The 226,142-nt window shown below is 64.6% G+C and carries 210 protein-coding genes, 1 tRNA gene, 1 pseudogene, 1 riboswitch and 1 other annotated feature (2 of these 214 cut by a window edge); of the genes and pseudogenes, 110 read left to right on the top strand and 102 right to left on the bottom strand.

Annotated elements, in window-relative coordinates; all coding sequences use genetic code 11:
• A protein-coding gene (locus AC3G7M_RS14065; protein WP_489212732.1) for a type II toxin-antitoxin system PemK/MazF family toxin crosses the window boundary here: on the bottom strand, positions 1 to 140 show its start. 214 nt of this gene lie to the left of the window's left edge; only the first 140 of its 354 coding nucleotides appear in the window; its start codon is at positions 138 to 140; the stop codon falls past the left edge of the window.
• Positions 137 to 361 carry an antitoxin MazE family protein gene (locus AC3G7M_RS14060; RefSeq protein ID WP_489212730.1) on the bottom strand — a complete coding sequence of 75 codons (225 nt, stop codon included), beginning with the start codon at positions 359 to 361 and terminating at the stop codon, positions 137 to 139. Before AC3G7M_RS14060 ends, AC3G7M_RS14065 begins: the two co-directional genes overlap by 4 nt.
• A 213-nt stretch (positions 362 to 574) precedes the next feature.
• On the opposite strand from AC3G7M_RS14060, the gene AC3G7M_RS14055 reads away from it, so the two are divergent.
• The 3 genes from AC3G7M_RS14055 (at position 575) to AC3G7M_RS14045 (ending at position 3,308) form a co-directional block, all read left to right on the top strand.
• Positions 575 to 928: a type II toxin-antitoxin system prevent-host-death family antitoxin gene (locus AC3G7M_RS14055; protein WP_489212729.1), complete on the top strand. Its 354-nt coding sequence runs from the start codon at positions 575 to 577 to the stop codon at positions 926 to 928.
• Complete coding sequence (locus tag AC3G7M_RS14050) at positions 925 to 2,796, top strand: DUF262 domain-containing protein (protein ID WP_489212728.1); 1,872 nt, start codon at positions 925 to 927, stop codon at positions 2,794 to 2,796. Before AC3G7M_RS14055 ends, AC3G7M_RS14050 begins: the two co-directional genes overlap by 4 nt.
• Positions 2,797 to 3,128: 332 nt before the next feature.
• Positions 3,129 to 3,308, top strand: coding sequence for a hypothetical protein (locus AC3G7M_RS14045; RefSeq protein ID WP_489212727.1), 180 nt, complete (start codon positions 3,129 to 3,131; stop codon positions 3,306 to 3,308).
• A 43-nt stretch (positions 3,309 to 3,351) separates the two neighbouring features.
• Here the strand turns inward: AC3G7M_RS14045 and AC3G7M_RS14040 are convergent, their stop codons facing one another.
• Positions 3,352 to 3,681: a hypothetical protein gene (locus AC3G7M_RS14040; protein ID WP_489212726.1), complete on the bottom strand. Its 330-nt coding sequence runs from the start codon at positions 3,679 to 3,681 to the stop codon at positions 3,352 to 3,354.
• Positions 3,682 to 3,817: 136 nt separating this feature from the next.
• Here AC3G7M_RS14040 and AC3G7M_RS14035 point away from each other — a divergent pair, with 136 nt between their 5' ends.
• The 5 genes from AC3G7M_RS14035 (at position 3,818) to AC3G7M_RS14015 (ending at position 8,964) form a co-directional block, all read left to right on the top strand.
• Positions 3,818 to 4,627 (top strand): metallophosphoesterase family protein, encoded by an 810-nt coding sequence (locus AC3G7M_RS14035; RefSeq protein ID WP_489212725.1) that lies wholly within the window; start codon positions 3,818 to 3,820, stop codon positions 4,625 to 4,627.
• Between the two features lie 23 nt (positions 4,628 to 4,650).
• Complete coding sequence (locus AC3G7M_RS14030; RefSeq protein WP_489212724.1) at positions 4,651 to 5,619, top strand: LysR family transcriptional regulator; 969 nt, start codon at positions 4,651 to 4,653, stop codon at positions 5,617 to 5,619.
• A gap of 101 nt (positions 5,620 to 5,720) precedes the next feature.
• Positions 5,721 to 6,710 (top strand): D-erythronate dehydrogenase, encoded by a 990-nt coding sequence (gene denD, locus AC3G7M_RS14025; RefSeq protein ID WP_489212723.1) that lies wholly within the window; start codon positions 5,721 to 5,723, stop codon positions 6,708 to 6,710.
• Positions 6,703 to 7,635: a sugar phosphate isomerase/epimerase family protein gene (locus tag AC3G7M_RS14020; RefSeq protein ID WP_489212721.1), complete on the top strand. Its 933-nt coding sequence runs from the start codon at positions 6,703 to 6,705 to the stop codon at positions 7,633 to 7,635. The genes denD and AC3G7M_RS14020 overlap by 8 nt, the downstream gene beginning before the upstream one ends.
• Before the next feature lie 75 nt (positions 7,636 to 7,710).
• Complete coding sequence (locus AC3G7M_RS14015; protein ID WP_489212720.1) at positions 7,711 to 8,964, top strand: MFS transporter; 1,254 nt, start codon at positions 7,711 to 7,713, stop codon at positions 8,962 to 8,964.
• Positions 8,965 to 8,984: 20 nt separating this feature from the next.
• Here AC3G7M_RS14015 and AC3G7M_RS14010 read toward each other — a convergent pair whose 3' ends face one another.
• The 8 genes from AC3G7M_RS14010 to AC3G7M_RS13975 form a co-directional block, all read right to left on the bottom strand.
• A complete protein-coding gene (locus AC3G7M_RS14010) occupies positions 8,985 to 9,530 on the bottom strand; it encodes an L-2-amino-thiazoline-4-carboxylic acid hydrolase (RefSeq protein WP_489212719.1) in 546 nt (181 codons plus the stop codon).
• An 86-nt stretch (positions 9,531 to 9,616) separates the two neighbouring features.
• Positions 9,617 to 10,702: an alcohol dehydrogenase catalytic domain-containing protein gene (locus AC3G7M_RS14005; protein ID WP_489212717.1), complete on the bottom strand. Its 1,086-nt coding sequence runs from the start codon at positions 10,700 to 10,702 to the stop codon at positions 9,617 to 9,619.
• Between the two features lie 13 nt (positions 10,703 to 10,715).
• Positions 10,716 to 11,810: an ABC transporter ATP-binding protein gene (locus AC3G7M_RS14000; protein WP_489212715.1), complete on the bottom strand. Its 1,095-nt coding sequence runs from the start codon at positions 11,808 to 11,810 to the stop codon at positions 10,716 to 10,718.
• Positions 11,810 to 12,931 carry an ABC transporter ATP-binding protein gene (locus AC3G7M_RS13995; RefSeq protein WP_489212714.1) on the bottom strand — a complete coding sequence of 374 codons (1,122 nt, stop codon included), beginning with the start codon at positions 12,929 to 12,931 and terminating at the stop codon, positions 11,810 to 11,812. The genes AC3G7M_RS14000 and AC3G7M_RS13995 overlap by 1 nt, the downstream gene beginning before the upstream one ends.
• Complete coding sequence (locus AC3G7M_RS13990; protein ID WP_489212713.1) at positions 12,928 to 13,785, bottom strand: carbohydrate ABC transporter permease; 858 nt, start codon at positions 13,783 to 13,785, stop codon at positions 12,928 to 12,930. The genes AC3G7M_RS13995 and AC3G7M_RS13990 overlap by 4 nt, the downstream gene beginning before the upstream one ends.
• A complete protein-coding gene (locus AC3G7M_RS13985; protein ID WP_489212711.1) occupies positions 13,772 to 14,695 on the bottom strand; it encodes a carbohydrate ABC transporter permease in 924 nt (307 codons plus the stop codon). Before AC3G7M_RS13985 ends, AC3G7M_RS13990 begins: the two co-directional genes overlap by 14 nt.
• A gap of 56 nt (positions 14,696 to 14,751) precedes the next feature.
• Positions 14,752 to 16,194: an ABC transporter substrate-binding protein gene (locus tag AC3G7M_RS13980; RefSeq protein WP_489212709.1), complete on the bottom strand. Its 1,443-nt coding sequence runs from the start codon at positions 16,192 to 16,194 to the stop codon at positions 14,752 to 14,754.
• Positions 16,195 to 16,240: 46 nt separating this feature from the next.
• Complete coding sequence (locus tag AC3G7M_RS13975) at positions 16,241 to 17,170, bottom strand: AraC family transcriptional regulator (RefSeq protein ID WP_489212708.1); 930 nt, start codon at positions 17,168 to 17,170, stop codon at positions 16,241 to 16,243.
• Between the two features lie 241 nt (positions 17,171 to 17,411).
• Between AC3G7M_RS13975 and AC3G7M_RS13970 the strand changes: the two genes are divergently transcribed.
• Entirely contained in the window at positions 17,412 to 19,751 is a 2,340-nt protein-coding gene (locus AC3G7M_RS13970; protein WP_489212706.1) for a penicillin acylase family protein, read from the top strand.
• A gap of 121 nt (positions 19,752 to 19,872) precedes the next feature.
• On the opposite strand, the gene AC3G7M_RS13965 is transcribed toward AC3G7M_RS13970, so the two are convergent.
• The 3 genes from AC3G7M_RS13965 to AC3G7M_RS13955 form a co-directional block, all read right to left on the bottom strand.
• Entirely contained in the window at positions 19,873 to 20,082 is a 210-nt protein-coding gene (locus AC3G7M_RS13965) for a cold-shock protein (RefSeq protein WP_489212705.1), read from the bottom strand.
• Between the two features lie 272 nt (positions 20,083 to 20,354).
• The gene (locus AC3G7M_RS13960) at positions 20,355 to 21,290 is read right to left on the bottom strand and encodes a lysophospholipid acyltransferase family protein (RefSeq protein ID WP_489212704.1); all 936 of its coding nucleotides are present in this window, start codon (positions 21,288 to 21,290) and stop codon (positions 20,355 to 20,357) included.
• A gap of 7 nt (positions 21,291 to 21,297) precedes the next feature.
• Positions 21,298 to 22,326, bottom strand: a complete 1,029-nt coding sequence (locus tag AC3G7M_RS13955) for an Ldh family oxidoreductase (RefSeq protein ID WP_489212703.1) — start codon at positions 22,324 to 22,326, stop codon at positions 21,298 to 21,300.
• A gap of 176 nt (positions 22,327 to 22,502) precedes the next feature.
• On the opposite strand from AC3G7M_RS13955, the gene AC3G7M_RS13950 reads away from it, so the two are divergent.
• Positions 22,503 to 22,904, top strand: a complete 402-nt coding sequence (locus AC3G7M_RS13950) for a Rid family hydrolase (protein WP_489212702.1) — start codon at positions 22,503 to 22,505, stop codon at positions 22,902 to 22,904.
• Positions 22,905 to 22,953: 49 nt separating this feature from the next.
• Here the strand turns inward: AC3G7M_RS13950 and AC3G7M_RS13945 are convergent, their stop codons facing one another.
• From AC3G7M_RS13945 to AC3G7M_RS13930, 4 genes are all read right to left on the bottom strand, one after another.
• The gene (locus AC3G7M_RS13945) at positions 22,954 to 23,331 is read right to left on the bottom strand and encodes a helix-turn-helix domain-containing protein (RefSeq protein ID WP_489212701.1); all 378 of its coding nucleotides are present in this window, start codon (positions 23,329 to 23,331) and stop codon (positions 22,954 to 22,956) included.
• A 12-nt stretch (positions 23,332 to 23,343) separates the two neighbouring features.
• A complete protein-coding gene (locus AC3G7M_RS13940) occupies positions 23,344 to 23,736 on the bottom strand; it encodes a RidA family protein (protein WP_489212699.1) in 393 nt (130 codons plus the stop codon).
• Positions 23,737 to 23,741: 5 nt separating this feature from the next.
• Positions 23,742 to 24,839 (bottom strand): LLM class flavin-dependent oxidoreductase, encoded by a 1,098-nt coding sequence (locus AC3G7M_RS13935; RefSeq protein ID WP_489212698.1) that lies wholly within the window; start codon positions 24,837 to 24,839, stop codon positions 23,742 to 23,744.
• Positions 24,840 to 25,006: 167 nt separating this feature from the next.
• On the bottom strand, positions 25,007 to 25,924 hold the full coding sequence (locus tag AC3G7M_RS13930; protein ID WP_489212697.1) for a LysR family transcriptional regulator: 918 nt from the start codon (positions 25,922 to 25,924) through the stop codon (positions 25,007 to 25,009).
• A 229-nt stretch (positions 25,925 to 26,153) separates the two neighbouring features.
• On the opposite strand from AC3G7M_RS13930, the gene AC3G7M_RS13925 reads away from it, so the two are divergent.
• The 7 genes from AC3G7M_RS13925 (at position 26,154) to AC3G7M_RS13895 (ending at position 33,028) form a co-directional block, all read left to right on the top strand.
• Complete coding sequence (locus AC3G7M_RS13925) at positions 26,154 to 26,942, top strand: alpha/beta fold hydrolase (RefSeq protein WP_489212695.1); 789 nt, start codon at positions 26,154 to 26,156, stop codon at positions 26,940 to 26,942.
• Positions 26,943 to 27,125: 183 nt separating this feature from the next.
• Positions 27,126 to 28,085, top strand: coding sequence for an ABC transporter substrate-binding protein (locus AC3G7M_RS13920; RefSeq protein WP_489212694.1), 960 nt, complete (start codon positions 27,126 to 27,128; stop codon positions 28,083 to 28,085).
• A gap of 96 nt (positions 28,086 to 28,181) precedes the next feature.
• Positions 28,182 to 28,895: a TenA family protein gene (locus tag AC3G7M_RS13915; protein ID WP_489212692.1), complete on the top strand. Its 714-nt coding sequence runs from the start codon at positions 28,182 to 28,184 to the stop codon at positions 28,893 to 28,895.
• Entirely contained in the window at positions 28,892 to 29,632 is a 741-nt protein-coding gene (locus AC3G7M_RS13910; protein WP_489212689.1) for an ABC transporter ATP-binding protein, read from the top strand. Before AC3G7M_RS13915 ends, AC3G7M_RS13910 begins: the two co-directional genes overlap by 4 nt.
• The gene (locus tag AC3G7M_RS13905) at positions 29,629 to 30,387 is read left to right on the top strand and encodes an ABC transporter permease (protein ID WP_489212688.1); all 759 of its coding nucleotides are present in this window, start codon (positions 29,629 to 29,631) and stop codon (positions 30,385 to 30,387) included. Before AC3G7M_RS13910 ends, AC3G7M_RS13905 begins: the two co-directional genes overlap by 4 nt.
• A 41-nt stretch (positions 30,388 to 30,428) precedes the next feature.
• Positions 30,429 to 31,754 carry an amidohydrolase family protein gene (locus tag AC3G7M_RS13900; RefSeq protein WP_489212687.1) on the top strand — a complete coding sequence of 442 codons (1,326 nt, stop codon included), beginning with the start codon at positions 30,429 to 30,431 and terminating at the stop codon, positions 31,752 to 31,754.
• On the top strand, positions 31,751 to 33,028 hold the full coding sequence (locus AC3G7M_RS13895; RefSeq protein WP_489212686.1) for an acetylornithine deacetylase: 1,278 nt from the start codon (positions 31,751 to 31,753) through the stop codon (positions 33,026 to 33,028). Before AC3G7M_RS13900 ends, AC3G7M_RS13895 begins: the two co-directional genes overlap by 4 nt.
• Here the strand turns inward: AC3G7M_RS13895 and AC3G7M_RS13890 are convergent.
• Positions 33,000 to 33,761 carry an aminotransferase-like domain-containing protein gene (locus AC3G7M_RS13890; protein WP_489212685.1) on the bottom strand — a complete coding sequence of 254 codons (762 nt, stop codon included), beginning with the start codon at positions 33,759 to 33,761 and terminating at the stop codon, positions 33,000 to 33,002. The genes AC3G7M_RS13895 and AC3G7M_RS13890 overlap by 29 nt on opposite strands.
• 168 nt (positions 33,762 to 33,929) lie before the next feature.
• On the opposite strand from AC3G7M_RS13890, the gene AC3G7M_RS13885 reads away from it, so the two are divergent.
• Positions 33,930 to 34,220, top strand: coding sequence for an EamA family transporter (locus AC3G7M_RS13885; protein ID WP_489212684.1), 291 nt, complete (start codon positions 33,930 to 33,932; stop codon positions 34,218 to 34,220).
• A 7-nt stretch (positions 34,221 to 34,227) separates the two neighbouring features.
• On the opposite strand, the gene AC3G7M_RS13880 is transcribed toward AC3G7M_RS13885, so the two are convergent.
• Entirely contained in the window at positions 34,228 to 34,533 is a 306-nt protein-coding gene (locus tag AC3G7M_RS13880; RefSeq protein ID WP_489212683.1) for a chorismate mutase, read from the bottom strand.
• Between the two features lie 131 nt (positions 34,534 to 34,664).
• Between AC3G7M_RS13880 and AC3G7M_RS13875 the strand changes: the two genes are divergently transcribed.
• From AC3G7M_RS13875 to AC3G7M_RS13860, 4 genes are all read left to right on the top strand, one after another.
• On the top strand, positions 34,665 to 35,348 hold the full coding sequence (locus AC3G7M_RS13875) for a 2OG-Fe(II) oxygenase (RefSeq protein WP_489212682.1): 684 nt from the start codon (positions 34,665 to 34,667) through the stop codon (positions 35,346 to 35,348).
• A gap of 43 nt (positions 35,349 to 35,391) precedes the next feature.
• A complete protein-coding gene (locus tag AC3G7M_RS13870; protein WP_489212681.1) occupies positions 35,392 to 35,994 on the top strand; it encodes a DNA-3-methyladenine glycosylase I in 603 nt (200 codons plus the stop codon).
• Between the two features lie 122 nt (positions 35,995 to 36,116).
• Positions 36,117 to 37,001, top strand: a complete 885-nt coding sequence (locus tag AC3G7M_RS13865; protein ID WP_489212680.1) for an MBL fold metallo-hydrolase — start codon at positions 36,117 to 36,119, stop codon at positions 36,999 to 37,001.
• A 61-nt stretch (positions 37,002 to 37,062) separates the two neighbouring features.
• Entirely contained in the window at positions 37,063 to 38,121 is a 1,059-nt protein-coding gene (locus tag AC3G7M_RS13860) for a DUF1176 domain-containing protein (protein ID WP_489212679.1), read from the top strand.
• A gap of 179 nt (positions 38,122 to 38,300) precedes the next feature.
• Here the strand turns inward: AC3G7M_RS13860 and AC3G7M_RS13855 are convergent, their stop codons facing one another.
• Positions 38,301 to 39,182, bottom strand: coding sequence for an aldo/keto reductase family oxidoreductase (locus AC3G7M_RS13855; protein ID WP_489212677.1), 882 nt, complete (start codon positions 39,180 to 39,182; stop codon positions 38,301 to 38,303).
• A gap of 97 nt (positions 39,183 to 39,279) precedes the next feature.
• Here AC3G7M_RS13855 and AC3G7M_RS13850 point away from each other — a divergent pair, with 97 nt between their 5' ends.
• The gene (locus AC3G7M_RS13850) at positions 39,280 to 40,179 is read left to right on the top strand and encodes a LysR family transcriptional regulator (RefSeq protein ID WP_489212676.1); all 900 of its coding nucleotides are present in this window, start codon (positions 39,280 to 39,282) and stop codon (positions 40,177 to 40,179) included.
• 15 nt (positions 40,180 to 40,194) lie between these two features.
• Here AC3G7M_RS13850 and AC3G7M_RS13845 read toward each other — a convergent pair whose 3' ends face one another.
• Positions 40,195 to 40,503 (bottom strand): hypothetical protein, encoded by a 309-nt coding sequence (locus AC3G7M_RS13845; protein WP_489212674.1) that lies wholly within the window; start codon positions 40,501 to 40,503, stop codon positions 40,195 to 40,197.
• 226 nt (positions 40,504 to 40,729) lie between these two features.
• Between AC3G7M_RS13845 and AC3G7M_RS13840 the strand changes: the two genes are divergently transcribed.
• On the top strand, positions 40,730 to 41,521 hold the full coding sequence (locus tag AC3G7M_RS13840; RefSeq protein WP_489212673.1) for an aldolase: 792 nt from the start codon (positions 40,730 to 40,732) through the stop codon (positions 41,519 to 41,521).
• Between the two features lie 85 nt (positions 41,522 to 41,606).
• Positions 41,607 to 42,038, top strand: coding sequence for an acylphosphatase (locus AC3G7M_RS13835; protein ID WP_489212672.1), 432 nt, complete (start codon positions 41,607 to 41,609; stop codon positions 42,036 to 42,038).
• A gap of 36 nt (positions 42,039 to 42,074) precedes the next feature.
• On the opposite strand, the gene AC3G7M_RS13830 is transcribed toward AC3G7M_RS13835, so the two are convergent.
• Positions 42,075 to 43,055 carry a GlxA family transcriptional regulator gene (locus AC3G7M_RS13830; RefSeq protein WP_489212671.1) on the bottom strand — a complete coding sequence of 327 codons (981 nt, stop codon included), beginning with the start codon at positions 43,053 to 43,055 and terminating at the stop codon, positions 42,075 to 42,077.
• 124 nt (positions 43,056 to 43,179) lie between these two features.
• Here AC3G7M_RS13830 and AC3G7M_RS13825 point away from each other — a divergent pair, with 124 nt between their 5' ends.
• Positions 43,180 to 43,860, top strand: coding sequence for an alpha/beta hydrolase (locus AC3G7M_RS13825; protein ID WP_489212670.1), 681 nt, complete (start codon positions 43,180 to 43,182; stop codon positions 43,858 to 43,860).
• A gap of 33 nt (positions 43,861 to 43,893) precedes the next feature.
• Positions 43,894 to 44,679, top strand: a complete 786-nt coding sequence (locus AC3G7M_RS13820; RefSeq protein WP_489212669.1) for an alpha/beta fold hydrolase — start codon at positions 43,894 to 43,896, stop codon at positions 44,677 to 44,679.
• Between the two features lie 238 nt (positions 44,680 to 44,917).
• On the opposite strand, the gene AC3G7M_RS13815 is transcribed toward AC3G7M_RS13820, so the two are convergent.
• Together AC3G7M_RS13815 and AC3G7M_RS13810 are read right to left on the bottom strand one after the other, a co-directional pair.
• Positions 44,918 to 46,423, bottom strand: coding sequence for a hypothetical protein (locus AC3G7M_RS13815; protein WP_489212668.1), 1,506 nt, complete (start codon positions 46,421 to 46,423; stop codon positions 44,918 to 44,920).
• Positions 46,424 to 46,780: 357 nt separating this feature from the next.
• Entirely contained in the window at positions 46,781 to 47,311 is a 531-nt protein-coding gene (locus AC3G7M_RS13810) for a hypothetical protein (RefSeq protein ID WP_489212667.1), read from the bottom strand.
• Positions 47,312 to 47,581: 270 nt separating this feature from the next.
• On the opposite strand from AC3G7M_RS13810, the gene gst reads away from it, so the two are divergent.
• Complete coding sequence (gene gst / locus AC3G7M_RS13805; RefSeq protein ID WP_489212666.1) at positions 47,582 to 48,283, top strand: glutathione transferase, Atu5508 family; 702 nt, start codon at positions 47,582 to 47,584, stop codon at positions 48,281 to 48,283.
• Positions 48,284 to 48,297: 14 nt separating this feature from the next.
• Here the strand turns inward: gst and AC3G7M_RS13800 are convergent, their stop codons facing one another.
• The 3 genes from AC3G7M_RS13800 to AC3G7M_RS13790 form a co-directional block, all read right to left on the bottom strand.
• Positions 48,298 to 49,074: an RNA methyltransferase gene (locus AC3G7M_RS13800; RefSeq protein ID WP_489212665.1), complete on the bottom strand. Its 777-nt coding sequence runs from the start codon at positions 49,072 to 49,074 to the stop codon at positions 48,298 to 48,300.
• Positions 49,071 to 50,444 carry a cysteine--tRNA ligase gene (gene cysS, locus AC3G7M_RS13795; RefSeq protein WP_489212664.1) on the bottom strand — a complete coding sequence of 458 codons (1,374 nt, stop codon included), beginning with the start codon at positions 50,442 to 50,444 and terminating at the stop codon, positions 49,071 to 49,073. The genes AC3G7M_RS13800 and cysS overlap by 4 nt, the downstream gene beginning before the upstream one ends.
• 89 nt (positions 50,445 to 50,533) lie before the next feature.
• Positions 50,534 to 50,878 carry a hypothetical protein gene (locus AC3G7M_RS13790; protein WP_489212662.1) on the bottom strand — a complete coding sequence of 115 codons (345 nt, stop codon included), beginning with the start codon at positions 50,876 to 50,878 and terminating at the stop codon, positions 50,534 to 50,536.
• Between the two features lie 37 nt (positions 50,879 to 50,915).
• On the opposite strand from AC3G7M_RS13790, the gene AC3G7M_RS13785 reads away from it, so the two are divergent.
• From AC3G7M_RS13785 to AC3G7M_RS13775, 3 genes are all read left to right on the top strand, one after another.
• Positions 50,916 to 51,116 (top strand): hypothetical protein, encoded by a 201-nt coding sequence (locus AC3G7M_RS13785; protein WP_489212661.1) that lies wholly within the window; start codon positions 50,916 to 50,918, stop codon positions 51,114 to 51,116.
• Positions 51,117 to 51,214: 98 nt separating this feature from the next.
• Complete coding sequence (locus AC3G7M_RS13780; RefSeq protein WP_489212659.1) at positions 51,215 to 52,039, top strand: TQO small subunit DoxD; 825 nt, start codon at positions 51,215 to 51,217, stop codon at positions 52,037 to 52,039.
• Positions 52,040 to 52,153: 114 nt separating this feature from the next.
• Positions 52,154 to 54,175 (top strand): FAD-dependent oxidoreductase, encoded by a 2,022-nt coding sequence (locus AC3G7M_RS13775; protein WP_489212657.1) that lies wholly within the window; start codon positions 52,154 to 52,156, stop codon positions 54,173 to 54,175.
• Positions 54,176 to 54,214: 39 nt separating this feature from the next.
• Here AC3G7M_RS13775 and AC3G7M_RS13770 read toward each other — a convergent pair whose 3' ends face one another.
• Entirely contained in the window at positions 54,215 to 54,730 is a 516-nt protein-coding gene (locus AC3G7M_RS13770; RefSeq protein ID WP_489212656.1) for a GNAT family N-acetyltransferase, read from the bottom strand.
• A 28-nt stretch (positions 54,731 to 54,758) separates the two neighbouring features.
• Positions 54,759 to 55,355, bottom strand: coding sequence for an RBBP9/YdeN family alpha/beta hydrolase (locus AC3G7M_RS13765; RefSeq protein WP_489212655.1), 597 nt, complete (start codon positions 55,353 to 55,355; stop codon positions 54,759 to 54,761).
• 166 nt (positions 55,356 to 55,521) lie between these two features.
• Positions 55,522 to 55,577 (top strand) — a sequence feature (sul1 is cis-regulatory element that is thought to sense ions involved in sulfur or methionine metabolism; They are found in Alphaproteobacteria).
• A 72-nt stretch (positions 55,578 to 55,649) separates the two neighbouring features.
• On the opposite strand from AC3G7M_RS13765, the gene AC3G7M_RS13760 reads away from it, so the two are divergent.
• The gene (locus tag AC3G7M_RS13760) at positions 55,650 to 57,128 is read left to right on the top strand and encodes a SulP family inorganic anion transporter (RefSeq protein WP_489212654.1); all 1,479 of its coding nucleotides are present in this window, start codon (positions 55,650 to 55,652) and stop codon (positions 57,126 to 57,128) included.
• An 8-nt stretch (positions 57,129 to 57,136) separates the two neighbouring features.
• Here AC3G7M_RS13760 and AC3G7M_RS13755 read toward each other — a convergent pair whose 3' ends face one another.
• Both AC3G7M_RS13755 and AC3G7M_RS13750 read right to left on the bottom strand, forming a co-directional pair.
• Complete coding sequence (locus tag AC3G7M_RS13755; RefSeq protein ID WP_489212652.1) at positions 57,137 to 57,883, bottom strand: SDR family NAD(P)-dependent oxidoreductase; 747 nt, start codon at positions 57,881 to 57,883, stop codon at positions 57,137 to 57,139.
• A complete protein-coding gene (locus AC3G7M_RS13750) occupies positions 57,880 to 58,530 on the bottom strand; it encodes an HAD family hydrolase (RefSeq protein WP_489212651.1) in 651 nt (216 codons plus the stop codon). The genes AC3G7M_RS13755 and AC3G7M_RS13750 overlap by 4 nt, the downstream gene beginning before the upstream one ends.
• A gap of 89 nt (positions 58,531 to 58,619) precedes the next feature.
• Here AC3G7M_RS13750 and glmU point away from each other — a divergent pair, with 89 nt between their 5' ends.
• The gene (glmU, locus tag AC3G7M_RS13745; protein ID WP_489212650.1) at positions 58,620 to 59,957 is read left to right on the top strand and encodes a bifunctional UDP-N-acetylglucosamine diphosphorylase/glucosamine-1-phosphate N-acetyltransferase GlmU; all 1,338 of its coding nucleotides are present in this window, start codon (positions 58,620 to 58,622) and stop codon (positions 59,955 to 59,957) included.
• Positions 59,958 to 59,962: 5 nt separating this feature from the next.
• On the top strand, positions 59,963 to 61,792 hold the full coding sequence (gene glmS, locus AC3G7M_RS13740; protein ID WP_489212648.1) for a glutamine--fructose-6-phosphate transaminase (isomerizing): 1,830 nt from the start codon (positions 59,963 to 59,965) through the stop codon (positions 61,790 to 61,792).
• Between the two features lie 16 nt (positions 61,793 to 61,808).
• Here glmS and AC3G7M_RS13735 read toward each other — a convergent pair whose 3' ends face one another.
• The 3 genes from AC3G7M_RS13735 to AC3G7M_RS13725 form a co-directional block, all read right to left on the bottom strand.
• Positions 61,809 to 62,414, bottom strand: a complete 606-nt coding sequence (locus AC3G7M_RS13735; protein WP_489212646.1) for a tetratricopeptide repeat protein — start codon at positions 62,412 to 62,414, stop codon at positions 61,809 to 61,811.
• A gap of 11 nt (positions 62,415 to 62,425) precedes the next feature.
• Positions 62,426 to 64,804: a methyl-accepting chemotaxis protein gene (locus tag AC3G7M_RS13730; RefSeq protein ID WP_489212645.1), complete on the bottom strand. Its 2,379-nt coding sequence runs from the start codon at positions 64,802 to 64,804 to the stop codon at positions 62,426 to 62,428.
• Positions 64,805 to 65,123: 319 nt separating this feature from the next.
• The gene (locus AC3G7M_RS13725) at positions 65,124 to 66,683 is read right to left on the bottom strand and encodes a tetratricopeptide repeat protein (protein ID WP_489212643.1); all 1,560 of its coding nucleotides are present in this window, start codon (positions 66,681 to 66,683) and stop codon (positions 65,124 to 65,126) included.
• Between the two features lie 225 nt (positions 66,684 to 66,908).
• Between AC3G7M_RS13725 and AC3G7M_RS13720 the strand changes: the two genes are divergently transcribed.
• A tRNA-Pro gene (locus AC3G7M_RS13720) sits at positions 66,909 to 66,985 on the top strand.
• Positions 66,986 to 67,123: 138 nt separating this feature from the next.
• On the opposite strand, the gene AC3G7M_RS13715 is transcribed toward AC3G7M_RS13720, so the two are convergent.
• Positions 67,124 to 67,387 (bottom strand): hypothetical protein, encoded by a 264-nt coding sequence (locus AC3G7M_RS13715; protein WP_489212642.1) that lies wholly within the window; start codon positions 67,385 to 67,387, stop codon positions 67,124 to 67,126.
• Positions 67,388 to 67,579: 192 nt separating this feature from the next.
• Positions 67,580 to 67,873, bottom strand: coding sequence for a hypothetical protein (locus AC3G7M_RS13710; protein WP_489212641.1), 294 nt, complete (start codon positions 67,871 to 67,873; stop codon positions 67,580 to 67,582).
• Positions 67,874 to 68,162: 289 nt separating this feature from the next.
• Here AC3G7M_RS13710 and AC3G7M_RS13705 point away from each other — a divergent pair, with 289 nt between their 5' ends.
• The 3 genes from AC3G7M_RS13705 to AC3G7M_RS13695 all read left to right on the top strand — a co-directional run bounded on the left by AC3G7M_RS13705 (position 68,163) and on the right by AC3G7M_RS13695 (position 70,928).
• Positions 68,163 to 68,939, top strand: a complete 777-nt coding sequence (locus AC3G7M_RS13705; protein ID WP_489212640.1) for an ImuA family protein — start codon at positions 68,163 to 68,165, stop codon at positions 68,937 to 68,939.
• Entirely contained in the window at positions 68,851 to 70,431 is a 1,581-nt protein-coding gene (locus AC3G7M_RS13700; protein ID WP_489212639.1) for a Y-family DNA polymerase, read from the top strand. The genes AC3G7M_RS13705 and AC3G7M_RS13700 overlap by 89 nt, the downstream gene beginning before the upstream one ends.
• A 308-nt stretch (positions 70,432 to 70,739) precedes the next feature.
• Positions 70,740 to 70,928: a hypothetical protein gene (locus AC3G7M_RS13695; protein WP_489212637.1), complete on the top strand. Its 189-nt coding sequence runs from the start codon at positions 70,740 to 70,742 to the stop codon at positions 70,926 to 70,928.
• 83 nt (positions 70,929 to 71,011) lie between these two features.
• Here AC3G7M_RS13695 and AC3G7M_RS13690 read toward each other — a convergent pair whose 3' ends face one another.
• A complete protein-coding gene (locus AC3G7M_RS13690; protein WP_489212635.1) occupies positions 71,012 to 71,665 on the bottom strand; it encodes a TetR/AcrR family transcriptional regulator in 654 nt (217 codons plus the stop codon).
• A gap of 84 nt (positions 71,666 to 71,749) precedes the next feature.
• Between AC3G7M_RS13690 and AC3G7M_RS13685 the strand changes: the two genes are divergently transcribed.
• Together AC3G7M_RS13685 and AC3G7M_RS13680 are read left to right on the top strand one after the other, a co-directional pair.
• A complete protein-coding gene (locus AC3G7M_RS13685) occupies positions 71,750 to 72,130 on the top strand; it encodes a DUF4267 domain-containing protein (RefSeq protein WP_489212634.1) in 381 nt (126 codons plus the stop codon).
• A 1-nt stretch (position 72,131) separates the two neighbouring features.
• The gene (locus AC3G7M_RS13680) at positions 72,132 to 72,452 is read left to right on the top strand and encodes a DoxX family protein (protein ID WP_489212633.1); all 321 of its coding nucleotides are present in this window, start codon (positions 72,132 to 72,134) and stop codon (positions 72,450 to 72,452) included.
• A 27-nt stretch (positions 72,453 to 72,479) separates the two neighbouring features.
• Here the strand turns inward: AC3G7M_RS13680 and AC3G7M_RS13675 are convergent, their stop codons facing one another.
• The gene (locus AC3G7M_RS13675) at positions 72,480 to 74,963 is read right to left on the bottom strand and encodes a hybrid sensor histidine kinase/response regulator (RefSeq protein ID WP_489212632.1); all 2,484 of its coding nucleotides are present in this window, start codon (positions 74,961 to 74,963) and stop codon (positions 72,480 to 72,482) included.
• A gap of 212 nt (positions 74,964 to 75,175) precedes the next feature.
• Here AC3G7M_RS13675 and mtnK point away from each other — a divergent pair, with 212 nt between their 5' ends.
• Positions 75,176 to 76,477, top strand: a complete 1,302-nt coding sequence (gene mtnK, locus AC3G7M_RS13670) for an S-methyl-5-thioribose kinase (protein ID WP_489212630.1) — start codon at positions 75,176 to 75,178, stop codon at positions 76,475 to 76,477.
• Here the strand turns inward: mtnK and AC3G7M_RS13665 are convergent.
• The gene (locus AC3G7M_RS13665) at positions 76,474 to 77,814 is read right to left on the bottom strand and encodes an MATE family efflux transporter (RefSeq protein ID WP_489212628.1); all 1,341 of its coding nucleotides are present in this window, start codon (positions 77,812 to 77,814) and stop codon (positions 76,474 to 76,476) included. The two genes, mtnK and AC3G7M_RS13665, sit on opposite strands and share 4 nt — an antisense overlap.
• Positions 77,815 to 77,944: 130 nt before the next feature.
• Between AC3G7M_RS13665 and AC3G7M_RS13660 the strand changes: the two genes are divergently transcribed.
• On the top strand, positions 77,945 to 79,282 hold the full coding sequence (locus tag AC3G7M_RS13660; protein ID WP_489212627.1) for a phosphatidylserine decarboxylase family protein: 1,338 nt from the start codon (positions 77,945 to 77,947) through the stop codon (positions 79,280 to 79,282).
• Here AC3G7M_RS13660 and AC3G7M_RS13655 read toward each other — a convergent pair.
• The 8 genes from AC3G7M_RS13655 to AC3G7M_RS13620 all read right to left on the bottom strand — a co-directional run bounded on the left by AC3G7M_RS13655 (position 79,279) and on the right by AC3G7M_RS13620 (position 88,374).
• Positions 79,279 to 80,535, bottom strand: a complete 1,257-nt coding sequence (locus tag AC3G7M_RS13655; RefSeq protein ID WP_489212626.1) for a cation:proton antiporter — start codon at positions 80,533 to 80,535, stop codon at positions 79,279 to 79,281. The genes AC3G7M_RS13660 and AC3G7M_RS13655 overlap by 4 nt on opposite strands.
• Positions 80,532 to 81,311 carry a GntR family transcriptional regulator gene (locus AC3G7M_RS13650; protein WP_489212625.1) on the bottom strand — a complete coding sequence of 260 codons (780 nt, stop codon included), beginning with the start codon at positions 81,309 to 81,311 and terminating at the stop codon, positions 80,532 to 80,534. The genes AC3G7M_RS13655 and AC3G7M_RS13650 overlap by 4 nt, the downstream gene beginning before the upstream one ends.
• A gap of 203 nt (positions 81,312 to 81,514) precedes the next feature.
• Positions 81,515 to 82,501 (bottom strand): aldo/keto reductase, encoded by a 987-nt coding sequence (locus AC3G7M_RS13645; RefSeq protein WP_489212624.1) that lies wholly within the window; start codon positions 82,499 to 82,501, stop codon positions 81,515 to 81,517.
• 34 nt (positions 82,502 to 82,535) lie between these two features.
• Complete coding sequence (locus tag AC3G7M_RS13640; RefSeq protein ID WP_489212623.1) at positions 82,536 to 83,393, bottom strand: oxidoreductase; 858 nt, start codon at positions 83,391 to 83,393, stop codon at positions 82,536 to 82,538.
• 30 nt (positions 83,394 to 83,423) lie between these two features.
• Positions 83,424 to 84,413, bottom strand: coding sequence for an aldo/keto reductase (locus tag AC3G7M_RS13635; protein WP_489212622.1), 990 nt, complete (start codon positions 84,411 to 84,413; stop codon positions 83,424 to 83,426).
• A gap of 11 nt (positions 84,414 to 84,424) precedes the next feature.
• Complete coding sequence (locus AC3G7M_RS13630; protein WP_489212621.1) at positions 84,425 to 85,252, bottom strand: aldo/keto reductase; 828 nt, start codon at positions 85,250 to 85,252, stop codon at positions 84,425 to 84,427.
• Positions 85,249 to 86,283 (bottom strand): dipeptidase, encoded by a 1,035-nt coding sequence (locus AC3G7M_RS13625; protein ID WP_489212620.1) that lies wholly within the window; start codon positions 86,281 to 86,283, stop codon positions 85,249 to 85,251. Before AC3G7M_RS13625 ends, AC3G7M_RS13630 begins: the two co-directional genes overlap by 4 nt.
• Before the next feature lie 66 nt (positions 86,284 to 86,349).
• A complete protein-coding gene (locus tag AC3G7M_RS13620) occupies positions 86,350 to 88,374 on the bottom strand; it encodes an AsmA family protein (RefSeq protein WP_489212619.1) in 2,025 nt (674 codons plus the stop codon).
• 146 nt (positions 88,375 to 88,520) lie between these two features.
• On the opposite strand from AC3G7M_RS13620, the gene AC3G7M_RS13615 reads away from it, so the two are divergent.
• The 7 genes from AC3G7M_RS13615 (at position 88,521) to AC3G7M_RS13585 (ending at position 97,593) form a co-directional block, all read left to right on the top strand.
• The gene (locus AC3G7M_RS13615) at positions 88,521 to 89,204 is read left to right on the top strand and encodes a glutathione S-transferase family protein (protein WP_489212618.1); all 684 of its coding nucleotides are present in this window, start codon (positions 88,521 to 88,523) and stop codon (positions 89,202 to 89,204) included.
• Positions 89,205 to 89,227: 23 nt separating this feature from the next.
• Positions 89,228 to 90,829 carry a gamma-glutamyltransferase family protein gene (locus tag AC3G7M_RS13610; protein WP_489212617.1) on the top strand — a complete coding sequence of 534 codons (1,602 nt, stop codon included), beginning with the start codon at positions 89,228 to 89,230 and terminating at the stop codon, positions 90,827 to 90,829.
• A gap of 12 nt (positions 90,830 to 90,841) precedes the next feature.
• A complete protein-coding gene (locus AC3G7M_RS13605; RefSeq protein WP_489212615.1) occupies positions 90,842 to 91,681 on the top strand; it encodes a PhzF family phenazine biosynthesis protein in 840 nt (279 codons plus the stop codon).
• 105 nt (positions 91,682 to 91,786) lie between these two features.
• Positions 91,787 to 94,435 carry a mechanosensitive ion channel family protein gene (locus AC3G7M_RS13600; protein ID WP_489212613.1) on the top strand — a complete coding sequence of 883 codons (2,649 nt, stop codon included), beginning with the start codon at positions 91,787 to 91,789 and terminating at the stop codon, positions 94,433 to 94,435.
• A 3-nt stretch (positions 94,436 to 94,438) separates the two neighbouring features.
• Positions 94,439 to 95,248: a S49 family peptidase gene (locus AC3G7M_RS13595; RefSeq protein WP_489212611.1), complete on the top strand. Its 810-nt coding sequence runs from the start codon at positions 94,439 to 94,441 to the stop codon at positions 95,246 to 95,248.
• Positions 95,249 to 95,424: 176 nt separating this feature from the next.
• Positions 95,425 to 96,168 carry a PIG-L deacetylase family protein gene (locus AC3G7M_RS13590; RefSeq protein ID WP_489212610.1) on the top strand — a complete coding sequence of 248 codons (744 nt, stop codon included), beginning with the start codon at positions 95,425 to 95,427 and terminating at the stop codon, positions 96,166 to 96,168.
• A gap of 79 nt (positions 96,169 to 96,247) precedes the next feature.
• Positions 96,248 to 96,432, top strand: a riboswitch (cobalamin riboswitch).
• A 99-nt stretch (positions 96,433 to 96,531) separates the two neighbouring features.
• On the top strand, positions 96,532 to 97,593 hold the full coding sequence (locus AC3G7M_RS13585; RefSeq protein ID WP_489212609.1) for a HoxN/HupN/NixA family nickel/cobalt transporter: 1,062 nt from the start codon (positions 96,532 to 96,534) through the stop codon (positions 97,591 to 97,593).
• 12 nt (positions 97,594 to 97,605) lie between these two features.
• Here AC3G7M_RS13585 and AC3G7M_RS13580 read toward each other — a convergent pair whose 3' ends face one another.
• Positions 97,606 to 98,661, bottom strand: coding sequence for a HoxN/HupN/NixA family nickel/cobalt transporter (locus AC3G7M_RS13580; RefSeq protein ID WP_489212608.1), 1,056 nt, complete (start codon positions 98,659 to 98,661; stop codon positions 97,606 to 97,608).
• Between the two features lie 355 nt (positions 98,662 to 99,016).
• On the opposite strand from AC3G7M_RS13580, the gene AC3G7M_RS13575 reads away from it, so the two are divergent.
• The 4 genes and pseudogenes from AC3G7M_RS13575 (at position 99,017) to AC3G7M_RS13560 (ending at position 101,782) form a co-directional block, all read left to right on the top strand.
• Positions 99,017 to 100,171: a hypothetical protein gene (locus tag AC3G7M_RS13575; RefSeq protein ID WP_489212607.1), complete on the top strand. Its 1,155-nt coding sequence runs from the start codon at positions 99,017 to 99,019 to the stop codon at positions 100,169 to 100,171.
• A 51-nt stretch (positions 100,172 to 100,222) separates the two neighbouring features.
• Complete coding sequence (locus AC3G7M_RS13570; RefSeq protein WP_489212606.1) at positions 100,223 to 100,666, top strand: Spy/CpxP family protein refolding chaperone; 444 nt, start codon at positions 100,223 to 100,225, stop codon at positions 100,664 to 100,666.
• Between the two features lie 124 nt (positions 100,667 to 100,790).
• Positions 100,791 to 101,138: pseudogene (locus AC3G7M_RS13565) on the top strand (PAS domain-containing protein); the annotation flags it as partial.
• 152 nt (positions 101,139 to 101,290) lie between these two features.
• On the top strand, positions 101,291 to 101,782 hold the full coding sequence (locus AC3G7M_RS13560) for a GGDEF domain-containing protein (RefSeq protein ID WP_489212605.1): 492 nt from the start codon (positions 101,291 to 101,293) through the stop codon (positions 101,780 to 101,782).
• Here the strand turns inward: AC3G7M_RS13560 and AC3G7M_RS13555 are convergent.
• Together AC3G7M_RS13555 and AC3G7M_RS13550 are read right to left on the bottom strand one after the other, a co-directional pair.
• The gene (locus tag AC3G7M_RS13555) at positions 101,761 to 102,498 is read right to left on the bottom strand and encodes a helix-turn-helix domain-containing protein (RefSeq protein ID WP_489212604.1); all 738 of its coding nucleotides are present in this window, start codon (positions 102,496 to 102,498) and stop codon (positions 101,761 to 101,763) included. The two genes, AC3G7M_RS13560 and AC3G7M_RS13555, sit on opposite strands and share 22 nt — an antisense overlap.
• Before the next feature lie 171 nt (positions 102,499 to 102,669).
• A complete protein-coding gene (locus tag AC3G7M_RS13550; protein ID WP_489212603.1) occupies positions 102,670 to 104,058 on the bottom strand; it encodes an APC family permease in 1,389 nt (462 codons plus the stop codon).
• 396 nt (positions 104,059 to 104,454) lie between these two features.
• Between AC3G7M_RS13550 and AC3G7M_RS13545 the strand changes: the two genes are divergently transcribed.
• Positions 104,455 to 105,153 (top strand): SDR family oxidoreductase, encoded by a 699-nt coding sequence (locus tag AC3G7M_RS13545; protein WP_489212602.1) that lies wholly within the window; start codon positions 104,455 to 104,457, stop codon positions 105,151 to 105,153.
• A 45-nt stretch (positions 105,154 to 105,198) separates the two neighbouring features.
• Here AC3G7M_RS13545 and AC3G7M_RS13540 read toward each other — a convergent pair whose 3' ends face one another.
• Positions 105,199 to 106,221: a hypothetical protein gene (locus AC3G7M_RS13540; RefSeq protein WP_489212601.1), complete on the bottom strand. Its 1,023-nt coding sequence runs from the start codon at positions 106,219 to 106,221 to the stop codon at positions 105,199 to 105,201.
• A 39-nt stretch (positions 106,222 to 106,260) separates the two neighbouring features.
• Positions 106,261 to 107,529: an ADP-dependent glucokinase/phosphofructokinase gene (locus AC3G7M_RS13535; RefSeq protein WP_489212600.1), complete on the bottom strand. Its 1,269-nt coding sequence runs from the start codon at positions 107,527 to 107,529 to the stop codon at positions 106,261 to 106,263.
• 217 nt (positions 107,530 to 107,746) lie between these two features.
• Between AC3G7M_RS13535 and AC3G7M_RS13530 the strand changes: the two genes are divergently transcribed.
• On the top strand, positions 107,747 to 108,538 hold the full coding sequence (locus AC3G7M_RS13530) for a DeoR/GlpR family DNA-binding transcription regulator (RefSeq protein ID WP_489212599.1): 792 nt from the start codon (positions 107,747 to 107,749) through the stop codon (positions 108,536 to 108,538).
• Between the two features lie 30 nt (positions 108,539 to 108,568).
• On the opposite strand, the gene AC3G7M_RS13525 is transcribed toward AC3G7M_RS13530, so the two are convergent.
• The 3 genes from AC3G7M_RS13525 to AC3G7M_RS13515 form a co-directional block, all read right to left on the bottom strand.
• Positions 108,569 to 109,876 carry an ABC transporter substrate-binding protein gene (locus tag AC3G7M_RS13525; protein WP_489212598.1) on the bottom strand — a complete coding sequence of 436 codons (1,308 nt, stop codon included), beginning with the start codon at positions 109,874 to 109,876 and terminating at the stop codon, positions 108,569 to 108,571.
• Positions 109,877 to 109,943: 67 nt separating this feature from the next.
• Positions 109,944 to 110,891 carry an alpha/beta hydrolase gene (locus tag AC3G7M_RS13520; RefSeq protein WP_489212596.1) on the bottom strand — a complete coding sequence of 316 codons (948 nt, stop codon included), beginning with the start codon at positions 110,889 to 110,891 and terminating at the stop codon, positions 109,944 to 109,946.
• Positions 110,892 to 110,915: 24 nt separating this feature from the next.
• A complete protein-coding gene (locus AC3G7M_RS13515; RefSeq protein WP_489212595.1) occupies positions 110,916 to 112,049 on the bottom strand; it encodes a Gfo/Idh/MocA family protein in 1,134 nt (377 codons plus the stop codon).
• Positions 112,050 to 112,244: 195 nt separating this feature from the next.
• Between AC3G7M_RS13515 and AC3G7M_RS13510 the strand changes: the two genes are divergently transcribed.
• From AC3G7M_RS13510 to AC3G7M_RS13500, 3 genes are read left to right on the top strand one after another with little or no spacing between them, the layout of a single operon-like run.
• On the top strand, positions 112,245 to 113,249 hold the full coding sequence (locus tag AC3G7M_RS13510; RefSeq protein ID WP_489212594.1) for a carbohydrate ABC transporter permease: 1,005 nt from the start codon (positions 112,245 to 112,247) through the stop codon (positions 113,247 to 113,249).
• Positions 113,246 to 114,082 (top strand): carbohydrate ABC transporter permease, encoded by an 837-nt coding sequence (locus AC3G7M_RS13505; protein ID WP_489212593.1) that lies wholly within the window; start codon positions 113,246 to 113,248, stop codon positions 114,080 to 114,082. The genes AC3G7M_RS13510 and AC3G7M_RS13505 overlap by 4 nt, the downstream gene beginning before the upstream one ends.
• A 5-nt stretch (positions 114,083 to 114,087) precedes the next feature.
• Complete coding sequence (locus AC3G7M_RS13500; RefSeq protein ID WP_489212592.1) at positions 114,088 to 114,915, top strand: sugar phosphate isomerase/epimerase family protein; 828 nt, start codon at positions 114,088 to 114,090, stop codon at positions 114,913 to 114,915.
• A 38-nt stretch (positions 114,916 to 114,953) separates the two neighbouring features.
• Here AC3G7M_RS13500 and AC3G7M_RS13495 read toward each other — a convergent pair whose 3' ends face one another.
• The gene (locus AC3G7M_RS13495) at positions 114,954 to 115,724 is read right to left on the bottom strand and encodes an SDR family NAD(P)-dependent oxidoreductase (RefSeq protein WP_489212591.1); all 771 of its coding nucleotides are present in this window, start codon (positions 115,722 to 115,724) and stop codon (positions 114,954 to 114,956) included.
• A 157-nt stretch (positions 115,725 to 115,881) separates the two neighbouring features.
• Between AC3G7M_RS13495 and AC3G7M_RS13490 the strand changes: the two genes are divergently transcribed.
• Both AC3G7M_RS13490 and AC3G7M_RS13485 read left to right on the top strand, forming a co-directional pair.
• Positions 115,882 to 116,889, top strand: coding sequence for an XdhC family protein (locus AC3G7M_RS13490; protein WP_489212590.1), 1,008 nt, complete (start codon positions 115,882 to 115,884; stop codon positions 116,887 to 116,889).
• Positions 116,886 to 117,476 (top strand): nucleotidyltransferase family protein, encoded by a 591-nt coding sequence (locus AC3G7M_RS13485; RefSeq protein ID WP_489212589.1) that lies wholly within the window; start codon positions 116,886 to 116,888, stop codon positions 117,474 to 117,476. The genes AC3G7M_RS13490 and AC3G7M_RS13485 overlap by 4 nt, the downstream gene beginning before the upstream one ends.
• Here AC3G7M_RS13485 and AC3G7M_RS13480 read toward each other — a convergent pair.
• The 4 genes from AC3G7M_RS13480 to AC3G7M_RS13465 are packed head-to-tail and all read right to left on the bottom strand — an operon-like array spanning position 117,470 to position 120,387.
• Positions 117,470 to 118,207 (bottom strand): amino acid ABC transporter ATP-binding protein, encoded by a 738-nt coding sequence (locus AC3G7M_RS13480; RefSeq protein ID WP_489212587.1) that lies wholly within the window; start codon positions 118,205 to 118,207, stop codon positions 117,470 to 117,472. The genes AC3G7M_RS13485 and AC3G7M_RS13480 overlap by 7 nt on opposite strands.
• Positions 118,167 to 118,874 (bottom strand): amino acid ABC transporter permease, encoded by a 708-nt coding sequence (locus AC3G7M_RS13475; protein WP_489212586.1) that lies wholly within the window; start codon positions 118,872 to 118,874, stop codon positions 118,167 to 118,169. Before AC3G7M_RS13475 ends, AC3G7M_RS13480 begins: the two co-directional genes overlap by 41 nt.
• Positions 118,874 to 119,548: an amino acid ABC transporter permease gene (locus AC3G7M_RS13470; protein WP_489212585.1), complete on the bottom strand. Its 675-nt coding sequence runs from the start codon at positions 119,546 to 119,548 to the stop codon at positions 118,874 to 118,876. Before AC3G7M_RS13470 ends, AC3G7M_RS13475 begins: the two co-directional genes overlap by 1 nt.
• 29 nt (positions 119,549 to 119,577) lie before the next feature.
• Positions 119,578 to 120,387: a transporter substrate-binding domain-containing protein gene (locus tag AC3G7M_RS13465; protein ID WP_489212584.1), complete on the bottom strand. Its 810-nt coding sequence runs from the start codon at positions 120,385 to 120,387 to the stop codon at positions 119,578 to 119,580.
• Positions 120,388 to 120,468: 81 nt separating this feature from the next.
• Here AC3G7M_RS13465 and AC3G7M_RS13460 point away from each other — a divergent pair, with 81 nt between their 5' ends.
• From AC3G7M_RS13460 to hydA, 6 genes are read left to right on the top strand one after another with little or no spacing between them, the layout of a single operon-like run.
• Positions 120,469 to 120,780, top strand: coding sequence for a (2Fe-2S)-binding protein (locus AC3G7M_RS13460; RefSeq protein WP_489212583.1), 312 nt, complete (start codon positions 120,469 to 120,471; stop codon positions 120,778 to 120,780).
• Entirely contained in the window at positions 120,777 to 122,201 is a 1,425-nt protein-coding gene (locus AC3G7M_RS13455) for an FAD-dependent oxidoreductase (protein ID WP_489212582.1), read from the top strand. The genes AC3G7M_RS13460 and AC3G7M_RS13455 overlap by 4 nt, the downstream gene beginning before the upstream one ends.
• Positions 122,202 to 122,209: 8 nt before the next feature.
• Positions 122,210 to 123,346 carry an NAD(P)/FAD-dependent oxidoreductase gene (locus tag AC3G7M_RS13450; protein ID WP_489212580.1) on the top strand — a complete coding sequence of 379 codons (1,137 nt, stop codon included), beginning with the start codon at positions 122,210 to 122,212 and terminating at the stop codon, positions 123,344 to 123,346.
• Positions 123,343 to 124,290: a dihydrodipicolinate synthase family protein gene (locus tag AC3G7M_RS13445; RefSeq protein ID WP_489212579.1), complete on the top strand. Its 948-nt coding sequence runs from the start codon at positions 123,343 to 123,345 to the stop codon at positions 124,288 to 124,290. Before AC3G7M_RS13450 ends, AC3G7M_RS13445 begins: the two co-directional genes overlap by 4 nt.
• Positions 124,287 to 124,973, top strand: a complete 687-nt coding sequence (locus tag AC3G7M_RS13440) for a GntR family transcriptional regulator (RefSeq protein WP_489212578.1) — start codon at positions 124,287 to 124,289, stop codon at positions 124,971 to 124,973. Before AC3G7M_RS13445 ends, AC3G7M_RS13440 begins: the two co-directional genes overlap by 4 nt.
• The gene (gene hydA, locus AC3G7M_RS13435; protein WP_489212577.1) at positions 124,970 to 126,412 is read left to right on the top strand and encodes a dihydropyrimidinase; all 1,443 of its coding nucleotides are present in this window, start codon (positions 124,970 to 124,972) and stop codon (positions 126,410 to 126,412) included. Before AC3G7M_RS13440 ends, hydA begins: the two co-directional genes overlap by 4 nt.
• 13 nt (positions 126,413 to 126,425) lie before the next feature.
• Here hydA and AC3G7M_RS13430 read toward each other — a convergent pair whose 3' ends face one another.
• Positions 126,426 to 127,187: a DeoR/GlpR family DNA-binding transcription regulator gene (locus AC3G7M_RS13430; RefSeq protein WP_489212576.1), complete on the bottom strand. Its 762-nt coding sequence runs from the start codon at positions 127,185 to 127,187 to the stop codon at positions 126,426 to 126,428.
• Positions 127,188 to 127,428: 241 nt separating this feature from the next.
• Here AC3G7M_RS13430 and AC3G7M_RS13425 point away from each other — a divergent pair, with 241 nt between their 5' ends.
• The 7 genes from AC3G7M_RS13425 to AC3G7M_RS13395 are packed head-to-tail and all read left to right on the top strand — an operon-like array spanning position 127,429 to position 135,854.
• Positions 127,429 to 129,006: an ABC transporter substrate-binding protein gene (locus AC3G7M_RS13425; RefSeq protein WP_489212575.1), complete on the top strand. Its 1,578-nt coding sequence runs from the start codon at positions 127,429 to 127,431 to the stop codon at positions 129,004 to 129,006.
• 15 nt (positions 129,007 to 129,021) lie between these two features.
• A complete protein-coding gene (locus tag AC3G7M_RS13420) occupies positions 129,022 to 130,002 on the top strand; it encodes an ABC transporter permease (protein WP_489212574.1) in 981 nt (326 codons plus the stop codon).
• A complete protein-coding gene (locus tag AC3G7M_RS13415; protein WP_489212573.1) occupies positions 130,002 to 130,919 on the top strand; it encodes an ABC transporter permease in 918 nt (305 codons plus the stop codon). Before AC3G7M_RS13420 ends, AC3G7M_RS13415 begins: the two co-directional genes overlap by 1 nt.
• Complete coding sequence (locus AC3G7M_RS13410; RefSeq protein ID WP_489212572.1) at positions 130,919 to 132,721, top strand: ABC transporter ATP-binding protein; 1,803 nt, start codon at positions 130,919 to 130,921, stop codon at positions 132,719 to 132,721. Before AC3G7M_RS13415 ends, AC3G7M_RS13410 begins: the two co-directional genes overlap by 1 nt.
• Before the next feature lie 21 nt (positions 132,722 to 132,742).
• On the top strand, positions 132,743 to 133,996 hold the full coding sequence (locus AC3G7M_RS13405; protein ID WP_489212571.1) for a Zn-dependent hydrolase: 1,254 nt from the start codon (positions 132,743 to 132,745) through the stop codon (positions 133,994 to 133,996).
• Positions 133,993 to 134,907, top strand: a complete 915-nt coding sequence (locus AC3G7M_RS13400) for a phosphotransferase family protein (RefSeq protein ID WP_489212570.1) — start codon at positions 133,993 to 133,995, stop codon at positions 134,905 to 134,907. The genes AC3G7M_RS13405 and AC3G7M_RS13400 overlap by 4 nt, the downstream gene beginning before the upstream one ends.
• A gap of 8 nt (positions 134,908 to 134,915) precedes the next feature.
• Positions 134,916 to 135,854, top strand: coding sequence for a phosphotransferase (locus AC3G7M_RS13395; protein WP_489212569.1), 939 nt, complete (start codon positions 134,916 to 134,918; stop codon positions 135,852 to 135,854).
• Positions 135,855 to 135,868: 14 nt separating this feature from the next.
• Here AC3G7M_RS13395 and AC3G7M_RS13390 read toward each other — a convergent pair whose 3' ends face one another.
• The 4 genes from AC3G7M_RS13390 to AC3G7M_RS13375 all read right to left on the bottom strand — a co-directional run bounded on the left by AC3G7M_RS13390 (position 135,869) and on the right by AC3G7M_RS13375 (position 138,971).
• Positions 135,869 to 136,870, bottom strand: a complete 1,002-nt coding sequence (locus AC3G7M_RS13390; RefSeq protein WP_489212568.1) for an alpha/beta fold hydrolase — start codon at positions 136,868 to 136,870, stop codon at positions 135,869 to 135,871.
• A gap of 108 nt (positions 136,871 to 136,978) precedes the next feature.
• Positions 136,979 to 137,410: an RES family NAD+ phosphorylase gene (locus tag AC3G7M_RS13385; protein WP_489212567.1), complete on the bottom strand. Its 432-nt coding sequence runs from the start codon at positions 137,408 to 137,410 to the stop codon at positions 136,979 to 136,981.
• 32 nt (positions 137,411 to 137,442) lie between these two features.
• Positions 137,443 to 137,886, bottom strand: coding sequence for an Xre family toxin-antitoxin system antitoxin (locus tag AC3G7M_RS13380; protein ID WP_489212566.1), 444 nt, complete (start codon positions 137,884 to 137,886; stop codon positions 137,443 to 137,445).
• Positions 137,887 to 137,942: 56 nt separating this feature from the next.
• Positions 137,943 to 138,971: an aldo/keto reductase gene (locus tag AC3G7M_RS13375; protein ID WP_489212565.1), complete on the bottom strand. Its 1,029-nt coding sequence runs from the start codon at positions 138,969 to 138,971 to the stop codon at positions 137,943 to 137,945.
• A 622-nt stretch (positions 138,972 to 139,593) separates the two neighbouring features.
• Here AC3G7M_RS13375 and AC3G7M_RS13370 point away from each other — a divergent pair.
• Positions 139,594 to 144,789 carry a beta strand repeat-containing protein gene (locus AC3G7M_RS13370; RefSeq protein WP_489212564.1) on the top strand — a complete coding sequence of 1,732 codons (5,196 nt, stop codon included), beginning with the start codon at positions 139,594 to 139,596 and terminating at the stop codon, positions 144,787 to 144,789.
• Between the two features lie 312 nt (positions 144,790 to 145,101).
• A complete protein-coding gene (locus AC3G7M_RS13365) occupies positions 145,102 to 146,031 on the top strand; it encodes a sulfotransferase (protein ID WP_489212563.1) in 930 nt (309 codons plus the stop codon).
• Between the two features lie 9 nt (positions 146,032 to 146,040).
• Here the strand turns inward: AC3G7M_RS13365 and AC3G7M_RS13360 are convergent, their stop codons facing one another.
• Entirely contained in the window at positions 146,041 to 146,679 is a 639-nt protein-coding gene (locus AC3G7M_RS13360; protein ID WP_489212562.1) for a helix-turn-helix domain-containing protein, read from the bottom strand.
• Between the two features lie 368 nt (positions 146,680 to 147,047).
• On the opposite strand from AC3G7M_RS13360, the gene AC3G7M_RS13355 reads away from it, so the two are divergent.
• The 8 genes from AC3G7M_RS13355 (at position 147,048) to AC3G7M_RS13320 (ending at position 155,514) form a co-directional block, all read left to right on the top strand.
• Positions 147,048 to 148,631, top strand: a complete 1,584-nt coding sequence (locus AC3G7M_RS13355) for an ABC transporter substrate-binding protein (RefSeq protein WP_489212561.1) — start codon at positions 147,048 to 147,050, stop codon at positions 148,629 to 148,631.
• 119 nt (positions 148,632 to 148,750) lie between these two features.
• Positions 148,751 to 149,695, top strand: a complete 945-nt coding sequence (locus AC3G7M_RS13350; protein WP_489212560.1) for an ABC transporter permease — start codon at positions 148,751 to 148,753, stop codon at positions 149,693 to 149,695.
• The gene (locus AC3G7M_RS13345) at positions 149,692 to 150,507 is read left to right on the top strand and encodes an ABC transporter permease (protein WP_489212558.1); all 816 of its coding nucleotides are present in this window, start codon (positions 149,692 to 149,694) and stop codon (positions 150,505 to 150,507) included. The genes AC3G7M_RS13350 and AC3G7M_RS13345 overlap by 4 nt, the downstream gene beginning before the upstream one ends.
• 2 nt (positions 150,508 to 150,509) lie before the next feature.
• Positions 150,510 to 151,499 (top strand): ABC transporter ATP-binding protein, encoded by a 990-nt coding sequence (locus AC3G7M_RS13340; RefSeq protein WP_489212556.1) that lies wholly within the window; start codon positions 150,510 to 150,512, stop codon positions 151,497 to 151,499.
• Entirely contained in the window at positions 151,492 to 152,505 is a 1,014-nt protein-coding gene (locus AC3G7M_RS13335; protein WP_489212555.1) for an ABC transporter ATP-binding protein, read from the top strand. The genes AC3G7M_RS13340 and AC3G7M_RS13335 overlap by 8 nt, the downstream gene beginning before the upstream one ends.
• 19 nt (positions 152,506 to 152,524) lie before the next feature.
• The gene (locus tag AC3G7M_RS13330; protein WP_489212553.1) at positions 152,525 to 153,811 is read left to right on the top strand and encodes a C69 family dipeptidase; all 1,287 of its coding nucleotides are present in this window, start codon (positions 152,525 to 152,527) and stop codon (positions 153,809 to 153,811) included.
• 44 nt (positions 153,812 to 153,855) lie between these two features.
• Positions 153,856 to 154,674 (top strand): M55 family metallopeptidase, encoded by an 819-nt coding sequence (locus tag AC3G7M_RS13325; RefSeq protein ID WP_489212552.1) that lies wholly within the window; start codon positions 153,856 to 153,858, stop codon positions 154,672 to 154,674.
• Positions 154,675 to 154,683: 9 nt separating this feature from the next.
• Positions 154,684 to 155,514, top strand: a complete 831-nt coding sequence (locus AC3G7M_RS13320) for a M55 family metallopeptidase (RefSeq protein WP_489212551.1) — start codon at positions 154,684 to 154,686, stop codon at positions 155,512 to 155,514.
• A gap of 42 nt (positions 155,515 to 155,556) precedes the next feature.
• On the opposite strand, the gene AC3G7M_RS13315 is transcribed toward AC3G7M_RS13320, so the two are convergent.
• From AC3G7M_RS13315 to AC3G7M_RS13280, 8 genes are all read right to left on the bottom strand, one after another.
• Positions 155,557 to 156,024 carry a lytic transglycosylase domain-containing protein gene (locus tag AC3G7M_RS13315; protein WP_489212550.1) on the bottom strand — a complete coding sequence of 156 codons (468 nt, stop codon included), beginning with the start codon at positions 156,022 to 156,024 and terminating at the stop codon, positions 155,557 to 155,559.
• 11 nt (positions 156,025 to 156,035) lie between these two features.
• Positions 156,036 to 156,401 (bottom strand): c-type cytochrome, encoded by a 366-nt coding sequence (locus tag AC3G7M_RS13310; protein ID WP_489212548.1) that lies wholly within the window; start codon positions 156,399 to 156,401, stop codon positions 156,036 to 156,038.
• Positions 156,402 to 156,440: 39 nt separating this feature from the next.
• Complete coding sequence (locus AC3G7M_RS13305; RefSeq protein ID WP_489212547.1) at positions 156,441 to 158,048, bottom strand: cisplatin damage response ATP-dependent DNA ligase; 1,608 nt, start codon at positions 158,046 to 158,048, stop codon at positions 156,441 to 156,443.
• Positions 158,045 to 159,145 carry a ligase-associated DNA damage response exonuclease gene (locus AC3G7M_RS13300; protein ID WP_489212546.1) on the bottom strand — a complete coding sequence of 367 codons (1,101 nt, stop codon included), beginning with the start codon at positions 159,143 to 159,145 and terminating at the stop codon, positions 158,045 to 158,047. Before AC3G7M_RS13300 ends, AC3G7M_RS13305 begins: the two co-directional genes overlap by 4 nt.
• 72 nt (positions 159,146 to 159,217) lie before the next feature.
• A complete protein-coding gene (locus AC3G7M_RS13295; RefSeq protein ID WP_489212544.1) occupies positions 159,218 to 159,799 on the bottom strand; it encodes a cytochrome b in 582 nt (193 codons plus the stop codon).
• Positions 159,796 to 160,284 carry a tetratricopeptide repeat protein gene (locus AC3G7M_RS13290; protein ID WP_489212543.1) on the bottom strand — a complete coding sequence of 163 codons (489 nt, stop codon included), beginning with the start codon at positions 160,282 to 160,284 and terminating at the stop codon, positions 159,796 to 159,798. The genes AC3G7M_RS13295 and AC3G7M_RS13290 overlap by 4 nt, the downstream gene beginning before the upstream one ends.
• Positions 160,281 to 161,129 (bottom strand): hypothetical protein, encoded by an 849-nt coding sequence (locus tag AC3G7M_RS13285; RefSeq protein ID WP_489212541.1) that lies wholly within the window; start codon positions 161,127 to 161,129, stop codon positions 160,281 to 160,283. Before AC3G7M_RS13285 ends, AC3G7M_RS13290 begins: the two co-directional genes overlap by 4 nt.
• Before the next feature lie 110 nt (positions 161,130 to 161,239).
• On the bottom strand, positions 161,240 to 161,905 hold the full coding sequence (locus tag AC3G7M_RS13280) for a hypothetical protein (RefSeq protein WP_489212540.1): 666 nt from the start codon (positions 161,903 to 161,905) through the stop codon (positions 161,240 to 161,242).
• Positions 161,906 to 162,125: 220 nt separating this feature from the next.
• On the opposite strand from AC3G7M_RS13280, the gene AC3G7M_RS13275 reads away from it, so the two are divergent.
• The 5 genes from AC3G7M_RS13275 to AC3G7M_RS13255 all read left to right on the top strand — a co-directional run bounded on the left by AC3G7M_RS13275 (position 162,126) and on the right by AC3G7M_RS13255 (position 170,253).
• On the top strand, positions 162,126 to 164,675 hold the full coding sequence (locus AC3G7M_RS13275) for a ligase-associated DNA damage response DEXH box helicase (protein ID WP_489212538.1): 2,550 nt from the start codon (positions 162,126 to 162,128) through the stop codon (positions 164,673 to 164,675).
• A 44-nt stretch (positions 164,676 to 164,719) separates the two neighbouring features.
• A complete protein-coding gene (gene pdeM, locus AC3G7M_RS13270) occupies positions 164,720 to 165,421 on the top strand; it encodes a ligase-associated DNA damage response endonuclease PdeM (protein ID WP_489212536.1) in 702 nt (233 codons plus the stop codon).
• On the top strand, positions 165,418 to 165,753 hold the full coding sequence (locus AC3G7M_RS13265; RefSeq protein ID WP_489212534.1) for a hypothetical protein: 336 nt from the start codon (positions 165,418 to 165,420) through the stop codon (positions 165,751 to 165,753). Before pdeM ends, AC3G7M_RS13265 begins: the two co-directional genes overlap by 4 nt.
• A gap of 167 nt (positions 165,754 to 165,920) precedes the next feature.
• Positions 165,921 to 169,361 carry a PAS domain S-box protein gene (locus tag AC3G7M_RS13260; RefSeq protein WP_489212533.1) on the top strand — a complete coding sequence of 1,147 codons (3,441 nt, stop codon included), beginning with the start codon at positions 165,921 to 165,923 and terminating at the stop codon, positions 169,359 to 169,361.
• A gap of 202 nt (positions 169,362 to 169,563) precedes the next feature.
• Positions 169,564 to 170,253, top strand: coding sequence for a hypothetical protein (locus AC3G7M_RS13255; protein WP_489212532.1), 690 nt, complete (start codon positions 169,564 to 169,566; stop codon positions 170,251 to 170,253).
• Positions 170,254 to 170,415: 162 nt separating this feature from the next.
• On the opposite strand, the gene AC3G7M_RS13250 is transcribed toward AC3G7M_RS13255, so the two are convergent.
• From AC3G7M_RS13250 to AC3G7M_RS13235, 4 genes are all read right to left on the bottom strand, one after another.
• The gene (locus AC3G7M_RS13250; RefSeq protein WP_489212531.1) at positions 170,416 to 171,342 is read right to left on the bottom strand and encodes a cation diffusion facilitator family transporter; all 927 of its coding nucleotides are present in this window, start codon (positions 171,340 to 171,342) and stop codon (positions 170,416 to 170,418) included.
• 120 nt (positions 171,343 to 171,462) lie between these two features.
• Positions 171,463 to 171,951: a DUF1203 domain-containing protein gene (locus tag AC3G7M_RS13245; RefSeq protein WP_489212530.1), complete on the bottom strand. Its 489-nt coding sequence runs from the start codon at positions 171,949 to 171,951 to the stop codon at positions 171,463 to 171,465.
• A 1,040-nt stretch (positions 171,952 to 172,991) separates the two neighbouring features.
• Positions 172,992 to 174,308 (bottom strand): aspartate aminotransferase family protein, encoded by a 1,317-nt coding sequence (locus tag AC3G7M_RS13240; protein WP_489212529.1) that lies wholly within the window; start codon positions 174,306 to 174,308, stop codon positions 172,992 to 172,994.
• 2 nt (positions 174,309 to 174,310) lie between these two features.
• Positions 174,311 to 175,318: a phosphotransferase enzyme family protein gene (locus AC3G7M_RS13235; RefSeq protein ID WP_489212528.1), complete on the bottom strand. Its 1,008-nt coding sequence runs from the start codon at positions 175,316 to 175,318 to the stop codon at positions 174,311 to 174,313.
• A gap of 181 nt (positions 175,319 to 175,499) precedes the next feature.
• Here AC3G7M_RS13235 and AC3G7M_RS13230 point away from each other — a divergent pair, with 181 nt between their 5' ends.
• Entirely contained in the window at positions 175,500 to 176,270 is a 771-nt protein-coding gene (locus AC3G7M_RS13230; protein WP_489212527.1) for a DeoR/GlpR family DNA-binding transcription regulator, read from the top strand.
• Positions 176,271 to 176,331: 61 nt separating this feature from the next.
• Here the strand turns inward: AC3G7M_RS13230 and AC3G7M_RS13225 are convergent, their stop codons facing one another.
• The 4 genes from AC3G7M_RS13225 to AC3G7M_RS13210 form a co-directional block, all read right to left on the bottom strand.
• Positions 176,332 to 176,742, bottom strand: coding sequence for an OmpA family protein (locus AC3G7M_RS13225; RefSeq protein WP_489212526.1), 411 nt, complete (start codon positions 176,740 to 176,742; stop codon positions 176,332 to 176,334).
• A 90-nt stretch (positions 176,743 to 176,832) separates the two neighbouring features.
• The gene (locus AC3G7M_RS13220; protein ID WP_489212525.1) at positions 176,833 to 177,177 is read right to left on the bottom strand and encodes a hypothetical protein; all 345 of its coding nucleotides are present in this window, start codon (positions 177,175 to 177,177) and stop codon (positions 176,833 to 176,835) included.
• 157 nt (positions 177,178 to 177,334) lie between these two features.
• Positions 177,335 to 180,028, bottom strand: coding sequence for a valine--tRNA ligase (locus tag AC3G7M_RS13215; RefSeq protein WP_489212524.1), 2,694 nt, complete (start codon positions 180,026 to 180,028; stop codon positions 177,335 to 177,337).
• A 122-nt stretch (positions 180,029 to 180,150) separates the two neighbouring features.
• Positions 180,151 to 181,278: an ABC transporter ATP-binding protein gene (locus AC3G7M_RS13210; protein ID WP_489212522.1), complete on the bottom strand. Its 1,128-nt coding sequence runs from the start codon at positions 181,276 to 181,278 to the stop codon at positions 180,151 to 180,153.
• A 253-nt stretch (positions 181,279 to 181,531) separates the two neighbouring features.
• On the opposite strand from AC3G7M_RS13210, the gene AC3G7M_RS13205 reads away from it, so the two are divergent.
• A complete protein-coding gene (locus tag AC3G7M_RS13205; protein ID WP_489212521.1) occupies positions 181,532 to 182,635 on the top strand; it encodes an oxidoreductase in 1,104 nt (367 codons plus the stop codon).
• 183 nt (positions 182,636 to 182,818) lie between these two features.
• Here the strand turns inward: AC3G7M_RS13205 and AC3G7M_RS13200 are convergent, their stop codons facing one another.
• The 7 genes from AC3G7M_RS13200 to AC3G7M_RS13170 form a co-directional block, all read right to left on the bottom strand.
• Positions 182,819 to 183,889, bottom strand: a complete 1,071-nt coding sequence (locus AC3G7M_RS13200; RefSeq protein ID WP_489212520.1) for a phosphotransferase — start codon at positions 183,887 to 183,889, stop codon at positions 182,819 to 182,821.
• Positions 183,886 to 184,503, bottom strand: a complete 618-nt coding sequence (locus AC3G7M_RS13195) for a LysE family translocator (protein ID WP_489212518.1) — start codon at positions 184,501 to 184,503, stop codon at positions 183,886 to 183,888. Before AC3G7M_RS13195 ends, AC3G7M_RS13200 begins: the two co-directional genes overlap by 4 nt.
• Positions 184,504 to 184,520: 17 nt before the next feature.
• Positions 184,521 to 185,897, bottom strand: coding sequence for an APC family permease (locus AC3G7M_RS13190; protein ID WP_489212517.1), 1,377 nt, complete (start codon positions 185,895 to 185,897; stop codon positions 184,521 to 184,523).
• A 114-nt stretch (positions 185,898 to 186,011) separates the two neighbouring features.
• Positions 186,012 to 187,388 carry an APC family permease gene (locus tag AC3G7M_RS13185; protein ID WP_489212516.1) on the bottom strand — a complete coding sequence of 459 codons (1,377 nt, stop codon included), beginning with the start codon at positions 187,386 to 187,388 and terminating at the stop codon, positions 186,012 to 186,014.
• A gap of 117 nt (positions 187,389 to 187,505) precedes the next feature.
• Positions 187,506 to 188,876, bottom strand: coding sequence for an aminotransferase (locus AC3G7M_RS13180; RefSeq protein ID WP_489212515.1), 1,371 nt, complete (start codon positions 188,874 to 188,876; stop codon positions 187,506 to 187,508).
• 34 nt (positions 188,877 to 188,910) lie between these two features.
• Positions 188,911 to 190,212, bottom strand: a complete 1,302-nt coding sequence (locus AC3G7M_RS13175; protein ID WP_489212514.1) for an NAD(P)/FAD-dependent oxidoreductase — start codon at positions 190,210 to 190,212, stop codon at positions 188,911 to 188,913.
• 2 nt (positions 190,213 to 190,214) lie between these two features.
• Positions 190,215 to 191,579: a glutamine synthetase family protein gene (locus AC3G7M_RS13170; protein WP_489212512.1), complete on the bottom strand. Its 1,365-nt coding sequence runs from the start codon at positions 191,577 to 191,579 to the stop codon at positions 190,215 to 190,217.
• A 102-nt stretch (positions 191,580 to 191,681) separates the two neighbouring features.
• On the opposite strand from AC3G7M_RS13170, the gene AC3G7M_RS13165 reads away from it, so the two are divergent.
• The 9 genes from AC3G7M_RS13165 to AC3G7M_RS13125 all read left to right on the top strand — a co-directional run bounded on the left by AC3G7M_RS13165 (position 191,682) and on the right by AC3G7M_RS13125 (position 200,017).
• Complete coding sequence (locus AC3G7M_RS13165; protein ID WP_489212511.1) at positions 191,682 to 192,398, top strand: GntR family transcriptional regulator; 717 nt, start codon at positions 191,682 to 191,684, stop codon at positions 192,396 to 192,398.
• A gap of 83 nt (positions 192,399 to 192,481) precedes the next feature.
• On the top strand, positions 192,482 to 193,273 hold the full coding sequence (locus AC3G7M_RS13160; RefSeq protein WP_489212510.1) for a gamma-glutamyl-gamma-aminobutyrate hydrolase family protein: 792 nt from the start codon (positions 192,482 to 192,484) through the stop codon (positions 193,271 to 193,273).
• A gap of 105 nt (positions 193,274 to 193,378) precedes the next feature.
• On the top strand, positions 193,379 to 193,975 hold the full coding sequence (locus tag AC3G7M_RS13155) for a hypothetical protein (RefSeq protein WP_489212509.1): 597 nt from the start codon (positions 193,379 to 193,381) through the stop codon (positions 193,973 to 193,975).
• A 161-nt stretch (positions 193,976 to 194,136) separates the two neighbouring features.
• Positions 194,137 to 195,009: an outer membrane protein gene (locus AC3G7M_RS13150; protein WP_489212508.1), complete on the top strand. Its 873-nt coding sequence runs from the start codon at positions 194,137 to 194,139 to the stop codon at positions 195,007 to 195,009.
• Positions 195,010 to 195,221: 212 nt separating this feature from the next.
• Positions 195,222 to 195,398, top strand: coding sequence for a hypothetical protein (locus tag AC3G7M_RS13145; protein ID WP_489212507.1), 177 nt, complete (start codon positions 195,222 to 195,224; stop codon positions 195,396 to 195,398).
• 71 nt (positions 195,399 to 195,469) lie between these two features.
• A complete protein-coding gene (locus tag AC3G7M_RS13140) occupies positions 195,470 to 196,702 on the top strand; it encodes a putative DNA modification/repair radical SAM protein (RefSeq protein WP_489212505.1) in 1,233 nt (410 codons plus the stop codon).
• A complete protein-coding gene (locus AC3G7M_RS13135) occupies positions 196,702 to 198,144 on the top strand; it encodes a UdgX family uracil-DNA binding protein (protein ID WP_489212503.1) in 1,443 nt (480 codons plus the stop codon). The genes AC3G7M_RS13140 and AC3G7M_RS13135 overlap by 1 nt, the downstream gene beginning before the upstream one ends.
• A 115-nt stretch (positions 198,145 to 198,259) precedes the next feature.
• Positions 198,260 to 199,189: a hypothetical protein gene (locus AC3G7M_RS13130; RefSeq protein ID WP_489212502.1), complete on the top strand. Its 930-nt coding sequence runs from the start codon at positions 198,260 to 198,262 to the stop codon at positions 199,187 to 199,189.
• A gap of 198 nt (positions 199,190 to 199,387) precedes the next feature.
• Complete coding sequence (locus tag AC3G7M_RS13125; protein ID WP_489212500.1) at positions 199,388 to 200,017, top strand: glutathione S-transferase family protein; 630 nt, start codon at positions 199,388 to 199,390, stop codon at positions 200,015 to 200,017.
• Between the two features lie 63 nt (positions 200,018 to 200,080).
• Here AC3G7M_RS13125 and AC3G7M_RS13120 read toward each other — a convergent pair whose 3' ends face one another.
• The 5 genes from AC3G7M_RS13120 to AC3G7M_RS13100 all read right to left on the bottom strand — a co-directional run bounded on the left by AC3G7M_RS13120 (position 200,081) and on the right by AC3G7M_RS13100 (position 204,626).
• The gene (locus tag AC3G7M_RS13120; protein WP_489212498.1) at positions 200,081 to 200,905 is read right to left on the bottom strand and encodes an inositol monophosphatase family protein; all 825 of its coding nucleotides are present in this window, start codon (positions 200,903 to 200,905) and stop codon (positions 200,081 to 200,083) included.
• Positions 200,902 to 202,197 (bottom strand): GTPase HflX, encoded by a 1,296-nt coding sequence (hflX, locus tag AC3G7M_RS13115; protein WP_489212497.1) that lies wholly within the window; start codon positions 202,195 to 202,197, stop codon positions 200,902 to 200,904. Before hflX ends, AC3G7M_RS13120 begins: the two co-directional genes overlap by 4 nt.
• The gene (gene hfq / locus AC3G7M_RS13110) at positions 202,190 to 202,498 is read right to left on the bottom strand and encodes an RNA chaperone Hfq (protein ID WP_489212495.1); all 309 of its coding nucleotides are present in this window, start codon (positions 202,496 to 202,498) and stop codon (positions 202,190 to 202,192) included. Before hfq ends, hflX begins: the two co-directional genes overlap by 8 nt.
• A gap of 82 nt (positions 202,499 to 202,580) precedes the next feature.
• Positions 202,581 to 203,357 (bottom strand): WecB/TagA/CpsF family glycosyltransferase, encoded by a 777-nt coding sequence (locus AC3G7M_RS13105; RefSeq protein ID WP_489212494.1) that lies wholly within the window; start codon positions 203,355 to 203,357, stop codon positions 202,581 to 202,583.
• Between the two features lie 3 nt (positions 203,358 to 203,360).
• Positions 203,361 to 204,626, bottom strand: a complete 1,266-nt coding sequence (locus AC3G7M_RS13100; protein ID WP_489212492.1) for an outer membrane beta-barrel protein — start codon at positions 204,624 to 204,626, stop codon at positions 203,361 to 203,363.
• An 82-nt stretch (positions 204,627 to 204,708) separates the two neighbouring features.
• On the opposite strand from AC3G7M_RS13100, the gene AC3G7M_RS13095 reads away from it, so the two are divergent.
• Positions 204,709 to 205,731: an acyltransferase family protein gene (locus tag AC3G7M_RS13095; protein ID WP_489212490.1), complete on the top strand. Its 1,023-nt coding sequence runs from the start codon at positions 204,709 to 204,711 to the stop codon at positions 205,729 to 205,731.
• Here the strand turns inward: AC3G7M_RS13095 and AC3G7M_RS13090 are convergent.
• The gene (locus tag AC3G7M_RS13090; protein ID WP_489212489.1) at positions 205,716 to 207,851 is read right to left on the bottom strand and encodes a GumC family protein; all 2,136 of its coding nucleotides are present in this window, start codon (positions 207,849 to 207,851) and stop codon (positions 205,716 to 205,718) included. The genes AC3G7M_RS13095 and AC3G7M_RS13090 overlap by 16 nt on opposite strands.
• A gap of 105 nt (positions 207,852 to 207,956) precedes the next feature.
• Between AC3G7M_RS13090 and AC3G7M_RS13085 the strand changes: the two genes are divergently transcribed.
• Both AC3G7M_RS13085 and AC3G7M_RS13080 read left to right on the top strand, forming a co-directional pair.
• The gene (locus tag AC3G7M_RS13085) at positions 207,957 to 208,526 is read left to right on the top strand and encodes a polysaccharide biosynthesis/export family protein (RefSeq protein ID WP_489212488.1); all 570 of its coding nucleotides are present in this window, start codon (positions 207,957 to 207,959) and stop codon (positions 208,524 to 208,526) included.
• Positions 208,526 to 209,401 carry a penicillin-insensitive murein endopeptidase gene (locus tag AC3G7M_RS13080; RefSeq protein ID WP_489212487.1) on the top strand — a complete coding sequence of 292 codons (876 nt, stop codon included), beginning with the start codon at positions 208,526 to 208,528 and terminating at the stop codon, positions 209,399 to 209,401. The genes AC3G7M_RS13085 and AC3G7M_RS13080 overlap by 1 nt, the downstream gene beginning before the upstream one ends.
• Positions 209,402 to 209,551: 150 nt before the next feature.
• On the opposite strand, the gene AC3G7M_RS13075 is transcribed toward AC3G7M_RS13080, so the two are convergent.
• The 3 genes from AC3G7M_RS13075 to AC3G7M_RS13065 all read right to left on the bottom strand — a co-directional run bounded on the left by AC3G7M_RS13075 (position 209,552) and on the right by AC3G7M_RS13065 (position 213,187).
• A complete protein-coding gene (locus AC3G7M_RS13075) occupies positions 209,552 to 210,535 on the bottom strand; it encodes a sterol desaturase family protein (RefSeq protein WP_489212486.1) in 984 nt (327 codons plus the stop codon).
• Positions 210,536 to 210,549: 14 nt separating this feature from the next.
• Positions 210,550 to 211,527: a YncE family protein gene (locus tag AC3G7M_RS13070; protein WP_489212485.1), complete on the bottom strand. Its 978-nt coding sequence runs from the start codon at positions 211,525 to 211,527 to the stop codon at positions 210,550 to 210,552.
• 157 nt (positions 211,528 to 211,684) lie between these two features.
• Positions 211,685 to 213,187 carry a chloride channel protein gene (locus AC3G7M_RS13065; protein WP_489212483.1) on the bottom strand — a complete coding sequence of 501 codons (1,503 nt, stop codon included), beginning with the start codon at positions 213,185 to 213,187 and terminating at the stop codon, positions 211,685 to 211,687.
• Between the two features lie 338 nt (positions 213,188 to 213,525).
• Here AC3G7M_RS13065 and AC3G7M_RS13060 point away from each other — a divergent pair, with 338 nt between their 5' ends.
• Together AC3G7M_RS13060 and AC3G7M_RS13055 are read left to right on the top strand one after the other, a co-directional pair.
• Positions 213,526 to 214,479 carry a GGDEF domain-containing protein gene (locus tag AC3G7M_RS13060; RefSeq protein ID WP_489212482.1) on the top strand — a complete coding sequence of 318 codons (954 nt, stop codon included), beginning with the start codon at positions 213,526 to 213,528 and terminating at the stop codon, positions 214,477 to 214,479.
• A gap of 49 nt (positions 214,480 to 214,528) precedes the next feature.
• Positions 214,529 to 214,750: a hypothetical protein gene (locus AC3G7M_RS13055; protein WP_489212480.1), complete on the top strand. Its 222-nt coding sequence runs from the start codon at positions 214,529 to 214,531 to the stop codon at positions 214,748 to 214,750.
• Positions 214,751 to 214,763: 13 nt separating this feature from the next.
• On the opposite strand, the gene AC3G7M_RS13050 is transcribed toward AC3G7M_RS13055, so the two are convergent.
• Positions 214,764 to 215,672, bottom strand: coding sequence for a LysR family transcriptional regulator ArgP (locus tag AC3G7M_RS13050; protein ID WP_489212478.1), 909 nt, complete (start codon positions 215,670 to 215,672; stop codon positions 214,764 to 214,766).
• 100 nt (positions 215,673 to 215,772) lie between these two features.
• On the opposite strand from AC3G7M_RS13050, the gene AC3G7M_RS13045 reads away from it, so the two are divergent.
• Positions 215,773 to 216,381, top strand: coding sequence for a LysE/ArgO family amino acid transporter (locus AC3G7M_RS13045; protein WP_489212476.1), 609 nt, complete (start codon positions 215,773 to 215,775; stop codon positions 216,379 to 216,381).
• Positions 216,382 to 216,489: 108 nt separating this feature from the next.
• A complete protein-coding gene (locus AC3G7M_RS13040) occupies positions 216,490 to 220,125 on the top strand; it encodes a Hint domain-containing protein (RefSeq protein ID WP_489212475.1) in 3,636 nt (1,211 codons plus the stop codon).
• 191 nt (positions 220,126 to 220,316) lie between these two features.
• On the opposite strand, the gene AC3G7M_RS13035 is transcribed toward AC3G7M_RS13040, so the two are convergent.
• On the bottom strand, positions 220,317 to 221,615 hold the full coding sequence (locus AC3G7M_RS13035) for an ArgE/DapE family deacylase (RefSeq protein WP_489212474.1): 1,299 nt from the start codon (positions 221,613 to 221,615) through the stop codon (positions 220,317 to 220,319).
• A 15-nt stretch (positions 221,616 to 221,630) separates the two neighbouring features.
• Positions 221,631 to 223,190 (bottom strand): efflux transporter outer membrane subunit, encoded by a 1,560-nt coding sequence (locus AC3G7M_RS13030; protein WP_489212473.1) that lies wholly within the window; start codon positions 223,188 to 223,190, stop codon positions 221,631 to 221,633.
• A 102-nt stretch (positions 223,191 to 223,292) separates the two neighbouring features.
• On the opposite strand from AC3G7M_RS13030, the gene AC3G7M_RS13025 reads away from it, so the two are divergent.
• The 4 genes from AC3G7M_RS13025 to AC3G7M_RS13010 all read left to right on the top strand — a co-directional run.
• Positions 223,293 to 223,979 carry a TetR/AcrR family transcriptional regulator gene (locus AC3G7M_RS13025; protein WP_489212472.1) on the top strand — a complete coding sequence of 229 codons (687 nt, stop codon included), beginning with the start codon at positions 223,293 to 223,295 and terminating at the stop codon, positions 223,977 to 223,979.
• 4 nt (positions 223,980 to 223,983) lie between these two features.
• A complete protein-coding gene (locus AC3G7M_RS13020; protein ID WP_489212471.1) occupies positions 223,984 to 225,399 on the top strand; it encodes a dipeptidase in 1,416 nt (471 codons plus the stop codon).
• 99 nt (positions 225,400 to 225,498) lie between these two features.
• The gene (locus AC3G7M_RS13015; RefSeq protein ID WP_489212470.1) at positions 225,499 to 225,870 is read left to right on the top strand and encodes a hypothetical protein; all 372 of its coding nucleotides are present in this window, start codon (positions 225,499 to 225,501) and stop codon (positions 225,868 to 225,870) included.
• A gap of 133 nt (positions 225,871 to 226,003) precedes the next feature.
• On the top strand, positions 226,004 to 226,142 hold the 5' end (the start) of the coding sequence (locus AC3G7M_RS13010; RefSeq protein ID WP_489212469.1) for an SDR family NAD(P)-dependent oxidoreductase. It continues 629 nt past the right edge of the window; only the first 139 of its 768 coding nucleotides appear in the window; it begins with the start codon at positions 226,004 to 226,006; the stop codon falls past the right edge of the window.

Here is a 226,142-nt window from a genome sequence, read left to right as displayed (position 1 = left end):
TCGGTCGGGTCGGTGGTGAAGGCGCAGATTGTAACGGAGTCCGTCGCGTCGAAGCTGTTGTCTTGCACGATGACGACAGGGCGCGGCTTGCCCGCATAGTCCTTCCCGCCGGAGACGGTCCAGATATCGCCCCGCCTCATTCATCGTCCCAGCCGGAGACGGCGTCGATGAACGCCTGATCCTCGGCCGCATGGGCACTCGCCGCCACGGACAGCGATTGCCGGTGCGCCTCAGCCCGGAAGGATGGCGCGCGCACGTCCGGCACCCAAATCTGGATAGGCCGCAAGCCCTGCGCGCGCAGCCGGTCGCGGTGTTCTTGAACCTTTACCTTAGTGGGCTTCGCGCCCTTCGCCTGCGCCATGACTCGATCCCCCAGACATGGTTACATGTAACTTATTATGAGGCGCTCTGATAGGGGAAGCGGAATTCGGTTTAGCAACGCATTCCGGGAGAACTCGCGGCGAGACACACATTGCGTGTCATCCCATTGAATTTCCGCTCAAAGCCCTCCCTCTCCGGCCTTCACGCACATTGACGAAAACCGGCGCACATTGCGGAATCGGGTTCCAAGTCATTGAAAACAAACAACCGTTTCGCGCCGCAATGCGCGGCCTTTTATCTTGCCCTCTTAATCGGAGCTGCTCCGACCACCAGCGTCACCGTTGCCCAAAAGAGCTACTTCGTCCTAAATAGCGCAACGAAAATGCAGCGGGATGGCGCCATGAAAATCATGTCGGCGCGAGAGGCGAAGAATGGCTTTGGCCTGATGATCGACACCGCGCGTGCAGAGCCGGTGCTGATCGAAAAGCACGGGCGCGGCGTGGTGGTGGTGGTCTCAGTGGAAGAATATGAACGGCTTTCCGTGCAATCTGGACGCGCGGATAAGGGAACGGCGACGACGAAGAAAGGGGCGGCGGGGAAATCATGAGGCCATACACACGCTCGATCATTGAGCTATTTGACGGTAAGAAACGCTACCTCATCCCGCTGTACCAGCGGCAATATGCTTGGAGCGTTTCGCCGCAGCTTGAACTGCTGTGGGAAGACATCGAGCGCGCGGTCGCGCGGTTGAAAACCGACCGTCAGGCGACAACGCCGCATTTTATGGGCGCTATCGTCATTGCTCAAATCAAAACGTTCGGAAAGCAGGTCCAAGCCTTCGAAGTTATCGACGGACAGCAGCGACTGACCACCTTCCAACTGCTGCTCGCCGCCCTGCGGGACGTGGCGAACGCGCACGGTTCAGATTATGGCCAAGAGGTCAACAAGCTGCTGTTCAACGACGGTGTAATGGAAACGCCCGGGGTTGAACGCTTCAAATTGTGGCCCACGCTCACGGACCGGAGAGTCTTCGTCCACATGGTCGATCCGACTGCCGACCTGGACGCGATCGGTGCTGCTCCCAAGGATGAGGATGGCGTCGTCCGACCTGCGGTTGCTGCTCATGCCTGGTTCAAGGCGCAGATTGAGAAGCACGTCCTGGCCGACGGCGCATTCGATCTGTTCCGACTGGAAAAGCTATTCGAGGCGCTACGCGATGGGTTGGCGGCCGTCTCCATCGAGTTGGAAGGTGGGGACGATCCGCAGACCATCTTTGAGACGCTCAACAGCCGCGGCGTGGATCTCTCGGCGGGCGACCTGATGCGTAACTTCATTTTCCAGCGCGCCAAGGGACTCGGCCAAGAGCACGGTTCCCTGAAGATCGACGATCTTTATTCGAAACACTGGCTACCGCTCGACCGCTGGTTCTGGCGCGTTGAGGACACGCGGGGGCGTCAGACCAAGCAGCGGTTGGACTGGATGTTGGTCGATCATCTTTCGATGAAACGAGCCGAGGTCGTGTCGATTGATCACCTCTTTGAAAGCTATCGGCGTTGGATTTTGAACGACGCGCCATTCCCCTCCGTTGAGCAGGAGTTGGTGTCTATTTCGAACAGCGCCGCGATCCTTCGCCAGATCGTAGAGCAGGGCGCCGATGACGTGCTAGGACGCCTCGGGCGATTCGCCCGGGCCTTCGATGTCTCCACAGCGATGCCGCTGGTGTTGTATTTGGCGACCGACGGCAATGCAGGTGACGCTCTTGCGGGTGCTGTCGCGATGATCGAGGCGTTCATCCTACGACGCGACATCTGCGGATTGACGACAAAGAACTATAACCGGCTTTTCATCGACGTGCTGGACAAGGTTCGGCGTTCAACTCTGCCGCCGTTGCAAGCGTTGGAGGTGCAGCTTTCCCTCGGAGACAGTGACATCAACCGCTGGCCCAACGACGAGGAATGGAGGGCGGCATGGCTGGGCCACGATCAGTATAAGAGCGCCCGCCAGCCGCGATTGCGTTATCTCTTCGAAGCGATCGAGAAGGCCAAACGGTCAGCACTCAGCGAGGAGATCGAGATCAAATCCGAATTGACGGTCGAGCACATCATGCCTCAAAAGTGGCAGCAGTACTGGCCGGTTCCAGGGTTCGAGCAAGTGCCAGAAGGTGAAGTTGATCCTGACCAATTGGCTCGTGAGACGGAACGGGCTCAGGCGATTAACAAGCTCGGCAATCTGACTCTGCTGACCCATGCGTTGAACGCCACAGTGTCGAATGGTCCCTTTTCGGCCAAAATGCCGGCCGTGCGATCCCATGCCAGCTTGGCACTAAACCGGGAACTAAACGCTTTCGACCATTGGGACGAGGGGACGATTCTAAAACGCGGCCAGGCGTTGTTTGAGGTGGCCCAGAAAATCTGGCGTGGGCCGATCGAGCGTGAGAAAGCCTTATCGGCGGAAGTTCCGGCTGCCGCAGCGTAAGTGGTGCGGCGTGGTGCGGCGGCGTCATAGTAGTATGGCGTAAACGTAGTGATCATCGCTATCGGGCGTGGCCCGCCAATGCGGCGTTCCGGTCCTTTTCTTCGCGAAAAGCTGGTTCCGACACTAGGTCCTTCCGGTCATCGCCTGGGCGTCGGAGCGCAAAGCCTCGGGCTGCCAGGAGGATCATCGCAGCCTTGTGGGTGTGACGACCCCTCAGTCCGGGCGACCCGCCTGTGCGGCGGACAAGCGGGTGTCAGCACCCAGGCCGAAAGCCGTGACACCTGGGAGCAGGAGGCCTAGGCTTGGTCCCAAGACCAAAAAAGGAGGGCATCGTGACCAGTTACAGTCAGAATTCTGCCGAAATGCAGCATTTAATCCGCGCAGGCGAGGCTCAGGCCGCCGCGACGCTCACGGCCCATGTCTTGGGAACCATCAAATCCGCCGATACCATCCCGGACGTCGTTCTGGCCTATAAGGAAGTCTACAGGGCCATGTTCGGCCGCGAGCCCTGATCCTTCGCCGCAAAAGCCGCGCCACGTCATAGGACGCAGAAATTCAGGGACCATTGCCCAGGCTCTGCTGGCTATGCATGCCCTGAACTTCGACCCGCACGCCATTCCCGAAACCCCATCCCGCGCTGCCGCTTTCGGCCGCGCCCGATTTCCCGTTGATGGCGGCATTTGCGGCCGCCGCGGCCGATGACCCGGACGCGGTGGGAGGATTGCCGGCGCCCTGGCTAATCGACTGAGACGAGGGCAAGGTGATGCCGGCCGACCCTTGGATATAGGGGCCTTGAATGGGCTGAGCCCATGCGGCGGGCGCTGCCGTCACCAGGACAGCAAGGCTGCAGAACGCATACAGGCGGCAGGCGGTGGCGGTGTTCATCTCTCTGTCACCTCAGCCCAGATTTGGCGGCCGGTCATCCGAGCGCCCACTATACCGGCAGCAGACCTGATACGCGCCTGCGTGACGGACGCGGCGCGATCTGCCATTGAGGCTGAAACGGAAGGTGCGGCGGATATTGTCAAGCTTCGATTCTAAACGGGTGGTGACCTATGCCATCGCGGATATTCACGGGCGGCTCGATCTGCTGAACCGCCTCCTCGACCTGATCACGGCTGATGCCACGGACCGCGGGGCCCGGGCCAAGATCATCTTCACGGGCGACTATGTCGATCGGGGCCACGACTCCTATGGCGTCATCGAACGGCTGATCGCCGGTCCCGAGCGCGCCGAGGATGAATTCCTCTGCCTGCGCGGCAATCACGACGATCTCTTCGTCCATGCCGTTACCACGGGTTCCATGGTGCCAGACTGGGCCTGGTTTCTGTTCAATCATACGCTGGAAAGCTACGGCCGAGCGCGCGACGGTCTGACGATGGCCGATCGGCTGCGCCGGCATGTCGATTTTCTGTCTCGCCTGCCGCTGACCCATGACGATGGCACCTATCTTTTCGTCCATGCCGGCATCCGGCCTGGTGTTCCGCTCGCGGATCAGGAGGAGGAAGATCTCCTCTGGATCAGGGCCGAGTTTCTCGACTATCCCGGCGCGCTGCCCCGGCGTGTCGTCCATGGCCATACCATCATCGGCGACCGGCCCATCTTCGCGGGCAACCGCATCTCGGCCGATACCGGCGCCTACCGGTCCGGTTTCCTGACCGCCATCGTGCTCGACGGCGGCGAGGAGAGATTCCTCCAGGCCGTGGGCGAGCCGGATCGCGGCGCCGTGGACCGCGAGCTTATTCTGAGCGAAACCATGCAAAGCGGCGGCGTCTTTCCTGGCCTTGAGCGGCGACCCGGCCTGCTCAGGCCAGCCCGGTCGCTGGCCTAGAGACGCGGCGGCATTGAATAGCCATGCATGCCGCGCCGCCGATCGACCCGAGCCCTTTGCTGAACCGGCTCAAGCTGCGCCAGCTGGTGCTGCTGCTGGAGATTGAGGCGACCCGCAACCTGCATCGCGCGGCGGAACGCATCCATCTGTCCCAGCCATCGGCCACCAAGCTGCTGCAGGAGATGGAAAACGCGCTCGGCGCCCAGCTGTTCGAGCGGACGCCCCAGGGCATGGTGCCGACCGCCTTCGGCACGCTGACCGCGCGCTATGCAAGGCTGATGCTGTCCGATCTGTCGCGCCTGCAGCAGGAACTCGCGGGGCTGAAAACCGGCCTGTCCGGCCAGGTGAGGATCGGCGCCATCGTCGCCGCGGTACCGGATTTCCTGTCGCCGCTGCTCGCCCGCATCGTGCAGGACCACCCGACCATCGGCCTGTCACTGGCGACCGATACCAGCGACGCCTTGCTGGTGGAGCTGCAATCCGGCCGCCTGGACCTGATGATCGGACGGCTTCTGGGCGCCGACCGCCAATCGGGTCTCGACTGCGTGGCGCTTGGCACCGAAGCGCTGCGCGTAGTGGCCGGGCCGGACTGGCAGCCGGATGGCCGCGCCATTACCAGCCTGGCCGATCTCGCCGGGGAACGCTGGATACTGCAGGCCGCGCCCAGCCCCATGCGGCGCGCCATCGAGGCCGCCTTCACGCTCGCCTTGCTGCCGGTCCCGTCGCATCAGATCGAAGCCTCCTCGGTGCTGGCGACCGTGATGCTGCTGCAGCATAGCCGTCTGCTGGCCGTCCTGCCGCATAGCGTCAGCCGGCATTTCCAGGCGGCCGGCATGCTGGTCGAACTGCCGGTGACGATCCCCGACCTGCTCGGTCCCTATGCGCTGATTACCGCCATTGACCGGGCGCAGACGCCGACGGTCGCCCATGTGCATGGCGTCATCCTGTCAGCCGCGATCGGAAATCCTGATCGAGTGGTTCCAACTCGCTAGTGGCGGCATGCCCGGTTCAGGCCAAATACTCCCCCAAAGACAATAACGTCGCCCGAGCCCCGATCGGCCGGGCACGAGAAATCGAGGGAGGACTCCGCCTGATGCATGTCCTGATTCTGGGCGCTGCCGGCATGATCGGCCGAAAATTTGCCGAAAGCCTGGCCGCGCAGCCGCTTGACGGCGCTGCCGTCCGTCGCATGACGCTCGCCGATGTCGTGCTGCCGCAAGTGCCTGCGGGCTTTGATGGCGCTGCCGAAACGCTCGCGGTGGATGTGGCCTCACCTGACGCGATCACGGCGCTGCTCTCGTCAAAACCCGATATGATCTATCATCTGGCGGCGATCGTGTCCGGCGAGGCGGAGGCCAATCTCGAGAAAGGCTACAAGGTCAATCTGGACGGCACGCGCCTGCTGCTGGATGCGATCCGCCATCAGCATGACAAGGACGGCTGGACGCCGCGCTTTGTCTTCGCGTCCTCGAACGCGGTCTTCGGCGGCGACTTTCCTGATGTCATCGGCGATGACTATATCGTGACGCCGCAGACCAGCTACGGCACGCAGAAGGCGATCGGCGAATTGCTGCTGGCGGATTACACGCGCCGCGGCATCGTGAAGGGTATCGGCCTGCGCCTGCCCACCATCTGCGTGCGCCCCGGCAAGCCGAATGCGGCGGCCTCGGGCTTTTTCTCCGGCATCATCCGGGAGCCGCTGGTCGGGCTGGAAGCGATCCTGCCCGTGCCGGATGAGACCCGCCATTGGATGACGAGCCCGCGCTCGGCCGTCGGCTTCCTGCGCCATGCGGCGACGATGGATCTGAGCCGCCTCGGTGACCGGCCGAACCTGTCGATGCCGGCTTTGTCGGTGACCGTCGCGGAGCAGATCGCGGCGCTGGAAAAGGTCGCTGGTCCGCGGGCAACGGCGCTGATCCGGCGCGTGCCAGATGCGACCATCGCGCGGATTGTCGGTGGCTGGGCCAGAGCCTTTGATCCGAAGCGCGCTCTGTCGCTCGGCTTCACGACCGAAAGCAGTTTCGAAGCAATCATCCGCGCCCATATCGAGGATGAACTGGGTGGGGAACTGCGTCATGTCTGAGTCTTTGACACGCGACAACTGGCCGATCGCGGCCGCGATGATCCAGCAGCAGAACATCCTGCCCGACGGCAGTTCGGTGCAGGATCAGCCGGCCGAGGCTTGGGCCGCGACGCTGGCCGATGTCAGCGACGCCGGCTTCACTGAACTGGACCCGACCGATTCCTGGCTGCGCATCGCGGACCTCTCGCCGTCACGGCTGGATGAGTTCATGGCGGTGGTGAAACAGGCCGGGCTGACGATTCCGGCCATCTCCACCGCGCGGCGCAGCGTGATCGATGCGGAACACGGCGACGACTATCTCGCCTATAGCCATCGGTTGCTCGATACGGCCGCAAAAATCGGCGCGAAAGCCGTGTCGTTCGGCTTGTTTCAGGCGCTGACACCCGCACAAAAAAAGGCGCTTTGGTTCTGGACCGTTCAAGGACATGTCGACCCGGATGATCCCGCTGTCTGGGCCAAGGCAGTTTCACGCATTCGCGAACTAGGCCAGCACGCGGCGTCTCTTGGACTCGAAGTGTCGCTTGAGATGTATGAGGATACTTACCTGGGTACCGCCGATAGTTCGGTCCGTTTCGTGACGGATGTCGATCTGCCGAACGTGAAGCTCAATCTCGATTTCGGCAATCTGGTTCGCCTGCATAGGCCTGTCGAGCACTGGCTGTCGATGATGCAAAAAACCGCGCCCTATGCCGGTTACTGGCATGTCAAAAACTATTTCCGCACCGAGGATGAGACAACCGGCCTTGTCGTCACTGCTCCGGCGCCGCTGGAATTGGGCGTCATCAACTACCGCGTTGCGATCAAGATGGCGATTGCCCATGGATTCCGCAGCGCTTTTCTGGTGGAGCATTACGGCGGTGACGGGCTGAGCGTGAGTGCCACCAACCGGAACTATCTGCGTCGGATTCTGCCAAAGCATATCTGACCGATCGATCGGGGCTGATTATTTGTCGCACGGGGACCAGGCCGAAAGAGCCTGGCCCTCAGGGGGAGCATGCACATGAACCGTTTCAAGGACGTGGCTTTGCCACGAGAACAGACAGACACGCGCTATATCACCTATCTTGTCATCGTGGCCCTCGCCGGCTGGGGGCTCGCCTCCTATGACGTCAATCTTCTGGTGCTGGTGCTGCCGGATATCGCCAAGGGCCTGCATATCTCGCAGACAGGCGTAGGTCTGCTCGGCTTTTTCGTGTTCGGCGCCCAGTTCGTCATCACGCTTTTCGCCGGCTATATGATGGATCGCTTCGGCCGGCGGCGGGTCTGGATGATCTGTCTGTTGGGCACGGCGATTTTCACGGGCCTCACCTGCCTGGTGCAGGGATTCTGGGAACTGGTGACAGTGCGGGCGCTCGCCTCCGGTCTCGCCTATTCCGAACTTGCCGTCTCCATCACCATCGTCAACGAACAGGTCCCGGCGCAACGCCGCGGCCTGCTCTATTCCATCGTCCAAGGCGGGTGGCCGCTCGGCGTGTTTCTGGCCGCGGGCGTTTATCTGCTGTTCGGCGGCATGGGCTGGCGGTTTGTCTTTCTGCTCGGCGTGCTGCCGGTCGTGGCCGTGATCGCCGGGCGGATCTTCATTCGCGAATCTCCCCGCTTTGAACAGGAAAAGGCAAAGGCGGACGGGTTGCCGAAGCCCTCGCTGCGCGAATTGTTTCTCGAAACCGGGGCCATCCGCCGGCAGCTGTTCCTGCTCGCGGTGACCTGGGTTTTTTATGGTGCCAGCTATGTCGCGACCAATTTCTACATCAGCTACTGGCTGACCACGGTCAAAGGCTTCACCGTCCAGGGCGCCAGCGCGCTCTTGCTGGTTTGCGGCGGCATCGGCTTCTTTTTCTACATCATCGGGGGATTGCTCGGCGAACGCTTCGGACGGCGCGAAGTGATCATCGTCTCAGGCATTCTGGTCGCACCGCTCTCGGTCGCGATGATCTATGTCCATCAGCATTGGCTGCTGCTGATCATGTATTTCCTGCTTTACCAGGCCACCAATGGCACCTGGTCGGGGGCTGGCTACGCCTATCAGGGCGAGAGTTTCCCGACCCGCCTGCGTGGCACCGCCATCGGCTTCCTCTCGGCGATGCAGGTCCTGGGCTTCGTGGTCGGCAGCCTGCTCTGGATCGGCATTTCGACCTATGGGCAGCCGGTGCTGACCTGGCTGGTGGTCGCGACCCTGATGTCGCTCGGCATGTGGTGTACCCTGCTGCTGCGCCGCATTCCGCCTGGCCAGGAGCTTGAGGCGATCATCGACTGAGCAGCCGTCGCGCGCGGCCGCTAAGACGGCAGGCCAGTGCCGCTATCGGCCTGGTCTGCACCGTCTTCCACAAGCCTGTAGCGGAAGTCGCAATGGCTGGCGCCACCCATGATGGTCTGCGTTCGGGTCAATTTCATCCGCGGATCGTAGCCTTCGCAAAAGGCGCCGTCCCGATTGCAGGACAGCACATGGCCGATCTCGCCCAGACCCATTTCACGATAGGTCTCGGCATAGCGGCAGCGGCGGACATTGAAATCGAACTGTGTGTCGGTCGCCTGCAGCACCTCGATGGTCAAGGCATCATCCTGCGTCCACAGGTGCAGCAGTTCCTCGAAGGTCTTCAGGCTGGTGCCGCCCGGCGTTTGGGCGGCAAAGCCCTGTCCGGCGCTGATCGCGGCATCGCGGATGGCGCGGTCGAGGATAGACCGGGCGCGCGCCTCGCCGATCTCCGCACACATGGCATGATAGATCGGGGCGATCACCGCCGCCTCGATGCGCCGGCGGGCCAATATGCCAAGCCCGCCGTCAAGCGGTATCGCGGGCGGCGTCTCAACGGGGTCGTTCATCGCGGCCGTGCTCCCAATCATCCCACAAGCTTGCCGCTGATAGCCCTCCCGTTCAATCGCTTTCCCGCTGCCGGCTGACCCTGCGGTCAGACGCCGGCGCCACCCTTCATCAGCACCTTGATCGAATCGAGCGAATTCGCGAGCCGGATGGCTTCGTCCCAATCTGCGAAGGCAAAGTCATGCGTGACGATGCCATTCGATGTCACCAGCCCGCGGGACAGCAGGTCAATCGCAATCGGGTAGCAATAGGGGCCGAGATGGGCGCCGCGAATATCCAGCTCCTTGCGGTCTCCGATGATGGACCAATCGACCGAGGTCTCCTTGCCGAAGACGGAGAATTCCACGAACCGGCCAAGCTTGCGAATGAGCGACAGACCCTGCACGACCCCGGAGGGCGAGCCCGTCGCCTCGATATAGACATCGCAACCATAGCCGCCAGTCGCTTCCTGCACGATGGCGAGCGCGTCCTGCTCGGCCGGATTGATGGTGATATCCGCGCCGAAGCCACGGGCCAGCGCCAGCCGCTCCGGCACCATGTCGATCACGATCAGCTTCTTCGGCGTCTTCAGCTTCGCGACCTGCACCATCATCAGGCCGATGGGACCGGCGCCGGCAATGACCACGACATCATCGAGCTGAATATCCCCGCGCTGGACCGTATGGATGGCGCAGGCCATCGGCTCGATGATGGCGGCATCTTCCAGCGACAGGGACGGGGGAATGACATGCACGCGCGCCGTTTTCGGGATCAGCATGTAATCCGACATGCCGCCATCCGCGACATCGCGCTGGAAGCCGAAGATATGGTGGACCTCGCACATCCAGTACGAACCGCTGCGGCAGTAGCGGCAGCGATCGCAGGGCACGATCTGTTCCGCGATGATGCGGTCGCCCGGCTGCACGCCGAAATGCGCGGCCGCATCCGGCCCCATTTCATCCACCACGCCGAAGAATTCATGTCCTGGCACCACGGGCGCTTTCACCCAAGGGTCCGCGCCCCAGAACATCTTGGCCCCGGACCAGCATTTGCAGTCGCTCGCACAGATGCCGCAGGCGGTGATGCGAATGACCATCTCCCCAGGACCGGGTGAGGGCCTGTCCTTTTCCTCGACCCGGTAATCCTCGGGCCCATGGCAGACGATGGCCGTCATGCGATTGTTCTTCAGGCTCATCGCCCGGATCTCCCTATGTCAGAGACAGGTGCTGTGCGGCCAGGCGCGTACCATGCAGCAGGGCCAGTCCCGTTGTGGCGTCAAACAGATGCAGGTCATGCGGGGCGAAGCCGAGGGGAATGATGCTGCCTGTCTGGGCCGCTACGCGCTGATGGCTGACCGCCACGATCAGGCGTCCGCCCATGTCGAGCGCCACATGCGCCTCATCCCCCAGCCAATGGTTGGAGATGACGGTCGCCTGCCAATTACCCTGTCCCAGCGTGATGGCATGGGGCCGCAGGCCGAGCACGACCTCCGTGCCCAGCGGCGGCAGGGTGACACCGGGCAGGGACGCGCGCACCCCGTCATCGCCGTCCAGATACAGGCCGTCGCCCTCGACCATCGCCGGCAGCGCATTCATCGGCGGCTCACCGAAAAAGGTCGCGACGAAGAGATTGGCCGGCTGCTCGCGCAACTCCGTCGGCGTGCCGAATTGCTGCAGCACGCCGCCTTCCATGACGGCGATGCGGTCGGCCATGGCATTCGCCTCGGTCTGGTCATGGGTGACGAGGACGGCGGTGAGGCCGCGGGCCTTGGTCAACGCTTTTACGCGGCCGCGCAGCACGGCACGCAATTGCGGTTCCAACTGGCCCATCGGCTCATCCAGCAGATGCAGCTCGGCGTCACGGGCGAGCGCGCGGGCAAGGGAGGCGCGCTGCTGCTGGCCACCGGAAAGACCTGCCGGCTTGCGTTTGAGGATGGCGCCGATTTCCAGCAGATCGGCCAGTTCCCGCACGCGCTGGCGCGGATCAAACCCTGGCTTGCTGGCAAGGCCGAAGCCGATATTGTCTTCGACCGTCAGCGGCGGATACAGCGCATAGCCCTCAAAGGCCATGGCGACGCGCCGCTGCGCGGGCGGCAGCCCGTCAATCCGCCGGCCGGAGAGCGTAATGCTGCCCTCGGTCACCGCTTCAAACCCCGCGATCATGCGCAGCGTGCTGGTTTTGCCGCAGCCCGAGGAGCCAAGCAGGGCGATGAATTCGCCGTCATTGACCTGCAGCGTCAGATCGCGCACGGCGCGCACACTGCTTTTGCCATAGGCCTTGCTGAGATGATCGAGCATCAGCATCAGGCGGCCTCCTCGGTCGCAACACCCATCTGGCCGGCAAGCAGCCCGCTCTCAGCATCGTACAGCAAGGCCGTCCCGGCCGCAGGGCGGAACCAGACGGCGCTGCCGGCTTCAGGTGGTTCACCCACCATGCTGGCCAGGATGTCCTCGCCACTGGGCAGGCGCAGCAGCAGCACGACCTTGCCGTGCAGCGGTGTGATGGCCGCGAGCGTCGCCTGCGCCGCGCCAGGCGCGGGTGAGGACAGGATGTCGATGCTTTCCGGGCGCAGGCCGAGCAGCGCATCACGCCCGGCAAGCGTGGCCCCCATGGGGACGGTCAGATCAAGACCGAAGACCGAGACATGGACGCCGTCATGGCCCAGCACCGGCCGGCAGGGGATGAGATTGAGCGGCGGATCGCCGAACAGCTTGGCGACCGCCACCGAGGCGGGTGCGGCATAGACCTGCTCCGGCCCGTCCACCTGCACGATGCGCCCGTCGATCAGCACCGCAATCCGGTCACCCAGTGCCATCGCTTCCCGGTAATCCTGCGTGACATAGACCGCCGCCGCATTCGCACGGCGCAGCAGCCGCGGCAGTTCCATGCGCATTTCATAGCGCAGCTTGGCATCCACATTGCGCAGCGGATCATCCATCAGCAGCACACGCGGCGATCCCACCAGCGCGCGGGCGAGGGCTGTGCGCTGCTTCTGCCCATTGGACAGTGCGCGCGGCTGCTGCCCCAGCACATGGCCGATCTTGAGCAGCGTCGCGATGGCGCTGACCTTCTCCTCAGTCTCCTTGGGTGGCAGTTTGCGGGCCTGCAGCGGGCTCGCGATATTCTCGGCCGCAGTCATATGCGGATAGAGCGCGAAGTTCTGGAAGGCGACGCCGATGCTGCGCTTTTCCGGCCCGGCGGTGGAGACGTCACGCCCGCCGATGATGACGCGGCCGGTGGCATTGGGGTCCAGCCCGGCGATGGCGCGCAGCAGCACCGTTTTGCCCGAGCCCGAGGGTCCGAACAGCACCAGCGTTTCGCCGGGTGCGACCGCCAGGTTGATGCCGTGCAGGACGGTGGTCTTGCCGAAGGCGGTGCGCATGGCCTGCACCTGGAGGCCGTCGGTGGCGGTGACAGCGCTCATCCTTTGACCGCTCCCAGGCTGAGCCCTTCGACCAGCCAGCGCTGCGCATAAAGGGCAAGGGCGAGCGTCGGCAGGATGGAGAGCACAATGGCAGCGGCGATGATGCCGTATTGAATGCCGGAGGCGGTGACGAAGGCGAGCGCCCCCACCGTCACCGGCTGCTTGTCGGCCGAGGCCAGGACAAGGGCAAAGACGAAATTATTCCAGGCAAAGATGAAGGATAGGAGCGCGGCCGCGGCAATGCCGGGCCCCGCCAGGGGTATCGCGATGCGGGTGAAGGCGCGCCACCAGGAATGGCCGTCAACCCGGTAGGCATATTCGATGTCGGGGCTTGCATCCTCAAAATAGCCGCGCACGATCCACAGGATCAGTGGCAGGCAGATGAGCTGATAGATCCAGATGAGGCCGACATAGGTATTGCTGAGGCCGATATCCTGAAAATAGAGGGTCAGCGGCAGCAGCACCAGGAGCGGTGGCGCGAAGCGGAAGGAGAGGAGGGTGAAGGCGATATCCTCACCCCCCCGAAAGCGGAAGCGCGCGAAAGCATAGGCCGCCGGCACGCCCAGGATGAGTGCGACCACGACCGAGCAGGTGGAGAGCAGAACGGAGTTCCAAAGATTGTGCAGGAAGGTGATGTTGATGATGCCCGTGGCGGTATTCAGCTTGCCCGACAGCAGCGCCACATAATTCTCCAAAGTCAGATGCGGGGTCAATGTGGGTGGCACCTGCAGGACCGTCTCATTCGTCTCGAAGGACATGAGTACGATCCAGAAGATCGGGAACAGAAAGAAGACAACCACCAGGGTCAGGGCGATGCCGCGCAGCATTCGCCACAGCCTATCAGCTCGCGCCATGAGCACGCTCCCGCAGCTTCATCCATTGCCGCACGAAGACCTGGCTGAGCACATAGGTGATGGCCCAGAGAATCATCAGGATGGCAGCGGATCGGCCGACATTGGTATAGGAAAAGAATTCGAGATAGGCCCTGACCTGAAAGACCAGAAGACTATTGCCGGGTCCGCCTTGGGTCATGGCGTAGATGATGTCGAACTGCTGAATACTATCCAATGTTCTAAACAAGACGGCCGTGAACAGGAAGGGCGTCAGCATCGGCAAAGTAATGCGCAGAAAAACGAAACCGGCATTGACGCCGTCCAGTCGTGCGGCCTCGAAAGGCTGCTGCGGCAAAGAGCGCAGCCCGGCCAGCAGCAGGATCATCATGAACGGCGTGTAAACCCAGATATCGACGAGCACGACGGTAAACATCGCCGTATGCGGGCTCGATGCCCATTTGAAATTCGTCACCCCGACCAGCGATATCAGCCAGCTCAACACGCCGAAGCCGGGATTCGTCATCAGCTTCCACATGAGCGCCGCGATCGCGGGGGCTGTCATCAGCGGCATGAGGAGCGCGATGGAGATGATGTTGTTAAGCCGCGTCCGCTCCCGCAGCAGCAGCGCAATCCCCAGGCCCAGCAGCAGCTCCAGCACCACGGTCGCCACCGTATAGGTGAGCGAGACGGAAATCGTGTTCCAGAAGTCAGGGTCGGTGAACAGGCTGATATAGTTCTTGAACCAGATGAAGCTCCGCATATAGGGCATCGAGAGATTGTAGCGCTCAAGACTGTACCAAACGGCCGTCAGGAAGGGCACAAGGATGCCGATGCAGACCAGCAAGGCCGGCAAGCTCAGCAGATAGGGCAGGGCGCGCGGCAGGATCGGCCGTCGCGGTGGTGCGGGTGTCGTCACGGGCGTTTGGGACATTCCATGTTCTCCGATGGCCTCAGGCAGCCGGGAAACCCCGGCTGCCCTGGCCTTGGTCAGCCGAGGCCGGCGTCGCTCATCTGACGGTCGGTGGCGGCGGCCAGCGCATCCAGCCCTTCACTGACCGGGATCTGGTTGGCGACCATCCGCTGCAAGGCTGCCGCCCAATCGGTCGTGACGTTGAAGAAGAGCGGCTGCGGCGTGAAGTAGATCTTGGCGTCAGGCGAGGTGACTTGATAGGTCTCCAGATAACCCGGCACCTTGGCATTCATATGGTCCTGGAATTCAGGATCTTTCCAGATGCTGGCACGCACCGGATCGACCATGTCATGGTCGCGCGCGCCGAACAGAAGATGGTCGGTGCCCGTCGCCCATTGCAGGAAATACCAGGCCGCGTCCTTCCGGGTGGAGAAGTTGGACATCGCCAGAGACCAGATCCAGACATTGGAGGTCGGATGGCTCTGGTCCGGGTTGGGCGCGATCGGCGCGAAGCCGAGCTGCCCCTTGGTCTTGGTATTGCCGGTGGCCGTGAAATAGCCGAGGCAATCCGCATCATAGATCATGCCGGAGGTGCCGGCACCCAGATCGGCGCCGACTTCGTACCAGGTATAGGTCGCCCAGTTCTTTGGCCCGCTATCCTGCACCATCTTCACAAACTGCGCCGTGAAATCCTTCGATTCCTTGGAATTGACCGCGGATTTCAGCTTGCCATCGGTGATGTCGAAATCCTTCGCTCCGAAATTGGCATAGCCGGAGAGGAAGCCGGGATGGATGGTGGCCCAGGACCGGCTGCCGCGCACGCCGATGCCATACATGCCGTTGCCACCCTGCTGGGTGATGGTGGCAGCCGTCGTCATCAGCTCCTGCATATTCTTGGGCGGCGTCAGCTTCAGCTTGTCGAAGACGGCCTTGTTGTAGGTCAGCATGTAGTTCTCGAAGCCCCAGGGCAGCGCCCATTGCTTGGCACCCGGGCCACCCAGCGCATCGCCGGGCTTGCCGGACCAGCTGTCGGAGGCGCGCAGATTGGGCAGGACATCATCCCAATTGTAATTCGGCGCGACCTTGGAACTGTCCTGCAGGAACTCGTTCATATCGACCAGCCACCCGGCCGGACCGTATTGCCAGGTCTGATAGGCGCCGGTCATGAAGGCGTCGTATTCGGTGGAATGGGAGGAAAGGGCAGCCGTCACCTTGTCGAAATAAACGTCCTCGGGGAAAATGTCATAGGTGACGTTGATGCCCGTCAGCGCCTTGAAGGCCGGCAGATCGGCGATCATCGCATCGGCGTAAGGATGTTTGTTCAACAGAATTTTGAGGCTCGTGCCCTTATAAGCCTGCCAATCGAAATCGGCGGCGAGCGCACGCGTGGCCGTCGCATTGACCATCATATCGGCGACACTGGCCGTAATGCCGAGCGCGGCGAGCCGCCGCATCAGATCACGACGGCCGATGCCGCGCGCCTGAAACGCTTCACATAGGTCTTTGGCTTTTTCATGCATGGTCGTTCCCCCATTTCTTACTTGTTGATTGATAGGCGATCGTCCCTCAGGCGCCCCAGTGTCGCTCCACGCTCGCCGGGGAAGGTGCGGGAATGGCGGCTGTCATCGCATGTTCCGCAATGGCGCGGTGGTGATTGCGAAAGGCGCGCGGTGCCATTCCTTTGTGAGCCAGAAACTGCCGATTGAAATTCGACAGATTGTTGAAGCCGACCCGAAAGCAGATTTCGGCAATCCGCGTTTCATCGGCAATCAGCATGTCGCAGGCGCGTTTGATGCGCATGCTGTTGATGTAGTAGACGAAGCTGACGCCGGTATGGCGGCGGAAGGCGCGCGAGAAGGCCGCCAGCGTATAGCCGCTGAGTGCGGCCATCTCGGTCTCGCGCAGGTCGCTGATAAAATTCGAGGCAATATAGTCCAGCACATGATTGAGCGGCTGCGCCATATAGGTGACGGGGTCGGGCCGGTACGCCCGGCTCGACAGGATGCGCTTGCCCGTGGAACGGTAGAGCAGATCGAGCAGTGCGAAGAACAAGGCCAGGCGCCGCACGCCGTGCGCGGTCAGCAGCTCCCGCAGCAGCGGCTCGGCCTTCTTGCCATCCTCGGCTGAGAATTCCACGCCGCGCGCGGCATCCTTGAGCAGATCGCTGACCGCGGCCATTTCAGGGAAGGTGTCAAAACAGCGGGTGATGAAATCTTCGCTGAACTGCACGATCAGCCCACGCTCCGGCACGCTGTCGCCAGGCGGCACATCGCTCAGCCAGTTGTGCGGTAAATTCGGACCGGTCAGAATAAGATTGCCGGGTTCAAAAATGCCGACATGGTCGCCCACGAAGGCGCGGCCGCGTGTGGCGGTGACCAGATGAATTTCGTATTCCGGGTGAAAATGCCAGCGCACCGTGCGATAGGGATAGCCATGCGCCCAGCAAGCGAAGGACGCATCGGTGTGCAGGCTGACCACTTCCAGATCAGGCTGCATGGAGTTCACTGGTCGACATAGCCGGTAGACCCGCCATGACTTTCCTCCCGAGGACGTTTACGGACGTGTTGCCACGCCGTCGTCTCTTTCTCGGGCAGACGTTATCCACCATAGGGCAGGGCGTCTACATCACGTGCCGGACAAGACTGATACTTTTTTGCTCGGTTGCGCCCAGTCGGTTTGCTGCCTGGGTACCACGATGCCATCCTGCCCGGATCAAGGCGAGGCCGAGGGACTGACCATGAGCGACGACGTGCTGACGATTCCCGGTCTCGACGCATCGGTGACGATCCTGCTCGACCCTTGGGGCATTCCGCATATCCGTGCCGGCAATCTGATGGATCTGTTCTTCGCCCAGGGTTTTAACGCGGCGCGGGACCGGCTGTGGCAGCTCGATCTATGGCGCAAACGGGGCCTTGGCCTGCTGGCGGCCGACTTCGGCCCTGGCTATCTGGAGCAGGATCGCGCCGCCCGGCTGTTCCTCTATCGTGGCGACATGGCGGCGGAATGGGCAGCCTACGCCCCTGACGCCCAGGACATCTGCAGCGCCTTCGTGCGCGGCATCAACGCCTATATCGATCTGGTCGGGCGGGAGCCTGATCGCCTGCCCGTGGAATTCACGGACCTCGGCACGCGCCCCGCCAAATGGCAGGCAGAGGATGTGGTGCGCATCCGCAGCCATGCCCTGATGCGCAATGCAATTTCCGAAGTGACGCGCGCCAATGTCATGGCATCAGCCGGTGCCGAGGCTGATCTGCTGCGCCAGAATCTCAATCCGCTTAAGGCGCCGGACCTGCCGGAGGGCCTCGATATCGGCTCGATCCCGATGGCGGTGCTGGACACGTTCAAGCTTGCCCTCGTGCCTGTCCATTTCTCGGGGGACCGGCTGGCGGCCGACCTCGATCAGGCTGGCGACTGGCGGAAGATCACGCCGCTCGGCGAAGTGGTGCGGGAGACGAACGGCCAGGGCTCGAACAACTGGGTCATCGCGGGACCCTTGACCGAGACCGGGCGGCCCATCCTGGCCAATGACCCGCACCGCGCCCATGCGGTGCCGTCACTGCGCTATATCGTTCATCTCACCTGCCCGGAATTTGACGGTATCGGCGCGGGTGAGCCTGTCGTGCCCGGTATCATGGCCGGACATAACGGCACTATCGGCTTCGGCCTGACGCTCTTCTTCGGTCCCGACGAGGAGGACGTCTATGTCTATGAGACGCATCCCGATGACCCCGATCTCTACCGCTACCAGGACGGGTGGGAGCGCATGCGCGTCATCGTAGAGACGGCCATGGTCAAGGACGCGGGCGATCAGGTGCTGCGCCTGAAGTTCACCCGCCATGGGCCGGTGGTTTATGAAGACCCAGCCGCGCGCCGCGCCTATGCCGTGCGCTCGGTCTGGTTTGAGCCGGGGGCGGCCGCCTATTTCGTCAGCATCTCGTCCATGCGGCGGACAAACCATGCCGATTTCGCGACGGACATGCAGCGCTGGGCGGTGCCGGCGGTCAATCAGGTCTATGCCGATACCGCGGGCAATATCGCCTGGATCGCCGCGGGCCTCTCCCCGATTCGGCCCAATTGGGACGGGCTGCTGCCGGTGCCGGGCGACGGACGCTACGAATGGCAGGGATTTTATCGGGCCGGTGATCTGCCGCATGTCCTGAACCCCGATTCGGGCTTCGTCGCGACGGCAAATGAGCAGAACGTGCCCCCAGACTGGTCTTTGCCGGCGGCCAGAATCGGCCATGAATGGATTGAATCCTCGCGCGCCAGCCGTATCGCCGAAGCCTTCGCGCAGACGCCGGTGCATTCCATTGCGACCTCCTGCGCACTGCAGGCCGATATCGTCTCCATCCCCGCCCGCCGTCTGTCCGTCCTCCTCGGCCGGCTGTCGTCCGAGGCGCCGCTGACGAAGGTGGCCCTTGCGCTGCTTCAGGGTTGGACTGGCGAGCTGGCGGCTGAGAGTGCGGCGGCGGCCTTGTCGGAAGTCTGGTGGTCCAAGCATCTGCGGCCCGCCGTCTTCGCCGTGACGGTGGCGGACACAGCGGTGCGCGCGCAGATGGGGATTGGTGACGTCGACGCCATTCTTCTGCGGTTGGAACAGCCCGACGGGTTCTTCCCCAGCGCCGCGGCGCGCGATGCGCTGCTGCTGCAGACCCTCTCGGCGGCTTATGCGGAATGCGTGGCGCGAATGGGGGACGATCCCAGCCTTTGGGCCTGGGGACAGCTGCATCACGGCTATTTCGAGCATGCGCTGGCCGGCGTCACGGGGACCAAGGCCCATAATGTCGGGCCGCTGCCGATGGGCGGCAGCGAGTCCACGCCGATGAACGCCCTCTATCGCTATGGCGACTTCCGGGTCGTGCTCGGTGCGTCCTTCCGTATGGTGCTGGACGTGGGCGACTGGGACAATAGCCGCTGCATCAACGCGCCGGGACAATCCGGCGATGCGCGCTCACCCCATTACAGGGATTTGGCAGAAACCTGGTCGAAGGGGGACTTCGTGCCGCTACTGTATAGCGAGGCCGCGGTCGATGCGGCTGCCGTGCGCCGTATCACCTTGCGTCCGCCGGGCGGATAGCCGGGCTTTAGGGAGTCCAGACCCCAGACACAAAAAAGGCCGGGCGAACCCGACCTTCTTCTAAGCGCCTCAAGGGCTGGTGCCAGTACATCCGTGGTCACCGGCCCAAGACGCTGTCTCGTTAGGCTGCCTGAAGGTTCTCGGCGGCGATCTTGCCGTTACGATCGTTCTTCACGGCGTCGAAGCTGAGCTTCTGGCCTTCGTTGATGGAATGCAGGCCCGAACGCTCAACGGCCGAGATGTGGACGAACACGTCCGGGCCGCCGTTGTCCGGCTGAATGAAGCCGAAGCCTTTGGTCATATTGAAGAACTTAACGGTTCCAACGGTCATGACGATTTTCCTTTCAATCGTTTACAAAAAGTAGCCCGGGCGGTTAGCCATGACGGGCCGATCATGGTCGATATTGAAAGAGGAAGATCGTCAGCGGCGCAGAAGCGCAGGAACAAAGTTCGTCAGTAAGATCGATGACAGCTCTCTAGACCCTCGGCGCAGTATCGGCAAGACAATTCTGACAAACCGCCAGTCATGCGCCATTCGCAGCGCACGGTTGAATGGAAACGATGTGCCCGGAAAGCGCCTCGTCTACGGCGAAGAGAGACGTATTAGTCAAAAGACTGAGCTTGGCCGCGATCTGGCTTCGGCCAGCGCCGATGCAGCCACAGCCATGAACCGGGATTGGCGCGCACCCAGCCTTCCACAGTCTGATTGAGGGCCGCGGTGATCGCCGCGATATCGGCGGTTCTGTCGCCGGTGAGCGGGATGTCCAAGGCCGGCTCGCAGATCATGCGCAGCCGCGCCGGACCGATACGGTCCACCCGTACGGGCACCAGCGGCAGTCCGAAGCGCAGCGCGAATTGCGCCGGTGCGGTTGCCGTCATCGCCATCTGGCCGAAAAAGGGTGCCGGGATGCCGTCATTCATCTTCTGGTCGATCAGTAGGCCGAGCGATCCGCCACGGGCCAGGTGCAGCAGTGCCGCACGGGCGCCGGCAGCGCCCTTGGCAAACATGGTGACATCCCTGCCGTGGGCGGCGAGGCGCAAAGCCTGAATGGCCTCGTCCATTGCGGGGTTAGAGGCGCGGCGATAGGCGCCTGACACCGAGAGACCCATCTGCGCCGCAATCGGCAGGATCATCTCCCAATTGCCGCAATGGGCGGAGAAGAAGATCGCCTGGCCAGGCGGCAGATGCTCTGCCCCCACAAATTCCCAGCCCGGTCCGCTCTCCGTGCGCTGCAAAGCCGCCAGATGCGGCAATTCACCGACATTGCGGCCCAGATTGCGCCAGACCTCACCGATGATCCGGCGCCGGTCGGCTGCGGTCAGCGCGGGCATGGCGCGGATGAGGTTGCGATCGGCGACCTTCGACGGGCCAAGATGCGGACCGATCGCAGCCGCCACCGCCCCTGCCAGATTGGACGCGCTGACCGGCCCGATCAGACGGAGAAACCCGAAGACGCCCCGCAAGACCAGCCTCGTCAGCCTCTGCGCGGGATAGCGGCGCCGGGCGTCATGCACGCGGTGGCGTTTGACCCGCTCCATTGGGTGCTCAGAAGCCCAGAAGGTGCGCGGTATCCGGGTCCACCGGAATGCCATCGCGCTGGCGCTGGTCGGCGACCTTCCATTCGCGGTCGCCGGGCGCCATGGCGGGCGGCTGCCCGTCGCGGGAGGGCGCGGCGCGCAGCGCATCCAGATAGCGGCGCATGCCCGCCGCCATCTGGGCGCCACCGGCGAAACGCGCGGGGTCGATGGCGATGAAGAAATGGCCGAGGCTCGGAGGACGCTTGGTGCCGTCCGCGGCGACTGACTCCATCTCATGATCCAGCGCGGCGCCAGTCAGAATGGCGGAGAGAAGGGTCGCCAGCCCCGCCAGCGCCGCGCCTTTGAACCCGTAATCTGCGCCACCCATCGGCATCAGCATGTCCGCCGCCTCCGGGTCCCGCACGGGCTCGCCGGCCGCATTGACGGCGACGTCTGGCGGCAAGGTCTGGCCCAGCGACCGGTACAGCAGCACGCGGTTGAAGGGGATGGAGGAGGTCGCCATGTCCAGCAGCCAGGGCCTTTCGCCCGGCACCGGGGCCGCAATGGCCAGCGGATTGGTGCCGTGAAACGCCTCCCGTCCGCCGAACAGCGTCACCAGGCTTTCGGCATTGGTGGTGGACAGGCCGATCATCCCGGCCTCGGCCGCCGCCAGGGCATAGGCGCCGGCCGCGCCGTAATGGGAGGAGCCGGTCGCTCCCACCGCGCCGATGCCGCTGTCACGCGCGAGATTGATCGCGACCGTCATCGCCTCATAGCTGGTGTGGTGGCCAAGCCCGTTATCGCCATCGACCATCGCCGTCGCGGCCGCGGTCTGCCGCACCGTGATGCGTGGCCGGCCGTTGATATGGCCGCGGCGCAAGGGCGCGTCGTAATAGCCGATCAGGCGCACGCCATGGCTGTCGACCCCATGCAGCGACGCATGCATGAGCGCGCGGACGGTGGAAGCGGAGGAGGGGGCGTCGGCGCCGGCGTCCGTCAGCTTCTGCTGCAGACGCGCTGCCAGTTGATCCACCGGCACGACAATCGCTGACTTCATCCCGCAATCCTTAGGTCTTCGCGCGCGACAGATAGCCTGGGCCGGGGAAGAGACCAAGGGGAGGGCGGATGGCGCAATTTGTGCGCGTTTGTCCATGCGCGCCTGCGCAGGCGCGCCTAGGGTGCGGCCCTTGTCGCGCCGCGATCCAGGTCGTGTCGGGAAAAAAGGAAAACGCAATGAACGAAGCCATCAATCCGCCGGGCTGGCTGCCGGGCAAGACCGCGAACGGCACCCTGCATCTCAACTGGGGCGTGAAGGCCGGCAATCATGTCTATGTCGCGGGCATGCTGTCGCTTGACCCCTATGACGGCAGTCTGGTCGGGGCCGGTGACATCACCCTGCAGACGCGCCGCGTGCTGGACAGCATCAAGACGGTGATTGAGCTGGCCGGCGGCACCATGGCGGACGTGACCTTCAATCAGATTTTTCTGCGCACCATGGAAGACTATCACGCCATGAACGCGGTCTATGTCGAATACTTCAAGGACTTCCTGCCCGCGCGCTTCTGCCTGAAGGGCGAGATGGTGAAGCCGGACTTTTTGGTGGAAATCGCGACGACCGCCGTCATCACCCGCTAAGCAATTTGCTCCTGGCCGCCTCTGTCTAGGCGGTCAGTCTGTCATCCCATCAGGCGACCAGCCGCTCTCTGCGCGCGTCGCGGCCGCGGCGATGCGCCGATGGTGACAGGCCATAGACGTCCTTGAAGATGCGGCTGAAATAGGCGGCATCGTTGAAGCCCCAGCGGAAGCTGATCTCGGTGATGGACTCTGCGCCGTAGCGCGGATCGCGCAGATCACTGTGGCAGCGTTCCAGACGGCGGCGGCGAATAGCCTGCGTGGCATTGTCGCCGATCGATTCAAAAAGCTGCTGCAGGTAGCGCAAGGAAATGCCGGCATGCTGTGCGACCGTCGCCGGTGACAGGTCCGGGTCTGCCAGATGCTGCTCGATCAAGCGGATGGCGCGGAGCAGAATGGCATGCTGTGCGGCCGAGCGGTTCAGCGCCATGGCGTCTGCGCCTTAGCGCCGGTCGGCGACCATGATGACAAGATCAATTTCAAGCAGCAGTCGCGCGTCAGCCAGGCCCGCGACATGAAGGAAGGTGCTGGCCGGCAGATCGAGGCCCGCGAAGAATTCCAGCCGTCCGCGATGGATGGCGGGGGCGAAAGCCGGATCGGTGACATAGGTCACGGTCTTCACGATATCATCCGGTGTCGCATCAAGCCCGGCGAGCAGCAGGCCGATATTCTTGTAGGTCTGGGAGACCTGGGCATCGATATCGCCGACGCCCACAACATCGCCATTCTCATCCCAGGCCACCTGGCCGGTCGCGAAAACGGGTGTGCCAGGGCGGATCTTGACGTGATTGTAAAAGCTCTGCTGCTTCAGGCCGGGCGGATTGATGATGGTCATGCGCGTCATCCGTGCTGATGCTGATAGGCATTGGTCTGCACGCCATGGGCATGCAGCCCGGCGACGACCTCCAGGCCGATGGTGCGAAGATCGTCGATGAAATCGGGTACTATGACGGTGATGCCATTCAGCTTGCCGTTGACGGTGATATCGGCGAGCTTGCGCGCGATCGTCTCGGGTGACCCGATGATCGCCGCCGGAGACATGGAATTGCGGCTTTCGCCCTGGGCGATGAAGCGGTTTGCCATGGTGTTCTGCTTCACGCTGGGGTCAGACGCATATTCGCGCGTCTGATTGTCCAGGGCTTCCGTATCGACGCCGGCGTTGAAATAGTCCGCGCGCTCCTGCGCCTGGGCATCCGTCCCGCCGGGCACGATGGTGAAAAGCCCATAAGTCTTGAAATCGTCGCGGCCCATCTCGGCCGAGATTTCCTTGGCCCGCAATGCAGTCTTGATGAAATCGTCGCGGTTGCTGCCGAGCAGGAAGCTGCCTGTGCAGTTCTGGACCGTGAAGCGGAAGCCGCGGTCGGATGCGCCGGCGCAGATGATGGGGGGCGCCTTGGCGGGCTTCGGGTTCGACATGCAATCGGTGAGTTTATAAAAACGGCCGTCATGGTCGACGCGATCTTCGGACCACAGGCGTTTCGCGACGGTGATCCATTCCTCGGCCAGCTCATAGCGGCCTTCATGGTCCAGGTCGCGCCACAGTCCCATCTGGCCCTGATCGGCGGGATTGGAGCCTGCGACAAGGTTGAGGCCGAAACGGCCACCGGAAATCTGGTCGATGACAGCCGCCATCTTGGCGACGACGGCCGGGTGAAAGATCATGGTATGGACGGTGCCCCAGACGCCGATGCGGCTGGTCGCTTCCGCGAGGCCGGACATGGTGGTGAGGGATTCCAGCGTGACGTCCCAATGCTGGCTGGGTCCGCCATAGCCGCGCCACTTCGCCATGCTCAACGCGAAATCGAACCCCATCTCCTCGGCGAGCAGCGTCACGGCCTTGTTGTAGTCATAGGTCGCGGGAAGTTGCGGGCTGGTCGTGGACGTGATCCAGCCGCCATTGCCCACCGGCAGGAACACGCCCAGTTCGACTGATGTCATAGCCCTATTCATTCCCAGACCTCAGAGAGGCTGCCCGAAGGCAAAGCCGTCATCGCACTGCAGCAAAGCTAGCAGCAAAGCCTCGGCCAGCGTGCTCCAATATGATCCGCGTGGCGTTGCGTTTCCGGCAACACGAGCCATGCGCACGATGAGGGAACGGGCCTGGGCTACGCAAGGCCGCCGGGAGAGTCCACGGCCGCCCGAAAGGATTTCACCAGGCGCTTCAGGAACTCCGCCGCCGCATAAGACAGACGGCGGTCGCGATGGATACAGACGGCCGAGGTGGCCGAAGCGAAGTCCGGGTCTGAAATCGGCACTGCCTTCAGCCGCCCGTCCATCAACTCCTTCCGCAGCGCCAAAGCCGGGGCAATGGCCAGGGTCTTGCCGGTCAGCGCCATGGCCTTGGTCATCTCCAGATGATTGGTGGAGACCAGGATGTCGGGCGTCAGCCTTTGCTTGGTGATGGCCTGATCGATGAACTGGCGCAGGCCGAAGCTCGCGACCGGCAAGGTGATCTGCTGGCTGCAAATCTCCGCCAGGGTCACGCTCTCGCGGTCGGCGAAAGGATGAGACGGATGGGCGATGCACATCACCGGCTCGGTATATTGCGCCGCGATTTCGATGGAGGGGCGGGGTTTGACGTTAAAGGCGATGCCGATCTCGGCCTCGTCGCGGATGAGCGCCTCGATGATGCGGTCGGAGGATTCGGAATAGACGGAGAATTTGATGGCCGGAAATTCCTCGTTGAACTCCGCAATGGCGCGGGGGAGGAAATCCAGCAGCAGTCCCTCGATCACCCAGATTTTCACCTCGCCGAGGCGTAACCCCTTCATATTCCTGATGCTTTCCTGAACCCTTTCGAGGTCGCGGAACATGTGCCTGGTATAGCGCTCCAGCACCAGACCGGCCGAGGTGAGCTGGATGCCGGTATTGGTGCGCTCGAGCAGCAGAGAGCCGAGTGTGCGCTCAAGGATCGCGATCTGCCGGCTGATGGCGGAGGGCGCGACATGCAACCGGTCGGCGGCGCGGCGGATCGAGCGGGTTTCCGCGACCTCATTGAAATAGCGATAGGCGCTCAGATTCATCGTAAAGCTCCGTTCGTGGCCGTCCGGGCCTGGCGCAAAGGCGGTGACCGACACTGCCACTGGCGTTGCCCAGACGGCAACATGGCATGCAACACATTCGGTTAGGGACTGGCGCCGCCTCTTCCTATGCTCGGCCTCAGCAAGGGTGTTCGTCGGCGCGCGGCGCGCGGCGAGCGGCGCGGGGTCAAAGGACGGGGCCCGGGCCGGACCAAGGATCAGGAGTGGCTGAATGCCGTCAGTGCAGGTTCGGGGCGAAGCCTTTCATTATGAGATTGCGGGAAGCGGCCCCACGCTTCTGCTGGTGACGGGCCTGGCCGGCGTCGCCTCCTATTGGGACCCGAATATCGCCTCTCTGGCGCAGCAGTATCGCGTCATTCGCTACGACCACCGCGGCACCGGCGACAGTGTCCGCACCGAAGGCAGCTATTCGATCGAAGGTCTGACCGACGATCTGGTCGGATTGCTGGATGCGCTGGGGGAGGACAGGGTGCTCTTCGTCGGCCATTCGACGGGGGGTGCCATAGGCCAGGTGCTGGCTGCCCGCCATCCGGGCCGGATCGCGCGGATGGTGCTGTACGGCGCCTGGGCGACGCTCTGCCCGCAAATGGCGCTCGCGATGGAGATGCGCCTGAAGCTGCTCAAGGCCTATGGGCCGGGGATGTATCACCGGGCCTCGCCGGTCTTCCTGTTTCCGCCGCGCTATCTCTGTGAGAACTGGGCGGGCATCGAAGAAGGGCTGGTCCGCAATGCCGAGCATTCGACCACCGCTTCCATTCTGGAAGCGCGGGTCAAGGCCGTGACCGCCTTCGATGGCCGCGCCTATTTGCCCCATATCGCATGCCCGACGCTGGTTCTGGTGGCGCGTGACGACAATCTGACGCCGCTGGAATCGTCGGAGGCACTCGCCCGGGGCATTCCGGGCGCAGAGTTGCAGGTTTTGCCCTATGGCGGCCACGCGGTCTCGCATTGCGAGCCGGAGAGCTTCAACAAGGCCGTTACCACCTTCCTCGCCTATTAAGGGCGGGATGAAGTCCCTTCTCATCACGGAGGGGCGCGCGTAAGCCGAACGGATCGACTGCCCGAGGGTTATGATGGCGGCATGCAGAGCGTCTGCGCCACCAGGACCGGCAGGGCAGGGATATTCATATGACCGCGACCGGAGCCTGTGGCTCGGGCGGCGGTTTCAAAACAGGAGGCCTCTTTGCTGCGTCGTTCCATGTTGAGTCTCGTCGCCTTGCTGGTCGCAGCTCCCGCGGCTTACGCTCCGGCGGCCTATGCCAATGAGAAGATCACTGTCCTGCTGGATTGGTTCGTCAATCCTGACCACGCGACCATTCTGGCAGCCGAGTATTCCGGCGCCTTCCAGCGTCATGGCCTGGACGTCAAGATCATCGCGCCGGCCGATCCCAGCCTGCCGCCCCGCCAGATCGCGGCCGGCCAGGCGGATCTTGCCCTCACCTATCAGCCGCAGCTTTATCTGATGGCCGATCAAAGCCTGCCGGTCGTGCGGGTTGGCACGGTCATCAACAAGCCGCTTAATGTGCTGGCCACGATCAGCGATAGCGGCATCAAGACGATGCAGGATTTCAAGGGCAAGAAGATCGGCTATTCGGTCTCAGGACTGGATGATTCCGTCGTCAATACGATGCTGGAACATGTTGGCATCTCGCCCAAGGATGTCACCCTTGTCAACGTCAACTTCGCGCTTGTGACCGCGCTCACCGCGCATCAGGTGGACGGTGTCATCGGCGCCTATCGCAATTTCGAGGTCAACGAACTCAAGGACATGGGCAAGACGCCCATCACCTTCACGCCCCAGGATTACGGCGTGCCGCCGGATGACGAGCTGGTGCTGATCGCCAACAAGCGCGAAGCCCATGATGCCAAGATCGCGGCTTTCCTCGCGGCCTTGCAGGAAGGCACGACCTATCTGGAAGCGCACCCGGATGAGATGTGGGCGGCCTTCATCAAGCAGCATCCCGATTTGAACAACAAGCTGAACAAGACGGCCTGGTATCAGACTCTGGGCTATTTCGCGAAGAACCCCTTCACCCTCGATCAGAAGCGCTATCTCGACTACGAGCAGTTCATGTACGACCACAAGCTGATCAAGACGAAGCCGGCTTTGGCCGATTACGCGATCGAGCTGAAGGCGCCATAAGCGCGAGACGCATGGCGGACGCTGGCCGCCGGTTTGCATGGCGGCCAGCCTCTGTCCGGTGAAAGCCGGATGGACGGATAAAAGGAAGATGTCTTGATGACCAGCCATTCAACCGGCGCTGCCGCGCCGGATTTCGACTACGGTCTGTTCGGCCGGCTGCGGCGCGATGCGGCGCCCGCCTGGGAGGCCTATGTCGATCATCCCTTCGTGCGCGCGCTGGGGCGCGGCACCCTGCCGCAGCCTTGGTTTCAGAACTTCCTGATCCAGGACTATCTTTATCTGATTCAATATGCGCGCGGCTATGCGCTGGCCGGCTATAAGAGTGAAACCCTCGCGGACCTCGTCGCTGCCAATCGCACCATGACGGCGCTGCTCGAGGTCGAGATGCCACTCCACGTCTCCTATTGCCGCGAATGGGGCATTTCGCAGTCCGAGCTGGAAGGCGCGCCGCCCGATTTGCGGATGACCGCCTACGCCAATTTCTTCCTCGAACGCGGCGCCTCCGGCGACCGGCTTGACCTTGAAATCTCGCTCGCCCCCTGCCTCGCGGGCTATGCCGAGATCGCCGAGCGCCTGCTGGCCGACCCCGCGACGGTGCTGGACGGCAACCCTTATGCGCCCTGGATACACAGCTATTCGGGCGAGGAATACCGCGCAACCGTGGCGCAGGCGATCATTGACCTCGATGATTTCGGCCGCCGCCGCGGCGCCGACGCCCGCTATGCCTCGCTGCTCGACACCTTCCGCACCGCCAGCCTGCTTGAAGCGCAATTCTGGGGCATTGGCTGGCAGGACGAGGTCGCCGGATGACGACCTTGGCCTGTCCGGGCATCGTCATCGAGGGCCTGACGCTCCGCTTCGGCGGCCGCACCATCTTTGAGACTCTCGACCTCACCATCGCCGGCGGCCAGTTCGTGGCGCTTCTGGGCACCAGCGGCGTCGGCAAAAGCAGCCTGCTCAAAATCCTGGCCGGCCTGTCGCGCCAGACCGCGGGCACGGTGCGGGCGAGCGACGGGAAGCCATTGCAGGGGCGCGTCGCCTATATGGGTCAGACCGATCTGCTCTATCCCTGGCTGACCGTGCAGCAGAACGTCATGCTCGGCAGCCGCCTGCGCGGCGAGAAGCCGGATTTGGACCGCGCGATGCACCTGTTGCAGCGCGTGGGGCTGGGTGAGCGCGCCCGCGCGCTGCCGATGGAGCTGTCGGGCGGTATGCGGCAGCGCACGGCGATCGCCCGCACGCTCTATGAGAACCGCCCCATCGTGCTGATGGACGAGCCCTTTTCAGCGCTCGACACCTTCACACGTGCCCGCGTCCAGGAACTGGCGGCCGAGCTGCTGCAGGGCCGCACGGCGCTGCTCATCACCCATGATCCTTTCGAGGCCTGCCGCCTCGGCCACCATCTCGTCGTGCTCTCGGGCCATCCGGCGACCCTCGGCGCGCCTATCATGGTCCCGGGCAATCCGCCGCGCGCACCGGACGATCCGCAGTTGCTGGAGACCCAGGGTCACCTCATGCGCGTCCTGACGGAGCTTGAAACCGAATGATCCGCCAGATTCTGCGTCCGATCATCACGCTTTTTGGTCTTCTGCTGATCTGGTGGGCGATTACCGCGCTCACCTCCATTCCGCCCTATATGCTGCCCAGCCCGGTGACCGTGGCGCAGGCGCTGGTGGCCCAGCGGGAAACGCTGGTCGGCGCGACGCTGACCACGTTTACGGAGATCATTCTGGGTCTCGCCTGCGGAACCATCCTCGGCGCGGGCCTGGCGCTCGCCATGGTCTTTTCACCGCTGTTGCAGCGCTGGCTGATGCCGCTGCTGCTGCTCAGCCAGGCCATTCCGGTCTTCGCCCTGGCACCCTTGCTGGTGCTCTGGTTCGGCTTCGGCATGGCGTCCAAGGTTGTCATGGCGGTGCTGGTCATCTTCTTCCCCGTCACCGCATCCTTCTTCGACGGGTTGCGCCGCGCCGATATCGGCTGGCTTGATCTGGCCCGCACCATGAATGCCAGCCCTTGGGCGATCCTGCGCCATGTGCGCCTCTTGGCTGCCCTGCCGGCCTTCGGCTCGGGCCTGCGTGTGGCCACCGCCATCGCGCCCATCGGCGCCATCATCGGCGAATGGGTCGGGTCTTCCGCAGGCCTTGGCTATGTCATGATGAATGCCAATGCGCGCATCCAGACCGATGTCATGTTTTCGGCGCTGACGGTGCTTTCGGTGATGGCCATCCTGCTCTGGGTCATCGTCGACCGGGTGCTGAGGCGCATCCTCTATTGGGCGCCGGATACGATCGGCGCGCCCTGATCTCTCACTCGTTCACGCTCTCAAACACGGAGGTTACGCCCATGGCGCGGACCGTCATTCGCAACGGCATGATCCTGACGCTCGACGATGCCGCGACCTATCACGAAAGCGGTCGCGTCATCATCCAAGGCAATCGCATCACGGCGATAGAAGCCGAGAGTGCGCCCTTCACGGCGCTGCCCGATGACCGGGTGATCGACGGGCGGGACAAGCTTGTCATGCCCGGCCTCATCGACCTGCATTACCACACCGCCATCGGCAAGGGTTACAATGACCATATGCCGCTTTGGGAATATCTGGACGAGTGCTGGTATCCGCTGATCCGCGCGCTGGACCCGGAGGCGGCCTATTGGGCCGCCATGGCGAGTTATATGGAATCGATCAAGTCGGGTGCGACGACGGTCAACGACATGTATCGCCAGCTCGGCGCCTTGGCGAAGGCCGCCGAGGAGATCGGCATCCGCGCCGTCCTCGCCAATGACGTGGCGCTGCCCGAGCATGATCTCGACAGTCTGCAGGACAATCATGATGCCTATGTCGCCCTGCACGGCCGCGCCAATGGGCGTATTGAGGTCCGCATCGGCATCGAATGGCTGCCGCTATCCTCGGCCGATCTGCTGCGGGAGACACGGGCGCTGGCGAATGCGCTCGGCGCCGGCATCCATGTCCATCTCAATGAAAGCAAGACGGAGGTCGATTTCTGTCTTGAGAAATTCGGCAAACGTCCGACCACGCTTGCCTATGAAACCGGTCTGCTCGGTCCCGATACCATCGCCGCGCATTGCGTCTGGCTCGATGACGACGAAATGCGTTTCATGGCCGAGACGGGCACGCATATTTCGCACAACCCCAATTCCAACGCCAAGCTGGGCAACGGCATCGCGCGCGTGCCGGAGATGCTGGCCGCCGGCATCAATGTCGGCCTCGGTCATGATGCGGTGGAGTGCAACAACAGCGCCGATATGTTCGAGGTGATGAAATACGCCTCCCTCATGCAGCGCGCGAGCCGGGTGGATGCGAGCCTGATGCCGGCCGATCAGGTGCTGCGCATGGCAACCCGCAGTGGTGCGGCGGCCCTCGGCCATGAGACCGGGCAGCTTGCCGTGGGTGCCAAGGCGGATGTCATTCTGGTCGATACCAATAACGCCATGTTCACGCCGCTGCTGCGGGAAACGGCAGTCCATGTCTCCAGCCATCTCGTTTTTGCGGCCAATGGCAGCGTGGTTGATACCTCTATCATCGACGGCGAGATTGTCATGCAGGGCCGCCGCATGACTCGGGTCGATGAGGATCAGGTGGTGCGGGAGGCGAATGCCGCCTTCCGCCGCATCAAGGACAAGATGACGGTGGTGAGACGCCCACAATGAGCACGGGTCTGGATCAGATTCTCGCCGCCGTCGATACGCGGCAGAAGGAACTTGTGGATCTTCTCTGCCAGCTGATCGCCTTCGAGACGCCGGCGCCGCCGGCGCGCAACACGACGGAGGCGCAAGCCTTCATCGCGGATTATCTGCGCAGCCTGGGCGCCGAGATCGACGTCTGGGACGTCCATCCGAATGATCCGAATGTCGTGGGTGTCCTCCGTGGCAGTGCTGGCCCTGGGCATAAAAGCCTGATCGTCAACGGCCATGTCGATGTCGCGGCGGTGGAGGCGGGTGAGGCCTGGGACACGGGTCCGTTCCAGCCCATCGTGCGGGACGGCACCGTCATCGGCCGTGGCACGGCGGATATGAAGGGCGGCGTGGCCGGCGCGCTGTTCGCCCTCCGGCTGCTGCACGATCACGGCATCCATCTGCCCGGCGATGTCATCTTCCAGTCGGTCATCGGCGAGGAAGTGGGGGAGGCCGGCACGTTGCAATGCTGCGAGCGCGGCTATACCGCCGATATGGCGGTGGTGGTTGATACGTCAGACTTGCAGATCCAGGGCCAGGGCGGCGTCATCACCGGCTGGATCACCATCAAAAGCCCGCAGACCTTTCATGACGGCACGCGCGGCCGCATGATCCATGCGGGCGGTGGGCTGTTCGGCGCCAGCGCTATCGAGAAAATGGCCAAGGTCATTCAGGGCCTGGGTGAGCTGGAACGGCACTGGGCGGTGACGAAACACTATCCCGGCTGCCCGGCGGGCTCGACCACCATCAACCCGGCCGTCATCGAAGGCGGGCGCCACGCGGCCTTCATCGCCGATGAATGCCGGCTGTGGATCACCGTCCACTACTACCCGAATGAGAAGCATGAGGATGTGGTGCGGGAGATTGAGGCCCATGTCGGCGCTATCGCCGCGGCTGATCCCTGGATGCGGGTCAATCCGCCGAGCTTCGTCTGGGGCGGCACCTCCATGATCATCGACCGCGGCGAGATTTTTCCATCCCTCGAAGTCGATCCCGACCATCCGGCCACGCGCCTCCTCGCGGCGATGCATGAGCGGGTGACGGGGCAGGCCGCGGTGCTCTCCGTCTCCCCAACCGTCACCGATGGCGGCTGGTTCGGCCATGCCGGCATTCCGGCGATGATCTATGGTCCGGGCGAACTGCGCTATGCCCATGGCGTGAACGAGCAGGTCTCGATCGCGCAATTGCTGGCCTATACCAAGGTGCTGCTGGCTTTCATCGTCAACTGGACGTCGACGGCGAGGGCCTGATCAACGCCCGGCGCAGCACCGCCCAGACATGCGGCTCCATGCAATGCGCCACATTGAAGCGCATGAACGCCGCGGCGGTTTGGGAAACGCTGAACACATTGCCGGGCGCCAGCACGACATTCTCAGCCATTGCTGTTTTGGCGATGGCCGAGGAATCCAGACCTTCGGGCAATTGGCACCACAGATTGAAACCGCCGCGCGGATGGGTCCAGGGCGTGAGGCCGAGCAGTTTGAGCTGTGCCGCCGTCCGCTCGCGCGCCTCTGCGAGCCTCGCGTGAAGCGCCTGCCGATGCTTGCGGTATCCACCATCGGTCAACACGCGGGCGATGATCTCGGTGGCCAGCGGGCTCGGTCCGCTAAAATTGGTCGCGACCTGCAGGTCGATCAGATCCTCGATCCAATCAGCCCGCGCGGCGATATAGCCGCATCGGATGGAGGCGGAGACGGTCTTGGAGAAGCTGCCGATCCGAATGACGTGATGCAATCCGTCAAGCCCGGCCAGGCGCGGCGACGGTTCGGGCTCTAAATCCGCGAAAATGTCGTCTTCTACGATCGTGAGACCGTGACTGGAGGCGAGCGCCAGCAGCCGATGCGCGGTCTGCAGGGAGAGCGTCGCGCCGGTCGGGTTATGCAGCGCTGAATTGGTGATGTAGAGGCGCGGACGCTCCGTCTCCAGCACTGTCCTGAAGGCCGCGATATCCGGCCCCGTCGCCCGTGGCCGCGATCCCTTCATCGGTCAAACGCGCGAGCAGCAGGCGCCGCAGCGTCACGCTGCCGCGCGTGCCGGGGTAATCCGTCAGCAGCGCGTCCTGGCTGCGGGCGAGGCCGCGGATCGCCCGGCGCAAGGCGGCGGTGGGCATCCAGCTGGCCGGCAGCCAGCCGCAACCCGGCCGCAGCGCTCATGCTCGTCCTGGCCTTGGCGACGCGGCCGCTGGATTGGACAGCGATCGGCGCGCCGGCCTGGGCCGGTCTCGCCTATGTGTCGCTGTTCAGCATGCTGATCGGCTTCGTCTTCTGGTATCGCGACCTGGCACTGGGGGGCACTGCCCGCATCGGCCAGTTGCAGCTCCTGCAACCGTTCTTCGGCCTGCTGCTGGCGGCCCTCGTTCTGCGGGAGCCGGTGAGCGGGACCATGCTGGCGACGGCGGCGGCGGTCCTGCTCTGCGTCGGTGCCGCGCGCCGCTTCGCCTGAAAAGCCGTCAGCTCTGACGCGCCGCCTCGTGATGCTGGATGACTTCGCGGATGACGAAGCCCAGGAATTTCTCGGCGAAATCCGGGTCCAGCTGGGCATCGGCGGCCAGCGCCCGCAGCCGTGCGATCTGCTGGGCTTCCCGCGCCGGGTCGGCCGGCGGCAGGTCATGGCGGGCTTTCAGCGCGCCCACCGCCTTGGTGCAGCGAAAGCGCTCGGCCAGCATATGGATCAGGGCCGCGTCGATATTGTCGATGCTGCGGCGGAGCACCGTCAGCTCGGTCAAAGGCGTGGTCGGGGTCGGCTGGTCCGTCATTCTCTCAGTCCTGTTCAAGCCGGCCCATTCTAGCCAGGTCTCGGCTGGCGAGAAGACGCGGCGTTGACGCAGGTCAATGAGGCGGCGCGCCAGGGCGCTTTAGGCAGGTGCATCCATGATGGGATTGCCCGATGCTCCTGGCTGATCGACGCGCTGCTGTGCCTGACCGCTCCGATATCGCGCCGTCGCTCTGCGCCGCCATGGACGCGGCAGAGGCGCGGCGCTTGCCCTATCCGCACTGGCTGCTGCGGGACGTGCTGCCGCCGGGCACCGTCGATGCGCTCTGTGCGCTGCCTTTGGCGCCGCCTGCCATTAGCGATACGCAAGGGCGGCGGGAGACGCATAACTCCAGCCGGCTGTTTTTCGGGGCCGCGGCCCAGGCGGACTTTCCCATCTGCCGTGACGTGGTGGACGCGCTGCAATCCCCCCAGACCGTCGCCTGTCTGGCACGGCATACCGGCGCCGCGCTCTCCGGCCATTACCTGCGGGTCGAATACTGCCTCGACCGGGACGGGTTCTGGCTGGAACCGCATACCGATATCGGGGCGAAAGTCTTCACCATGCTGATCTACCTGGCCGATCCGCCGCCGGGGGAGGATTGGGGCACCGATATTTATGAGACGCCGGAGCGGCACATCGGCCGCGCGCCCGCCCAGCGCAATGGCGGGCTGATCTTCGTGCCCTCGGCCAGCAGCTGGCACGGTTTCATCCGCCGCCCCATCACCGGCATCCGCCGCTCGCTGATCGTCAATTACGTGACGCCCGCCTGGCGCGCCCGGCATGAGCTTGCCTTTCCCGACCAGCCGGTGGAGTAGCGGAGGCCGCCGCTCGGGCGGCGGAAGGCGAGGAGGCGGGGTGATGACAGCGACGGTTCCGGGGCCGGATGGCCTTCCGCGCTGCCCCTGGTGCGCCATCGGGCCCGATATGCTCGCCTATCACGACGCGGAATGGGGCTTTCCGGTCGCCGATGACCGCCGGTTGTTCGAGAAATTCTGCCTGGAAACCTTCCAGTCTGGCCTGAGCTGGCGGACCATCCTGGCCAAGCGCGAGAATTTCCGTGCGGCCTTCCACGGCTTCGATATCGCGCGCGTGGCGGCGATGTCCGAGGCCGATATCGCCAGGCTGCTGCAGAATGACGGCATCATCCGCAATCGCGCGAAGATTGCCGCTGTGATCGGCAATGCCAGGCGTGTGCCGGCGCTGATCGCCGACATGGGGTCGCTGGCCGCCTATGTCTGGGGGTTTGAGCCGGCAGCGACGGCGCCCGCGATGAGCCGGACGACATCCCCGGAATCGGTCGCCATGGCGCGCGATTTGAAGAAGCGCGGCTGGGCTTTCGTGGGCCCCACCACGGTCTTCGCGCTGATGCAGTCCATGGGTCTGATCAACGATCATGTCGAAGGCTGCGTGACACGGCAGGCAGTGGCGCAAGCGCGGGCCGGCTTTCAGCCGCCGGTTTGATAGCTAGGCGAGGCACCCCTCGCATTTACCGCGACCCTGTCCTATATGGCTCGCCAGACAGGCACGGCCGCGGCCGTGCAGAGCCGGCCGCGGGCTTCGCCCCGGCCTTGAGGAGAAAATCCATGACAGACAGCATCGCGAGCGGCGCGCAGGCGCATAGTTTTCATAAGTGGATGGTCGGTGAGATCGAAGTCATCGCCCTGCATGAGGGCGTGCTGGCGCATGACATGCCGAAAGGCTTCGTGCCGAATGCGACTGATGAGGAAGTGGCCGAGGCCTACGCGGCCGCCGGCATGCCGCGCGACAAGCTGACCATCACCTTTACGGCCCTTGCTATACGGACCGCCGGTAAGGTCGTGCTCATCGATACCGGTCTTGGTGAATTCGGGCCGCCCACCACCGGCCGCCTGCTCGGCAATCTGGCCGCTGCCGGTATCCAGCCCGACGATGTCTCGACCGTCATTATCAGCCATTTTCACGGCGATCATATCCTGGGCCTGCGCCGCAAGGATGGGTCGCTGGTCTTCCCGAATGCCGACATCTGCGTGCCCAACAAGGATTGGGAGTTCTGGATGGACGACGCGAAGATGGCGGCCGCGCCGGAAGCCATGAAGGGCAATTTCGGCGCCTGCCGTCAGGTCTTCGGCACGCTGGCGGACACTGTTCGCCACTATGCCTGGGATGAGGAAATTGTGCCGGGGCTGACCGCCGTGCGCGCCAACGGCCACACGCCCGGCATGTCGGCCATCCGCATCGCGTCGGGTGACGCGGTGATGATGTTTGTCGCCGACATCACCAATAATCCGCTGGTCTTCGCCAGGCACCCGGATTGGCTGGCGATGTTCGATATCGATCCGGTGGAGACGATCGCCACCCGCAAGCGTATCCTGGATCTGGCGGCTGCCGAAAAGATGCGCGTGTCCTTCTATCACGCGCCGTTCCCGGCCACCGGCTATATCGTCAAGACCGCGACCGGCTACGAATTCCTGCCGGCTCTCTGGCAGTAGTATCCAAGACCGGCTGACCGGCGGTTGACGGCAGCAGACGGGCAGGGAAGTCTCCATCGCCATGCGGCAGATTTTCCTGGCCTCGGCCTTGTGTGCTCTCGCTTTTCTGCCTGCGGCCGTGCGGGCAGCCGGGCCAGCCGCGCCATTCTATGCCGAATACAAGTCCTGGCTGGTCGCCTGTGACAATACCGGCAGCTGCACCGCGCGCGCCTTCGCGCTGGACGGTGGCCCCGCGACCGACATCACCGTCACCCGCGCGGCCGGGCCGGGTGGCGCCGTCAGCGCGGCCATCCGGGGTGAGACTGGCTTTGACGCCGGCAGTCTGACCTTGGACGGGAAGCCCCTGCCGCTGGGCGCCGGCTGGCAGCGGCACAGCAGCGATGATGAAACAAGCCTGACCACCCAGTCGCTCGGCCCCCTGCATGCGCTGGTGCAGCAGATCCGCAATGGCGCCACCCTTGGGCTGGGGAACGGCATGACCATTCCGTTGGGCGGTATTGCGGCAGCGCTGCTGCGTCTGGATGCGGCGCAGGGGCGGGTCGGCACCGTCACCGCACTGCTCGATCCGGGCAGCAAGCCCGCCGATACCGTGCCGCCCGCTTTGCCCATGCCGGTCATCGCGCCGCATCCCATCATCGCCAGACTTGGCCCCGGTGAGGCCGGCAGGCTGATCGCGGCGGCACAATCCGCCAGCGCCGCACGATGGACCAAGGAAGAATGCGACGCGCAGCCGGGCGAGGAAACGCCGGCCGCCTTCGCGCTATCGGATGAGACAGGGCTTGTGCTGCTGCCCTGCCTGATGGGCGCCTATCAGGGGTCTGCGCTCGGCGTGCTGGTCAATCGGAAGACGGCTGCCGTCTCCAAACTCGTCCTGCCGCTGGCCTTTCAGGGCAATCCCGCGCCCGACGATCCGACGGACATGCTGACCGAGCCGGATTTCGAGGTGGCAACCGGCACGCTCAGCACCTTCGCCAAGGGCCGGGGATTGGGCGATTGCGGCCTCACCGCCAATTGGATCTGGAACGGCCAAGCCTTTCAGCTCACGGCCCTGAATTACCAGGACGCCTGCGGCGGGGTGGAGCCAGGGGATTGGCCGACCCTGTTCCGCTCCCGCCCCTAGAGTTTGTCAGACTTCGTTTGAAACAGTTATCCCGTCATGCCCACGAAAGTGGGCATCATCTTGATTGCCGCAGGCGGCACCGCGCCGGGACTGGCGCCGTGCCCTCAGACGATACCCGCTTGCGCGGGTATGACGGTATTGATTGGGCGATTCTGACTGAAACTGACAGACTCTAAGCGTCAGTGGCCCGTAGATTTCTGCTCCAGCAGATCGAGCTTTGCCATCGCGCCCTCTGAGAGATGAATCTCCGCCGCCGCCAGGTTCTCCTCCAGATGGCCGCGCGAACTCGTGCCCGGAATCAGCAGGATATTGGGCGAAAAGCGCAGCAGCCAGGCGAGCGCCACCTGCAAGGGCGTGGCTGCCGCATGCTCGGCAACTTCCGTCAGAATGCTCGATTGCAGCGGCGTGAAGCCGCCCAGCGGGAAGAAGGGCACATAGGGAATGCCTTCCGCGGCCAGGTAATGGATCAGCGCCTCATCCTCGCGATGGGCCAGGTTGAAGGCATTCTGAACGCAGACCACAGGCACCAGCTTCCGCGCATCGTCGATCTGCTTGCGCGTCACGTTGCTGAGCCCGATATGGCGGATCAGCCCTTCGCGCTGCATTTCGGCCAGGGCGGTTACCTGCTCTTCCAGCGGGCCTTCCGCCGGTCCATGCACCGAATACATGCTGCGGAGATTGACGACCTCCATCTGCTCCAGGCCGAGATTGCGCAGATTGTCCTCAACCGCCGAGCGCAGCTCCGCCGGTGACATGGCGGGGAGCCAGCCGCCCTTCTCGTCACGCTTGGCCGAGACTTTGGTGACGATGACGAGATCCTGCGGGTAGGGGTGGAGCGCCTCGCGGATGATCTCGTTGGTCACATGCGGGCCATAGAAATCGGACGTGTCGATATGGTTGACGCCGGCTTCCACGGCCGCGCGCAGCACGGCGATTGCCTCCGCGCGGTCACGCGGCGGGCCGAAAACGCCGGGCCCTGCCAATTGCATGGCGCCATAGCCCATCCGGCGGACCGTTCGGTCGCCCAGACTATAGGTGCCAGCTGCGTCTATGCTTGCCATGGTCTGTTTCCTCATCTTCCTGACGATTGAATTTAGGTGCTGTTGGGCCGCTCGATAACCGCCCATAAAGCGGACACCCTGTTCACATGAGCGAACAATGGCCTCCGATCTCAATGAGCTTTCCCTGTTTCTGGCAGTGGCCAAGGCTGGCGGCTTCCGCCAGGCCGCACGCCAGCTGGGCCTCAGCCCCTCTGGCCTCAGCGAGGCGGTGAGCCGCCTGGAGAGCCGGCTCGGCCTGCGGCTGCTACATCGCAGCACGCGCAGCCTGGCGCTGACCGAGGCCGGCCAGCGGCTGGTGGCACGGCTGGCACCGGCCTTGAGCGAGGTTGACGCGGCCGTGGAGGCAGCCCAGCAATCCGCCCGCCATCCGGCCGGGACGCTGCGTCTGAATGTGCCGGTCAGCGCGGCGCGCCTGGTGCTGCCCGCGCTCATTCCACCCTTTCTGGCCGCCTATCCCGATATCCGGCTGGAAGTGACGGCCGAGGAAAGTTTCGTCGATATTCTGGCCGCCGGCTGCGACGCCGGGATCAGGTATGATGAGCGGCTGGAACAGGACATGATCGCGCAACCCATCGGGCCGCGCCGCCAGCGCTATGCCGCTGGTGCGGCGCCCGGCTACCTCGCGGCTCGCGGCATGCCGGCCCATCCTCGGGACCTGCTGACTCACGCCTGCATGCGCGGACGCTTCCCGAGCGGGGCGGCCGATGTCTGGGAATTTGAGCGGGGGGAGGAGAAGCTGGTGGTAGAGCCGAGCGGCCAGCTTCTGGTCTCGATCGGCAGCGCAACCGAACTGGCGGTGGATGCCGCCTTAGGCGGGCTCGGCATTGTCTATCTGTTCGAGGACTGGCTGGCACCGCATTTCGCGGCGGGTCGGCTGTTGCCGGTACTGGCCGATTGGTGGCCATCCTTCCCGGGTCCGTTTCTGTATTATTCCGGCCGGCGGCTGGTGCCGCCGCCGTTGCGGGCCTTCATCGATTTCATCAAATCCGTGGGCTGACCGCGCAGGCGGCGGTCAGCGGTCGGCCGCGCTGCGGCGTGCTTTGGGTGACGGGTCCGCTGACGGGACTCGGGCGCCAGGGGCGCTCGATACCGGCGCTTCCCAGGCATCCCAGGCGGCAACGTCGAAGGCGGCCACGGCTTCGTCGGTATCCAGCGCGCGGGCTGCGATATCCTCGGCCAGAGAGCCCAGTCTTTTGACCAGAGCCTCCTCGAATTTGGTGCGGGCGCGTCCACGCCAGTCCTGCCCGAAGGCTCGGCCTTCCGTTTGCAGGGCGTCGATCGTGGCGGGCGAGGGTGAGGCGATCAAAGGTGGCAGGGACATGGGGGTATCGGATAGCAGAGGGACCCTAACGATCCTATTACTATCTCGTCCCGTCGTTGCCGGCATGATCTTATCCCGGCCCCAGCTGCCGGTTTCCCCTTATCCCGTGGCACGAATGTGATCTCGGTTTCGCCTGGCCGCGCACGCCACAGACCCTGACTTGCCGCGTCCGCGGCTGCGGTGCCAAGCTGGCGCCTGTGAGAGCAGATGCAGGGAAGTCCGGTTCATGGCCCATGAATTGATCGCAGCCGGCCCGCGCGCCGGTTCCAATAGCCTGGGGGATATCGACCCGGCGGCGCTGCGCCAGGCGCGGGTGGATCTCGCCGCCTGCTTCCGCATGGCGGCCAGGCTCGGTCTGGAAGAAGGCATCTGCAATCATTTTTCGGCCCTCGTGCCGGGCCGGGACGACCTCTTTCTCGTCAATCCCTATGGCCTCGCCTTCCGGGAGATCACGGCCGCGAGCCTGCTGGTCTGCGATTTTCACGGCCATGTGCTGGAGGGCGCCGGCATGCCGGAAGCGACTGCCTTCTTCATCCACGCGCGTTTGCACAAGCAATTGCCGCGCGCCCGCGCCGCCTTCCATACCCATATGCCCTATGCGACGGCCCTCAGCATGGTCGACGGCGCGCCGCTCGCCTGGGCCGGGCAGACGGCGCTCAAATTCTACGGACGCACGGTAGTGGACGAAGTGTACAACGGCCTCGCCTTGGATGAGACGGAGGGGGACCGCATCGCCGCCGCCATGGGCAGTGCGGATGTGGTGTTCATGCGCAATCACGGCGTGATGGTGACGGGCCCGACCATCGCCGAAGCCTGGGACGATCTTTACTATCTCGAACGCGCGGCCGAGGTGCAGGTCAAGGCACTGTCCACGGGGCGCCGGCTGATCCCCGTGCCGGAGGAGATTGCGGCCCGCACCGCGGCGCAGATGCGCGCGGGTGATCCTGAAAGTGCCCGTCTGCATCTGGAAAGCGTCAAGCGCGTGCTGATGCGGGACGAGCCGGACTTCGCGGCGTGACGCGATCATAGCGCATCACCCGCGACCGCCGTTTGCAACAGTGGTATAGACGGCGCTTGGCGGGAGATTGGTTTTGGCGAAAACAATGGCGATTCAGGCGACCGTGACGGGGCAGGACCAGCAGGTCGGCTTTCGCGCCTTGGTCATGAAACAGGCGATCGCCTACAATCTTGGCGGTGTCGCCAGGAATGAGCCGGACGGCATCGTCAAGTTTACGCTGCAAGGCGACAAGGACCGGATCGATGCGGCGCTGCCGGTCATTCAGGACGGTACCACGCGATCAGCCGACCTTAAGATTGCGACAGTTCCGGTCGTCGTGAATCCCGATCTGAAATCCTTCACGATCGTTGACTGGACCTCGTCGAGCAGAAACATCACTGACCCGTACACGCTTGTCTTCACGCTGCGGGACGACGACACGGAAGTTGCGGCCAAGGACGTGAAACTCGTCTGGCGCGGCATTTTGGAAAACACGCTCAACGCTGCCGACCGCGCAAAGCTGCAGCCGGAGGACTGACCGCGGCCCGCTATGCGCAGGCTCGGCCTGAGGCGCTCAGTCTGTAAGAACGCCGCTCAGCGCACGGCTGCGGCGGCGGAGCGCCTGCGGGGGCTGGCCGTAGATGCGCAGACAGACGCGGCGCATGCGCTCGATATCCCCGAAGCCGACCTGCAGGGCGATCTGATCAAACGGCTCGCTCGTCTCCTCAATGCGGGGCAGGGCTGCCTCACACCGTAGACGCTCGACCGCACGTGCTGGCGTTTCCCCTGTCTCGGCCGTGAACTGGCGCGCAAATTGGCGCGGGCTGATCCTGGCCACATCCGCCAATTGCTCGACCGACAGGGCTTCGCCGAGATGCGCGCGTGCATAGGCCAGGGCATCGCGGATGCGGCCAGGCCGCGGCTCCAAGTCCAGCATGGTCGAGAACTGTGACTGTCCGCCGCTGCGGCGGTGATAGACGACGAGATCGCGTGCAATTGTCTTGGAAATCTCAATCCCGCAATCCTCTTCGATCATCGCCAGCGCGAGGTCGATGCCGGCGGTAATGCCGGCGGAGGTCCAGAGATCGTCCTCGCGGGTGAAGATCCGGTCCGCATCGACTTTGATGGACGGATAGCGTCGCTGAAGCTCGGCCGCGTAGCGCCAATGGGTGGTCGCGCGATGCCCGTCGAGCAGTCCTGCTGCGGCCAGAAGGAAGGCGCCGGTGCAGACGCTGGCGCGGCGCCGGGCGCGGGGTGCCAGGGCGCGGACCAGCTCAGCCGTTTCAGTCTGGCCGTCGAGGATCTCGAGGGTGGGCGCGCCCACCACCATCAGCGTATCGAGATGGTTCGGGGATGGTGGCGGCACGGTATGGATTGCAACGCCGGAGGAGCCGGAAATCAGGCCGCCCGTGGCAGAGACGATACGCACGTCATAGGCCGCCTGATGGAAATCCACGGCCAGATTGAAGGCGCAAAGAGGCCCCCCGAGGTCGAGCAGTTCAAAGCCCGGAAACACCACGAACCAGATGCTTCTGGATACGCCTGGTTGAGGCATCTCACGCTCCGCGCTTTGGCAGAATAAGTGGGAAATATGTCATTTCAGTCAACCGGGTGAGCGGCCTAGATTTCGCTCATCGAGTGATGAGCCAGCGATGGCCGAACGATGATGGAGACTGACGATGACCGCAATAACCAACGTAATCCTGGTCCATGGCGCCTGGGCTGACGGCTCGTCCTGGGCGAAGGTGATTCCGCGTCTCACGGCCAGGGGTCTGGCGGTGACCGCCGTCCAGCTGCCGCTCACCGGCTTCGGCGCTGACGTGGCAACGGTGCGGCGCGCGATCGCCCTCGCCACGGGCGCTGTCGTGCTGGTCGGCCACAGCTATGCCGGCGCGGTGATTGGCGAGGCCGGCAATGACGCGAAAGTGGCGCGCCTGGTTTATATCGACGCCTTTGCGCCGGATGCCGGTGAATCCGCGGGCACGCTGTTCGGCCAGTTTGAAACCGCCCCGCTGGGTGCCGAACTGCGGCCCGACGCGGAGGGTTTCCTCAAACTCACCCGCACCGGCGTGTTCGACCTCTTCGCGCAGGATCTCGATGACGACGAGAAGGAGGTGGTCTACGCCACGCAGGGGCCGATCAACGGTGCCGCGCTCGGCGGCACGCTGACACAGGCGGCCTGGCACGGCCGGCCGGTCTTTTACCTGATCGGCGATCAGGACCACGCCATCCCGCGCGTGGAGCAGGAGCGTATGGCGGCGCGCATGAACGCGACCGTGGTGCATGTGAACACAAGCCATGTTCCGATGCTGTCTCAGCCGGCGGCTGTGGCCGATTTCATTCTTCAGGCGGCAGGCTGACCCAGCCACCGTTTTTCACGAAAGACCGCTGTCATGATGATCACAGCGAATACAATCGAACTGCATGTGGAACAGCAGGGAGCGGGCGCGCCGGCGCTCGTCTTCCTGCACTACTGGGGCGGATCGTCGCGCACCTGGCGGCATGTGATCCAGCGTCTGGCGCCAGACTTTCGCACGGTCACGATCGATCAACGCGGCTGGGGCCGGTCTGAGGGACCGGCGCAGGGCTATGCGCTGGCGGATATGGCCGCGGATGTGCAAGCGGTGATCGCGGCGCTGGATCTGGAACGCTATATCGTCGTCGGGCATTCGATGGGCGGCAAGGTGGCCCAGCTCATCGCGTCCCGCAATCCGCGCGGATTGATCGGTCTCGCTTTGGTGGCGCCGTCGCCGCCGTCGCCGCTGGGCCTGCCGCTCGCTATCCGGCAGGGCATGGTCCAGGCCTATGATACGCGCGACAGTATCGTCGCGACGGTGGAACAGGTCCTGGCACCCAACGGCCTGGAGCCTGAGGATCTTGAAACCGTCATCGCCGATAGTCTGGCAGGCGCTCCGCCGGCCAAGGAAGCCTGGCCGCTGACGACAAGCCAGGAGGATATCACGGCCGCGGTCGGCGATATCGACGTGCCGGTGCTTGTTCTGTCCGGTGCGCTCGACCGCGTCGACCCGCCGGAGGTGCTGCGGCGGGAGCTGCTGCCGCGCATTCCGCAGGCGCAGCTTCACGTGCTGCCGCAGCACGGCCATCTCTTGCCCTACGAGGCGCCGGAGGAGGTTGCCAATTGGGTGCGCGCCTTCGCGTTGTCGCTGAACGGGGACTAGGTGCCCCCACGATTGTTGGCCCAGCTTGCGTTTCACCGCTGGCAAGCAGCGCGCCTTGGCCGGATCAGGCTGGATATTCTTGAAGGTTCCACCATGTCTAGCAGCGGCCAGTGAATGAACGGCTGACGCCCGCATTCATCGCGCAGCCTTGGTCCTGAACTGGAACACGAAGATGCCCGATTACTGAGACGGTAGAGCGTCAGAGGCTGTAGCTGACCTGCGCAAATACCCGGGGCTTCTAGTCACGTGGGCAAGGTGCAATGGCTCTGACAATAAAACCTGTCTTCTCGTCGTTCAGAATACCCCGTACTAGATTTCGGAGCTGGGCTTCTGTCAGGTTGGCGCGCTTGGCAGCGTCCCGGATGAGTGTTCTGGTGCGGCGCCGTTTTGTTTGTTTACTGTCCATGAGCGCGTGGATCTGTGAAGCGCGGGCCAGACCTGATATACGTAAAGCCTCCAAAATCGGAATGCGGGCATTTTCGGTCGATTTTATTGTGTTATCGCTTATAGTTGATACGGCACAGGCGACGATCGCTTGATTCATGAGATCGATCACGACATCAAAATCAAGATTCGTGCGCATCATGACCCGGATCGGATCGCATTTAGATAACTCCAATATCGTGTTGATCTGTTCTTCAGTCAAACGCTGGGCAACATCCGCATTAACTCCGATCAGACGTTTTATTTCGTCTCCATCTGTATCAGGGTCGTTCTCAACATGTAGGATTTTATTCAAGCTAATACGGGTATATCGTATTGCTACTTCGATTGGAAAAACGCCGATAGCAAAGGCGGCAAAGCCTGCCACTGAGGCGTTAGCCAGATCCGAAAACGCGAAACCCATTGGAACAGAGATAAACATGCGTAAAGTGTGAAAGTAGATATTGGAAGGTAGATAGTCATTCACCCGCATACGTGAGATGCCATCGCTCACAATCCAGAGATAGGCACCGGCGGCGCCTAGCATGGCGACCGGATTGAGCAGGATATGGGGCATATCAATGGGTAATCTGTAGTGCTGATCTTCAGTATAAAAAAGCGATGAGCGAATGACAAGAGAAATGGCGCATAGCATTACGATGAAAAGAAAGATCATGGCGAATATATATTGGCGTCTTCCAAAATAAGAATTATAAATTTTGGTTAGTTCTTCTGACAAAATATTTCGACGGTCATCGGAGATTGTTATATTTTTTCCAAATTTATCGACGCCGAGCTGCCATACAAACAGTTCATTGTTGTTTAGGATTTGAACTGATTTCGAGGAGATTTTCTGCACATTCCAGTAAAGAAAAAAATAAAGTGCGCACGTGTTGCTATCAAACATATTCAGGACCTGTTTTCGCTTGAGTTCCCATCCATGCCGCACAAACCGGTACGGCGGGATCAAGGCGAGGACCGTAGCAATAATAGTTAGAAATAATAGAATAAAAAATTGCCCGATCGTCACTGGAAATAGAACTAAATGACGTGACCATGATAACAGGGATTTGCTCGATGAGGCCTTTGCTTGATTGTGCAGTTGCAACGATCCACTTACTTGCGCAAGGGAAAGAGGCACAGCCAAAGGGGCTGCAACCGATTGGGGTGCAGGGGCGACCGGCGGAGCGAAGGCGGGAAAGGAAGTGCTATCGGTCACGTTAACAATGAAGGTCGGGGATACCGGCTGACTAGGTTTTGTTGCGGCAAGAGCTACCGGCCGGGAAACATGGCCAGTACAGCTATGCTGAGCGACTGCCATGTCGGGTATGGCCACCATTGCTAGGCAGCAGGCAAATCTTGCAATCGAACTCCTGGAGGTTGCTGCCAAGAGCCGCGATACCGTCGCCCATCTCCTGCTCATGCTTCCTCCAAAACATCGATATCAGTCGAGATAATGCTTGACCGTAAGGATTGTAATTACATAAAAATAACGGATAGCTGTCCACATTATTCATCATGATCGCATAAAATATTTAATCAAGGCGCGGCCACCACCCATTTCAGCATGGACTGGCAGCTGTCGAGCCCATAGCATACTAAAGAGTCTTGATTTTGCACGGTAAAGTTCCACCGATGCCCCGAAGCTCTGTCTGGGAAAACAGCAGAAACAACGCCGCTACTGAAACGGATTACTGCCACCACCTTTTGCCGACCCCGAGATGCCTGAACAAGTACGGAATGCATTCAGCGCCGTGGCGCTGCCCCCAAGCGGCACTCGGATGAGCGGTGCTTTCCCAGCTATCACAGTCAGGAATGTCTCTTGCGCAATTGCATCAAGCAAGGGAACCAGCTGATCCGGGCTGACGGTGGCACCTACAACCGTATCCGTGTTATAGGTAATGGCGAAAGTGTCATCGATAGTGCCGACTTTCACTTCGATGTTCCCAGTCACATCGGCGGGCAGCGACCATGCGTCGTTTGAGATTCGAATCTCCGTGTCACTTGTGTCGGCTCGAAGGATGAAATGCTTGGTTGATTCTACCGCGCCGCACATATCCGGCGCCTCAATTATTGATGGCTTGTGGGCGAACGCCATCCATGTTCCGCTTTCGGCGAGGGGAATCATCTGTTCATCGGCTCTGGCCCTTGATATGATTAAGGCCGTGCCCACCAGGACAAGTAGCGGCAAGAGACGGATAGTCAGCATTTTCTCTCTCCTCTGCAAGGAGAGAAGCGTAGCCCACAGAATTTCATACGGAAACAAAATAGTTAACAGTTAGTTCCGAGATGGGTGAGCGCGCTTCAGCCACCAGCCATGGCCAATCAAAAGCGGCTAGTTGTGAAGGAAAGGGCGGCCAAGCTGACGTTATCAGTCTGGATATTTCGCATCAGTCCACCAAGTCTTCGGCAGTCAGTGGATGAGCGGCGGACGGCGGCGTTCGTCGGGCTGCACCAAGACCTGGAAGTAGGAAAAGCAATGTCTGATTACGATCTTTACTATTGGCCCGTTCCCTTTCGCGGCCAGTTCGTCCGCGCTGTGCTGGCCTTTGCCGGTAAGACCTGGACCGAAGGCGAGGCGGGGGCCATGTCGGACCTGATGGAAGGACCCGTCAAGAAGATGCCGGTGCCCTTCATGGGGCCGCCACTGCTGATCGATAAAAGCACAGGGTTTGCCATCTCCCAGATGGCAGCCATCGTGCTCTATCTGGGCGAGACGCTCGACCTGCTGCCGGATGAGGCGGCGCTCCGCGCCATGACCATCAAGATCGTGCTGGATGCCAATGACGTCATCGACGACATCACCCAGGACGGTGGTCGCGTGATGTGGACCGACAAGCGCTGGCATGCTTTCGTCCCCCGCCTGCAGAAATGGATGTCCTTCTGGGAGGAGACCGGCCGCCGGCACGGGCTGAAGGCGAAGTCCGGCTTCCTGCTGGGCGGCACGGCGCCGGGCATCGCCGATGTTGTGACCGCCACCCTGTGGTCCACCCTGACGGAGCGCTTCCCGGCGATCGCGACGATGCTGGAGGAGACGGCTCCGATGACGGCAGCACTGTCGCACCGCATCGCGGCACGGCCCGAACTCGCCGCCCTCGCGGCCCGCGCGCGGGAAGACTACGGCGACAGCTATTGCGGCGGTCAGATCGAGGCGTCGCTGCGCAAGGTCCTGAAAGCCTGAACCGTCAGGGCTCGCTAGCTGCGCTTCGCGTGGCGGCCGCGGGCGAGTTCCGTCACCATGCCATGCAGGGTGCGCAGCTCCTGCTCGGTCACTTCGCCGCGCTGGAACAGGTGCCGCACATTGCGCACCATGCCGGGCCGCTTCTGCTCGTTGCGCAGGAAACCGCAATCGTCCAGTTCGCGCGTCAGGTGACCCAGGAAGTTTTCCAGCTCACCCTTGGTCGCGACGCGCGTTTCATTCGTCATCAGCTCGCGCGGGGATGAGTCCTCATCCGCCATCCACCATTCGTAGGCCATCACCATCACGGCTTGGGCGAGGTTGAGGGACATGAAGGCGGGGTTGAGCGGATAGCGCACCAGCATATCGGCATGCGTCATGTCGTCATTCTCCAGGCCGGCCCGCTCCGGCCCGAACAGAATGCCGGTGCGCAGGCCCGTGGCGGTCGCGGCCCGCAATTCGGCCGCGGCCCCGCGCGCCGTCAGGATCGGCTTGATGATATGGCGCGGGCGCGGGCAGGTGGCGGCGACATGGTGCAGGTCGGCCACCGCCTCCGCCACCGTCTCGAACACCTCGGCTGCTTCCAGAATGCGGTCGGCGCCCGAGGCCATCCGCCAGGCGCGGTCCTGCGGCCAGCCGTCACGCGGGGCGACCAGGCGCAGGTGGAACAACCCGCCATTGGCCATGCAGCGGGCGACGGAGCCGATATTGTCCGCGAGCTGCGGCCGCACCAGGATGACGACCGGACTATTGCCGATGGGGCCGATATCCGCCCCCGCGTCACGCCCGGTCATGGCAGGATGACGGGCTCAACCCGCCGCCAGCTGGTGCCGCCGGCATTGTCCTCCAGCGCGATGCCCTGGGCCAGAAGCTCGGCGCGGATGGCATCCGCGCGGGCGAAGTCTTTCGACTTGCGTGCGGCGATCCGCTCGGCGATGGCGGCTGCCACCGCGGCCGCATCGACATCGCCATGAAACCAGGCGTCGGGCTCGGATTGCAGCAGGCCCAGCACGCGTCCGGCGGCATGCAGCCCGGACGCCGCCAGCGCATCGCCGGCGATCGCCCGGTCAGCCAGGTTATGCAGCGCTGCGATGGCGGCCGGCGTGTTCAGATCGTCGCAGAGGGCTTCCATCACCTCGGCCGGCACCGGCACGTTCGGCTCCTCGGCGAAATGCGGCGCATGGCGGGCAAGGGCCCGGTAGAAGCGGTCCAGTTCTTTCCGCGCCTCCAGCAGACCGGTTTCGGTGAAATCGACGGAGGCCCGGTAATGACTGCGCAGCAGCAGAAAGCGCACGGCCTCGCCCGGCGCGATGCCCAGCACGTCCCGCACGGTGCGGAAATTGCCCAGGGATTTGGACATCTTCTCGCCATTCACCAGCAGCATGCCGTTATGCATCCAGACGCGGGCGAACCGGCTGCCGGGGAAGGCGCAGCAGCTTTGCGCCATCTCATTCTCATGATGCGGAAAGATCAGGTCGCCGCCGCCGCCATGGATGTCGAAATCCTCGCCGAGGTAGCGCCAGGACATCGCCGAGCATTCGATATGCCAGCCCGGCCGGCCGCGGCCCCAGGGGCTGTCCCAGCCCGGTATCTCAGGGCTCGACGGCTTCCACAGCACGAAATCGCCGGCATCGCGCTTATAGGGCGCGACCTCCACGCGGGCGCCGGCGATCAGCTCGTCCTGGCTGCGGCCGGAGAGATGCCCGTATTGCGGGTCGCTGGCGACCGCGAACAGAACATGGCCTGCCGCCTCATAGGCGTGGCCGCCCGCGATAAGACGTTCGATGATGTCGATCATCTCGGGGATATTGTCGGTGGCGCGTGGCTCGATATCCGGGGGCAGGGCGCCCAATTCCGCCATATCGGCATGAAATTCGGCCGTCGTCTGCTCGGTAATCTCAGCGATCGAGACGCCGCGTTCGGCGGCGCGCGCAATGATCTTATCCTCAACATCGGTGATGTTGCGGACATAGGTGACGCGGGGATAAATCTCGCGCAGCAGGCGCGAGAGCACGTCGAAGACCACGACCGGCCGGGCATTGCCGAGATGCGCACGGTCATAGACCGTGGGTCCGCAGCAATAGAGGCGGACGTTTTCGGCATTGATCGGCCGGAAGACCTCATCCCGGCGGGTGAGGCTGTTATGGAGTGTGAGCGCGTGCATTCCGGCCTTTTGCCGGGTGGCGCGGCTTGCCGCAAGCGTTCCGCTGGCAGAGGAGGGACGCGAAACCGCCTCCCTCCCCGCCGGACGGGTCAGCCGCCGTAGGTATAGCCGTAAATATAGCCACCCGGCGGCGGGGGCGGCGGGGCGTAATAGCCATAAGGCGGCGGAGGCGGCGGCGCGTAATAGCCATAGGGCGGCGGCGGGCGATCCCAGTGGCGGTGCCAGCGATGCCCATCATCGCCCCGCCAGTCGCGGCGGTCGTCACGATGCCAGTCGCGATTGTAGCCGCCCTGGTAGCCGTTCCAGTCGGCCTTCTCGACCTGCGCCGCGACCGGACGGTGCGCCGCGCCGTCGATGGGCGCGGCCTGGGCCGCGATGACCGGCAGGGCCAGGGACAAGGCGCCGATGGCAAGGGTTGATAGAAACAATCGCATGGAGAAATCTCCTGTCTTATGCAGGAGACTCTGGGCAATGCTGATGGCGGCAAAGGTGCTGCCGCGTGTCCAAACCAAGGCAGGCGATCACGATTTCGGGGTCATGATCGGGTCGCCCGGCGTGGGCGATCATCCTGCCCCTCATGTCAGGGCGCCGCTGTTTCCGGCAGCGCCGCTGCTTTGGCAGCCGGTTTGTGACGCCACAGAAGCGACAGCCCTGCTTGCCGCGAAGCGGTAAGATGATAGGGGACCGCGGACGATATTTCAGTACCAATACAGTCGGTAAGGTTACCAGATTTTTGCGCATATCCTCCGTATTCCGGCGCATCTTTGCCGATGGCCGCCATACCAATCAACGCGGGAACAGGGCGCAGGGAGCTTGGTCAATATCTTGGAGGCATGACGGTCGATGGCAAAATCTCAACGGCAGATGCCGGTGCGGTAACTAGGGCGGCCTGCGCGACGAAAGGGAAGGAACAGCCGTTTTTCATTCGCAAGGGAAAGTCCATGCACGACAACCCCATTCACACCTTCTTCCAGTTCCTCAGCGGAGGCATTCCCGACCAACTGTCTCTCGGTGATCTGCGATGGTTCACCGTCCTGCTCTATTGGGCTATTCTTCTCGGAAGCCTGTATGTCTTCTTCCTGAACTGGCAGCGCGATCCCAGTCAGCGGACAATCAACCATGTCAGCATCTATCTGATGCGGGTCGTGGCTGCCGGCATGTGGTATCTCGGTACATTGTGGAAACTACCCTTGCCGGTGTCGCCGGGATTCCACTATTGGCTCGGCGCATCGGTCAAATATAGTTCCTTCGCTCTGCACGCTGACATCATGCAGATCTTCTTGGATCACATCGCTCTGATCCAACCGGTCATCTATCTCCTCGAAATATTTTTCACCGCCTCTCTGATGCTTGGCTTCATGGTGCGCCTGTCCGGTGTCCTTGCGGCGCTCTTCACGCTCAACCTGTTGATCGGGCTCTACAACGATCCGACCGAATGGCCATGGACCTATGTCGGCATCATCTGCACGCATGGCATGTTCGCCGCGACCCATGCGGGCCGAAGCTTTGGCATCGACAATTTGCTCGCCAGGCGCCTCATTCCGGGCATCCGGTATGATAGTCAGGCGGCGCGCATCCTTGCACTCGCTTCCTGAGCGATGACCGAACCGTCGCACCAAGACGTCCGAAACGACCAGGTGACAGAATCAGCTTCTGCCACTTGGCGAAACTCACGTTTCCAAAACCAGGTTTCGGCTTTGGCGGAGGTTTTGTCTTCTGTCCAAGGCAAGCTGGCCGGTGCCGGGCAGATTGTCTATGCGGGCGTGCTTCTGGCCACCCGCATCTGGCTCGCGCAGGCAGCCTTCGTCCATGGGCTGATGGCGATGATGCAGGCCGAAGGGTTCTCCCGCGCGCCGCCCGCGCTCGACACGATGCTGCACGCTGTCCTGCCTTTCTTGCTGGTGATGGGTCTCCTCACACGGCCCGCCGCGCTCATTCTCCTGCTCGGGTTTGGTCAACCAGGCATCGAGCAGGATTTGGCCGGTCCGCGCGGTCTTCTGCTTCTATGGCTGGTGGCACAGGGGGCCGGTCCGCTTTCCATCGACTCTCTGTTGCGGATTGGCCTGCGGCGTGTGCCATTGTCGCTCGTGAGGGCTGTCGGGCAATTCTATGGTCGCCTCGCATGGCTCACACGCGAGGGACTGCCGTTTGCAGCGCGCCTTTACCTGGCGGTGTTCCTCGCCGCCGGGTCGGGGGCCGCCTTATGGCCGCAGCCGATCACCGGCGCGCTTTTGACAGCCCCCTGGTGGCTTATCCTGCTGTGTTGGTGCCTCATTCTGGGCCTGTTGACGCGGGCGGTTGCGGTGGTGCTGTGCCTCATCTGGCCCTTCATGCCTCTGCCAGGGCCTGAGCAGACCGTCACGGCCGTCATGCTGCTTCTGCTGCTGATCGCCTCCCGGGGAGCAGGCAAGCTCTCCCTCGACAGGGGCATGGTACGGGCGATCGGCACTCTGCAGGAGAACCGTGAGCGTCTCACGGAACGCTCCCCGCGTGTCGTCGTGGTCGGTGGCGGTTTCGGCGGCATTGCAACGGTCAGGGCCCTCAGCGGCACGGACTGCCAGATCACATTAATCGACCGGCGCAACCACCATCTGTTCCAGCCGCTGCTTTATCAGGTGGCGACCGCCGCGCTTTCGCCGGCCGACATCGCGGTGCCGATCAGGAGCGTCATGCGCGGACAGCAGAATGTGGCTGTCCGTCTGGCCACCGTGACGGGCGTGGACCTTCCCGCCAAACACGTGCTCATCGGCGGGGAACGCGTCCCTTTCGACTTCCTGCTCCTCGCGACCGGGGCGGAGCACAGCTATTTCGGCCGAGACGACTGGTCCCCTTTTGCACCCGGCCTGAAGAACATTGAGGACGCGATCTCCATGCGTGGGAGGGTGCTGCGTGCCTTTGAACATGCCGAAAGCGAGGCTGATCCAGAGACGCGGAATGCGTGGCTCACCTTCGTCGTCGTGGGCGGTGGTCCGACCGGGGTGGAGTTGGCGGGGGCTCTGGCGGAACTGGCAAAAACAGGGATGGATATGGAGTACCGGCGTATCGATCCCGACCAGGCGCGGGTGCTGCTAGTCCAATCCGCGCCGCGCGTGCTGCCGACCTTTTCCCCGCAATCGTCCGAGGAGGCCGCGCGGGCACTCGGCGCGCTCGGGGTCGAGGTGATCACGGGGGCGAAGGTCACGTCGATCGACCCTGATGGCGTTCAAATCGATACTGTTCGGATCGCGGCCCGTACGACGTTCTGGGCCGCTGGTGTCGCCGCTTCCCCTGCCGCCATCTGGCTGGGACAGACCGGCGATCGGGCGGGGCGGATCATCGTTGGCCCCGACCTGTCAGTCTCGAACTGTCCGGGGATCTTCGCCATCGGTGACACGGCTGCCTCCAATGGCTGGGCGGGAAAACCGGTGCCGGGTTTGGCGCCTGCGGCCAAGCAGCAGGGGCATTACGTGGCCCATGTCATCAGAACCGCAATCGCAGGCCGCCCACCGCCACCACCCTTCCGATACAAGCATTACGGGAACCTTGCCACGATCGGGCGCCTGTCAGCGGTTGCCGAGCTGCGGTCGTTCCGTCTTTGGGGCGCACCCGCCTGGTGGTTTTGGGGCCTCGCCCACATCCTTTTCCTGGTCGGCGGTCGCAACCGCGCGGCGGTCGCGCTCAACTGGCTATGGGCGTATGTCACCTACCGCCGCAGCACCCGGCTGATCACCGGTTCCACCAGTGAGTCCTGACGACCAATCGGTCGTCCCCTCGGGATGATGGCCTTACCGTCACACACTGCCGGGTATGGAGCCGCTTGCCGTCAGCCCCTCCCACTCCCGCCGCAGGATCGACATCGTATAGAAATCGCAGCGGGAGCCGTCGCGCAGCCGATAGCCTTCGCGCGCAATGCCTTCCTGCTGGAAGCCGCTTGAGCGGTAGAGATGCTGGGCGCGGGTATTGGTCTGCAGCACTTCCAGCCAGAAGCGATGTGTTTCGGTGGCCTGGAAAGCCCAGCCGATCACATCAAAGAGAAGCCGTCGCCCGAAACCCTGACCTTCCTGCCTGACCGCAATCCGGCGCAGGTGCAGATTGCCATGCGGCTCCAGCCGGTCCTGGATCATGGCAAAGCCGACCGGGCAGCCCGCGTCATTCTCGCCGATGAAATAGGCATGATCGGGTGAGGCGAGGGCGGCCGTGTGTTCGGCCTCCGACCAGCGGCCGACGCGATCCTCGTAACCGGGCAGGCGCTCGACGCCCATGATGAAGGGAATATCCTCGGTCCCGGCCGGGCGCAGGCTGATCATCGCTAAGTCCTTCAACCCTGCGCCCGGTTCAGGCCAATATGTTTGCGCAATCGGCAAGGATCGCGTCGCGCAACTGCGGGAAGGTTGTGAATCCCGTCTCGCTGTTGAGATGTCCGCCCGATGGCACCACCTCAAGCCGAACCTCAAGGCTATCGGCTACACTGTGTGAACGCGCTAATGGCACATAGGGATCATCATCGCCCGCCCAGACATGGCATGCAGGCCCCATGCGCTTGCGGATGCCGGTCCAATCGAAAGGCTGTAGGAAGAATGACGCATTGATCGCGTCATAGTCCGGCAGGCCAAGGGCGCCGACGAAGCCTGCCGCCAGAAAAAGCCCGTTGATCGGTGCCGTAGACCGCTCAACCAATCGCAGGGCGAATGCCGCGCCCAGGCTGTGGCCCACGAGGATGGTGGGCAATGGCGGCAAGGCTTCTGTCCTGGCATCGTAGACATCGAACCAGGCGTCCAGGGACTGACCCTGGGGCGTGGGGAACCGAGGCCGCACAACCTCTGTTCCATGAGGTTCAAGTTCAGATTGGAGCCAGGGAAACCAGTTCGTCTCGGGCCCTCCATGAGCGCCGTGCAGAATAATGGCGCGCAGCTTTACCTGTGTGTCATTCACATCACGACTCCTTCATGCCTGGTCTCGACCCGATCCCTATCCGCGCGGCAGCGTGAATGGCCGCAGAGGCCGCGGCAATGGGACCCCATGCCGATCTGACGCGCAAATTTGTTCTGAGAAAAAGTTGCGTCGCACATCTTTAGTCTGCTACGGGAAGGGCATTCGTCAGGAGCCCGGTGCAAATCCGGGTGGCTCTTCCGGCCGCCAATCCGCCGGACAACAGCAAACGTCACGACTGTTCCGCATCGCTGAAGCCGATGCCGCTTCGTGCGCTGACTGTAGATAGATTCACACATGAACGCTCTCTCCCTATCCCGCTACCGCTCGGAATGGTTTTCGAGCGTGGGTGACATCAGGCGCGATGTGCTGGCCGGCATGGTCGGCACTTTCGCGCTTATCCCCGAGGTCATTGCCTTTTCCTTCGTCGCCGGCGTTGACCCCGAGGTCGGGCTTTTCGCCTCCTTCATCATCGGCATCGTGATTGCCTTCACCGGCGGCCGGCCGGCGATGATTTCCGGCGCCGCCGGGTCGGTCGCGCTTGTGGCCGCCGCCCTGGTGCGGGCGCATGGGCTGGATTACCTGCTCGCCGCGACGCTGATGGCCGGCGCCTTTCAGGTCATTTTCGGTCTGCTGCGGCTGGATGTGCTGATGCGCTTCGTCTCGCGCTCGGTCCGCACCGGCTTCGTCAATGCGCTGGCCATTCTGATCTTTTCGGCGCAGGTGCCGCAGATGCTGGGCGTCTCCTGGCATACCTATGCGATGATCGCCGCGGGCCTTGCCATCATCTACCTGCTGCCGCGGCTGACGACGGTGATCCCGTCGCCCCTCATCTGCATCCTTGTCCTGACGGTGATAAGCGTCGCCGTGCCGATGCCGCTGCATACGGTGGCCGATCTCGGCCGTCTGCCGTCATCGCTGCCCAGTCTGGTGCTGCCGCATGTGCCACTGACCTGGACCACGCTCGGCATCGTCGCCCCCTTTGCGCTGGCCATGGCCGTCGTCGGCCTGCTGGAATCGATGATGACGGCGACCGTTGTGGATGACCTGACGGACACCACGAGTTCCAAGGCGCGGGAATGCACGGGGCTTGGCCTCGCCAATATCGCGGCCGGCCTGTTCGGCGGCATCGCCGGCTGCGGCATGATCGGCCAGACGGTGGGCAATGTCCGCTATGGCGGGCGGGGGCGGTTGTCCACCCTCGTCGCCGGGCTGTTCCTGCTCATCCTGATGGTGCTGCTGCGGCCTTGGGTGGCGCGTGTGCCGGTGGCTGCCCTGGTCGCGATCATGATCATGGTCTCGGTCAGCACCTTCAACTGGGCATCCTTCCGGGACCTGGTGCACCACCCCAAAGTCTCCAGCCTGGTGATGCTGGCGACCGTGGTGGTGACGGTCGCGACCCATGATCTGGCGGCCGGCGTCGTGGTCGGCGTGCTGCTCAGCGGCGTGTTTTTCGCCTTCAAAGTCATGGCGCTGATGGCGGTGACGAGTAGCTATGACGCAGCGAGTGACACGCGGCGCTATGCCGTGACGGGGCAGATCTTCTTCGCCAGCGCCGATATCTTCGCGGACCAGTTCGACCTCCGCGATACCGCGCGGCAGGTGGTGATTGACCTCTCATCCGCGCATCTCTGGGACATCACGGCGGTCGGCGCCCTGGAAACGGTCGTCACCAAAATGCGCCGCCACGGCACGCGGGTCACGGTGATCGGCCTGAACCACGCCAGCGCCACGCTGGTGGACCGGCACGGGCCGCTGATCCAGACCGACAGCTAGGCGTCGGACTATATGGCGGAGTTGCCGCCATCGACGGGCAGCATCGCCCCGGTGATGAAGGCCGCGTCGTCGGAGGCGAGGAAGGCGATGGCGGCCGCCACATCGCGTGGCTGGCCGATCCGGCCGAGCGGCAGGGCCTCCGCCATCGCGGCCAGCCGCGCCTCGACATCCGTGCCGGCTGACTGGCGCAGCATGGCCGTGTCGGTGTCCCCTGGGCAGACGGCATTGACGCGCACAGCCTGACGGGCATGGTCGACCGCCATGCTGCGCGTCATCTGCACGATCGCGCCCTTGCTGGTGCCGTAAGCCACCGCCTGCTGCGCTGCCACCAATCCCCAGTCGGACGCGACATTGACGATGCTGCCGCCGCCCGCCTGGCGCGCCATCACGGCCACCGCCGCGCGGGACAGGCGGAAGACTGCCGTGACATTGACCGCCATTACCGCATCCCAGTCCGCGTCCGTACAGGCCTGGGAATCGCCCTGGGACAGAATGCCGGCATTGTTCACCAGCACGTCCAGCCGGCCATGGGTTGCCGCCGCCCAGGCGATCAGCCGATCCGCCGCACCCGGGGCGGCCACATCCTCGGCCAGGAAATCGGCGCCGAGTTCGGCGGCCAGTGCCTCGCCCGCCGCGGCGTTGCGGCCGGTCAGCAGCAGCGTGGCCCCGCGCTCGGCGAACAGCCGCGCGGTCGCGGCACCAATGCCGGCGGTGGCGCCAGTGATGAGGGCGACTTTCCTCGCAAGCTGGGTCATGGCCGCAGCTTTTCGCACAGTGCCGGCACCTCGGCGAAGCTTTCCGCCACCGCGTCCGCCTCCGTGCCGACCTCGCGCGGACCATAGCCCCAGGCCGCGAAAATGGTCGGCAAGCCGGCGCCGAGGCCGGCGGCGACGTCATTGTGGTGATCACCGATCATGACCGATTGGTCGATGGTCGCGCCGGCGGCTTGCAGGGTGAAGCGGATATGATCGGGGTCCGGCTTCTTCACCGGAAAGCTGTCGCCAGCCCCTACCGCGTCCAGCAGCGGCAGGACGCCGACATGATCGAGCAGAATGCGCGCCGGCGCTTCCGGCTTGTTGGTGCAGACAGCCAGATGCCAGCCGGCGGCTTTCAGCGCCCGCAATGCGTCCAAGGCGCCGGGATAGAGATGCGTGCCCTCGGTCGAGTTCGCCGTGTAGTCGGCAAGGCCCAGCGCCATGTCCTCATCCGTCGGCACCAGTCCGCGGGCGGCGTAGCCGCGCAGAAAAAGCTGCCCGACACCGTCACCCACCATCGGCCGCACCTGCTCCAGCGGCAGCGCTGCCTTGCTGTAGCGCGCCAGGCTGCGGTTCAGCGCGCCCGCGATATCGGGCAGGCTATCGGTGATCGTGCCGTCCAGATCCAGCACCAGGCATTTCGGCATCCGTTGCACTCCGATACGAGAATTGTCTCCGAACCCTTTGACACGGCTTGCCTTCCGCCGCTACCGCAGGGATCAGCCTGAGGAAGACCATGACGACGCTGAGCCGCCAGACCACCACCGCCGTGATCCTTGCCGCGGGGCTTGGCACCCGCATGAAATCGCGTCTGCCCAAGGCGCTGCATGCTATCGCAGGCAAGCCGATGCTGAACCATCTGCTGGCGGCCGCAGGGCAGGTTTTCGATGATATTGTGGTCGTGACCGGACCGGAGATGGAGGCGGTTGCCCGCGCCGCCGCACCATACCCTGCCGTCGTGCAATCAGACCGCCTCGGCACAGCCCATGCCGCCTTGCAGGCGGTGCCGCATTTCGGCAGCGGCGAAGTTGCGATCCTCTATGCCGACAATCCCCTCATCACGCCGGCGACGCTCGCGCGCCTGAAGGCGGCGCGGGACGACAGCGGCCTGGCACTGCTGGCCATGCGCCCGCCCGAGGCCGGCAAATACGGCCGTGTCATTACCGATGGGGCGGGCGACGTCACCCGCATCGTCGAATGGGCGGATGCGAGCGAGGCGGAGCGCGCGGTCGGGCTCTGCAATGCCGGCGTCTTTTGCGCGGCGGGGCCTGACCTGGCGCGCTGGCTGGCCGCTGTCCGCAACGACAATGCCAAGGGCGAATATTACCTGACCGATGTGGTGGCCCTTGCGGTCGCCGAAGGCCGTCGTGTGGTCGCTGTGGAGGCTGATTATACCGAACTCCGCGGCGTCAATTCCCGCGCCGAACTGGCGGAGGCCGAGGCGACCGTCCAGTCCCGTCTGCGCCTGGCGGCGATGGATGCCGGTGTCACGCTGACCGCGCCCGATACGGTCTTTTTCGCGGCCGATACGATCATCGAGGCCGATGTCATCGTGGGGCCTCATGTCATCTTCGGCCCCGGCGTAACCGTCAGGACGGGCGCCGAGATTCTCGCCTTCAGTCATCTGGAAGGCGCGGAGGTGGGCGCGGGGGCGCGCATCGGCCCCTATGCGCGGCTTCGTCCCGGAACGCATGTGGGAAAAGCCGCCCATGTCGGCAATTTCGTCGAGCTGAAGGCGACCCACTTGGGTGACGGCGCGAAGGCCAATCATCTTGCCTATCTCGGCGATGCCGACATCGGTGCGGCGAGCAATATCGGCGCCGGCACCATCACCTGCAATTACGACGGCCATCTGAAGCACCGGACGGTGGTGGGCGCGGGCAGCTTCGTCGGCTCCAACGCCACGCTGGTCGCACCCCTGACGCTGGGCGCTGGCAGCTTCGTCGCCGCCGGCAGCACCATCACCGAAGATGTCGAGGCCGATGCCCTGGCCTTCGGCCGTGCAAGGCAGGCGGCCCGCCGGGGTGGCGGCGCACTGATCCGCGCGACCTGGAAACAGAAGACGGGAGGCTAGACGCCATGTGCGGTATCGTCGGCATGCTGGGTGACCGCCCAGCCGCTCCTCTCATCCTCGAAGCGCTCGGCCGGCTGGAATATCGCGGCTATGACAGTGCGGGCATCGCGACGCTGGATCGCGGCGTCATCGACCGCAGGCGGGCCGAGGGCAAGCTCGGCAATCTGGCCAGCGTGCTGACGCGCCTGCCGCTCGCGGGCAATATCGGCATCGGCCATACGCGCTGGGCGACCCATGGCGCGCCGACCGAAGGCAATGCCCATCCCCATGGCACGGCGCGCGTCTCGGTCGTGCATAACGGCATCATCGAAAATCACGCCGCCCTCCGCGCTGAGCTGGAAGCCGCAGGCCAGGAGTTTTCAACCGAGACCGATACCGAATGCGTGGCCCAATTGCTGGACCTCTATCTTCAGCAAGGCATGAGCCCTGAGACGGCGGCGGGCGCGGCCCTCGCCAGGCTGGAAGGCGCCTATGCGCTGGCGCTGATCTTTGCCGGCCACCCGGACCTGATGATCGGCGCCCGCCACGGCGCGCCGCTCGCCATCGGCTTCGGCGAGCAGGAGATGTTCATCGGCTCCGACGCGCTGGCGCTGGCCCCGCTCACCCGCCGCATCGCCTATCTGGACGACGGCGATTGGGCCGTCATTCGCCGCGACGGTGCCACCTTCTATAACCGGCATGGCGAGCGGGTAGAGCGCGCCATTCGTGAAACCCGGCTGACAGGGGCGGCCATCGGCCGCGGCAATTACCGCCATTTCATGGAGAAGGAGCTGCATGAGCATCCCGTCGTCATCGGCGACGTGCTCAGCCGCATGATCGATCCCGGCACGCGCAGCGTCGTGCTGCATGATCTGCCCTTCGATCTGGCCTCCCTGCCGCGCGTCACCATCAGCGCCTGCGGGTCGGCCTTCTATGCCGGTCTTGTCGGCCGCGTCTGGCTGGAGTCGATCGCGCGCCTGCCGACGGATGCCGATGTCGCCAGCGAATTCCGCTACCGTGCGCCGCCGCTGCCTTCCGAGGGTCTGGGCCTGCTTGTCAGCCAGTCCGGGGAGACGGCCGATACCCTGGCGGCCCTGCGCTACATGCAGGACGAAGGCCAGCATGTCCTCTCGGTCGTGAATGTGCCGGAAAGCAGCATGGCGCGCGAAAGCGACGCCGTGCTGGAGACGCTGGCGGGGCCCGAGATCGGCGTCGCCTCAACCAAAGCCTTCACCGCGCAGCTTACTGTACTCGCCTGTTTCGCGCTGGCCGCCGGCCGCGCGCGCGGTACGCTGGATGCGGCGCGGGAAGCGCAGCTGACCCAGGCGCTGATGGAAGTGCCGGGCCAGGCGGCGGAGATCCTGGCGGAGGAGACGGTCGCGGCCATCGGCCGTGTCGCCGCGCGCATCGCCGAAGCGCGGGACGTTCTCTATCTGGGGCGTGGCGCCTGCTATCCGGTCGCCCTCGAAGGCGCGCTGAAGCTGAAAGAGATCAGCTATATCCATGCCGAGGGCTATGCGGCCGGCGAGATGAAACACGGGCCGATCGCCTTGATCGACCGGCATGTGCCAGTGGTCGCCATCGCGCCATCCGGCCCGCTGTTCGAGAAGACCGCGTCCAACTTGCAGGAAGCCGCCGCCCGCGGCGGTCAGGTCATCGTTTTCAGCGATGCCGCCGGCGCCGACAAGCTGAAGGGTATCGCGGCTGAGACCGTGATCCTGCCGAGCTGCGATCCCTTCGTTGCACCCATTATGCATACCATTGCCGTGCAGATGCTGGCCTACCGGGTGGCGTTGCTGAAGGGCACGGACGTCGATCAGCCGCGCAATCTGGCGAAATCAGTGACGGTGGAATAGGGGCGGGGGCGGAGCTTTATCCGCCGCCACCGGCCTTGACCGAGACGGTATCGCTCCAGGCGCCGCTGCCCGCGAACTGATAGGCCAGGGCATAGAAATGATCCTGCAGCGCCTGCAGGGGATAGGCACCGGCGGGCGCGTTAAACCCCTCGGCCTGCGCGAGATGGAACAGTTTCGCTGCAAGGTCGGAATCGGCATCGACCCCGATGCCGGTATTATAGAGATGGGCGAGCGCATAGTTGCCGCAGCCATTGTGCTGGGCGGCGGCCTTTTCATACCAGGGCAAAGCGCTTTTCGGATCGGGCGGTGGCGGGCCTTGCGCGAAGCTGCCGGTCTGGAACAGAAAGCCAAGCTCGCATTGCGCGTCGGCATTGCCCTGGTCTGCGGCGCGCTTCAGCCAATCGGCGGCGCCGATATAGTCCTGAATGACATCGAGACCGACATAAAGCAGGGTGCCGAGCTGGAATTCCGCATTGGCATCGCCGCTCGCCGCTTGCGCTCGCAAGGCCGCTACATCCAGGTTTTGGGCTGTAGCCGGCAGAGGCACGGCAAGCACCGCCGCCAGGATAGCGGCCTGGATGCAGCGCAGGGCAGGCGCGGGGAGGCCGCTTGCCATCACCATCGCTCGTCTCCTCATTCGGCGGGTACGCGCCGGCGCTCCGCGGGATAGGAAATCGGTCTCATCTTGTTCGGCCTTTCCCGATTGTCTAGGACAGAAATCCTGGAAGCCGCAGGGGCGTTCTTTGCCGTCTCCCCCGAGAAGGTGAATTCGTCGACCAGCCCTCCCAGCTTCTCCGCCTCGCCGCTCAACCGGCCGCCGGCCGCCGCCGTCTCCTCGATCATGGCCGCATTCTGCTGGGTGACCCGGTCCATCTGGCCGACATTGGTATTGACGGTCGCGATGGACGAGGCTTGGCGATGCGCGCTGTCGGCAATTTCGCGCACACGTTCGGTCAGCTGACTGATCTGCTCGGTAATCCGGTGCAGTGTGGTGCCGGTTTCATTCACCAGGCGCACGCCATCGCCGACCCGCTTTTCCGTCGCCGTGATCAGGCTTTTAATGTCATGCGCAGCACTGGAGGAGCGGCCGGCGAGCGCCCGCACTTCCGTGGCGACCACCGCGAAGCCGCGCCCGGCCTCGCCGGCGCGCGCGGCCTCGACCCCGGCATTAAGGGCGAGAAGATTGGTCTGGAAGGCGATTTCCTCGATCAGGACAAGGATGTCGGCGATCTGCTGGGAGGACTTTTCGATCTCCGCCATGGCGTTGATCGTGTCATTGACGATGCGGCTGGAGGCGGTGGCCTCGGTGCTGGCGGTGCCGGCCAGCGTCGCCGCACTGGCCGCTGATTGAGAGGTATTGCGGACCATCTCGGTCAGTTCGCCGATCGCCGTGGCCGCTTCCTGCAACTGCACGGCCTGTTGCTCGGTCCGGTGCGCGAAATCAGCTGAGGCCGAGCTGATCTCGCGTGATGTTTCTTCGACATTATGGGTGCTGTCGCGGACACGCCGCATGGTCGCTTCCATATGCGCCGCGGCCTGATTGAAGTCATGGCGCAGCTTGCTGTATTCGCCCGTGAATTCCTGGGCGATGCGCAGTGACAGATCGCCCTGCGTCAGGCTCATCAGGGCTGCGGTCAGGGAATCGACCACCTGCTTCTGCGCGCCCTGTTCTGCGGTCTTTTCGGCGTCACGCTGCAAGCGTTCGGTCTCAGCGGCCTGGCGCGCTATGTCGGTTTCCTGTTCGAGGCGATGCTTTTCCGCGAGTGACGCGCGGAACTTCTCGAAGGCACGCGCAAGATCGCCGATGACGCCGCGCGTCTCCGCCCCGGCCAGCACATGGTCCTCCCGCCCATCCGCCAGCGCATCCAGGGCGCGGCAGGCGCGGGCGATGAGGCGGGCGTTGCGGGTGACGAACCAGATGGCGCCCCAGCCGATGAGCATGAGCAGGAGGATGACGGCACCGGCGGCGATGGCGAAGGTTTTCACCGCCTGCACATCGCTGCGGGCCCAAAACAGCGCATTGGGCAGGCCCGTCCACAGAACCCATTCGGCGCGTGCGTCACTGACCGACAAGGGAATCGCTTCGGAATAGATCAGCGCAGGGTCGGCTTTGGCGGCCATCGCAAAGGATCGCGTGCTGGCTGGGAGGATAGTGTGGGGCGACACAAAAAAAGCGCCATAGGCAGGGCTGACAATGGCGTAGTTGTGCGCGGGCAGCATGGCCCGGATGACGGCCAGGCGAATGATTGCCGAGATGGTGCCGGCGAAATTGCCCGCCTTGTCGAAGAACGGCACGGAAAAGACCATGCCGGTGCGGTCTGCATCATGCAGCGTCTTGTTGAAGACGGTATTGTCGCAGGTGACCACCATGGGGCCTGAAATCATCGGCACATGCAGGCCCTGAATATGTTTCGCATCCGGGATATGAGCGGCAAACCAGGCCATCTGGTGCCGCAGCAGATGGTATTCATAGATTTCCGCCTCGAAGCGGCGCGTGACCGAGGCATCATCGCCGCCGCCATTACTGATCTGGCCGTCGAACATCATGATCGGCGCCTCCGGCGCCCCGGTCACGGGATCGATGCGATCGGGATTGATGCTGCGGGGAACGATATAGACTTCCGAGACATCGACGTTGTTGGCGAGATTGTTGTAAATCTCCTGCACCGTCTGGACGCTGTCCTGAGAGATATTGCCGGCGTGCCGATCAACCCCGCGCACGCTGGGCAGCCGGCTGATGGTGCGCAGGCTTTCATTGATGGCGCGGAAGTCGTCTTCGACGGAGCGCTCGACCTGAAGCGCGCGGTTATGGCCATCGTCACGGAAGCGCTCTGCGGCTGAGCGCAGGCCGTAGGACGCATTGGCATAGACCGCGAAGCCGGCGGCGACGCCCAGAGCGAGAATCAGGCCATGCCCAAGAATATCCCGTCTCAATGGCGGTCCCCCTGCCGCAGCCTGCGGGAGTGAGGTCCCGATGCTGTCGCGCGGGCAGGAGAGTTCCGCATCAGTCATGAAATTTTCGTTTCTGTTGCCAAAAATTCCTCGCCGCCTATCCCAGCCCGCCGGTAGATCACGACATTATATGATTACGATACAGGAATAATTTCCTGGACAATCAGGGTGAGTTTAAGTTATTAAATCTAACGAAGGCGGCGCGCCGCAGGCAGCTCGCCTCAAAACCCTCCCATTCTCGACGGACGGAAGCACCATCTTGGCCCATGGCAAGGCGCAGCCTTTTCCCGATACGCCCGGCATGGCCCATCAGCGCCAGATCCAGGCGCAGGCCGAGGCTCAACTGGCCCTGCGGGCGATGGCGCGGCAGTGCGCGGCGTTAGCTGTCGGCGCGCTGGCCCAGGGCGCTCAATGCGGCGAGATCGGCGCAGACCGCCGCCAGCACGCTGTCCCAGTCGCCGGGCTCCGGCTGCCGGTACAGGCGGAGTTCGGGATACCAGGGACTGTCCGCTCGTCCGAGCAGCCAGCGCCAGCAGGGGTCGAAACGGTCCATCAGCCAGACCGGGCGGCCGAGGGCGCCTGCCAGATGGGCGACGGCGCTATCGACGGCGATCACCAGATCAAGAGTGGAGACGAGGGCCGCGGTATCGGCAAAATCCGCCATCTCCGCCATGCCGTCGACGGCGGCCAGCTGGCCGGGCAGAACGGGGCCGGTCTTTTGCAGGCTGACGAAACTGATGCCGGGCACCTGCCACAGCGGGGCGAGGCGCTCGGGCGCGAGGGATCGCCGCCGGTCCATCGCCGCACGCATCGGGCTGCCAGGGCTGGGATTGCCGGCCCAGGCGAGGCCGACGCGCAGCCCTGTTCCAAGCGGGGCCAGGCGGCGGCCCCAGGCCGCGACGGCAGCCGGATCGGCGGCAAGATACGGCCCGGCCGCCGGAATGCTGTCAAGCCGCGTGCCGAAGCGTCCGGGCAGGCTCATGAGCGGCAGATGCAGGTCGAAGGCGGGCAGCGCCTCACCCTGCACGACGATCTCTGTGACACCGCTCAGCGTCCGGCAAAGCCGGGCGAGGGGTTTGGGCACTTCCAGAATAACGGTGAAGCCGAGGTGAGCCACCATCGGCAGATAGCGGCAGAATTGCAGCGTATCGCCCAATCCCTGCTCGGCATGGATGAGCAGGCGGGGGCGCGTCCCCGCATCGAGGGTCTGGCCCTGCCAGAGCGGGGCCGCGACGCGCCGCCGCTGGGCGATCATCTGCGGGGTCTGCCACCGCCACTCATACTCCCCCCAGGCTTCTTCAAATCGGCCGGCCGCCAGCAGGGCCTGAGCGCGGTTGAAATGCCCGTCGGCATAATCGGGGCGGAGGGCGATCGCGCGGCTGTAGCAGCCGATCGCCTCATCCAGACGGCCGAGGGCCCGCAGCACATTGCCGCGCGTATTCAGGGTCTGGGGGTCGAGAGGGGCGAGGCGGAGCGCGGCATCGGCGTCAGTGAGCGCCTCCGCGAAGCGACCCTCGCTTGCCCGCACCAGGGCGCGGGCATCGTAGGCGGCGGCGAAATCTGGCTTCTGCACCAGCGCGAGGCCATAGGCCTCGACGGCTTCCGCGGCGCGACCGAGCGCCCAGAGCGCATTGCCGCGATTGAGATGCGCGACGGGATAGAGCGGGCGCAGGGCGATGGCTGCGTCCAAAGCGCGCAGCGCCGCCGCGGGCTGCCCCAGATCGTTGAACGCGCTGCCCAGATTCTGCAGCGCATCGGGCTGCGGCGGGGCCAGTGTGAGACTGCGCTGATAGAAGGTCACGGCCTCCGTCAGCCGGCCCGCCTGATGCAGGCGGATGGCCTGCCCGAGCGCCATCTGCGCAGGCGCGGCCAGGGCGCCAGGGCTTATCGGCGTGGCGCCCTGCTGCTTCGCCTCTGTGCGGCGCTGCTTCCTGTTCATCCGCGGTCCTGAATCCAAGGGGTCGCGATGATGGTAGGGAGGCGAGGCGGGGCCGCCAAGCGGTGCTCTCGGCATGGGTGCGAATCAGGGATGCCGGGCGGCACAACCGCCCGGCCGGTCATGACAGACACCTGCCGATAATCTGGCTGCGCCCGGTTGCGGAGCCGGGCACACGCTGCTACAGGGGCGCATCCGCAGTGCCATCGGCGTCCGCGGTGTTATGGCCGGAGCGTAGCGCAGTCTGGTAGCGCATCAGTCTGGGGGACTGGGGGTCGTGGGTTCGAATCCCGCCGCTCCGACCATCTTTTCATCTCGTCATAGGCCCATCATGCGGCAATCGTTTTACGGATTGCCGCGCCGATAGGGTCAGTGGCCCGATGACGAAAAGCCCCTGACGATAGCGTCTTCTTCTTGGTGAATTTAAATAAAACGACGCGGCGTTACTGTGCGGCGCCGGTGGACATGACCTTGTTCGTCTTCGCCATGCCGCCCGCCTTCTGGCCGCTGGCCGTGGACATGCCGCCGCCGCCCGTACCATTGGTGGGCTTATTGGTCAGGCCCGTGGCTGAACCCGAGCTGGTCGACGCGCCGGCCACGGCCGAGCTTTGGGTTTGCGGCTGAACGTCCGAGCCATCGGCCCAGCTGCTGGCGAGGGGAAGCACGGTAATGGCAGTCGCCATCATGATCAAGCGGAAGTGATGCATAGTCTATCTCCTGAATCCATGGCGCATGAACTGCGCCGGATCGCCCTAAGAAGGAGACGGAGACTGCATTTTTTGAGATCACCCGGCATCACGTTTTGATCAGCGCGGCGCGTCTGTTGACAGATCTACAAAGCGGCGGATGCCATGGCGAAATCCGATCCATCCCGCAGCCGTTCGTCAGGGGGCAGAGCGTCAGGGCTGGGGCCGGCGGCTAATTTCGTCGAAGATATCGACAATCTCCTGCGCGATGCGGCCGAGTTCAAAATCCCACCACTGCTCCATCGTCACTTCGGGGCGATTATTGGGGGCCAGTTCCTCGCGCAGGGTCAGGAAACGGTCCCAGAGATCGGGCCAGGGCATATCCTCCTGCTGCAGGGTCAGCAGTTCCGGCATGAAGGCCAATCGCAGCCGAACTTTCAGCGCACCGGTGCCGGAAGCCAGGATGCGGATTGCGGTCAGGAACTTGTCGCGCGTCTCGCTTACCATTCTGGCCAGCCTCAAGTCCTGTTGTCGGGGCATGCCCCTGTTGCGGCCAAGGTAAGCGGTTTGCCCTCCGGCGCGCCATAGGGCTGGACGCATAGGTCAGCCGGCGTTCTGCGGGGCTGTGGTGGTGCGGATGATCTGTTTGCAGCCCATCCCTCAGACCTGAGGTGAGGCTTTTTCCGCACAGGTTTGAAATCTTTGGACAGCCTGCGAAGCCGGCTTTGCGCGCAGATAAAGGGCTTTCCATGGCCGCAATGTTCACGTTATGTTCCGTTTCAGATGAGGCCATAGCGTGACCCTTTTATTGGAAAAACAAAAGCTTACAGATTTGCGGGCCGCCATTGCCACGCTTGAACGGCGGCCGGGCGCGCCGCTGGCAGGACAGACGCTGCCATTCGGCCTGGCCCTGCTCGACCGGCATCTGCCCGGCGGCGGGCTGCGACTGGCTGGTCTGCATGAAATGGCCGATCAGGGTCCGGGCCAGCCTTATGCCAGTGCCGCCGGGCTGATGGTGGCGGGCATCCTCGCCCGGCTGGAGGGACCCGTGCTGTGGGCGACAGAACGCCCCGATCTCTATGCCCCGGCGCTGGCCGGTGTGGGCTTGAGCCCCGATCGCGTCCTGCATATCGCCGCCCGCCGCGCGGTCCCCACGGTGATGGAGGAGGCGCTGCGTCACGGCTGCTTCGCCGCCATCGTGGGCGAGCTGCGCCAGATCGACGCCACCGGCGCGCGCCGCCTGCAACTGGCGGCGGAAGAAGCGGGCATTCCATCCTTTGTGCTGCGGCGGCCCCTGCCGCGGGAACGCGCCGCGGCGCTCGCGCCCATGCCGGCGCTCACCCGCTGGCGCATCGCCCGCCAGCCCTCCGGCCCGGTCGTGCCGGAGGCGCCGCATGTGCCGGGCCTGGCCCCGGCGCTATGGCGGCTGGACCTTATCCGCTGCCGCGGGGCGCAGGCAGCATCCTGGATTGTGGAGGCATGCGATGCGACGGGTCATCTCCATCTGCCTGCCGCTCTGGCCGACAGATCGCTGGCGCCGGCAGCAGCAGAGCGGCCGCGCCGCGCCGGCTAGCGACCCGCAGGAGGCCACGCCACCGCCCAGCGCGGCGGCGGATCGCAGCCGTCCCGTCATCACCCGTCTGCATGACGGGCGGCGCTATGGGGTGGGGGCGGCCGACGCCGCAGCCCAGCGCCTTGGCATCATGCCGGGCCAGCCGCTGGCGGAAGCCCAGGCGATGCATCGTGATCTGACGATCATCGATGCCGATCCGGCGGGCGATGCAGCGGGCCTGCAGGCCCTGGCCGCCTGGTGCCAGCGCTATGCCCCGCTGACGGCCGCCGACCTGCCGGATGCGATCCGCATCGACAGTACTGGCGCCGACCATCTCTGGGGTGGGGAGCCCGCGATGATGGCGGATCTCCAGCGGCGTTTGTCCGGCGTCGGGCTCACGGTGCGGCTGGCCATAGCCGATACGCCGGGCGCCGCCTGGGCGCTGTCGCATTATGGGACCGAGGCAGCGACCCTTTCCCCGGCGGGTGGCGTGGCTGCTGCCTTGCGTCCCTTGCCCATCGCCAGCCTGCGCCTGCCGGCGGAGACCGTCGCCGGGCTGGACCGCATGGGCTTCGCGCGGGTGGGGGAGTTGATGGATGCGCCCCGCGCCCCCTTGTCCCGCCGTTTCGGCGCCGTGCTGCTGCGCCAGCTGGACTATGCGCTGGGCACCATGTTCGAGCCGCTGGAGCCGCAGGCCGCTCATCGCCTGGTCCGCGAGCGTCTGACCTTTCTCGAGCCTCTGGTGACGGCCGAGGCTTTCGCGACCGTCATCGACCGGCTGTGCCACAGCGTCGCCGCCGAGCTGCAGCGGCGTGGAGAGGGCGCGCGCCGGCTGGATCTGGTCTGCGAGCGGATCGACGGCAGCCAGCAGGTCATCGCCCTTGGCACGGCGCGGCCGGTGCAGCAGGCGGCGCAGCTGGCCCGGCTGCTGGGCGAGCGGATCGAGACGATCGACCCCGGTCCTGGCGTGGAGGCGATGACGCTATGGATTGCGCGGGCCGAGCCCGCATCCCCGGCCCAGCTGGAAGCCTGGTCGCCGCAGACGGGGATGGCGAAGACGCTGGGCGACCTGGCCCCGCTGGTCGATCGTCTGGTCGCGCGCTTCGGAGAGGCGGAGGTCTATCGCCTGGCGCCGGTGGAAAGCGATGTGCCGGAGCGTGCGGTGAGGAAGGTCGGGCCGCTGACACCGCCTACAGGCCGCAGCTGGTCGCCCAGCCTGCCACGACCGCTGCGCCTGCTGACGCCGCCGCAGCCGGTACAGGCGATCGCCTTGCTGCCCGACCAGCCGCCCGTCGCTTTCACCTGGCGGCGGGTGCGGCATCGTATCCGCCGGGCGGACGGGCCGGAGCGGATTTTCGGCGAATGGTGGAAGCGGGACGGGGAGCGCCGCCTGGCGCGCGATTACTGGGCGGTGGAGGATGAGGCCGGAGACCGTTTCTGGCTTTACCGCAATGGTGACGGTGAAAATCCCGAAACCGGAAATCTCGCCTGGTTTCTGCACGGCATTTTTTAGGGCTTGCGGCTGCGCCGAACATTTCCAGAATGGTTGTCGCGTCAAATAAATTTTTTGCTGGTGATGCTGCTTTCTCCCGCAGGAGCCGCGCGGTAATTTTTGCAGAGTCACCTAATTGTGAAGTAACAAAACCTCTCTCATTCTCGCCACACTTCCACCTTCTAAGACGAAACAGATGTGACGTTGGTCTTGCAACGACACCATTCCTCCGCCTCCGTTCGGACGCGGAGCGTGCAATGCGGCGGCTATCCGCCCGCCAGGCAGAAGCGGCCTGATGCGGCGACTGGCCCGATATGAAGGATACGTGCATGCGAAATCTGAAACAGGTGCTGATCGTGGTCGGCATGCTGATGGCGGCCGGCAGCCTCTCTGCCTGTTGCGGCCCCTGGGGCGGTCCCTTTTGCGGCTGGCATCATGGTGAGCATGGCGGTGGCGGTGGCTACGGTGGTCCGGGTGGCGGCGGACCCGGTGGGCCCGGCGGCTATCACGGGCCCTAAGCCCTGATCATGATACTTGCCGTCGCGTAAGACAGGGGGCGGTGCCTGGCAGGCTCCGCCCCTTTGGCGTCGGGAAAAGCCGGTCAGATTCCCTTGACGGACCCGTCCTTACCCGTCGCTTCCGCAGATATGACGAATGCGCCGACCACGAGCGCGATCCGCGCGTCGCGCGCGCCGGGCCGGATGCGGCCTGATCCTTCGAGGGCGGCGAGCCCATGCAGGGCCGCCCAAAACGTCTCGGTCGCGACATCCCGGTCGACGCAAAACGGCGTCACCACGGCCGAAAGGGCCTGGAAAGCGGCCCGCAATTCCGGTCTGGTGTCAGACTTGGCGAAGAGCAAATCCGTGGGCAGCACAAACATCGCCTCGTACAGCGCCGGCTGCCGCAGGGCGAAGTCGAGATAGGCCATCGCAACAGACTTGAGGGCGTGCGCGGCATCCGGCGGCCCGCCGGCCGCTTCCCGCAAAGCGATGGTGAGTGCCCGAAAGCCTTCGATGGCGACGGCCGCGACGATCGCAGACCTGTTCTCAAAATGTGAGTAGAGAACGGGCTGGCTATATTCGATCTCGTCGGCCAGCCGGCGGATTGTAACAGCGTCCCACCCTTCCTGCTCTGCAATCACGCGCGCGGCCGCGATGATGCGCTGCTCGCGCTCAGCCCGGTCTCTGACCTTCCGCTCGGCGGTACCCAATCCCTCAATCTCCCAGAGCCAGACGCCTATCCATCGCGGCATCATACTGACGCTTGACAATCTAGCAACGCTATATTATTTATCCTAGCAACGCTAGTTTATCTTGTTTTGTAAGAAGGAGACAATCACATGCAATGGATTGCGCTTGGAATAGCCGTCCTGCTGGCTCTCGCGATTATCGCCATCGGCACGCAATATATTGTGCGCCCCAGGGCCGCGACGCGCAGTTTCGGCCTGCCGCTGCCTGAAACCGGCGCCAATACCGATGCATGGCTGCGGCTGAAGGGCGTGCGCGACATCGTCTCGGGCTTGGCCGTCCTGACCTTCATGGCCTGGGGCACACCGCACGACGTCGGCATCATTCTCGCGGTCGAAGCCCTTATCGCTATCGGCGACATGCTGGTCATTCTGGCGGCGAAAGGGTCGCGCAAAGCCGCCTTTGGCATGCATGGCGTGACGGCGGCGGTGATGGTCCTGGCGTCTATTCCCTTAATCATCGGAGCGCATTGACATGGTCCATACGATCGCAATCTGGCTTCTGGCGGCAGGGTTCTTCGGCGCCGGCGTCTTCAACGTGATCGGCACGGCCACGCTAAAAGCCGATTTCGCCCGCTGGGGTTACCCGTCCTGGTGGAACCGTCTGACCGGCGGCGTTGAGATCATCTGTGCCGCGCTCATGGCCTATCCGGCCAGCCGTATCATCGGCCTGGCACTCGGCGCGGTCATCATTGCGGCGGCGATCATAACGGTTCTCCGCCATCGCGACTTTTCGCATCTGGCGCCGCTGAGCCTCTTTGTCGTCTTTCTCGTGCTGGCAGAAATACCGGTCTGAACGGGGGGGGGGGGCAGCGCCGCCCCCCTATTTCCCGCCGCCGATTTTTGCTTCGCCCAGCATGCGCTCCACCCGGCGGATCAGATCCTCGACCGCGAAGGGTTTGGTCAGCACCTCCATCCCCGGCTCGATATGGCCGTGGTTGAGGACGGCATTCTCGGCATAGCCGGTGATGAACAGCACGCTCAGGCCCGGCCGGGTGACGCGCGCCGCATCCGCCACCTGCCGTCCGTTCAACCCGCCCGGCAGACCGACATCGGTGATCAGCAGGTCAATGCGCGCATCGCTCTCGAAGATCTTGAGGGCAGCGCCGCCGTCCTGCACTTCGATGCAATGATAGCCAAGATCGGACAGCGCATCGGTCAGCAGCAGCCGGACTGTCGGCTCATCGTCGACGATCATCACCGTCTGGCCCTGATGGCTGAGGCGTAGGGCGCGATCGGCCTGCGGCGCCGCATCCTCATCCTCGGCACCCAGATGGCGTGGCAGATAGATCGTCACGCTGGTGCCTTGGCCGACCTCGGAATGAATGCGCACATAGCCGTGCGACTGGCGCGCGAAGCCATAGACCATGGACAGGCCCAGGCCCGTGCCCTGGCCGATGGGCTTGGTGGTGAAGAAGGGGTCAAACACGCGATCCAGGATAGACTTGTCAATGCCAGAGCCCGTGTCCGTGACGCTGACGGCCACATATTGGCCCTTGACCATGTTGCGCTCGCGCGCCGCGCGCTCATCCAGCCAGCGGTTCGAGGTCTCGATGGTGATATGCCCGCCCTCGGGCATGGCATCGCGCGCATTGATGCACAGGTTGAGGATCGCGTTTTCCAGCTGGTTGGAATCAACCTGCGCCGTCCACAAGCCCGCGGCGGCAATCGTCTCGATCGCGATCGCCGGTCCCACCGTCCGCTGTACCAGCTCGACGAGATCGGACAGCAGCCGGTTGATGACGGTCGGCTTGGGCGACAGCGTCTGGCGCCGGGCGAAGGCCAGCAGCCGGTGGGTGAGGGCGGCCGCGCGCCGCGCCGCCCCCTGGCCGGCGGCGATGTATTTTTCGACCTCCGCCGTGCGCCCCTGCGCGACACGGACGCCGATCATCTCATAGGTGCCGGAAATCCCGGCGAGAAGATTGTTGAAGTCATGCGCGAGCCCGCCTGTGAGCTGGCCTACGGCTTCCATCTTCTGCGCCTGGCGCAGGGCCTCCTCCGCGACTCGCAACCGGTCCTGCTCTTCAAGCCGCTCGGTTACGTCATAGCTGAACTGATAGGCGCCGATCTGCCGGCCATCGGCGTCGCGCAAGGGGCTGAAATGCTGCTCGTAATAGCGCTGGTTACCGGACTGATCGCTATAGGCTTCGACCATGACGTAGTCTTCGCCAGCCAGTGCCGGTGCCCAGGCCCGCTCCAGAGCAGCGATCAGATCCGCGCGCGGCGCCAGAAGATCGGGAACATGGTCGCCGATCTTGGGCCGCGTGCCGAAGATGCGCTCGAATTCGTCCGCACCGGCACCATTGATGGCGAGATAACGCAAATTCATATCCAGGACATGAACAAAGGCATTGGTATTCTCGACGATGCCCGCCAGCAGCTGGCGCTCGGCAATCGCCGATGCCACCCGCGCTTCCAGGTTCTCGTTGATCTCGTGCAATTCACGTTCGATGCGCTTGCGCTCGGTAATATCCTTGAACAGGACCGCGATCTGGCGGCGGCTCGGCGGCTCGATCCGAAACGATGATAACTCAAGGTAACGTCCGGTCGCCACCAGCTCCTGCTCGAAGCGGATCGGCTGGCCGGTGGCCAGCACCCCACCGTAGCGGGCGATCCAGGCATCGGCCTCGTTGGGCACCATCTCGCGCAGGGTTTGGCCGACGACATTGGGAATGCCGGCATGGATCGTATAGGCGGGATTGGCCTCGAGATGAATAAAATCGCTCAAGGGGCCATGCGGACCGTCGAAAAATTCGATGACGCAGAAACCCTCCTCCATCGAGTCGAACAGCGTCCGGTAATAGGCCTCGCTGTCCGAACGGGAGGCGGCCGGCACGGTCTGCGCGGCGTTGGGATCAAGCTGTGCCAGAACGCCGGCCACGGTGCCGTCGGCATTGCGCAGGGGAGAGAGCGCGGCGGTGCCACGGACCAGCGCGCCATCCGCCCTCCTGCGGGTCAGCGGCAGGCCACCCGCCTGCGCGGCCTCACCGCCGAGGGCCCGTGTCACCAGCGGGTTCAGCCAGTCCCAGGCGTCGGACAGAACCTGATCCAGCGGCCTGCCCGCGGCCTCTGTGCCGAGCAGGTTTTGCAGATGCCGGTTCGGCACCACCGTCAGCTGAGGGCCCCAGGCGACCAAAGCCGGTCCCGGCAGATCCTGCGTCAGCAGGGCGGCGGCTGAGAGGGCAAGCGGCCACTGTGCGACATGGCGCAGCGGCGTCGCCGACCAATCCGTCAAAGCGTCCAGCGCTGCCGCGGGGGATGACGGGCGGGCTGGTGCGGCAGACCTATGATCCGGTGTAGACATCATTGTCCGATTGTTACGGCAATACGACTTGCATGGCCGGCGGCGGAGCCGTCAAGCCAGGCCCTTGGGGTATCGAGCGAGTGTGATTAAGGGTGCCCATACTCCCGGGGCGTGGTTCACGGCACCAACAGCCGCCGCTACACTGGTTGTCAGACACAGGGCCAAAAGACCAGGGCAATCCGGTCATACACGTCAGAAAGGCAGCCTCCGCCACCATGCTCGACCATCCCAGTCCTGACTATCGGATTTTGACCGCGTCCGACGTGCCGGCCTATCTGGCAGGCCTGCCGGAGGCCGCCGCGATGCTCGGCGGCACGCCCGGCGACTGGGTCTGCCGCGATGTCGCAGACGGCAATCTCAATTCGGTCTTTCTGATCGACGGCCCGCTGGGCGGGCTTTGCGTCAAGCAGGCGCTGCCCTATGTCCGGGTCGCCGGCGAAAGCTGGCCGATGGATGTCAACCGCGCCTTTTTCGAGGTCAGTTACGGCCGGCGCATCGCGCCCTTTGCCGGCGCGCTCGCCCCGGTCATCCATCACTTCGACCCGGCGCTGTTCCTCATCGTGATGGAGAAGCTGGCGCCGCACGTCATTCTGCGGTCGGCCATGATTGCGGGCCACCACTATCCGCGCGTGCCGACCGACATCGCCGATTATGTCGCCGCCGCCTCCTTCTATACCTCCGACCTGGCCGTCCCGTTTGAGACCAAGGCGGAAGACCAGACGATTTTCTCCCGCAACCTCGCCCTGCAGCGCATTTCCGTCGATCTCGTTTTCACCGACCCTTATGTCGTCCATGAGCGCAACCGCATCATCGCGCCGCTGGAAGGCTGGGCCGCGGCCTTCCGGGCCGATATCGACCTCAAGGCTGCGGTCGCCGCGGCGCGGCTCATCTATCTCACCCGCGCGCAGTCTGTCCTCCATGGCGATCTGCATTCCGGCTCCATTATGGTGACCGAGACGCAGACGCGGGTCATCGACGGGGAATTCGCGCTCGTCGGACCGTCCGGCTTCGATATCGGCAATTTCATCGCCCATTACGTGATGGCCTGGTTCGCAAAACCCTTCCATGGCGGCCCGGCTGACGCGACGGCGCAGTTCCGCGATCAGCTGGCGGCCGATATCCTCTCGTTCTGGCACAGGTTTGAGGCGCAGTTTCTGAGCCATTGGCGCAGCTTCACGGGGGCGGCCGATGGCTTTCCTGCCAGTCATTTCGACACCCCTCTGGGCGCGGCGCGGCTGGAGACGCTGCGCCGCGCCTATGTGGCCGCGCTGTTCCGCGACGCATTGATGTTCATGGCTTGCAAGATCATCCGCCGTGTCCTGGGCTTCGCCCAGATCGCGGATTTTCTGGTCATCGCGGATGAGCGTGAGCGGGCGGACGCGCAAGCCGGAGCGCTGGCCTTCGCGCGTTCCGTGCTGCTCTTTCCCGAACGCTACGGCGATATCGCGGCGGTGGCCGCGGCGCTGCCGCGGTTTGCGGGCGCGGGTCTGGACCCTGCGCCCACGCGTCCGCTTTAACCCCCGAAGGCGACCAGCACGCGGCCCGAGCGGCCGCGGGCGCGCAGCACAAGGCCCAGCGTCACGCCGCGCACCGCGAAGAAGAACAGAAAGGCGAGCCACAGCCCGGTATTGCCGAAATGCGGCATCAGCGCTGCCCAGCAGAGCAGGAACAGGGCGAGCGAGACCAGCATCATATTGCGCATGTCGCGCGACCAGGTGGCGCCGATGAAGACGCCGTCGAGCTGAAAGGCGGGGGCGGCCACCACCGGCACCAGGGCTGCCCAGATCAGGCTTGCCGCCGCCGCTGCCCGCACATCCGGGGCCCGCGTCAGCAGCGCGATGAAGTTCTGCCCCCAGGCGATATAGGCGAGCGTGATGACAAGGCCCGAGACGAGGCTCCAGGCCAGCGTGATCCTGACAGTCCGGTCAAAGCCCGCGCGGTCGCGGGCGCCGATGGTGCTGCCCGCCATCTGTTCGGCCGCCGCCGCGAAACCATCCAGGCAATTGGCCGACAGCGCAAAGAACTGCATGTGAATGGCATTGGCGGCGAGGGCGGCCGCACCCAAGGCTGCGCCCTGGCGGGTAAAGAAGGCGAAGGCAAACAGCAGCGCCAATGTGCGGATCAGCGTATCACGGTTGAGCACACCCATTTCGCGCCAGCCTTCCGCAGCGCGGAACGCGGCGGCCGCACCCTGCCATAGCGGGCCCGTGCTGATGCGCAGCCAGGCGAGGCCCGCGACGAAAGCAGCCGTTTCACCGGCGACCGCGGCCCAGGCGGCCCCTTCCACCCCCCAATGCAGACCCTCCACCAGCCAGAGGCAGAGAAGGATATTGGTGCCGTTGAGGATAAGCTGCAGCGCAAGCCCGGCGCCGGCCCGCGCCCGGCCGAGCAGCGCACCCAGAATCGCGTAATTGGCGAGCGCGAAAGGGGCGGAGAGGGCGCGGATCAGCGCATAGCCGGCCGCCGCCCGCAGCACGCCGCCATGGGCGCCGAGCAGCGGCAGGCCGATCCAGGTTTCGGGTCCGCGCAGTGCCAGAATAATGAGGCCGAGGCCGAGTGCCAGCACAAGCGCGCGCTGAAACACCCCGCGCGCCGCGTCCTCATTGCCGCCGCCCCGCGCGAGGGCCGTCAGCCCCAGGGTCGTGCTGCGCAGGAAGCTCAGGCTGACGAGCAGCAGATCGAACAGGATGGCGGCGATGGCGATGCCGGCCGAGAGATCGGCCTGGCCCAGCCGGCCGATGACGGCGGTCGAGACAGCACCCACCAGCGCGGTGCTGAGATAGGCAAACATCATCGGCAAGGCGATTGCGAGGACGCGGCGGTGCGTAATGGCGGGGTTCTGGGCATCGGTCATCGCGCCAGATGGCGGAAGAATGACATGCAGCGCAAGAGCCGCCGGCTGGCGCAATTAAACTGGACATTGCATGACGGGAATGATCTGTTGATCGGACCGCAGAGATCCGCGCGGCAGGAAAGGAAATGCGATGTCAAGACCGAACCGTCACCGGCCGGGCGGATGGTTGACGAGCGACCATAAGGCGATCCGCAAATGGATACTCAACCTGAAAGCCAAAGCGGCGCAGACGGCGCCTGCCGACTACATCGCCCCTATTCAGGCCCTGGCACTGATGGTGGCCAATGATCCGGTGCTGAATGCCAGCACGCAGGCGATGTTCGTCGAGGCGCTTGCCTATTACCAGGACGACCCGACCGGCGCCCCGGCCGTGACCAGCTGGCCCGAATTCCTCAGCCTGCTCAACGCCATCATGGTGACGGCACCGGAATTCATTGTCACTCCGGGTGGCGACGAGGCGCAGGGGCTGGTTGGTTTTCCGATCAACGCGCTGCTCGACTGGCCGATGGGCGCGGCCGCCGGGATCACGACCTTCTACAGCCAGACCTTCAACGCCTATTTCAAGCCGGTTCTGACCTATTGGGGTAGCTTCCTCACCACCCTGCCGTCCCGCTATGTTCTGGCTGACAGTGACCCGACCAGCGACCCGCCGGTCATCGCCTGGCTCTCAGCACCGGCCCTGGCGCAGATGGTGGCCGTGGCCCAGCAGCCCTTTCCGTCGCCGCCGGCGCAGAGTTTCACCGATATCTTCGTCGTCCCCGATCCTGGCGATCCCGCCTATTTCGGCTTCCAGTCCTGGGACCAGTTCTTTACCCGCGTCTTCCAGCCCGGCCAGCGGCCGGTGGGCGATGCGCCGCTCGTCAATGCCTGCGAATCAGCGCCGCTACAGGTGCAGACCGGCGTCGCCCTCTCGGCCAATTTCTGGCTGAAGGGACAGCCCTATTCCCTGCTCGATATGCTCGCGAATGATCCGAAAGCGCCCCAATTCGCCGGTGGCACGGTCTATCAGGCCTTCCTCAGCGCGCTGAGCTATCATCGCTGGCACAGTCCGGTGGATGGCGTCATCGCCAGTGCCACCGTGGTCGATGGCACCTATTATCTGGAAAGCCCATCGGAAGGGCTTTACAGCGGCAACCCGGACCCTTCGGCGCCGAATGCCTCGCAGCCCTTCATCACCTCGGTCGCGACGCGGGCAGTGATCTTCATCCAGGCGAACGAACCGGCTATCGGCCTGATGGCGGTGGTGGCGGTCGGCATGGCCGAGGTCTCCAGTTGCCAGATCACCGTCGTGCCGGGGCAAAGCGTCAGCCGGGGCGATCAGATCGGCATGTTCCATTTCGGCGGATCGACCCATTGCCTGGTGTTCCAGCCAGGGGTGAAGCTCGCTTTTCAGGTGCCGGTCACCAATACGCCCAACCTCGATGCGACCAATGTGGCGGTCAATGCCAATCTGGCTTATCTCGCTTAGGCCAGCGATCCCCGCTCGCGGAAATTCCGCGCCAGCCGCGGCATGGTCAGTCCCTGGGCGATGATCGTGAAGACGACGACGGCATAGCAGACGGGCAGCAGATCGCCGCGGGGCGCGGTCTCCGGCAGACTGAGGGCGAGGGCGACCGAAATGCCGCCGCGCAATCCGCCCCAGGTCAGCACCGCAATCGCGTGCCGGCCCATGACGTCGTGCAGCCGCAGGAAATAGATCGGCAGGATAAGGCTGACGGCACGTGCAAACAGCGAGAGCAGGATCGCGATGGCGCCTGCCAACAGATCGAGCCCGGTGACGGGCACGGAGACGACTTCAAGACCGATGAGCAGGAACAGCAGCGTATTGAGCAACTCGTCGATCATCGACCAGAAGGTCATGACATGCTGCTGGGCGATGTCGCTCATCGCGTCCTGGCCGGCTTTGCTGCCCATGGCGAGCCCGGCCATGACGACGGCAATCGGGCCGGACAGGCCCAGGGCATTGGCGAGGCTGTAGGTCCCGGTGGCGAGTGCAAGGGACAGGATGAGTTCGAGATTGTAGTCGTCCACCCGGCTGATCAGGCGCAGCGCCACCCAGCCCGTAATGAACCCCAGAATACCGGCACCGAAGGCTTCGACGATGAAGGAGGAGACCAGTCCCGCGATCGTCTCCGCATGACCGCTCGACGTCGCGACACCCAGCAGGACAGTAAAGACAACGACGCCGACGCCGTCATTGAACAGCGCCTCCCCGGCGAAAATGGCGCGGAAACCGGCCGGCAGGCCCAGCCGCTTCAGCAGCCCGACGACCGAGACCGGGTCGGTCGGCGCCAGGATCGCACCCACCACCAGGCACCAGATCAGCGGCACCGCCACGCCCAGCGCGCCGAAGACGAGCCAGATGCCGATACCGAAGACCGCAACGGCGATGACGACGCCCCAGGTGGCGAGTGCCAGCACGGTCCATTTCCGGCGCAGAAGCTCTCGGATATCGACATGCATGCTGCCGGCAAACAGCAGAAAGGCCAGTGCCCCGTTCATCAGCGCCGATGGCAGGTTGATCGTATGCAGCAGATCCAGCGCCCAGCGCCGGAAACTCCAGGGTGCGATGAGCGGATCGAGCGCGATGGCGATGACGGAGACGGCAAGGGCGATGATCAGCACGCCGGTCGAGGCGGGCACGCGCAGCAGCCGGTAGTTGACGATGCCGAAAACAGCCGAAAGCGTCAGCAGAATGGCGATGAAGCTGAGCCCATTCATGCGCCGGACGGAGCCTCAGGCAGGGAGACCGGCGATCCCGGCACCGCGCGGCACAGAAGGACGCGGCGGCGGCTGGTCTGGAAGGTGGCGCGCTCGCCCACCGCGCTCAGATGATGATCCATCTGCGTGAGTGTCGCCTGGGCATCGCCGCGCGCCAGGCTGTCGATCAGCGCCTGATGCTCCTGCACCGCGCATTGGCCGGAATGGGGCAGATGCTGGTCGGATAGCAGCAGCGAACAGCGGGAGACCAGTTCCGAGACGTAGCGGGCAAGCAGCGGACTGCCGGCAGCTTCTGCCAGACGCACATGAAATTCGCCGGAGAGGCGGATCGATTCCGCAACGCCCTCGGACAAGGCACGCTCTTCCTCTGCGACATGGGCGCGCAGCGCGGCGAGGATCTCGGCCGGCACCGGGCTTTCCGTCAGGCGGCCGATGACGATGAGTTCGATGCTGCGGCGCAGGTCCAGGATATCGGCCGCTTCGTCAGGGCTTGGCTTGGCAACGCGGGCGTTCTGATTGCTCTGGCGCACGACCAGACCCTCGGCGATCAGACGGGCGAAGGCCGCCCGCACCACGGTGCGGCTGACGCCGCTGCGCTGGGCGATGTCGCCCTCCGGTAATTTGGTGCCGGCCGGCAGGCGCCGCTCAATGATATCGCGGCGGATCGCGGCATAGACCTTGTCCGGTGCATCACCCGCGCGGACCACCGTCTTGCGTGATCCGATAGCCGGATCGCGCTTTCGGTGCGATGCAGAAATGGCGTGAGCGGGGTCCATGGCGGTGCCAGTCCTAGCGAAAGGAGACTGTCTTGGCCATGGCGTTCGGCTTTAAAGCGGCTTTTAGGCGTCTGGCTAAGAAAAATCGCGGCCGCACCGCTGGGATTTGCCGCAGGCGCAGCCAAAGGCCACTGCCGTCGCCACACGACCCGAAGCGGGATCGCGTGGCGACTGATCAGGGGGATATCAGAGTCAGAGGGATATCAGAGGCTGACGGCCTTCATGCCCTCGGCCGGATAGCGGGTGCCCAGGAAGATATCGGGCGGCAGAATGCGGTCGATCTCGGCCAGCTCCTCGGGCGACAGAGTGATGGCAACGGCGCCGATATTTTCCTCTAGGAAAGTTCTCCGCTTCGTTCCAGGAATAGGAATAATGTCCTCGCCTTGCGCCAGAACCCAGGCCAGGGCCAATTGCCCCGGCGTGCAGCCGCGCGCGCGGGCGAAATCCGCAATCTTGCTGGCCAAATCAAGGTTCTTCTGGAAGTTTTCGCCCTGGAAGCGGGGCATGTTGCGGCGCCAGTCATCCGCGTCCAGATCGTCCAGGCTTTTGATCTGCCCCGTCAGGAAGCCGCGCCCGAGGGGGCTATAGGGGATGAAGGCGATGCCGAGTTCCCGCGTCACCTTCAACACATCGGCCTCTGGATCGCGGCTCCAGAGCGAATATTCGGTCTGCAGCGCCGCGATCGGATGGACCTGATGGGCGCGGCGGATGGTCTGCGGCCCGGCTTCCGACAAGCCCAGGAAGCGCACCTTGCCTTCCGCCACAAGGTCGGCCATGGCGCCGACCGTCTCCTCGATCGGCACATTGGGGTCGACGCGGTGCTGGTAATAGAGGTCGATGACGTCCAGACCCAGCCGCTGCAGGCTCGCCTCGCAGGCGGATCTGACATAGGCCGGGTCACCCCGCACCGGGCCGCGGCGCCCTTCGGCGTCCCAGGTATTGCCGAATTTGGTAGCGATCACGACATGATCGCGCACCGGTCCCAGCACGCGGCCGACCAGCTTCTCATTCTCGCCCATGCCGTACATATCGGCGCTGTCAAAGAAGGTGACGCCGAGTTCGACGGCGTGCTGCAGCGTCGCGATCGATTCCCCGTCGTCCCGGCCGCCGTAATAGGCGGACATGCCCATGCAGCCGAGGCCGATCTCGCTGACCTCAGGGCCGCCAGCGCCGAGTTTTCTGTTTTTCACGCGTTCTGTCTTTCAGACTTGAGACGTTGCAGGCTTAAAACTTGGGGTGCTCGCCGGGGAAATCCGCGCCGAGCGTGGTGTCTTCCCAGGCATCGAAATCGGTCCGCAGCTTTTCGAGCTTGGCGCGGGCCGTTTCCAGCGCCGGCTTGCCCAGCAGCAGGCGCAGCGGCGGATTGGGCGCGTTGACGACATCGATGATCGCCTGCGCGGCCCGCACCGGGTCGCCCTGCTGGCGGCCGTTGCGGGCATCCGTCTGGCGGCGGCGTTCGCCGGCTGTGCTGTCGTAATCCGCAATAATGGTCTTCGACATATTGATCGACCGGCCGGCGAAATCGGTGCGGAAGGGGCCGGGTTCGACGATCAGCACCTTGATGCCGAGATGGGCGGCTTCCTGGCTCAGCGCCTCGGACAGGGCTTCGACCGCATGCTTGGTGGCGGTGTAGTAGCCGGTGCCGGGGAAGGAGACGAGGCCGCCGATCGAGGACAGGTTGACGACAAAGCCCGAATGGCGGGCGCGCATGCCGGGCAGCACGGCCTTGGTCATGTCGATCAGCCCGAAGACATTGGTGTCGAACATGGTCCGCACCTGAGCGTCTTCGCCTTCCTCAAGCGCGCCGAAATAGCCATAGCCGGCATTGTTCACCAGCACGTCGATACGGCCGAATTTCTGCTCGGCCTGCTTGACGGCATGGCCGATGGCATCGGCATCGGTCACGTCAAGCGCCAGTGCCAGCGCCTGATCCGCATGCCCTTCGACGAGGCTGGAGATTTTGGTGACGTCGCGGGCGGTGGCGACGACGCGGTAACCCTGGCGCAGCAGCAGAGAGACCAGTTCGCGGCCGAAGCCGGTGGAACAGCCAGTGATGAACCAGACGGGTTTTTCTGTAGTCATTATAGGATTTCTTTCCTGTTGAGCTTTAGCTCAGCGATCGACCATCGCCATCATGCTTTCGGTATAGCGGGGACCGGAGATCTTGCCCGGCGCAAGCGCCTCTTCGAGGTTCGCGATATCGGTGGCGTCGAGCTGGATGGAGGCCGCGGCGACATTGGATTCCAGATTGGCAATATGGCGGGTGCCAGGAATAGGAACAAAATCCTGGCCCTTGTGCAGCACCCAGGCGAGGGCGATCTGCGCGGGCGTCGCCCCCCTCGTCGTCGCGATCTGCCGCACGGCGTCAGCCGCGGCCATGTTCGCGTCGAAATTGGCACCCTGGTAGCGCGGATCGTTGCGGCGGAAGTCGGTCGCGGGATAGTCCTCCGCGCGCTTCACCTGTCCGGTCAGGAAGCCGCGGCCGAGCGGCGAGAAGGGCACCAGGCCGATGCCCAGTTCCTTCAGTGCCGGAATGACGTCGGATTCCAGATTGCGCTCCCACAGCGAATATTCGCTTTGCACGGCCGATACCGGCTGCACCGCATGGGCCCGGCGAATGGTGCTGACACCCGCTTCCGAGAGGCCGAAATAGCCGACCTTGCCGGCGCGGATGAGGTCTGCCACGGCGCCCGCCACATCTTCGATCGGCACGGACCGGTCAACGCGATGCTGATAGAGCAGATCGATATGATCGGTGCGCAGACGCTTCAGCGACGCCTCGACCACGGTACGGATATGCTCGGGCCGGCTATCGGTGCCGACCGATTTGCCGTCTTCGATCCTGAAGCCGAATTTGGTCGCGATCGTCACCTGGTCGCGCTTGCCGGCAAGCGCCCGGCCGAGCAGATCCTCATTGGTGAAAGGCCCATAGACTTCGGCGGTATCGAAAAAGGTGCAGCCGATTTCGATGGCGCGATGCAGGGTCTTGATCGAGTCCGCTTCCACCGCGGGCTCATAGGACTGGCTGAGGCCCATGCAGCCAAGGCCGATTGCCGAAACCTGCAGACCCTGACGGCCGAGTGCGCGTTTTGGTAAGGTCATGATGATCCTCGTTACAGCATCTCCAGCGACGTTTTGCGCCGCGGAGGCGGAAAGGCCCGATCGATCTCGGCCAGGTCTTCCACGCTAAGGTTAAGCGATAAGGCGCCCAGGTTTTCTTCAACCCGGGCAAGGGTCGCTGTTTTTGGAATGGTCACGACACCGGGGTGGCGGATGCCCCAGGCCAAAATGACCTGGCCCGGCGTCGCCTGATGACGGCGTGCGATGCTCGCGATGGCGGCATTCTTCAAAACGGCGCCGTTCTGGCCGAACGGCGTATAGGCCATGATGGGAATGTTATGGGACTGACAGAACGGGAGAAGATTGAACTCCGTACCCCGCGACTGAGGATTATACAGCACCTGATTGGCGCTGCATTCTGCCAGATTTGGAATATCTTCCAGGTCGTCGACGTCGAAATTGGAGACGCCCCAGGCGCGGATCTTGCCTTGGGCCTTCAGCGTCTCGAAAGCCTCCACGGTTTCAGACGGCGCCACGCTGCCACGCCAATGCAACAGATAAAGATCCAGCGTTTCGATACCAAGACGGCTCAGGCTTGCCTCGCAGGCGCTGACGGTGCCGCGCCGGCTGGCATGGCTGGGCGCCACTTTGCTGACAATGAAAGCGCTATCACGGCGGCCGCGAATAGCTTCGCCGACCACGCGTTCCGAGCCGCCATTGGCATAGATCTCGGCCGTGTCGAGCAGCGAAATGCCGAGATCCAAAGCTTTCTGAATGACGCGGACTTCAGCCTTGGTGTCCGAACCGGCTTCGCCCATGCGCCAGGTGCCAAGCCCCATCACAGGCAGGCGGCGGCCGTCCGGCAGATCGATTGTCCTCATAGGGCTTTCTCCTCGGCAATGCGCAATAGGCGCAGAAAATTGCCGCCCCACAGAGCGCCAATCGCCTGCGAATCATAGCCGCGCCGCATCAGCTCCGCCGTCAGATTGGCGCTTTCGCCCGCATCGTGGAAGCCGACGACACCGCCGCCGCCATCGAAATCGGTGCCGATACCGACATGTGCAATACCCATGCGTTGAACGGCGTAGTCGATGTGATCGACATAATCGGCCAGCGTGACCTCGGTCTCCTTCGAGCCGCGCTTGAGGAAGAAGGACACCAGGGTGATCTGCGCCAGTCCGCCGCTTTCGGCCAGCCGGTCCAGCTGCTCGTCATCCAGATTGCGCGGATGATCGCATAGTGCGCGGACCGAGGAATGGGTGGCCAGAACCGGCGTGGATGAGATTTCGATCGCCTGCAGCATAGCGGGTTTGGCGACATGGGAAATATCGACCAGCATGCCGAGCGCATTCATGCGCGCGATGACGCTGCGGCCGAAGTCTGAGAGGCCATGATGCAAGGCAGGCCCGTCGCCCAGATCCTTGCGCGGCACGGCGCTATCGGAAATCTGATTGTGACCGTTATGGGTCAAGGTCATGTAGCGCGCGCCGAGCGCCCGGAAATCATCCAGACGGTTGATATCGAGGCCGACGGCATAGCCGTTTTCAACGGCGGGAATCACGGCCGGCGCGCCCTCTGCGCGGGCCGCTTCGATTTCGGCGACGGTGGTGGCGATGCGGCCGGGCAGGCGAGATGCGTCACCATTATCCTCGCCCATCGCGTGGATGGCGCGCAGCATGGCGACGGCCCGGTCATAGGCCGCCTGGAAACCGGCCTCGTCGTTCTTGCCTTGCGGAATATAGGCGGCGAAGCAGCCCGCGCCGAGGCCGCCGCGGCGCATCTTGGGCAGATCGACGCGCCGTATCCCATCCTCGAAAGGACTGGGACCGGGCGGCCAGGGAATATCGATATGGGTGTCGATGGTCAGCAGCGCGTCATGCAGTTGCTGGGCAGTACGGATCGGAGCGTTCATGATCCAAGGCTTCGCCCAGAAGCCGCGTCCGTCAAGTCTTCCCGTCGTGTCATCTCCATCGCCGGCTTACTTCTTGCCCGTGGGCAGGCCTTTGATCCTGGCACCCGGCACCGCTTGACCCGGTTTGCCGGTGCGGACCTGGGATTTCACATTGGCCACCATCTCTCCGCATTTATGCGGATCGCTGACGCCGAAATCGATCGTCGGCAGGATGGCCAGCGGCGCCGCCAGGAAGCCAAGGGCGGCCGCGATGCCGCCACGGGCGACGAGCGGGGCGATGGCCACGCCGATCGACGGCTTGCGCATCGTGCCACCGATTTCGATCGGCGTCGGCAGGTTGCCGACGCTGAAATTCTTCGACCGTGTCGCGATCTCGAACTTGAGCGCTTCGGTATTCAGATTGGCGGTGCCAGTGCCGCCGATCAGCGCTTCGCCCGTATCCACCAGCAGCGCCTTTGTGGTGACAAGCCCGTGGTTGAGCGCGAAGTCGGTGATCAGGCAGTCGACATTGGTCTGGTTCGGCACGCCGAGCGCCGAGAGCAGCGCCTTGCCGAATTCGAGGCCGGAGAGATCGATCAGCAGCGCGCTGAGGCTGCCACCCGACATATAGAGCGCAAGGCCGCCATTGCCGTCGCCGAGGAGGGTGGAGACGGAATTGCCGGTGCCGTCGATGGTGGCGCGGCCGCTGATCGCGCCGGCCCCCTTGAAGGCATGAGTCGCGGCCATGATGCGCGAGACATCGACATTCTCGAAATGCACATCCGCCTTCAGGGCCACCCGGCTATCGGAGGCAGGCGCGATCGAAACCTCCCCGCGCACGCGGCCCTTGCCGACCGTGAAGATGATCGGGTGCAGCGTGATGGTGCCATCGACCACGTCCATGGTCACGATCAGGCTGTCGAGCGGGATGTTGCGGCCTTCGATATGATGGCCGGTATAGGTCAGGTGGATGTTGGCGGCATTGAGCTTGGGCAGGTTGATCGGCGTCGTCGGCAGCAGTTTGCTGCTGGCGGGGGCAGTCGCAGCCGGCGCTTTCTTCGTCGTGTCGCCCGGCTTGGTGCCGAGGAAGCCGCCGAGATCGGCGAGATCGACATTGCGGGAGGTGAGCGCCATCGTCACGTCAGGCTTCTTGCCCTGGGGCTGCTCGGTGATGGTGCCTGCCAGGTCGGTCTTGCCGACGATGCCGCGGAAATCGTCGAAGCGAATACGCTGGGTGGCACGCTCGTAATTGAGCTTGCCGCTGATCTTATAGGGTGGGGTATCGGGAATCGGGATGGCGGTAAGGTGATAGAGATCCGCCATATTCGCGCCTGACAGCACCAGATTCAGATCGGTGCCCGCGAAAGCGAGCGGGTCCTGCACCGTGCCGGCGAGCGAGACATGCGTCTGCCCATTGGCGAGACGCAGGTCGATCGGGAAGGGCTTGGTCTTGTCCGTGACCGTCAGAATGGCGCCGGCGGCGAGCGTCCCCGTTACCGGCTGGCCGGCATAGGTGCCTTTGGCCTCGGCCGCTATTTCGCTCTTCTGGCCTTGGGCCGCCACGACGCCTGCAGCCGCCTTCGTCTCAACCTGGGCGGTGAAGTCGGCCCGCATTTTCGCGATCTGCGCATGCAACTGGCCATTCTCGATCGTCAGGTCGCCAAGCTTGGGGGCGGGGCTTGGCGTCTCTCCGGGCTTGACCGGCGCTGATGCCTTAAGCGCGAGCGTATAGTTGGTCTCGCCATTGGCCAGACCGCGGATTTCCATCTGCGGCCCGTTCACGTCGATCAGCGGCACCGAGATGATGCGGTGGCGGATATAGGCCATCACATCGACATCGATGCCCAGATGGGCGATCCGCGCCAGTGGCGGCACGTCGCTTGGGAAGTCCTTCGGATTGGCGACCACCACGTCGTCGGCGACGATGCGCGTGGTGCGGCCAAGCTTCACATGCAGGTGTGCGATCGTCACAGGCCGCCCGATTTGGACAGAGGCCTGGGATTCGACGATGGGAATGAACCAATCCCACCGCCAGAACAGGATCACCAGCACTATGATGAGAATGGGAAGACCTAGAAACAGGCCGAGTTTGGTGCCGCCACGGCGTGTCATGCGCAGTTTGTCCCCCGTATGTGCAACAAATGGGAGTCCGCGGCGAAATGTCATCGGCTCTTCTGCCGATGCGGTGCGCGGGGTAGGATTTGTTGGATGGGTGGTCACAATCGGCCGGCCAGAGGCAGACGGAGCAGCCAGCGACAATGATAACCTTCTACTACAACCTCGCCCCCAACCCGATGAAAGTGGCGCTGTTCCTGGAGGAATCCGGGCTGCCCTACGAGGCCATCCCGGTCGATACCCGCCGCGGCGACCAGCACCAGCCGGCCTATGCAGCGCTGAACCCGAATGCCAAGGTGCCGACCATTCAGGATGACGGCATCACTGTCTTCGACAGCAACGCCATTCTTCTCTACCTCGCGGAAAAGACCGGTTCATTCCTGCCCGAGCCCGGCCCCCGCGGGCGGGCGGAGCTGCTCTCCTGGCTGATGTTCGTCGCGACTGGCGTCGGACCCTATTCCGGCCAGTCCGTCCATTTCCGCCATTTTGCGCCTGAGCCGAAGGACTATCCTGTCGAGCGCTATCTGTTCGAGGCCAAGCGGCACTACGGCATCATCGATGCCCGGCTGGCCGACCGGCCCTTCATGCTGGGTGAGACCTATACCATCGTCGATATGGCGCTGTGGGGCTGGGCGCGCATGGTGCCCTTCGTCATCGGCGAGACTGCTTGGGAATCTCTTCCTAATCTAAAGCGCTTCATGGACGCAATGGCCGAGCGGCCTGCCGTGCAGCGTGCCCTGGCGCTGAAGGATCGCCACGCCTTCAAGACCGAGACGGATGAGGAGGCGCGCCGCAACCTCTTCCGTCATATCAAAACTGAAGCCTGACCCGGCAAGCCGAGAGAGATCCGATGAGACATGGAATAGGCCGCGACTTCCAGCAGCCCGGCCGCTCGGTCGCGGTGGGTGTCGGCGGCATGGCGGCGACCTCCCACCCGGCGGCGACGCTGGCCGCACTTGATATATTGCGGGAAGGCGGCAACGCGATGGATGCGGCGCTTGCCGCCGCTGCGGTGCAGGCGGTGGTGGAACCGGCGATGACCGGCATCGGCGGCGATTGCTTCATGCTTTATGCCCCCCGCGGCCGCGCCAGCATCCAGGCCTTCAATGGCGCCGGGCGGTCGCCCGCCGGCATTTCGGCAGCAGCCCTTCGCGCCCAGGGCCTGACCGCCATCCCGGACAATTCACCCCATGCGGTCACGGTGCCGGGGGCGATCGATGCCTGGTGCAAGCTCGCCGCCGCCCATGGCTCGCTGCCGCTCGGCCGCATTTTCGAGCCGGCCATCGCTTATGCCGAGCAGGGTTTCGCGGTCACGCCGCGCGTCGCTTATGACTGGGCGGAGACGCAGCCGCTGCTCGCCAGCCGGCCGGCCACGGCCGCCGCCTATCTCATCGACGGGCGCACGCCAGCCGCTGGCGAACAGCTCAAACTGCCGGCCCTCGGCCGCACGCTGCGGGCGATCGCGGCCGGTGGCGCTGCAGCCTTCTATGAAGGCCCGATCGCGGCCGAGATGGTCGCTGTCCTGCGCGCCGAGGGCGGCTTTCATACCGAGGCCGATTTCGCGGCCCGCGAGGGCCGCTTCGTGACGCCGATCGCGACCCCGTTCCGCCAGTACAAGGTCCATGAATGTCCGCCGCCGGGGCAGGGGATCATCGCCCTGCTGATGCTCAACATCCTCTCGCACTTCCCGGGCCATGGTGACCCGCTGGACCCGGCGCGGCTGCATATCGAGATCGAGGCCGCGCGCCTGGCCTATGCCGTGCGCGGCGCCATCCTGGCCGAGGGCTCGCCCGCGACAGGGCGGCACATCCTGTCGCCGGATTTCGCCGCGGGGCTCGCCGCGCGCATCAACCCGGAGCGGGCCATGGCCGACCTGCCGTCCTTCGCCGGACCCGAGCATAAGGACACCGTCTATCTCACCGTCGTCGATCGCGACCGCAATGTGGTGAGCTTCATCAACTCGGTGTTCGAGGCCTTCGGCAGCGGCATCCTCGCACCCGACAGCGGCGTCCTGCTGCATAACCGCGGCATGTGCTTCACGCTGGCGGAGGGACACGCCAATACGCTCGGCCCCCGGCGCCAGCCGATGCATACGATCATCCCCGCCATGATGACCGAGGAAGACCGCGTGCAGATGTCCTTCGGTGTAATGGGCGGGCATTTCCAGGCCATGGGCCAGGCGCATCTCGTCTCCAAAGTGGTCGATTTCGGCATGGACCTGCAGAGTGCCATGGCCCTGCCGCGGCTCTTCCCGGTGCCCGGGCGCGACTATGTCGAGGCCGAAGGGCCGCTGCCGACCTTCGCCCGCGACGGTCTCGCGGCCCTCGGCCACAAGGTCGTGACCACGGATGACCCCATCGGCGGCGCTCAGGCGATCTGGCTGGATTGGGAAAAGGGCGCGCTATACGGCGGTTCCGAGCCGCGCAAGGACGGTCTGTCGCTCGGCTATTAAGGGGCGGGGGGCATGGCTTTGCCACTGCAGCGGATAGCCGCATTTTCGGACGGCGCCAGCGGGGGCAATCCGGCTGGCGTCGTTCTGTGTGAGGCATTGCCTGGTGCCGCCGACATGCAGGCGTTTGCGGCCGAGCTGGGCTATTCGGAGACCGTGTTCGCCGCCCCAGAGAGCGGGGGCTGGCGGACGCGCTATTTTTCTCCCGCCGCGGAGGTCGCGTTTTGCGGTCACGCAACGATCGCCCTCGGTATCGCGCTCGGCGCCCAGCACGGGCTGGGCATTTTCTCACTGTATCTGAACCAGGCCAGAATCACCGTCGAAGCGCTCGGAACGCCAGCCGCGCCTGCGGCCGCGCTGCAATCACCGCCGACGCGCAGTCGTCCGGCGGATGAGCCGCTGGTGGCCGAAGCTTTGTCCCTGTTCGGCCTGGGCCTGACCGATTTGGACCCGCGCATGCCCCCCGCCATGGCGCATGCCGGGGCCGACCATCTCGTCCTCGCGCTCCGCACCCGCGGGCAATTGGCAGCCATGCGCTACGATTTTGACTCTGGGCGCGCCCTGGCCCGACGGGAGGGGATCGGCACCTTCAGCCTTGTTCATGCCGAAGACCAGCAGCGCTTCCATGTGCGTAACCCGTTTCCGATCGGCGGTGTCTATGAGGACCCGGCGACGGGGGCGGCGGCGGCGGCTCTCGCAGGGTACCTGCGCGATCTTGCCTGGCCGCATGGCGGGCGGATTATGATCGCCCAGGGCGATGATATGGGCGTTCCCTGCCGTCTTGTGGCGGAAATTCCAGACGAACGCGGGTCGAGCATTCGTGTCTCTGGCCAGGCGCGCCTGATCGTGGCCTGAGACGGGCTGGAGCACCAGAAAGCGGTCTTTGCCGCCCCCCGCTCGCGCGGGCGTCATGGCAGCGGGCGTTGACAGAGGCCCCGTGCCCGTGATCCGGGATGTCTCATGCGACTAGCTCCAGTGACCTTTCTGTTTGCCGCCTTCATCCTTCTGACAGCGGCGGTGCCCTTCCGGCCCGCTGGCGCCCAGACTGCCGCGGCACCGGCCGCCACGGCACCCGCTGCCGTCCAGCCCCCCGCCGGCCTGAGTGCGGCCGATGCGCGCCAGCTGCTCTCCGTGCTGCAAAGCCCGCAGCAGCGGACGCAGCTGATCAAGACGCTGCAGAGCCTGGAGAAGGTGCTGCCGGCGACCGCCACGGCGGCCGAACCGGCTGCGGCTGCGCCAGCCGCCTCAGGCACGGCGACCGCTGCCGCTCCGGCGGCCACAGGCAAGCCGGCCGCCGCCACGCCGGCGAAATCCGCGGTGGCCCTGCAGCCCAATAGCCTGGGAGCCGACCTCATCACCCAGGCCGATAGTCTGCTGGGCACGCTCGACACCTCTGTCGTGGTCACCTTCACGGCACTGACCCAATACCATGCCGTCGCGGCATGGCTGGCCGAGACCGTGCGGGACCCGTTCATTTTGTCCCTCATCTTGTCCGCTATCTGGCGCCTGGCCCTCATCCTGCTGATTGCCTTTGCCTGCGAATACGCGGTCTGGCACTTTTCGCAGCGGATCTATCAGCGATTGGGTCGTGACTCCCGCACGGCCGAGGTCCAGGGCACGCTCGAAGCCGATGGCACATCGGGCGTCGTTTTGCACGAAGATCCTGGCTTGCCCGAAGGGTCCGACGGCACGGAAGCTGAAAGCGAAGCCGCGGTCGCCCCGTCGCAGCAGGCGCGGCCGTCCACGCCGGAACCGCTGGATCATGCGGGTACCGACCTCGCCCTGACGGGTGCCGATCCCGCTACAGGCGGTCGCCGGCGGCCCGGCCGTCCCGGCTTTACCCGCCTTCGGCCGCTGCGCAGCGGCTGGCCGCTGTTACGGCGTTTGCCCTTTATCCTGGCCGCCATGGCCGTCGATGCGCTGCCGCCGCTCGCCTTCCTGGCCGTCGCTACGTTTTTGGTCGCCTCGCCCATCGTCAATGACTTCCTGATGCGACTGATGATCGCGGCCGTGGTCAATGCCTATGTGCTGTGCCGCCTGCTTTTGGTCGCCGCCCGGGGCACGTTCTGTGCGCCCAGTGCCAAGCTGCGGCTGATGCATATTTCAGATGAGTCCGCAGCCTTTCTCGCCTTGTGGTGCCGACGCATCGCCCTTGTCATCGTGCTGGGGTTTGTGCTCGTGCAAATTGGCGGCCTATCGGGCATGGGTCTGCCCGTCCTGCACAGTATCGGCCGGGTTTTTGCGCTGATCGTCCATCTCATGCTGGTCGTCATGGTGCTGCGGCGGCGGCGGGAGATGGAAAGCTGGCTGCGCGGTGCGCCGGGCGAGAAGCCCTCCTTGTGGCACGATATGAAAACCCGTCTCGCCAAAGTCTGGCACTGGCAGGCGATTATTTTGATCATGCTCGTCTGGGTCGTCTTCGCGACCGAGGTCACGAACCACGTCCAGCACCCGATGCGCCTGATTTTGGGCACCCTCGGCATCCTGGTCCTGTTTCGCGTCGTCCATATCGTGCTGCTCGGCGTGCTGGAGCGTGGCTTTGCGTTCAGCAGCGACCTCAATGATCCGCGCCGCGCCCTGATCGCGCAGCGGGCGTCGCGCTACCATTGGCCGCTGCGGCTGCTGATCAATGCTGTCACCACCCTGGCTCTGATCTTTTTCGTCATGCAGTTCTGGGGCGTGAACATCGTCCAATGGCTGCGCGTCGGCGATCTTGGCAATCGTCTGTTCAGTTCGCTCGGCACCATCGCGATCACGCTGGTGGTCGCGATCATCATCTGGGAGACGCTGAACTTCGTCATGCAGATCTATATGGATGAACTGTCCCAGCAGGGATCGTACGTCCGCGCGGCACGGGTCAAGACGGTGGTGCCGATCCTGCGCAATACGGTTCTAATCGCCCTTCTTGCGATTTTCGTGCTGACGGTGCTGAGCGAAATCGGCGTCAATATCGGCCCCCTTCTGGCGGGCGCCAGCATCCTCGGCGTGGCGCTCGGTTTCGGCTCGCAGAAGCTCGTGCAGGATTTCATCAATGGAATCTTCCTGCTGCTGGAGAATGCGATGCAGGTTGGGGATACGGTGACGGCGGGCGGACTGTCCGGCACGGTCGAAAACCTGTCCATCCGCACCTTGCGGCTGCGTGCCGGTGACGGTTCGGTCCATATCATCCCTTTCAGCTCCGTCACGACGGTCACCAACAGCAATCGTGGTCTGGGCAATGCGGCCGTCACGGTGACCATCTCCTATGAGGACGATACGGATAAGGCCGCCGAGCTGCTGAAGCAGATCGTGCTTGATCTGCGGCAGGAAGAAGCCTTCTCCAGCGGCATGCTCAGCGACCTGCAATATTGGGGCGTGGACAAGATCGACGGCACCGTCGCGACGCTCGCGGGCCAGGTGGTCTGCACCGACAAGGCGCGCTGGGCCGTGCAGCGCGAACTCAACCGGCGCATCAAGCTTGCCTTCCAGGAGGCGGGCATTCGCATCATGCCGCCGGCGAACGTCACGGCCTTCCAGCATCCGCTTGATGTTCGCGTGGAATTGCCCGAGCGTGCGCCGCCGGCGCCGTCCTCTGCCTTATCCCCGTCAGCCTCGGCACAGGAGCAATAGAGCATGGGTCTGCTGTTTTGGCGCGCCAAGCCCGTGCCCGTGGTCGAGCTGAAGGGCATCATCACCAGCCGGAGTGGCGCCCTCAATCTCCAGGGGGCCGGACCTTTGCTGGAGCGCGGCTTCGCGATCGCCAAGGCGGGTCCGCATAAGCGGCTGATCCTGGCGATCGAAAGCCCGGGCGGCTCACCGGTGCAGTCGGACCTCATCGGTCAGTTCATCCGCAGGCGGGCGGAGGAGACCGGAGTCCGCGTGATTGCCGTGATCAGTGATGTCGGCGCCTCGGGCGGCTATTGGATCGCCTGTGCCGCCGATGAGATCAGGGCCAACCCGATGAGCATCGTAGGCTCCATCGGCGTCATCGGCGGCGGCTTCGGCGTGCCGCGCCTGCTGGAGCGGCTGGATATTGACCGCCGCGTCTATACCGCCGGACAGAACAAGTCGCGCAACGATCCCTTCAGCCCGGAAAAGCCTGAGGACGTGGCCTTCACCCAGGCGCTGCTGACCGACCTGCATGGCCATTTCAAGGCCTGGGTGCGCAGCCGGCGCGCGGGCAAACTCACCCGGCCGGAGGAAGAGCTGTTCGATGGCAGCTATATGATCGGCGCGCGGGCGTTGGAAGTCGGGCTGATCGACGCGCTGGGCGATGTCGACGGGCTGCTGCGGGAGATTGGCGGCACCAAGGTGCGGGCCGCCTGGCTGCGGCCCAAGCGCAAGTCAGGTCTCGTCATGCGCCTGCTGGGCCGTGGCGCCGAAGCCGCCGCCGCCGAAATGGCCGAGTTCTGGCAGGCGCGGGCCGAGTTTCGCAAACCGTAAGCAACAAAAAGGTGCCAGGCCGCATTGATCTGAGTCTAGTCTCGCCTGCCTTTGCTCTGCGCCAGCTGCGTGTCATTGGAACCAAGCCTTCATGACGCTGCCGCTGATCGCGTGCTAGGCTTGTGCCCTCAAGCGCCGGCTGGTGACGTTGGCGCGGGGTTGGGAGACGGTGAACGATGCGTATGGACGCCCTGCGAACTGCCTGGAACGAACTGCCCCTGGTGACCATGGATGGGATGCTGGGTGGCCGGGTGCCGGTGATCATCGCGCCCCATCCCGATGACGAGAGTATGGGCTGCGGCGGCCTCATCGCCCAGCTTTGCGCGGCCGGCACGCCGCCGCATGTCGTTATTCTGACGGATGGCTGCCTGTCGCATCCCAATTCCCGCACGCATCCGCCCGAAAAGCTGCGCCAAATGCGCGAGGACGAAGCGCGCGACGCTTTGCATATTCTGGGCCTGCCGCATGGCTATACTTGGTTTCTCGGCCACGCTGACCATGAGATGCCAAGCGTGGGTCCGGCCTTTCAATTCGCCGCCCGGCGCATCGCCGGCATCTGCGAGAATCAAGGCTGCAACCTCGTCATCTCCACCTGGAAGCATGACCCGCATCCAGACCATCTGGCCGCCGCGACGCTCGCCGAGCATGTCGCCGTTCGGGGAGAGCTGCCGCTGCTCAGCTACCCGATCAGCGGCTGGGCGCTGCCCGATGACGCCCAGGTGGATGAGGCCGAAACCCAGGGCTATCGGCTGGATATCAGCGGTCAGATCGATCTGAAGCAGAAGGCGATCATGACCCATGCGACCCAGTACGGCGACCTGATCCAGGACTGCCAGGGCCATCGGGGGGAGGTTATGGACCTGATCCTGGCGACGATGCGCCGGCCGGTGGAGACGTTTCTTATCTCGCTCGGCGCGTAAGGCCCTGAAAAAAATCCTAGGACTTTAATCCTTTTAAGGCGCTGTGCCCGGTACGCAATTGACCCTGCCTATCGGCGCCGCTAGGCTTTTACGCGATGGTTCCCTGGCGACAGGGATTGAAAGGGAACGCGGTTCAAGGCCGCGGCTGCCCCCGCAACTGTAAGCGGCTAATCGGCTGCCATGCATGGCCACTGGGAAACTGGGAAGGCCGGCAGCCGGTGTTGAACCGCAAGCCAGGAGACCTGCCATCGCTATCGGTCTGCGTGGTCACCATGGGCGGGGCGCCCTGAGGTGCAGAGGAGCCGTGTGAGGTCTCTCACCGATTCTCGATCGCGAAGACAGTCCGCCTTGAGGGGACTGCCAATGTCTGTTGTTAACCGTCTGGGGTCTGACCCCGGCGGGCGCGGCCTGAAACGCCGCGTCACCGCCATCTATATCGTCCTGCTGCTGTTCAATCTTGGCGCCTGGCTCTGGGCTTTTGTGGCCTTTCGCGCCGCACCGCTGATGCTGGGGACCGGCCTGCTTGCCTGGGGTTTCGGCCTGCGCCATGCGGTTGATGCCGATCATATAGCGGCGATCGACAATGTAACGCGCAAGCTGATGCAGGACGGCCGCCGGCCGGTCACGGTTGGCTTTTTCTTCGCCCTCGGCCATTCGGCGGTCGTCGTGCTGGTGGCCGTCGCGGTTGCGGCCACCGCCGCAGCGCTCGAAACCCGCTTTGAATCCTGGCGGGCGCTGGGCGGCGTCATATCGACCTCCGTCTCGGCCCTGTTCCTGTTCCTGATTGCCGCGATGAATATCGTCATCCTGCGCGGCGTCTGGCTGAGCTTCAACCGCGTGCGGCGGGGGCAGCGTTTCGTGCCCGAGGATCTGGATCTGCTGCTTAACAGTCGCGGCTTCATGGCGCGGCTGTTCCGGCCGCTGTTCCGTCTCGTCTCCAATCCTGTGTGGATGCTGCCGCTGGGCTTTCTGTTCGGCCTGGGTTTTGATACTGCAACGGAGGTCAGCCTGCTCGGCATTTCGGCGACGCAGGCCGCGCACGGCGTGCCGATCTGGTCCATCCTGGTCTTTCCGGCGCTGTTCGCGGCGGGCATGTCGCTGGTCGATACCACCGACGGCATTCTGATGCTGGGCGCTTATGAATGGGCCTTCATCAAGCCCATTCGCAAACTCTATTACAACCTCACCATCACCCTGGTCTCGGTCGTCGTGGCACTCGTCATCGGCGGGATCGAGGCGCTGGGGCTGATCGGCGACCAGCTCGGATGTGCTGGACCGTTCTGGAACGTCATCGGCACGCTGAACGACAATTTCAACAATCTGGGTTTCATTATCATAGGCATCTTCATCGCGGCCTGGATGATTTCCTTCCTCATCTACCGGCTTGCCCGCTTCGATGAGATCGAGGTCGACCCCCGCGTCTGACGCAAAACCGCGTCAGCCTGGCTCCGCGTCCAGCCGGTCATAGCCCTGGACGCGGTAGTGCAGGGCGGAGACCAGCCAGCTCAGCGCGAACACGCCGATGATGACATAGCCGATCGTGCCGAAATGATCGTTCAACGCGCCGATCAGGTCCCAGACCGGACCGGTCAGATTGAACTGATCGGCGGCGAGGCCCAGCGCCTCGATCCCGCCGACAATGACGGCGACCAGAACCGACACCAGCGTCACGACCATATTGTAATAGAGCTTCCGCACCGGCTTGATGAAGGCCCAGCCATAGGCGCCCAGCATCAGGATGCTGTCGGCGGTGTCGATCAGCGCCATGCCGGCCGTGAAGAGCGCCGGGAAGACCAGGATGGACCAGATCGGCATGCCATGCGCCGCCTGGGCGGCGGAAATGCCCAGCAGCCCAACCTCCGTTGCCGTATCAAAACCCAGGCCGAATAAAAGACCCAGCGGATACATCTGCCAGGGCCGGCTGATCATGGCGAACAGCGGCCGGAATAGCCGCGCCAGCAGTCCGCCGCCGTGCAGCAGGTGATCGACCGCGTCGGCGCGATAGGGCGCCCCGGCCTTCACGCTGCGAAAGCTGCGATAGAGCCCGGCCAGCACGGCGAGGTTCATCCCCGCGATCGCGAACAGGAAGCCGGACGAGACCAGCGTCCCGATGATGCCGCCCAGCAAGTGCCAGGCGGCCATCTGGCTTTTGAAGGCGAGCGCCGTCGCGGCGATGGCGATAGAGGCGAGTACGACCACGGTGGAATGGCCGAGGGAGAAGAAGAAGCCAAGCGTCACCGGGCGGCGTCCGTCCTGCATCATCCGCCGCGTCACATTGTCGATGGCCGCGATATGATCGGCGTCAACCGCGTGGCGCAGGCCGAAACTATAGGCGAGAAGGGCGGTGCCGAGCAGGACCGGATGGTCGCGGAAGGCGGCCAGCGCCCAGGCCCAGGCGCCCAGATTGGCCGCGATGATGACCGCGAACAGCGCGGTGATACGTCCGCGCATGGGGCCGGACCGGCCGATGATCTGGAACAGGCTTTTTGCCATACGGGGCCTGGGCGTTAGAGGTCGGACGGCACCATGCGCCTGCGTCATACTAGCCGTAGAATTTCCGTGACGTCCAGCGCGACCGGTGCCGTCCCGCGGGCGGTGGAGCGGATCGCTAGGCCATGGGCCGAGCCAGTCATGGCGTGACGCCGGCAGCGCGGGCGACATAACGCAGGTGTTGCCGGATGGCGTTTGCCTAGATTGGTTGCCGTGACAACCAATCTGCCGTGAAGGCGCGTCTGGCAGATGCTGCAATCACAAGTTCGTAACGTTGCAGGCCGTACACATGTCTGCCGCAATCTTGCCCGCGTCCGTCAGGACATCAGGCACCAATGAGATTGCATACGAGGCATTGATGTCAGTTCTTCAAAAAGCAGCAGGGCGTGCAGGGCCTCTGCCCGCGGCATGGGCCAAAGCGGCCATCATCGCCGGCTTCGGGGCCATGATTGCGGCGCAGCCGGCCTCCGCTCAGGGCTATTGGCAAGGCCATGGCGGTGGCGGCCCCGGTTGGGGCCGCCCGCAGGGTGGTGGCGGCTGGGGCGGCCCTGGCTGGGCGCCTCCGCAGGGTGGTGGCGGCTGGGGACGTCCCGAGGGCGGGCGCGGATGGGGCCGCCCGGCCTATTTCGCCCATGGATATGCCCCGCATGGAGATGCCCGGCATGGATATGCCCCGTATTTATATGCGCCCTATGGCGACGTGCCGCGCGGTTTTGTGGGCGGCGATCGTGTCCCCGCCTATGTCACGGCCTGGGGGCCGGGCCATGCCGGCTGGCATGGCTGGGACTGGCACAATGCCTGGGGCGTCGCGCCACCCTATGCCTGGGGCGCGCGGAACTGGGCCTGGGACAGCATGATACTGGGCGTGGCGGCCGGGCTGGTGGTGGCGCCACCGGTCATCCTCGCCGCGCCGCCCATCTATGCGGCGCCTCCGCCGGTCGTGCTCGGCCTGCCGGCCATCGCGCCGCCGCCGGTCATCCTGGCCCCGGCGCCTGTCGTGGCCGCGTCCCTGCCGCCGCTGCCGCCGGCCCCGGTGGTGTCTCCGCCACCGGCCTCGGCCCTGCTGATGGCCGCCGCCCCGCCGCCCATCGTGGTGCTGCCGCCACCCCCGGTTGTGGTGGCGGCTGCCCCGCCGCCCGTCATCTTCGCGCCGCCGGCCTATGCGCTGGCACTGTGCCCGCCCGCGCTCGCCTTCGTGACGCCGGAGCCCGCCTGGCGGTCGTATGCCTATAGGACCGGCGGCTATGTCGCCGGCGGCCTGGTGGCTGCAGGGGTCGGCTTGGCCGTCATCCATCCTCCGCGCGGCTATGATGGGGTCCCCTATGGCTATCGCGCGGTGCATCGCGGCGGCTGGGGTCCGCCGCCTGTCTATCGAGGATGGGGCCGCCCCGGCTGGGGTGGGCCGCCCGGTGGGGGCCGCCCTGGATGGGGACGTCCTGGCTGGGGTGGGCCGCCCGGCGGAGGCCGCCCCGGATGGGGCGGCCATGGTGGCGGCAATCCCTGGCAGCATTAGCCCCGAGCCCAGCCCGTTTCACGACCATCTTTGAAAGCACATAGGACGATCATGAAGACCATTCTGACACTGCGCGCCGCGGCTCTGGCTCTGTCGCTGCTGCCTGGCCTCGGCTATCTCCACAGCACGGCCGCTCAGGCCGCCACGACCGAGATGAGCGGCAGCACGGCCAAGGCGATTGACCAGCGCATCGCGGCTTTGCAGGCGCGCCTCGCCATCACAACGGCCGAAACCCCCGCCTGGGACGCCTTCGCCCAGACCATGCGCGACAATGCAGCCGGCACGGACGCGCTGTTCGTGCAGCGGGCCCAAACGGCGGCCAGCATGAACGCAGTGCAGAACATGCAGTCCTATGCCCAGGTGGCGCGCGCCTATGCCGACAATACACAAAAGCTTGCCGATGCTTTCGGCACGCTCTACGGCCAGTTGTCCCCGGCGCAGAAACAGACCGCCGACCTGCTGTTCCGCGCGCAAGCGACCGCCGCGCACAGGTAAGGCTGTTCCGGGTGTTTCTGAGGGTTTCGCGCATAGGGCGTTTCGCGGGCAAGAAAGCCGCGCCAGCACCCGGGTTGTATTAAGCCAATGACAACCTTCCGCCGGGTATGTCGGTAGCGAATTGATGCTATCGCGCAACATACGATCAGGCGGATCTGCCAAAGTGCCAATACGCTCCCTGCTGGCAGATCGTTCCTTGACCGTTCTGCCAGCAAGCCATTGCGCGGATGTCGGGGTGTGGGAGTGGGAGCTGGTTACCGACCGGATGTCCTGGAATGATGGCGTCTATGAGATGTTCGGGCTGCCGCCCGGCACGCCCCTGCAGCGTAGCGCCATCCTGCAGATGTTCCATGACGATTGCCGCATCCGGTTGGAAACCCTATGGGCCCATATCATTGGTCAGGGCGGCAGCTTTACGCTGGAGGCGCGAATCTGGGCCGAGGGCAGGGGTCTGCGCTGGCTGCGCATCAATGCCGGGGTGATGCTCGACGACGGCCGGCCCACCCGTCTTGTCGGCTCCATGCAGGATATCACGGCTGAGCGCGACGCCTGGGACAGGCTGCGCCAGCGCGCCGAATTCGACGCCCTGACCGGCCTGCCCAACCGCTGGTGTTTCGAGGAGCTGTGGCACGCCATTCTGACCGGCCAGGAGGAAACATCAGCAGTCTCGGCGTCGTCGACATCGACAATTTCAAGCAGATCAACGACTGCTTCGGCCACCCGGCGGGCGATGAATGCCTGCGCGCCACGGCAGACCGGCTGCGCCGCGTGGTGGGCGAATATGGCGCTGCCATGCGCTACGGCGGAGACGAATTCGTCTTCGTCATTCAGGGAACCCGCCGGCGTGCCTTTTTCGAGCGTGTGCTCGGCGCTCTGCAGACCGCTTTGTGCGAGCCGGTCGTCTGGCAGGGGCAATCGCTGGTGTTGAGTGTGTCAATCGGCGTCGCAACGCGCGCCTGGCGCGAATCGCCGCGCGACATGTTCAGCCGCGCCGACGCCGCGCTCTATGAGGCGAAGCAGGGTGGCCGCAGCATGACGGTGATTGACGGACGGGTGCTGACGCCTGAGGTGAAGGACGATGCGGTGGGGTCGCGCTACTCATCGCCGCGGGCATAGGAGATGATGGACAGGAAGCGGATCGGCAGGGTGACCATCACTTCCGGCCCGTGCGGCGCGTCCGCGTCAAAAAACAGGCTATCGCCCGGTGTCATCGTATAGCGCTTGTCGGCATGGCGGTACACGACCTCGCCCTCCAGCATATAGAGAAACTCCATGCCGGCATGCTGGAACAGGGGAAAGACGTCGGACTCCGTCGTCAGCGTGATCAGATAGGGTTCCACAACGACGCGGGAGGTTTGGTTCCCGGTATAGCCCAGCAGATGGTATTGATGGCCGTTGCGCGTGCCGCGCCGCTCGATGGCAAGACCTTCTCCGGCTTTGACGAAGATGACCTCCCGCTGCTCCTCATAGCGCGTGAAGAAGGAGGTGATGGGCACGCCGAGCGCTTTCGACAAAGCCTGCAGCGTGGTGAGCGACGGTGAGGTAACCCCGTTTTCGATCTTGGAGAGCATGCCGAGCGAGAGGCCGGCGGCGGCGGCCAAGTCGGCCACGGTAATGCCCAGCTTGTTGCGGCAGGCCCGCACCTCCCGCCCGATGGCCACTTCGAGGATGGAGTCGCGCGCGCCGACCAGCCCATGCGGGTCCTGGCCGTTGAATTTGCCGGTGCCCGGGATCAGCGGCGCCGAGACGCCGGTGGTGCTGCCCAGCCGCTCGACGATCTGCGCGATGGCATCGGATGGTGCCTTCGCCTCGGTCTTTGCGGTTGTCTTCACTTTACTGGCCATAACCGATCAATCTTATCAGGGTCCTTGGGCGCCAGCCTAGCACGGCATTGCCTGGGCCGCACAGGCTGGGCCGCATAGGCTGAAATGCCCTGATCAAACCGCTGTCAATCAAAGGCCGGCGCTCTCGGGCAGAGAGGGCCGGCCTTTGCTGCCAGGCTATCAGGTTTTGCGCAGATCGAGATCCGCCGTTTCCATGTCATGGGCAAGGCCAAGCAGGGTCTGGGGCATGCGGGTTTTCAATACCACGAACCAGACCACGCCGATGAGCATGTAGATCGCGAAACCATAGGGCAGGTAGTTATAGGGCGCGGCCGGCACCGGATAGACGCTGCCGATGAGCGACAGGATCATCAGCACGGTGCCGAGCGTCCCCATGATATAGTCGATCGGCTTGGCCTCGCCGAGTTTGCGCAGCAGTGCGGGGGCTGCCATCGAGCAGGCCATATAGACCAGGATAAAGCCAAAACTCGCGATCGTGCCGAAATAGCCGAGCAGATCGGTATAGGCGCAGCGGCTGAATCCCGCGCAGACCAGAAAGTTCAGCACGCAACCGACGGTGACGGCGATATGCGGCGTCTTGTGGCTGTCATGGACGAAACCCATGCTGCGATGCATCAGCTGATAGCGGCCGAGCGAATACAGCATGCGGCTGAAGGCATTGATGGACGCAAGCGCGCAGGCAAAGCAGCTGATCGCCGCACCAACATAGATCACCAGCGTCAGTACTGCACTTTTGCCAGAGACGAGATCGCTCATCGGGCCGCTGCTGGCGCCGAGTTTGGTTGCATTATCACCAAATCCCTGCGTGATCACGTAGGTGGTGATGATGAAGAAGATGCCGGCAATGATAGGCGTCAGGATCACCGCGCGGGGAATGACCCGATGCGGATTGCGCGTCTCCTTGCCGAGCGTCGCCGCACTCTCGAAACCAACATAGGAAAATATTCCGAAGACGATGGCTTGCGCGACAGACCCGAAGGACGCGCCGGCCAGCGTATCCTGCTTGATATCCAGGGCAAAACCATGAGCCTGCCAGGAAATGAAGCAGACGATGAGGATAATCGACATCGAAATTGCTTCGATCGTCAGACCGATGCGGGAGGAGATGCGGATATCCCGCACCGCTAGAAGCCAGACGCCGATCGAAATGACGGCAAAGAGAATGGCGCGCGGCAACAGGGGCACGCCAAAGGCCGAGAGCAGATCCTGCAAAAACAAGGCGGTTGCGGCGGTGAGCGCCATGGCCGTGAACAGATAGGCGGACAGCATCGCCCAGCCGGACAGAATTCCCCAGGACGGTCCCAGTCCGCGCGACACATACAGAAAGAAGGAGCCGGCCGCGGATATCTTGCCGGCAAGCTTGCCGATATTCACGCCGATGATGACGAGCGCGATGGTCGCCAGCACATAGACCAGCCAGGAGGCGGTGCCCGCCATGCCGGCCACGACCGCCACCGCGATCGCCGGTGTCAGGGTGGGGGACACATTGGCGACCGACTGACCTAAGGCTTCGAGAAAGGTGAGACTATCTTTGCGTAATTCCGACATAGGCGATGATCTCCTGATGGGACATGCAGCCGGCTGATATGCGGTACAGTTTCCTGGAGGGTAAATATGTTTACTAGGGGTAGCAATGCGATTTCGCGGGGCTGGACGGCAAAAAAAGGCCCTCCAGCCCGGGATTGCCTAAAACGCAATCAAACTGCCGCCTAAACTGCCTCACCTTGCGGCAACGCCGGCCGGCGGCCGCCAGCCACGTCCGAGCGGCCCAGAGACGGCATCCGTGAAGCGTGCCCGGACCAAGTTTGCGCCTGACAGAACGGTCCGTTGCGCCTATCATTTTCTGGCATACCGGTCGCTGTTTCGGTCGGTCGCGCAAAGCCAAAAGCACAGATAAAAAAAGGGGAAATGCCAATGTGGGGTCTGGACGGACGGACGATTTTGGTGACGGGAGCCTCAGGCGGCATTGGTGGGGCGACGGTGCGTCAGCTGGTCGCGGCCGGTGCCGATGTCATTGCAAGCGGTCGGTCCCTGGAAGCCTTGGAAAAATTGGTGGCGGAGACCGGCTGCCGCAGCCTGGCCTTCGAGCTTTCCTCGGAAGACAGCGTGCGAGGTGCGCTGGAAGGGCTCGATCTCTGGGGCGTCGTCAATTGCGGCGGTTTCGGCGGTGAGATTGCAACGCCGATGGAGACCGATATTGCAGTCTTCGACCGCGTCATCAGCGTCAATGCGCGCGGCGCGCTGTTGGTGACGAAATATGCGTCGCAATCCATGATCCGGCTCGGTAAAGGCGGATCGATCGTCAATGTCTCCAGCCAGGCAGCGCTGGTGGCGCTGAAGGGCCATATTTCCTACGGCTCATCCAAGGCGGCGCTTGACAATATCACGCGTGTTTCGGCCCTCGAACTCGGCCGCTACAATATTCGCGTCAATAGCGTGAACCCGACGGTGGTGATGACCGAGATGTCGGCCTTCTATTGGGGGCGGCCGGATATCGGCGATCCCTTTCTGCAGCAGATGCCGCTGCACCGTTGGGCGACGGAAGATGAAATCGCTTCGCCGATCGTGTTTCTGCTCGGTGACGGCGCATCCATGATCACCGGCGTCTCCCTGCCGATCGACGGCGGCTTTACCGCCTGCTGAAAAACGAAAGGCCGGATCGGCTGAAAGCCGATCCGGCCTTTCGGCTCAGCTGCGCAGAACGGCTTCGGTGATGTCCTGATCGGCTTCCAGCTTGCGGCGCGGGCGCAAACCTTCCTTGGCCAGCGCATCATGATAGGCGCGTACCGCGTCGGAGGGGGAGACGTCGCCATCGGCGACCGCCCGCATGAAGGTGAGCAGCGTCCGCGGTGATTCCGCCAGGTTGATCTTGCGACCGAACAGAGCAAGCCTGGCGCCCGCGCGTTCGGCCTGGCGCAGCAGTTCAAAGGTATCGCGCGTGGTGCCGGCCCCGCCGCCCAGCACGCCGATGACGACCGAGGGATCGTAGTCCGCCAATTCGGCAATGGCGCGATGGCCATTGAAGGGGATCTTCAGGAAGCGCGGACGCTCCACCTGCGTCAGGCCGGAGAGGCAGCGCAGCAGGCAGTCATTCATGAAGCCTGGTGCGGTGTCCGGCGTCAGCCCCACCGGCGCATTGGGATTGAAGACTTCCAGGAAATAGGTGAAGCCGAGGCGTACCGCCTCATCCCGAAAGGCCGCGAATGCATCAAGCGAGCGCATATCGGCATCAAGGTCATTGTTGAAGGTGATGGAATAAAGGCCAAGATCGGTACCGGTGATCGGATCGCCCTTCTTGCCGTCCTGCTTGCCATACATGACCTGCGCGATATTGGCGGTGCGGAAGGGGCGCGACATTTCCTTGGCATAGGAAGATCCACGCACGCCGCCCCAGCAATCCGTCGCGTCATTGGCGCGGATGGCGGGCTTCACCGCTGATCCCTTGTAGACGCCTTCCTGGTGCAGCCGCTCCATATTGGAGGCCGAGGTCAGCATGATATCGACGATATCCTGGCGCACGACTGCGGTGATCTGATCCAGATAGTCGCGCCGCGTCTTCCAGCCGGTCTGCGCGCCATCCCCATCATAAAGCGGGCCGCCGGTGGTGATGCCGGACCCCATATCGCCGTCCTTGGCATCGGCGATGATGAAATCGCCCCGGCGATAGTCACCGGACATGATGCGGGCAAGCTTCTCGTCAAGGCGGGTCATGGGGTGGTCTCCCGGATACGGATCGATGAAAGGGTTTGTTCAGGACAGCGGCGTCGCGAAGACGGTTGTGGTGTCGTGGTCCGCCGGCACGCCAGGCAAGCTGGGCTGGCCGAGCACGAGAAGGCAGCCGGCCATGAAGGTATCGCCCAGTCCCAATGTCGTGCGCGGCTGCTGCAGATGCGGGCTGGGACAGGTGACGATGTGCCAGCCGCCCAAACTCTCTTCAGGCGGCGGGGCGGAGAATTGCGCCTCCACCGGCAAGCCGTTGGGGACCGTCATGCCGCCAGCGGCGGCCCTGGCGCTGGCCAGAAAGCACCCCATCATCAGCGCCTCGCGCTCCTGGTCGGGGTCGCCGCGTGTCGCGCTCATGGCCCAGTCATCGGCATGCACGGTAACGCGCGATACGCCCAGCGTCTGGCCCAGACCGCGCAGGCCATCCGCCAGATCAGGCGTGTCTGGATCTATGGCGCGAAATTCCGACAGGCTCATGCCGATGGAGGTGATCGCCCCCGCCATGCCGGCGATGGCGCGGTCGCGATACTCGGGCCTTTCATAGCCCGCCATTTCCAAATGGATGGTGCCGATGCCGCCGCCTGTCCAATCGGCCGCGATCCCGCGGGCATAGGCGATGCCGGAGTCCAGCCGCGCGCCGCCGCCTAAAGAGCTGAAGCCCGAGACAATGCCGCAGCCCAAGCCCGGGTTGTCCCGCGCCAGACGGGTGGACAGACGCGCGAAATCGGCATCCTGCTCCAGATCGAAATCATGAAACCGCACGATGATGCGCGATGAGCGCGGCGGGGTCGCGCCGCCGATGCGGTCGCCCGCCGTATATTCAAAGATATAGACGCGCGGCCGGTCCTCGCCGGTGGGCAGCATTTCTGCCGCGCGCACCGGGGTTTCGCCCGCCAGCAGCATGTCGGGGTCCAGCACGGCGAGCTGTTCTGGCGCGCGATGCTGCAGCGCCAGCAGCGCGGGTGCCCCCAGGCGCGTCAGCAGCCGCGCGGCATGGGCGGGCGTGCCGCCGAGGGCCACCCGCATGGGGAGATGGGCATCGAGCCAGGCCGGGCCGTCATCCCAATCGAAACGCAGCTCGCCGCCGATGCCCGCGGCGGCACGGCGCTGCAATTCGGCTCCCAAAGCGCGCGCCTGGTCAGGTCCCGCCGCAAGCTGCAGGCAGGCGGCCGTGTCCAATCGCGTGAAGGCATCGACGCAGAGCGAGAGACCGCACATGGTCCAGCGGGCCTGGCCCGCGTAGGCTCCCAGTCTTTGGTGAAGTGCGACATAGGCGTCGTGCCAATAGCGTTGCACGTGTTCTTCCCCCCGCGGGTCTCGCGGCTTGTGGCGGCGACTGACCTCTCACCGCTCGTTCTCATGCAACATTTGACGCAAAATGACGCAAGGTCAATTGGAAATGTGCGCATTTATGCGATATGCTGCTTTGCATCCCCGCCCGATATGGCGCATCCAGCGCTGACATGATCGGATGTGATACGGAAACTGGGTCTGGCCGAAGGAAAGATGGGTTGTGAGCGAAACGAGTGATGATTTCGTCCTGCCGGGGTCGCGTCAGCGCAGCCTGGTCGATTTCATCCGCCACAAGGGGCATGTCACTGTCGCCGAACTCACCACCATGTTCGGTGTCTCGCGCGATACCATCCGGCGTGATCTCCAGGTGCTGGAACGTCAGGGCGTGCTCACGCGCACCCATGGCGGCGCGCTGGCGAGCGACGGGCTGGTGGCGCGGGAAACCCGCTTCCAGTCCCGCATGACGGAGCAGACAGGCTCCAAACGCCTGATCGGCCGGGCGGCGGCCGGGCTGATCCGCGAGGGTGAGACGCTGATCATGAATGGCGGCTCCAGCACCTGCGCGTTTGCCGCCGAACTGGGCCGGCTGCGCGATCTCACCATCGTCACCAATAACCTGATGCTGCCGCCCATGGTGCCGCGCAATGCCGCGCGCTGCATCTACGTGCTGGGCGGTGCCTATTGGGACAACGCGCAGATCACGGTGGGCACGGTCAAAATCGCCGGCTCGGCGCGCATCAGCGTCGATACGGCCGTAGTTGGCGTCACCGGCATCGATGCCTCGGGGGTATCGATCAGCCGGCTGGAGGAAGCGCAGGTGACGGTCGAGATGATGGACGCGGCACGGCGGGTAATCGTCGTCGTCGACAGCTCAAAATTCGACGCCCCGGCCTTCGCCCATGTCGCCGATTTCAGCCGCGTGCATTATGTGGTGACGGACACGCAGCCCCCCGCCCATATAACCGAGGCGATGGCGCAGGCAGGGGTCGAGGTCGTGATCGCGAGCGGCTGACCCAGCCGCTCGCGCCACAGCCGGCCCTGGTCAGCCGACGATCTTGGCGATCTTGTTTTTTGCCCGGTTGAGTTCGTCCTCAATATTGCCGCTGACCAAAGCGCGCGACACGGCGGATTGCAGTGCCAGCGTCACTTGCGGATAGAGCGGCGTCACCGGCCGCGGCGTGGCACCCACGAAAACATCCTTCAGCGTATGCATGAACGGCTGCGCTTGGATCAGGGCCGGCTGATCGAAGACGCTCGGCCGGGTGGGCGCCAGGCCGAGGCCCGTCGCGATGCGCAGCTGCGTATCGGGCGAGGACATCCAGGTGATGAAGTCGATCGCGGCCTCGCGGTTCTGGGTATGGGCATTAACGCCATATTGGTAGCCGCCCAGGCAGGCCGCGCTCTTATGGCCCGGAAAATGCGGCAGGGGCGCCACGCCGACCTTGCCGGCGATCGAGGAGGATGTCTTGTCCTCAGCGATTTTGTAGACATAGGACCAGTTGCGCAGAAACACGCTGTCGCCGGCGGTGAAAGGCCCGCGTGACGGCTCCTCATCCCAGCTCAGCACATCCTGGGGGCTGATCTTCGATGTGGTGATCGTGTCATACAGGAACTTCACGCCTTCCACGGCCGGTGGCTCGGCGATCAGTACTGTTTTTCCGTCGGCGGCCAAAATGCCGCCACCCGCCGAGCCCACCACTTCCACCAGATCGCAGACCAGCACTTCCGCCTGCTTGCCCTGCCACAGATAGCCGAATTTCGCGCCGCCGGATTTCTGGATTTTCTGCGCCGTGTCGGTCAATTCCTGCCAGGTCGTCGGCACTTGCGCGCCGGCCTGGGCGAGCAGATCCGTGCGGTAATAGAGCATGCCGGAATCGACGTGCCAGGGCAGGGCGGTCAGCTTGCCGCGAAAGGTGCAGGCCTGGATCAGCCCAGGAAAATATTCCTGCTGAACGCTCTGCGGGAAGTAGCTGTCCAGCGGCAGCGCCCAGCCGGCGCTCGCGAATTCGGCGATCCAGATGACGTCCTGGGTAAAGACATCCGGCGTGCCGTTGCGCCGCGCCAGCTGCTGCACCAGGGCCTGATGCACTTCGGTGGAGGAGGAGGGCGGCGGTAATTGCACGAAGGTCACCTGCACCTTCGATTGCGACTGGTTATAGATATCGACGATCTGGCCGATCGTTTCCTTGCCGTAGAAATTGGCGCTGGCGAAGGTGATCTGCGTGCGGTCGGCCGCGCGGGCGCGCCGGATACCGCCCGGCAGGGCGGCGGACCCAAGGGCAATGCCGGCGGCGGTCAGCGTGGCGCGGCGGGTCACGGGGGCGGTGGCGACGGTCTTGATGCTGGTCATGGGCGTATCTGTCCTTCTGCGTTTTTGTTGGTTTTGTGCGGACATAGGCAGAGGCGCGGCAGGGGTGTCAGCGCGGGGATGCGGCTTCAACCTCCCGCCAGAAATTGGTGGCACGGGTGACAGCAGGGCGTGCGGCCGCAATGAAGCGGTCCATGCTGATGAAGCCGTGGATCTGGCCGGGATTTTCATCGAGCAGCACGGTCACGCCGGCGGCGCGCAGGCGGGACGCATACTCCACCGCTTCGTCATGCAGCGGGTCGTGACCTGCCGTGAGCACGAAAGCAGGTGCTGCGCCGGCCACATCCGGGGCCCGCAATGGCGCGATGCGCCAGTCATCCGGGCGGCCGTGCGCGCCGAGGTAGTGGCCCCGGAACCACCGCATGGCGGCGGTCGTCAGCCCGTAGCCGTCGGCATAGCGGCGATAGCTGTCCTGGCTGCCGGAGACATCCGTCACGGGATAGAGCAGCATCTGGAAGGCCAGGGCAGGCAGCGCCCCCGCGCGCGCCATCAGCGCCATGACGGCAGCGATATTGCCGCCGGCACTGTCCCCACCCACCGCGACCCGGCGGGGGTCGATGCCCAGATGGCCGGCGTTGCGATGGGCGTGAGCGACGGCGGCGGCGGCATCGTCGATGGCGGCCGGAAAGGGGTGCTCCGGCGCCAGCCGGTAATCGACCGCCAGCACGACGCCGGCCAGATCATTCGCGATCCAGCGGCAGATCGTGTCATGCGTGTCCAATCCGCCCAATACCCAGCCGCCGCCGTGGAAAAAGACCAGCGCCGGCGCGCCCTCAACCGGGCAGCCCTGGCCGCGATACAGGCGCAGGGCCAAAGCCCCGGCCGTTGTCGGAATGGCGATATCCCGCACGGTGCTGACAGCCTCACGCGGGCCCTGCAGCAGCGGGCAGGTGTCGAGAAAGACCTGTTTCGCGACATCCGGTGACAGCGTGTCGATCGGCGGCCGTCCCATGGCGGCCTGGGCTTGAAGGACGGCGCGGGCATCAGAATCGAGCATCGGTTTTCACAGCCTCTTCCGGTGTCAGGCGAGGTAGGATTGCGCGTCAGGCTCGGCCAGCAGGGGCGGCTGGGTGACGGTGGTTGTCATCTCGACGGGCTGCCCGCTCTCGCCCGAGCGCAGGATCGCCTCCAGAATCTCCAGCACATGCAGCGCCAGCGCACCGGATGCCCGCGGTGGCCGCCCGGCGCGCAACCCGGCCGCGAGATCGGCGATGCCCAGCATGCGGTAATTGGCGCGGTCCGGCGCCGTATAGGGCCAATTGATCTGGCCGTAGAGATCCGCGCTGGTGTCGATGTCTTCCCAAGCGGCGCCGTGGCGGCTGAGGCTGATGGTGCCGCCGAAGGTGTCCGGGTCCGGCAGATGCAGCGACCCCGCCGTGCCATGGAGCGCGATCGGTACCTGGCTGTGACGGTAGACATCCCAGCTGGCGCCGAAGGTGATGATGGCGCCGCTCGTGAATTCGATCAGCGATAGCAGTGTCGTCGGCGTGCTGACCGCAAAGCTTGTGCCATGCAGCGGCCCGGGCGCGGTGATCAGCCGTTCTCCCGCGCCCTGGGTTGTCATGCCCATCACGCGCTTGGCGGGGCCGAGCAGATTGACCAGCATGGTGATATAATAGGGGCCCATATCCAGCACCGGGCCGCCGCCCTTCTGATAGTAGAAGGCCGGATTGGGATGCCAGTGCTCCATCCCCCGTCCCATCATGAAGGCGGTGCCGGTCACGACGCGGCCGATGGCGCCGTCATCCAGCAGCTGCCTGGCCTGTCGGCCCGCCGCACCCAGGAAGGTATCGGGGGCCGAGCCCAGCATCAGGCCGCGCGCCGCGGCGTCCGCCACCAGGCGGGCGCCATCCGCGGCGGTGACACCGAGCGGCTTTTCGGTAAAGACATGCTTGCCGGCGGCGAGCGCGGCATGGGTGATGTCGGCATGCGCCGCCGGCACGGTGAGATTGATCACAAGGTCAATATCGGGCGCCCCCAGCAGGTCCGGCACCGTCATCGCGCGCAACCCGAATTCGCCCGCCCGCACAGCGGCCTGCTGGGGCAGCAGATCGGCGCAGGCCGTGACGGCAATGCCACGAAACAGGGCGGCATTGCGCAGATAGGTCATGGCGATATTGCCGCAGCCGATAACGCCGATACGCAAGAGAGACATCGCCTGACCTTCTGTGTGTCTTGGCTCCGATGGCTGGCCCTATGGCGGCAAACCTGCATTTGTCTGCGCCAATTGCCGCAGAAACTCAAGGGCGTGATGCAGCATTATGCGCATTTATGCTTGACCCTGCGGATTGATTGCTGGAACCTGCCTGTGTGACGCGGCGTAAGACCGCGCATGGGAAGGGAGTGCAGGATGCTGGGAGCACAAAGCCACGCATCGGCCGCGCCTGGCCGCCGCCATATGGTATTCGCGCGTGCAAAGCCGCCGGTCGCAGCCAAAAAGACGCGTGCCGGCCGTCATGGATTTTTCCGGCCCCACCGCGTGAAGGCGGCGGCGGTCAGCTGGGCGCTGCTGCTGCCGGCGCTGGTCGCACTCGCCGCGGTTTCGCTCTATCCGATTCTCAACGGCATCTGGCTGTCGCTGACGAATACCTCGCTCATCACCAATGAAAGTGCCTTCGTCGGCCTGACCAATTACGTCACGCTGTTCAATGATGGGCAGTTCTGGAATGCCTGGACGCATACGATCATCTTCACCTTCGTCTCGACGGCGGCGGAGACGATCATCGGCGTGCTGATGGCCTTGCTGCTGTTTGAGCGTTTCGCCGGCCGTGCGTTCCTGCGCGCCATCATGCTGGTGCCCTGGGCGATGCCGACGGTGGTGACATCGAAAATGTTCGGCTGGCTGTTCGATGGCCAGCATGGTGTCATCAACTATCTTGGCGTGAAGTCCGGGCTGCTGAGTGCCAATGTCAATTTTCTGGGCTCAACCCATACCGCTTTCGCCACGATCATTCTGGCCGATGTCTGGAAGACGACGCCCTTTATGGCGCTGCTGCTGCTGGCGGGCCTGCAGACGATATCGCCGACGCTGATCGAGGCGGCCAAGATCGACGGCGCCTCTTCCTGGTCCATCTTCTGGCAGGTGCGCCTGCCGCTGCTCTGGCCCACGCTGCTGATCGCCGGCCTGTTTCGCGCGCTGGATGCCTTCCGCATCTTCGATCTCGTTTATGTGCTCACGGGCGGCGGTCCGGCCGATTCCACCGAAACATTGTCGACGCTCAGCTACAAGGTTTTGTTTTCCACTTTGCAGTTCGGCTACGGATCGTCGATGACGATGGCGACCTTCATCACCGAAGGCATCATCGCCCTTGGCTTCTGTGTCGTCATCATGCGGCAGATGAGGGCAAGCCGATGAACCCGTCCCGACACATGGCGCGCAGCATCATCGTCTATGGCGGTGCGCTGCTGGTGCTGATCTGGTCCGCCGGGCCATTCCTCTGGCAGTTCTCAACCTCCTTCCAGCTCGATCGTGCGCTGACGGGCCCGACACCTTCCTTCATTCCGCATCCCTTCACCTGGATGCATTACAAAAACGCCTTCTTTGAGCGGCATTTGCAATATTATCTGCGCAATTCGCTGATCGTGGCACTCGCGACCACCGCCTTCGCGCTGACCTTTGGCACGTTCGCAGCCTTCGCCTTGTCGCGCCTGAACATGCGAGGCCGTTTTGGATTGCTGATGGTGATCCTGTCGGTCTCGATGTTTCCGCAGATCGCGATCGTCGGGCCGTTGTATCTCATCGCTTCATCCTTCAATTTGCTCGACACCTATACCGGCCTCATCATCGTCTATCTCGCCCTCGGCCTGCCGCTCGTCACCTGGGTGCTGTTCGGCTATTTCGAGACGTTGCCGCGAGAGATGGACGAGGCCGGGCGCGTGGACGGCGTGTCCACCCTCGGCCTTTTGTGGCGGATTATCCTGCCCATTTCCCTGCCCAGCCTGGTGACGACGGGCCTGCTCGCCTTTATCGCGGCCTGGAATGAATTCCTATTTGCACTCGCCTTCACCTCCAATTTCCAGCATCAGACCGTGCCGGTCGGGATCGCGAATTTCACCGATATCTATTACGTGCCCTGGGGTGATATCTCTGCGGCGTCCGCCGTGGTGACGCTGCCGCTGATCATCCTCGTGCTGATCTTCCAGCGGCATATCATCCAGGGCCTGACCATGGGCGGATTAAAGGAATGACTGGCATGGGCGAAACCTCGCCGCGTCTGCAACTCGGCTGCCAGACCTATACCTGGGAAATGCTCGGCGACCGCTACCAGGACGGCCCGGACACGCTGCTGGCGATGATCGCAGCGGCCGGCTATGCGGGGATCGAAATTACAGACCGGATGATCGGTCACTATCGCGACCGCCCGCAGGCTTTCGCCGGCGCGCTCGCCCAGAATGGCTTGACGCTGGTTTCCTACGCCATCGGCAGCGACAGCGGCTTTACCGAGCCTGCCATGCTGCAGGCTGACCTCTCGGCCGCTGAACACGCCATTGCCTTTGCCGGCTATTTTCCGGGGGCGCTCGTCTCCTTCGGCAGTGCGACGATCATGTCGCCGGGGGACCGCGCGGATAAATTCGCAGCCGCTGCCGGCTTCTACAATGCCGCCGGCAGGCTGGGCCAAAGGGCAGGGGTCGGCGTCGCTTTGCACCCGAGTTCGCATCACAATACGCTTCTGTTCAATCGTGCCGATTACGACGCGATCTTTGCTTTGACCGATCCTGCGCTGATCGGCTGGGTGCCGGATACCGGCCATATTCTGCGCGGGCATGAGGATATGCTTGACGTGCTGCGCACCTATCGCGACCGCATTCGCTATCTCCATCTCAAAGACGTCGATGAGGATGGGGAATGGGCCATGCTCGACACCGGGGATTGCGATATCGACGCGGTCATCGAGACGGTGCGGGTGGCACCCCATTTCAACGGCTGGCTGGTGGTAGAGGAAGAGTCAGCCACGGCGGCGGCCGATCCTGCCGCGGCCGTGGCACAGAACCGTGCGCGCATGCGCGACTTCGGCCTTTAGGATCTGGCCGGTCTGCTGACTGCGCAGGGCAAGACCTGTCACCAGATCGTATAGCCAACATCGGCCATCACGATGGCGCCCATCAGGGCGCTGGACGCGTCCGACGCCAGGAACAGGATGACGGAGGCGATCTCCTCCGCCGTCACGGCGCGGTGGGCTGGCGTATTCTCAAGCCATATGTTGGAAAGTTCGGGAATCCGCAGGCCGGTACCTGACATGGCGGTATCGACATAGGTCGGCGCCACGCAATTCACCCGCACGCCGCGGGCGGCCCATTCGCCAGCCAGCGATCGCGTCAGGTGATGCACGGCGGCCTTGGCCGCATTGTAATGCACCTGGCGCTGCGGCCGGTTGGAAATGACGCCGGACATGGACCCCACGGTCACGATGCTGCCCGCGCCCCGCGCCAGCATATGGCGGCCAAACGCCCGGCAGCTCCAGTAGCAGCCGTTGAGATTGATATCGATCATCTTCAACCAGACATCGTCGGTCATGTCTTCACCCGCCGTATCGGGCCAGGCGATGCCGGCATTGGCGACCAGGATATCGACACCGCCTTCGGCATTGAACCGGTCGGCCGCCGCCGTCACCGCGTCTGACTGGGTGACGTCCAACACAATGCCCTCGGCTTGCGGGTACAGCGCGCGGAGCTTCGCCAGTCCGTCTTCCAGCACGGCCGGGTCGCGGTCGGCGATGATCGGCCTGGCCCCGCATTCGCCCAGCGCCATGGCCGAGGCAAGGCCAATGCCGCGCCCACCGCCGGTGACGAAAGCGGTCTTGCCGGTGAGGTCATATTTGTCTCGATACATCAGCGTCTCCCGGAGTTTCTTATGGGCAGCCCCGTCTTATGCGGCAGCGCGATCGGCCAGTCTGCTGACAAAATGGGGATTGCCGCGCCACGGCGCCACAGCCCTGCCTTGGTCAGCCTATGGCGAAGTCCTGCCAACTCATGCAGCATCGCCAGACATGGCGGAGCGTCAGGATATGGCAGGCATGCAGGACCCTTTGCGAGACGGCTGGGCCTGGACGCAGGCAGGGGAGGCCGTGGCGCTGGCCACTGTGCTGCGCACCTGGGGCAGCGCGCCGTGTGGAGCCGGTAGCCATATGGTGGTGAGCGGAATGGGCCGGATCAGCGGCGCCGTCAGTGGCGGCTGCGTGGAAGGCGCGGTCGTCGAGACCGCCGAGCGCCTGCTGGCCCAGGGTGGCGCGGAACGGCTGCGCTTCGGCGTGACCGATGAGCTTGCCTGGTCGGTCGGTCTCGCCTGCGGTGGTGAGATTGAAATTTATGTCGCACCACTGCCCACGCATCTCTTGCCCGCGCTGTTTGCGGCGCAAGAGATGCGGGAGAGCATCGCCATCGCGCGTCCTTTGGATGGCGGCCCTGGTCATGTCATCACGCGGGAGGATGATCTGGCGGAGACGGCGGCCGCAGCCCTGTCGCGGGACGCACCGGTACTGGTGACAAAGGATAGGATTGAAATCCTAATTGAAACCTTCAATCCGGCCCCGCGTCTTGTCATCATCGGCGCGGTACGCATCGCGCAGTCCTTGGCGCCCATGGCCCGTCTGGCGGGGTTTGAGGTCATCGTCGTCGATGCGCGCAGCAGTTTCTGCACGCGGGAACGCTTCCCCGAGGCGCGGCTGATCCTGGACTGGCCGGACCGCGCTTTCGCCGAACTCGGACTCGATGCGCGCACGGCGGTGGTGACCCTGACCCATGATCCGAAATTCGATGAGCCGGCCTTGGCCGAAGCGCTGGCAGCACCCGTTTTCTATGTCGGCGCGCTCGGCTCCCGCCGCACCCATGCGGCGCGGCTGCAGCGGCTCGCCGAAACTGGCGTCGGTGAGGCCGCGCTCGCGCGAATCGACGCCCCGATCGGCCTCGATATCGGGGCGGTCGGCCCGAATGAGATTGCGGTGTCCATCCTGGCGGCGCTGATTGCAGCCCGGCGTGGAAAGTTTGCACGGCCATGATCGCGGCTATCGTCCTGGCCGCCGGCCTTTCCCGCCGCATGGGCGCGCAGAACAAGCTGCTGATGCCATGGCCCGCGGGCGGCACGGTGCTGACGGCCACCTTGTCGCAAGTGCTGGCGAGTGGAGCCACGCCGGTGATCCTCGTCACCGGCCATGAGCGGGCGGAGGTGGAGCGCGCAAGCTTCAACCTGCCGCTGACCCGTATTCATGCCGGGGATTTCGCGGCGGGGCTGTCCGCCAGCCTGCGCGCCGGGATCGCTGGCGTGCCGGAGGCTTGCACGGGCGCGCTGATCTGCCTGGGCGATATGCCCTTCGTGCCGGCTGCCGTGCTGCGGGCGATGCTGGCGGCTTTCTCGCCGGATGCCGGCCGCAGCATCATCCGCCCGACCTTTCGCGGTCAGCCAGGCAACCCGATCCTATGGGGCCGCGCGCATTTCGCCGCACTTGCCGCGCAGACCGGGGACAAAGGCGGGCGCGACATCCTGGCCGCGAGCCCCGACCTGCATCTGCTGGAGGTGGAGACCGCCGGCATTCTGGACGATCTCGACACGCCCGCGCAATTCGCGGGGATGAGCCTGCGTCAGTGACCCAGAATGCGGCTGACGAAAGCCTGGGTGCGCTTCTGCTGCGGCTGGCCGAAGATCTGCGCGGGCGGTCCCATTTCCTGAATCCTGCCATCGGCCATGAAGGCAACGCGGTGCGAGACTTCGCGGACGAAACCCATTTCATGCGAGACGATGAGCAGCGTCATATTGTCGGCCGCCAGCATCTTCACCGTATCCAGCACTTCGCCCACGCGCTCGGGGTCCAGCGCCGATGTCACCTCATCCAGCAGCAGGATGTCAGGCTTCAGGCACAGTGCGCGGGCAATCGCCACGCGCTGCTGCTGCCCGCCTGACAGTTCATCCGGGTAGGCGGTGAGCTTGTCGCCAAGGCCGACCTTGTCGAGCAAAGCGCGCGCCTCAGCCTCCACGGTTGCGCGGTCGCGCTTCTGGATGGTGACGGGGGCCACCATCACATTGCGCAGCACAGTCATATTGCCGAACAGGTTGTACTGCTGGAAGACGATGGCAAGCTTGTCGCGGGACCGGCGGAGCGAGCGGCGGTCTGCATAATTGATCGTCTCGCCGGCCAAGGTGACGGTGCCGGCGCGCGGCGGCAGCAGCCCGCTGATGACGCGCAGCAGCGTGCTTTTGCCTGAGCCCGAGGGGCCGATCAGGCTGACGATCTCACCGCGCTCGATCGACAGGTCAATCCCGTCGAGCACGGTCGCGTTGTTATAGCGCGCGACGAGGCCGCGAATGTCGAGATGCGCCAAGCCGTGTCTCCAGATAGGCCCCGAAGCGGGCCAGAGGATAGGAAATGAGGAAATAGAGGATCAGCACCGCCCCATAGACGAGGGATGCCGAAAAACCCTTGGTATTGAGGATTTTGCCGGCCTGGGTCAGTTCCAGCACGCCGACCTGGGACGCAAGCGCCGTGTCTTTGATGAACAGCACGAAATAGCCGAAGACCGGCGGCAGGATCAGCGGCCAGGCCTGGGGCAGGCGGACATGCCAGAAGATATGCCAGGCGGAGAAGTTCATCACCGCCGCCGCTTCCATCTGGCTTGGCTTCACGGCGCGCAGACCGGCACGCACGATCTCGGCCACGAAAGCGGTTGAGATGACCGAGGTGCTGATGAAGGCGATGACCAGCGGCGTCGCATTGAAGCCCAGAACCTGCGCGCCGAAGAAGAAGATCATCAGCGTGATGAGGAAGGGCACGCGGCGCAGGATTTCGACATAGATCAGCGCCAGCGCCTTCAGCGGCCAGAAGACCGAACGCTTCGACAGCCGCGCGAGGCTGAGCATAAAGCCGCAGAACAGCCCTACGACACAGCCGACGGCCGACAGCGACACGGTGGTGAGTGCGGCCTTGAGCAGCAGGATGACGTTATAGATCGTGAACAGGCGGGGAATTTCCGCGATCAGAAAGCTCAGCATCACAGCACCGGAACGCGCGCACGGAAGGCCCAGCGGCCGACCACGGCCAGCAGGATCGTCGCGATGAAGGTGACGATGACATAAAGCCCGGCGACGGTCGTGAAAATCTCGATCGAGCGGAAGGTGGTGGAATTGATGTTGAAGGCGCGGCCGGTCAGTTCCTCCACCCCGAAGATGGCGGCCATCGAGGTGCCAAGCGTCATCAGAATATATTGATTGGTCAAGGCCGGCATCGCCACCCGGAACAGGTGCGGCAGCGTGACATGGCGCAGCGTCTGCAGCCGGTTCATGCCCAGGGTTTCGGCCGCGTCCAGCTCCTGCGCATGCACGGTGCCCAGACCCGCGCGGAGAATTTCGGTGAGGTAGGCTGCCGCATTCAGCGTCATGCCGATCAGCACGGCGGCGAAGGGTGAGAACAGAATGCCGAAATCCGGCAGACCGAAATAGATCACGTAGATCTGCACCAGCTGCGGCGTATTGGTGAAGAAGGCGACATAGATGCGCACCAGGCGCGCGGCGATGGGATGGCCCTCATTGCGCAGAACCGCAAAGACCAATCCCATCACCATGCCGCCGATGAAGGACAGCACGCTGAGCGCAAGGCTGATAGCCATGCCGCCGATCAGATAGGGAAGGTAAGGCGCTATCTGGCCATAGTGCAGGACGTAATGCATGGACCTGAAGCGCCTCCTGTCTCAGCCTATCAGAAATACGGCGAGGTCGGGATGGGATAGACGGGCGCCATGCCGAACCACTTCTTGTAGGTATCGGTCAAAAAGCCGTCCGTCTCCAGCGCGTACAGCGCCACGTTCAGCCAGGACTTCAGCGGCGCGTTGCCGAAGGCGAGGCCGATGCAGTCATAATCGACTTCCGCATTCTTGTCGGCAATGACGCGCGTCTTGGCCGGATAGGTCTTGGTATAGGTGCCGAGATAATCGACCACATCGACGATCGCGTCGCCGCGGCCCTGCTCGAAGGCGCGTACCGCATCGGGATAATTGTCAAACAGCGTGACCTGGGCCTTGGGCAGGGTCTGCTTCACGTAGTCCACCGGCGTCGTGCCGCGCACTTCGATCAGCTTTACGTCAGCGGAATTCAGGTCCTGCATGGTCTTGTAGGGTGCGCTGTCCTTGGTGATGGCGCTGATCGCTTCCGTCTGAATCGGCAGCGAGAAGTCGATGACCTGGGCGCGGGCCGGGGTGCGGGTCAGCGCACCCATCATGAGGTCGGCCTTGCCGGTGAGGAGGTAAGGCACGCGGTCGGCGGAATTCACCTGCACCAGCTGCACCGTCACGCCCAGCATCTGGCCGAGCTTGTTGGCAATATCGACGTCAAAACCCTGCACCTGGTTCTGGTCGCTGAAGGAGCCGAGCGGCGGCAGATTGGGGTTGATGCCGATGACCAGCGTCTTGGCGGACAGGATCTCATCCAGGCTATGGGCCTCGGCGGCGGCCGGCGCGGCAAGCAAGGCGGCAAGACCGGCGACCCGGCCGATCCACGTCAAGGCACCCATATCACTCATCCCTTTGCGGTTGCATCATGTGGCTCATCAGTATACGATTTGTATACCGTTCGTCGACAAAGAAACACTGGAATGGCAGAAAGTCAATCATCGCAACCGCGCGATTTTCATCGCGCAACGGGCATCGAACGGGGGCGTGCGGTTCGCATCGTCTTTGATGGCAGGCCGATCGAAGCCTATCTGGGTGAGTCGGTCGCAAGCGCGCTTCTGGCCGCCGGCATCCGTATGCTGCGTGCCAGCCCGCGGGCCGATGCGCCGCGTGGCGCCTTCTGCTGGATGGGCATCTGTCAGGAATGCGTCGTCGTGGCCGACGGCGTCCGTCGTCCGGCCTGCCGGCTTGAGGTGCGCGACGGCATGGTGATTCTGCCGGGGACGGTGCCGTGACTCTGGATACCGATCTCATTGTCATCGGCGGCGGCCCGGCCGGGGTGGAAGCAGCCCTGGCGGCCGCCGAGCATGGGCTGTCCGTCCGTCTGGTCGATGAAGCGCCGCAAGCCGGCGGCCAGGTCTATCGCGCGCCGCCGCGCGCCTTCGGCGCCGCGTTTCAGCACAAGGCCGATCCCCTCGGCGTGGCGCTGCGGGACCGTCTGACGGCCAGCCCCGTGCAGGCGCATTTCGATCATATCGTGTGGTCCGTGTCGCCCGGCTATCGCGTCGACGCCCTGGGGCCTGCCGGTGCCGTCTCCTGGCGTGCCCGCGCCATCATTGCGGCGACCGGCGCGCAGGAACGGGTGGTGCCTTTCCCCGGCTGGACGCTGCCCGGTGTCACCGGGCTTGCGGGCGCCACCATCATGCTCAAAGCGCAGGGTATATTGCCGGGTCAGTTGACGCTGGTCGCGGGGCAGGGGCCGCTCCTGCTGGCAGTGGCCGTCGGTATTCTCAAAGCCGGCGGCCGCCTGGCCGCCGTGATCGATCTTGCCTCCCAGGCGGACTGGCTGGCCGAGTGGCGGCCGATCGCCAGCCGGCCTGACCTCGCCTGGAAAGGACTGGCCTGGCAGATGGCCCTGCGCCGGGCGCGCGTGCCGATGCTCTACCGCCATGCCATCCGCGGCGTCGTGGCACGGGGTGAGAAGCTTCATGTCTCTGTCGGCCGGGTCGATGGCGATGGCGCGCCGGCCGCGGAACCCGAGCGGGACTTCCTGGTCGATGCCGTCGCCGTCGGCAACGGTCTGACGGCCGCAACCGACATCACCCGTCTGCTGCGGGCCGGGCATCGGTTTGAGGCGCTGCGCGGCGGCTGGGTGCCGCAGGTGGATGCCGATTACCGCACGACGATGCGCAGGCTTTACGTGGCCGGCGACGGCGCCGGTATCGCGGGTGCCGCGGCGGCCGCTCTCGATGGGCGGCTGGCTGGTCTTGCGGTCGCGCATGATCTGGGCGCGCTGCCGGTTGAGACCTATCAGCATCTGGCAGCTCCGCTGCGGCGCAAGGCGCAGAGCGCGCGGCGGTTCGGCACGGCCATGGCCAGGTTGATGGCGCTGCGCCCGGCCCAGGTGGCGGCGATCGCGGAGAACACCATCGTCTGCCGCTGTGAGGATGTGACGCGAGGAGAGATTGGCGCGGCCGTGCGCGACGGCGCGCGCGGGGTCAACCAGGTGAAGGCCTGGACACGCTGCGGCATGGGCCCCTGCCAGGGCCGCATCTGCGGCGATATCGTCGGCCAATTGGTCGCCGGACGTGGCAACCCGCGGGAGGAGGCAGGCTATTTTACCGGCCGCACGCCGTTTCGGCCGCTGCCGCTGGATGAGCTGGCGCCCCCCATCGCCTATGATGATCTGCAATTGCCGCCCCCGGCGCCGCTATGAATGGGCGGATGATGACGCCTGATTTCGATGTCGCGGTGATCGGCGCGGGAGCGATGGGTGCGACGACCGCGCTGCATCTGGCCCGCGCCGGCATGCGCGTGGCGCTCGTTGATCGCGGTGAAATCTGCCGTGAGGCCTCGGGCGTCAATGCCGGGACGCTGACCCTGCATATGACGCGCGCCGCCCTCATCCCCTACGCGATGAAGGGGCGGGAACTTTGGCTTGAGTCCCGGCGCTGGCTGGGGTGCGATGTCGGCGCGCGCTCCGCCGCCGGCTTTTCGCTCGCCTTCACCGCCGCCGAGGAGGAGATGCTGGTGAAACGGGCCGAGGCGCGCGCCGCCATGGGCGCGCCGATCCGGCTGATCAGCCCGGCTGAGGCCTGCGCCATCGACCCTGGCATCAATCCGGCCATTCGGGCCGCGGCCTTCTGCGCGCTGGACGGGCATGTCACCGCCTATCTGACCGGGCGCGGCTACCGTCAGGCGCTGATCGCGGCCGGCGTCACCATGGTGGAGCAGATCCCCGTCAGTGCGATCGAACCACAGGGTGCGGGCTACCTTATTCGCGGCAGCTGCGGCACGCGCCTCTCGGCCCGGCGCATCGTGCTGGCGGGCGGTGTCTGGCTGGAAAACATGCTCGCCATGCTGGGCCTCCGCGTGCCAGTCAAATGCCTGATCAACCAGCTTGTCATTACCGAGCGCATGCGCCCTGTCATGCGCAGCGTCATCGGCATCGCCAATGGTCTGCTGTCGCTGAAGCAGTTCGAGAACGGCTCGGTGCTCATCGGCGGCGGCTGGCAGGGCCGCGGCGACCCGGTGAGAGGCGGGGTCGAGCCGATCCCCGACAATCTCATCGGCAATATCCGGCTCGCCCGCCATGCCGTGCCGGCCTTGGGTGAGACGCGGGTCGTGCGCATCTGGCTGGGCCTCGAATCGGAAACCGCCGATGCCATGCCGATGATCGGTCCCCTGCCGGGAATGGAGGGCGCCTATGTCATCGGCTGCGTCCATTCCGGCTATACCAGCGCGCCCTATATGGGCCTGCTGCTCGCTCAGCATATTCTGGGTCAGGAGCCGGAGATGCCTCTGTTCGATCCGGCCCGCTTGATCGATACCACCCTGGCTAGCGTAAGGACTGAAGCGTGATCCCTGCAACCGATACCCCCTTTCACGGCATTTATGTCGCGACCCTGACGCCCTTTCGCGCCGATGGGCAGATCGACGAGCCGGTCCTGGCCGAGCATTTCCGCAGTGTCGCGCGCGTCCCCGGTATCGTGGGCGTGCTGTGCAACGGTCATGCCGGCGAGAACTTCCTGCTGACGCGGGAGGAGCGGCGGCAGGTGACGGAGATCGCGCATGCAACGATCGGCATCACCCACATCATCGTCGCAGGCGTCGTCGCCGAAGCGACCGAGGAGGCGGCACTCCACGCGCGCGATGCGGCCGATGCCGGGGCGGATGCCGTGCTGGTTTTTCCGCCCTTTTCCTGGGCCTTGTCGCAGGATGACCGCATGGCGGTGACACATCATCGCCGCATTGCCGAGGTCTGCGGCATTCCGCTGATGCTCTATCAGGCGGGTGTTGCCTCCGCTCTCGCCTATAGGCCCGCCGTCCTGGCCGAACTGGTGCAAATCCCCGCGGTCGTCGGCGTCAAGGAAGGCAGCTGGGAAAGCAATGCCTATGACCGCAACCGGCGGCTGGTGCAGGCCGTCGCCCCCCATGTCGCGATGATGGCCTCCGGCGATGAGCATCTGCTGTCCTGCTTCGTGGTCGGCAGCGAGGGCAGTCTGGTCAGCCTGGCCGTGCTGATGCCGGCCGAGATCGTGGCGCTGGACAGGGCGGTGCGCGACGGTGACCTCGCCACCGCCCGCGTGCTGCATGCGCGCATTCAGCCGCTCGCGAACGCCATCTACGGCCATGCGCCCGGCGGGCTCGCGACAGCGCGGCTGAAGGCCTGCATGCTGCTGACCGGCGCCTGGACCAATGGCAGTCCGCGTGCGCCGGTCACGGCTTTGCCGCCGTCGGAGATCACGCGCTTGCGTGATGCTCTGGTCGCGGCGGGACTTTTGGAAGGAGCATCGCCCAGGTGACGGACAAGCATTCTGCGGGCGACGAAGGCAGCCTGGCTGAGCGCGCCTATGATGCGCTCAGCCGGTTGGTGCTGACCCGCCAGCTGCCCGGCGGCAGCCTGGTGGTGGAAGGCAGGCTCGCGGAGCAGCTGGAGATTTCGCGGACGCCGATCCGCGAGGCGATCCTGCGTCTCGCTGCGGAAGGACTGCTCATCAAGCAGGGCTCGCGCTCCTATGCCGTTCGGCAGGTCCAGCCGGTGGAATTCTTCCAGGCGCTGAAGGTGCGAGAGCTGATCGAGGGTGAGGCGGTGGAACTGTCCATCGGCCGCGTGCCCCCGGAGGTGATTCAGGATTTGCGGCGCAATGTGGAAAACCTCGGCAAGCTCGATCGGCAGGATGCCGCCCATTGGGAAATGGATGATCGTCTGCATCTGCTCTTCCCGGAAGTGCTGAACAATGGCGTCATGGTGCGCATCATCCGTGAGCTGCGCATGACGACGCGGCTGTTTGAACTGACCAGCCCATCGGGCCGCGTGTCACGTGATGCCAGTGAGCATATCGATATTCTGGATGCGGTGGCCGAAGGCAATCCGCGCCGCGCCCGCGCCGCGATGGCGACGCATCTGCGCAATGTCGCCGCCGAAATGCTGGATGTGATGAGCGGCCGCGACGCCGCACCACCCAAAAGGAGATCGCGGGCATGACCCGGTTTGAGACCGTCATTCGCGGCGGCACTCTCGTGACGGCCGCTGACACCTTCGTCGCCGATATCGGCATCAGCGGCGGCCGCATCGCGGCGATCGGCCTGTCGCTCGACGGCGCACGCGTGATCGACGCGACGGGCAAGCTGGTCCTGCCCGGCGGCATCGACAGCCATTGCCATGTCGAGCAGCTGGAAGGCGATGGCTCGGTGCATGAGGAGACATTCGCCACCGCCGCGCGCTCGGCCTTTGCCGGCGGCACGACGACGCTTATTCCGTTCAGCCCGCACTTCAAAGGCCAGCCGGTCGCCGCCCATGCCGGAGACTATGCGGCCCGGGCGGCGCGCTCGCCCATTGATTACACGCTGCACCAGATCATCACGGACCCGACCGCCGCGGTGCTGGATGAGGAACTGCCCGTCATCATATCAGGCGGTGTGCGCAGCCTGAAAATGTTCCTGACCTACGATCCCTTCCATGTCACGGATGCGGAGTATCTGCGCGTGCTGGCGGCAGCCAAGCGGCTGGGTGCCACCGTCTGCGTGCATTGCGAAAACTACGAGGCGATCCGCTGGCGGTCTGAGGCTTTGCTGAAAGCCGGCCGTACAGAGCCCGCGTCGCATGCAGTCTCTCGGCCCAAGGTCGTGGAGCGGGAAGCGACGCATCGCGCCATAGCACTCGCGGAGCTGGTCGATCAGCCGATCCACATCTTCCATGTCTCCTGCGCCGAAGTCGCCGACGAGATCGCCCGTGCCCAGGCGCGCGGCGTCAAGGTGACGGGGGAGACCTGCCCGCAATATCTGGTGCTGACGGCGGCCGAGATGGCGCGGCCGGGGCGGGAAGGGGCGAAATTCATGTGCAGTCCCAGCCCGCGTGACGCGGGCGACGCGCAAGGCCTGTGGGCCGCGATCCGCGCCGGCACGCTGGACATCATCTCCTCCGACCATTGCGGCTATAGTTTCGATGGACCGGACGGCAAGGCGATCCATGGCGCAGACGCTGACTTCACGCGCATCCCGAACGGCGTGCCGGGCCTGGCCGCGCGTATGGCGATCACCTTCAGCGAGGGCGTTGTCCGCGGCAATATCAGCGTCAACCAGTTCGTGGCGCTGACGGCGACGACGCCCGCCAGGCGCTTCGGCCTTTATGGCCGCAAGGGCAGCATCGCGCCCGGTTTCGACGCCGATCTGGTCATCTGGGATGCCGCGCGCGCGGTGACGCTGACGAATGATCTGATGCAGCACGCGATTGACTACACGCCCTATGAGGGGCTCGCCGTCACCGGCTGGCCGGTGCTGACGATGGCGCGCGGCGAGGTCGTCATGCAGGATGGCGTGGTGACGGCGCAAGCCGGGCAGGGCCAGTTTGTGCCCGCCGCGCTGTCGGAGGACGCGAAGCCACGCGGCCTCGTCCCGAACGGTTTTGATGCGGCTCTGGTCTGATGCAGCGCCAGCCCTATCCGGCAGACAGCGTCCGCCGGATACCGGCCGCGCGGTAGGGTTTAAGACTCTCATCATCGGCGTCTGACACCAGATCGTGGATCTCGCTGCAGGGACAGACGACAGTGCGGCTGACCCAGCCGAGCTTGGTGTGGTCGGCAAGCACCAGAATGCTCGCCGCATTCTGCGTCATGGCGCGGGCCACGGCCGCCTCATCCAGATCATGATAGGTGAAGCCCGCCGCGGTATCGAGTGCGACGGGCGACAGGATGGCGACATCAGCCCGATGGCGTCCGATCTCGGCGATTGTCACATCGCCATGGGTCGAGGGCACTTCCAGCCCCATGCGTCCGCCGAGCAGAAGAATTTCCGCATTGCTCTGCGCCGCGCGCAAGGTCATCGCGACTTCCAGCGAATTGGTGATGACGCGCAGATCCGCCACGCGCACGAGTTCGGCCGCGAAGACCGCGGTCGTTGTGCCGGCATCGATGAAGCAGGCGCTGCCGGGCTTGATCAGGCCCACAGCGGCGCGCGCAATCTGGCGCTTGGCTTCCATCTGCACGCGCTTGCGGGTGCGGAAAGGCCGTTCGGGCGGCGGATCGGCACGCACGGCACCGCCATGCACGCGCCGCAAGCGGCCGTCACGCTCCAGCAGCAGCAGATCGCGGCGGATCGTCTCACGCGATACCTGAAGCTCAACCGCAATCGCATCCGTCTCGACCCGGCCGACCGTGCCGATGATCTCCATAATGCGTTGCTGGCGTTCGTCGACCCACATAGCGCTCCCTCGATCCAGCAATGAATGATGCCGTGCGAGGGGAGCGCGCGGCAAGCGGCTTTGTGCGTTTTTATGTTTTTTTGTGGATTTGTGGATTTTGTGCTTGGCGCCGACGAAAGTCTGCCGCTAGGATCGTGCCAGACAGACATCCGGCGGCGGCCTGCAAAGATCGCCGGATATTCAGGGACTACGCAGTCGCTAACACGGTACCGGGTTTCACGCGTGTCACGCTGAGGGTCCTATGTACCAGTTATCTCGTCGCAAGTTGCTGACGGCGACCGCCGCTTCGGCTGCGGCTTTCGCTATGCCCATGCCGTTCATTCGCCGGGCGAATGCCGCCGGCCGCAATACGCTCGTCTTCGCTTCCGCCGAGCCCGTCACGGGCAATTGGGACCCGACGAGCCATACCTCGCTCGGCCAGATCAACTTTGAAGGCTTCGTCTTCGGGCAGCTGTTCCGCACGCCCATGCGCGCGTCCGACCCGACCGAGATGGTCTGGGAACTGGCGACGGGCCAGAAGCTGATCGACCCCTATACGCTGGAAATTTCGCTGCGCGACGGCGTCACCTTCCATAACGGCGCCACCTTCTCGGCCGCGGATGTGAAGGCGACGATGGAATATTTCACCGATCCCGCGCGTCCCGCGAGCGCCTTCTTTCCCGGCCAGTGCGAGGTCGAGGTCGTCGATCGCCTGACGGCCCGCGTCCATACCAAGAAATTTGGTTTCCCGGCCTCGGCCTTCCAGTTCATGGGCGGCTATATGGCCATCCTCTCGGCCGCCGACGTCAAGAATCCGTCTGTGCTCACGCAGCGGCCCAACGGCACCGGTCCGTTCAAATTCGCCGACCAGAAGGGCAACACCACCTATCTCGACGCTTTCGACAAATATTATCAGGGCCGCCCGATCCTCGATCAGGTCCAGTTCAGCTATGTGGGAGATGCCACAACCCGCGTGCTCGGCCTGCTCAGCGGCAATATCGACATCCTGCAGCGGCTGGAGCCGGAGCAGTATGCGACGCTGAAAAAGGACAAGCGCGTCGCCGTCAGCCGCACGCTGTCGACGGAAAACAAGTATCTGCATTTCCGCTGCAACAAGAAGCCCTTTGACAATCCCCTCATCCGTCTGGCCGCCTGCCATGCCATCGACCGGTCGCAGATCATGGATCTGATGGGCGATGCCGGCGGGCAGTCGAGCGATTACATCAGCCCGTTGAAATTCGGGTATGAGAATGTGCCGAACTACCCTGAATTCGACGCCGACAAATGTCAGGCGCTGCTGAAGCAGGCGGGCTTCCCCAATGCCCAGGGCCTGCCGGAGATCGACTACATCACCTCGACCGGCTTCTATCCCAAGACCAAGGACTATGGTGAGCTGATCACCGGCATGCTGCAGGACCAGGGTTTCAACGTGAAGCTCAATGTCATGGAAACCGGCGCCTGGGGTGATGTGCTGTATCAGCACAAGGGCCAGGAACCGGCCGGCCATATGATCGATTGCGGCTGGTCCACGGCGACGCCCGAGCCCGACATGGTGCTGCGCGCCATGTTCTATTCCAAAGCCGGCCCGGATGGCGGCATCATCAACGGCATCTCCGATCCCGAGATCGATGCCGCCTTCGACGCCGAACATACCGAGACCGATACCGCCAAGCGCAAGGTTCTGGTCGGCAAGCTGACCGAGGTCGTCGCGTCCAAGGCGCCGTCGCTGTCGCTTTTCACGTCGGTCAATCTCAATGCCGTCAACGCCGGTCTGAAGGATTTCTATATCTATCCGAACGGCCCCATGGATGTGCATAAGGCGAGCTTCGCAGCCGCCTAAGACGGAGGCCGCGCCATGGCTTTTCTCGCGACCTTCCTGATCCGCCGTCTGGCGCAGGGCGTGCTCATCGTGCTGATCGTGTCCTTCGCGATCTTCGCGGCGCTGCGCCTTGTGCCGGGTGACCCGGCACGCCTCATTCTGGGCCCCATGGCCAGTGACGCCGTGGTGGAGCAGACGGCGCGCGAGATGGGCCTGCGTGACCCGATCCCCGTGCAATATGTCCATTGGCTGGGGCATGTGCTGCGCGGGGATCTTGGCACCTCCTTCATCAAGGCGAAGTCAGGCGGGGAGGCGGCAGGCGGGCGCGATGTCTCCGCCCTCGGTGACAAGGCGACCGTCGTCGAACTGCTGGGGCAATCCCTGCCGATGACCTTGCAGCTGGCCGCACTCGCTCTCGTCTTCGCCTTCCTGATCTCCGTCCCGATCGGCATTCTGGCGGGGATGAATTCCGGCGGCTGGTTCGACCGGTTTGCGGTCTATCTAGGCTCGGCCTTCGTCTCCATCCCGAATTTCTGGCTGGCGATCGTCTTGGCTCTGGTGGTGACGGCCGAGCTGCAATGGATTCCCTCCATCGGCTATCAGAACTTCGCCTATACCATCCTGCCGGCTTTCGTGATTGCCATTGAAATGTCGCCCATCTTCATGCGCAGCCTGGCCAGTTCCATCGCCTCAGCCCGCCAGCGCAATTTCGTGGCATTGGCGGATGTGCGCGGCCTTTCCAAGCGCCGCATCTTTTTCCGCCATATCCTGCGCAACGCGGCCGTGCCGGTGCTCAATATCTTCGGCGTGCAGATCGGCGCGCTTCTCGGCGGCGTGCTGATCGTCGAATATATCTTCAACTATCCCGGTATCGGGCTGCTCACCGTGCAGGCGGTGCTGGAACGCGATTTCCCGGTCATCCAGGGCGTCGCGCTCATCTCCGCCTGTCTCTTCGTCGTGATCAATATCCTCGTCGACCTCGTGTCGACGAAGATCGACCCGAGGTTGGATTTCTGATGTCCTCAGACACGACAGCCGTCACCGTTCCGCCGGTCGCCCGCGCGCGCATGGAAACACCGGGCCGGCGAATCTGGCGTGCGACCTATGCCCAGTTCGAGTTCAAGCTCGGCCTGTTCCTGCTCATCGTGCTGGTGGGCACGGCGCTGATTTATCCGCATATGACCAAGCTCTCGCCCACGCGCATGCATATCATGCAGCGTTTCTGGCCGCCGGCCTTCCTGCCCGGCGGGCATTGGACGCATCTGCTCGGCACTGACCAGCTGGGGCGTGATCTGTTCCTGCGCTCCCTGATCGGTCTGCAGAATGCGCTGATGATCAGCGTCTCGGCCGTGCTCATCATGTTCGTGGTGGGCGCCATCGTCGGCCTGCTCGCCGGTTTCTATGGCGGCATCATCGACACGGTACTGATGCGCATCACCGACGCGCAATTGGCCGTGCCCGTCATCATCCTGGCCATCACCATCCTGACGGTGCATCGGCCGAGCCCGGAAAGCGTCACCCTCGTGCTCGCCCTCTCCGGCTGGCCCGGCTATGCCCGCGTCGTGCGCTCTGTCACCTTGGCTGAGCGGCAGCGCGAATATGTGCGCGGCGCCAAAATTCTCGGCGCTTCGCCCATCCGCATCATGCTGCAGATGATCGCCCCCAATGTGCTGCCGCCCATCGCCTTCGTCGCCGTGCTGGATATCGCGCGCATGATGATCTTCGAGGCGATCCTGGGTTTCATCGGCATCGGCGTGCAGCCGCCGACGCCCACCTTCGGCAATATCATCGCCGACGGCCGCCAATACCTCATCAATGCCTGGTGGATTTCCACCATGCCCGGCGCCTTCCTGTTCACGACCCTGCTCGGCATCAATCTCGTCGGCTCCTCCATCGAGCGCGCGCGCAATAAGGTTCTGGAGGGGCGGATCTGATGCAGGCCACGGCAACGACGCCGCTGCTGCGGCTCGACAATCTCTCCATTCAGCGGCCGGACGGGTCCTCCGTGCTGGCGGGCATTGATCTGACGGTACCGGCCGATGGCGTGCTCGGCATTCTGGGGGAAAGCGGCGCCGGCAAAACGACGCTCGCCAAGGCCATGGCGGGCTGGGTCTCCGACCCGCTGCGCGTCACCGCCGGCCAGGTGCAGTTTCGGGGGCAGGATCTGCTCACCCCAGCCGTGCAGAGGCAGGTGCGTCCGCGTATCGGCTTCATCGGTGCTGACCCTGGCAATGCGTTCGACCCAACGCTGCCCGTCGGCGTGCAGATCATGGAAAAGCTGCTCGCCGTCAGCCCGGATACGGAGGCGGCAGAGGCCAAAAGGCGCGTCATCGCGCTGCTCGATGCCGTGCGCATCCCCTCCGCCGCACGGCGTTTCGCCGAATTCCCCGGCCAGTATTCGGGCGGCATGCTGCAGCGCGCGGTGATCGTGGATGCCATGATCAACGAGCCCGATCTGCTCATCTGCGACAATATCATCCAGCCGCTGGACGTGACGGTTGCGGCCCAGATCGTGCGGCTGTTGAAGGAGCTGCGCGCCCGCACCTCGGCCGGCATCGTCTTCATCACCACCTCGGTGCCCTCGGTCGCGGAAATCGCCGATGAGGTCGTCGTCATGGCGGGCGGCCGCATCGTCGAGCGCGGCCTGCCCATGGACATCGCCCGCGCGCCGCAGCATGCCGTGACGCGGGAACTGGTGGCGCGCACGCCGCGCATCTGGACGGGTGAGGCCGTGCCTGAGCCCACCGCCCATGATGTCGCCCCCATCCTGCAGGTCTCCGAAATCACCAAGACCTATACGGTGAAAGACCGCAGCCGTTTCTTCGGCAGACAGAGCGTGCAGGCGGTGCGTGGCGTCAGCTTCGATGTCTTTCAGGGCGACAATTTCGGCCTGGTGGGGGAATCCGGCTGCGGCAAGTCCACGCTCTCCCGGCTGCTCTCCTGGGTGGAGGAGCCTGACCAGGGCGCCATCCTGTTCGAGGGGCGCAATATCGCCGAGATGACCGGGCGGGAGCGTTTCGCCATGCGCCGCGGATTCCAGTTGCTGTTGCAAGACCCCTATAACTGCCTGCCGCCGCATCTGCCCGTGGGTCGCACCATCGGCATGGCGCTGTCCATCCATGGCGTCGGCAAACGCGAAACGGCTGAGCGGGTGCGCGCCGCCATGGATGAGGTCGGGCTTTCACAGGATGATCTGCATCGCCTGCCGGTGGGGATGAGCGCGGGGCAGCGCCAGCGCGTCAATATCGCCCGCGCCTTGGTGCTGGAGCCCAAGCTGCTCATTCTCGATGAGACGCTGTCGGCGCTCGATCCGGTGGAGCAGGGGCGTCTGCTGGGTCTGTTCGAGCGGCTGCAGGCCAAGCACGGGCTGACCTATCTCTTCATCTCGCATGACCTCGCCATGGTCCGCCGTGTCTGCACCCGCATCGCGGTGATGTATCTCGGCAAAATGGTGGAGATTGCCGATACCGGCGGCGTCTTCTACGATCCTGGTCATCCCTATACCAAGGCGCTGCTCTCGGCGGTGCCGACGCTGGATGAGCGGCCCTACCGGACCGAGGATGTGCTATTGGATGGCGAGCCGCCGAGCCCGATCGACCTGCCGCCCGGCTGCTCCTTCACCGCCCGCTGCCCGGAAGCGATCACGACCTGCCGCATTAAGGAGCCGCCTTTGTGGACCCGTCATCATGGCCGGCTGGCGGCCTGCCATGTCACCGCGCCGTCCACTCAAAGCTGACAAACCGAAACTGAGACGATCATGATCGACACTATCCGCCTGCATCGCCTGATGGACGCCTTCATGCCCCATGGCGGCACGCCCGATGGCGGCATGCACCGGCTGACGCTGTCCGCTGAGGATGGCGCGGCGCGCGATCATCTCGCGGCCTGGTTTGCCGAACAGGAAATGCGGCTCACCGTCGATGAGATGGGCAATATGGTCGGGGTGCTCGATTGGGCGGGGCCGGATGCGCCGGTCGTGATGACGGGCTCGCATCTCGATAGCCAGCCGCGCGGCGGACGTTTTGATGGCGCCTATGGCGTGCTCGCCGCCTGTGAGGCGGTGCAATCTGTGCGCGATGCGATGGGCGCCACGGGCCGCGCTCCGCGCTGCAACCTTGCCATCGTCAATTGGACGAATGAGGAAGGGGCGCGCTTCCAGCCCAGCCTGCTCGGCTCATCGGTCTATACCGGCATGATGACGGCGGAAGACGCCCTCGGCCGCCGCGACGGCGACGGCATCACGGTATCCGATGCCCTCAAGGCCATCGGTTATGACGGGCATGACACATTTCCGCACCCCCAGGCCTATATCGAGCTGCATGTCGAATGCGCGAAGGTTCTGGAGGAGAGCGGCCAGCATTTCGGCGCCATCACCCGCCACTGGGGTGCGGTGAAATACCGGCTCGCTTATATCGGCCGCCAGGCCCATACCGGCCCGACGCCGATGGCCGATCGGCATGACGCACTGCTGGGGGCCGCCCATCTCATCGCTGCCCTCGGTGCCATGCCGGCCCGCGCCGCGGGCGTGCTGCATACCTCCGTCGGGCGTCTGGAAGTCTCGCCCAATTCCCCCAATGTCGTGCCCGGTGAGGCGGTGATGTTCATCGAGCTGCGTTCGCCCGATCAATCGGTGCTGGACTGGGCGGAGGCTGAAATGCTGGCGGCGGCTGATGAAGCGGCAGCCCTCGCCCGCGTAACGCATGAAACCCGCTATATCGACCGTCGTCCGGTCGGCTATTTCGATGAGGGGCTGGTTGCCCTTGCCACCGATTGCGCCGCCGAACTTGGCCATGCCACGACGCGACTGGACACCATCGCGGCGCATGATGGCATCAGCATGATCCCGATCTGCCCGTCCATCGTCGTCAATGTGCCGAGCGTCGGCGGCGTCTGCCATCACCCGTCCGAATATACGGCACCGGAGGATATCGAGCTGGGCACGGAGATTCTGGCCCGAATGCTGTTGAAACTCTGCGATGAAGGGCTGGATGTGCTGAAGGGACAAGCGTGACGATCGCAGAGGCCATCGCTGCCACGCCCTGGGCCGGCAGCCATCTGGCGAGCGGCGTGCCGGCCGTGGCCTCGCCGATGTGGCAGGCGGTTGAGTGGTCGAACGGCGTCGCGAACCTCAACGGTCAGCAGGCTTTCGTGAAATGCCTGGAGCCCGACATGGCAGGCGCGGTTGACGCCGTGGCCGCCTATGAGGGCGCGCAGGCGGCGGCCGGGCAGGGGGTGGGGCCGGCGGTTCTGTTCGCGTTCGATGACCGGCAGACCATCGGCTTTCGCTATCTCCCGCCTCCCTGGCGCAGCGCCTGGCTGGGCGATTTGCAAAACGCCGATGTGCTGGCTTCCGTCATCACTGCCAAAAAATCCATGCGGCGCGCGGTGGCTTTGGCGCGCGTCTGGGACGTCTTTGCCGAATTCCGCGCCTGGCTCGCCCGCGCTGATGAAACGGGCACGACGCTGCCGCGTGACATGCCGGCACTCGCGAAGATGGCAGCCCAGATCGAACAGGCCGTTGCGGCGTCCGGCTTTGACCGCGCCCCCGGCCATAATGACGGCCAGGCGTCCAACATCATGCTGGGGCCGGATGGCGCCATCATGCTCGTCGATTTCGACTGCGCCGGGATGAGCGACCCCTATTACGACCTCGCCGCTTTTCTCGGCGAAGCCTGCCTGTTTGAAACGGACTGGCGCCACGGCATCGAATTGCATGACGGCACCTGCACGGAGGCCACGCTGCTGCGCTGCCGCGCCTATAGCGTGGTCGATGATCTGCTTTGGGGGCTGCGCGGCCTGGTTCTGTCTCACACCTCGCCACGTCGCGGGCTGGAATTCCTGAAATACGGGGAGTGGCGGTTGCTCCGTGCGCGCTCCGCGCTGCGCGATGCGCAGATCCCCCAGCGCCTGCATCAGATCTAGGGTCGCCGATGGAAAGACGATTGGGAGAGGCTGAGAACGCGGCCGAGGCTGACCTGGAAGCCGCTATCCGCCGCGTGCCGCAATGGGCCGGACAATCGCTGCGCTATGCACCGGTCTCGGGTGGCATCAGCAACCCCAATTGGCGTGTCTGGGTCGGCGACTCACCCGCCAGTTTCTTCGTCAAAATTCCCGGCAAGGGCACGGAAATGTTCATCGACCGCGCCGCCGCGCTGGATGCCAGCCGCTGCGCCGCGTCTTTAGGCATCGGCCCCCGCGTGCATGAATTTCTGGCAGCCGACGGGATCGAAATTTCGGACTTTATCGAAGGCCGCCGGTCCTGCACGCATGTCGATTTCCGCAATCTTGATCTTTGCCGCACGGCGCTCGACGTCTATCGCCGGCTGCATGATGCGACCCCGCTGGTGCTGACCAAGACGGTCTTCGACATGATCGACGAACATGTCGAACAGGTGAAAACACTCGGCGGCTGGGTGCCACCGGATTTCGCTTGGCTGAACACGGAATATCGCCGCGCGCGGGCGGCGCTGGAGGCCTCGGGCCTCGACCTCGTGCCCTGTTTCAATGACCCGATGGCCGGCAATTTCATGGTCGATGATGCTGGCACCATCATGCTCATCGACTACGAATATGCCTCAAACAACGACCGCTGCTACGACCTCGGCATCTGGTTCGGGGAGATGTTCTTTGATGAGGCGACCGAGCTTGCCTTGATCGAGCATTATTTTGGCCGCGTGACCCCCGCGACAGTCGCGCGCGTGACGGTCCATAAGGCACTGGCCGACGTCAAATGGGCGACCTGGTCCATGGTGCAGCAAAAGGTGTCCGCCCTCGACTTCGATTTCTTCAAATACGGCGTCTGGAAGCATATGCGCGCCCGCGCCGTGTTTCTGGACCCGCGCTGGGATAGCTGGCTTGCTGCGGTCTGACGCGCGGACGGTGCTCAACCAAGCCAGGTTCTGACCGCTTCGCTGATAAAGGCGGCGTCGGCGTGATGATGCGTCGGGTTGCCGGCACGGTGGCCCCAGATACTGGGGATAGGGTGCAGCTTGGCATGGCGCAGATGGGCCAGTTCGCTGAGATTATCCGCGACCGGGAAATAGCGGTCGGTCTCACCCGGCATCAGCAGCACGCGCGCCTCGATCGCGGCCAGCGCCGCATCCAGATCGCCGCCGCGGGCAATATCGCTCGCCTTCCAGGTCAGCAGCTGGGCATAGAGATCGGCTGCCGGGCGGCGGGCGAAACGCGCCTCCCAATCGGTCACCAGGAAAGTTTCCAGATCCGCGGCGCCGAGCGCGCTTTCATGCAGTCCGGCGCGATAGAATTCCTCGCTCAGCGCCCAGCCGGCATAGATGCGGCCGAAGGTGCGGATCGCGGCCTGCGGCTCGGCGCTGAAGCGCCCCTGGCCGAGATATTCAGGGGCGGCTTCCAAGGCCGCGAGCAGGCTGAGCAGAAACACCGTGTTGAAGGTCGCGGTGCGCGCACTGCCGCAGCAGATGATGGCGCGCGCGATTTGCTGCGGATACAGCGCCGCCCAGTGATAGGCCTGCTGCGCGCCCATCGACCAGCCATAGGCCGCGTGCAGATGGGTTACACCCCATAGCGTTTCCAGCAGCTGCCGCTGCGCGCGGACATTATCGACATGCGTCACCAGCGCCGGCCAGTCGGGGGTGTTGGACGGGCTGGAGGACAGGCCATTGCCGAACATATCGGGAATGACGATGAACCAGCGCTCGGGGTCCAGCACCGCATGCGGGCCGATCAGCCATTCCAGGTCAGGATGGCGGGCGCTGTAGCTGGTCGGATAGAGCACCACATTGTCCCGCGCCGGAGACAGCCTGCCATGGGTCTTCCAGCTCAGCCTTGCATCCTTCAGAACGCCACCAGCGCTGAGCGGCAGATCGCCGAGGGCGAACACGCCTTGATCGGTGGGCCAGTGAGGCATCCGCTGTGATCCTTGCGCGAGAGCCTGAACGATGATCCCTCTCGCTTGCTCCAGTCTAGTCCAGCTTTGCGTTAAGAATGTCAGAATGGGTTTTGGGCGGTCACAGGTCTAGCTTGCTGCCCATAGCCTGGAATCGAAGCGGAAACCGCGCTTGGACGCGATGGCGGCCTGGCCTGCGCGCGGATGGCGGGGATTGAGCAGGAGATTGGCGCTTTCCGGCACGATAGCGGAGGGCACATTCAATACCGGAGACCGCTGCTGGCGCAGCCACAAATCGCCGAAGGCGCGGGGGTCAGCCGGAGACTGCGCCAGCGTCTCCACGGGCAAATCGTCAAGATCGATAGCGAGAAGAACGAAATCCTCGGGCAGCAGTTCGGGGGGCAGATCGAGATGCACGCGCACTTCCAGCACGGCCAGCGCCGCGGTCTCGGCCAGATAGACCAGCGGAGTCCCTGGGCTGTTCCAGCGTCCGCCGTAAAGCGCGGCCCCATGGCCCCCGAGGTCGGCATAGGCGTCGCGGCACAGGCGCCAGGCGATCATGGCTGGGTGAGGGGGCTTGGGCGGAGGACGGGCTAGGCCGCGATGCCATGGCCGATGCGGCCGAGCAGCGTTTCCACCCGCCGCGCGCCTTCATCGGTATCGAGCAGATCCAGCGGCTTTTCTCCGGCCAAAGCCGTCGTCGGCCGGCGCAGCCAGGCATGCGCCTTGTCAGGCCTGCCGAACGTCTCCTCGGCGGCAGCGATCAGCCGCGCGACGCGGACCAGCCGGTCTGACTGTTCCGGCGTCAGCGCGCCCAGCTTGCGGCGATGCATGAGTGTCTTGCGGGGCAGCACGATGCGGTCAAGCTCCGCCAGCGTCAGGCGGCCGCTGCCCAGGATGAATTCGATGGTCGAGACCGGCAGGCCGCGGCGGATGAGGGGAATGATGTCGGTATCACCGCCCAAAGCCGCGGCTCCGCCGATGACATCCGCGATATGCAGGGCGGTCGGGAATAGGGTGGGGCTGGTGATGCTCATGGCCACTTCCTGGCGATATGCCCACTATAGGCGTGCATATCGCCAAAGGCAAGCGATCAGACAGCCGGGCGCGCGGGGCCTTGTCCGGCCCCCGTTTCATGGATGGCTGTGGCAATCTCATCCAGTTCCTGCGGCGACAGCGACAGAGTGGCACCCGGCGCCCAGCCATCCACCTGCGCCGCGCTGCGCGCGCCGACAATGGCTCCAGTGACGGCTGGCCAGGACAGAACCCAGGCAATGGCAACCGCCGGCACCGGCACGGACCGCCGCCCGGCGATCTGCCGGAAAACGTCCGCCAGAGCCAGATTCCGGCGCAGCGCATCACCCTTGAAATTGTCGCTGCGCGACCGCCAGTCATCCGCACCCAGCTGGCTTGCGCGTTCCGCCGTAAAGCCGCCGGTCAGCAGCCCGGCCTGCATCGGGCTATAGACGATAACGCCCGTGCCATGCGCCTCGCACCAGGGCAGCAGCGTCTCGGCCGCGCCGCGCTCAATCGCCGAGAAGGGCGGCTGCAGCGTATCGACATGGCCCAGCGCCTCGGCGGCCGCGAGCTGCTCGGCGCTGTGGTTGGACAGGCCCACCGCGCGCACCTTGCCTTCGGCTTTCAGGTCCAGCAGCACCTGCCAATAGGCCTCGATCGGGGTGCCGTCCTGCGGCGGCCAATGCATCTGATAGAGATCGATCCGCTCAACGCCCAGACGGCGGAGCGACGCCTCCACCTCATGCCGCAGGCTGTCCGGGCGGCCGACGCGGCTCGGCATGGCCTGTGGATTGCCCTCATCCCAGACCAGCCCGCCTTTGGTGAAGACGAAGGGGCGGGCGTCCGGGCGCATGCGGCGCAACGCTTCCCCGACCACGGTTTCCGACCGGCCCAGGCCATAGACGGCGGCGGTATCGATCCAGTTGACGCCGTGGACTTCCACCGCGTGACGAATGGCGGAGATGGAGTCCTCGTCGTCCTGGTCGCCCCAGCCGGCAGCCCAGTCACCGCCGCCCAGCGCCCAGGCGCCGAAGCCGACGGGCGTTATCTTCAGATCCGTCTGGCCGAGACGGCGCAGCGGCATGGGGGCATTGCTGTCGCTCATGGCGCGATCCTCCTTTAGGGGCAATAAACCTGTGTCGAGCGGCAGATGGGGCCTGTTGGCTAAATCGCACGTGTTTTTGAGGAAGCCCTGCCTCCGCGCCGCGATCAGCACTCCAGAATTTAACATAATATATCTTCTGCGATGTTTATGGCCGCGATGGTGGGGGGCAATGGACAGATGTCACTCTGCGCCAAGGCGCGCTCTGTCCTTCAGCGATTTGTGCGCCCCGCTTAGCCGGGTGGTCCGGCCGCGATGGATAGGCGCCACATCCTGCGCGCCGATCCTGGCATGACGGCCGCGTTCCATGATCGGTGGGTGCATGCCTGGCACAGATGGTCCGCTGATCGGCGCTTCCGATGCGGACGCCCCCCTGCCCCCACGGCCCCCGATCGTAAAGGTCTCTGAACGACAACCCGCGTCCCCAATCTGCGGGGGCCTGACGGTGCAGGCCATTGAAGACCTCGGCGGTCGTTGCATTAAATTAACGAAATGGTCAGATTTTGGATGTTAGGGACGGCAGGCCACGCCATGCGCCGCTGTCACGGATATCGCGGCTAGGTCACCATTTTTGCGCTGCAGCAGGCGATGCCGTCCAGGGCTACAGAAATAATGGAACATAGGCATGACTGATATCGTCGTCTCCGGTGGGGTTACGAGTACCAGCGTGATCGTGACCTCGGGGACGACACTGATCGTCTCTGCAAACGGTGTCGCGAATGACACTGTGATCAGCACCGGTGGTTACGAGGTCATTTCCTTCGGTGGCGTCGCCAGCGGCACAATTGTCAGCCGCGGCGGCTCTGCAATTGCCTCCGCCGGTGGCACGGCGAACGGCACGATCATCAACAGCGGCGGCTATGACTATGTCTCCGGCGGTGTTGAGACCAATGCGGTCGTTGCCAGCGGCGGCACCGAGGTTGTCACCGACGGGACCGATGGCGACCCCTATACGGGTGCGACGGTCAGCACGGTCGTCAGCAGCGGCGGCGTCGAGCTTGTCTCGTCCGGCGGCGCGGCCAGCGCCACCATCCTCTCGGGCGGCACGCTGGATCTGACCTCGGGCGCGGCCACCGCTGCCGGCATCGATTTCGCTGCAAGCGGAAGCGTGCTTAAGGTTAGTGACGCAACCGCGACGCCCACCACGGCCCTTGTCAACCTCACCCCCGGCGACCAGGTCGATGTGACCTTTCTGGCATACGTCTCTGGCCAGTCGAGCGCGACGCTGGATGGGACGACGCTCACCATTGCCGAGGGTGGGAACACCGTCAATCTCACGCTATCCGGCGGTGCCACCAGCGGCTTTATCCTGGGCAATGATGGCCATGGCGGAACCCTGCTGACGCTCCACTTCGCCAATAACGTCGTCGTGTCATCGGGCGTCACGTCCTCAGGAAATACCGTCAGCACCGGCGACAGCATCACGGTTCTGTCCGGCGGCACCGCAGAAAATCCGGTGATCACCAGTGGCGGCAGTCTGGTTCTGAGCAGCGGCGGTACTGTGGTCGGCTATACCTCCGATACCGGCGCGAGCATCAATCTGGGTGCGATCTATCTCTCCTCCGGTGGTGAGATCATCGGTGAAGGCAACGTGACTTCCGGCCTCATCGTAAGCGCCGGCTGGACGGAAGTGGTGCTCTCCAGCGGCGACGCCATCAGCACGCTGGTGAGCAGTGGCGGAAAGGCCATTGTGTCCTCGGGCGGCGAGCTGGACACGGCAACGGTCAGTAGCGGTGGCACTGTTTTGGTCTCTGCCCTGGGATCGAGCCTGGATGACCCCATCTCCTCCGGCGGGGTGGAAGTCGTCTATTCCGGCGGCTGGGGTGAGGATGACACTATCAATGCCGGCGGCACGGAGATCATCTCCTTCGGCGGCACAGGCTACGAGCCTTATGTGCGGGAGCGCGGCCTGCTGATCGTCTCCTCCGGCGGTTTCGCAGGCTACGGTTCCATCAGCGGCGGGACCGTGATCATCGCCTCCGGCGGTTATGGCGAGGAAAATTACATCTCCAGTGGCGCCGTTCTGTCGGTTTCATCGGCGGGGGTCGCACAGCAGGATTATGTGAGCAGCGGCGGCACCGAGATTGTGTCCTCCGGCGGCCTCGCCATCAGCACGACGGTCACCAGCGGCGGCAGCTTTGTTCTCGATAGCGGCGGCACTTTCGTCGGCTACCAGTCTGCCGGAGGCGCCCATGTCGATCTCGGCGATGTCTATCTCTCGTCCGGCTCGGACATCATTGGTAAAGGCAATAGCCCCTCTGGACTTATCGTAAGCTCCGGCTGGACCGAGGTTGTTTTGTCCGGCGGTCGCGCGCTCAGCACGGTGATCACCAGCGGCGCCCAGGCCTTCGTCTATTCCGGCGGCGTCGCGAGCGGGACTGTCGTGAACAGCGGCGCCTATGAGGCCGTCAGTTCCGGGGGCATCACGATCAGCGCCACCGTCAACGGTGGCGGCGACTATATCTATGCGGGCGGTATCGCGAGCGGCATGGTCATCAACCGCGACGGGTATGACGAGGTATCGGCGGGTGGCGTCACGATTGGGACGACGGTCGCCAATGGCGGGGAATATATCTACTCGGGTGGCAACACGACCGGAACGGTCATCGGCAGCGCCGGCGAATCCTATGTCTATTCGGGCGGCATCGCCCGCGGCACCGTCATCAACAACAGCGGGATCGCCTATGTCTATTCCAGTGGCACGGTGTCCGGCACGGTCATCAATAGCGGGGGGTTCGCCTATATCTCCGGCGGCACTGCGATCAATTCCGTGGTCGGCAGCGGCGGCACCGAAGTCGCGACCTACGAGTATTATTCAAGCATTCTCACGACCGGCACGACAGTGGGCACGGTCGTCGGGGGCAGCGGGGTGGAGGTCGTCTCCAGCGGCGGTCTCGCCAGCGCCACCATCCTGTCCGGCGGCGTGCTGGATCTGACGTCAGGTGCGGTCACATCCGGCGGGATCACGTTCGACGCCGATGGCAGCCTGCTGCAGGTGAATGACGCATCCGCCGTGCCGGCCGATGCGCTCGTCAGTTTCATCGCGGGAGATAGCGTCGATTTCACGTATATGCCCTATCTGTCAGGCGCGTCGAGCGCGGTTCTGGACGGCAATGCGCTGACTGTGACCGAAGGCAGCTCCACCGCACAATTGACCCTGTCCGGTGGGGCCACCCATGGCTTCACCCTCAGCGATGACGGCCATGGCGGCACGCTGCTGACGGTGACGCCCACGCATATCATCGTCTCGTCGGGCGTTATCTCGACAGGCAATACGCTGTATGCTGGCGACAGCATCACCGTCCTCTCCGGTGGAACCGCGGTCGATCCGGTCATCAGCAGCGGCGCCAGCCTGGTTCTGAGCAGCGGCGGTACTGTGTTCGGCTATACCTCCGATACCGGCGCGATCATCAATCTGGGTGCGATCTATCTCTCCTCCGGTGGTGAGATCATCGGCGAAGGCAATGCGACCACCGGGCTTGTCGTCAGCTCTGGCTGGGTCGAAGTGGTTCTGTCCGGCGGCACTGCGATCAATTCCGTGGTCGGCAGCAGCGGCGGCGAAGTCGTCTCCGCCGGCGGCACGATGATCGGAACGGTGCTGAATGGCGGTGTCGGCTATGCGGTGGCGGGTGGCGTTGCGATTGGCACCACTGTCACCAGTGACGGCAAAGACTATATCATCGAAGGCGGCCTCGCGCGCGGAACCATTGTCGGCAGCGGTGGCAGTGAGATTGTCGTGGCCGGTGGCCAAGCCAGTCGCACCATCATCAATGGCGGTGGCCAAGGCTATGTCTACTCGGCCGGCACCGAGATTGCTGCAGTCATCAACAGCGGCGGCAGCACCTTTGCCTATTCCGGCGGCACTGAGGTCAGCACGCAGATCAGCAGCGGCGGCGTTGCGTTTGTGTCCGGGGGCACCGCGATCAGCAGCCTTGTCGGCAGCGGCGGCACCGAGATTGTTGCGATCAGCGGCATCACCAATGCCACCACGCTGTCCGGCGGCACGCTTGAACTGACATCGGGGGCTACCGCGTCCGGCGGGATCGACTTCGCCGGCAGCGGCAGCCTGCTTGTGGTGGATGACCCCTCCGCCGTGCCATCCGTCCCGCTGATCGATTTTACCACGGGTGACAGCGTGGACCTAAGCTATCTCTCCTATCTCGGCACGGGCGCTTCCACCGCTGTGCTCCAGGGCGATGTGCTGACCATTACCGAAGGGGGAAGCGCGGTCTCTCTGATCCTGTCCGGTGGCGCGAACGGCGGCTTCGTGCTTGCCTCCGATGGCCATGGCGGCACGCTGCTGACGGTGAGTGCGAGTTCAGGCAGCTATGTGGTCTCCTCCGGCGCCACGATCAGCGGGGTTTCGGTCGGGAGCGGCAATAGCGTCACCGTTCAATCCGGCGGCACCGCGATCGACGTCTCCGTCCAAAGCGGCGGCTTCATTCTGGTCGCATCAGGCGGCGCCACCACCGGAACCACCCTTTATGCCGGTGGCCTCGAAGTCGTGTCGTCCGGGGGGACCGAGAATACCAGCCTGTTGAGCAATGGCGGGGTCGAACTGGATCAGCCCGGCAGCATCGCCGACGCCAATCAGGTCGAGAGCGGCGGCTCGCTCATCGTCATTCCCGGCAGCGTCGTCTCTGGCACGGTGACCGATGGTGGCATCCTCATCTCCACCGGTGTCGTCACCTACCTGCCGGCGCTTCCGGCCGTCACCACCACCGCAGGCGTGTCCAACCAGGTGCTGGGCAATGGCGACCTGCTCTATGTGCTGTCCGGTGGCAGCGCGGGCAGCACGGTGGTGCAGAGCGGCGGGTCGCAATTCGTCTATTCAACCGGAGTTGCGGCCAATACCACGATCTCCAGCGGGGGCAGCCTCGTCGTCTCCTCCGGCGGCAGCGCCACCAATGCGCAGCTTTCGGCGGGCGGCACCGATATCGTCTTCTCCGGTGGTCTGGCGAGCGGCACGATCGTGTCGAGCGGCGGTTCTGAGGTGGTCAGCAGCGGGGGCGCGACGTTCGGCTCGGTTCTGCTGGCGGGCGGCACGGAGGTCATCGCCGGCGCCGGCGCCGTCAGCGACCAGGCGGGCAGTGCCACGGTCAGCGTCAGCGGCGGGGTGCTCTCTGCATCTGTGAACAGCGGCTCGGTGCTTGCCACGGGAACGGGCAGCGCGACGATCCAGGGACCGGCGACCGGGGCGGCGACGATCAATGCCGGCGGCGGCGGCACAACGGTGACAGGCGGCGCTGGCGCCATGTCGGTCGGTGGCGGCAATGGCGGCACGCTCGATTTCGTGGGGGGTGCGGGCGCGGCGACGGTCGGCGCTTCCGGTTTCAGCGCCGTCACGCTCTATGGTGGCAGCGGATCGGGCTCATCCCTCCTGATCGGGGGCACCGGCAATAGTCTGGAAGTCGGCACAAGTGCGACGACCGGAGAGACCGCCTTCGTCGCGGGCACGGGCAATTCGACCTTGCTGGGCGGCACCGGCACCCAGGCGCAGCAATACTTCACCAATCCCCTCGGCAATACCGGACATGTGACGATCACGATGAATGGCGGCGCCTCGACCGTGATCGGTGGCTCGGGCGCGGCGACGGTCGTGGGCGGCAGTGGCAAGGACGTGTTCGGTTTCGTCAACGGCCATGCCGGCGGCACGGTGACGATCATCAACTTCCACAGCGGCGACACTATCGGCTTCAAGGGCTATGGCTATAGTCTTGAAAATGCCCCGACGGAGACGGTCGTCAACGGCAATGACGTGATGTCGCTCAGCGATGGCACGTCGATTACCTTCATCGGCATTGATCATAAGTTCTTTTAACCCAGCGGCAGTGGGTTGAGGCGGCAGCGCCTCACCCCTGCCTGCCTGGCCGAAGCGATCTCTGTTACATAGATCGGTGGATTGATAAGCCATCGGGCCAGGGCGCCTGCCCTGCCCCGTCTGCGCCATTGCCGGCGCTCTGCGGTGACCGCGCAGAGGCACGGCGGGGCCGCGGCTTTCCACCTAAGCGCCATCCTTGCCCGCGACGGATGACAAAGCCGGCGGCATGGGGCTAATCTCACGCGTGTGCCTTATGATGCGCGCAAAGATGGGCGTTTCGGTACAATAACATTGGTTTCAACGGACTAAGCCATGCCGGACCGTCTTCGGGACCTGTCAGGCGCGGCAGCGGGACGCAGGATGAACAGCTGGGATGACACGAATACGGCCCTCCGCCATGTCGCCGATCGCCAGATTTTCTTCGTCGGTGGCGCGCCCCGCTCGGGCACGACCTGGCTTCAGCAAATCATCGACAGCCATCCCAATGCCTGCTGCAAGGGCGAAGGGCTTTTTTCAAAGAACCTCTTCCCCCTGATGGAAGCCTTCCTGGCGCAGCGGGCGAAGGATCTTGCGGCCAAGAATGAGGCGCTGTTTCAGCATACGAAGGGCTATCCCCTGCCGCCAGCGGCAGATGGCGACTTCCTGGCGGCGACGGTGATCCTGCTTGCGCTGCGGCAGCAGGCCGAAGGCCAGGACTATCTGGCCTATGGCGAGAAAACGCCGGAGAACGTCTTCCAGTTCGCACGGTTCCGGCGGCTGTTTCCGCGTGCAAGGTTCGTGACCATCGCCCGTGATCCGCGCGATGTCCTGACATCCGCCTGGCACTTTTTCCGCAAGCCTTTGCCTGGCGAGGATGATGTGGCGGAGAGGTTCGCCTTCATTCGGAGCGCCCTGCCGTCACTCTCCGAGGGCGCCAAGGTGACGTTGAATTTTACCCAGCACCATCCCGACGTCAGCCATGTGGTGACCTATGAGCGATTGCGCCGGGACCCCGCGCCGACGATCGCCCGTCTCTTTCGGTTTTTAGGCCTTCACGCCGATGACGGGATTGTAGCCGAGTGCATCGACCGCACGTCTTTCAGCAAAGCGACCGGCGGTCGCCCGGCGGGCGTCGCGCAGAATGGCGCCTTTATGCGCAAGGGCGTGGTGGGTGACTGGACATCAACCTTCACGCCGGCGATGAACGATTTGATCCTGGCCGAGCTTGGCTGGATGTTTCCGCATTTTGGATGGACAGCATAGTCCATCGCATCACTCCGGCGGGGGATAGTCGTCATCCCGATCCGACGACCCGGCCGGGGTGCCAAACGGCGCCCCCGTTCCGGCATAGACGGAGAGAACACGCGCGGGGCCGTCGCTGAGTGCGACCATCGCGTGACCCATGCCGGAATCGATATAGATGCTGTCTCCCGTCTTCAAAACCAAGGGAGCGTACAGCTCGGTATGAAGTTCGATCATGCCCTCGAGAACATACATCCATTCCTCGCCGTCATGGCGGCTGAGAGGCCCCCATTCGTCGGCGTTGCGGACGTGGACGGTGGTAATCATCGGTACCATCCGCTTCTGGCGCAGGTCGGTGGCGAAAAGCTCGTAGCTGCGGCCCATGGATGGAATTTTGAGGGCGCTACCGGCGGGGTTGATCGCGCGGCGGCCGCTGATGGGCAGCGGCTCACGCTTGTCGCCCGTCAGGTCATCAAGCGACAGGGACAGCGATCCCATGATCTTCATCGCGGTTTCAAAGGAAATGCCGGTCTGATTGTTTTCGATTTTGGACAGTACCGGCACGCTGACGCCCGTCGCTTCGCTCAGGGTTTTCAAAGTCCAGCCCCGGCTTTGGCGAAGCTCCGTCAAGGTGCGGCCGATCGTCTGGGTCAATGTGGCCGCTGACATAATAGCTCTCCAAGACCTGCTGACGGACCTTCCACTGCTGGCGCGAGCGTCTTTCTGGAAAGAAACACAGGCGCGCGGGAAATTCAACGCCTGGCGATGAAGGGTCGTGCCCGCCGCGGCGAAATCGGAAGATTGCCTAGGTTTTGTACACTGCACCCGTCCCAATCTCGAAATATCAACCGTTTCAGGCAAACAGCGGTTCCCGAAACTGCCTGCCAATTGACCACAATGGCGCGAATGAGGTCAGGTGGAAATTTTCTTGACAGAAACTTCGGCCCGGTTCGGAATTGCCGACAGAACCGTTTCGCATCCCCTCCCCTGCGTCTCACGCCAATCCGGCTTCCCCTTTCATTGCGAGGACAAGGCCCATGATCAGACCCTTCGGTTATCCGCGCCCGATGGCACTCTCCCGGCGTCGCTTGCTGCAAAGTTCTGCCCTCGGCCTGGCGGCAACCGCTTTGGCGGGCGTCGGCTTTTCGCCACTGGCGCGCGCGGATGACACGCCCAAGCGCGGCGGCGTGCTGACGATGGCGCGCACCGCGGATGTCGTGTCCTTCGAGCCCGTCGTGCCCTCGGACAATATGTCGATCTGGGCCAAGCTGCTGATCTTTCAGCTCCTCATCCGCACCAATCCGTCCGGCGACGGCGTCGTGCCCGATCTCGCCACCAGCTGGGACATTTCGGACGACAAACGCACCTATACCTTCCATCTCAATCCGAAGGCGGCCTTCTCCGACGGCACACCCGTGACCTCCGAGGATGTGGCCTTCTCCTTCGGCCGCACGATCTATGACAAGGATTCCCCCTGGGGCTCGCTCTTTCCGAAGCTGACGATGGAAACGCCGGACGCGCATACCATCATCTTCAAATTGCAGCAGGATTGGGCGCCGTTCCTGGCCGCAGCCTCCCTGCATGGCGCGGCGATCGTGCCGAAGGCCTATTTCAACAAGGTCGGCGTCAATGTCTTCGGCGACAAGCCGATCGGCTCGGGCCCGTTCATGCTGGCCGAGTGGAAGAAGGGCGACAGCGTCACCTTCGCGCGCAATCCGCATTTCTGGGACCCGTCGCGGCCTTACCTCGATGGCGTTGTCCTCTCCATCATCGCCGATGACAATGTGCGCATGTTGAAGGTGCAGTCGGGTGAAATCGACATCGGCACGCAGGTGCCATTCAATCAGGTCGACAAGCTGAAGCATGTGCCGGGTCTCGATGTCCAGATCGTGCCCTATACCCGCATCGACTGGATTCAGTTCAATGAGAAGCTGCCGGTCTTCCAGGATGTGAAGATCAGGCAGGCGATAAATTATGCCGTGGACAAGGACGCCATCATCAAAGCCGTGCTTTTCGGCTATGGCGAAGTGCCGACCTCCTTCCTGCCGAAAATGTTCATGGCCGATGTCACCGACAAGCCGTATCCCTATGATCTTGCCAAGGCCAAGGCGCTGATGGCGGCAAGCACCATGCCGAATGGCTTCACCGCAAAATGTCTCATCAATACCGGTGACACCATTTTTGCCCAGGTTGCGCAAATCGTGCAGCAGATGCTTCTGCCCCTTGGCATTAAAATGACCATCCAGTCTGAAGAAGGGAATACGGTCTTCGCTCAGACAAGTGCCGGCCAGTACGAGATGGCGCAGGGCTATATGACGAGCGATATTTTTGACCCCTGCGAGCTTGTCGCCTTCGCCGGTGCCGGTGATGAGGGCTCGGACTCTGTCTGGACCTTCTACAACAATCCCAAGGTCGACCAGATGGCGACAGCCGCCCTGGGTGAGCTGGATGAAGCCAAGCGCCGCAGCCTCTATCTCGATATGCAGCGCCAGGTCTTCTCCGACGCGCCCTATCTCTGGCTGTACTGGACCCCGGCGATCAGCGCGATCCGAGAGCAGGTGCATGGCTTCAAGGTGTTGCCGACGGGCAATTACTGGCTGGAAGATGTGTGGAAGAGCTGACGGCGTCTCATGCCGCTCCGCACGCCCTTCCCCTCTAGCGTCATGCGCGAACGCAATCCGCGTATGACGGACATGGGCGGCATCGAGACGATGCCGCTCGCTGGTCTCGGGCAATAGGAATGCTGACCTATATTGTTCGCCGCCTGTTGCTGATGATACCGGTGGCCCTTGGCATAACGCTCGCGGTGTTTCTTCTGGTGCGCCTCATTCCGGGCGACCCGGCGCGGGCGATCCTTGGCATTCACGCGACCCCGGTGCTGATGGCCGCCGTGCGCGCCCGCCTCGGGCTCGATCGCGGCATCGGCATGCAGTACCTGCTCTATCTGAGAAGCCTGATACACGGCGATTTCGGCATATCCTACTATTATGGACAGCCGGTCGCGCGGCTGGTGCTGGACCGTATGGTGCCGACGCTGGTGCTGCTGCTCTACAGCACCGTCATTTCTCTTATCATCGCCATTCCGGCCGGCATTCTGGCGGCGACCCAGCAGGGGCGCGGTGCGGATCATGTGCTGCGCGTGGTCGCGACCGCGGGCCTTGGCCTGCCCAGCTACTGGACGGGCTTCATCCTCATACTGCTGCTGTCGGTGACCTTTCATCTCTTTCCCATTGCAGGCTACGGCAATACCTGGGGAGCGCGGCTCTATAACCTGTTTCTGCCGGCCCTGACCTGTTCGCTCAATGTCGCTCCCCTGGTCATGCGGGCGCTGCGCACCAGCCTGGGCGAAGCGCTCGGCGCCGGCTTCATCGATACCGCGCGCGCCAAGGGTCTGCCGGGCCGCGTCGTCCTGCTCAGCCATGCCCTGCGCGTCGCGATTTTGCCCGCCCTCAACATTCTCGGCCTGAATATCGGCTTCCTCGTCGGCAATACCGTGCTGGTCGAGAATGTCTTCGCGGTCCCGGGCCTCGGCCAGCTCATGATCAGTTCCATCGGCACCCGGGATTACCCGACGATTCAGATGGTGACGCTGATGTTCGGCATCATTGTCGTGCTGATCTATCTCATCACCGATCTTGGCCAGATCATGCTCGATCCCCGCGTCCGGCGGAGCGAGATCGGATGAGGGCCTGGCCGCGTAACCTCAAGATCGGTCTCGGCCTGATGCTGGGCTGGGTCCTGCTGGCCGTGTTCGGTCCCATGCTGCTGCCGGGTGACCCGACGACCATGGACCTCATGCATTCGCTGCATCCGCCCAGCCTCGCCTTTCCCTTCGGCACCGACAATCTCGGCCGCGGCGTCTTCACCCGCATCGTCTATGGCAGCCGGATTGATCTGCAGATCGCACTCTTCTGCGTCGTGCCTGCCTTCGTCATCGGCACCACCGTCGGCATGGCCGCGGGGTATTTCGGCAAGTTGACCGATGCCATTTCCATGCGTCTGGTCGATATCGCGGTGGCCTTCCCGTTTTTCGTGGCTGTCATCGCCATTGTCGCGGTGCTCGGTCCCGGTTTGAAGAACATGTATATCGCGGTCGCCGCCGTGGGCTGGGTCAGCTACGCGCGCATCACCCGCGCCGAAATTCTGGTCGTGAAGCAGGCCGATTACGTGCAGGCGGCGCGCCTTCTGGGCTTCGGCAATACCCGCATCCTGGCGCGCCATATCCTGCCCAATGTCATCGTTCAGGCCGCCGTCTATGCAACCTCGGACGCCGTGCTGGACATCTTCCTCGGCAGTTCGCTCGGCTGGCTCGGTCTCGGGGCGCAGCCGCCTTTGCCGGAATGGGGGCTGATCATCGCTGACGGATACAGCTTCGTCAGCCAGGCGCCCTGGATCAGCGGCTTTCCGGGCTTGGCCATCGTGCTGCTCGCGATCTCGCTCAGTCTTCTGGGAGACGGGCTGGCGGATGCCTTGCGGCCAGAACTGGGGCGGACCTAGGCATGGTTGATCTCCTCCAGGTCGATCATCTCGGCATCGGCATTCCGCGCGGCGACAGCCCCATTGCCCTGGTGGAGGATGTCTCCTTCACCATCCGCGCGGGTGACAGCTACGGTATTGTGGGCGAATCCGGCTGCGGCAAAAGCACCACCATCCGCGCCATCATTCGCCTGCTGACAGGCAAGGCGCGCATTACCCAGGGTGGTGTCCAGTTCGAGGGGGTGGATCTGGCGCGGGCCCCGGAAAGCGCGCTCCGCTCAGTCCGCGGTGCCGGGATCGGTATGGTGTTTCAGGACCCGCTCACCGCCCTCAATCCGGTCATCACAGTCGGACAGCAGATTGCCGAAGGGCTGCGCTATCACGGCACCCGGTCGGCCGCCGCGCGGCGGGAGAAGATGCTTGAGGCCATGCGCCTCGTCGGCCTGCCCGATCCGCCCCGCATCGCAGCCGCCTTTCCGCATGAGCTGTCGGGCGGCCAGCGGCAACGCGCGGCCATCGCCATCGCGCTGATCGCCTCACCGCGCCTGCTTCTGGCCGATGAACCGACAACGGCGCTCGACGTCACCATTCAGGCCCAGATCCTGCGTCTGCTGACCGATCTTCGCGCCCGTCTGGGCATGGCGCTGGTTTTGGTGACGCATGATCTGGGTGTCGTCGCGCAAACCTGTGACCGCGTGGCGGTGATGTATTCCGGCCGCATCGTTGAGGAGGCACCGATCCGGCGCCTCTTTGAGGCTCCGCGCCACCCCTATACCGTCGCCTTGCTGAACTCGATCCCCCGCGGCACCCGCGCCGGGCATCCGCTGCTGCCCATCGCCGGCATGCCGCCCGATCCGGCGCAGCGCCCCCCGGGCTGCAGTTTCGCGCCACGCTGCCCGAACCGGCAGCCGGATTGCGCGGTCACGCCGCCGGGCTGGACGCCCGAAGCGGATGGCGGCGGCTTCGCCTGCTTTCATCCGGCCCAGGCCGACGCGGGGGTGCGGCATGGTTGAGCCGCCACTGCTATCCGTCATCGGGCTGGATAAATACTTTGTGCTGCGCCGTTCTCTGGTCGCGGGCCTGATGGGCGCGCCGCCCCGGCGCGTGCAGGCGGCGCGCGACGTCAACTTCACCGTCGGACACGGCGAAAGCTTCGGACTTGTGGGCGAATCCGGCTGCGGCAAAACCACCCTCGGCCGTCTGGTGCTGGGCCTGATGCCGGTCGATGACGGCGCCATCCGGTTCGAGGGGCAGGATATCACGACGGCCGATTCATCCGGTCGCCGCGCTTTGCGCCGCCAGATGCAGATGGTGTTCCAAGACCCCTATTCGTCGCTCAACCCGCGCATGCGCATCGGGCGGGCGATCGCTGAGCCGCTGCGGCTGCACCGCATTGTGCCGCCCGATCAGGTGGAGCATGAAGTCGCCCGCCTGTTGGAACGCGTGGGCCTGTCACCGGCTGCGGCCAACCGCTATCCGTCCGAACTGTCGGGCGGCCAGCGGCAGCGTGTCGGCATTGCCCGCGCGCTGTCGGTGCGGCCGAAACTGCTGGTGGCCGATGAGGCGGTCTCGGGCCTTGATGTGTCCGTGCGCGCGCAGGTGCTGAACCTGCTTGATGATCTGCGGCGGGATCTGGGTCTCACCCTGCTGTTCATCTCCCATGATCTCGGCGTCATCGAATATCTGTGTGAGACGGTGGGCGTGATGTATCTCGGCAGCATGGTCGAGAATGGCCCGACTGCGGCGGTGTTTGCTCAGCCCGCGCATCCCTATACGCGCGCGCTGCTGGCCTCCATCCCACGCGCCGATCCGGCGGCGCTCCGCACCGGCGAAACGCCCCTCGCCGGTGAGCCGCCGAGCCCGGTCAATCCGCCCTCCGGCTGTCCCTTTCGCACCCGCTGCCCTGCGGCGCAGGCCATCTGCGAGACACCGCCGCCGCGTGTAAAACTGCCGGCGGACCGCTGGGCCATCTGTCATTTTGCCGCTGAGACGATGAACGCCTCTGCCCAACAGGGCTGAAGAAGAAAAGGAATGAGCCATGTGTGACACGATCGTCGCCCTACCTCCGGCGACAGCCGACGGCGCCGTGCTCCTGGCCAAGAATGCCGATACGGAAGTGAACGAGGCACAGCAGATCCTGCGTCTGCCCGCGCGGGATTATGGGCCCGGTGCCGCTGTGCGCGTCAGCCACCTCACCATTCCACAGGCACGGCATACTTACGAAGTGATCCTCGACCGGTCCTTCTGGGCCTGGGGTGGCGAGATCGGCTGCAACGAGCATGGCGTCGCCATCGGCGATGAGGCCGCCTTCAGCAATCAGACGGCGGAGAAGGATGGGGTCATCATTCTCGATCTTCTCCGTCTGGGGCTGGAGCGTGGCAAAACGGCGCGCGAGGCGGTGGACGTCATCGGCGCCCATGTCGAGGCATACGGCCAGGGCGGCAATGTCCAGATGATGGGCAATTTCAAATTCGACAGCGGCTTTCTGATATCTGACCGCACCGAGGCCTGGGTCGTGAATTGTGCCGGCAGGCATTGGGCGGCGCGGCGCGCCAGAAGCACGGAGGCGATCTCCAACCGCTACCAGATCACCACGGACTGGGAGCTGTCATCGCTGCCATCGACCGGTGACAAGGGGGACTTTCGCGCGCTTTTCGCCGATCCCGCGAAGGAGCATGACGTCGGCGCCAATGAGCGCGAAAGCTGCGCGGCCGGGCTGCTCGCCGGGCGGCACGGCCAGATCACCATGCATGACATGGCGGCCGTGCTGCGTGATGTCGGCGACCCCGATGCCTATGACGTGACCCAGGACGAGCGCTCGGTTCGCATCTGCATGCATGCGGGGCCGACGCCGTCTCGGTTCTGGCACGCGACGGGTGCGATGATCACGGAAGCGCGGCCCGATAGTGTCGTGGTCTGGATGACCGGCACGTCGGCGACGGATCTCTCCCTCTTCAAGCCGCTGTTCTTCGGCATGCCTCTGCCCGATGTCGGTCTGCTTCCGGGCGGCGTCGATACCGAGAACACGCTGTGGTGGCGGCATGAACGGCTGCATCGCCGTGCCATGGCGCATTACAAGACGGTGAAGCCTGAAATCCGCGCCGAGTTCGATGCGCTGGAGCGGCAGTTCCACGCCGAATCCGTCGCGGTCCGCACCGGTTCCACCAGACTGAAAAGCGAATATGTCGCCTGGTGCTGGCAGGCCGCATCCTTGGCAACGGAGCGATGGATCGAAAAACTCGAAGCCAAGACCTATGCCTTCGGCCATGATGGCTATGCGGCGATGTGGCAACGGTTCAACGCTGAGGCCTCGCTCGCCTTCTAACCTGCCTTGAAGAACACTGCCCCGATGACGAAGGATTGTCCCTCATGAAGATTTTCATTTCGGTTGATATCGAGGGCGTTGCAGGCGTCGTGGCGCCGAAACAGGGACAGCCCGGCAATCTCGAATACGAGGATTCCCGGCGTCTGATGACGGAAGAGGCGAATGCCGCCATCGCAGGCGCCTTTGCAGGCGGCGCCACCGACGTTCTCGTCAATGACAGCCATGGGCCGATGGTCAATCTCATCCCCGATCTGCTGGATGAGCGGGCGGAACTGATCCGTGGACAGATCAAGCCCGGCAGCATGTTCGCGGGTCTGGACGACAGCTATGCGGGCGCGATGTGCGTCGGCTACCACGCGGCGGCGGCCGATTTCGGCGTGCTGGCCCATACGTTCAGCTCGCGGGATTTCACCGCCGTCCGGCTGAACGGTCAGCCGGCGTCCGAGGCGATGGTCTTCGGCGCCTATGCGGGTGCCATGGGCGTGCCGGTTATTCTGCTCTCGGGCGATGACGTCACGACGCGCACCTGTGGCGTGCTGTTTCCTGGCGCGGAAGTGGTGACGGTCAAGACCGCCCTGGGGCAGCAGGCGGCGAAGGCACTCTCGCCCCAGATGGCGCGGGCGCGCATTCGTGACGCCGCAGAGCGTGCGGTGCGCAACGCCGGGCGGATCAAGCCTTACACGGTCTCGGAACCCTGCGCCTTGGAGCTGGACCTGACCAGCGCGACCCTGGCCGATCTTTGCGCGACCATCCCCAACGCCATGCGCCAGTCGGCCCTCACGATCGGTTTCAAAGCGGCGTCGATCGGCGACGTCATCCGCTGGATGGCGGTCTGCTGCATGCTCGGCAGCCACCTGGGTTAGAGGGTGACCATGAAAATCTACATCTCCGCTGATATCGAAGGCGTGGCCGGCGTCGTTCTGCCCCAGCACCAGCGGCCCGGTAATGCCGAATACGAGGATGCCCGCAGGCTGATGACAGCCGAGGCCAATGCCGCGATCGAAGGCGCGTTCGATGGCGGCGCCACCGACGTCCTGGTCAATGACAGCCATGGCCCGATGACCAATATTCTGCCCGATCTGCTCGACCCGCGGGCCGAACTTATTCGCGGCAATATCAAGCCGGCCGGCATGTTTGCCGGGCTCGACGCAAGCTTCGCCGGCGTCATGTGCCTCGGCTATCACGGCGCCGCCGCGGATTACGGTGTGCTCGCGCATACGACGAGCGATTTTGCCTTCGCGGGCATTCGCCTGAATGGCCTGGCGGCGTCGGAGGCGATGATCTACGGCGCTTATGCGGGGGCCATGGGCGTGCCGGTGATCCTGCTGTCGGGCGATGACGTGACGGACAAAACCTGCGGCGCGCTGTTTCCGGGCGCGCATGTCGCGCGGGTGAAGACCGCCTTCGGCCAGCAGGCGGCGCGGGCTCGGTCACCCAAAGCGGCGCGAGCGCTCATTCGTGCGGCCGCCACGGCGGCGGTGCGGCAGGCCGGTGACATCCGCCCCTATCGCGTCGCGGAGCCCTGCGATATCGCCTTTGACCTGACCAGCGCTTTTCTCGCGGATATCTGCGCCACCATCCCGGTGGCGGAACGGCGCTCCGCGCTGACCGTCGGTTTCAAGGCGGATACCATCCTGGATGCCGTCCGCTGGATGCGGGTTTGTTCCAGTCTTGCAGCCCATGTTCGGCTATCGGGTCAATAAGGGCCGCGATTGCGGCGGATGCGCGACCGGGCAAACGCTCCGCTAATCCGCCGCCAGCGCTTCCGCCTTGCGGTGGCGATGCTTTTTCAGCTGGGGCTTGGCCGGCGTCTTCAGCGGCGGCAGATTCTGCGCCTCCCGCATGACGCGGAATTTGTAGGCGGTGTTCAGCCCCGGCGTATGGGAATGATAGTCGCCGATCGCCTGCCACATATTGCCGTGCTCCTCATCGACATAGTCACGCAGGATCGATGCCGCGACCGAGATATTGAAGCAGGGTTCCAGGATCAGCCGCGTCACCACCGTCTGCGGCGGCAGGCCGGTGGCCTGCGCCACCGGCGTAATCCAGCGGGTATTGACCTGCATCAGTCCCAGATCATGCGAGCCGTCGGTATTCGGCCGCACAGCCCCCACCCAACCGCCCTCTGCCCGCTGGATGGCGGGCAAGGCATGTACAGGCAGGTGGAACGCGGCCGAGGCCGCCACCATGCAGGCATAGAATGGGATTGGCATTCCCTGCCCCGTCAGTTGCCCTTCAGCCCGGCGTAATAGGCCGACAGGGCCGCGATATCGGCGTCACTCAGGTTGGGGGCGATGCCGTTCATCATGGCAGCGGACGAGCCCTGGCGGTGACCGGCCTTATAGTCGTGCAGCGCACTGGCCAGATAACCCTGCTTCTGCCCGGCGAGGTTGGGAATGACGGGCGAGGCTGAGATTCCCTGCTCACCGTGGCAGGAGGCGCAGAGCGGCACCATGGCCGGTGTGGCAGCAGCCTGGGCCAACTGGCCGGGTAAAGCGACGCCGAGGGCCACAGTCAGGCCCGCAGCCCACTGCCGCCATCTCTGCGCCATGCCTGCGCGCACCATGGTTTCAGTCTCGGTTTGTGTCATGCAGCGACTCTAGGCGGCGGTGCCGATGCGGGCAAGCGCCTAGCCCTCCTCCACCAGCGTCTCGCCCTTGGCGACGCCGCTCGGCGGAATCCGCGCCATCAGGCTGTTCAACTGATCGGCCTCGGCCGCCGGCTTATCGGTGCGGATACGGCTGATGCGCGGAAAGCGCAGTGCGACGCCGGATTTATGCCGGTTTGAGACCTGGGCCGCGTCGAAGGCGATTTCGAGCACGAGGGATTTTTCAACCTCGCGTACCGGGCCGAAGCGCGAGGTGGTGTGCCCCCGAACCCAGCGGTCAATGAAGGCCAGTTCCTGATCGGTAATGCCGGAATAGGCCTTGCCCACGGGCACCAGCACGCCGTCCTCACGCCACAGGCCGAAGGTATAATCGGAATAGATGCTGGACCGGCGGCCATGGCCGCGCTGCGCATACATCAGCACGGCGTCGATGGTCAGCGGCGCGCGCTTCCATTTCCACCACGGGCCGCGCGGCCGTCCGGCGAGATAAGCACTGTCGCCGCGCTTGAGCATAAGCCCCTCGATGCTCGCCGCCCGCGCACCGAAGCGCAGTTCGGCCAGCGCCTCGGGTCCGTCGAAAGCGATCAGCGGCGACAGATCCATCCGCGCCGGCTGATGGCGCGCATACCAATCTTCCAGGCGCTGCCGCCGCTCGTCGAAAGCCAGGGCGCGCAGATCCTCGTCGGCATCGAAGAGAACGTCATACAGGCGCACGCCGGCCGGGAAATCCTTCAGCATTTTTGGCCCCGGCGCTTTGCGGTTCAGTCGCTGCTGCAGGTCGCCGAAGGGTGCCACCTCGCCATCGCGCATCACCAGCAATTCGCCGTCCAACACGCCGTGAAAATCCATCGCCGCCAGGATTTCGGGAAAGCCGTGCGAAATATCCTCGGCCGTGCGCGTATACAGGCGCCGCCCTTGCGCGGTCGCGACCAGCTGCACCCGGATGCCGTCCCATTTCCACTCGGCCCGATAGGCGGACCAGTCCAGCGAAGCGGCGTCCGCCTCTTCCAGCGGATGGGCCAGCATGGTTGGCCGGAATACCGGCGCGCCGGCAGCGTCCGGCTTTTCGGCCCGGCCCGCCAGCCAGTCGAACAGCGGGCCATAGGGCGGTGTCAGGCCATGCCAGACCTCCTCGATATCATCCGCCGGGACGCCCGCCATGTCGCCCAGTGCGATCTTGGCCAGTCGGGCGGATGCGCCGACGCGCAGGCCCCCGGTGATGAGTTTCAGCAGCGCCAGCCGTTCGGACGCGTCACAGACATCCAGCCAATCCGCGACCACATTCGGCAGGGCGGTTTTGGGGGTCTCGGTCAGAGTGCCGACGACGTCTGACAGGCGCGGCGCCTTGCCCGGCCGCGACCCCGGCCAGATCAGCGCCACGGTCTCAGCCAGGTCTCCGACATAGTCGTAGGACCAGGCGAATAGCGTCGGGTCCACCCGCTCCATCGTGATCTGACGGATCATGGCCGGCTTGGCGGCGGTGAAGGACAGATCGCCGGCGATGGCGGCCAGCGCATAGCCGCGGTCCGGGTCCGGCGTATGGGCAAAATAGTTGCGCAGCAAAGCAAGCTTGGCCAGACGCCCGGGTGTGAAAACCAGCCGCTCCAGCAGCTCCGCGAAGGGGGTCATGCCTCTTCCTCCGCCGCGTCTCGCGGCAGGTGCTGGCCAGGCTCGGGCGGCGGCACGGTCTTCTCGTCAGGCGCTTCCTCGGATGCTTCCTCATCCTCATAGCCGATCAGGCTCAGCGCGCGGCCGCGGATCTGACGCAGGGACAGGGCATGGATCAGCGCCTCCTCGGCGCCATGGGTGACCCAGACTTCCGGGGCGGTTGTTTCCTCCACCGTGCGCAGCAAATCGTCCCAGTCGGCATGGTCGCTGATCACCATTGGCAATTCCACGCCCGCCATCTTCGCGCGCTGCCGCACGCGCATCCAGCCCGAGGCGCGGGCGATCAGCGGATCGTTCATGCGGCGTGACCAGCGGTCGGCGGCAGCGGCGGGCGGTGCGACGACGATCGCGCCTTTCAGCACGTCCTTCGTGGCCCCCGTCGCGGGCAGAAGCGGACCGAGGGCGACGCCATGCGCCTCATACAATGTGCAGAGCGACGCGACGGCGCCGTGAATATAGATCGGGCGTTCCCAGCCCGCTTCGCGCAGCAGGGCGATGACGCGCTGCGCCTTGCCCAGGGAGTAAGCGCCGATGATATGCGTCCGCTCGGGAAAGATCGTCAGGCTTTTGAGAAGTTTCGCAATCTCATGGGCCGGGTCGGGATGCCGGAAAACCGGAAAGCCGAAGGTCGCTTCGGTGACGAAGACATCGCAGGTGATCGGCTCGAAGGGCGCGCAGGTCGGGTCCCGCTGGCGTTTGTAATCACCGCTGATCACCGCCCGGCTGCCTTGCCAGTCCAGCACGATTTGCGCCGAACCCAGTACGTGCCCCGCCGGTACCAGCGTGATGCCGACGCCGCGATGGTTCAGTGGCGTGTGATAGGCCACCGCCTGCTGCCGTTCCCCGGCCCGATCCTCGCCCATGCGCGTCCGCATGATGGCCAGCGTCTCCGCCGTCGCGAGCACATCACCATGGCCGGGCCGGGCATGATCGGAATGGCCATGCGTGATGACGGCGCGGGGCACCGCCCGCAGCGGGTCGATGAAGAAATCCCCCGGCTCGCAATAGAGCCCCTGAGGCAGGACGCGCAGCCAGGTTTCCGGGTGAGGTGCGGACATCGGTCAAGGATATGGGCGCCAACGCGTCCGAGACAATGGCAGCCTGTTCCGCCTTCGTTCTCCTGCCCCGTCTCACCCCCGCCAGATGCGGCGGATCGCGCCATCCTTCAGCCAGAACTGGTGCCAGAGGGCCGCCAGAAGATGCAGGCCGATCAGGCCGAGCAGCGTATAGGCGCACCATTCATGCCAGGAGATGGCCAGGCGCGAGAGATATTCGTCCTTGAAGATCAGGGTCGGCAGCGGCTGGCCGAAGATATACAGGACGTGCCCGCGGGCATTGGTATACGACCAGCCGAGCAAGGGCGTGCACAGCAGCAGGCCGTAGAAGGCGCCATGCACAAGCCGCGCGAGCCAGCGCGACGCGCGCGGGCCGAGTGCGGCCGGATGCCGGTCCGCCATGCGCCACAGCAGGCGCAGCAGCGTCAGGCTCAGCACGATGATGCCGATCGTGCGGTGCAGCCGGACGATGGAGACGCGGTCGGGCCCGGCCGGCAGCCAGCTCACCGAAAAGATCAGGCCGAAACTGCCGATCAGCAGCAGCGGCGTCAGCCAGTGAAACAGCCGCGCCAGAAGACCGAAATGTTGCCGGCCGCCACGGATTGCCATGGGATTGGCGCGGCGGACGGCCGGTGACGGGACCGTGTCATCGCTCATGGCTTGTGTGCCTCGTATTGCGCGATAGCGCGCTTGAGCATGCGATATTCCGGGCAACCGAAGATGCAGATGTCGTCGAGTTTCTTCAGCCGCGCCAGGGCATCGGCCTTGTCCTTCTGGCCGAGATAATATTCGCCCAGGTAGAGATTGCCCTCCAGGCTGCGCGGGGCAATAAACAGGGCGTAGTTCAGCCAGTACAGCGCCATGTCGGAATCCCCGAGCTTGTCATAGACATGGCCAAGTTCGGCGGCGGACAGATCATCATCCGGGAAACCGGCCAGATGCCCTTCCAGCAAAGGCGCGGCGGATTTCCAGTCGCTTTTTGCCATGAAACCCTCGGCCGCAATCTGGCTGTCCGTCTTGGCATCGTCGCCGGTCGTGGCGCCGTAATCGTCGGCGCGGCAGGTCTGGGCCTGCATCACCAGGCCCCCCAGCAGCAGCGCGCCCAGCAGGCTGGCCACCTTATGCATCCGCGGCATCGTCATGGTCTGGTCTGGCTCTCCGCTGTCAGAACGAAATGCTGCTCATGATGGGCGGCCATGATCGTCTCCCAGGTGGCCGATGCCGCGCCGATCCCGCGGGCCGCCTGCGCCCGCTGGCCCTGATCGACCGCGTCTTCCGCAGCGTGCAGAGCCTGATTGGTTTGCACGATCGTGGCCTGCATCGCGGGGGATGGCTGTCCCTCCGTCATCGTGCCCAGAACAAAGCGCGTGCTGTCGATCATGAAATCCAGCCGATCCGCATCCGCGGTTGCCGTCGCGCGCTGGATCAAGCGCAATTCGATGCCGATGAGGCTGTCCGCGGTCACCGCGCAAACCGGCGGCGTGCCGGCCTGACCCCTCGGCGCCATGACGCCGGCCAGGGCGTCAAGACCGGCCAAAAGATCGGCGTCCGGCGGCGGTCCGTCGAACTCGGCCGTCACCGCATGGCCCGCGAAGCGCGCGACATTGACCCCATGCGAGGCCGCCAGGGCGATGTCCGGCACCGGCTGCTTGAACGTCAGGCGCGCCGCCGCGCCCGACGGCCCGCTGGCGCCATGGCAGGCGCCGCAGGTCAGGCCGACGCGCTGGGCGCGGCCGCCGAACAGATAGGGGGTGTTGAAGGCCAGCAGGCCGCGTGCCACGGGAACTGACAGGCTCGGCGCGTCGGCCGCTTTTGCCGTCTGGCAGATCGCGGCCGAGAGTGGTGTCTGCAGGACGAGCGCCGCGGCCTGGCCGATGGCAGGCCGCAGCCAGAGACCGATCAGACAGGCAGCCGCGCCCAGATGGTGCCCTGCTCGCCCGAAGCTCTGGAGCTTGCCCTGTGGGCCGCTGGCCTGGGTTACGTCCATCCACTCCCGATCTGAACGCTTTGTTGCGCTCTTGCACATAGCCATAGCCAAGGCGGTGACGCTTGGGAAGATGGCGGCCGACGTCCCGCTATACCGCGGCTGGCTGCGACCTAAGCGAGACCGGCCTCCCGCCGCGCCCGTTTCATGAACACGTCCAGATAGTCCTGCAGGTCGTTGACGCTTTCCGGCGACAGGAAGACCGGCGCGGTAATCACTACCTCCCCCTCTGCGAGACCAAAAACCGCCCGCCGCACCCCGATGGCCTCCGCTGTTGCGACGGGTGCAGCCTCGTCCTCGGCGTCCCCCGGACCCGCCATCGTCTCAGCCTCCAGCATATGCTGGGTGTCACGCCAGGCGCGCAGCGCGGTTTCGGCGGCGGGTGGGATGAAGCCCTGGGTGAGAAGGAAGGCGCGGATGGCAGCGTCGCTGGCGCGTCCGCCCGGAAAGCGCTGGCCAAGATCCTGAAACAGCAGCGGCCGCCCCGCGGCTTCGGCCAAAGCCGCACGGCGCGCGGCGGAGCCCGGCGGATGGGCGATGATGCGCAAAGCGAGGTCGCTCACCCGCAGCGCATCGCCGCGGCCGTCCAGCAGGCCATATTTGGCCAGCGCGCCGAGCACGGCCAGGGATTTGCCGTTCAGCCCCGAATAGCCCAGACGCTCCGCCATCACGGCACGCGGAATTTCCGTCTGATAGTCGTGCTTATAAACGCTTGTGACGCGTGCGACCGCGTCCTTCAGGCTGAGCTGCGGATAGTTAGGACTGCGGTTTCGCGACATTGTCTTTCTCAATAGCCAGGTTGAGAGAGGTCGAAGTCAGGCTATGGTGATAAGTCAGAAACGTTAGATAGAAGTCAATAACGTTATTTTGTGGCTAATCTGACGGCATGGGTTTGCGGGGGCTTGTCCGGGGTGCCAGGCTGCTGGCGCTGTGGATAAAATCCCGATCCCAGATTGCTGACTTGGGTCGCTGGATAAATTCGCGCTATGTTCTCATCCGATGAGCGAACGCGCCGCCCGCGCCCCTGCGCGCCCCCGCAAACCGACGGCGAAAACCCGTAAAACCAGCAGTTTGCCGGTCCCTGCGGCAGTGCTGCCGCCGCGCTTTGCCGCCTGGTTCGCGGCGCGCGGCTGGCAAGCGCGGCCGCACCAGCTTGAAGTTCTGTCTTTGTTCCAGTCCGGCCAGGATATTTTGCTCATCGCGCCGACCGGCGGTGGCAAGACGCTGTCGGGCTTTCTGCCGAGCCTCGTCGACCTCGCGACCGCGCGGCCGGAAGGTGCCGGCATCCACACGCTTTATGTCAGTCCGCTCAAGGCCTTGGCGACCGATATTGCGCGCAATCTGGCCGACCCGGTGGCCGAGATCGATCTGCCCATCCGTATCGAGACTCGCAGTGGCGATACGCCGCAGAACCGCCGCCAAAGGCAGCGCGAAACGCCGCCTGATATTCTGCTCACGACGCCGGAAAGCCTGGCCTTGCTGATCGCCCAGGAGGATGCCCCGCGCCTCTTCCGCGATCTCCGCTCCATCATCATCGATGAGGTCCATGCCCTCGCCGGCATTAAGCGCGGCGATCTGTTGGCACTGGGCCTCGCCCGCCTATCGGTGCTGGCACCGCAGGCGCGACGCATCGGCCTGTCCGCCACCGTCGCCTGGAAGGAGGCGATCGGCGCTTACGTCTCGGCGGACGGCAAGGGCGGCAACCTGACCATCATCGACGTGCCCGACCCTGCCCCGCCCGATCTCTCCATCATGCTGCCCGCGGGGCACCTGCCCTGGGCCGGCCATATGGGTCTCGCCGCAGCACCCGATATTCTGGACCGGGTAAAGGAGGCCGGGCTCACCATCATCTTCGTCAATACCCGCGCCCAGGCCGAGCTGATGTTCCAGGATATCTGGCGCATCAATGAGGAGACGCTGCCCATCGCCATCCATCACGGCAGCCTGGATGTGGCCCAGCGGCGCAAGGTGGAGGCCGCCATGGCCGCCGGCCGCCTGCGCGCCGTCATCGCGACCGCCTCCCTCGATCTCGGCATCGACTGGGGCGGGGTCGATCAGGTCATCCAGGTCGGCGCGCCCAAGGGCGTGTCCCGGCTGCTGCAGCGGGTGGGACGGGCCAATCACCGCATGGATGAGACGAGCCACGCCATCCTCGTCCCCGCCAACAGGTTTGAGGTGCTGGAATGCGAGGCCGCCCGCCAGGGTGTGGCGGCGCGCGAGCTGGACGGGGACCCGCCCCGCGCGGGCGGATTGGACGTGCTGGCCCAGCATCTGCTGGGCCTCGCCTGTGCCGGGCCGTTCCACCCTGATGCCGCTTTTGCTGAAATCACCCGCGCCAGCCCCTATGCGGCGCTGGACCGCGCGACCTTCGATGCCGTGCTCGGCTTCGTCGAAAACGGCGGCTACGCGCTGCATGTCTATGAGCGGTATCAGAAGCTGTTTCGGGATTCCGAGGGCTTCCTGCACCTGCGCCATGCCCGCATCGCCCTGCAATACCGGATGAATATCGGCACCATCGTTGAAGCCCCGATGATCCGCCTGCGCCACTCGCGCGGGCCGGTTCTGGGTGAGGTTGAGGAGTGGTTCGTCAGCCAGCTGACCGCGGGCGACACCTTCATGTTCGCCGGCCGCCTGCTGCGCTTCCTGGCGCTGCGCGAGACCTGGGCCGAAGTGGCCGACGGCGGCAGCGGCACGCCCAAGGTGCCGACCTATGAGGGCGCGCGCATGCCGCTGACGACGGGCCTCGCCGCCCGCGTCCGCGCCATTATGAACGACCCCGCGCAATGGGCGGCCTTTCCAGAGCCGGTGCAGGAATGGCTGACCCTGCAGCAGGCGCGCTCCGTCCTGCCCGGTCGGGACGATCTGCTGGTGGAGACTTTCCCCCGCCAGGGCCTGTGGTATCTGGTCGCCTATTGTTTCGAGGGCCGCAACGCCCACCAGACGCTGGGCATGCTGCTGACGCGGCGGATGGAGCGTCTGGGCATCGGCCCTTTGGGCTTCGTCGCGACCGACTACGTCATCGCCATCTGGTCGGCGCATCCGCCCCGCGACATGGATATCCTGTTTTCCGAGGACATGATGGGTGATGACCTGGAAAGCTGGATGGCCGACAGTTCCATGTTGCGGCGGATTTTCCGCAACGTCGCGGTGATCTCGGGCCTGGTCGATCGCCAGCTGCCGGGGGCTGAGCGCAGCCGGCGCCAGGTCACCGTCAATACCGACCTCATCTATGACGTGCTGCGCCGCCATCAGCCGGACCATATCTTGCTCCGCGCCACCTGGGAGGATGCCAAGGGCGGCCTCACCGATCTCGGCCGTGTCGCTGCCATGCTGGCGCGCGTGCGCGGGCGCGTCCGCCACGTGCCGCTCGATCGCGTCTCGCCGCTCGCCGTGCCCGTCATCCTCGATGTCGGGCGGGAGCGTGTCGCGGGACAAGGGCAGGACGATCTGCTGGCCGAGGCCGAGGCCCTTGTCACGGAGGCCACGGGCGAGGAACATCCAGAGAACGTTCTTGCACAATCATCGCTGTCCGAATTGGGGTTCATCTGATCTATGAGCAGCCTGCTGATCCTGCCACTGCCTGGACCGCGCCGATGAGTGTGGCAGCACCGCTGCATCTGGGCAGCGAACGCCTGATGCTCGATCCTTCAGGCGCCATCTACTGGCCGTCCCGCAACATGCTGATTGTAGCGGATTTGCATCTCGAAAAAGGCTCCGCCGCGGCGGTGCGTGGCCGCCTGCTGCCACCCTATGACAGCCGCACAACATTGGACCGTATTGCCCTGTTAATGCGGCATTATTCTCCAAAAATCGTGCTCGCGCTTGGGGATAGTTTTCACGATGCGGCGGGCGCCGACCGCCTCGCCCCGGCCGAGGCCGCCCGGCTTTCGGCCATGGGCCGGCAAAGCCATTTCATCTGGATTTTGGGCAATCATGATGCGGCCCTGCCCGCCTCTCTGCCCGGAGACATCTGCGCGGACTGGAGCGACGGGCCCTTCCACTTCCGCCATGCGGCCGAACCGGCTGCGCCTGCCACTTTTGAGCTTTCCGGCCATTATCATCCCAAGGCGACGGTCCCGGTGCGCGGTGCGTCGCTGACACGGCCCTGCTTCATCACGGACGGCCATCGCCGGCTGATCCTGCCGGCCTTCGGTGCCTATACCGGCGGGCTGGATGTCGCCCATCCCGCAATCGCTGGGCTGTTCCCACGCGGCGCCCGCATTTTCCTGCTCGGCCAGGATAGGCTGTTTCATTTTCATATCGGCCGTGCCCGCGCCAAGTCGGTGGCTGCATGAAGCCCGGCATCGCCTTTCTCATTCTGCTCGCCGCGGCCGTGCTGGAAGCCGGCGGCGATGCGATCGTGCGGCGCGGTCTGCATCATCACGGACTGGCGGTGCGCCTCGGCCTGATTGTCGCCGGGGGTCTGGTACTCACGGCCTATGGCGTCACGGTCAATCTGCCGCCCTGGGATTTCGGCCGCCTGCTCGGCATCTACGTCACCCTGTTCTTTCTGGTGGCGCAGATCATCAACGGGGTTTTCTTCGGCGTGTCCCCGTCCCTGCCGGTTCTGGTCGGTGGCGCGCTGATCGTCTCGGGCGGGCTGCTCATGACCGTCTGGCGAGGGTGACGGATCACGGCTGCGGACAGAAGGAAGGCAAGCCGCGGATGCCATTGACAGCCGGGCGCCATAACGATGTATGTGCGATCTTCGTTCCGCACATACACATATGTTTGCACCTTAGGAAAGTCATGAAGGCAGCTGAGGCGCCCAGTCTTCCTGGGATCGTTTAGACGATGGAATTTCTGGCGACTCTCGGCAATCTCGGGCGGCTGATCAGCGCGTTTGACTGGGGTGCGACCTCGGTCGGGCCGATCGCGTCCTGGCCGGCCTACCTGCGCAGCACCATCTCCACCATCCTGCAATCGCCGGTGCCGATCGTCACGCTGTGGAACGCCGACGGCGTCATGATTTATAACGACGCCTATTCGGTCTTCGCGGCCGGCCGCCACCCGCGCCTGCTCGGCTCCAGCGTGCGCGAAGGCTGGCCCGAAGTCGCCGATTTCAACGACAATGTCATGAAGACGGTGCTGGAGGGCGGCACCCTCTCCTATCGGGAGCAGGAACTGACCCTGTTCCGCAAAGGCCGCGCCGAGCAGGTGTGGCTGGATCTCGACTATTCGCCGGTGCTCGATGAGCAGAACCGCCCCGCCGGCGTCATCGCCATCGTCATTGAAGCCACCGATAAAATTCTCGCCCAGCGCCGGCTTTATGCAGAGCGCGAGAAGTTCGGCCAGATGTTTGATCAGTCACCAAGCTTCATGTCGATGAAATATGGACCGGAGCACCGGGCGGAGATCGCCAATCCGGCCTATTATAGGCTGATGGGGGCGCGCGACATCATGGGCCGGCCGGTGAATGAGGCATTCCCCGAGATCGCCGCCCAGGGTTTCAAGGATCTGCTGGATAAGGCCTATGCCACCGGTGAGCCGCATTTTGCGACCGCCGCACCGCTCAAAGTCCAGCGTGTCCCAGGTCAGCCGCTGGAGGAGCGCTTCGTCGACTTCGTCTACCAGCCCATCCGCGACGATCAGGGCCAGGTCATCGGCATCTTCGCCCAAGGCAATGACGTCACCGACCGCGTGCTGGCCGAGCGCATGGCGCGCGAAACGGATGCTAATTTTCAGGCTGTCACGCAGATCATGCCGAACCAATTGTGGACGGCGCGGCCAGACGGTTCTGTCGATTGGGTGAATGAGCGGGCAACCGAATATTTCGGCCTCCGCGATCTGATGACGGACGGCGAGGACTGGGTGGAAACCGTCCATCCCGATGACCGCGCCGCCGCTGGTCTCGCCTATAGGACGGCAATCCAGACCGGCAAGCCCTATGAGACGGAGTTCCGGGCGCGCCGTTGTGATGGCGCCTATCGCTGGTTTCTGGCCCGCGCCATCCCGGTCCGCGATGCGGAGGGCGCCATTGTACGCTGGGTCGGCACCAACACGGATATTCATGAACGCAAGCTCGCCGAAGACGCCAATGTCCGCGACCGCGACCGCTTCTGGCAGCTCAGCCAGGACTTGCTGGTGGTCTCCGATTTCACCGGGTCGATCACTGCGGTGAACCCGGCGGTAACTGCCATCCTTGGCTGGGATCAGGATGAATTCGTAGGCCACAATCTGCTGGCCTTTATCCACCCGGAGGACATGACCCGTTCGCGGAATCAGCTCTTCCGCCTCACCGAGGGGCAGACGATGCAGGGCTTCGAGAACCGCTTCCGCACCAAGGCGGGCGGCTATCGCATGATTGCCTGGGCCGCGGTGCCCGAAGCCGGGCGCATTCACGCCATCGGGCGCGACATGACTGACGAACATGCAGCCAGCCGCGAGCGCGAACGCAGCTGGACGCTGTCGCCCGTCATCAAGGTGATCGCGACCCTCGACGGCCGCACGCTCGCGGTCAATCCGGCCTGGACGCGTCTCCTTGGCTGGACCGAGGCAGACTCGGTCGGTCGGCATGTCAACGAATTCCTGGCACCCGAAGCGGTGGAGACCGGCAACCGCGGCCTTGAACAGCTCGGCCGGGGCCTGACCATGCTTGACTACGAGACGGTGTCGCTGACGAAATCAGGGGAGCGCCGGCGCATCACCTGGACCACGACGCCGGAGGACGGTGTCCTTTACGCCTTCGGCCGGGACGTGACGGCGGAACGCCAGGCGGCGGCCGAACTCGCCGCCAGCCGCGCGGAGCGCGACCGCATCTGGAGCACGACGAACGATCTGATGGCTGTCGCCGGGCAGGATGGCTACATCAAATCCTGCAACCCGGCCTGGAGCCGCCTGCTCGGCTATGATGAAGCGACGCTCCTCGGCCGCCCCTTCATCGAGTTTGTGGCGGAACCCGATCGCCCCCGCGTGATGGCCGCCATGGCCCAGCTGGCGCGGGGCGAAGCCGTCCGCGAATTCGAGGATCGGCTGGTGCATAGCGATGGTCAGACCTCGCTGATCGCCTGGAACACCGAACCCATGGGCGATACTTTCTACGTCGTCGGCCGCAACGTGACCGAGCAGCGGCGCGTGGAGGAAGCGCTCCGGCAAAGCCAGAAGATGGAGGCCGTCGGCCAGCTGACGGGCGGCATCGCGCATGATTTCAACAATCTGCTGCAGGGCATCACCGGCAGCCTGGACCTTCTGGAAAAGCGCCTGGCACAGGGGCGGTTGAGTGATCTCAACCGTTTCATCAATGGCGCCATGTCGGCGGCCAATCGCGCCGCGGCGCTCACCCACCGGCTGCTCGCCTTTTCGCGCCGCCAGCCGCTGGACCCGAAGCCCGTCCTCTCCAACCCGCTCATCACGTCGATGGAGGATCTGCTGCGGCGGACCATGGGTGAGCATATCGCGCTGGACCTGGTGCTGGCAGCCGATCTCTGGCTGACCCTGTGTGACCCGCATCAGCTTGAAAACGCCGTGCTCAATCTCGCCATCAACGGGCGCGACGCGATGCCGGATGGCGGCACGCTGACCATCGCGACGCACAACTGCGAGCTTGATGAGACATCGCCCCTATGGTCGCGGGACATGCGGCCGGGCGCCTATGTCTGCATCAGCGTCACCGATACCGGCATCGGCATGAGCGAGGAGATGATCGAGAAAGCCTTCGAGCCGTTTTTCACCACCAAGCCGATCGGCCAGGGCACGGGCCTGGGCCTGTCCATGATCTACGGCTTTGTCCGCCAGTCGGAAGGTTACACGAAAATCCTCAGCACGCTGGGACAGGGGACGTGCCTGAAACTCTTCCTGCCCCGCTATGACGGCGCTCTGGCGACGGAGGAACCGCGCTCTGCCGGGCCCGAAGTCTTGCCGGCCGGCGCCGGCGAAACGGTGCTGGTCATCGAGGATGAGCCGGTGGTGCGCAATCTGATCGTCGATGTCCTGGCCGATCTGGGCTTTGCCGCGCTGGAGGCGACGGACGGCCCGGCAGGGCTTGAGATTCTGCAGTCGCGCCAGCGGATCGATCTGCTGATCAGCGATGTCGGGCTGCCTGGGCTGAACGGCCGTCAGGTGGCGGATGCCGCCCGGCTGCTGCGCCCGGGGCTGAAAGTGATCTTCATGACCGGCTATGCCGAGACCGCCGCCTCCGCCCAGGGCTTTCTGGAGCCGGGCATGGCGCTGATCACCAAGCCCTTCGCGATGGCCGATCTCGCAGCCAAAATCCGCGCCACGATCGAAGAGGGCTGAGGGGGCCCTTCCCGTCTTTCGCCCCTGCGCGGTCCGTGGTGACGAGCGGCCCTTTTGCCCGTCCGGTTGATGGTTTAGCATCTGCCGATGGTCTCGATCCTGAGCGCAAGTTTGGCAGGATTACGCTGGTGCGGCTGCCCGCCGGCGGTCAGAGCGGCAGATGTCCGGGAGGCGTTGCGCGCCCATCGGCGACGGAGCCTGCATGGCCTCGCCCTCTGACGCCACGCGCCAGGTCTTCCCGCTTCCCGGCGGCGAGGAGGCGGCCTGGATCGCGCAGGCTCGGCGGCTCCAGACCGTCATGTGCGATGCGGTATTCCGCATCGCGCCGAGCGTCTATATCGGGCCGGACAATGGCATGACCGCGCGCGACTGGGAGACGGCGAACGTCAGCTTGCCTGTGGTCGACCTGCCGCGCCAGCGGGCCGACCAGGTGACCACGGCGGAGATGCTCGGCCGGGAAGACGCGCTGATCAGCCACTATCGCCGGATTGTCGAACTCGCCGAGAAACACGGCAAGACAGCATCGCTCCGGCCCTTTCCGTATTTCCGCACCCAGCCCGCCATCATCACCGGTGACGAGGTGCTGACGGCATTCCCCTGGAACGATGATATCCACGAAACGCGAACGATCCTTGAGATGCTGGCAGGGTCCGATGACGGCGCGCCCCGCTTGCTCCATGACGATCAGGATCAGGGCTGGCACATCCTGATCGCCGTTATGGATGGCGAGACCTGTTTCATCGAGTGGGAGGCCGAAGGCCCGCCGCCCGCCGTCGGGGGCGATGCCGTCGATGCCGCCGCGGTGGCACGGCAGGCGCGAGCGGCGCTTGACCGCCTGCGGATCATCCATGAGCGGCTGGTGCGGGCCCTCGGCCAGGACTACTGGACCTAAACCGGCCATCGTTGCCCGGTTCGCGGCTCGACCGAGTTCACAATCTGCGCGGTCTTCGCTTCGATCGTCTTGAGAAATTCGGCGTTGAGGGATGGTCGCCTCCGTCCAATCCACCCATGATCGTCTTGTTAAGAACCATTTTTAATGGGTAAGATTGAGCCCTCAATTCGCCCATTCCGGGTCCGTCGTGAAAACGATCGTCAGCCACCGGTCGGGGCTGTCGGGCCCTAATCCGTGGCCGATCTCGTCACGCAGCGAATCCCACTCCTCCAGCCGCCGCGCCGGCCAATTCGCCGGCACGATGAAATACAGCTCGATCTGGCTGCCGCGGCCGACCCGCGCGACATAGGCGCGATAGGACAGAAACCCGAAACGCGTCACAGTCGCGCGCGCCACGGCATCGACATGGTCCTGCATTTCTGGCGGTGTCACCAGCAGAATATCGGCGACCGCCCGGCGAATGGTGCCGAGCGGCACAGGGATAACGGCGAGGGAGACCAGCGCCAGCGCCGCCGGATCGACATAGGGGGCGAGCCATTGCAGCGACGTTCCCTGGATCAGGAAACCTCCGAGGAAGGCGCCGAACAGAGCGAGGCCGAGCGCCGCACCCACGCCCCAGGCCTTGCCGTCAAGGGCGACGAGGTGAGAGCGCAACCGCCTGTTCGCGGCCCTGATATAGACCAGCATGCCGATATCGACGAGCGTCGCCGCGCCCTCGAAGATCATCGCCGCACCAAAGGACAGCGGATGGCCGCCCGCCAGGAGCGCGCTCACGGCATTGACCAGGGCGTAAAGGGCAGCGCCACTCATCAGCGTGCCGTTCAGGCCCAGCACGATGGGCTCCAGATGCCAGAAACCCATGGTGAAGCGCTGATGGAAGGGCTTGCCCGCGACATCCGCCGCATTGGACGCCGCGATCAGCCGGGCGACGCCGAAGGCCAGCCCCGTCATGGTCGCATCGACCAGCGAATACATGCCGTCGAAGATGATGGCATTCGATCGCGCCGTGAGGCCAAAGGCGAGGCTCGCGACCGCGAGCAGGATGGTCGCGACAATGGAATTGCGAAGAACGGTCTGCTCGCTGCCCATGGCGCGCTCCTGGCTGGAAAGGCGGCCATACGGCGCAGATGCCGGATAGCCCCCCTCGCCTTTTGTCTCTAGCTGCAGATCCGGCTCAAGGCGACCCAGGCGCCGCGTCGGTACGACCAGTCAGACCGGCCTCGCGACAGGCTCGATGAGCGTCAGCAGGCAGCCCGGCCCTACCGTGTGAATATTGAGAAAGGCGGTTCTGGGATCGCCGAGGACGCGTTGCATGGGCACCGCCAGGTCAGTACCCGTCCATACCTGCCCAAGATCGTACAGACATTGATGGGCCGCATCATAGACCCGCATCGATACGGGCGACTCCTTGCGCACAATGGGCGCCAGCCAGTTCTCTGCCTCGGCCCGCGCACAGGCATGGTCATGCACGAAAATCGGGCTCGGCGTCCAATAGATGCCGAGCGGTTTCGGCAGATTATACGAGCCGAGCAGCATGGTGTCTCCGGCTTTGCCGAACTGCAGGCAATGGCGGCAGGGAAAGCCTTCGCCCCCGGTCGCGATCACGCGGCGCACCGCATTGCCGTGGTCATCCTGGCCTGTGAGACGGAAGCGATCGGCCACGTCAGTGGCGATAGGAACACAGCGAAAGGTATTCATGGAATGGTATCCTCGTTGTCACGAGGCCATAGGCAAGCATAGGATGACGCCGGCCGCTCGCCGAAAACGGACGTCGCCTTCGATGGGGTGCGCCCCATATGTAGCAGGTCTAAAGACTGGTCATATTTCGAAAGCAAATTAATGGCGGGAATTGAATAATTGAACAATGACGCTAGTCGGAATAGTTCGACTCAAATCTCTTAGGTGGCGGGATTTTCCAAAATTGCTTAGGCCAGCAAAAATGCAACGTGTCAGCGTTCAAATGTTCTATATATTTGTCGGAATGATAGTGGCATTTCCCTGTATCGCATCGAAGACAGGTCGAACGTACGCAACTCATGATGACGCGGTCCAGTTCCTCACAGCACAATTAATTTGTCCAAATGAGGTTTCTCCCAATCCCACTCCGCTACTTCAATATCTTGTCAAAATGGGAAACATTAATCTTCGTAGAAGAGATCAGATTGATAGCACTTCGTGCTGGCCGCTCGAGCCACCTTTCGTGGCGGATGGCCTAATCATCTCCCATATATGCGCTTTCGATACTAGTGATCTGGTCCAGGCACAGCATCCTGACCTTTACACGCGTGAGCCTGGCACGGCGCTAAGCCAGCTAACCATATTCACGCAGTCAAGCAAGGATTTTACTCGAAAATGGCTGAGCGAGCATATTTTGATCAACCCAACCTCTCAATTGCAAGTGACCGGACCGAACGATGTTGGCCGACAAGACCTCCCGTATGAGAGAGAAACGGTGGTTGATTGTGAGAATTGATGCTCGTGCAGTCGCGGCAGGGACGCATCACTGTGCGTCCCTGCACCAGATGCCCTTGGCCGCATAATTAAACCAATTGGCCTTCGGAAAACCCGGCGCGGACCATGACACCGAGACTTTGATCTCCCAGTTCCTGAAGGCCTATAGCGGATGCAGACTAAAGATTGGCTGCCCGCACTGTGGTGCCACCCCCAAATGGTGAACCCACATCTTCCGTTTCCAAACGGGCTCTTAGGACTGCGGTTCGGCCAGATATCACTGCCCGTCAAACGACTGCGGTCGCCCGCAGCGCCTCGAGAAAGACATCCACATCCGCGCGGGAGAGGCAGAGCGGCGGGCGGATTTTCAGCACATTGGCGCCCAGGCCCGCGGCACCGATCAGCACGCCTCGTTCGCAGAGCGCGTTCATCAGCGCCGTCGTACGGGCGGCATCCGGGGCGCCGGTGTCAGGGTCGATGATATCGACGCCGGTATAAAGCCCGGCCCCACGCACTTCGCCGATCACCGGGCGGTCGGCGGCCACCGCCCGCAGCCCGTCGCGCAGATAGGCGCCGACATCGCGTGCATTCTCGATCAGCCCGTCTTGCGCAATCACCTCCAGCACCGCGATTCCGGCGGCAGCCGCCACCGGATTGCCGCCAAAGGTGTTGAAATAACCGTAATGTTCGGTCAACAGGCTGAGCAGGTCCGGCCGGGTCACAAGTCCCGCCATCGGCATGCCATTGCCCATCGGCTTGCCGAGCGTCACGATATCAGGCGTCACGCCATGGCGCGTAAAACCCCACAGTCCGGCGCCGGTGCGGCCGAAGCCGGGCTGCACCTCATCGGCGATGAACAGGCCGCCGGCGCGATGCACGGCCGCGACCGCAGGCGCCAGAAAGCCCATAGGGTCGGCAAAAATCCCGTCGCTGGAAAAGATCGTATCCACCAGCAGCGCGGCCGTGCCGATGCCCTCCGCCGCCAGCGCCGCGATCTCCGCTTCCACCGCGGCCGTGAAGCCCGCCGCCAGATCCGGGCCGTACTGGCGCGGATCGGGCGCGGGCACGGTGCGCACATAGGCAGGCCAGCGGCCGGTCTTGTAGGTGGAGGGCGAAACCTCCGTCACCGCCGTGGTATTGCCGTGATAGGCGCCTGCGGTGACGATTATTCCCTGGCGGCCCGTGGCCAGCCGCGCGATGCGCAGTGCGAGGTCATTCGCTTCCGACCCCGTGCAGGAAAAGGTGACGTTGCTGAGGTCCGCGGGGAAGGTCGCCAGCAGCCGCTCGGCATAGGTTGTGACCACATCCACCAGATAGCGGGTATGGATATTGAGCTTGGCCACCTGGTTCTGCACGGCTTGCACCACATGCGGGTGGCAGTGGCCGACCGAGGGCACATTGTTATAGAGGTCGAGATAGGCGCGGCCGTCAGCCGCATACAGCCTTGTGCCTGCCGCCCGCACCATCTCCAGCGGCTGCTTGTAGAACAGAACCGCGTCGCGCCCGAAGGTCGCGAGCCGGCGGGTGACGGAGGCGGAGGCACCTTCGGCCGTCGTCGCATCAAAGGCATTGAGGCTCAGGATCGGGGCAATTGACTGGTCCATGATCAGACTCCCTGCCGGTCAGCGAGATAGGCACGCGCGAGGGCCACGCTGCCATCCGTATAGGCCGTGCCCATCGCCTGCGCGGTTGGGGTTTCCGCGTGGGACGCGACCCAGGCGGTGAGCAGAATACGCCGCAGCATCACGAAATCATCGATCGCCGCCTCATCATCCGGCGTGACGGGGGCGATGCGCCGGTAGCCGCGCAGCCACGCCGCGCGCAGGGCCGGAATATAGGATTCATGCTCGATGAAGCTGATGGCCGCCGCGAAGTCATAAAAATACCAGCAGAAGCCGCAATCATCGAAGTCGATCACGGAAAGCTGGTCTCCCTGCACCAGGATATTGGCGAGGCGCAGATCGGCATGGACCAAGCCGAAACGCTCCGCGCCGTCGCCGTAGTCGCTCAGCCGGCGCTCGAGAATAGTACTCACCGTTTCGATGACGGCGCGGCCTTCGGGGGTCAGGCCAAGCCCGGCCCGCCAATCCCCCCAATGCGGGGTCTCTCCCAGTGTCGTCTGAAAATTCCATACGCGGCGCTGAAAGCCGTCCGGTCTGTTCCAGGTTCGCGCATGGGCATGCAGGCGCGCATGGATCGCGCCCAAGGCCTCAAACCATGGCACCAGATCGGCATCCGCCGCCGGCTCCGCGCCCGGCTGGAAGGCGAAGCCGGTCATGTAGCGGATGGCACCGTCATCGGGCACGCCGGCAATCAGGGTGCCATCGGCCAGCGGCACCGGGGCAGGCGTCTCGATCACGCCATCGGCGCGCAGCGCCTGAATCCAGGCGAGTTCGGATGCGATTTCGGCAGGCGTATTGTAGCCGGGTCGGGAGACGCGCAACGCCATGTCGATCCCCGTAGCCGGGTCGCGCACGCGAAACGTCGCATTTTCGGAAATGGTGAGGAGGGACACCTCCGCGCCCTCATCCAGCCCCCAGGCCGGCAAAACCGCACGCACGCAGTCCTGCAGCCGTGCGAGAAAGGCCGCGTCATAAAGCGGACCGGCGCTCACGCCGCCACCATCGCGACGCTCGCCAAGGATATGCGCATGCCCGGTCTTCCCCGCAGTCTGGATGTCGCGCCCATCACAGCCGAGCGATGACCGACTTGCAACATTTTTCTGTGGCACCTCCAACATGCAAGCCGCTAGGAAGGCCAAAGGGATCGCCCGGCCGCCAAGGACCGCACCACCGATGACGCAAAAAACCAGCAAGACGCACAGGCAGGATCAGATTGTGGCGGCCCTCTCCGCCCAGCCCAGCCTGCGCGTGGCCGATCTCGCGGCAACCCTCGCCGTCTCCACCGAAACCATCCGGCGCGATCTGGACGACCTCGGCACCCAGGGTCTCATCAACCGCACCTATGGCGGGGCAGTGCGTCCCTTCGGGCCGGAACCGGCGATCAGCGAACGTCACCGGCTGATGGTGGCCGAGCGCGAGCGCATCGGCGTGGCGGCCAGTGCCGTGGTCAGCCATGGGGATGCGCTGCTGATCGGCAGCGGGGCTACCACCACCCATGTCGCGCGGCGCCTGGGGGCGGTGATGCGTGATCTGACGGTGCTGACCCATGCCTTTGGGGTCGCGACCGTGCTGGCCACCAACCCGACGCTGCGTGTGATGATGACACCGGGCCGCTATCTGGGTGAGGAAGGCGCGCTGGTGGGCGCCGAGACGGTGACCTATCTCGCAGCCCATTACGCCCGCCATGCCATCCTCGGCGCCTCAGGCCTCACGGAGGACGGGCCGACTGAGGCCGAGCCCGAGGCCGCCGCCGTCTACCGCGCCATGGCGGCGCGTGCGGCTGAAGTCACCATCGTCGCGGACCATACCAAATTCGGCCGCGCGGCCTTCAGCCTCTATGCCCCCTGGCGCGGCATCACCCGGCTGGTCACGGATCGCGCGCCTGAGGGACCTCTGGCGCAGGCGCTGGCGCGCGCCTGTGTCACCGTCGTGGTCGCCGCGTGAGACGAAAAAGGGCAGGAAGCGCGGCGCTCCCTGCCCTTTCAATCCGTAAAGGCACGTAAGGTTACTGCCCCGTGGGCGCGTTGCCGACGATGATATCGACCCGGCGTACCTCGATCTTGGACATCGGCACCTCCGGCTGCACCGGGCCTTTGGCGATGGCGCTGATGCGGCTTTTATCGATGCCGTCGGCGACCAGGCGGCTGGTCACGGCGACGGCGCGCTCGGTATCGATGTCTGCCGGCTCGACATAGTGATTGCCGGGCGGCGCGCTATAGGCGACCAGGGTGATCGGGTCATTCGGATGGGCGGCCGCGAATTGGGCCGCGGAATTGACGACGCTGCCGCCGCCATTATCAAGCGCGGCTTCCGTGGGTGCGAAGAAAACCGGGAAGCGCTGCCCCGTGGGCGCCGGGTTGAACGCCGCGCAGCCAGCGACCGAGACGAGAAGAGGAAGAGCGAGGAGCCAGCGCATGTTCTACCTGTAAGGTTGACCTATGACGCTGGCTCTAGATCACGGCTGTTTCACCGTCAATTCAAGGACGTAGGAAAGTCTGTTCAGACGTCACCGCCAATGCGGCGGTATCCAGACCCACTGGCCGCCCCGATTGCCCCAATGGCCGGGCACGAACTGGCCGTAGCCAGGGCCGCCGCGCCGGTAATGGCCCCTGATCCAGACATAGCGATAGCCGTCCCAGCGGTAATGGCCGGGCTCCCAGATCATGCCGGGCGGCGGCGGCGGCGGGCCGGGCTCGAACAGCGGTGGCGGCATGGGCGGATAGCCCTGGGCCTCGGCCGGGGCCGTGCTGACCGCAGCAATCCCGCTGGCCGCGGCCACGAAAGCCAGGCCCCCCAGGCCCAGCCGGCGCAGCAAGCCGCGCCGCGGGAGATCCTTCGGATCGGTACTCATAGGCAATCCCCTTATTGATGAGGCATCGTGCGACCCCGGCATCAGGCGCGGTCCAGCGGGCGAAATCAGGGCGGATTTGTGACCGGAAACGGGGCGGGCAGCGCTGCCCGTTTCCGGCACGATCACGATCACGCGATACGCTCAGCCGCGCGTGACGTCAGCCAAGCCGCGTGAGGGCTGCTTCAAGCCGCGCCGCTTCCGCCTCGAAGGCGGCCAGACGGTCCCGGTTTTCCTGCACCACTTCCGGTTTTGCGCGCGCAACGAAACTTTCATTGGCGAGCTTGGACGCGACCTTCGCGGCCTCGTCCAAAGCTTTCGCACGTTCCTTTTCCAGCCGCACGCGCTCGGCCGCGAGGTCGATGACGCCGTCCAGCGGAATGACGATAGTGACAGTCCCGAGCACCGCCTGGGCCGAACCAGTCGGCACCTCTCCGCCCAGCGGACTCACCTCAGACGCGCGGCCCATGCGGCGGATGGCTTCGATCCAGCGCGCGGCACGGCCCAGCTCTTCCGCCGTCGCATCGCGTAACAGGATCGGCGCCAGAACCGAGGGCGGCACGTGCATTTCCGACCGCACGGCGCGCACTTCGGTAATCAGGCCGACGACCCAGTCCAGCTCGGCGCGGGCGGAGGCGGGTTCCGTCACCGGCATCGCTTGCGGCCAGGGCGCACGGATCAGCGTGCCTTCTGCGCCGAAGCCGAACGCGCCCCACAGCACTTCGGTGACATAGGGCATGGCAGGGTGCAGCAGCTTCAGGATGACGCCCAGCACATGGGCGGCGACCGCCCGCACCTCGGCCGCTTCCTCGGTCTCTCCCTGGGCAAAGACCGGTTTCGCAAACTCCAGGAACCAGTCGCAGAAGCTGTTCCAGGTGAAGCGGTAGCCGGCAGATGCGTAGTCATCCAGGCGGTAGGATTCCAGCGCCGATGTCGCCTCCGTCACCGCCGTATTGGCAGCGTCGAGAATCCAGCGCGACAGCGGCAGCGTCGCTGTTGCCGGATCAAATCCCGGCACTGGCTTGACGCCATTCATTTCCAGGAAGCGCGCGGCGTTCCACAGCTTGGTGACGAAGGACCGGTAGCTTTCGACGACCGCTGGTCCAAGCTTCACATCGCGGCCCGGCCCGGTCAGCGCGCAGATGGTGAAGCGCAGAGCGTCGGTGCCGTATTGGTCGATAAGGTCGAGCGGGTCGAGCACATTGCCCTTCGACTTCGACATCTTCTGGCCGCGCTCGTCCCGCACCAGACCGTGGATATAGACGGTCTTGAAGGGCACATCCTCCATCGCGAACAGGCCCATCATCATCATCCGGGCGACCCAGAAGAAGATGATGTCGAAACCCGTCACCAATACGTCGGTCGGATAGTAGCGCGGCAGTTCCGGTGTCTGATCCGGCCAGCCGAGTGTCGAGAAAGGCCACAGGCCGGAGGAGAACCAGGTGTCGAGCACGTCCTCGTCCTGCACCAGGGGCTGCTCGGCGCCATAAGCGGCGCGCGCCTGGGCCTGGGCGCCCGCTTCATCCTCAGCGACGAAACAGGTGCCGTCCGGTCCATACCAAGCCGGAATGCGATGGCCCCACCACAGCTGGCGGGAAATGCACCAGGGCTCGATATCGCGCAGCCAGGCGAAGAAGGTGTTCTCCCACTGCTTGGGCACAAACACCGTGCGCCCCTGCTCCACCGCTTCCACCGCTGGCTTGGCGAGGGTTGCCGCGTCGCAGAACCACTGCACCGTCAGCAGCGGTTCGATCGGCACGCCCGACCGATCGCCATGCGGCACCTGATTGCGGTGTTTTTCGACTTTTGCCAGCAGTTCAAGCCGTTCAAGTTCAGCCACGATGGCGGCGCGCAGCTTGAAGCGATCCGCGCCCGCAAGGCCCTGCAGGAAGCCAGGGTCTGCGACACCGGGCACGGCGCGCAGTTCGTCGGCGATCTCGTCCAGCGTGAACGCGGCCTGACGGTCGAGCACCGAGGGCATCGGCAGGTCATGCCGCTTGCCCACCGCGAAATCGTTGAAGTCATGCGCGGGCGTGATTTTGACAGCACCCGTGCCCTTGGTCGGGTCGGAATGCTCATCCGCCACGATCGGAATGCGCCGCCCGACCAGCGGCAGGATGGCGAAGCGGCCGATGAGGTCCTGATAGCGCTCGTCTGCCGGGTTTACGGCGACCGCTGTGTCACCGGGCAGCGTCTCGGGCCGGGTGGTGGCCACCGTGATGAAGCGGCCCTCCATACCCTCGATCGGATAGGTGATGTGCCACAGACTGCCGTCCATCTCCCGGCTTTCGACCTCAAGGTCGGAAATCGCGGACTGGAATTTCGGGTCCCAGTTTACCAGACGGCGGGCGCGGTAGATGAGGCCCTTTTCATGCAGCATGACGAAGATGCGGCGCACGGCGCGCGACAGGCCCTCATCCATGGTGAAGCGCTCGCGCGGCCAGTCGAGCGATGCGCCGAGGCGGCGCAGCTGGCGGGTGATGGTGCCGCCCGATTCGGCCTTCCACTGCCAGACCCGCTCCAGGAAGGCGTCGCGCCCCATCTCCTGTCGTGTCTTGCCCTCGGCGGCCAGCAGCCGCTCCACCACCATCTGCGTCGCAATCCCGGCATGGTCGGTGCCGGGCTGCCACAGCACGTCCCGCCCCGTCATGCGGCGATAGCGGACAAGACTGTCCTGCACCGTGAAGGTGAGCGCGTGGCCCATATGCAGGCTGCCCGTGACATTGGGCGGCGGGATCATGATGGTGAAGGGCGTGCCGGCGGAGGCCGGATCGGCGCCAAAGGCACCGCTCTCTTCCCAGGTTTGATAGAGCCGGGCTTCGGCTTCGGCGGGGGCGAATGATTTATCGAGCATAAGCCTGCCTAGCCGAGACTGCGCGCCTCAGAAAGGGGGCTTTCCGCAACGCCTCTCAGCGTCATCCGCGGAGTGGCGTCCCCGGGCACTGGCCCGGGGACGCCGGCATTAGGGTAGCGACGTCAGACCACCTTGTCGGTCGTCGGATCGATCAGGTGCATATTGTTCATATCGACGGCCAGATGGATCTTCGTGCCCGGTCCCACCTGCACCAGCGGGTCGATCCGTGCGCAGAAAGGCGCTTCGGTGATGTCCTTATGCTCGCCGCCGCCCAGGAAGAAATAGATCACCGTCTCCATGCCCATCGGCTCGGTGATGTCGATATCGACCGCGATCGTGGCGAAGCCCGGCTTATTGTCGCCCGTATAGACCGGCATATGCTCCGGCCGGATGCCGAACAGCATATCTTTGCCGGCGAAGGGCATGTAGCGGCTGACGCGCTCGGCCGGCACCGCCAGGCTCGCGCCATTGGCGAGCTGCACGGCGAGGCCGTCGCCTTCCCGCACCAGCTTGGCGGGGATGAAATTCATCCCCGGGCTGCCGATGAAGCCGGCGACGAAGCGCGTCTCCGGGTGGTGGTACAGCTCCTGCGGCGGCCCGACCTGCTCGATCAGCCCCTGGTTCATCACCACCACGCGGTCGGCCAGCGTCATCGCCTCGACCTGATCATGGGTCACATAGACGGTCGTCGTCTTGACGGTATTGTGGACCTTCTTGATTTCGGTGCGCATCTGCACGCGCAATTTGGCGTCGAGGTTCGACAGCGGCTCGTCGAACAGGAAGACTTTCGGGTTGCGGACGATGGCGCGGCCCATGGCCACGCGCTGGCGCTGACCACCCGAAAGCGCACGGGGCTTGCGCTGCAGAAGCGGCGTCAGATGCAGGATGCGGGCGGCCTCTTCCACGCGGCGCCGGATGTCTTCCTTCGGAAATTTCCGCAGCTTCAGGCCGAAGGCCATGTTGTCGTAGACCGACATATGCGGATAGAGCGCATAGTTCTGGAAGACCATGGCGATGTCGCGGTCACGGGGCGGCACGTCATTGACGACGCGGCCGCCAATATCGATCTCACCGCCTGAAATCTCCTCAAGCCCCGCGATCATGCGCAGCGTGGTCGACTTGCCGCAGCCCGAGGGGCCGACGAGGACGACGAATTCGCCGTCCTGGATCTCCAGATTGATGCCCTTCACGGCCAGCGCATCGCTGCCTTCATAGGTCTTGGTAAGCGTTCTGATCGAGACTTGAGCCATTGAACCGTTTCCCCGCGGGTCTGAATACGTCTAACGTTCAGCAAGCAAAGCCAGCTTGCAAGCCGCTTTTTTGTTTTTACTGTACCAAGAGTAGCCTTATTTCGCGGCCAAGACCACTGTCTTGATGCAATCGTCCCGCCTCGGCAGGCCAGGGCGCGCGCGTGGCGGTTTCGTAAGTTGAAAATCCGCGCTTCAGGGCCGAGCATGGCGCTCGCTTGGACCCCGTGCCCCCTGAATGAGAGAGCAGAAGCCCATGGCAGACGTCACCCCCCAGCCCCGGCCGATTCGCACCAGCCTGATCGGCTACGGCTATGTCGGCCGCGTCTTTCACGCGCCCCTCATCCGGTCGATCCCAGGCCTGACGCTAACTGCCATCGGGTCCAGCCAGCCGCCCGAGCAGGTGCAGGAAACGGCGCCGGGCACGGAGGTGATCGCCGACCCTTGGGCTGCCGCGACCGCGCCCGATATCGATCTGGTGGTCATCGCCAGCCCCAATGACAGCCATGCCGGCCTCGCCATCGCGGCGCTCGCGGCCGGCAAGCATGTGGTGGTGGACAAGCCCTTCACAGTCTCGCTGGCCGAGGCGCGCGCCGTGGCAGCAGCGGCCGAACAATCCGGCAAAATTCTCTCTGTCTTCCAGAACCGCCGCTTCGACAGCGATTTTCTGACCGCCGAAGCCGCGCTCGCCTCGGGCCGGCTGGGGCGGCTCGTGCAGTTCAATTCTTTCATCGACCGCTACCGGCCGGAGGCGCAGGATCGCTGGCGCGAGCGGCCCGGCCCCGGCGCCGGACTGTGGTTCGATCTCGGCACGCATCTCGCGGATCAGGCGCTGAAGCTGTTCGGCCTGCCAGAGACGGTCGCGGTGCATGTGGCCAGCCAGCGCAAGCCAGGGTCGGCGCCAGACTGGTTTCATGCCGTGCTGACCTATCCCGGCCTGCATGTCATCCTCGGCGCCGGCTGCCTGGTCGCGGGCGGCAGTGCGCGCTTCACCCTGCACGGCACGGCGGCAAGCTTCGTCAAATCCGGCGTCGATGTGCAGGAGACGCAGCTGCGTCAGGGCATGGCGCCCGGCGATCTCGATTGGGGCATCGACCTCGATTCCGCGACGCTGATCGACGGGGCGAGCGCAGAGCCTGAGATCATGGCCGCGATCGACGGCGATTACCGCCGCTATTACCTCGGCATTCGCGATGCGATCATCAGTGGCGGCCCCAATCCCGTGCCGCCGGCCGAGGCGGTGGCGCTGATGGCGCTGATCGAGGCCGGTGTGGTCGCGGCCAGCACGGGCTCCGCCCAGACCCTTGCGCTGACGGCCGCCGAACGCACGGCCTTTCAGGCGGTGCGTGGCCGCGCCTAGTCAGGTTCAGATTTTCACAGAAGCACGCCCCTATCGTCATCCCCGGGCTTGACCCGGCGATCCATGTTTGGGCGCCGCCACAACGCCCTAAGGCGTCACATCTGGCGGATTGAGGCGGCAGAGGCTGTCTTCATCTGCACGGCGACAGGCGTGCGTTGATCGGATGGCAGTGAGCTTGCCTTCCTACACTTCATCCGCGTCAGCCGCCGCAATCGATCGCCGCAGCCGGGCGGCATTGGCTGGGGATTTGAGAAGATGGACAGTCTCCTCGGGTTCCGCGCCCAAGGCCGGCACGGGCGCGCCGCTCAGGAACGACGCCACATAAATCTTGCCAAGCATGTGCTTCGTCGTGGGGGTATCCTGCTCCAGCTGGCCGGTACGCACGGCCACGTCAAATGCCGCGGTGCTTGGGGCCGCAAGATCCCGGTCCTCCAGCGCGCCTTGCGCCGCGAAGGATGCGCAGAGCAGAACGCCTGCGTAATAGAGACGCACCAGGGCGCGCGCATGGGCAAGCTGAGCCAGGTCGATCGGGTCCTTCCATCGCGCCGTGGCGTTTTGTTGGAGAAGCGCTGCACTGGTTTGGTCAGCGGCGAAATTGTCGAGGGCGATGGCGATGTCGATATGAGGATCATTGCGATAGGCGGATTCCCAGTCGATCAGCCACAGCCGGTTGCCGTCAAACAGAAGATTGCGCGGCAGAAGATCATTGTGGCTCGCCACACCACGGGAAAACCCAGCCTCATACGCTTCGCTGACGCGGGCCAGACGCTCCGTTGCCGGGTCAAGCACGCCGGGTGCAAACAGGCCGGTGCCGCATAGATAGGTCCAAAGCCGGCCAACCATATCCGTGTACGTGACGAAGCTCGGAAAGCTGGGAATTTCCTGCAGACGCGCAATCAGCGCGCCGACGGCCTGCGCCAGACCCGCCTCGCCACCCGGATAGGCGCTGAGCGGCCTGGTTTCGATGAAATCCATTACCGCCACGCCCAGCGCCTCATCCGCATAGTACAGCCGCGGCGCGAGGCCGGCCTCTGCCGCCAGTCTCATGGACGCATATTGATGCGGGTTGCGCAGCGGACTGCGCTCGCCTTCCAGCCGCAGTACGTAGTGCTGGCCATCGCGGGTGACGCGGAACGGAAAGGCGGTTGAAGCGCCGCCCGGCAGTGGTGTCACGGCGTCAGTCCGCGCGGACCCGAAAGCCGCCATCAAGGCCGCGTGCAGACGCGCCTGCAGTTTTGGATCATAGCCCCTCACCTTCTATGCGCCACCGCCAGGCCCGCGGCGGCGGCCATCAGCATGCCGCCCGAGATACGGTTGCGCAGCCGCGCATGGCGTGACAGCAGCCCGCGCGCCCGGCCGGCGGCAATCGCCCAGCTGGAATCCATGATCCCGATGATCACCAGGAAGGTCACGGCCAGCAGTGCGACCTGCGGCAGCACCGCGTGGCTGGGCGAGATGAACTGCGGAAACAGCGCGCCCAGAAACAGCAGCACTTTCGGGTTGGTGAGCGAGACCGCCGCCGCCCGCGGCAGCATCGCGCGCAAGGGCACGCGCGCCTCGGCATGCACCCGGCTGAGATCGACCGGCGGCGCCCGCCACTGGCGGTAGCCGAGATAGAGCAGATAGGCGACGCCCAGCCAGCGCAGCAGGGTGAACCAGATGCCCATACTTTCCAGCAGCGCGGTCAGGCCGAGCGAGACGGCGATGAGCTGAATGACCTGTGCCGAGACCGTGCCCGCGACCGTCGCCAGACCGTAGCGCACGCCATGCGCCACGCTATTGGCAACGATCAGCGCCACATTCGGCCCTGGAATGCAGCCCAGGATGAGGGTGACGCCGACGAAGCCGAGATAAAGATGCCAATCCAAGCCGGCGGCCTTTCCTGTTACTCCGCGGCGATCGCCAGCGGCGTGGCGCGGTAGCCGGAGGGGCGGAAGAAAATAATGCCGATCAGCAAGCCACCCACGCCCACGATCTGCGTCACCGTATTGAAGGTCGTGATCGCATAAAGCCCCAGCACGATCAGCGTCACCGCACTCAGCAGCGGGAAGATGGCATAGAGCAGCCAGTCGCCCACCGACTCCCGATACGCGGCGCGGTAGACCCAGAAACCGACCAGCCCGGCGAGGCCATAGTAATAGCAAACCTGGACGGCAATGGCATTCACCGAGTCCGACAGAATAGCGCCGATGCTGGGCAGGAAGCTCGACAGGAAAATCGTCACCAGTCCCAAACCCACCAGGACCACCATGGTGCGAACGGGCGTCAAAGTCCGCTCCTGCACCACACCCAGGGCCGCCGGCATCGCGCGGTCCCGGCCCATGGCATAAAGCGTGCGCGAGAATTGCAGCATCGTCGTCTCCAGCGTGCCGACGCTGGAGAGAATGACCGCGAAGGACGCGGCCAAGGCCCCTGCCCGGCCAAGACCCGACTGCAAAGCGATATGATAGATGATATTGTCTGAGAAGCCCTGAGCGTCCTTCAGGCTGAACAGAAACAGCGCTGCCAGGGTAAAAGCGACGAAATAGCAGATGGTGATGAAGACACTGTAGAAACCGCCATTGCCGGCCGCGTCCGGCGGATGATCATTGGTCTCTTCGCTGAGGTTCGAGGTCACGTCCCAGCCCCAGTAGAAGAAGACGACGACCAGGGCCGAGGCCGCGAAGGTGCCGGGCGCGTAGCCGAGGCCGAACCAGCTCCAGGAGAAATGATTGACCGCACCATGAATGGCCGTATGCACGAAGGCGGCGATCGCGACGACGGTGAGGATGATGAGTTCGAGCGAGGTCATCACGACCTGAATCTTGCTGGTCAACCCGACGCCCGTGATCAGCACCATGCCGATGACGACAAACCACAGCGCACCGATCGCGGTCGTCAAAACCACACTCTGCGCCAAGGACGGATCGATCAGATTGAGCGTCGCAGTGCCAAGCGGCACGCTCCCCGCCACCATGAACACCATCGACGCGACCAGCAGCGCCCAGCCTGAGAGATAGCCCAGGAACTTGCCGAAATATTGCGTCGTCCACTGATAGGCCGCACCCGCATCCGTCATCTTGCGGCTGAGGCCCTTGTAGACGACGGCGATGCCCAGCATCGGGATCGCGAACAGGATGAGCGCGCCGGGCGAGACGGTGCCTGCGGTGCCGAGCAGGGTTGCCGTCGTCACCGCGATGGAGAAACCAGGGGCGCTGCCGCCGATCCCCATGATGACTGACTCCGACAGAGACAGCGCATTCGGCTTGAGTTTGGCCGCCATAATTCCCTGCCCCCATCTCGCGGATGTCACATCACGATTTTGTAACCTTCACCAATTTCATCTCTATTGCCAAGTTCTTATTTTGCGCAGGCCGCGCGGGCACGCGCCGCAGGATCACTCGGCCGGCGCCGCGGCACTGGCCAGCGGGCGATAGCCCTTCGGCCGGAAGAACAAAAGGCCGATCAGCAATCCGCCCACACCCACGATCCGCGTCAGCATGTCGAAAGTGGTGAAGGCATAGATGCCGAGCCCAAATAGCACGATCGCGCTGGCCGCAGGGAAAAGCGCATAGGACAGAAAGGTCATGGGCTCGCCGCGCCAGGTCCCACGATAAGCCCAGAAGGACACGATCCCCGTCAGCCCGTAATAGAAACAGACCTGCACGGCGACGGCATCGACCGAATCGGACAGGATCAGCTTGATCGACGGCAGGAAGCTGGCGCCCAGGATGATGGCCACGCCCGAGACGATCAGCACCATCATGGCGCGGATCGGCGTCTGCGTTGCTGCATCAATGACGCTGAGGCTTGTCGGCAAAGCGCGGTCGCGCCCCATGGCATAGATGGCGCGCGACGATTGCAGCATCGTCGTTTCCAGATTGCCGATGCTGGACAGGATAACCGCGACAGAGGCCGCGAGGGCGCCTATGTGGCCAAGCCCGGCGGTCAGCGCCATATGGTAGATCAGATTGTCCGAAAAACTCTGGCCCTTCTCGGGCCCGAACAGCATGAGCCCGATCACGGCATAGGCCGTGAAATAGCTGATCGTCACGAAAATGCTGTAGAAGCCGCCGCCGCCCGCCGCATCCGGCTGGTCATGCTTGGTCTCCTCACCGAGGTTCGACGTAACATCCCAGCCCCAATAGAAGAAGACGACGAGAAGCGCGGAAGAGGCGAAGCTGCCGGGCGCATAGCCAAAGCCGAACCAGGACCAGGAGAAGGGCAAGGCCGCGCCATGCAGCGCCATATGGATGACGGCGGCGATCAGGATGGTGGTCAGCACCGTCAGTTCGATCACCATCATCACCACCTGCATGATGGCGGTCAGCGTCACGCCCAGAACCAGAACACCGGCGATGGCGAGAAACCATAGGACCGCGATGCCTGAGGTGATCAGCACGTTATCGGTCAGGCCGGGGGCGATGAAATTCAGCGTCTGCGTGCCGAAGGGCAGCGTCGCCGACACCATCGAGACGAGGCCCGATACCAGCAGCGCCCAGCCGGAGAGATAACCCCAGAAACGGCCGAAGGCATCGGTCGTCCATTGGTAATTGGCGCCCGCATCCGGGCGTTTCAGGCTGAGGGCCTTATAGCCCATGGCAATGCCGAGCATGGGCAGGGCGAACAGGACCAGCGCGCCGGGTGACACCAGCCCCGCTGTGCCGAAAAGCGTCGCCGTCGTCACCGCAATCGAAAAGCCCGGCGCACTGCCGCCGATGCCCATGATGAGCGACTCAAGCGTGGAAACGGCATTGGCCCTGAGCGATGCCATCAGCACCTCCTTATTCTTTGGGGGGTGCGTGTATAGGATGGACGCTTGGTGAAGCCATGTGGTGTTTTGATGAATGTCGTGCCGCGCTCCATGCCAGCGCGGCACGACCAGGCTGGGTCAGCCGGCCCGCAGATCGGACCAGGTCTGGTCGATGGCGCGCGCCGCACGCTCCACGACGATGCCCACTTCCTCATCCGAAATGATCAGCGGGGGCGCCAGCACCATCGTGTCGCGGCAGGCGCGCATGACGAGACCACCGGCGGTCGCATGATTGCGGCAGGTCATCCCCACTTTGCGCGACGATGGATAGGGCTTGTGCCCGTCGCGATCTTCGGCGAGTTCGATGGCGATCATCAGGCCGCGGCCGCGGATTTCGCTGACCAGCGGATGGTCGCCCACCGCCGCGCGCAGGCCCGCCAGCAGCTTTTCGCCCTGGGCGGCGGCCGCGCCCACCAGATTCTGTCCCTCGATAATGTCGAGATTGGCAAGTGCCACGGCGCAGGCCACCGGATGACCGGCATAGGTGAAGCCGTGATAGAATTCGCCGCCCTCGTCGATCAGGACATCGGCCACGCGGTCACCGACAAAGGTCGCCGATAGCGGCATATAGCCTGAGGTGATGCCCTTGGCGGTCGTCATCAGGTCTGGCTGAATGTCATAGGCGAAGGAGCCGAACATGGAGCCGAGCCGCCCATAGCCGCAGATGACCTCGTCGGCGATCAGCAGAATGTCGTTCTCACGGCAAATGCGCTGGATTTCCGCCCAGTAGCCGTCAGGCGGGATGATGACGCCGCCGGCCCCCTGGATGGGCTCGCCGATGAAGGCCGCGATCCGGTCCGCGCCGACCTGGTCGATATAGGTCTGCAGGCTGGCGGCCGCACGGCGGCCGAATTCGACCGGTGACAGGTCACCGGCATCGCGCCAGGTATAGGGCGTCATGACCTGATGGAAATCAGGCAGGTCCCCGGCCTGGGCATGCATGTCCCGCATCCCGCCGACCGAGGCGCCGGCGATGGTCGAACCGTGATAGCCGTATTCGCGGCTGACGATGATGCGCTTCTCTGGCTTGCCCAGCAGCTTCCAATACTGGCGCACGATGCGCAGCGCGCTGTCCACCGCTTCCGACCCGGATGAGGCGTAGAAGACATGGTTCAGCCCGGGCGGGCTGAGGCGCGTGAGGCGCTCCGATAGCGCGGCGGCCGGCGCCGTCGTGCTGTTGAAGAAGCAATTGTAATAGGGCAGCGTCGCCATCTGGCGGGCAGCGGCCTCCACAATGGACGGCTGGCTGTAGCCGGCGTTCACGCACCACAGGCCGGCCATGCCGTCCAGCAGGCGGTTGCCCTCGCCGTCCCAGATCCACACGCCCTCGCCGCGCGTGATGACGCGGACGCGTCCCTCATGCAGGGACTTGTGGTCGGTGAAGGGATGCAGGTGATGCGCATTGTCAATGTCGCGCAGCCGGTCGATGTCGTTGGGAATGTCGAGCATTGTTTCTCTCACATGTCTCTGGCCGGCACGATGATCACACCCCTAGCCGGTCGCGCAGGCCATACCACCAGGCGCCGAGCACGGTGAGCGGCACGCGTAAAGCGCGGCCGCCCGGGAAGGGATAATAGGGAAGACCCGCAAAGGTGTCGAAGCGCTCCATACGGCCGCGCACGGCTTCCGCCAGCAGGCGGCCGAGCAGATGCGTCGTTGTCACGCCATGGCCACTGTCGCCATGGCTGAACAGGACATTGGGCGACAGCCGGCCGACATGGGGCACGCGCGTCATGGTCAGGGCGAAATTGCCGCTCCAGGCGAACTCAACCTGTACGCCACGCAGGTCCGGGAAGGTCTTTTCCAGATGGGGCCGGATCTTGCCTTCGATGCTGGCGGGGTCCGTGCCGCCATAGACGATGCCGCCGCCGAACAGCAGCCGGTCATCGGCCGTGCGGCGATAGTAATCCAGCACGTAATTGCAGTCTTCGACGCAGTAATTGCGCGGCAGCAGCCGGTCGAGCAGCGCGGGCTCCAGCGGCACCGTCGTCAGCACCTGGGTCGAGACCGGCATGATCTTGTTCGTCAGGCTCGGCACCGCCTGGCCCAGATAGGCATTGCCGCAGACGAGCACGGTTTTGGCCAATACCCGGCCGCGATCGGTATGGACGGTGACGCCCGCGCCCGTCTCCTCGATCCGCTGCACCGGACTGTCTTCATGGAACACGGCGCCCAGGCGCTCCGCCGCCGCCGCTTCGCCGAGCACGAGATTGAGCGGATGCAGATGCCCGGCCTTATGGTCGATCATGCCGCCGACATAGAGATCGCTTTCCACGATATCGGGCAGGCTCGCCTGATCGACCATTTCAAGCCATTGATGGCCGTACTCGGCCCAGCTTGATTTGACATGCGCAAGTTCGCGCATCTGCCGGTGGTTGAAGGCGGCGAGGAAACCGCCGGGCACGAGGTCGCAATCAATGCCATAGGTCTCGACACGCTCGCGGATGATGTCGCCACCTTCGAGCGACATCGCCCCCAGCGCCCGCGCGCTTGCCTCGCCATAGCGCGACCGGATGACGGCCATATCCCGGCTATAGCCGTTGACGATCTGGCCGCCATTGCGGCCCGAGGCTCCCCAGCCGATCTGCTTCGCTTCCAGCACCACCGCGCGGATGCCGGCTTCCGCAAGAAAGAGAGCCGCAGACGTGCCGGTAAAGCCCGCGCCGATGATGCAGACATCCGCGCTGACATCGCCGACCAGCGGCATGCGGAGCGGCGCCGGATTGCGTGTCGCCGCGTAATAGGATGGCGCGTGGGCCGCGCGGGCGGGAATGGCGGCGGCCATGGTCAGGCGGTCCTCAGATAGGCGTCGTATTCAAATTCCGTGACATGGGCGCGGAACTCCGCAATTTCCTGCCGCTTCACCGCGGCATAGACATGGCGGTAGCGCGTGCCGAAGGCCTTTTCGATGAAGGCCGAGGACTCGAAGCGGCCGAGCGCTTCATCCCAGGTCGCGGGCAGGGTTTCGGCGCCGGACTGGCTATGCTCGCCGTCCAGCGGCTCGGGCGGCACCGCTTCGGTCTCCAGACCGTGCAGAGCGGCAGAGAGGATGATGGCGAGCGTCAGATAGGGGTTGGTATCGGTGCCGGCGACGCGATGCTCGACGCGGGTCGCGGGTCCGGCTTCGATGATGCGGATGGCCGCCGTGCGGTTGTCGATGCCCCAGGTCAGGCGCGTCGGCGCATGGGTCGCGGGCGTCAGGCGGCGATAGGAATTGGCATGCGGGGCCAGCACCAGCATGCTGTCCTTCATCGTATTGAGCATGCCGCCCACCACCTGGCGCAGCTTGCCACCGGGCTCATGGCCTTGGGCGACGAAGATATTGGCCCCTGCCCTGTCGAGCAGGCTGAGATGGGTATGCATGCCGCAGCCGGCGAGGCCGCCATAGGGCTTGGCCATGAAGGTCGCGTCCATGCCGTGGCGGCGCGCCGCCCCTTTGACGATGCGCTTCATCATCACCGTCCAATCCGCCGCCCGCACCACATCATCGGTATGGGTGAAGTTCAGCTCATACTGGTCGGGTCCGTTTTCGCGCACCATGCCGTCCAGCGGAATGCCCTGGTCGGCCGCATAGCGCGCGATATCGGCAAAGATCGCGTCATAGGCATGCAGTTCGTCGATCGCGAGGACGTTCTGCTGCCAGCCCTTGAAGCCCTCGGCATCGGCGCCGTAAGGGCGCGGACGCTCGCCCGCCATCTCCACCGGCTGGATGAAATAGAATTCCAGCTCGGTCGCGACGACCGGGGTCAGCTCGGCCAGCTTGAACCGCTCCAGCACGTTTTCCAGCACCGTGCGCGGATCGGCGAAATACGGGCTGCCATCCTTGTCCACCATGCGCAGCATGACCTGGGTCGCCCGGCGCGACAGCCAGGACACCGGAAGTACCGAGCCTTCGACCGGCCGGCAGAGACCGTCCGGGTCGCCCGTGCCCCAGGCAAGACCGGCCTCGTCGGCGTCCCGGCCCCAGATATCCTGCGCGAAGACCGAGCGCGGCATCAGCACGCCCTTATCGATCACGTCGGCAAGCTTGTCGGCCGGCACCCATTTGCCGCGCGGCACGCCGTTTCCATCCACCAGGAAGGCTTCGACGATCGCCCCGCCCTCGGACTTCTTCGACTTTCCACCCACTGCCACGCGGGGAAGCACCGTCATGATTATCTCCGTATTTGCTTTGCCTATTACCGCACAATGTGATCACATTGTGCAAGTATCTATCCCTGCTATCGATCAGGAAACGCTGCTACAGAGATTCTTATGACTGACGATGCGCCGAAATTGACGATGCCCGCCCGCGTGGCCGGAGAGACGATCCACCAATGGGTCTTTCGGGGTCTCCGACGCGCCATCATGTCGGGTGGCTTTCCGCCCGGTCAGGCCGTGACCATCCGTGGCCTGGCCGAGGCCATGGATGTCAGCGCCATGCCCGTGCGCGAGGCGCTGCGGCGGCTGGTGGCGGAACGCGCGCTGACCCTGCTCGACAATCGCCGTGTGCGCGTGCCCGGCATGACGGCCGACCGTTTCGAGGAATTATTGGCCGCCCGCACCGTGCTGGAGATGGAGGCCGCCGGCCGCGCCCTGCCGCTGATTGACGCGGCGCGCCTGGCCCAGCTGCAGCGCATCGACCAGACCATCGAGGACGCCATCGCCCAGGGTGATTCCGAGACCGTGGTGGCGCAGAATTTCCTGTTTCACCTGACCATGTACAATGCCCGGACGGACAGCGTTCTGGTGCCGCTGATCGAATCCGTCTGGCTGCAGACCGGACCCTTCATGCGCGCGGCGCTGGAGGACTTCCCGGCCGAGGATGATGGCTACGACTATCATCAGGTGGCGCTGACCGCGATTGCGGAAGGCGACGAACAGGCCTTGCGCCGGGCCATTGCGAGCGATATCCGCACCGGCATCGGACATTTGGTGCGCTCAGGCCGGATGCTGCCGGTGGCCAAGGTGCCGGCGGGTGCCGCCGCCTGACGGCAGAGTTGCAGCGACGTCTATCGGCGCCGGGATGGGCGCTACCTAGATAATCACATGATGGGTAATAAGGATCAGCTTTGATGCGCAGGCCGGTGATTGGGTTCGTATGCGACGTGACGGCGGTTTCCGGCCATCCCGCGCATCTCGTGGTGGAGAAATATCTGGCAGCCGTCGCGGCCGGCGCCAATGCGCAGCCCATCCTGCTGCCCGGCCGGATCTCGGACGTTGACGGCAATCCGCTGGCCCAGTCCATCGACTATGCCGAAATCCTGGATCTGGTGGACGGTATCTTCCTGCCCGGCAGCCCGTCCAACGTCGCCCCCGCCCTCTACGGCCGCCCGCCGGAGGATCAGGTGCTGCCGTCCGATCCCAACCGCGATGCGCTGTCCATCGGCCTGATCCGCGCGGCTTTCGAGGCCGGCGTGCCCATGCTCGGCGTCTGCCGCGGCTGCCAGGAGATGAATGTGGCCTTCGGCGGCTCGCTGCATCCGAAGCTGCATGAGGTCAGCGCCGGCGATCTGGACCACCGCTATGACAAATCCCTGCCCATTCCCGATCAATATGCACCCGTGCATGACGTGGCGCTTGAGCCCGGCGGACTGTTTTCCGGCTGGGTCGGCGGTGATACCAGCTGGCGGGTCAATTCCCTGCATGAACAGGGCGTCGACCGGCTGGCGCCGGGCATGGTGGTCGAAGCCCGCGCACCGGATGGTGTCGTCGAAGCCTTCCGTCATCCGGGCGCCAAAACCTTCACCACGGCCATTCAGTGGCACCCGGAATGGCGTTTTGGGGAGGATGCCTTATCGACCGCCATCTTCCGCGCCTTTGGCGACGCGGCGCGCGCGCGCATGGAAAGCCGCCGCAGCCGCTGATCGTCGCTTGCGTTTCGGCCGGCCGGGGCCATTGTGAGTGGCACGGCCGGACGTCATCCGCTATCCGCCGGATGGCAGGGCGATCGGCCGCCTTCGGAGGATTGGATGCGCCCTTTCTATGTCGCCGCGGCTGCCATCAGCATCATGCTTCTCGGCGGAAGTGCCGCCTCGGCCGCATCAGGCCACCGCGCCCGCGGCAGCATCGTCTCCATCTCGCCGCAGCAGATCGTGGTCGATAGCCTGACGGGGGCCAGCGCGACCTTCGCCATCACGCCGGATACCGGCTTTGCCGCGGAACGGCCGCTGGCGCTCTCGGCCATCCAGCCCGGCAGCTATATCGGCAGCGCTGCCGTCTCGGACGGGCCTGGGCGGTTGCGCGCCCTGGAAGTGACGGTCTTTCCGCCCAGCATGAAGGGGGTGGGGGAAGGTCACTATGCCTGGGACCTAACACCCCATAGCAGCATGACCAACGGCACCGTCGGCGATCTGAAGCATGCCGACGGCGATGTGCTGACGGTGACCTATAATGGCGGGCAGCAGACCATTCTGGTGCCGCCCGGCACGCCTATCGTCACCGTTGGCCCCGGCACCTACGCGGCGCTGCAGCCCGGCATGAAAGTGGTGGTTTTTCCCGATCCCAAAAACCCGACAGCCGCCGGACGGATCGCCTATGGTGAAGATGGTCTTACCCCGCCGCAGTAATTCCGCATTTGGTTACGTTTCATAAACGAGTTATGAACCCTCCCTTCAGGTCATCGCGCTAGGTTTCGTACGGCACCGGTCGGCACCGGCACTGGCACGAAGGTAGGACGATGGCACTGAACCGCGATAGAACGCGTCTGCGGCGGCTTTGCCGGATTGCCGTGTCACTGATTGTCATGACGACGGCCATGGCGACACGGCAAGCCAGGGCTCAGTCGTGGCAAAGCAATCTTGAGGTGCCGACAGGCGCCTTTTTCGGCGGTATCGGCTTCGGCATCAACCGGGTCAATTTCGGGCATCAAAGCCTCTACGCCATCGGCACATCAAAGAACTACGCCGACGGCAATCTCGTCTCCATCGGGTCGGCCTGGGGACCTGGTTCGGTCGATCCCTCCAATGCGACGACCGCAAGCCCGGAACTCCGCTTCGGCTATTACCGTCGCATCGGCACCAGTCCCTGGCTTTGGGGCTTCAAGGTTTCCTACGCGGACCTCCAGGCTGAGGAGACATCCATCAATGTCGGCATTCTCCAGGCCGGGGTGATTGCCTATGCCTCGCCGCGCAGCCTGCAGAGCTTTACCGGTGTCGCGGTCATGCAAAGCTATCAGGTGAAGGCGGACAGCCGTTTCAGCGCCGGCCCCTTCATCGGCTATACGATCGGGCCGGGTTTTCTCTATCTGGGTGTCGGTGGCACCATGACGCATGCCGAGACCGATCTGAACGATCTCGTCGGCTATGCCACCATCAACGGGCAGAACGTGAACGTCTCCGGCGCGCCGCAGAGTTTTGCGAGTTCGGGCTGGGTCTTGGGCGCGGGTGTCACGCTCGGCGCCAGCTATTTCGTCGCCCGAAACTGGTTCGTCGACCTCGCCTATAGCTTTGCCGAAACGGCGGCCCAGATCGGGCGCTATCAGTCCAGCTTCACCAACAGCACAACCAATCCTGGCGTGATCACGACCGGCAATCTCTATGGCCAGTCGTCGGAGAAGATCATGACCAATAGCATCACGCTGACCTTTAATCGCGCGTTTTAGAATTTGTCAGTTTCGGTCAGAATCACCACACAACGCCGTCATACCCGCGAAAGCGGGTATCTTCTGACGGCGCGGCGCCATTCCGCGCCACCCTGGCTCTTCCCGGTGCGGCAGTCCTTTGGTGGGCTCGCCCTCACTCTCTATGACCGCGGCAAGGGTATCACGGGCCGATCTCAACAGCGTTCGCGCTGAATCGCTGCGGTCGCTGCCTGATGTCCAGCCGGTGGGCCAGCCGATCGGCCGCCGGCCTCTTCCCCGGCGACGGCTGGACCTATTACGGGCTGTGGCGGCTTGATCGGCGGCTGGGCCTGCCGGAGACGCAGGACAAGGCGAATTACGACAGAACCTGGCTTGTTCCGGCCGCGCCGCCCGATTTTCCGCATATGTGAAAGCCGCCGCTCACAGCGCTGTGTCAGCGCCGTCGCTTGCGCGACAGGTTGAGAACAAATATAGAACAAGAATGCCCAGGTCATTCAAGGAACGGCTCGCCATCCTGTCGGATGCCGCCAAATACGACGCCTCCTGCGCGTCGAGCGGCACGTCGCGGCGGGAGTCGAAGGGCAAGGCCGGGCTGGGCTCCACGGAAGGCAGCGGCATCTGCCATGCCTATGCGCCGGACGGGCGCTGCATTTCCCTGCTCAAAATCCTGCTCACCAATTTCTGCATCTATGACTGCGCCTATTGCATCAACCGGTCCTCCAGCAATGTCGAGCGCGCGCGCTTCACGCCGGAGGAAGTCGTCTGGCTGACGCTGGAATTCTACCGGCGCAATTATATCGAAGGCCTGTTTCTCTCCTCCGGCATCATCCGCTCCTCCGACCATACGATGGAAGACATGGTGCGCGTGGTGCGGGACCTGCGGGTTCAGCACAATTTCCGCGGCTATATTCATCTCAAGACCATCCCCGAAGCCTCGCCCAAACTGATCGAGGAAGCCGGGCTTTACGCAGACCGCCTCTCCATCAATGTCGAATTGCCGAGCGACGCCTCCCTCGCCGCGCTGGCGCCGGAAAAGAAGCCGGCCGGAATCCGGCGCGCCATGGCCGATTTGCGGCTGCATATCGAGGGCGCGGCAGATCCCACGTTGCAGACCAAGCGGCGGCAGCGCTTCGCCCCGGCCGGTCAATCGACCCAGATGATCATCGGCGCCGATGCGACGAATGACGCGGCAATCCTCGGCGCCAGTGCCCGGCTTTACGGCAGTTACGCCATGCGCCGGGTCTATTACTCGGCCTTCAGTCCCATCCCTGATGCCTCCAGCCGGCTGCCGCCCGCCCGTCCGCCGCTGGCGCGCGAGCACCGGCTGTATCAGGCCGACTGGCTTTACCGCTTCTACGGATTTTCGGTGGAGGAAGTGACGGAGGGGCGGCCCGACGGGATGCTGGACCTGGCACTCGATCCCAAACTCGCCTGGGCGCTGGCCCATCGCGGTGATTTCCCGGTGGACGTCAACCGGGCCGAGCGGCCGATGCTGCTGCGCGTGCCGGGCCTGGGCGTCAAAGCCGTCAACGCGATCATTACCTCGCGCCGCCATCGGCGCCTGCGGCTGGACGACCTCGCGCGGCTGCGTGTCTCGCTGAAGAAGGTAAAGCCTTTCATCGTCGCCGCAGGCTGGACACCGGGGCGCCTGACCGACAGCGCCGATCTGGCCGTGCTCATCCAACCGGCGGCCGAGCAGTTGACGCTGTTCTGATGGAGGCCGTCCTGCTCCGCGGCCGTGGCGATTTCGATGAATGGCGCCGTGCCGCCCGCCAGCTTCTGGCGCGTGGCATCAAGCCCGAAGTGGTTGTTTGGTCTACCGAAGATGGCGGCACTCTGTTCGCCGCGGACCCGCCGCCCGCCGCGCCAGACCGTCCGGGCAAAAATGTGCCGAAAGCCTTCGTCGCTCTCGCCGAGACCGTCATCTGTCATAGCGACCCTGCCCGCTTCGCCCTGCTCTACCGCGTGCTCATCCGCCTGCAGACGGAGCGCGGGCTGCTGGGCGTGGCCACGGATGCCGATATCGCGTCCCTGCACAAGCTTGAGAAATCCGTGCGCCGGGACTGCCACAAGATGACGGCCTTCGTGCGGTTCCGTGAAGTGCCGGCATCGGCAGACACGACCAGGCGTCGCTTCGTCGCCTGGTTCGAGCCTGACCATTTCATCCTGGCCCGCATCGCGCCCTTCTTCGCGCGCCGTTTCGCCGATATGGACTGGCTGATCCTGACGCCCAAGGGCAGCATCGCCTGCGCGGAGGGCGAGGTTGTGCTCTCCGATGACCCGGCCATCAAGCCGGCGCTGGATGACCCGACGGATGCTCTGTGGCTCACCTATTACGCCTCCATCTTCAATCCGGCGCGTCTCAAGGTGCGCGCCATGCAGTCTGAAATGCCCAAGAAATACTGGAAGAACCTGCCCGAAGCCGGGCTGATCCCAGATCTGATCGCGGGCGCGCCGGCGCGGGTCGCCGCCATGGCGGCACAGCAGATGCAGGCGCCCCCGCCTGCCTTTCACGCCAGAATTCACCAGCGCCAGAACAATGAGCCATCATCGCCCCCGCTGCCCGGCCTGGCGGCCTTGCGACAGGAGGCGGCCAGCTGCACGCGCTGCGCGCTGCATTGCCAGGCGACGCAGACGGTTTTCGGCGAAGGGCCCGATCGTGCCGATCTCATGATCGTGGGGGAGCAGCCCGGCGACCGCGAGGACCTGGCCGGACGGCCTTTCGTGGGTCCCGCCGGACAGCTGTTCGATCGGGTTCTGGGTGACACCGCAATCGACCGCGCCCGCGTCTATGTCACCAATGCGGTCAAGCATTTCAAGTTCGCGCCAAGCGGCAAGCGGCGCATTCACCAGAAGCCGGACTCGGGAGAGATTGAGACATGCCGCTGGTGGCTGCAGCAGGAGCTGGATATCGTGCAGCCGCGTCTGGTGATCGCCATGGGCAAGACCGCGCTCTATGCCCTGACCGGCGCGCAAGGGCGGCTCGCCGATACGCGCGGCAGGGTGATGAACTGGCAACCGGACCGCAGCCTGATCGCGACGGTGCATCCCTCCTACCTGCTGCGCCTGCCTGACCGTGCCGCGCAGGAACGCGAGACGGGGCGGTTTCTCGCTGATCTTCTCACGGCGCAGGCATGGCTTGAGCCGCCTCGCTGAGCGGGCGTAAAGGCCGCTTTCACAATATGCCACCTAAAATAGCCAGAGACGGAACGATCGTTAAAGCATACCAAAGACGCTCAACCTTCAGGTGCCCCAGGTGATGATTGCGACCGTGACATCTGCGAAGACCGCGCGCCGGCGCGCCCGCTCGGTCCGATATCGGGGCCTTGGCGTAGCAGCCGTCTGTGTAAGCGCAGTGCTGGCGGCACGGCCTGCTTTCGCGCAGGCGGAAGCCAGTTGGGCGGCGCCCGATCACGCCTTCTTCGGTGGTGTGGGCGCCAGCTATAATCATACCAATTTCGGCACGCAGGATATCTACGCCGTCGGAACCTCTGACAATTACTCAAACGGTCAGCTTGTGTCCTCCGGCACGGCGGCTGGGCCGGGCACCGTCTCCCTGTCCTCCCCGTCGTCTGCAAGTCCCAATGTGCAGCTGGGATATTTCCAGCATTTTACCAACAGCCCTTGGCTGTGGGGTGCGAAATTCTCCTATACGGATCTGTTTGCGAGCGCGACCGAGGGCGATGTCGGCATTCCGCAAGCTGGCGCCTTCACCTATACGGACGGCCATGCGACCGTTCCGTTCACCGGCGTGGCCGTCGTCAATTCCTACAAGACGCAGGCCAATAGCCGGTTTTCGCTGATGCCCTTCGTCGGTCGGTCTTTCGGCAAAGGCTTCGTCTATATCGGCATGGGCGCCACGCTGACCCAGACAAAAACTGATCTGAACGGTCTGGTCGGCTACGCCGAAATCAATGGCGTCAATACCAATGTCTCCGGTGCGCCGCAGAACTTTTCCAGCTCCGGCTGGATCTTGGGCGGCGCCGTGGACCTCGGCGTCACCTACTTCCTGACACCCACCTGGTTCGTCGATCTGGACTATACCGCCGCCAAAACTGCCACGCAGACGGGCAATTATTCCTCAACCTTTGTCAACTCGACGACCAATCCCGGTGTCACGACGGATGGCACGCTGGTCGGCAGTTCGTCTGAGAATATCGTGACCCAAAGCGTGACGATCACCTTCAATAAGGCGTTCTGAGCGACTGCAGGAGGAGACGCACGGCCGCTGGTATCGTTGGTCTCGGCAACGCTCTATGCCCTGACCGGCGCACAGGGGCGGCCCGCTTCCGCGACGATCTGGTGACAGCCGGGGAATGGCTCAATTCCGGGCGCCATTCGGCGTTGAATGCCGCGCCATCATGACCAGCTATGGCAGGCAGACAGGAAGAACGATCAGATGACACACCAGATCACGCTATGGGGCTTCAGCGGCTCCACCTATGTGCGCACCATCCGCATGCTGCTCGCGGAAAAAGGCGTCTCCGACTACGAGCAGGTTCCGGTCGATGTGCTCAAGGGTGAACCGAAACAGCCTGAGCATCTGACCCGCCATCCCTTCGGCAAAGTACCGGTGGTGGAGGTTGACGGCTTCCGCGTGATCGAAACCGCGGCCATCGCCCGCTATCTCAATGCGATCCTGCCGGGTTCGTCCCTGGTGCCGGCATCGGCCAAGGATGCGGCGCGGATGGATATGCTGACCAATATCATCGATTCCTATGGCTATGGCGCGCTGCTCGGCGTGGTCGGCTATCACCTGTTCCCGGATTTCATCGGCGGCCAGAACCATGAGGCCCATCATGCAGCCCTTGAGAAGAGCCGCCTGGTCGTGCGGGAAATCGTCCGCATCCAGGGCCAGTCGCCCTGGCTGGCGGGGGATGAGATCAGCCTGGCTGACCTCTATCTCGCGCCCATCATGGCCTATATGGCGCTGACGCCCCATGCCGATGAGTTTCTGAAAGACGGCCCGCTGGCCAGCTGGTGGCAGCTTGTCTCGGCCCGCGACAGTTTCAAAGCCACCGCGCCCTGAAGCGCCGACCGGCTGCCGATGTCTGCGGCATCATCCGCAGGCATCGGCGTGCCGACAGTCACATCACTCCATCAACGCTCTGACCAAATCCCAGGCGGCGCGATCGGGGGCGAGGATGATGCCCCCGGTCGTCTCGGTCGGCGTATAGGGCGTGCCGTCCAGCCGGGCCGAGTAGCCCCCGGCCTCGCGATGGATCAGCCAGCCCGGCGCATGATCCCAGGGCATCATCCGGCCGAACACCGCGACATGGGAGAAGCCCTGCGCCAGCAGCCGGTATTCATGCGCCGCGTTGCGATAGTCCCAGCTTGTCGCCACATCCGGCAGGCGCGACAGCAGATTGCGGCGCTGCGGCTCGGGCAGATAGCGCCAGCCGAAGGCGCCGGTCATCTGGGCGACCGGCACACTCTCCGCAACGCGCAGATCGGTGCGTCGCCCGGCCGGCGTTTCCATCCACGCCCCCTCGCCCCGCAGCGCCAGCGCCGCGTCATCGCCGATCGGGTCATGAATGATGCTGGCGACAATCTCGCCCCGCACCATCGCGGCCGCCATCACGCCGAACAGCGGCAATCCTGCCGCGAAATTCGCGGTGCCGTCGATCGGGTCCAGCACGAAGGAGAGATCGGCATCGCGGATTCGGCCAAGCAGGCTCGGATCAGCCGCCGTCGCTTCCTCGCCCACCACCAGCGCGCCAGGAAAAAGCCTGTGGATGCCGGCGGTGATGACACGCTCAGCCGCCTCGTCCGCATCCGTCACCAGATCGAGCGGGCCGGACTTCGTGCGCACGCCGCAACTGTCGAACTGACGGAAACGGGGCAGCACTTCCTGGATCGCCGCCTCACGCATCAACCGCCACAGATCGCCCAGCTGGCCAGCCGACAGCGCCGTCATGTCATGGCCTCGAACCGGGCCCGGTCAGCGGGCAGCATGCGAACGGTCACGCGAATCGCCTCCTCCTGATCTTCCCGCGCCAGTACTTCCCCATGACGGTAAAGCCAGGCGAGCTTCGCCCCGTCGGACGCGGGGATATCGAACGAAGCCACTTCCTTGGCGCTCGCCAGACGCTCATCGATCGCCAGGCGCAGTTGGTCCAGCCCCTCGCCACTCAACGCGGAGATAGGCACGGCGGCGCCACCTTCCACGAGTCCCGGCACTTCGCTGATGCCGCCGAGCAGGTCGGCCTTGTTCAACACATCGAGCGTGCGGCGCGGCCAGTCGGCATCCAGCGCGCCGTCGCGCACCATGGCATTCAGCACGCCCAGCACATCCGCCTTCTGCGCGGCCGTATCGGGATGGGCGATATCGCGCACATGCAGGATGACATCGGCCTCGGCCACCTCTTCCAGTGTCGCGCGGAAGGCGGCCACCAGTTCGGTCGGCAGGTCGCTGATGAAGCCCACGGTGTCGGACAGGATGGCCGGGCCGCCCGACGGCAGCGCGATTGTGCGCATGGTCGGGTCTAGCGTCGCGAACAGCTGGTCCTCGGCATGCACCGTCGCCCCGGTCAGGGCGTTGAACAGGGTCGATTTGCCGGCATTGGTATAGCCGATCAGAGCGATGATCGGATACGGCGTGCGGCGCCGCGCCTCCCGGTGCAGGCCGCGGGTGCGGCGCACTTCCTCGATCTCGCGCTTCAGCCGCGCCATGCGCACGCTGATCATGCGCCGGTCAGCCTCAATCTGGGTCTCACCCGGACCGCCCAGGAAGCCGAAGCCGCCGCGCTGACGCTCCAGATGGGTCCAGGACCGCACCAGGCGCGACCGCTGATAGTCAAGATGGGCGAGTTCGACCTGCAGGGCGCCTTCCTTGGTGCGCGCCCGCTCGCCGAAAATATCCAGGATAAGGCCGGTGCGGTCGATGACCTTGCAGCCCCATTCCTTCTCCAGGTTGCGCTGCTGCACCGGGCTCAGCGCCGTATCCATGACGACGAGATCGACCTCATGCGCCTTCAGATCGGCATGCACCATCTCCACCTGGCCTTCGCCGAGCAGTGCGGAGGGCCGGCGGCGGCGCAGCGGCATGATGGCCGAATGGACGATGACAAGGCCGATGGAGGCAGCGAGGCCCATGGCCTCGGCAAGCCGTGCTTCCGCGGAACGGCGGCTGTCGCTGGCCTCCTCCCGTTCCCAGGGCAGGATGACGGCAGCCCGCGTGGGGGCGCCGCCAACGACCGGTTCACTCATACGAGGCTGATGCGCCGCTGACTGTCAGCACGTCACGGGCCGGGGCAGCGACGGCCCCTTCAGGCTTCCCGACCGGGTCGAAGAGCTGGATCGGAGCGCCCGGCATCACCGTGCTGATCGCATGCTTGTAGACGAGCTGGGTATGCCCATCGCGCCGCAGCAGGACGGAAAAGTTGTCGAACCAGGTGATGATGCCCTGCAGCTTCACCCCGTTCACCAGAAACACCGTAACCGGCGTCTTGTTCTTTCGCACATGGTTCAGGAACACGTCCTGAACATTCTGCGCCTTATCAGTGGCCACCGACCTATCCTTTTTGTTGTTGCCTTGACGGCATCGATTCTTCACGCCCATGCGTGGCAGGCGTTGTGATGCAAAAGCTGTACTACACCGGGGGGCCAGGCATCCAGCTTGGGGGCCTGGCCTCGCGGCTTTGTCGTCGCTCCAGGACCAAAAACCGCAAAACCGCCCAATCATCAACCAGATACCGCTTCCATAAACGTTCTGGTTCCTGGCTTAAGCGGAATAGCCATTCCAGGCCAAGCCTGCGCATCAGGCGCGGCGCGCGACGTTTGTGGCCCAGCCAGAAGTCCAGCCCCGCACCGATGCAAAGCCCCAAGCCGGTCGCCCTGTCGTCGGAAGCTATTGCCCGCGCAAGCATTTCCTGAACCGGAGAGCCGAGCGCCAACAGGGTGAAGCGGGCCGGATGGCTGCCCGCAAAAGCGGCAGCCGCGGCAAAGCCCGCCCCATTGTGGAGAAGGCCCATCGGTGGCGCGTGATGGGCGATTGTAACCTCCGGCAGGCGATGTTGCAGTGCAGCTACGCCCTCAGAGCAGAGGCCGATGACCGTCAGGCGGTCTCCGGCTTGCAGATGGCAGTCCAGCAGTCGGGCCACAATATCGGCACCTGCCGCGACGCGGGGCAAATGGAGGCCGAGCAGACCGCCCAGACGCGCAATCGCCTGGCTGTCGAGGCACCGCCACCGCGCCTGCCTGTACAGCTCCCGCAGCCCCGGCCGGCGGGCCAGGCGGACGAAATGATCGGCATTGGGCGTCACCAGATAGGCGAAGGGTGCCGAGGCCGGGCGGGCGGCGAGCAGCCCGGCGACCGCCGCCGCGTCGAGATCGAGCAGCCGCAGCCCCAGCAGCGGGACCTCGCGCATCGGTCACATCCCCGCCGTGATGGAGAGGAGAAACGCATCCTCGCCATACGGAGTGCTGGTGACGCCGTGATGATCGCTCAGCGTGATGCCAGCCTCGGCTCGCAACGTGGTGTTGACCAGCCAAAGCAGACTGCTGCGGCCGCTGACGATGGTCTGCACGGAGCCATCGGCATAATTCGCCCGCTCGATATCGCTGCCGAGATGGAGAATGAGATGACGGTTGATCTCATGATCCATGGCGATGCCACCGACCGTCGCGACATAGCCGCCCACGCCTTCTTCCTGCGCGTCTTCGATCTTGCGCAGAAGGGCCACGTGCCAGGTCGTGCGTTCGCTCGGCTGCCAGGTCAGCGCGAGTTCGGCCAGCGGCACATACTGGTCCTGATAGGGCTGACTATAGATCCGCGTGCCCATGCCCAGCGCCACGCGCCAGCCCCAGATTCCGTCCAGGTCATGCTCGAGTCCGGCCAGCACCGAGCCGCCGATGAAATCCCGCGGCGGCTGGCCGTATGTCTCGTTCGGGTAATGCGCCCCCGCACCGCGCAAAACGAGCTGCAGGCGATTGGGATCATCGAAACCCATGATGCCGTAGGACAGCGTCAGCCCCGTCTCCGCCACCAGCCGGTCGCGATAGGATTGCGGCGCGGGCAGACCGTTGATCGTCGTGCTGCCGAAGGTGAAGCGGGTGACATCGACGCTCGGTTCCAGCACCAGCCGGGCCGGTGGCGTCAGCGCGCTGAGGCGCAATGCGTCGACGCTGTAGGGCAGCGGCGTGTCGTAATTCGCCGCGTCCAGAGCATTGTCGTTTTCATGCAGGGCGAAATGCGCGGCAGCCGCCGTCACCTTGCAATCGGCGATGTCGACGGTGCCGCCCACCGCCGCCGTCCAGTCGGTCATGGACTGGTCGGGTGCCTGCAGATAGCGGGTATTGGTGGCGGACGTGACGGCGCCGAGCGCCGTATCGCCGTCGGTCGAGGTCAGCGTCACCGAGGGCGCCGTCGTGATCGTCCAGCTCGGCCGCTGCCCGGCCAGAATGGCACTGTCATAGCCGGTGCTTTCCGTCACCTGCGGGTGCAGCAGCTCGGCGCCCAGGGGAATATTCTGCCAGGCGGTATCGGTCTGAATGCGCGAGGTGACGGAGACGCCGGCCGCCGTATCGAAGCCCGGCACATCGCGCGGATAGGCGCTGTCGATCAGCTGGGCGCGCGCCTCATGCGCGGCCATGGCCGCCCCCGCCAAGGGCGGCAATAGCAGCAGAAGCCGGGTCATGCGGCGCTGGCGCAAGGCGGTATCCGCTCAAGAGATCCCCATCACTCTGGTCTTTTCGTTTCTATAACGATACTAATATTTGATGAATGAGATCAACTGGCGCCGCCGCGATATCGACCGTGGCAAGACTTTGGGCGTGCTGCTGGTGGTGCTCGGGCATTTGGTCGCGCGACAGGACCCGGCCGGGATGGCTTGGGGGGACGCCTGGTATGAGCCGCTGCGGGCGGCGCTCTACAGCTTTCATATCCCCTTTCTGTTCTATCTGAGCGGCTATGCCGCCGGCTGGTCGGGGGCGGCGAGCCTGCAGGGCGCTGCCTATCGCGCCATGCTGCGCCGACGCGCGGGGCACTGGCTGCTGCCGGCGCTGCTCTTCGGGCTGGCGGTCGTCCTCGGCAAGCTGGCGCTGCGTCCGTCTCTGCCGGTCGATCATCCGCCCGCGTCCCTTGCTGCCGGGCTGCTGTCTCTGGTCTGGCAGACCGATGACAGTCCGGCGCAATCGGTCTGGTATCTGGTCGTGCTCTTCGGTTTTTCGGCGCTGGTGCCGCTGCTGCGCCGGGTGACGGAGGGCCGTATTCTGCCGCTGCTTTTGCTGTCTCTGCCGCTGATGACGCTGCCGGTGCCGGCCGTACTCTATGCCGACCGCTTTTTGCTCAATCTTCCCTTCTATTTGGCCGGACTTCTGGCGGCCGCGGGTGACCGCCCGTGGTGCCGCTTTCTGGACCGCGCGCGCCGGGGCCTGATGCTTGTCTTTCTGGCGATGCTGCCGGTGCTGATGCTGCATGCGGGACTTTGGCCCAGGCCCGTCACCATGCTGGGCGCAAGCCTGGTCGCCATCCCGGCCCTGCACGCCATGGCGCGGCGGCTATGGCTGCCTGTGCTGCATCTGCTGGACCGGCTCGGCGGCCACGCTTTCGCGATCTATTTGCTCAACACGGTCTTCATCGGCCTCGCCAAGGCCATCCTTTTGCAGGTTCTGCCCTGGGATGCGGCCTGGTTTCCCGCCTTCGCGCCGGTACTGCTGGCGGCGGGCATTCTGGGGCCGGTCGCGGCCGCAGCCCTCTGGCGGGAATTGAGAGCGGGCGCGCGATTTCAGCGCCGCGCATAGGCGGCATAGGGACGCGCGGCCATTTCCGCTTCCGGGAAGCCACGCAGCGCGCGGGCCGAAGGATCGAGCTGCGTCATCACGGCCGCCATCGGCCGGCCGCTCGGCAGCGTCAGCAGCCGCCGCGCGTGGGCGGCCAGACGGCGCGGCGTCTGGCGCCAGTGCAGGCAGAACAGCACCGCATCCGCGCGGTCGGCCAGCAGCAGCGCATCCGCGCTCGCCAGAACCGGCGGCGCATCGACAATGATGAGGTCGAAATCCCGCCGCCAGGCTTCACGCGCCAGCAGCCCGTGCAAAGCGGTCAGCGGCACGCTGCGCTGACGGTCCCCGGCGGCCAGAAAGGCACAGCCGGACAGATCGTCCCGCAGCAGACTAGGCGCAGTCTCAGCCTCGTGGCTGCAGAGTTCGGCCAGACCGGCGGCCGTTTCAGCCCCCATCATACGGCTCAGATTCGGGCGCGCGCGATCACCGTCGATCAGCAGCACGCGCTCGCCCATCATCGCCGCGCGCCGCGCCAGCGCCAAAGCGAGGGTGGACTTGCCCTCCCCCGGACGGCTGGAGGTGACCGTCAGGATGCGCGGATCGCCCAGCGTGAAGCGCAGGCGCCCGCGCAGGCTGTCGATCTGGCGCGCGGCCAGGCTGCCCTCCGCAATCAGCGCGCGGCCCACGTCCCGGCGCGCCCGCCCTTTAATCAGCGGCACCGTGCCGGCTACGGGCAGCATCAGCGCCGCCCGCACCTCGGCCTCCGTCCGCAATCCGATCCTTGCCGCCTCGCGCAGCCAGGCGAGCCCCGCCCCCATGACCACGCCCGCCAAAGCGGCTGCCGCCATCAGCAGCGTCACCTTCGGCGATGAGGGCGACAGCGGCACCTCAGCGCGCGAGAGAATGCGCGCATCCGGTGTCTGGATGGCCGCCTGTTGCGCCGTCTGGTCCATCTGGGCGAGCAGCGTCTGGCGCAATGTCCGCGTGGCATCGGCATCCTGCTGCATGGCGGCAAGCGGTCCCTCGGCAGCCGCTTCGGCGACGCCCTGGGCTTTGAGCAGAAGCAGACTTTGCCGCAGGCTGGCGAGACGGGCCAAGGCCGCATCGGCATTTCCGGCGACGTCCTCATGCACGGCCGCCATTTCAGCCCCCGTAGCGGCTTCCAGCGTGGCCAGCTGTTCCCGCAAGGCCCGCACCTGGGGATGATTGGGGCCCAGATGCGTGCGCGCGGCATCAAGCGCCGCCTGGACCTGGGCTTCGGCCAGGCGCATGGCGACGACGTTCTGCGCAATCCCGGCCGCACTGCCGCCGCTGGCATTCTGCTGTGCCTCTGCCCCGGCCAGGTCGTTCTCCGCCTTCATCAGTTCCGCGCCGAGAGCGGACATCTGCTCGGTGCCGATGCGCGCCTGCACGCCCTGGGTCAGGCCATGCTGGGCGCGGTAGCGGGCGATCGCCGCTTCCTGCGCCAGCAGCTTGGTGTCCAAGGCATCGGCGCGGGCCTGCATCCAGGCATCGGCCGCATGCAGCGCCTGGGTTTTGGTGGCCAGCTGATCGGCCAGATAAAGATCGAGGATGCCATTGACGGCCGCCGCCGCCACAGCAGGCTCGCGCGCCGTGAAGGATACGGCGAAGACGCGGGAGGCATCGACCGGCACCACGCTGATCGCCTTCATCACGGCGGCATCGACCGCCCGCGACGCTTCGGCTTCGGGCAGGCTGCGGCGGGGCCGGAAGCCCGGCTGAGCGCCCAGGTCAAGCGCCTGCGCCATGCGATGCGCAATGCTGCCGCTGGCCAGGATCGCGGCCTGGCTCGCGACGACGGTATCGGTGGTGGGGTCGGTCTTGATGATGCTTTGCAGCACATCGGGGGCGTAGCTCGCGGGGTCGTACAGGACAGTACCGGTGGCGGTGTACAGCACCGGCATGCGGCTGATGGCCAGACCCGCGACGGCAGGCACCAGCATCACGGGCAGAAGAATGGCCCAGACCTGACGGGCCAGCAAGCCGAGCAGCTGGTCGAACGCCGCGCCATAGCCGCTTGCGCCAGGAGCTTCGGCGGTCTGCCGCGCGGTCGCGTTGGCATCAGCGCCCTCGCCCCAGCCCCGTCCGAAATAGAGGCGGCCGTCTGCGTCGTCCAGCACGCGGCCTCTCCTTCATGAAATTCGATGCTAGTCAGCAACATATACCAAAATGGGAGAATTTGTTAATAGAACGTTTCAAAAATTCCCAGCGCATTGGAGAGTGGCATGGGTCACACAGCCTGGCGGCACGGTGCGTTTCTGGCCCTCGTCCTGCTGAGCGGCTGCGCCCCTCCAGGCAGCGCCCTGCCGCCTTTGCCGCCGCCCGCCCAGACCGGCACCTATCACCTCGGCCCGGGAGACCGCGTCCGCGTCATCGTCTATGGCGACAAGGAGTTGAGTGACGTCTTTGCGATCGGCGATGATGGCGTCATTTCGCTGCCGCTGGCAGGCGACGTCCGGGCAAGCGGCCTGACCGCCGACCGGCTCGCGCAGCGGATCGCGGGACAATTGTCCAAAAACGGCATGATGCAGGACCCCTCCGTCGCGGTGGAGGTCGCGACCTATCGGCCGATCTTCATTCTGGGCGAGGTCGCGCGGCCGGGCCAGTATCCCTATGAGCCGGATATGACCGTGATCGCGGCGGTGTCATTGGCGGGCGGCTATACCTACCGGGCGGTCAAAGGGTATGAGGCGGTGGTCAGGACCAATGGGCACAGCACCCAGCAAGGCCTGACCCAGCCGGAAGATCGCCTGGCCCCAGGCGACGTCATCACCATTTTTGACCGGGTATTCTGATGCGTCTTGCCTGGGCTTTTCTGCCCCTTGCGGCCCTTCTTCTGAGCGTTCCGCGTCCCGCTGTGGCGGCGAGCGGGCTGGACGCGGCGCTCGGCCCGGTGCCGGGGCCTTTGCACATCATCGGCGCCAGCACGGGCTGCATCGCCGGCGCCCGGCAATTGCCCGCCGCGGGGCCGGGTTTTGAGACGATCCGGGCGCCGATCAGCAGTTTCTGGGGCGCGCCGGTCACGCTTCGCGGTGTCGAAACCCTCGCTGGCGAGGCGCGCGCCGCCGGCCTGCCGGAGCTGTATATCGGCGATCTGTCGGGTCCGCGCGGCGGACCGCTGTCGGGCGGTCATGTCGCCCATCAGCGCGGGCTGGATGTCGATATCTATCTGGATACCCAGCCTAAGCCCAATCTGAGTGCCGCAGCGCTCAACCGGCTGGCGCCCCCGCCCATCGTCCCCTCTGGCGCGAGCCAGGTCGATCCTCGGCAATGGTCGGCGGAGACGGTAACGCTGATCCATCTGGCGGCCGGCCTGCCCGGCCTCGACCGTCTTCTGGTCAATCCCGTCATCAAGCGCCAGCTGTGCCAGAGCGTGACCGGTAACCGGTCCTGGCTGCATAAGGTGCGGCCCTGGTGGGGCCATCGCGGCCATATGCATCTGCATTTCGCCTGCCCCGCCGGTCAGCGGGACTGCGTCGATCAGGCGCCGATCCCGGCCGGAGACGGCTGTGACGCCAGCCTCGCCTGGTGGTTCGCGCCCGACGGCACGGTCAATCCGCCGCCGCCTTCCCCACCCGGCGCCAGACCGCCGGTGCTGCCCGCCGCCTGTGCGGCAATCCTCGGCCCGGTCGGTGCGGCCGCGCCGCCGCCAGGGGCGGAAGCTGATTGAATCGACCATTCAACACCGTCATACCCGCGCAAGCGGGTATCTTCTGCGGGCGCGGTGCATACTCGGTGAGGTGTCCCTGCGACAGTCAAGAAGATGCCCACTTTCGTGGGCATGACGGGTTAGACTGTTTCAACCGAAGGCTGACAGAATCTAGGAAACGCTGGCCTTCATGCGGGCCTTGGCTTTGCTCGCACGTCCTTTTTTCAGCATGGTCCAGAAATACTGCAGCCCGCTGACCTGTTGCGCGACATAGCCGCCGGTCGCCATGGCTTCCGGGGCGTGCCGGTCGCCGGTGGCGGGGAATTCGTTGGTGAAATCGGCCGTGCGGAAGATCATGTCCCAGATGGGAAAGACCGCGCCGTAATTGCAGGAGACCCGGCCTGCCGCGCGCAGCCCGTGATGGATACGGTGAAAGCGCGGTGAGACCAGTACCCGGTCGCCCAGCCAGCCGAAGGAGATGCGGGCATTGGCATGGCTCAGGCTTTCGACGATGCGCATGAACATCATCAGCAGCGGGAATTGCAGCGGCGGAATGCCGATGGCGAGGCCGATGACGGCGAACCACAGGCCGGAGATGAGATCGTCCAGCAGATGGTTGCGGTCATCCGACCAGAAGCTCATCTGCCGCTGGGCGTGATGCAACGCATGCAGCGCGTACCAGCCGCGGAAGGTGTGCGACAGGCGGTGCCGCCAGTAATCGGCGCAATCCAGGATCAGCGCATAGACGAAGAAGGTCAGAATGGGATGACCGAGCAAGCCGGGAATCACCGTCTCCAGCATCGGCGGAATATAGCCCTGCTCGACGACGAAGCCGTTCACGGCGACCTGGAGCTGGTAGAAGACGAGGAAGCTGAAGATGGGCAGCACGCCGACCCGCGAGATCAGCGTGTAGAAAACGTCCGTCATCACCGCCTTGCGGGATGGCCATTTTTCGATCGGAAACAGCGCTTCCAGCGGCCAGCAGATGGCATAGGTCACCACGACGGCAAAGAATCCGTAGACGCAGACAAGCATCCAGTCGAAGGACAGTTCCTCCCACTGCATCCAGCCGAAGTGGTACAGGATCGGCAGGATCAGCGTCTGGTCGATCCAGCCGGCGATCGTGCTGAAGAAACGGTCAAGCGGTGAAAACATGCTGACCCGCGCCCCTAGAGTTTTTCCGCTGTGACCAGGCCCGGCCGGTCCATCATGGTATTGAGGAAAATGCCATGCGGGGAACGGCCGACGTCGATTGTCTCGTAATGGCCCGAAACCGGGTCCATCACCGCGACCTTTTCATGAAAGCGCAGCGCAATCCACAGCTTGCCGTCGGGTGCGACCGCAATATCGTCCGGTCCTGCGGCCTGGAAGGGATAGACGCGGCGGATCGCCATGGTGGTGGGGTCAAGCGCCGCCAGCGACCCGCCAACGCGGTTGCTGACATAGATGGTCTGGCGATCGGGCGTCAGGAAGATGTTATGCGGACCGACGCCACCCGTCGGGATCTGCCGCAGCACCTGGCCCGAAACCGGGTCGACTTCGGCCACGTAACTGTCGCCCATGACGCAGCAATAGACATGGCCTTTGTGCCACATCACCCCGGCCGGCGTGCTGCCAACCTTGGCCTTCCAGCGCGGCGTCATGGTGGTGAGATCGATCGAGACCAGCGTCCCCGATTCCTGCATGGAATTGAAGCTCCAGCGTGAATCGGGCGAGAAATCGAGATGGCTCGGCATGCCGCCGACCTTGAAGCGCTTGACCAGTTTCAGGGTCGCGCCGTCATAGACATCGACGAAATTGAGACGCAGCGCATTGGCGACGAAATAGCGCTCATCCGGCGTGTAGCCGATCTGATAGGGGTCGGCCATGACACGATGGCCCAGCGGCGCGCCGGTCACCGGGTCCATGATGAACAGCGCGTTGCCGCCGGCGTCCGCGATGTAAAGCTTGCTGCGGTCGGGCGACAGCGCCCAGTGGCTGGGCTCGCGCAGCGTCGGCACCGTCTGCAAAACCTGGTGCGTCGTCATGTCGATGACGGCGACGGAGGCCTCCCCCGAATTCATCACGATGGCCAGCGGCTTGCGGGCGTCGGCCGCAGCCACCCGCGGCAAAAGCGACACGGCGGCGCCACCCAGCGCAAGCGCCATTACGCTGCGCCGGCCAGGACTGAGGCGCCCAGCGTGTTCTGACAGAGCCGGTAGCGAAAGATCAGGTGTCATGCGTGTCATTCAGTCAGTGGCCGCTGCGGTGCAGGGTATGGGTGGGACGGCAGACCTCAGTCACAGCCGCGGGTCTCGGCATCCGTCATAGCTGCTTCACCTGAGGCAGCGTTTTGATCTGGGTCATGCCGTCCTCATTTAGCACATCGCGTCTGAATAGACAGCGCCGCAGGCTGCCGCCCAGCCCGTGGGGCAGCCGGGTCAGGCCCTCGCGCACGGCCATGGCTCCGGCGGTCGCCGCAATCATCGGCACCAAAAAGTCCTGGCCCGCACGGGTGAATTCCATCAGCAGCAGAATGGCCGTCACCGGCATGCGCATGGAGACGGCGAGAAAGCCGGTGGCGCCGACGATCACAAAAGCGCCAAGCGGAATGCCGCTGTGGACGATCGTGTTCCACAACGCGCCCAGGGGCACGGAGATCAGGGCACCGATCGCCAGGCTTGGCGTCAGCAAACCGCCCTCGGCGCCGGCGGCGAGAACGGCCAGGGTTGCGATCAGCTTGACGGCCAGCATGAGGACAGCGGCTCCGGGATTTTCCGCGCCACTCAGCGCGAGCTGGATCGGGCCGCGGCCATTGCCGGGCAGCTGCGGCAGAAAGGCGGCGAAGAGGCCGACCAGGGCAAAGGCCGCCAGCGCATAAGGAATGAGCCGCGCATTCTTGGGCGCCCGGCCGCGCGCCCAGGCGGTCATCTCGCTATAGCCAAAGGCGGTGAGGCCCGCGATGGGGCCCATCAGGCAGGCCCAGATCATCAGGCCCGCACTCACCGGATAATGTGGAAAGTCATACTGCCAATTATCACCAAGCCCGATCCAGGCGATGACGGTGCCGATGACCGATGTCGCCAGCGCCACGATGATGACGCCCGGCCGCATGGTGCGCAGCAGCACTTCGAGCACGAAAGCGGCCCCCGACAGCGGCACGTTATAGACGGCGGCCAGCCCCGCACCGGCGCCGCAGGCCACCATCAGCCGCGTTTCCGCGATATTCAGGCCGAGCCGCCGACAGCACCAGCCGGCCAGCATGGCACCGATTTCACGGGGCGCCACTTCGCGCCCCAGCGGCGAGCCGAGGGCGACTGTCACGATCTGCAGCAGCGCATGGGCGGTCGTGCTGCCGAGCGGCATAATGGGCGCCGTTCCCGTCTTGGTCGTCTCCGTCACCGCTTTCTTGATGCTGACCAGGGGCCGTCCGAGATGATAAACCGCCCACCAGCCGAAACCGGCGATCACGCCAGCGCCCACCAGCACCGGAAAGCGGCGCCAGGGCGGCGCGGCCGTAACCCCCGCCAGAAAGCTCTCGTCGCCGATCACCGTCTGCAGGCTATAGCCATAGGCGATGTGCTGGATGAGATGGAGCAGAAGCGCCATTCCCATGCCGCCGATGCCACCCGCCACACCGGTCAGCAGCGTCACCAGGATCAGGCGTGGCAGCGAAGTCGGGATCAGGCCCGGTAGCGGCGCTTCTATGCGCGGCTCGTCAGCCGCGGCGCGGCGCAGCCCGACATCATGCGGAATGTCCCGATCGGTATCGGTGGCGGGATGGCGGGGCCCCGCTGTCGCATCCGCCGACAGGCTATCGTCAGACACGCGCGCGTCCCCTTCTGCGGCACAGGTCCAAGGGCAAACCCCCGCCCCCTCTGGGCCGGACAGGCTAGAGGGAGGCACGGGGATTGCCAATCACGCGATGCGGGCCCCGCGATCGGACGTCGCGAAGGGCTTCACCCGGGCCCCGCCTTGCTTGATTTTGCATGGCCTAGCACGCATGATCGAAATTCAACGTTACGAAGCACGATCATAGCGCGCAAACTGGGCGGGCCGTCATTGTTACTACGTCTTTTGATATCAGCGGTTGCAACCCTTCTGCCTTGGCCCGCGCAGCAACAATCGGCTTACGGAAGCGGCCATTCGTTGCTAATTCAACACTGATGCCACTTCGCAAAGTCGCGCTCGCGCTGGCCGAGAGACACCTGCAGCAGGATGCTGTGGCGGCGCCCCGGCCGATCGACATCGGTGTCACAATTACCGATGTTCTGGATTTGCTTCCCATGGGCGTGCAGATCGATGATCTCGATCACAGAACCATCTACGTCAATGACAGGTTCACGCAGATGCTGGGCTATAGCCTGGCCGATATTGCCGACCTGGAGGACTGGTTCCGTCTCGCCTATCCCGATCCCGTCGCGCGGGACCTGATCCGGCAGGACTGGCAGGCGATACTGGCCCATGCGGAGTCAACCCAGACCGAGATACCGGTGATCGAGCGGACGCTGACGTGCAAGAACGGCGAGACGAAGGTCATGGAGTTCCATGTTCGCCGTATCGGCAGCTTCTACATCTACCTCAATACCGACATTTCAGCCCGCCACCACATGGCAGCCGAACTCCGTCGCCTCGCTTATACGGATTCATTGACCAGTGTCTCCAACCGCCGCCATTTCTTTGAAATCGGTGAAACGTTGCTTGCCATGCGCGATCAACCCCTGGTCGCTCTGATGTTCGACCTCGACCATTTCAAGGCGCTGAACGACCGCCACGGCCACCGTATCGGCGACGAGGTTCTGGCCGAAGTCGCGGCGCGCTGCCGTGCTACCCTGGATGACGCCTGGCCGATCGCCCGGCTCGGCGGGGAGGAGTTCGGCGTCTTGCTGCCCCGCTGCGACCGGGCTGGAGCGGCGCGCGTGGCAGAGCGGCTGCGCCACGCCGTGGCCGGCTCGCCCGTGCTGTTTCCATCCTGCACCGTCGAGGTCAGCATCAGTATCGGCGGCGCCTGCGCCGCACCGGGTGAAACTCAGATCGACATGCTGATGAGCCGGGCCGACCACGCGCTCTATGCCGCAAAACGCGCGGGACGCAATCAGACCCGCTTTGCGGAGGATTGAGCCCAGGGCCGCCCTATGCCCGATCGCGGTGACGCGCTAGATTGGTCCCATGTCAGAATCAGATAAGCCACTGCGCGAGCAGATCGATGATGCAATGACGGTGATCCGTCACCAGATCGCGCGACTGCGCGAGGGACCGACCATGGGCGAGGCGTCCAACGACGTCACCCTGATCGCGGAGCTGGAAGCGGAATACCTGGCGCTCAAAGACGCACGCACCGGTTTGGGACCGCATGATCGCGCGGCCGATGAGCTGGACGGCGAGACCTGACCAGCTCGGGTTATCACTCCGGGACTGCCATCAATCGTTTGCGTGCCGCCGCCGTCACCGCCCGCGTCAATGGCGCGATGAGGTCGGCGGCCAAGCGATTGACCTGCCAGTAGAGTGGCACATCCAGAGGGCGCGCGGGGAGAAGATCGACCAGCCGCCCGGCATCGACATGACTTTGGGCCAGCAAGACCGGGTTCATGCACCAGCCGATGCCAGCGAGACAGGCATCGAGAAAGGCATGGGTCGAGGGCAGGCAATGCGTCGGGCAATCGGGCGCCTGACCCAGGACCGCCTTCATCCAGGCGCTTTGCAGCGTGTCGTGCCGGTTATAGGTCAGCACCGGCGCCTGCACGAAAGCCGCCTCGCTCAGGCCTTGCGCGAAATGGCGGTCGGCAAAGTCAGGACTGGCATTGGCCATATAGCGCAGCGCGCCGAGCGGCACCCGCCTGCAGCCGGCAATCGGCGTCTCGCGGCTGGTCACGGCCGCGACCACCCGTCCATGCGCCAGCCAATCCGCCGTGCGGCCCTCCTCATCCACCGTCAGGTCCAGCAGCACGCCCGTTTCCCGCGTGTATGGGGCGGCAGCCTCCAGAAACCAGGTCGCCAGGCTGTCCGCATTGACCGCGATATGAAGCGTGACGCGCGGCGACGAGGCGTCATCGCCGGCCAGGCCGGGCAGGTGCTGCAGCAGGGCGCGCTCCAGCAGCCCGACCTGCTCCAGATGGCGGCACAGCCATTCGCCCTTTTCAGTCGCGATACAGGGCGTGCCGCGCTCGATCAGGAAAAAGCCCAGCCGGTCTTCCAGGTTCTTGACGCGCTGGGAGACCGCTGAGGGCGTGACATGCAGCAGCCGCGCCGCTTTTTCAAAGCTGCCGGTCTGCACCACGGCGCCGACGGCGCGCAGGCCGCCATAGTCGATCATGATTAGTTTCCCTTAACCCGATCAAGAAAGCTTAACTGGCCTGATGCTCGGGCGCCAGATTAAGCAGGCGCCACGCCCGATATCCCGAAAGCCCTGCGCCATGTCCCTCCCCGTATTTCTCACCGGCCTGTTCATGGGTCTCAGCCTCATCGTCGCCATCGGTGCGCAGAACGCCTTCGTCCTGCGCCAGGGGCTGCTCGGCCGTTTCGTCTGGCCGGTGACGCTGATTTGCGCGGCGTCGGACGCCGTGCTGATCGTGGTCGGTGTGCTCGCCTTCCGGCAGGTGGCCACAGCGCTGCCCGCCTTTGCCCCTGTGCTGCGCTATGGCGGCGCTGCCTTCCTGATCTGGTACGGGCTGCGTCGCCTGCTCTCCGCGATCCGCCGGCCGGGCGCGCTGGCAGCGGCCGAAGGGGCGGCGGCCACTCTGCCGCGCACGCTGCTGACCTGCCTCGGCCTTACCTGGCTGAACCCGCATGTCTATCTCGACACGGTGGTGCTGCTCGGCAGTATTGCCGCCCAGTTTCCGGGCGCGCGGGCCAGTTTCGCGGCGGGCGCGATGACCGCCTCCCTCGCCTTCTTCCTCGCCCTCGGCCATGGCGCGGCATGGCTGCGCCCGCTGCTCGCCCGGCCGCGCGTCTGGGCGATCGTGGAGCTGTTGATCGCATTGACCATGTGGATGACGGCCGGACGGCTGCTGCTGATGCGCTGAACGGGACCTTCGTCCGGCTATCGCAGGATAGCCTCTGTTCAACATTACGTTTTCGATAATATACGTTTTCGTGAGCGGCGCTACGCCGGTGCAAACGGAGACTCCCTTATGACGGATCGTCTGTTCCAGGGTAGCTTGTCCGACTGGTTTCAGCCCGCAAGCTGGACCCCCTCGGGCGTCCCGGAAGCGGGCGACACCATGACCGTCACGTCCGGCACGGCCAGCATCACAGCCGCCGACGTGATGAACAACCCAACCATCGATGGCGAGCAGCTCTGGATCGGGTCGAGCGACAGCGCATCCCCGGCGGGCTTGTCGGCCGATGGTGCGACCTTCGGCCCTGGCTTTACCATCGGCAGCACAGGCGACGGCTATGCCGCGCTCAGCTTTGCAGACTCCGTCACCTATGCGGGCGAAATGGACTTCGCGACCGCGCAAGGGTCTGTCTCCCTTGGCCTCGACACGCTGGATCTCACCGGCACGATCGCGGTCGGCAATGGTGATAGCCTCGCCCTGTCGGGCGGCACGCTCGATCTTGCGGGCGCCATGTCGGTGTCAGACGGCTTGCTCTCAACAGGCACCACCAGCCTGACCGGTAGTGGCACGATCACGGTCGGCAATGGCGGCACGGTCGCGATCGACGGCGCGGTGGCGGGCGCGACACTGGCCTTCACGGGCAGCAGCGGCACGATCGATCTGCAGGACCCGCTGAACTTCGACGGCACCATCACGGGCTTCGTCACCGGCGACACGATCGATCTGGTCGACTCGCCCGCCTATTCATGGACCTATAATGCGACGACCGGCATCCTCGCCGTCTATGGCGGTAATGGCAGCCACACGAACCCGCTGGTCGCGCAATTCGCCCTGGCCAGCAACACGTCCCTGTCGACCCTGCAGATCTTCGTCGGCAGTGACGGCCATGGCGGCTCGCTGATCCTGCTCGCGACCCCGCGCACCTGGGCTGGTGGCTCAGGCGATTGGTATGACAGCAGCAACTGGACAACGAGCGACACGCTGGTGGCCAATTCCTATCCGCTGCTGGGCGATACCGCGATCGTCTCGGCCGGTACCGCGATCATTTCGGCTGCCGATTTCACGACCTACGGCACGCTGAATGACGAGACCGTTCTGCTCAGCGGCAATAATGCCAGTCTGGACTTCATCCAGGGGGCGCTGGGGTCAGACCTCACCCTCTCTGCCGCTGCCTACCAGACGGTGACGACGATTGCCATCGGCGGCTCGGTCAGCGCGCAAGGCACGATCAACGTCACCGGCGCGGGCTCGACGCTCAATATCGCGGTCGCACCCGACGGCACCATCGCCGGCGATCTCGCGATCGGTCTCGATGGCAGCATCGTCATTGGCTCGGAATCCGCGCTGGACCTCGCGTCGGGCCGTGTCACCAATGACGGACAGATCCTCGATAGCGGCGCCATGACCATCGCCGCCGGCGCCACTTTGGACGGCTCCGGCGTCATTGACATGGAAGATACCGGCCTCACCCTGACGGTCGCCGGAACCGTGGGGGCCGCCCAGCAGGTCGCCATGTCCTATGACAAACTGATCATCGCCCGGGGGGCAAGTTTCGCGGGCGTCATTGAGGACTTTACCAACGGAACCACCATCGACCTGCAGGGCATCACCGCCGACTACGTGAACTATGACACGGCAACCAGCCAGCTGATCGTCAGAGACGGCGGCGTGAATGGCGCGATTGTGGCGAGCCTGACGGTCGACGGCAATTATGGACCGGACGACTTCGCGCTGCAGTCGGACGGCAATGGCGGCGTCTTGGTCACCGATACCATTACGGAACCGACGCGGACCTTCTACGCAACCTTGCCGGAGCCCGCCGTTCTGCAACCCGGACAGACGATCATTCTGGCCGACCTGCTGGTGCAGGCCTTCGGCACCGCCGCTCTCTCGCTTCCCAATGTCGCCATCTCTTCGCAGAGCGCCGCCGACATGGGATATTTTTCCTATTGGGACCCGAGCGACCCGTCCCTGCCCTATTGGACGCTGAACGGAACCGTCGTCACCCCGGACAACCTCCAGACGATCCCCGCGAGTAAATTCGCCGATGTCGACTATGTCGCGGGCAATGCCATTCAGGCCAATGCCGAAATTCAGGTTCCGATCGCCATCAGTGGCGGAAACAGTAGTGGCTATACGCAATATTACATCCAGAATTTCGGCTCAGCCTTCGCGCAGCCGAGCCTGGATAGTGGCGCGCCGACGCCGCAGGACGTGGTCAACGCGGCCTCTGCCTTCGCGGCCGCCTATACCGGCGTCGCCAATACCGAGGATTGCTGGAACATCGCCTGTGAGGTGGCTGCCGCCGCGGGTGCCACCATGCCACGCAATTCTTATAGCACAGATCCCGAGCACAACGTTGCCGGCGGCTTCTGGCGCATCGCCTATGCGGCCCCGCAGACCGATGCCGCCATCTCCAACTGGTCTACGCTTGTGCAGGCCGGTGATATTCTGCGCATCGGCTGGGCCAACGGTGGGCCGCATTCCTTCACCATCGTCGCCCCTCTGAACCAGGCCGGGTCGATCACTGTCTTCGACAATATCTACGAGGCTGACGGCTACGAGGCGATCGGCATTCATCAGGCCAATTACTGGACGACGACCAATCCAAACGACATCACCATCTACCGCCTCGATCCCAACAGCCTCTATCTGGTCGATACGACGGAGGGAAACGGCACGCTGGTGCAGAACCTGCCGAGTGCGAGCACCTTAGGCACCAGTTTCAATGACCTGATCATCCCCGCCGGCCCGGACGGCACCATCTCCTGCGGCGGCGGCACGGATACGATCGCTGATACCTCAACCATCCTGAATGGCGCCACGATCCAGGGTTTTGGCCTCGGCGATACGCTCGACTTTACGGATCTCGTCTATAGCGCCACGTCAATCTCCTACGATGCGGCCACCGGCGCCTGCGACGTCACCTCAGGCGGCACGCTGGCTGCGGCCCTGGTCCTGCCCACAGGGCTTTCCGGCACGTTTGACATTAACAACGACGGCGGCAGCGCCGGCCTGGACGGCGATACCCTCGGCACCATCTATTCCAGCCTGTTTACTGGGCAGACCGCAGAAGGCACCGCCATCACCTTCGTCACCTGCTTTGCAGAAGGCACGCGCATGAAGACGCGGCACGGCGATGTGCGGGTGGAGGATCTAGCCATCGGCGACCTTGTCATCTGCGCTGATGGGACAGCCCAGCCGATCGTCTGGATCGGCCAGCGCGCGGTGAATGTGCGGAAGCACCCCGAGCCCGCGAAAGTGCTGCCGGTGCGCATCGCGCCCGGTGCCTTTGGTCCCGGCCTGCCGGCGCGGCCGCTGTTTCTCTCCCCGGATCACGCGATCTTCGCGGAAGGCGTGCTCATCCCGGTGCGTTACCTGGTCAACGGCACCACTGTCCGGCAGCAATCCGTTTCGCGCTGTCCGCGCGTCACCTATTTCCATATCGAACTGCCGGAGCACAATGTGATCCTGGCGGAAGACCTGCCGGTCGAAAGCTATCTCGATACCGGCAATCGCCACAGTTTCAGCAATGGTGGCGGGCTGGTCAGCCTCTTCCCGGATTTCTCGCCACTCATCTGGGACGCGAAGGGCTATGCGCCGCTCGTCGTCACCGGCCCCGCGGTCGATCGCGTCCGCGCGCGGTTGTCCCGACGTAAGTTGCGCAGGACGCCACCACGGGCCGAACGTCTGTCAGGGACGTGCTAGACTCTGTCGGCCTGTGGCTGAAGTGGTTGCTCCGTCACACCCGCGCAAGCGGGTATCTTCTTGCCCGTAACAAGCGGTACTTCGTCGGGAATGGCGCCGCGCTGTCAGAAGATGCCCGCGTTTGCGGACATGACGGTGTTGGACGGGAGTTCCGGCCGTGTGGAGGTCAGACGGCCATGTCGGATGCGCGCTTAACCCACCGTCTCCAGCCCGCACCAGCCCGCGATAAGCAATGCCAGCGCCTTGGTCACATGCGTGATGCTCGCAAGATCCACCCATTCGTCGATGCCGTGGATATTCTCGCCCTCGGCCCCGTAGCAGGTCGCGTCCGTCTCCTGATACAGGCGGTAGAAGCGCGCATCGGTCAGCGCATGCATCGCATGGGGCCGCAGGGTCTCGCCCGTCAGGTCACGGTGGAGCGCCGAAATCGCCTGTGAGATGCCCTGAGTTTCGGGGAAAATAGCGCCATCCGCCATAAAGCCGCGGAACTCGACGCGCAGGTCCGTCCCCGCCATGCGCGGATCGCACCCGACATCCGCCACCAGCGCCTCGATATCGGCCTTGGTCTGGCGGCAGGAATAGCCGGGCATCACGCCCACGCGCATGCCGATACGCGCCCGGGTCGCGACGGAAGAGTTCCACTCACCGCCCTCGATCGTGCCGAAATTGACGTTGATCGGGTGGTTGTCGCCGGCATAGGCCGGGTGACGGTGCTGCGGCTCGTTCATCCGCACCTCGTAAGCGCGAAACGCTTCCGAGACGATAAAGGCCGCTTCGATGGCGCTGATGCCGGACAGCTTGTGCGACACATGCACAGGCTTGCCGGTGACCGTCACCCAGGCCCAGACCACGCCCACTTCGGCGGTCAGCAGGCGCTGGCCGGGTTCGGGGATCAGGCAGGCATCGGGCTTGCCCAGCGCCTGCATCACCGCCAACGCGCCATTGCCGGTGCATTCCTCCTCGATCACGGCCGCCATCTGCAATTCGGCCGCCGGCTGGAAACCGGCTTCCTTCAGCGCCGCGAAGGCCATGAGATAAGCAGTGACGCCCGACTTCATGTCGCAGGCGCCGCGGCCATACAGCCGTCCATCGCGGATGCTGGGCGTGAAGGGCGGGGTCGTCCACAGATCGGCGGCTCCCACCGGCACGACGTCAATATGCCCCTGCAGCATCAGGCTGCGCCCGCGCACCTCCCGCGGCTTGTGGACAGCGACGACGTTCTCCCGCCCCGGTGCATAGGGCACCAGCGGCGGCGAAAAACCGGGATGGTTTTCGAGTTGTGACGGATCGACCGCCACGCGGAAGGGCGAAAGCCCGAGGTCGCGGTACAGGAGTTCCATCTGGTCCAGGCAGCCAGCCTCCTCACCGAGCAGGCTCGCCTGCGCGACGAGGCGCGAGAGGGTGTCGGTGGAGCGTGCCTGCAGCCCCTCGACCGCCTGGAGGATGGCGCGTTTGGCGCCGGGGTCGATGGGCAGAAGGCTGTCGCTCATGGGCTCAGAGGTCCTTTAGCTGGCATTGCCCTGGGTAATGGCCGTCTTGATGGTCTGTCCGATCGAGGCATTGGGCTCGGCCTCACCCGCCGGTGTCGGGAAAGCATCTTCCCAGCCGCCGCCCAGCGCCAGATACAGCGAGACGAGGTCTGTCGAGACCGCCGCCGTGCTGTCCTCATATTGCCGCGCGCTGGAGAGCACGTTCTGCTGCGCATTGAGCACGTCGATATAGGTCGCGATGCCTTCCGTATAGCGCTGCTGGGCCAGTGCAAAGGCTTTCTGATCGGCCTGCACGGCCCGGCCGAGCAGCACGCGGCGCTGCTGCTCCTTTTCGTAATCGGTGAGCGCGTTATCGACATCCGAGAAGGCCTGCAGCACCGCCTTGTCATAGGCGATCATCGCTTCCTTCTGCTGCGACCGGCGCAGATGCAGGGTCTCCACCAGCTTGCCGCCCTGGAAGATGGGGACCGAAACCATGCCGCCCAGCACGTAGGTTCGCGCCGCGGTGGTGAACAGATCCTGCGTCTGATCGGCCTGGATGCCAAAGAAGCCGAGCAGATTGAAGGTCGGGAAGAAGCTTGCGACCGCGACGCCGATATTGGCCGTCGCCTCGTGCAGATTGGCTTCCGCCTCCATGATGTCGGGGCGGCGGCGGAGTAGTTCCGAGGGCAGACCGACCGGCACGACGGCCGGGGCCGGCGGCACGGCCTCGGGCGTATCGAGTTCGGCTTGCAGCGCGCGCGGCCCCTGGCCGAGCAGCAGGCTGAGCGCGTTGATGTATTTGGCCACATCCTGCTCAGCGCTCGGCACGGTGGCCTCGGTCGTCGTCAGCTGGGCCAGTTCCTGGGCCACGTCCAACTGGTCGGTCAGGCCGGCGGCGGCCCTCTGCTGCGTCAGGTTGAGCAGGTTCTGCGCCGTGCGCACATTGTCCTGCGCGATCTTGAGCTGCATCTGCGCGTTGCGGAGCTGCAGATAGTCGCGCGCAACCTCCGCCATCATCTGAATGACCGTGCCGCGCCGGTCGATCTCCTGCACCTGGATGGCGGCATTGCCGGCTTCCACCTGGCGGCGGACCTTGCCCCAAAGATCGACGGTCCAGGTCGCATCGAACCCATACTGGTAGAAGGAAATCGGGTTGACATCACCGCCGCTGGAGCCGCCGAGGCTCAGGCCCTTGTCGCTCGGCTTGATATCGGCGGCAACCGTATTGCCGCTGACCGAGGGAAAGAAGGCCGAGGCGGTGACACCGGCATTGGACCGCGCCTCCGCAATCCGCACGGTCGCGGTCAGCACGTCGAGATTCTGCGCGACGGCCCGCTCTTCCAGCGAATTCAGCTCCGGGTCGTTGAAGCTCTGCCACCATTCAACCTGAATGGGCGCGACCGCTGGCTGGCTGCGCGACGTCGGCGCCTGGCGGCCGTCGAGAAAGGAAGACGGGTCATAGGGCGCGGTCGGGCGCTTGAAATCCGGCCCCATGGTGCAGCCTGTCACGGCCAGCAGCAGCAGAGAGGAGATCAGCGGTCGTGAGAAAGCGGCCCGTTTTTGACGAAGGGCTTGTCTGATGTCGTGGGCCAACGGAGCCGCTCCTGCCATGCGCTTTGACCGAACGGTTCGGTTAGCAGCTTGTATGATAGAAACGAGGCCGGCATTGTCAAACCGCGTGCAGGATGAAAAAGCGTGGACCGAGACGATAACACCCATACGACCCTTGCGCTGGATACGGCGGTACCGTCTGACCGGGCAAGCGACGCCCTCTCGCCGGAACGGCGACGCGCCATTCTGGATGGTGCCGGCCGCGTCTTCGCCCGCGACGGCTATGAAGGCGCCAGCATGGCCGATATCGCGCGCGAGGTCGGCGTTTCCAAAGGCACGCTCTACAACTATTTCCCCAGCAAAGCGGCGCTGTTCAGCGGTTTTATCGCGACCGGCTGCGACGAGACGCTGAAGCATATTCTGGACCTGGCACCGCCAGAGGACAGGCCGGAGGAGACGCTGCGCCGCGTCGCCCATGCCGTGGTCGAAATGATGCTCTCCCCCTTCCGTCAGGCCATACACAGAATGGTGATGTCGGAAGCGGCCAAGTTCCCCGAACTCGCCCGTGCCTTCTTCGATGCCGGCCCGCAGCGCGCGCTGAACTATCTGTCCGTCTGGCTGCGGCAGGAAAGCGCGCGCGGCCGCCTGGTGGTGGCGGACCCTGATTTCGCCGCCGAACAGTTTTTCGCCCTCTGCCAGACCAAGCTCGTCATGCGTGCCCGGCTGCGGCTGATCGAAACCGCCGATCCGGCGGAAGTGGACCGCGTCGTGGAGGGTGCTATTGGGCTGTTTCTGAAAGCCTATGCGGCGCCCACCCTATCTGAGGATTAAGCTGATGACAGCGACAGACCATCCCATCGCGCAGGTTCTGGCTGCGATCGACGCCAGCCAGGATGAAGCGCGCGAGACGCTGTTCACCTTTCTGTCCATCCCGAGTGTCAGCGCCCAGCCGGCCCATGCGGGTGATTGTGCGGCGGCCGCCCGCTGGCTCGCGGATGCATTCGCGGCCTGCGGTTTTGCGACTGAGCTGCGCCAGACGCCGGGCCACCCAATCGTCATCGGCCACTATCCAGGCCCCGATGGCACGGACGCCGCGACTCTGCCCCATATCCTGTTTTACGGCCATTATGACGTGCAGCCCGCCGATCCGCTGGACCTCTGGGACAGCCCGCCTTTCGCGCCGCAGCTGAAGGATGGCCCCCATGGACCGCGCATCGTCGCCCGCGGTGCGGTGGACGATAAGGGTCAGGTCGCCTCGTTCCTCTGGGCCTGCCGCGCCTGGTATCAGACCACGGGCGAGTTGCCCGTTCGCATCACGCTGCTGCTGGAGGGCGAGGAAGAAGTCGGCTCCGCCAATCTCGACGCCTTCATCGCGGCCAATAAGGCATTGCTCGCGGCCGATGTCGCGCTGATCAGCGATACCGGCATGTGGGATCGCGCCACCCCGGCGCTCACCACCCGCCTGCGTGGCCTGGTCTATACCCAGATCGATCTCGTGGGGCCGGACAAGGACCTCCATTCCGGCATGTATGGCGGTGCCGCGCTCAACCCCATCAACGCGCTGACGCGCATTCTGGGGCAGCTGCATGACGATCAGGGCCGCGTGCAGATCCCGGGCTTTTATGACGGCGTCGCGGAATTGCCGGCCGCTCTCGCCGCGCAATGGGAATCGCTCGGCTTCGACGAGGCTGGCATGCTGGCGTCCATCGGCCTCAGCGCGGGGTCGGGTGAGACAGGCCGGCCCGTGCTGGAGCGGCTTTGGGCAAGGCCGACGGCCGATCTCAACGGCATCTGGGGCGGCTATACGGGCGAAGGATCGAAGACCGTCATCGCCTCCCACGCCCATGCCAAGCTGTCCTTCCGCTTAGTGGGCGGCCAGGACCCGGCCAAGATCCTGGATGGGCTGCGGGCCTTCCTGGCGGCCCATACGCCCCCCGGCGCGCAGGTCAGCGTGCAGGATCTGGGCGGCAGCCCGGGCGTGGAAGTGGCGACGGATGGTCCCTTCATCCCCGCCGCTATCGCTGCCCTGGAGGATGAATACGGCAAAACACCGGTCCTGATGGGCTGTGGCGGCTCCATCCCCGTCGTCGGCACGCTCAAGACCCTGCTCGGTCTCGACACCATCCTGATGGGCTTCGGCCTGGATGACGATCAGGTGCATAGCCCGAACGAGAAATTCGACTGGTCTTGCTATCTGGGCGGCGCCCGCAGCCACGCGCGCCTGCTCGCGAAGCTCGCCGAGCGCAGCTGAGACACGGGGATAAGACAGGCGCCGCGGTTGCCCCTGGGCGCGCGGCGCGATAAGCGGGACAGAGAGCGGCCGGGACATTCGGCAAGCCAGGAGCATGAGATGCGACGTCAGTGCCTTTTGATCTGTATTGCGGTGGCGGGTCTCGCCAGTGATCTGGCCCCTGCTTTGGTCAGCCCGGCGGCAGCCCAAGCGATGCAGGCCTATCTGCCGCGCCGCCTGAGCGGCAGCGATATGCGGATTCTGTCCGAGGAGGCCGGCAAGCTGGGGCCGCAGGGACCGCATGAGGAAAGCTGGAAGAACCCCAAAACGGGCAATTCCGGTACCGTCACCTTCCTGCACCAGTATGAAAAGAACGGCCTGACCTGCCGCGGCTTCCGCTACACCTTCCACACGGGCGTTGCGACCGACGGCTCGCCCTACAAGCTCAACTGGTGCGAAAAGAGCCCGGGCGACTGGGCGATCGCCAATTGATCTGAGATCGGGGCAAAGGCGTGGGTTGCTGTCGCCTTTGCTCTGGTCAGTTTCGCGCGTGACGCTATCCTTCGCGCTTGGCCCGCTGCGTCAAAACTAAAAAGAGCGGGCTGGTTGGGAAGGATGGAGTTCGATGGCTTACACAATTGATCTGAGCGGGCGCTTCGCCCTGGTCACCGGCGGCACACGCGGTATCGGCCTGGCCGCCGCGCGCCGCCTGGGGGAGGCCGGCGCCGCCATCCTCATCACCGGACGGGATGAGGCGGCGGGCG

The sequence above is a fragment of the Acidisoma sibiricum genome, from assembly GCF_057837225.1.
Note: the sequence above shows the minus strand (reverse complement) of the source record. Positions and strands in the feature narration are given on the sequence as shown.

Coding starts and splice junctions, on each gene's coding strand:
- AC3G7M_RS14060 (WP_489212730.1), bottom strand. CDS start 361: ATGGCGCAGGCGAAGGGCGCGAAGCCCACTAAGGTAAAGGTTCAAGAA.
- AC3G7M_RS14050 (WP_489212728.1), top strand. CDS start 925: ATGAGGCCATACACACGCTCGATCATTGAGCTATTTGACGGTAAGAAA.
- AC3G7M_RS14040 (WP_489212726.1), bottom strand. CDS start 3,681: ATGAACACCGCCACCGCCTGCCGCCTGTATGCGTTCTGCAGCCTTGCT.
- AC3G7M_RS14030 (WP_489212724.1), top strand. CDS start 4,651: ATGCATGCCGCGCCGCCGATCGACCCGAGCCCTTTGCTGAACCGGCTC.
- denD (WP_489212723.1), top strand. CDS start 5,721: ATGCATGTCCTGATTCTGGGCGCTGCCGGCATGATCGGCCGAAAATTT.
- AC3G7M_RS14020 (WP_489212721.1), top strand. CDS start 6,703: ATGTCTGAGTCTTTGACACGCGACAACTGGCCGATCGCGGCCGCGATG.
- AC3G7M_RS14015 (WP_489212720.1), top strand. CDS start 7,711: ATGAACCGTTTCAAGGACGTGGCTTTGCCACGAGAACAGACAGACACG.
- AC3G7M_RS14010 (WP_489212719.1), bottom strand. CDS start 9,530: ATGAACGACCCCGTTGAGACGCCGCCCGCGATACCGCTTGACGGCGGG.
- AC3G7M_RS14005 (WP_489212717.1), bottom strand. CDS start 10,702: ATGAGCCTGAAGAACAATCGCATGACGGCCATCGTCTGCCATGGGCCC.
- AC3G7M_RS14000 (WP_489212715.1), bottom strand. CDS start 11,810: ATGCTGATGCTCGATCATCTCAGCAAGGCCTATGGCAAAAGCAGTGTG.
- AC3G7M_RS13995 (WP_489212714.1), bottom strand. CDS start 12,931: ATGAGCGCTGTCACCGCCACCGACGGCCTCCAGGTGCAGGCCATGCGC.
- AC3G7M_RS13990 (WP_489212713.1), bottom strand. CDS start 13,785: ATGGCGCGAGCTGATAGGCTGTGGCGAATGCTGCGCGGCATCGCCCTG.
- AC3G7M_RS13985 (WP_489212711.1), bottom strand. CDS start 14,695: ATGTCCCAAACGCCCGTGACGACACCCGCACCACCGCGACGGCCGATC.
- AC3G7M_RS13980 (WP_489212709.1), bottom strand. CDS start 16,194: ATGCATGAAAAAGCCAAAGACCTATGTGAAGCGTTTCAGGCGCGCGGC.
- AC3G7M_RS13975 (WP_489212708.1), bottom strand. CDS start 17,170: ATGCAGCCTGATCTGGAAGTGGTCAGCCTGCACACCGATGCGTCCTTC.
- AC3G7M_RS13970 (WP_489212706.1), top strand. CDS start 17,412: ATGAGCGACGACGTGCTGACGATTCCCGGTCTCGACGCATCGGTGACG.
- AC3G7M_RS13965 (WP_489212705.1), bottom strand. CDS start 20,082: ATGACCGTTGGAACCGTTAAGTTCTTCAATATGACCAAAGGCTTCGGC.
- AC3G7M_RS13960 (WP_489212704.1), bottom strand. CDS start 21,290: ATGGAGCGGGTCAAACGCCACCGCGTGCATGACGCCCGGCGCCGCTAT.
- AC3G7M_RS13955 (WP_489212703.1), bottom strand. CDS start 22,326: ATGAAGTCAGCGATTGTCGTGCCGGTGGATCAACTGGCAGCGCGTCTG.
- AC3G7M_RS13950 (WP_489212702.1), top strand. CDS start 22,503: ATGAACGAAGCCATCAATCCGCCGGGCTGGCTGCCGGGCAAGACCGCG.
- AC3G7M_RS13945 (WP_489212701.1), bottom strand. CDS start 23,331: ATGGCGCTGAACCGCTCGGCCGCACAGCATGCCATTCTGCTCCGCGCC.
- AC3G7M_RS13940 (WP_489212699.1), bottom strand. CDS start 23,736: ATGACCATCATCAATCCGCCCGGCCTGAAGCAGCAGAGCTTTTACAAT.
- AC3G7M_RS13935 (WP_489212698.1), bottom strand. CDS start 24,839: ATGACATCAGTCGAACTGGGCGTGTTCCTGCCGGTGGGCAATGGCGGC.
- AC3G7M_RS13930 (WP_489212697.1), bottom strand. CDS start 25,924: ATGAATCTGAGCGCCTATCGCTATTTCAATGAGGTCGCGGAAACCCGC.
- AC3G7M_RS13925 (WP_489212695.1), top strand. CDS start 26,154: ATGCCGTCAGTGCAGGTTCGGGGCGAAGCCTTTCATTATGAGATTGCG.
- AC3G7M_RS13915 (WP_489212692.1), top strand. CDS start 28,182: ATGACCAGCCATTCAACCGGCGCTGCCGCGCCGGATTTCGACTACGGT.
- AC3G7M_RS13910 (WP_489212689.1), top strand. CDS start 28,892: ATGACGACCTTGGCCTGTCCGGGCATCGTCATCGAGGGCCTGACGCTC.
- AC3G7M_RS13905 (WP_489212688.1), top strand. CDS start 29,629: ATGATCCGCCAGATTCTGCGTCCGATCATCACGCTTTTTGGTCTTCTG.
- AC3G7M_RS13900 (WP_489212687.1), top strand. CDS start 30,429: ATGGCGCGGACCGTCATTCGCAACGGCATGATCCTGACGCTCGACGAT.
- AC3G7M_RS13895 (WP_489212686.1), top strand. CDS start 31,751: ATGAGCACGGGTCTGGATCAGATTCTCGCCGCCGTCGATACGCGGCAG.
- AC3G7M_RS13890 (WP_489212685.1), bottom strand. CDS start 33,761: ATGAAGGGATCGCGGCCACGGGCGACGGGGCCGGATATCGCGGCCTTC.
- AC3G7M_RS13885 (WP_489212684.1), top strand. CDS start 33,930: ATGCTCGTCCTGGCCTTGGCGACGCGGCCGCTGGATTGGACAGCGATC.
- AC3G7M_RS13880 (WP_489212683.1), bottom strand. CDS start 34,533: ATGACGGACCAGCCGACCCCGACCACGCCTTTGACCGAGCTGACGGTG.
- AC3G7M_RS13875 (WP_489212682.1), top strand. CDS start 34,665: ATGCTCCTGGCTGATCGACGCGCTGCTGTGCCTGACCGCTCCGATATC.
- AC3G7M_RS13870 (WP_489212681.1), top strand. CDS start 35,392: ATGACAGCGACGGTTCCGGGGCCGGATGGCCTTCCGCGCTGCCCCTGG.
- AC3G7M_RS13865 (WP_489212680.1), top strand. CDS start 36,117: ATGACAGACAGCATCGCGAGCGGCGCGCAGGCGCATAGTTTTCATAAG.
- AC3G7M_RS13860 (WP_489212679.1), top strand. CDS start 37,063: ATGCGGCAGATTTTCCTGGCCTCGGCCTTGTGTGCTCTCGCTTTTCTG.
- AC3G7M_RS13855 (WP_489212677.1), bottom strand. CDS start 39,182: ATGGCAAGCATAGACGCAGCTGGCACCTATAGTCTGGGCGACCGAACG.
- AC3G7M_RS13850 (WP_489212676.1), top strand. CDS start 39,280: ATGGCCTCCGATCTCAATGAGCTTTCCCTGTTTCTGGCAGTGGCCAAG.
- AC3G7M_RS13845 (WP_489212674.1), bottom strand. CDS start 40,503: ATGTCCCTGCCACCTTTGATCGCCTCACCCTCGCCCGCCACGATCGAC.
- AC3G7M_RS13840 (WP_489212673.1), top strand. CDS start 40,730: ATGGCCCATGAATTGATCGCAGCCGGCCCGCGCGCCGGTTCCAATAGC.
- AC3G7M_RS13835 (WP_489212672.1), top strand. CDS start 41,607: ATGGCGATTCAGGCGACCGTGACGGGGCAGGACCAGCAGGTCGGCTTT.
- AC3G7M_RS13830 (WP_489212671.1), bottom strand. CDS start 43,055: ATGCCTCAACCAGGCGTATCCAGAAGCATCTGGTTCGTGGTGTTTCCG.
- AC3G7M_RS13825 (WP_489212670.1), top strand. CDS start 43,180: ATGACCGCAATAACCAACGTAATCCTGGTCCATGGCGCCTGGGCTGAC.
- AC3G7M_RS13820 (WP_489212669.1), top strand. CDS start 43,894: ATGATGATCACAGCGAATACAATCGAACTGCATGTGGAACAGCAGGGA.
- AC3G7M_RS13815 (WP_489212668.1), bottom strand. CDS start 46,423: ATGGCAGTCGCTCAGCATAGCTGTACTGGCCATGTTTCCCGGCCGGTA.
- AC3G7M_RS13810 (WP_489212667.1), bottom strand. CDS start 47,311: ATGCTGACTATCCGTCTCTTGCCGCTACTTGTCCTGGTGGGCACGGCC.
- gst (WP_489212666.1), top strand. CDS start 47,582: ATGTCTGATTACGATCTTTACTATTGGCCCGTTCCCTTTCGCGGCCAG.
- AC3G7M_RS13800 (WP_489212665.1), bottom strand. CDS start 49,074: ATGACCGGGCGTGACGCGGGGGCGGATATCGGCCCCATCGGCAATAGT.
- cysS (WP_489212664.1), bottom strand. CDS start 50,444: ATGCACGCGCTCACACTCCATAACAGCCTCACCCGCCGGGATGAGGTC.
- AC3G7M_RS13790 (WP_489212662.1), bottom strand. CDS start 50,878: ATGCGATTGTTTCTATCAACCCTTGCCATCGGCGCCTTGTCCCTGGCC.
- AC3G7M_RS13785 (WP_489212661.1), top strand. CDS start 50,916: ATGCTGATGGCGGCAAAGGTGCTGCCGCGTGTCCAAACCAAGGCAGGC.
- AC3G7M_RS13780 (WP_489212659.1), top strand. CDS start 51,215: ATGGCCGCCATACCAATCAACGCGGGAACAGGGCGCAGGGAGCTTGGT.
- AC3G7M_RS13770 (WP_489212656.1), bottom strand. CDS start 54,730: ATGATCAGCCTGCGCCCGGCCGGGACCGAGGATATTCCCTTCATCATG.
- AC3G7M_RS13760 (WP_489212654.1), top strand. CDS start 55,650: ATGAACGCTCTCTCCCTATCCCGCTACCGCTCGGAATGGTTTTCGAGC.
- AC3G7M_RS13755 (WP_489212652.1), bottom strand. CDS start 57,883: ATGACCCAGCTTGCGAGGAAAGTCGCCCTCATCACTGGCGCCACCGCC.
- AC3G7M_RS13750 (WP_489212651.1), bottom strand. CDS start 58,530: ATGCCGAAATGCCTGGTGCTGGATCTGGACGGCACGATCACCGATAGC.
- glmU (WP_489212650.1), top strand. CDS start 58,620: ATGACGACGCTGAGCCGCCAGACCACCACCGCCGTGATCCTTGCCGCG.
- glmS (WP_489212648.1), top strand. CDS start 59,963: ATGTGCGGTATCGTCGGCATGCTGGGTGACCGCCCAGCCGCTCCTCTC.
- AC3G7M_RS13735 (WP_489212646.1), bottom strand. CDS start 62,414: ATGGTGATGGCAAGCGGCCTCCCCGCGCCTGCCCTGCGCTGCATCCAG.
- AC3G7M_RS13730 (WP_489212645.1), bottom strand. CDS start 64,804: ATGACTGATGCGGAACTCTCCTGCCCGCGCGACAGCATCGGGACCTCA.
- AC3G7M_RS13725 (WP_489212643.1), bottom strand. CDS start 66,683: ATGAACAGGAAGCAGCGCCGCACAGAGGCGAAGCAGCAGGGCGCCACG.
- AC3G7M_RS13715 (WP_489212642.1), bottom strand. CDS start 67,387: ATGCATCACTTCCGCTTGATCATGATGGCGACTGCCATTACCGTGCTT.
- AC3G7M_RS13710 (WP_489212641.1), bottom strand. CDS start 67,873: ATGGTAAGCGAGACGCGCGACAAGTTCCTGACCGCAATCCGCATCCTG.
- AC3G7M_RS13700 (WP_489212639.1), top strand. CDS start 68,851: ATGCGACGGGTCATCTCCATCTGCCTGCCGCTCTGGCCGACAGATCGC.
- AC3G7M_RS13695 (WP_489212637.1), top strand. CDS start 70,740: ATGCGAAATCTGAAACAGGTGCTGATCGTGGTCGGCATGCTGATGGCG.
- AC3G7M_RS13690 (WP_489212635.1), bottom strand. CDS start 71,665: ATGATGCCGCGATGGATAGGCGTCTGGCTCTGGGAGATTGAGGGATTG.
- AC3G7M_RS13685 (WP_489212634.1), top strand. CDS start 71,750: ATGCAATGGATTGCGCTTGGAATAGCCGTCCTGCTGGCTCTCGCGATT.
- AC3G7M_RS13680 (WP_489212633.1), top strand. CDS start 72,132: ATGGTCCATACGATCGCAATCTGGCTTCTGGCGGCAGGGTTCTTCGGC.
- AC3G7M_RS13675 (WP_489212632.1), bottom strand. CDS start 74,963: ATGATGTCTACACCGGATCATAGGTCTGCCGCACCAGCCCGCCCGTCA.
- mtnK (WP_489212630.1), top strand. CDS start 75,176: ATGCTCGACCATCCCAGTCCTGACTATCGGATTTTGACCGCGTCCGAC.
- AC3G7M_RS13665 (WP_489212628.1), bottom strand. CDS start 77,814: ATGACCGATGCCCAGAACCCCGCCATTACGCACCGCCGCGTCCTCGCA.
- AC3G7M_RS13660 (WP_489212627.1), top strand. CDS start 77,945: ATGTCAAGACCGAACCGTCACCGGCCGGGCGGATGGTTGACGAGCGAC.
- AC3G7M_RS13655 (WP_489212626.1), bottom strand. CDS start 80,535: ATGAATGGGCTCAGCTTCATCGCCATTCTGCTGACGCTTTCGGCTGTT.
- AC3G7M_RS13650 (WP_489212625.1), bottom strand. CDS start 81,311: ATGGACCCCGCTCACGCCATTTCTGCATCGCACCGAAAGCGCGATCCG.
- AC3G7M_RS13640 (WP_489212623.1), bottom strand. CDS start 83,393: ATGACTACAGAAAAACCCGTCTGGTTCATCACTGGCTGTTCCACCGGC.
- AC3G7M_RS13635 (WP_489212622.1), bottom strand. CDS start 84,413: ATGACCTTACCAAAACGCGCACTCGGCCGTCAGGGTCTGCAGGTTTCG.
- AC3G7M_RS13630 (WP_489212621.1), bottom strand. CDS start 85,252: ATGAGGACAATCGATCTGCCGGACGGCCGCCGCCTGCCTGTGATGGGG.
- AC3G7M_RS13625 (WP_489212620.1), bottom strand. CDS start 86,283: ATGAACGCTCCGATCCGTACTGCCCAGCAACTGCATGACGCGCTGCTG.
- AC3G7M_RS13620 (WP_489212619.1), bottom strand. CDS start 88,374: ATGACACGCCGTGGCGGCACCAAACTCGGCCTGTTTCTAGGTCTTCCC.
- AC3G7M_RS13615 (WP_489212618.1), top strand. CDS start 88,521: ATGATAACCTTCTACTACAACCTCGCCCCCAACCCGATGAAAGTGGCG.
- AC3G7M_RS13610 (WP_489212617.1), top strand. CDS start 89,228: ATGAGACATGGAATAGGCCGCGACTTCCAGCAGCCCGGCCGCTCGGTC.
- AC3G7M_RS13605 (WP_489212615.1), top strand. CDS start 90,842: ATGGCTTTGCCACTGCAGCGGATAGCCGCATTTTCGGACGGCGCCAGC.
- AC3G7M_RS13600 (WP_489212613.1), top strand. CDS start 91,787: ATGCGACTAGCTCCAGTGACCTTTCTGTTTGCCGCCTTCATCCTTCTG.
- AC3G7M_RS13595 (WP_489212611.1), top strand. CDS start 94,439: ATGGGTCTGCTGTTTTGGCGCGCCAAGCCCGTGCCCGTGGTCGAGCTG.
- AC3G7M_RS13590 (WP_489212610.1), top strand. CDS start 95,425: ATGCGTATGGACGCCCTGCGAACTGCCTGGAACGAACTGCCCCTGGTG.
- AC3G7M_RS13585 (WP_489212609.1), top strand. CDS start 96,532: ATGTCTGTTGTTAACCGTCTGGGGTCTGACCCCGGCGGGCGCGGCCTG.
- AC3G7M_RS13580 (WP_489212608.1), bottom strand. CDS start 98,661: ATGGCAAAAAGCCTGTTCCAGATCATCGGCCGGTCCGGCCCCATGCGC.
- AC3G7M_RS13575 (WP_489212607.1), top strand. CDS start 99,017: ATGTCAGTTCTTCAAAAAGCAGCAGGGCGTGCAGGGCCTCTGCCCGCG.
- AC3G7M_RS13570 (WP_489212606.1), top strand. CDS start 100,223: ATGAAGACCATTCTGACACTGCGCGCCGCGGCTCTGGCTCTGTCGCTG.
- AC3G7M_RS13550 (WP_489212603.1), bottom strand. CDS start 104,058: ATGTCGGAATTACGCAAAGATAGTCTCACCTTTCTCGAAGCCTTAGGT.
- AC3G7M_RS13540 (WP_489212601.1), bottom strand. CDS start 106,221: ATGACCCGCCTTGACGAGAAGCTTGCCCGCATCATGTCCGGTGACTAT.
- AC3G7M_RS13525 (WP_489212598.1), bottom strand. CDS start 109,876: ATGACCAGCATCAAGACCGTCGCCACCGCCCCCGTGACCCGCCGCGCC.
- AC3G7M_RS13520 (WP_489212596.1), bottom strand. CDS start 110,891: ATGCTCGATTCTGATGCCCGCGCCGTCCTTCAAGCCCAGGCCGCCATG.
- AC3G7M_RS13515 (WP_489212595.1), bottom strand. CDS start 112,049: ATGTCTCTCTTGCGTATCGGCGTTATCGGCTGCGGCAATATCGCCATG.
- AC3G7M_RS13510 (WP_489212594.1), top strand. CDS start 112,245: ATGCTGGGAGCACAAAGCCACGCATCGGCCGCGCCTGGCCGCCGCCAT.
- AC3G7M_RS13505 (WP_489212593.1), top strand. CDS start 113,246: ATGAACCCGTCCCGACACATGGCGCGCAGCATCATCGTCTATGGCGGT.
- AC3G7M_RS13500 (WP_489212592.1), top strand. CDS start 114,088: ATGGGCGAAACCTCGCCGCGTCTGCAACTCGGCTGCCAGACCTATACC.
- AC3G7M_RS13495 (WP_489212591.1), bottom strand. CDS start 115,724: ATGTATCGAGACAAATATGACCTCACCGGCAAGACCGCTTTCGTCACC.
- AC3G7M_RS13490 (WP_489212590.1), top strand. CDS start 115,882: ATGGCGGAGCGTCAGGATATGGCAGGCATGCAGGACCCTTTGCGAGAC.
- AC3G7M_RS13485 (WP_489212589.1), top strand. CDS start 116,886: ATGATCGCGGCTATCGTCCTGGCCGCCGGCCTTTCCCGCCGCATGGGC.
- AC3G7M_RS13475 (WP_489212586.1), bottom strand. CDS start 118,874: ATGCTGAGCTTTCTGATCGCGGAAATTCCCCGCCTGTTCACGATCTAT.
- AC3G7M_RS13470 (WP_489212585.1), bottom strand. CDS start 119,548: ATGCATTACGTCCTGCACTATGGCCAGATAGCGCCTTACCTTCCCTAT.
- AC3G7M_RS13465 (WP_489212584.1), bottom strand. CDS start 120,387: ATGGGTGCCTTGACGTGGATCGGCCGGGTCGCCGGTCTTGCCGCCTTG.
- AC3G7M_RS13460 (WP_489212583.1), top strand. CDS start 120,469: ATGGCAGAAAGTCAATCATCGCAACCGCGCGATTTTCATCGCGCAACG.
- AC3G7M_RS13450 (WP_489212580.1), top strand. CDS start 122,210: ATGATGACGCCTGATTTCGATGTCGCGGTGATCGGCGCGGGAGCGATG.
- hydA (WP_489212577.1), top strand. CDS start 124,970: ATGACCCGGTTTGAGACCGTCATTCGCGGCGGCACTCTCGTGACGGCC.
- AC3G7M_RS13430 (WP_489212576.1), bottom strand. CDS start 127,187: ATGTGGGTCGACGAACGCCAGCAACGCATTATGGAGATCATCGGCACG.
- AC3G7M_RS13425 (WP_489212575.1), top strand. CDS start 127,429: ATGTACCAGTTATCTCGTCGCAAGTTGCTGACGGCGACCGCCGCTTCG.
- AC3G7M_RS13420 (WP_489212574.1), top strand. CDS start 129,022: ATGGCTTTTCTCGCGACCTTCCTGATCCGCCGTCTGGCGCAGGGCGTG.
- AC3G7M_RS13415 (WP_489212573.1), top strand. CDS start 130,002: ATGTCCTCAGACACGACAGCCGTCACCGTTCCGCCGGTCGCCCGCGCG.
- AC3G7M_RS13410 (WP_489212572.1), top strand. CDS start 130,919: ATGCAGGCCACGGCAACGACGCCGCTGCTGCGGCTCGACAATCTCTCC.
- AC3G7M_RS13405 (WP_489212571.1), top strand. CDS start 132,743: ATGATCGACACTATCCGCCTGCATCGCCTGATGGACGCCTTCATGCCC.
- AC3G7M_RS13395 (WP_489212569.1), top strand. CDS start 134,916: ATGGAAAGACGATTGGGAGAGGCTGAGAACGCGGCCGAGGCTGACCTG.
- AC3G7M_RS13390 (WP_489212568.1), bottom strand. CDS start 136,870: ATGCCTCACTGGCCCACCGATCAAGGCGTGTTCGCCCTCGGCGATCTG.
- AC3G7M_RS13385 (WP_489212567.1), bottom strand. CDS start 137,410: ATGATCGCCTGGCGCCTGTGCCGCGACGCCTATGCCGACCTCGGGGGC.
- AC3G7M_RS13380 (WP_489212566.1), bottom strand. CDS start 137,886: ATGAGCATCACCAGCCCCACCCTATTCCCGACCGCCCTGCATATCGCG.
- AC3G7M_RS13375 (WP_489212565.1), bottom strand. CDS start 138,971: ATGAGCGACAGCAATGCCCCCATGCCGCTGCGCCGTCTCGGCCAGACG.
- AC3G7M_RS13370 (WP_489212564.1), top strand. CDS start 139,594: ATGACTGATATCGTCGTCTCCGGTGGGGTTACGAGTACCAGCGTGATC.
- AC3G7M_RS13365 (WP_489212563.1), top strand. CDS start 145,102: ATGCCGGACCGTCTTCGGGACCTGTCAGGCGCGGCAGCGGGACGCAGG.
- AC3G7M_RS13360 (WP_489212562.1), bottom strand. CDS start 146,679: ATGTCAGCGGCCACATTGACCCAGACGATCGGCCGCACCTTGACGGAG.
- AC3G7M_RS13355 (WP_489212561.1), top strand. CDS start 147,048: ATGATCAGACCCTTCGGTTATCCGCGCCCGATGGCACTCTCCCGGCGT.
- AC3G7M_RS13350 (WP_489212560.1), top strand. CDS start 148,751: ATGCTGACCTATATTGTTCGCCGCCTGTTGCTGATGATACCGGTGGCC.
- AC3G7M_RS13345 (WP_489212558.1), top strand. CDS start 149,692: ATGAGGGCCTGGCCGCGTAACCTCAAGATCGGTCTCGGCCTGATGCTG.
- AC3G7M_RS13340 (WP_489212556.1), top strand. CDS start 150,510: ATGGTTGATCTCCTCCAGGTCGATCATCTCGGCATCGGCATTCCGCGC.
- AC3G7M_RS13335 (WP_489212555.1), top strand. CDS start 151,492: ATGGTTGAGCCGCCACTGCTATCCGTCATCGGGCTGGATAAATACTTT.
- AC3G7M_RS13330 (WP_489212553.1), top strand. CDS start 152,525: ATGTGTGACACGATCGTCGCCCTACCTCCGGCGACAGCCGACGGCGCC.
- AC3G7M_RS13325 (WP_489212552.1), top strand. CDS start 153,856: ATGAAGATTTTCATTTCGGTTGATATCGAGGGCGTTGCAGGCGTCGTG.
- AC3G7M_RS13320 (WP_489212551.1), top strand. CDS start 154,684: ATGAAAATCTACATCTCCGCTGATATCGAAGGCGTGGCCGGCGTCGTT.
- AC3G7M_RS13315 (WP_489212550.1), bottom strand. CDS start 156,024: ATGCCAATCCCATTCTATGCCTGCATGGTGGCGGCCTCGGCCGCGTTC.
- AC3G7M_RS13310 (WP_489212548.1), bottom strand. CDS start 156,401: ATGACACAAACCGAGACTGAAACCATGGTGCGCGCAGGCATGGCGCAG.
- AC3G7M_RS13305 (WP_489212547.1), bottom strand. CDS start 158,048: ATGACCCCCTTCGCGGAGCTGCTGGAGCGGCTGGTTTTCACACCCGGG.
- AC3G7M_RS13300 (WP_489212546.1), bottom strand. CDS start 159,145: ATGTCCGCACCTCACCCGGAAACCTGGCTGCGCGTCCTGCCTCAGGGG.
- AC3G7M_RS13295 (WP_489212544.1), bottom strand. CDS start 159,799: ATGAGCGATGACACGGTCCCGTCACCGGCCGTCCGCCGCGCCAATCCC.
- AC3G7M_RS13290 (WP_489212543.1), bottom strand. CDS start 160,284: ATGACGATGCCGCGGATGCATAAGGTGGCCAGCCTGCTGGGCGCGCTG.
- AC3G7M_RS13285 (WP_489212541.1), bottom strand. CDS start 161,129: ATGGACGTAACCCAGGCCAGCGGCCCACAGGGCAAGCTCCAGAGCTTC.
- AC3G7M_RS13280 (WP_489212540.1), bottom strand. CDS start 161,905: ATGTCGCGAAACCGCAGTCCTAACTATCCGCAGCTCAGCCTGAAGGAC.
- AC3G7M_RS13275 (WP_489212538.1), top strand. CDS start 162,126: ATGAGCGAACGCGCCGCCCGCGCCCCTGCGCGCCCCCGCAAACCGACG.
- pdeM (WP_489212536.1), top strand. CDS start 164,720: ATGAGTGTGGCAGCACCGCTGCATCTGGGCAGCGAACGCCTGATGCTC.
- AC3G7M_RS13265 (WP_489212534.1), top strand. CDS start 165,418: ATGAAGCCCGGCATCGCCTTTCTCATTCTGCTCGCCGCGGCCGTGCTG.
- AC3G7M_RS13260 (WP_489212533.1), top strand. CDS start 165,921: ATGGAATTTCTGGCGACTCTCGGCAATCTCGGGCGGCTGATCAGCGCG.
- AC3G7M_RS13255 (WP_489212532.1), top strand. CDS start 169,564: ATGGCCTCGCCCTCTGACGCCACGCGCCAGGTCTTCCCGCTTCCCGGC.
- AC3G7M_RS13250 (WP_489212531.1), bottom strand. CDS start 171,342: ATGGGCAGCGAGCAGACCGTTCTTCGCAATTCCATTGTCGCGACCATC.
- AC3G7M_RS13245 (WP_489212530.1), bottom strand. CDS start 171,951: ATGAATACCTTTCGCTGTGTTCCTATCGCCACTGACGTGGCCGATCGC.
- AC3G7M_RS13240 (WP_489212529.1), bottom strand. CDS start 174,308: ATGGACCAGTCAATTGCCCCGATCCTGAGCCTCAATGCCTTTGATGCG.
- AC3G7M_RS13230 (WP_489212527.1), top strand. CDS start 175,500: ATGACGCAAAAAACCAGCAAGACGCACAGGCAGGATCAGATTGTGGCG.
- AC3G7M_RS13225 (WP_489212526.1), bottom strand. CDS start 176,742: ATGCGCTGGCTCCTCGCTCTTCCTCTTCTCGTCTCGGTCGCTGGCTGC.
- AC3G7M_RS13220 (WP_489212525.1), bottom strand. CDS start 177,177: ATGAGTACCGATCCGAAGGATCTCCCGCGGCGCGGCTTGCTGCGCCGG.
- AC3G7M_RS13215 (WP_489212524.1), bottom strand. CDS start 180,028: ATGCTCGATAAATCATTCGCCCCCGCCGAAGCCGAAGCCCGGCTCTAT.
- AC3G7M_RS13210 (WP_489212522.1), bottom strand. CDS start 181,278: ATGGCTCAAGTCTCGATCAGAACGCTTACCAAGACCTATGAAGGCAGC.
- AC3G7M_RS13205 (WP_489212521.1), top strand. CDS start 181,532: ATGGCAGACGTCACCCCCCAGCCCCGGCCGATTCGCACCAGCCTGATC.
- AC3G7M_RS13190 (WP_489212517.1), bottom strand. CDS start 185,897: ATGGCGGCCAAACTCAAGCCGAATGCGCTGTCTCTGTCGGAGTCAGTC.
- AC3G7M_RS13185 (WP_489212516.1), bottom strand. CDS start 187,388: ATGGCATCGCTCAGGGCCAATGCCGTTTCCACGCTTGAGTCGCTCATC.
- AC3G7M_RS13180 (WP_489212515.1), bottom strand. CDS start 188,876: ATGCTCGACATTCCCAACGACATCGACCGGCTGCGCGACATTGACAAT.
- AC3G7M_RS13175 (WP_489212514.1), bottom strand. CDS start 190,212: ATGGCCGCCGCCATTCCCGCCCGCGCGGCCCACGCGCCATCCTATTAC.
- AC3G7M_RS13170 (WP_489212512.1), bottom strand. CDS start 191,579: ATGACGGTGCTTCCCCGCGTGGCAGTGGGTGGAAAGTCGAAGAAGTCC.
- AC3G7M_RS13165 (WP_489212511.1), top strand. CDS start 191,682: ATGACTGACGATGCGCCGAAATTGACGATGCCCGCCCGCGTGGCCGGA.
- AC3G7M_RS13160 (WP_489212510.1), top strand. CDS start 192,482: ATGCGCAGGCCGGTGATTGGGTTCGTATGCGACGTGACGGCGGTTTCC.
- AC3G7M_RS13155 (WP_489212509.1), top strand. CDS start 193,379: ATGCGCCCTTTCTATGTCGCCGCGGCTGCCATCAGCATCATGCTTCTC.
- AC3G7M_RS13145 (WP_489212507.1), top strand. CDS start 195,222: ATGTCCAGCCGGTGGGCCAGCCGATCGGCCGCCGGCCTCTTCCCCGGC.
- AC3G7M_RS13140 (WP_489212505.1), top strand. CDS start 195,470: ATGCCCAGGTCATTCAAGGAACGGCTCGCCATCCTGTCGGATGCCGCC.
- AC3G7M_RS13135 (WP_489212503.1), top strand. CDS start 196,702: ATGGAGGCCGTCCTGCTCCGCGGCCGTGGCGATTTCGATGAATGGCGC.
- AC3G7M_RS13125 (WP_489212500.1), top strand. CDS start 199,388: ATGACACACCAGATCACGCTATGGGGCTTCAGCGGCTCCACCTATGTG.
- AC3G7M_RS13120 (WP_489212498.1), bottom strand. CDS start 200,905: ATGACGGCGCTGTCGGCTGGCCAGCTGGGCGATCTGTGGCGGTTGATG.
- hflX (WP_489212497.1), bottom strand. CDS start 202,197: ATGAGTGAACCGGTCGTTGGCGGCGCCCCCACGCGGGCTGCCGTCATC.
- AC3G7M_RS13105 (WP_489212494.1), bottom strand. CDS start 203,357: ATGCGCGAGGTCCCGCTGCTGGGGCTGCGGCTGCTCGATCTCGACGCG.
- AC3G7M_RS13100 (WP_489212492.1), bottom strand. CDS start 204,626: ATGACCCGGCTTCTGCTGCTATTGCCGCCCTTGGCGGGGGCGGCCATG.
- AC3G7M_RS13095 (WP_489212490.1), top strand. CDS start 204,709: ATGAATGAGATCAACTGGCGCCGCCGCGATATCGACCGTGGCAAGACT.
- AC3G7M_RS13085 (WP_489212488.1), top strand. CDS start 207,957: ATGGGTCACACAGCCTGGCGGCACGGTGCGTTTCTGGCCCTCGTCCTG.
- AC3G7M_RS13080 (WP_489212487.1), top strand. CDS start 208,526: ATGCGTCTTGCCTGGGCTTTTCTGCCCCTTGCGGCCCTTCTTCTGAGC.
- AC3G7M_RS13075 (WP_489212486.1), bottom strand. CDS start 210,535: ATGTTTTCACCGCTTGACCGTTTCTTCAGCACGATCGCCGGCTGGATC.
- AC3G7M_RS13070 (WP_489212485.1), bottom strand. CDS start 211,527: ATGGCGCTTGCGCTGGGTGGCGCCGCCGTGTCGCTTTTGCCGCGGGTG.
- AC3G7M_RS13060 (WP_489212482.1), top strand. CDS start 213,526: ATGCCACTTCGCAAAGTCGCGCTCGCGCTGGCCGAGAGACACCTGCAG.
- AC3G7M_RS13055 (WP_489212480.1), top strand. CDS start 214,529: ATGTCAGAATCAGATAAGCCACTGCGCGAGCAGATCGATGATGCAATG.
- AC3G7M_RS13050 (WP_489212478.1), bottom strand. CDS start 215,672: ATGATCGACTATGGCGGCCTGCGCGCCGTCGGCGCCGTGGTGCAGACC.
- AC3G7M_RS13045 (WP_489212476.1), top strand. CDS start 215,773: ATGTCCCTCCCCGTATTTCTCACCGGCCTGTTCATGGGTCTCAGCCTC.
- AC3G7M_RS13040 (WP_489212475.1), top strand. CDS start 216,490: ATGACGGATCGTCTGTTCCAGGGTAGCTTGTCCGACTGGTTTCAGCCC.
- AC3G7M_RS13035 (WP_489212474.1), bottom strand. CDS start 221,615: ATGAGCGACAGCCTTCTGCCCATCGACCCCGGCGCCAAACGCGCCATC.
- AC3G7M_RS13020 (WP_489212471.1), top strand. CDS start 223,984: ATGACAGCGACAGACCATCCCATCGCGCAGGTTCTGGCTGCGATCGAC.
- AC3G7M_RS13015 (WP_489212470.1), top strand. CDS start 225,499: ATGCGACGTCAGTGCCTTTTGATCTGTATTGCGGTGGCGGGTCTCGCC.